Below are 212376 nucleotides of genomic sequence, written 5' to 3' on the forward strand. Positions count from 1 at the left end.
GCAGCGGCTGGTGGATGATGTCGTCGAGCTCGGCCACGGCGCTAGCTCCGTCGCATCCAGAGGCCGCCGAGGATCAGGCCGCCGCCATTGACGACTGCCATCCACGGCACGAATGCGTCGCCGGCCACGAAATAATAGCCGACCAGGGTCAACACCGTGATGCACACCGCAATTGCGACGAAGGCGTAGGCGAGCCATAGCCCCGCAAGCGCATAGAACAGCATGAAATAGATCGTCCAGAATGCGACCTGCTGCCGTGGCGAGAAATGTCCGAGGACCAGCGAGCAGAAATAGCCAAAGGCGATGCACAGCAGGAAGGCAACGAACATCCGCCGGTCGAAGCTGCCGCGGACGCCCGTGCTGGCCTGTTTGGACGCGCTGATGGCAAACGATCCGGTAAGGCCGAGGACATAAACGGCGAACCAGATGGGGTAGCCCTCACGCGGCCAGAGCCAGGTGGCGATATTCGCGGCGAACACCAGGGCGCCCCAAAGGATCATCATCTGGCTTGCGATGTCGTAGACCCGCGATCGCCGAACGCGATGAACCATGTCGTCGATTTCGGCCAGCGCTTCGGATGCCTGCTTGCTGTCGATCATGGCAGCCCCCATCAACCCGGCATCGCCGCAACATCGCGCGGGCGGTCGCTGGCAAGACGTCGTCTGCGGCCAATGGTGCGCATGAGCGCGTAACCGATCAGGAACATCAGGGCTTTGCTGACGATGCCGTAGATCGACATGGCCGCCGACCAGGTCGCGACGTCGAAATTGAGAGCCACGATCACGTTCAGCGCGGCAGAAAAGAACATCAGGCCCGACCAGGCGTACCCGACGATGATTGCGATGTCGGGCACCAGCTCGATCGCGATCGGCGGCAGATAGCGGTTCATCCAGCCGCGCTTCAGCATCACGATGCCGACGACGACGTAGATCACGCTCGGCTTGATCATGACGAAACGCGGATCGTCAGTGATCAGCGTGACGGTGCCGGCGCCGAGCACCAGGAACAGGCTCATCCATTGCATCGTGTCGATCGGCTTGCGGCGCGCGACCTGCCAGCCGATCTGGGCGATGCCCAGTGCCATGCCGAGCACGACCGACAGGGTCACATTGTGGGTCAGCAGATAGAGCACGAGAAAGAACAGCGTCGCCGCCATGTCGAGCAGCAACAATTTTCCGGCTTCGAACAGGTTTTTCATGACCGGCCAGCTCCCCGCGTCGCCACGTCCTCGGCGATCGCGTTGACAGCCTTCGGGCTCGTCACCATGCCCATGTGGTTGATGCCGTCGATGACCTTGACGTCGACCGACGGCTTCACCGCCTGCACCACTTCAGCATATTTGTCCGAGATCATCATCTCGTCCTCGGCGCCACTGATGATCGTGATCGGACGCGTGGTTGCCGGAAGATCGACGCGATAGCCGCGCGTCGCGAAATTGCGCGTCAGGCGATCCGAATAAATGGAGACGAGGTACTTCGCCGAGGTCGGCGGCACCGCCAGGGCCAGCACCGGAAGCTGCGAGCAGCAGTCGATGCCGAGCTTGCGCAGCGCCGTCAGACCGAAGAACCGCGGGACATTGAAATTGGCCCAGCCGCCGGCGTTCGGCCGGTTGGTCGGCGCGTCATAGCCGAGATAGGGCGCGAGCAGCACGGTGCGCACGAACATGTCCTGCATGATCGGCGTCGCGGCGACGCGCAGCGAGAAACCGGCACCGGCGGAATGGCCGATCAAGGTGAGCGGCAGGTCCGGCGCGGTCTTGCGAATCTCGGCGACGAAATCGACGAGGTCGTCCTCGAGCTGGCCGACATAGCCGATATCGCCGCGGGTGCCGGAGCCGCCATGGCCGCGGATGTCGAGCGCCCAGGTCTCCACCCCGCGCGAGGCGATCGCGTGGGTCAGCGCATGGTTGACGGTGCCGCTGGAGCCGGACGAGCCATGGATGAAGATCGCCCCCCGGCCTGCCGCCGGGCCGTTCGCTGCGTAATGGCGGAAGCCGATCCAGGTGCCGTCGCGGGCCTGGAAGCGCTCCAGCGCCGGCAACGTGGACCAGTCGATCCCCTTGGCGGAGTCGGAGACCGACCGCATCTCAGGCGGGCGCTCGAGCGGCGTTGCGATCATCGCTGTCAGGATCAGCGCCACGCCGCCGACCGCACACAGGACCCATTTCAGGCCATTCAAAATGCCGCGCAGCAACCGGACCGCCATTGTTCCATCTCCTCAAACGCATCAATCAATAGAGAACTCTATATAACAGAGTACTCTTTTAATCAACCTCTGGATTGGCGCCGCGCGGCGAAAATCCTTAACGTCGGGTCTGACCCCAAAATGCCGAATCGTGTGCCGATGCCGCCTGCGGAACAACTGAACAACGCGTTTGAATTCACCGTCTCCGAGCTCTCCCAGTCCCTGAAGCGGACGGTGGAGGATACCTACGGCCATGTCCGGGTCCGCGGCGAGATCTCGGGGTTCCGCGGCGCCCACTCCTCCGGCCATTGCTATTTCGCGCTCAAGGACGAGAGCGCCAAGATCGAGGCGGTGATCTGGAAGGGCGTGCACGGCCGGATGCGCTTCAAGCCCCAGGAGGGGCTCGAGGTCATCGCCACCGGCAAGCTCACGACCTATCCGGGCTCCTCGAAATACCAGATCGTGATCGAGGCGCTGGAGCCGGCCGGCATCGGCGCGCTGATGGCGCTGATGGAGGAGCGCAAGAAGAAGCTCGCCGCGGAAGGATTGTTCGACGAAGCGCGCAAGCAGCTGCTGCCGTGGCTGCCGGAGGTGATCGGCGTCGTGACCTCGCCGACCGGCGCCGTGATCCGCGACATCCTGCACCGGCTGGAGGACCGCTTTCCCCGCCATGTGCTGGTGTGGCCGGTGAAGGTGCAGGGCGACGGCTCGGCCGAGCAGGTCGCGGCCGCCATCCGCGGCTTCAACGCGCTGCCTGAAGGCGGCAAGATTCCGCGCCCCGACGTGCTGATCGTCGCGCGCGGCGGCGGCTCGCTGGAGGACCTCTGGTCGTTCAACGAGGAGATCGTGGTGCGGGCGGCCGCCGAGAGCATGATCCCGCTGATCTCGGCGGTGGGGCACGAGACCGACATCACGCTGATCGATTTCGTCGCCGACAAGCGCGCGCCGACGCCGACGGCGGCGGCCGAGATGGCGGTGCCGGTGCGCAGCGAATTGTTCGTCGAGGTCGCCGATCTCGGACGCCGCACCCGCGCCTATTGGCAACGCAGCCAGGAGAGCCGCCGCAGCGAGCTGCGCGCCGCCGCACGCGCGCTGCCCGCAGCCGGCGATCTGCTCGCCATTCCGAGGCAACGGCTGGATTCGGCGGGCGCATCCCTGCCCCGCTGTCTCAAGGCCAACACCCACGCGCATTTCCGAAGGTTCACCGCCGCGAGTTCAAAGCTGACGCTGCGGGTGCTGCACGGCCAGATCTCGCAGGCCGACCACCGGCTCACCGTGTGCGGCGAACGGCTCGGGCTGTCCGCGCGCTCGCTGCTGCGCCGTCGCCGCGACCGCTTTGCCGGACTCGAGGTTCGCCTGCGCGCCTCAAAGCTCTCCAATGCGCAGGCGCAGCGCAACGCGATTGCCCGCCAGCGCGAGCGCACGCAGCGTCTTGGCGAACGCGCCGGCCGCGCGCTGGTGACGTTGCTGCAGCGGTTAGAGGCCCGCGTCGAGAACAGCGGCAAGCTGCTGTCCGCACTGTCCTATCGCAGCGTGCTCGCGCGCGGCTTTGCTCTGGTGCGGGACGAGGCGGGACATCCGCTGCATGCGGCGGACAGCATCGGGCCGAATGCGCGGCTCGAGATCGAGTTCGCGGATGGACGTGTTGCGGCGACCGCGGACGCGGATCGGCCCGCCCCAACGACAAAGCGTGCGCCGTCGCAAGCAAAGCCGGCTGCGGCGGACGCAAAGGCCGCGCCGAAGCGTGTGGGCAAACCGGTGGATCAGGGCAGCTTGTTCTGAGGTGTGAGAACGGCGCTCCACCCTCGGTGTCATTCCCCGCGAAAGCGGGGAATCCAGTACGCCGCAGCTTCTCGATGACTCACAGCCGCCTCGGCGTACTGGATCGCCCGGTCAAGCCGGGCGATGACAGCGATTGTGTGGGTCGCGCGTGTATTCCCAAGCGTCATTGCGAGGAGCTCGCGACAAAATTGCGTAGCAATTTTGCGCTGAAGCGACGAAGCAATGACGGAGCATGTGGGGACAGCATGCCCCTACCGACACGACAATCCCGCGTCGATCGTGGTCCAGAAGCCGCAATGGTCCGGCGCGCGCTGGGGGGCGCCGGCATGGGCTTCATACAGGAAGATCGCGACGGTGAAGACGGCCAATGCGGAGAAGAGCGTGAGACGGTTGCGCATGAGGATTGCGTTTAATCGACATCGTGGTCGAACTAAGGCGCCGTCACGTGCTGAAACCCGCGCCGTGCGCGATCCGTAGATTCCCGGTCGGCCATCTCAGTCCGTGCAGGGCGGTGGTCGATGCGGGGCTGTCCGCCTGAATTTGTTCCTCGGGCGGCCCCGCTTTGGAAGACCTGTAGCCCGGATGGAGCGAAAGCGTAATCCGGGTTCATGCCACGCGCTGCACTGTCCCGGATTGCGCTGCGCTCCATCCGGGCTACGGCGCTCCCGCTACCGCGCCAGCCACTGCGCGACGTCCTTCTGCGACTCCGCGCGCGCCTGCGCATCCGTGCCGAGATGACCGCGCTCGGGTGCGGCGGCATCGTTGCTGCCGCTGGCCGCGTGCAGCGGCGTGTTGGCGCGGTCGAAATCGTGATAGGCGCCCGGGTAGACCACGATGCGTGCGAGCGCGCTGCGGCCATGCGCGCCCTCGACCATCTGGCGGCAGGCCGGCGGCGAGGAGACATCGTCATTGGCGCCGATCAGCACCAGGGTCGGCACCCGCGTGCTCCAGCCGAGACCCGCGGAGATCCGGCAGTCCGGATAGAACGCGATCGCGGCGCGGAAATCGGGTCCCACCTCGCGCGCCGCGCTCTGCGGCCGCACCGCCCAGAGCAGCGCGCTCGCGCCATTGGCCCAGCCCATCAGGCTGACGCGATCGCGCGCCACCCAGGACTGCTTCATCAGCCAGGCGCGCGAGGCCGCAATATCGGTGACGCGCTCACGCCGCGCCTTGACGTGCATCTCCTTGACGCGGCATTGCGGCCCGAGCTCGCGCGAGCCGTAGCTGTCCGGCAGCAGCACGGCATTGCCCGCCCTGAGCAGGCGCTCGGCCCACTCGCGATAGTGCGGCAGCACGGGATCGGAATGGCTACCGAGGCCTCCGCAGCCGTGCAGCGCGATCACGGCCGGAAACGGCCCCGCACCTTCAGGCTTGTAGAGCTGCGCATGCAGCACGCCGGACGCCAGCGGAATATCGACCGGCTGCGGCGCCGGCGCGGCACGCGCGGCCGACATCAGCAGCGTCAGGAACAGGGCGGTCAGTCGAAGGCGCATCGGACTCTGCCATAGGAGATGCCGGAACCAGCGGTCCTTCGCGCAAGCACTATCATGCGGAAACGGCGGCAAAACATCACAAACCGGTGGGTTTACCGGGCGGACAAGCCACCCTATCTATGCTACATCCCGTCCAACACACCGTGCCCTCCAGTTTCGACGGAGAGGCCTTCCACGGAGACTTTCGACCGTGCTGAACAAGTTCGGCCCCTCGGGCCATGGCGAAGCGCAAGTGCAATATCTCGACGGCGACTTCCGCGTGATCTCGCCGGGGACCTTCGTGCGCTGTGCCATCACCGACACGCGGATTCCGCTCGACGAGCTGAAGTACTGGAGCGTGGATTTGCAGGAAGCCTACGCCACACCCGCCGCGGTGCTGCAGCGGCATTTCCCCGGCGCGCCGAAGCCGCAGCAATGATCCTTCCGCTCCCGTAGGGTGGGCAAAGGCGCAACGCGCCGTGCCCACCATCTCTCCATGACCGCGATGGACAAGGTGGGCACGCGTTGCTTCGCCCCGCCGACGAGAGCGAGTTGGTGGCGTCGTTCTGCTATTGCTGCTCGGGACCATCCGCACCCACGCAAGTCTTGATCGCGCTCTTCCTGGCTTCGCCGACGACCTTCTGATCGATCGCCTGCTTCAGGCAATCGAGCCGCGCCTGCGCCATGCAGAGCTGCAGCTGGTCGCGCTTGTCCTGACCTTTCAGGCTTGCCGTCGTGGCCAGACACGTGACGCGCTTGGTCGCGGGAACCGGCACCGTGCTGGTTGGAGCAGCGGGAGCTGCCGCAGGCGGCGTTTGCGCGAAGACGGGCGCAACGATCAGACACACAAGGCTTGCGGCAACGGTCCCAGACGGCAGTTTCATCGAATTCTCCCGATCGTCGGAAACCGATAGGCGCATTGCGATGAATGTCGCCTGAATGGCAGGCTGCTGCAGGGTGGGCAAAGCGCAGCCGTGCGGCGTGGCACGAGCGGCGCAGCTTTTCGCGCGTCATGGCGATGAGACGACGTTCGCATGCACATGAACTGCGAGTCTCACGGAGGAAAGATCTCCGCCGTGTCGATTCGCGTTGCATCGACGAGTGCTTGCACTCCGAGGTAAGTCAATTCGCGCTGTGGTGGATTCTTTGTTGCGATCCGGCGCCCTTAAGTTGTTTGACGAAGTCTGAATGAAACAGAGCGCTGCTATAATGCATGTTAGGTAATTGGCCCTGTTCTTTTTATCGCACAGACAATCAAGTCAACCAAACGGCCCTCGAGCTTTGGAATTGGCGCAGTCTGTGAACGGGCTCATAACGAAGAGCCATCCGACGGGCTACGATCACCTCGAAAATTCGCGGTGGAATATCTGTAGATCGAAAGTCGAGCGATGGGGGTGATCATGCCCACCATATTGGACCTGCTCTATCGTGAATATTGCCGCGCCCGTCTCGCTGAAATGCGCAAACAGCTTCTGATCGCGGCTGAACGCGCCGAAGCTCACGAAGCGCATCATCATCCTGCGGATCAGGGTGACGATGAAGGGACGGACGCACATCGCAAGACCGGTCGCGGCTTGCCGCATTGAAGTGGCCGAGACCGGCGATCTCTCCCGCGTAGCAGTGACCAAGCAATTGGCAACAGTTTGGGAGTGAGCAATGAATACACCCGAGTGCTATACCATCGTCGTGGCCTGCGTCTCGTGCCTGACCATTATTGGATTAATGGCCGCTGGGGCGTGGTGAGCATGACTGACTGCCGAGCCGCGATACCGGTTCGCGTGAAGAAGGCGCATCCAAGAGGGGAATCCAGAGCTCCGGTTCTGCTTCAATCAGAACCGAAGCTCTAAAGCGCGATGCGATCAGGATGAATCGTCATCGCGCTTTGGGTTGGTTCAAGCAGGATTTTTTCGAAAAACCGCTGCGCACTTTTCCGGATCATGCTTGAGGTCCGGATGTCAGCTTCCGGGCGGGGTATACGAAGAACGCAGCTTCGCCGCGTTCTGACGGACCTGCTTGATCTCGTCCTGCGTGAACAACCTGGTCAGTTTCACATTCTGCAGGGTGCCCGCGGAGACGGTCAGGCCGGAAATGGCCGGAGCCGCACCCGGATCAGGCACATCGAAAATCACCAAAACCCCTGGGCCGTCGGCCGCAACGCTGTACATCGAAAGCAGCTTTCCGCCGGCTGCTTCGATGAGCTTTCTTGCCGCCTCCTGGCGATCGGTCGTGGGATTCTCCAAAATGGCATTGAGAGCGCGTGGTGTGTATTGTCCGGTGAGGCAAAAATGCATGGCATGTTCTCCTCTGGGTTTTTGGCAATGATTCTCCCTGCCGTTCCGAACTGATCGTTACGGCCGCTGCATCTGAAATGATGAAGGTACTGCCCGCCGTGGGCATGAACGCCGCCGATGATTTCCGGGAGTTCGGCACGTCCCGGTGACGGCTCTCATGGAAGGCTACATCAACTCCCCAACGTGCGGAAGAGAATTCATCAGCCGCGACATGTTGCCCGATCAATTGTCGAATACCGCATGGCGTTGGATGAATTGCTCTTTGGGCTACCCACCCAACGGGATCATCGCCTGCCGAACCGCCGCTCGCGCGCCTTGTAGAGGTGATCGCTGATCAATTGCCGGAGCGCTGCCGGATCATCGAATTCGAGCTGCACAGCAAACGGCACGATGCTGTCAGGCAGGCCATCGCGGCCGCGGAGACGCGCGAGATCCTTTTCCGTCGTCACCAATGTGTGCTGCTCGCGCTGCGCCTCCGCTGCGAGAGCTGCGATCTCGTCGTTTGAAAACATGTGATGATCGGCGAAGGCGCGCGTGCGCGCGACCTCGATGCCGCAGGCGCGCAAGCTGCGGAAGAATCGTTCGGGATCGCCAATGCCCGCGAACGCGAACACCGGCTTGCCCAACAGTCTTGCGACCGACTCCGCGTCCGGCCTCAGGCGCGCACGCAGCTCGGGCTTGCTGCGCTTGGCAAGCTCAGCCGCGACATCGTTGGCGGCGCGGCCGTCGCCGATCAACACCAGCGCATCGGTGCGCGCAAGCTGCGCCTTCAGCGGCGCGCGCAGCGGGCCGGCGGGAAACACCTTGCCGTTGCCGAGGCCACGTTCGCTATCGATCACGATCAGCGAGGTGTCCTTGACCAGGCGCGGGTTCTGGAAGCCATCGTCCATCAGGATGACGGTGGCGCCTTGCGATTTGGCGAGCGCGACACCCTCGAGGCGGTCACGCGCGACAGCGACCGGGACATCGCGCGCCATCATCAACGGCTCATCGCCGATGTCGGAAGCGGTGTGGCGAGCGCGGTCGACCATGACCGGGCCCTCCAGCCGTCCGCCATAGCCGCGGCTGAGCACCACCGGCGTCTCGCCGAGCTCGCGCAGCAGCTTCATCAGCGCCAGCACAGTCGGGGTCTTGCCGGCGCCGCCGACGTGATAATTGCCGACGCAGATCACGGGGATGCCGGCATCCACGCCTTGGCGCAGCATGCGCCGTTCGGTGATTGCGCCGTAGAGGGCTCCGAGCGGCCATAACGCGTACGACGGGAGGGAGCGTGGCCGGTACCAGAAGGCCGGCTCACGCATTGGCGGCTCCCATCTCGATCCGCAGCTGCAGCAGATACGGCTCGAGCGCGGCCATGGTGCGATTGAGCGCGCCGCCGAGGTCCTCGACCACGCCTGAGCCCGCGCGCTGCATCTTGTCGCGCAAGGTGGGATCGGCCAGCAACTGGCCGAGCTGCTTGACCAGCGCCTCCTGCGTGTCGGCCTGGCGCGCACCGCCGCTGCCGTCGAGCGCCTCATAGACATCGGCGAAGTTGAAGACGTGCGGGCCATGCACGATCGCGGCCCCGAGCTTGATCGCCTCGATCGGATTCTGGCCGCCATGGCGGATCAGCGATCCGCCCATGAACACGATCGGCGACAGCCGGTAGAACAGGCCGAGCTCGCCCATGGTGTCGGCGACATAGATGTCGGTGGTCGCGGTCGGCAGCTCCTCGCGCGAGCGCAATGCCGGCTTCAGGCCCGAGGCCGTGATCAAGCCAGCGATCGAGGAGCCGCGATCGGGATGCCGCGGCACGATCACGGTGAGGAGCTGCGGGAAGAAGCCGGACAGGCTGCGATGCGCCGCGACCAGCATCTCGTCCTCGCCCGGATGGGTCGAGGCCGCGACGATAATGGGACGCCCCCGCGTCATCGCCATCAGCCGTTCGAGCTTGGCGGGATCGGCCGGCGGCGCCGGCACGTCGAGCTTGAGATTGCCCGTGGTGACGACGTCGCGGCCGCCGAGCGTGGAGAAGCGTTCGGCATCGGTTTTCGACTGCGCGAGACAGATGTCGAAACGCGACAGCAGCGCCGAGATGGTGCCCTGCATGCGGCGCCAGCGCGGGAAGGAGCGCGGCGACATCCGCCCGTTGATCAGCACCATCGGCAGGCGGCGCGCCGCGCCCGCCAGGATCAGGTTCGGCCACAGATCGGATTCGATGAACAGCGCCAGCGACGGCTTCCAATGATCGAGGAAGCGCGCGACATAACGCGGCGAGTCGTACGGCACGTATTGATGGATGACATCGGGCGGAAAGCGCTTTGCGACCACAGCGGCCGAGGTGACGGTGCCCGAGGTAAGCAGGATGCGTAAGTTGAGATCGCGCAAACGCTCGATCAGCGCCGCCGCGGCCAGCACCTCGCCGACACTGGCGCCGTGAATCCAGACCAGCGGACCATGCGGCCGCACGTCCCGGGACAGGCCGCGCCGCTCGCCGACGCGCGCGGGATCCTCCTTGCCCTGCTTCAGCCGCCGCTTGATCAGCGCCGGTGCAAGCGGCACCAGCCCGGAGGCCAGGCGCCGATACATCCGCAGCGTGATCGGCAGCGCAATGGGCAGCGATTTAGGCATCTTGCGGTCCCGGGCGGCCGAGTTGCGCATAGGCGCGGCGGGTCGCCTCGTTCAACGTCTCTTCCAGCTCCTGCCGCAACGCTTCCATCATGGCGGCGTCGGCATCTGCGGGAACGTGAATTTCCTTGATGCCGACCAATGCGCCCCGCCCGAATGGCAGATTGATGGTGGTGCGGTCCCAGTTCTTGAGCCGGATGAAGCGGCTGGTCGCCATCGCGAAAGGCATGATCGGCCGCCCCGATTCCCGTGCCAGCATGATGATGCCGAGCCCGGCCACGCGCGCGCGCTTGGGGACATCGGCGGTCAGGGCGACATTACAACCGTCCTGGAGCGTGCGCACCATTTCCTTGAAGGCGCCGACCCCACCCTTGCGATGGAAGGCGCTGCCGTGATCGCCGGAACCGCGAATCAGGCCGATGCCGAGCCGCTCCACCGCGATGGCGTTGAACTCGCCGTCGCGGTGGCGGGAGATCAGGACCTTGGCGCGATAGGAGGCCTTGTTCTGGTTCTTGATGAAAGGCGTGAGGAAATGCTGGCCGTGCCAGAACGCGAAGATCGCAGGGAGCTGCGGCTCAACCTGCGCATAGACGTCGGGCGGATCCAACGTGAATTGGTTGGTCCGCCAGACCAGACGCAGATATTCAGCCGCCAGCACCCCGACGGCACGCTGAAACCAGCTGCTTCGCAGCGTATTGCGAAGCAGCTTTTTCAACGCGCCGGTTCTTGATTCGGGTCGAGCAGCCGGTGGAGATGGACGATGAAATAGCGCATCTGCGCATTGTCGACCGTGCTCTGCGCCTTGGCCCGCCAGGCGGCGTGCGCGGTCGCATAATTCGGATAGAGGCCGACGATCTCGACGTCGTCGAGGTTCTTGAAGATGTTGTGCTCGAGATCGACGAGCTCGCCGCCGACGACGAGGTGAAGCAGTTGTTGCGGGGCACTATCTGGCATGAGTTCTGTTCCTAACGGGCTGCCCGGCAAAGCAGTGTTCGACAAGCACGACGAATAGCGCTTCAGGCCAAGGGGCGGTTTCGAAAATGCGCGACAATGCTCGCATGACGATCGCGTCCCGCTGCCACCAGCACCCCGTGCGTAACTTCCCTGCGGTTATAGAGGATGGGGTCTCCGGAGAGGTCGCTCATCCTACCATCCGCTTCCTGCACGATCAAATCGGCCGCCGCAAGGTCCCAATCATGGCTGTTGCCCCCCGCAAAAGCCGCATCCAGCCCGCCATGGGCGACCCGGCACAGGCGTAGCGCGAGCGAGCCGATTCGCGGATGCAGCTTGATCTCGCGGCCGGAGCTGTTGAGGCGCTCGACCATCGGTTTCGGGCCGGCGACACGGGAGAAGTCGAGCGCCGATCCGGGCGAAGCCCGCACGGCTGCGCCGTTGAGCGTGGTGCCCTGGCCGCGTGCGGCGAAGAAGAACTCATCGGTCGTCGGCGCGAACACCGCGGCCAGCACCGGCGCGGCGTCCTCGACCAGCGCGACGCTGACGCACCAATCGTCATGGCCGTTGAGGTAGTTGCGCGTGCCGTCGATGGGATCGACGATCCAGGTCAGCCGCCGCGACAGCCGCGCCGCATCGTCGGCACTCTCCTCCGAGAGCCAGCCATAATCCGGCGTCGCACTGCGCAGGCGCGCTTCGAGCAGGTCATTGACGGCGATGTCAGCTTCCGACACCGGCGAGGACGCGCCCTTGATCCATTTCTTCAGCTCGGTGCGAAACATCGACTGCGCCAGCGCGCCCGCTTCCCGCACCGTGTCTTGCAGCAGCGCCGCATCGCGCGTCAGGATCGTGTCGTTCGCCTCAACGTCCGCCAAGCGTCAATCCCTCGATGCGCACCGTCGGCGCATTGATACCGTAGCGGAACTCGAGATTGTTCGCGGGCTGCATCGACTTGAAGATCTCGAACAGATGCCCTGCGATCGTCACCTCGCTGACGGGATAGGTGATCTCGCCGTTCTCGATCCAGAAGCCCGAGGCGCCGCGGCTGTAATCGCCGGTCACGCCGTTCACGCCGGAGCCGATCAGATCGGTGACGTAGAAGCCCTGCTTGATGTCGGAGATCAGCTCGGCTGGCGTCGGTGTGCCGGGCTCGAGATGCAGATTGTACGGCCCGGGCGAAGGCGAGGACGACACGCCGCGATGGGCATGGCCGGTGGTGGCAAGGCCGAGCTCGCGCGCGGTGGCACAGTCGAGCAGCCAGGTCGTGAGCACGCCCTCGTCGATCAGCGCGATCTTCTTCACGGCAACGCCTTCTGCGTCAAACGTCTGCGAGCGCAGGCCGCGCTTGCGCAGGGGATCGTCGATGATGCGGATGTTCTTCGCAAACAGCTGCTGGCCGAGCTTGTCCTTGAGGAAGCTGGTCTTGCGCGCGATCGAAGCGCCGTTGATGGCGCCGACGACATGACCGACCAGGGAGCCGGCGACGCGCGGGTCGAACACGACAGGCACCTTGCAGGTCTCGACCTTGCGCGGATTGGAGCGCGCCACGGTGCGCTCGCCGGCGGAACGGCCGACGATCTCGGGCGACAACAGGTCGGCGCCATGCGGCGCCGAGGTGAAGTCGTAATCGCGCTCCATGCCGGTGCCTTCGCCAGAGATGGCGGTGGCCGAGATACCCTGGCTGGAGCGCAAATAGGAGCCGTGGAAGCCGGTCGAGGTGACCAGCACCATGCCGCCCATGCCCGCGGACGCCGAGGCACCGCCGGATTTGGTGACGCCCTTCACGGCGAGGGCCGCAGCCTCGGCTTCGAGCGCGCGGCGCTCGAGCTCGCTGGTGGCGGGCACATCGGGATCGAGCAGATCGAGATCGGGAAAGTCGCGCGCGAGCAACGCGGGATCGGCGAGCCCGACATATTTGTCGTCGGGCGCGACGCGCGCCATCGCGACCGCGCGTTCGGCAAGCTTGGTCACGGCATCGCCGCTGACGTCGTTGGTGGAGACCACCGCCTGGCGCTGGCCGACCAGCACGCGCAGGCCGACGTCGTCACCCTCGGAGCGCTCGGATTCCTCGACGCGTCCGTCGCGCACCTCGACGCCTTGCGAGACGCCGCGCACCGCGACCGCGTCGGCCGCATCCGCGCCGGCGCGCTTCGCCGCCTCCACCAGCCGCTGCGCCAGATCCGACAAAGCGGACTGGTCGAACAGGTCGCGGCTGGCCTTTGACCCCTTGGCGGAATCCTTGGACGAATGCGTCGAGCTTGCGGATGGTGAAGAGTTCACGAACGAAATCCTGTTGGGGCGAGGGTTCGGGACCGGAACCCACAGATGTGCCCTGATCGCGCGGACTTCAAGCATTTTCAGCCCGCCAGAAGCTCAGATTCGCACCTTTGGCGCAACGTCTCGTCAATCATGCGCGCCAAGGTCTTGTCAATCATGAGCAGCAGTGACGGTAGGTTAACCAGCCTTTTTAAGCGGTTTCGGAAAGCCGCGCGCTAAGGTCCTCGCATCGACCGGGAACATAATCCCGGCGGGGAGAACTAAAGCCGTGAGGCGTCAAACAGCAACATGCGGGATCGCTCCCGCCGGGTCGAGCCGCTCTCTGCGGCTCGACCCCCTTTCCCTTCCGGTCCGCTTCGATGCGCACGATCCGCGCGCCGACGGACATGTCAGGCAGATCGAGCTTCATCGCGAACGCGTCGTGCTGCGCCGTGCCGTTCGCGGCATGCAGATGGCGATCAACGTCCGCGTCAGCGACTTCACAGGCGTCGCACTGCGCGGCAATGACGAGGCGCAGGCCATCGTCCTCGTGCATCGCGATCCCTCGCTCTCGGTGCCGCTGCTCGTCAGTGCCGATGGCGACGAGCTCAATGAGGCCTGGGCGATCTGGAGCGAGCTGTTCGCGCTTCCGCAGCTCGACGAAGGTGCACGCAAGCCCGCAGCCCGCCGCCGCCGCGCCAATGCGATCCGCGCCCGCCGTCCGAAATTCCTGATGCGCCGGCGCACCGGCATCGCGCGCGAGCTGCCGGTTCATCGCGAAGAACGCGAGATCATCGCGAGGAATTGAAGGTGCCGTAGGGTGGGCAAAGCGCAAGCGTGCCCACCTTTTCGATCAATCATGGAGAGTTCGTGGGCACGGCGCAAGGGCGCCTTTGCCCACCCTACGAGATCTACGCCGACCGCATCACCGCGTCGACCAGCAATCCCGCAAACAGCAACAAGCCCGCATATTTGTTTGACTTGAACAGGCGCAGGCACAGCTCGGGATCGTCGATCCGCAAGCGCACGATCTGCGATGCCAGGTGCACGGCGAAGGCGATCAGCCCGAGCCAGGCCGGCCAGCGCGCATCACCCGAGGCCAGCGCGACGCCGATCAACATCACAGCGAGCCCGTAGAACAGGATCAGCGCCTGGTGCGTGTGCGCGCCGAACAGGCGTGCGGTCGACTTGACGCCGATCAGCGCGTCGTCCTCGGCATCCTGATGCGCATAAATGGTGTCATAGCCGATCACCCAGGCAATCGAACCGGCATAGAGCACCAGCGCGGTGACGTCGATGCGTCCGAAAGTGACGGCAAAGCCCATCAGCGCGCCCCAGGAGAAGGCGAGCCCGAGGAAGACCTGCGGCCACCAGGTGACGCGCTTCATGAACGGATAGATGGCGACGACCACCAGCGAGGCGATGCCGGTCATGACGGCAAAGCGGTTGAACTGGAGCAGCACCACGAGACCGATCACGGCCAGCGCGACCAGGAAGGCCAGCGCCTGCTTCACGGTGATTTGCCCCGCCGGCAGCGGTCGCGAGCGGGTGCGCTCGACCTTGTCGTCGAGGTCGCGGTCGGTGATGTCGTTCCAGGCGCAGCCCGCCCCGCGCATCACAAAGGCGCCGATGAAGAACAGCGCGATGGTGAGCGGCAGTCCGCGGACGTCATGCGCCATGCCGCTCGCGAGCGCTGCCGACCACCAGCACGGCATCAACAGCAGCCAGGAGCCGATCGGACGATCGAAGCGGGACAATCGCAAATAAGGCCGCGCCCATGGCGGCGCGAGCGTATCGACCCAGTTGCCGGTGGAATCGGCAACGCGGGCGGATGTGTCGCTCATCGGGTCAGGACGTTGCCGTTGAGCGTGTCGAAGGTGCTGCCGCCCTTCTTGCCGGCATTGGCCTCAGGCGCCGAGCCCGAACCGAGCACCTCGCTGAGCGACGGGCCGGCCGGACCGCGCGGCTGCTGCTGCATCTGCTGCGCGACGTTGCAGACCTTCGTCGCCATGGCCTCGGTATTCTTGTGACCGTCCTTCATCTGCGTGCCGATCTGCGGCGGGATTCCGCATTTGGCGGCGTGGGACTCGATGTACTTGATCATCTTGGTCTCAGCCTGGCTGAAATTGCGGATCAGCTTGCAGGCTTCGTCCGGCGGCGCATGACGGTCGCTCGCGGCCTTGATCAGCTTGCCGCGCTTCTCGGCTTCTTCGCGCAGAGGAATGAAAGCCTTCATGCAGTCCTCGCCGGGGCCGCCCTGGGTCGGCGGGGCCGCGCTGAACGCGCCAGCGCCGCCGACGGGCGCGGCGCCATTCACGGGAAAGGACGATTGCGGTGCCGTGCCGACCGAAGCGGTCGGCGCCGAGCCGTTGACCGGGGGAAACGCCGAACTGGTCGCGGCCTGGTTCGGCAGCGGCGCCGGGAAGGCACTTTGCGCATAGGCGCCCGCGGCGCTCAGGGTGACCATGGCGGCAGTGATCGGAACCATCAAATGACGGATCATCAAGACAGTCTCTCCGGCAGGAGCTACGGGGTTCAGCGTCTTCCCAATTGAAGCGCAACCAGCGTGTTCGCGTTTTTACGATTCCCGCCGGCGCTTAACAACCCGTTGAATAGGGCAAGAGCGCGGCGCGGGGACGCACCATTTCGGCAATATTTACCCCCGGAATGGCTGCTTTCGGTTAAGAACGGCCCCAAATCGGACCCCTGAACGATGCCCTCCCACGATTTTCGCGCCCCCCGCCTGTTCGTCGACGCTCCTCTTGCCCAGGACGCCAGGGTCCTGCTCGACCGCGACCAGAGCAATTATCTCGGAAATGTGCTGCGGCTTGCCGCCGGGGCCGAGGTGTTGGCCTTCAACGGCCGGGACGGCGAGTGGCAGGCCGCCATCGAAGGTCGCAAGCGGCCGGACGGCCTCGTGATCCTCCAGCAGACCCGGCGCCAGGACGGGCTGCCTGACGTCGCCTACGTTTTCGCCCCGCTCAAGCATGCCCGGCTGGATTACATGGTCCAGAAGGCCATCGAGATGGGCGCCGCCGCGCTGCATCCGGTCCTGACCCGGTTCACCCAGGCCTCCCGGGTCAACACCGAGCGGATGCGCGCCAATGTCGTCGAGGCGGCCGAGCAATGCGGCATTTTGAGCATCGCCACGGTCGCCGAGCCGGTGCCGCTGGAGCGGTATCTCAGTCAGCGCCCTGCGGGCCGCCTGTTGATCTTTTGCGACGAGGCGGCGGAGGTGCAAAACCCCGTTCAAAACCTGCAAAACGCCCGCGAGGCCGGACAGGGTATTGATGTGCTGATCGGCCCCGAAGGCGGCTTTGCCGAAGAAGAGCGGGCCCTGCTGCTGCGGCAGCCCAAGATTCTCCGGCTGGCGCTCGGCCCACGGATCATGCGGGCCGATACCGCTGCCGTAGCCGCCCTGGCGCTGGTGCAGGCGGTGCTGGGCGATTGGGGCAACGCCAGCTGATCCCGGCGTTGCCCGCCTGTTAAGCGATTGATCCTTTGGAGGTCGAAACCGCTTTCGGGCCATGCTAAGGGCAGCGCAATTCCTGTCCTTCCCCTTGCCCTGCCCGGTTCCACCGGGACGATGGACCTCTGTTATGACCGCGACTGCCACCTCAAATGCTGCCGGCTCCGCCGCCTGGGCGGATACGCTGCTGTTGTCGTTCGCGCAGGCCGGTTACGTCAGGGCCGAGCCCGCCATCCTGCAGCCGGCCGAACCATTCCTGGACCTCTCCGGCGAGGACATCCGCAAGAGCCTGTACCTGACCACGGACCTCACGGGCGAGGAGCTCTGCCTGCGCCCGGACCTCACCATTCCGGTGGCGCGCGATTACCTGAGCTCCGGTCGTGCCGGCCAGCCGGCCGGGTTCAGCTATCTTGGCCCGGTGTTCCGCTACCGCAGCGGCCAAGCCAGCGAATTCCTGCAGGCCGGCATCGAATCGTTCGGCCGCCAGGACCGCGCCGCGGCCGACGCCGAGACGTTGGCGCTGGGGCTCGAAGCGACCGCGGCCTTCGGTGTCCGCGACGTCGAGATCCGCACCGGCGACGTGGCGCTGTTCAACGCGCTGCTCGATGCGCTCGACCTCTATCCGGTCTGGCGCCGCCGCCTGGTCAAGGACTTCAACCGCAAGATCAGCCTGGAAAAGGATCTGGAACGGCTGGCGGCCGCGACCACCGCGACCCGCAGCGAATATGAGGGCGTGCTCGCAGCCCTCGCCGGCTCCGACCGCAAGGCGGCGCTCGCCTTCGTCACCGATCTGATGTCGATCGCCGGCACCACCAATGTCGGGGGACGCACCACGGCCGAGATCGCCGACCGCTTCCTCGAGCAATCGACGCTGAAGGGCGGCGCGCTGCCGCGCGAGGCCATTGCCGTGCTCAAGCGCTTCCTGACGATTGCAGGCAATCCCGACGATGCCATCGCCGAGCTGCGCGCGCTCACTGCCGACGCCAGGCTCGACCTCACGGCCGCGATCGATCAGTTCGAAAGCCGGGTCGGTTTCATGGCGGCGCGCGGCATCGACGTGAAGCAGACGCGCTTCTCGACCGCGTTCGGGCGCGGCCTCGACTATTACACCGGCTTCGAATTCGAGCTGCATCACCGGGGCAACGGCGCCGAGCCGCTGGTCGCCGGCGGCCGCTATGACGGGCTGATGACCCAGCTTGGATCGAGAGAACCGATCCCCGCGGTCGGCTTCTCGGTCTGGGTGGATGCACTGACGAAGGTCGGCCGCAAGGTGGGAGCTTAAATCATGAGCGCGCCATTCGTTCTGGCCGTTCCCTCCAAGGGCCGCCTGCAGGAAAACACCGAGGCCTTCTTCGCCCGTGCCGGGCTCAAGCTGTCGAAGGCCGGCGGCGCCCGCGACTATCGCGGCACGCTTGCAGGCCTCGACAATGTCGAGGTCGCCTATCTCTCGGCAAGCGAGATCGCCTCGCAGCTGTCGCGCGGTTTCGCGCATCTCGGCGTCACCGGGGAAGACCTGGTGCGCGAGAACATCGCCGATGCCGACAAGCGCGTATCGCTGATCGAAGGCCTCGGCTTCGGCTATGCCGACGTCGTCGTCGCGGTGCCGCAGGCCTGGATCGACGTCCGCACCATGGCCGATCTCGACGACGTCACCACCGGCTTCCGCGAGCAGCATCACATGCGGATGCGGGTCGCGACCAAGTTCATCAACCTCACCCGCGCCTTCTTCCAGAGCCACGGCATCACCGATTACCGCATCGTTGAAAGTACCGGTGCGACCGAAGGCGCGCCGGCGGCCGGCAGCGCCGAGCTGATCGTCGACATCACCACGACTGGCGCGACGCTCGCCGCCAACGGCTTGCGGGTGCTCGACGACGGCGTGATCCTGCGCAGCCAGGCCAATCTGGTCGCCTCGAAAGAGGCCGACTGGTCGCCGCAGGCACGCGAGACGGCGCGCGTGATCCTCGATCACATCGCAGCACGGGCGCGGGCCAGCAAGTACCGCGAGGTCCGCACCCGCTTCCGGCAATGCGACGCCGCCCTGCTCGGCGAAGCCCATAGCCGGTTCGGCGTCGAGGCTCCGTTCGGCGGACCGACCTCGTCGGGCATGCTCACCCTGCACTGCCCGCCGGGACAGCTCTATGCGCTGGCAAGCTTCCTGCGCGAGCATGGCGCCGAAACCGTCTCGGTGGTTTCGCTCGACTACGTGTTCGACCGGGAGAACCCGCTGTTCGCCAAGCTGGAGGCGTTCCTGCGGCAGTGAGCCCCAGGTCCGCTCAGCTTTTCCGTTCAGCTTTGCGACAGCAAATGGCAGCTACCATATGCTGTTGAGATGACTTTGAACGCCTCTGGAACCTTGATCGATGACGCTGGGCTCTGACGTTTCCGGCATGACGACGACCGCAGGCACCGCCGCCGCGAAGGGACTGTCGATCGTCGTCCCCGTCTACAACGAGGCGGCGGGCCTTGCCGCCCTGCATCAGCGCATCTGCGATCTCGCAAAGACCTTGCGGGAGCGCTATCGGCTGGCTTGCGAGGTCGTCTATGTCGACGACGGCAGCAAGGATGCAACGCTGGCGATCGCCCGCTCGCTGCCGGCCGATGCGATCGACGTCCAGGTGGTGTCGCTGTCGCGCAATTTCGGCAAGGAAGCCGCCCTGATGGCTGGTCTCGACCATGCCCGGCTCGGCGCCGTCATGTTCATGGACGGCGACGGCCAGCATCCGCCGGCCCTGATCGAACAGCTGGTGCGGCACTGGATCGATGACGGCTATGACGTCGTCTACACCGCCAAGGCGCACCGCGACAACGAGACCTTCCTGCGCCGGGTCGCCGTGCACGGCTTCTACGCGCTGATCAATTGGGGAGCGCGGCAGAAGATTCCCGAGGACGCCGGCGACTTCCGCCTGCTGTCGCCGCGCGCGGTCACAGCGCTCAGGCAGCTGCCCGAGCGCAACCGGTTCTTCAAGGGTCTCGCCAGCTGGATCGGCTTCCGCCAGATCCGGGTCGACTACGAGCCTTCGGCGCGCGCCCATGGCGTCACCACCTTCAACGCCGCGAGCCTGCTCGGCCTGTCGATCGAGGGCCTGACCTCGTTTTCGGTGGCCCCCTTGCGCTTCGCCAGCCTGCTCGGCGTCATCCTCGCCGGGGGCGCCTTCCTGTTCGGCCTTTCGATCCTCTGGGAGGTGTTCACGACCGGCAAGCAGGTGCCCGGCTATCCCTCGCTCGTGATCGGCCTGATGACGATCGGCGGCGTGCAGCTCATCATGATCGGCATCGTCGGCGAATATATCGGCAAGATCCTCTCCGAGCTGAAGGCGCGCCCGATCTACTTCGTCGCCGAGCATAGTGAAAAGCACTTCGAAGCCGAGAAAGCCGACGACGCCGCGAAGAGGACGGCCGCCGAATGAGCGCGGCCGCGGGCCTGCGGCGGATCTGGCTCTGTGCCGACGATTACGGCATCAGCCCGGGCGTCAACCGCGCCATCCGCGACCTGATCGAACGCGGCCGCCTCAACGCCACCTCGGTGATGATGGTGGGCCCGGCGATCGCGCGCAGCGAGATCGAAGCGCTCCAGGCGTCCGCGACGGCGAGCCCGCGCTGCGCGATCGGATTGCACGTGACGCTGTCGGCGCCGTTCCGCCCCCTCACCATGCACTTCCGTCCGCTCGACGGCGACATGTTCATGCCGTTTCCGAAGCTGCTGCGCGCGGGCGTTCTGCGGCGGCTCGACCGCGAGTTCTTCCGCAACGAGGTGAAGGCGCAGCTCGCCGCCTTTGCCGAAGCGTTCGGGCGCGCGCCCGACTTCGTCGACGGCCATCAGCACGTGCAGCTCTTTCCGCAGGTGCGCGACGGCTTTGTCGATGCGGTCAGCGAAGGCGCGCCAAACGCCTGGGTGCGGCAGGGCGGCCGCGACCTGCCGCTCAGGCAGCGCCTCGCTTCACCCAAGGCCATGGTCCTCGACGTCCTCAGCGCGCAATTCCGCCGCCGTGCCGGCAGCGCGGGGCTCGGCTTCAATCCGGGCTTTGCCGGCGCCTATGATTTCACGCGGGCGGCCGATTTTGGCGCGCTGATGCGGCAATTCCTGGAGGGCTTGCCGGATGGCGGCCTCGTGATGTGCCACCCCGGCTTCGTCGACGAAGTCCTCGCCGGCCTCGACCCGATGACGGATGTCCGCGAACGCGAGCACGCCTATCTGGCCGGTGACGCCTTCCCCCGTCTGCTGGCGGACAGCGGCGCCACGCTGGGATGAAGCCGGCGGACGGCAAGCCGCGGGGCAGCTTGTCGCATACCGAAATTTAATCCGGCCGGCACTGTTGGGGCCACAATGGAACCCTACATCTGCCTCGCGCTTGTTTTGCGCGAGGGAGACTGATCATGACGCCGCAGGAACGCCAGCTCGTCGACGAGCTTTTCGACCGGCTTTCGAAACTGGAAAATGCACCGCGCGATCCCGACGCGATCGCCGCGATCTCCGACGGGCTGCGCAAGGCGCCCGGCGCCGTGTATGCGCTGGTCCAGACCACGCTGCTGCAGGACGAAGCGCTGAAGCGCGCCCATCACCGCATCCAGGAGCTGGAAGCGGCTCATGCGCCCGAGCAGGCGCAGTCCGGCGGCTTCCTCGACACCATGCGCGACACGCTGTTCGGCGGAGGCCCCTCGCGCGGCTCGGTTCCGAACGTGCCGCCGCGTGACGCGCGGCCGGTCTGGAACAGCGGCGGAGCGATGCAGCAGACGCAGCCCGGCTACGGTCAGCCCCCTTACGGCCAAGGTCCAGGTCAGGGTTCAGGTCAGGGCCCCGGCCAGGGTTATGGTGCACCGCCGATGGGCGGAGGCGGCGGCTCGTTCCTCGGCACGGCGGCGGCAGCTGCCGCCGGCGTCGTCGGCGGCTCGCTGCTGCTCTCCAGCATCCGGGGCATGATGGGCGGATCGCATCAGCAGGCCTTCGGCGACACCAATGCCCTCGGCGACCGCAGCGCTGGTGGAAGTCCTTGGGGCGGCAGCGATCAGTCCGGCGGCTCGCTCGCGCGCGATGCCGGCCTCAACGACATCGGCTCGAACCGGGAGTCCCGCCAAAACTTCTCCGACCAGGCGAACAACGATCGTAACGACAACGACCAGAACTACGGCGACAACAACGACGACGGCAACATGGACGTAGCCGACGACAGCGATTTCGGCGGCGACGACGATGGCGGCAGCGATTACGCGTGAGCAATTCGCCCGAAAGATGCGGACGGCCGCCTCTCGGCGGCCGTTTTTTTTAGAGCATGGCTCGAACGCCTTTTCTGCCACGGCAGGCAGATAGGACGTGCGAAATAGCGAAATAGTATGACTAATGTGCAGCGCCATTGGACTGAGCTGAATGTTACCCGACGCGCCTGAATTCACCATGACAAATCAAATCGGCGTCTGACGCGCGCGACCGTAGACTCCCGGATTTCCAAATTCGGACATGGGTGTTCAACTGGAAGAACACGTTGCTCATGCCACACACCAATGTGGTTGCCTCTCTTGGTCATAGTCGGGGTTTTAAAAATGAGTCCACTTCAGCAGCGCATCGCAACCCTGACCAACGTGACAACTCATCTCATCACCGAGTTGTCGGAGTTGGAGGGACTGCACGAGCGCCTCAAGAAGGCAGAGCTGTCGGCGCGGCGGTTGAAACGCTCCGCTCGCGCATCGCTTTCCCATTCATCAACTCGTCGTCGCTGCTCTGTTGCCGCTCGTTTCGGTTCGACGCCGCATCGTCGGCCAGCCTAAAGCATGATCCGGAAAAGTGCGCAGCGGTTTTCCGAAAAGATCACGCTTGAACAACAACCTGAAGCGCGATGACGATTCATCCTGATCGCATCGCGCTTTAGACCTCGGCCGGAGGACGTACATCGGCGGCACGCAACGCCTGCGATGCGGCGCGTCGCGAGCCCGCGCGACACGCGGAGTTGACGGCTCGCAGAGCGCGCTCGGCTACATCACCACGACCTTGGTGCCGACATTGACGCGGCCGTAGAGGTCGATGACGTCTTCGTTGCGCATGCGGATGCAGCCGGAGGAGACGTTGGTGCCGATGGTCCAGGGCTCGTTGGAGCCGTGGATGCGGTACAGCGTCGAGCCCAGATACATCGCGCGGGCGCCGAGTGGGTTCTCCGGACCGCCTTCCATGTGCCGGGGCAAATCGGGGCGGCGTGCGATCATTTCGGCCGGCGGCGTCCAGTCCGGCCATTCGCGCTTGGCCGTGATCGCCTTTACGCCGGACCAGGTGAAGCCGGGACGCCCGACGCCAATGCCGTAGCGCATCGCCCTGCCGTTGCCCTCGACGAGATAGAGGAACTTGTTCGGGGTATCGACCACGATGGTGCCGGGACTTTCCTTGCCGCTATAGTCAACAGACTGTTTCTCGAACCTCGGATCGAACGGACGCTGCCGCGGGTCGGCCGTCTCCTGCTGAACCGCGCCTCGCTGATATCCACCCTGCATCTGCGGCTCGCCCATCGGCGGCAGACGGCGCTGGTCGTAATAGCCGGGCTGCTGTTGATAGACCGGCTGCTGCGGCGCGTAGGCCGGACCGCGGCCGGGACCGTCGCCGAACAGGAACTCGATGAATCCGCCGCCCATGTTCGCATTGGAGGCGACGCGCACCGGCGCCGGCGGCACCTGCGGCTGGTAGAGCACCGCGGGCGGATCGTTCGGCACCGAATTGTCGAAGGCGCTGGCGCTGGTTGCGCCGGCAATGAAGGTGCAAGCGCTGCCGAGCAGCGCGACAGACATTTTCTTGAACATCGACGTACTCTGTACTGTTTCGTCTAGATCACATGCGCCGTGGAGAGCTGATGGCTGGTCCGCGCCCCCGACGTGGTCAATAAAAGGCAAAAGCCGCTTTGTTTGGTAAACAGAAGCGGCGTTTGGATTCACCACGTCGTCAGCAGCGGGGCAATTTGGCGATCAGCGTTTATTTTCGATGAACGCCGCACGCGCATGGTTAATCGCTTCTTTGCGCGCCGTCGCGCGCAGCCGCACAACAGTTCCTGCCGTGAACTTCGTGTTAAATCGCTTCTGCCTACAAAGACGCGTGAGTGAGGTGGGGGGAGTATCCTGATGGCTGTTCACCGCAAACGTTTTCGCGTCGAGGATATCGCTGGTGGCGAGATGCCGATTTTGGACGTAACTGAAGAGGCAATCCCGATGCATAGCGAGATCATGGCCGAGTTGCGTGCGATCCGTGCACAGATGGCGAAAGGCGCTGCGCCCTTGCCCTTGTCCGGCAGCGCAGCCATGGCGGCGATCGACGCATCCACCGCCCACGAGCTCTCCGAGGCTCGTACCATGCTCGAAACCTATCGGGCCCAGATCGAGCAGTGCGAGAAGCTGAAGGTCGAGCTCGACCTCATCCATGACGCCATCGACCGCACCAAGCGCGAAATCGCGACGCTGCACGGCAAGAGCTTTGACGGCGGCGAAATGGCCAAGGTCAATGGCGAGCTCGGCGCGGTGGTCGGCGGCACCGAGCAGGCGACCCAGCAGATCCTCGAAGCCGCGGAATCGATCGACCAGGCCGCCAGCGCAATGTCCAAGGTGGACTCGATCGACCAGCAGAAGCGGCTCGCCGACGACATCCAGGAACGCGTCATCTCGATCTTCGAAGCCTGCAACTTCCAGGACCTGACCGGCCAGCGCATCAGCAAGGTCATGACCACGATGAAGTTCATCGAGCAGCACATCAATGCGATGATGGACATCTGGGGCGGCGTCGACGCGATCAAGTCCCACGTCGTGCCGCCGGTCGACAATCGCAGCGAGGACGACAAGCTTCTCAACGGCCCCAAGCTCGCCGGCGACGTCGGCCACGCCTCGCAGGACGACATCGACGCGCTGTTCGACTGAGCGGACGCGACATAGCGAAAAACAAAACGCCGGCGCAAGCCGGCGTTTTTTTTCGTCATTGCGAGCGAAGCGAAGCAATCCAGAGTGCCTCCGCGGAAACAGTCTGGATTGCTTCGTCGCTTCGCTCCTCGCAATGACGAGTGGTTAGAGCCGAACCCTTGTCACGCCCGCGGCGCGCAGCGGACGTAGACCATGTTGCCGTAGCGGGTGGCGGCGTCCTTGTCGATGAAGCGCGTGATCAGGACGCGGCCGTCGAAGGAGATGATTTCGCGGTCCTGCTCGCCGGGGGTCGGACCCGCCGGTCCGATGTAGTTCTTGCCGCTCGGCGAGCCCTTCAGCCGCAGCTCCTGGGGCGTTGCCTGGTCGGCCAGATGCATGATCACGCCGCCGGAGGAGCCGGCGGTGATCACGTAGGGATTTTTGCACTGGGCCCGGGCGGCCGCCTCGGTACGGGCGCGGTCGGCCGGGTTCTGGAACGAGGCGAGACCCCAGCGGCCGACGATCTCGTCGGCGCGAATGGTCGCAGGCATTTCCGGACCAGTACCAGGCTCGGCTTCGGGCGGCGGCGAGGACGACGAGAAGGACGGCAGGCTCATGCCGCCGCCGCAGGCGCCCAGCAGCAGCGCCAGACAAGTGGCGGCGGCCAGATTGGCAACCGTGCGCGCGTGAGCTGAACTGATCATGGCATTCCCCCGAACAAGACCATGGCCGCACCCCTCCTGCAGCCAAGCGCAAAACCGCTGCCGGAGCAATGACGTCCTTTAATACGTCGGCGCCCCGAACAAGTTTCCAGTGCCACCATCCTATATCCGCCTCACCAATCGCTTAACCACCTTTGCTTGACAGGATCGCGGCCAAGCCATATTTCCGGGCCCACTATTAGCACTCGGAAAGCCCGATTGCTAAGCGCGCCGTTCGATCCTCGGGATAGGGGGTGGACGGAAGCGCCGCCCCACCCACTTCCACTCCTTCCGAAGCGAGCCTCCAAAGGGAAACGTCATGGCTAAATCCAAATTTCGTCCGCTGCATGACCGTGTCGTGGTCAAACGTATCGACGCCGAGGAAAAGACCAAGGGCGGCATCATCATTCCGGACACCGCCAAGGAAAAGCCGTCCCAGGGCGAGATCGTCGCCGTCGGCCCCGGCGGCCGTGACGAGGCCGGCAAGCTGATCCCGATCGACCTCAAGGTCGGCGACCGCGTGCTGTTCGGCAAGTGGTCGGGCACCGAGGTCAAGATCGACAACGAAGATCTCCTGATCATGAAGGAGTCGGACATCATGGGCGTTTTGGCCTAAGGCCATCCGCCTGAACGGCCGCTGAATGTCATGCCCGGATCGAAGCGATCCGGGCATCCATCATTCCGACGGGTTCGATCTTCGGATCCCGGAATTGATGCGACGGGCGAGCGGCAGACACATCACCAAACACGAGGGATTGCAGAAATGGCTGCCAAAGACGTCAAGTTTTCCGGAGACGCGCGCGATCGCATGCTGCGCGGCGTCGATATTCTCGCCAACGCCGTCAAGGTGACGCTCGGCCCGAAGGGCCGCAACGTCGTCATCGAGAAGTCGTTCGGCGCACCCCGCATCACCAAGGACGGCGTCACCGTCGCCAAGGAGATCGAGCTCGAGGACAAGTTCGAGAACATGGGCGCCCAGATGGTACGTGAGGTCGCCTCCAAGACCAACGACCTCGCCGGCGACGGCACCACCACCGCGACCGTGCTGGCCCAGGCCATCGTGCGCGAAGGCGCCAAGGCGGTTGCCGCCGGCATGAACCCGATGGACCTCAAGCGCGGCATCGACATCGCGGTCGCTTCCGTCATCAAGGACATCGAGAAGCGGGCCAAGCCCGTCGCCGCCTCCTCCGAGGTCGCCCAGGTCGGCACCATCTCGGCCAACGGCGATGCCGCCATCGGCAAGATGATCGCCCAGGCGATGCAGAAGGTCGGCAACGAAGGCGTCATCACCGTCGAGGAGAACAAGTCGCTCGACACCGAAGTCGACATCGTCGAGGGCATGAAGTTCGACCGCGGCTATCTCAGCCCCTACTTCGTCACCAACCCCGAGAAGATGACCGCCGAGCTCGAGGATGCCTACATCCTCCTGCACGAGAAGAAGCTTTCGGGCCTGCAGGCCATGCTGCCGGTGCTGGAAGCCGTGGTGCAGTCGGGCAAGCCGCTCGTCATCATCGCCGAGGACGTCGAGGGCGAGGCGCTGGCCACCCTGGTCGTCAACCGCCTCCGCGGCGGCCTCAAGGTCGCCGCCGTCAAGGCGCCGGGCTTCGGCGATCGCCGCAAGGCCATGCTCGAAGATCTCGCGATCCTCACCGGCGGCCAGCTCATCTCCGAGGACCTCGGCATGAAGCTCGAGAACGTCACGGTGAAGATGCTCGGCCGCGCCGGCAAGGTCGTGATCGACAAGGAGAACACCACGATCGTCAAGGGCGCCGGCAAGAAGCCGGAGATCGAGGCCCGCGTCGGCCAGATCAAGGCCCAGATCGAGGAAACCACCTCGGACTACGACCGTGAGAAGCTCCAGGAGCGCCTCGCCAAGCTGGCCGGCGGCGTCGCGGTGATCCGCGTCGGCGGTGCCACCGAGATCGAGGTCAAGGAGAAGAAGGACCGCGTCGAGGACGCCCTCAACGCCACCCGCGCCGCGGTGCAGGAAGGCATCGTCCCCGGCGGCGGCGTCACGCTGCTGCGCGCCAAGAAGGCGGTCGGCCGTCTCACCAACGCCAATGCCGACGTCCAGGCCGGCATCAACATCGTGCTGAAGGCGCTCGAGGCTCCGATCCGCCAGATCTCGGAAAACGCCGGCGTGGAAGGCTCGATCGTGGTCGGCAAGATCCTGGAGAACAAGTCCGAGACCTTCGGCTTCGACGCCCAGACCGAGGACTATGTCGACATGATCGAGAAGGGCATCATCGATCCCGCCAAGGTGGTGCGCACCGCGCTCCAGGACGCCTCCTCCGTGGCCGGCCTGCTGGTCACCACCGAGGCCATGGTCGCCGAGACGCCGAAGAAGGAAGCCCCGCCCGCGATGCCCGGCGGCGGCGGCATGGGCGGCTTCTAAGCCTCCGTTCCGTTACAATGTTGCGAAGGCCGCCTCCGGGCGGCCTTCTTTTTTGCCGACCCTGCCCCTCCGCTTTCCGATTCAACCGACGGCCAAAACCCACTACGGTGACGCGCCGATTCGAATTGTTTGGGCATGATCCTCTCGGAAAACCGCTTCACACTTCCGGATCATGCCCGTTGCGCGAGGATTTCATCGATGCGTGCGCTTCTGGTTTGCTCGACAGCCCTTTTGGCAGCTCTGCTTGCAGCTTCTCCGCATCCCGCATCCGCCCAGATGAAGCTGTCGCCGAAGGCCACGACGCCCGGTGGTCCGGAGACACGCTATTTCACCTCGATCGACGGGCTGATGGACGGCAATGCCGACGTGATCCTGAAGGAGACGCGCCAGGGCAAGACGGTGACGGCAGCGGTGCTCGACGTCTGCTATCCCGTCGCAAAGAATTCCGACCGCAAGGACCGCTTCGTCGTCAACCTCCAGGTCGCGGGGCAGACCCTGACGGGCACCACGCAGAGCATCAGCGAGAAGGCGCCCGTCAGCGTCAAGCTGCTGCGCAAGCAGGCCGGGGACACCTTCGAATTCCGCGGCCAGATCAGCATCGGCCAGGTCGTGACCGAAGTGACCTCGCCCGACAATTCCGATCTCAGCGAGAAGGAATTTCAGGACAACCAGACCTCCGACGACGGCATCACGCCGCAGCCGAAGGATTTCACCGACGTCTCGCCGGAGGCGATCGCGGTCAAGGTCAAGCTCGACGCTGCAACCGACTTCCTGAAGAGCCTGAAGGGCCAGGCGGTCGAGGTGACGCTGGCGAGCCTCACGGTCGGCTGCGATGCGCTACGCGCCGGCGAGCAGACCATCAACATGTCGGTCGATCCTGAGCGCGCCGGCGCGCTGCTGGCGAAATTCAAGGCGACGCCGGGCGTCACCGCCGCGGGCTGGACCGCGGGCATGACCGAGATGGACCGCACCATCCGCTTCGCCGCGGCCGACTGGCGCGAGGGCGACAAGATCAGCAAGGACAAGCTCGCGGCCGCCGTCTCGAACGTTTTGAGCCGGACGCTCGCGGCAAAGCCGGTCTCGCAAAGCTTCAACCCCGCCACCGGCAAGCTCAAGCTGGTCTTCAAGCGGCCGAACCCGGATTTCCCCGCGCTCGATCTCACCGACACGATCGAGGTCGCAGGGCTCGTCTCGCCCGACAAGCCGGGCACGACCGACAAGCTCATGCTGTGGATCGGCAGTCCCGCGACGACGACCGCCGACGAGAGCAGCGGCGCCAAGCTCAATCTCTCCGACGACACGTCGGTCGACGAGGAAGGCGAGCAGCCCGACGACAACGGTTCGGTCGAGGCGCTCGCCAGGGAGCTCAAGGGCCAGCGCTGGGATGCCGACAAATCGGTGTGGAAGTAGACGCGCTGAACTATCGTGCCCCGGACGACACAAGCGCGTTTACGCGCGTCTTCGACGCGCTATGGCGCGAAGCGCTAGAGCCGGCGCCCAGAGGCCACACACGAATTTGCCGATAGAAAATCTGGGTCCCGGCTCTGCGGCGCATCGCTTGCGCGACGCGCCTTGTCCGGGACACGAGAGCGGAGCTAATTCCCCGTCGTCCTGAAACGCAGCGGCTTGGGGCCGATCAGCGTCAGCACATCGCCCTGACGCTTCCAGGTCTCGACACTGCTCAGAGCTGCGACGAGATCGTCGTCGGCCTGCGCCCTTGCCGGCGGGCAGGAGCGGTCCTGGATCTGACCGGGGACGAAGATCACGGTGTTGCCGGCGACCGAGAACTGGCCCTTGCCGCCCTTGCACCAGAGCTCGAGCACGACCTCGCCATGGTCGCCGATCTCGATGTTCGGAATTCGCTTCGAGCCTGCTTGCGGCAGCGCTTCCAGCGTCATCTCGGTGCCGAACGGGAAACCGTCCTCGGCACGCGCGACAATGGACATCGCGAGCATTGCAACCGCAGCACACACCAATCGCTTGAGCGAAACCATGAGACCTCTCGTCCGACCTGATTTGCCGCACCTTCTATAAGACGGCGGCGCCATTGAGAAGGTTCGCCCCACCTGGAGCGCGATGAGATTTGATGGACGCAAAAATCCCCGCGGGGCGGACCTCGCGGGGATTTGCGTTCGAGCCGGGCTTGGCCTGCTACTTCAGGACCATTGCCGTGAACGGCCAGACATAGGCCTGCAACGTCACGAGCACGCCGACGAGACAGGCCAGCACGATCGAGTGCCAGAACACGAAGCGCAGGATCGTGCCCTCATGGCCGTACCAGTTGGTGGCAGTGGAGGCGACGACGATCGACTGCGCGTCGATCATCTTGCCCATCACGCCGCCGGACGAGTTCGCCGCGGCCATCAGGACCGGCGACAGCCCGAGCTGCTCGGAGGTGATCTTCTGCAGATTGCCGAACAGCACGTTGGACGCCGTGTCCGATCCCGTCAGCGCCACGCCGAGCCAGCCGAGCAGCGTGCCGAAGAAGGGATAGAGCACGCCGGTTGCGGCGAAGGCGAGACCGAGCGTCGCGTCGACGCCGGACAGCCGCGTCAGGGTGCCGATCGCCAGCATCGCCGAGATCGTGATCAGCGAGATCGCGCAGAGCCGGATGGTGCGGCCGTACTCGGTCAAGAGCTTGCCGGGGCCGACGCCCATCAGGACACCGGAGATGATCGCCGCGATCAGCATGCCCGTGCCGGTGAAGGACAGGTAGGTGAAGCCGAACACCGCGCTCTCTTTCGTCGGCCCTGGCGCGACCGGCGGCATCTTGTTGATCATCTGGTGCAGCTCGGGCACGGGATAGTTCCAGACGAAGATCGAATTCGCCCACGCCTTGAACGCCCCGTTGCCCCAGATCAGCATCACGATGCAGACGATGATCCACGGCAGCAGCGCGCCGAACAATTCGCTCTGCGTCAGCGGCGTCTTGTCGAGCGGTTTTGCCGCCGCCATGGTGGCTGCCGATTCATCGCGGCCGCGCAGCGCCGGCGACAGCCAGAGCTGCCTGGGCTGCCAGACCTTCAGGAACAGGATCAGCGCGCCCATCGAGATCAGCGACGCGCCGATGTCGACGATCCAGGGGTTGATAAAGTTCGAGATCACGAATTGCGGAACCGCGAACGATACGCCGGTGACCAGGATCGCCGGCCAGACATCCTTCATGCCCTTCCAGCCCGCGAATGCCCACACCACCCAGAACGGCACGATCAGCGAGAAGAACGGCAATTGCCGCCCGACCATCGCGCCGAGGATGTAGGGATCGAGCCCAGTGACCGAGGCAAGGCCCTGGATCGGCGTGCCCAGCGCGCCATAGGCGACCGGCGCGGTGTTGGCGATCAGCGACAGGCCGGACGCCGCGAGTGGCGAGAAGCCGAGGCCGATCAGCACGGCACCGGTGATGGCGACCGGCGTGCCGAAACCCGAGGCCCCCTCGAAGAACGCGCCGAAGGAGAACGCGATCAGCAGCAATTGCAGCCGCCGGTCCTCGGTGACCCCGCCGATGGCGCGCTTGAGCAATTCGAAGCGCCCCGTGCTCACCGTCACCTGGTAGAGGAAGATGACGTTGAGGACGATCCAGCCGATCGGGAAGAAGCCGGTGACGATGCCCAGCACCGAGGCGCGGATCGACATGTTCGCCGGCATGGTGAAGACGAAGATCGTGATCAGATTGGCCACGATCACGGCGATGACCGCCGCGATATGCGCCTGGACGCGGCCGCTCGCGATCAGCACCAGCAGCGTGACGACGGGCACCGCCGCCGCAATCGTCGACAGCACAGGGCTGTGCAGCGGATCATAGACTTGATTCCACATGGTCTTCCTCCCCCACGCATGTTTGCGGCAGACGGCCCGCGTGGAGAGCCGATCCTGCTTGACGCTGGAAGCGATAACCCCCGAGCTGGACGCGAATTCCTCGCGAATGCGGCGGTTCCCGTCCCGCTCACAAGCTCGCGAAATCCCAGAGCACCCCACCCCGCGCCGTCGAACCCCATGCTAGGGTTGCAAGCTGCGACAAGCCAACGCAAATTGCAGCACTTGCGACTTTAGTCTAAGCGCGCCCATTTCCGCCATTGCCTCAAGCCTCTGGCTCCGGGTCGTTGTGCACATCCCCCTAGGAGATTCTGCTCTGTGAAGAACCTCAGCGCCACGCTCGCGATCGTCTGGCGAATCGCCGTCCCCTATTTCCGGTCGGAGGACAAGTGGGCCGGCCGCGGCCTGCTCGCCGTCGTCGTCGCGATGGAGCTGGTGCTGGTCGCGATCAACGTGCTCCTCAATCAGTGGCAGAACCGGTTCTACAGCGCGCTGCAGGCCTACGATCTGCCCGAATTCGTCAAGGAGGTCTGGATCTTCCTTGGGCTTGCCTTCACCTTCGTCGCTTTGGCCGTCTACAAGCTCTATTTGAACCAGTGGCTCCAGATCCGCTGGCGGCAATGGCTGACGCGACACTATCTCGGCGAATGGCTCGAGGGCGCCACCCATTACCGCATGCAGCTCAAGGGCGATGCCGCCGACAATCCGGACCAGCGTATCACCGAGGACGTCAAGAATTTCGTCGAGCAAACGCTGACCATCGGCCTTGGCCTTTTGTCGTCGATCGTGACGCTGGCCTCGTTCGTCGTCATCCTCTGGGGTCTGTCCTACAAGGCCCCCTTGTACATTTACGGCACCGATATCCTCGTGCCCGGTTTTCTGGTCTGGTGCGCACTGGCCTACGCTATTCTGGGTACCGCGCTGACCCACTGGATCGGCGCCCCGCTCATCAATCTCAATTTCGAGCAACAGCGCTTTGAGGCCGACTTCCGCTTCAACCTGATCCGCGTGCGCGAAAATTCCGAGCAGATCGCCCTGCTGAAGGGTGAGCCCGCGGAGCGAGGGCATCTGCTGCGGCGCTTCGGCTTCGTCATCGGCAATTGGTACGAGATCATGAGCCGGACCAAGCGCCTGACCGCCTTCACGGCAAGCTACGGTCAGGCTGCGACGATCTTTCCCTATGTCGTGGTGGCGCCGGCCTACTTCGCCAAGCGCATCCAGCTCGGCGACATGATGCAGACCGGCTCGGCGTTCGGCAGCGTGCAGGATGCGCTGTCCTTCTTCGTCACCGCCTACCGCTCGCTCGCAGAGTGGCGCGCGGTGATCGCCCGCCTCGATGGCTTCGAGATGTCGGTCAGCTCCGCCGCCCACGGCGCGGCGCTCGAACCGACCATCGACATCGCGCCATCGAACGGCAAGGCCATCGCGCTCGAGCAATTGCTCGTCAAGCTGCCGAACGGCGCGCCTCTGGTCGCAGCCGATGCCTTCACGATCCAGCCCTCGGAGCGGGTGCTGGTGACCGGCCCGTCGGGCTCCGGCAAGTCGACACTGTTCCGGGCGATTGCCGGCGTCTGGCCGTTCGGCAGCGGCACCGTCGCCATTCCCGAGACGTCGAAGCTGATGATGCTGCCGCAACGACCGTACTTCCCGATCGGTGCGCTTGGCGACGCCGTCATCTACCCGGCCGGGCACGGCTCCGTCCCGCCCGAGAAGATCCGCGACGCGCTGATCGCAGTCGGCCTGCCGCGGCTGGCGGAGCGGCTCGACGAGCACGGCCACTGGAACCGGACATTGTCGCTCGGCGAACAGCAACGCCTTGGGCTTGCTCGTGCGCTGCTGCACGTGCCGGACTATCTATTCCTCGACGAAGCGACGGCGTCGCTGGACGAGCCGTCCGAGGACCGGCTCTATCGGCTGCTGACGGAGAAGCTGCCGCAGGCCACCATCGTCTCGATCGGCCACCGCTCGACGCTGGACGCCTTCCACACCCGGAAGGTGGCCTTGGTGGAGCACGGCGAGATCCACGTCCTCGGCAAAGCCGGCGAGCCGGCCCGGCCGGAGCCGACCGCGGCACGCTGAGAGGCCGGCGGGCGTCTCGGACGACCAAGGCCAGGCACCCCGCACCCCAAAAAGCAGAAGGGCGGCAGATTGCTCTGCCGCCCCCAACAAGTCGTTCCGGGAAGAAACTTACTTCAGGTTGGTCATCGCCGTCAGGTCGAACGAGAGCTTGGCGATGCCAGCCGCGCCGCACCAGTTGGAGCCGACGCCGGTCGGATTGATGTTGCTGAAGCTGCCGTTGGCGGTCGCCGTATAGTCGCTGGTGAACGCGTTGCAGTTCGCCTTCGACAGGTCGGTGTCGGAGTAACGCAGGTCGAGCGTGAAGACCTTGTAGGTGAAGCCGATGCCGATATTCCAGGTGTTGTAGTCGGCGTACTTGATGCCGTTCGGGAACGGACCGGCGAAGCCCGGCGCGGCGAAGCCCGTGCCGTAGAACGAGTCGGACGTGCCCAGGAACTGGCGGCCGAACTCACCCGAGACGTACATGCCGACGCCACTGGAGCCGAAAATGGTGCTCGGAGCAGTGTACTTGGCGGTGATCGACACGTAGTCGCCCCACGCACCGGAGTTCAGGAAGCTCGGCGTGTAGTACTCGTTCAGGCCGACGCTCCAATTGTCGTTGATGGTGTAGTTCACCTTGCCGTAGACTTCGAAGAAGCTGACGTCCTTCTTCATCACGTTGCCGTTGAGCAGGGCGTTCGCGGCGCACTGCGCGCTGAGCGGGTTGCCGGCGGTGTCGATCGGCGCACCGTAATAGCAGGTCCCACCCGGATACAGGTAACCCCAGACGCCGATGTCGAAGGCGAATGCACCGAAGGTCGGGCGGATACCGCCGTAGATATCGATCTCGGCTGCGGCGCGGTTCGGGAAGGAGATGCTCTCACCGGCCACACCAACATAGAGCTGGAGGTCCTTGGTGACGTTGTAGCGCGGCTCGAAATAGGCCGAGACCGACGGCTTGTGGTTCGACTGGGTGATACCGCGGAAGATGTAGTCGCTCATGACCGCACCGCCGAAGGCGATATCCCAGGGATCGAAGGCGGGCGGCGGCGAGGCCTTCAATGCCTTCACGCGCAAGTCTGCCGCGAAAGCCGAACCCGTCGTCACCATTGCCAGCGCCGTTGCCAACAAAGCCAATTTTTTCATTTCGATCCCCATCGCCAGTTCTTACCCAGTCGGATCCCGGAAGCCCCCGGGGCAAACGACTTGTCTGCAAAATTGCGTTACTGCGACAATCTGGATTGAGGGATGTGGGCCGTGAAGCAAAAATCACGGGCATCTGCCGACTTTTTGGGCGTTTTGACGATTCCACGAAAGGTTGTCGGCCTGTGTGTCTTCTCGATCACATTATTCGCATTCCAAAACGCACGGCAGGACCGTGCAAGTACGGGGAAGGCGGCCAGCGTGGCATCCGGGCTACGAATCAAACAGGCGCCGTAAACGGAGAGCTTCCGGAGCTACTTGCGGCGATGCAAAAAGGCCGCAGCGTCACCGCAGCGGCCTTCCCGTTGGCGATCGCGGTCGCTGGATGGGACCTAGCCTTGCCCCTCGGCCGGCGCCGCTTCCGCAGAAGACGAAGGCATCGCCCAGCTCGTCTCGGCGGCCGGCTCGGGAGCCGGAGCTGCCGCCGGCGCTGACGGCTTGGGCGCAGGAGCTGCCTTCGCCTTCCTCGGTGCCGCTTTCTTCGCGGCCTTCTTCGGTGCAGCCGGGCTGGCGGCCTTCTTGGCTGTTTTCTTCACAGCCTTCTTGGCGGCCTTCTTCGGCGCGGCCTTCTTCGAAGCTTTCTTTGCAGCTTTCTTGGTAGATTTCTTCGTGGATTTTTTGGCGGACTTCTTGGCTGCCTTCTTCGCGGATTTCTTCGCCGCTACTGCCTTCTTCGCCTTTTTGGCCTTCTTGCTTTTTTTCTTCTTCGCTTTCGCCATCGTGGTCCTCCTGTTGCCGACGAACAATGGTCGATCGGGCGCCGTTCTACCGTCGCCTCCGGACGAAAGTTCAGGCTTGAAAGCTCAAACTTGCGCGTTCAATGCCGGCCGCGACCCGCCCGTAGCCCAATCGAGAAGCTCAATCGTGTGTACGACCGGAACTGACGTGCCACTGGCAATCTGCACCATGCAGCCGATATTGCCCGCGGCAATCATGTCCGGCTTGACGCTTGCGATGTTGGCGACCTTGCGATCGCGCAACCGGCCCGCAAGCTCGGGCTGGAGAATGTTGTAGGTCCCCGCCGAACCGCAACACAAATGGCTCTCCGGCACATCTTTCACCACGAATCCATTCTTGGAAAGCAATTCTTTCGGAAGGCCCGTGATTTTCTGCCCATGCTGCAACGAACACGCCGAGTGATAGGCGACGACGATGTTGTCCTGTCGCGCAGTCGGCTCGAGTGCGAGGCCGGCGATGTATTCGGTGATGTCCTTGGCGAGCGCGGACACCTTCGCCGCATCGGCGGCGAACGCAGCATCCTCGCGCAGCAGATAGCCGTAGTCCTTGATCACTGTGCCGCAGCCGGACGCCGTCACCAGGATGGCGTCGAGCCCCTCGCCGGCCGCTTCCTTCCGCCAGGCAGCGACGTTGCCTCGCGCCCGTGCCAATGCATCCTGATCGTTGCCGAGGTGATGGGTCAGCGCGCCGCAGCACTGCTCGTCCCGGACCAGGACAACCTCGATGCCGTGGCGGGTGAGAAGACTGATGGCCGCCTGGTTGATGCGCGGCGCCAGCACCTGCTGGGCGCAGCCCTGCAGCAGCGCGACCCGGCCGCGCTTCTTGCCGAGCGCCGCGAACACGCTGCCGGCGGCGGGACCCGGCGGCGGCAGCCGGTGCGGAGCCAGCGCCAGCATCGCCTTGATGCGCTGGATCAGGCCGGGCGTCGCCGAAGGCCGCGGCGTCGGCAGGAAAACGGCGAGCGGACGGGCCAGCCGCGCCAGCACCATGCTGATGCGAAAGCGCTGCGGGTCCGGCAGGACGAAGGCCAGCACCTGGCGCAGCAGCCGCTCGGCCAGGGGCCGCTCATAACGCTGCTCGATCCTGACCCGGGCCTGGTCGACGAGATGCATGTAGTTCACCCCCGAGGGGCAGGTCGTCATGCAGGCCAGGCACGACAGGCAGCGGTCGACATGCTTGACCACTTCCGCCGTCGGCGTCTGGTCCTTCTCCAGCATCTCCTTGATCAGATAGATGCGGCCGCGCGGGCTATCGAGCTCGTCGCCGAGCAGCACATAGGTCGGACAGGTTGCGGTGCAGAAGCCGCAATGGACGCAGGCGCGCAGGATCTTGTCGGCCTCCGCAATGTCGGGGTCGGCGAGCTGGGCGAGTGAGAATTCGGTCTTCATGCCACAGCGCCTCGGCTCAAGCGGCCCCGGTTGAGAACGGCCTTTGGATCGAAACTGGCGCGCACCCGCTCGCTCAAGGCGGCAATGCCTGGCGCTTGCGGATGAAACACGTCGACGTCGCGCCTGACGTCTTCGGCCGCTCGGATCAGCGTTGCGTGGCCGCCGACGGCATTGGCACGCATCCGCACCGCCGGAGCATGCGCGTCGCCCTTCGGCGGCAGTGCCGCCCAGATCAGCCCGCCGCCCCAATCGTACATCACATCGCCCCCCGTCTCCCGCGCCAATTGCGTGCCGAGCGCAGCACCCGAGGCCGGCGGGCAGACGATCCGCCAGACCGGCCAGGCGCCGAGCGCGCCGCCGGCGGCGAACGGCAGCACGTCGCGGATCGTCGCCCATAGCGCAGCAGACGCTGCGTCCTCGATCAGCGTCGCGGTTCCGAACGGCGCCAGCAATTCGCGCAACGACCCGGCGCGATGGGCGGCTGAGGCCGTGATGCCCTCGAGCCGCAGCACGGTCAGCGCCTCCCCCTCCCCCGCGAGATCGCCAAGCCCCTCGGTCTTGGCCCGGAACGCCGATTTCGGCAGATGCGCGGCACCGGAGACGTCGAAGGGCGAGCCGAGCGCCGCGGTCATCGCCTTGTTGGCGGCGGCATCATCTAACCCGTGCAGCAGCAGCGTCCGCTCGGCCTCGGGCTTCGGCATCACCTTCAGCGTGACCTCGGTCATGACGGACAGCGTGCCCCAGGATCCCGCCAGCAGCTTGCAGAGGTCATAGCCGGTGACGTTCTTCACCACCTTGCCGCCGGTCTTGAAGCTGTCGCCGAAGCCCGAGACGGCGTGTGCCCCGAGCAGGTGGTCGCGCGCCCCGCCCGCCCTGATGCGCCGCGGGCCGGCGAGCCCGGCCGCGATCATGCCGCCGATGGTCCCGAGCGCGGGCGTGCCGAGCAGCGGCGCGGTATTCATCGGCTCGAAGGCGAATTGCTGGTTCTTGGCGTCGATCAGCGAGAGCACGTCGGCCAGCGGCGCACCGGCCTGGAGCGTGATGATCAGCTCGTTCGGCTCGTAGGAGGTGACGGCGTTGAGCGCGGAGAGGTCGAGCACGGCGTTGGTCGCCATGGCATGGCCGATGCCGCGCTTACTGCCATGACCGATGATCTCGAGCGGCTGCTCATTGGCAATCGCCGCGCGCACCACCTCTTCGACGTCTTTGGCGTCTCTGACCTTAAGCGTATTCACGACTGAGCCGGTATCCAAGTTTAGAACGGAAAGCAAATCTGGCGCGTTGCAGCGAGGCGCAGCGATCGACGCTAGAACCGCGGAATGTCCGGGAACGCCAGCTTGCCCGCGTGGACATGCATGCGGCCGAGCTCGGCGCAGCGGTGCAGGGTCGGAAACACTTTTCCGGGATTGAGCAGGCCCTGCGAGTCGAAGGCGCATTTCAGCCGCTGCTGCTGGTTGAGGTCGATCTCGCTGAACATCTCCGGCATCAGGTCGCGCTTCTCGATGCCGACGCCATGCTCGCCGGTGAGCACGCCACCGAACTCGACACAGGCGCGCAGGATGTCGGCGCCGAAGGCTTCGGCGCGCTCGATCTCGCCGGGCTTGTTGGCATCGTAGAGGATCAAGGGGTGCAGATTGCCGTCGCCGGCGTGAAACACGTTGGCGCAGCCGAGCTGGTATTTTTCGCCGAGCTCGCGGATGCGCGCCAGCGCCTTCGGCAGCGCGCCGCGGGGAATTGTGCCGTCCATGCAGAGATAGTCGGGCGAGATGCGCCCCACCGCCGGGAACGCGGCCTTGCGCCCGGCCCAGAACAGGTTGCGCTCGGCTTCCGAGGTCGAGATCTGCAGCGTCACCGAGCCGCAGCCTCTTGCGATGGTCTCGACGCGCGTGATCAGCTCGTCGACCTCGATCTTGGGACCGTCGAGCTCGATGATGAGCAGCGCCTCGACATCGAGCGGATAGCCGGCGTGGACGAAGGCCTCGGCCGCGTGGATCGCGGGCTTGTCCATCATCTCCATGCCGCCGGGGATGATGCCGGCGCCGATGATGCGCGCGACGCATTCGCCGGCGGCCTCGACCTCGGCGAAGCCGACCATCAGCGCGCGCGCCGTCTCCGGCTTCTGCAGGATGCGCACCGTGACCTCGGTGATGACGCCAAGCAGGCCTTCGGAGCCGGTGATGACGCCCATCAAATCGTAGCCCGGGTTCTCGCACCCCTTGCCGCCGATGCGCAGGATCTCGCCGCTCATCAGCACGATCTCGCAGCCGAGCACGTTGTTGGTGGTCATGCCGTATTTGAGGCAGTGCACGCCGCCGGAATTTTCCGCGACATTGCCGCCGATCGAGCAGGCGATCTGGGAGGACGGATCGGGCGCGTAATAGAAGCCGGCATGGGCGACCGCCTGGCTGATGGCGAGATTGGTGACGCCGGGCTCGGTGACGACGACGCGGTTGTCGAAATCGATCTCGCGGATGCGCTTGAACTTGCCGAGGCCGAGCAGCACGCCGTCCTCGAGCGGCAGCGCCCCGCCTGATAGCGATGTGCCGGAACCGCGCGGCACCACCTTGATGCCTTGCCCCGCACAATATTTCAGGATCAGCGAGACCTGCTCGGTCGTATCGGGCAGCACCACGACCATCGGCGGCTGCCGATAGGCCGTCAGCCCGTCGGATTCATAGGCCCGCATCTCGGCAGGCGTATCGATCACGCCCTCGCCGGGAACGATCGCACGCAATGCAGCAACGATCTCAGCGCGGCGCGCCAGCACCGCCTGGTCGCTCGCAGGCATCATGATGGCCATATCGGATCCTTCATGGCATATCCTTCCGGCTCGTGCCGCACGATCAATTTGTCTCGGCAAATCAATCACGTCCGCGGGTGTTTGGGTAGGCCATCCGAAAGTCGGATCGCCCATCTTCCGCCAGTTCGCTCTGGGACAAGTCGGAAATCATGAAACCTGTCATGGTTTGGTGGCTTGTCCAAGCCGCGCAGGCCTGCCAAAACCGGCAGGTCGGGCGATTGCCGATCCGGCAATGGACTGACCAGCCCAGACCCACCAGGGAAGAGACGAAGAGCACCCGATGACAAAACTGATTTTTGGCGCACTGACGATCCTCACCGCGATTGCCACCGCACCCGCCGCGATGGCGCAGGATGCCGCGGCCGGCAAGACGTCGTTCAACAAATGCCTGGCCTGCCACGCGATCGGCGAAGGCGCCAAGAACAAGGTGGGTCCCGAGCTCAACGGCCTCAACGGCCGCAAGTCGGGCACGGTTGAGGGCTACAGCTACTCGGACGCGAACAAGAATTCCGGCATCACCTGGGACGAGGCCGTGTTCAAGGAATACATCAAGGACCCCAAGGCCAAGATCCCCGGCACCAAGATGGCGTTCGCCGGCATCAAGAACGAGACCGAGATCAACAATCTCTGGACCTATGTCTCCCAGTTCGACAAGGACGGGAAGATCAAGCAGTAAGCACGTAGCAGACAGCGCTGCAGCTTCGGTTCTGATCAATCGGGACCGAAGCTGCAGCTTTTTGTTTTGACGCGTCTTCTTCGTATGAGGCGGCACCTGCGTTCTCCAACCTCCACTGTCATTCCCAGCCTTGTGCGCAATTGCGCACTGGGGCGGGGAATCCAGTACGCCGCGGCCTCTCGATTCAATCACAAGCGCCTCTGGAATACTGGATCGCCCGGTCCTGGTGCGCAATTGCGCACTGGCCGGGCGATGACAGCGAGTGTGTGGCTGCGGACATGCCTTCGCAGCCTCGCGGCTGAATACGCCCGAGCTTTGCTTCATCTTTCGCCCTCTAAAGCCAAGAGGGCGCAGGGAAGGCCGGGTGCCGGCTCGCACCCGCGGTCCGCTGCGCGAAATGCACACGCAGAAAGAACCGCACAGCAGCATACAGGTGGTGCCGATCACTCGGCCTTCCCTGCGCGATGGTCGGACGGCTTATGCCGTGCTCTCCCGGGAGCCGAGTTCCCTCTGGCCTCCCTCGCCCCGCGAATTGGATGATGCAGTCTGCCCGGTTGGGCTCGCTCGCATCTTCGCAAGACTTGACCGTAGCAACGACGGCCAGGACCACACGGTTTTGCCGTACGCGTTCAGCGTCGCTCGTCCGCACGCGGTTTCGGGCTCACAGGGACTACCCGCCCTGCCCGCTACCATCTCGTGCCGACGCTGCCGCGTCCACCGCAAGCCCGGCTCGCGAAACGTGACGACGCGCGATCGCCCCTCAAGGTCAAGCCGGGATGGACGACACATACGCCGAAACCGAATTTCGGTAAAGTGGAATATTTTTGTGCTGGTGGATTGACAGCGGGCGACACAGGCGCGGTCCCGTAGCCCGGATGGAGCGCTAGCGTAATCCGGGACGGTGCAAAATGCCGGGCGAGCGGCCCCGGATTACGCTTCCGCCTTCGCTCTGCGAGCTGCGACGGCAGCTCCATCCGGGCTACGGGAGCGTCAGCTCTAATCGGCGGCCGCCTGCGCCGGGGCGATTTTCCCGATCATCGCTTCGATTTCCGTCTTCACGAGCTCCGGCACGGCGTTCTGCACCATGTGGCCGAGATCGGGCAGCACGATCAGCTTCGCATGCGGCACCATGGCTGCGAACGGGCGGGCGTGGATGTTGGTCTTCACCGTCTTGTCGGGCTCGCCGGCGATGATCGTGACCGGCGCCGAGATCTCGCCATAGCGCGCGGCTTGCGCCGTCACAGCCTGCTTCAGCGTCACCAGATCATAGGCATTGGCGATGAACTCGCGCGGGCGCAGCAGCAGCGGCGTCGCGGAGTCCTGCACGAATCCATCGGGCATCGTCTGCGGCAGGAACACGTTGCGCGCGCCGGGCTCGGCCAGAAAGTAGCCGAGCGGCAGGGTGATCGTGTAGGCGAGCAGCGGACCGATCACCGGCGTTGCGATGAACTCATTGTAACGGCCGACCCCGCCGCGCCAGGGATGGGTGACGGGAGCGAGCATGACCAGGCCGGCGACGCGGCCGGGATGATCGAGCGCGATCCGCGCGCCGAGCGCACCACTCCAGGAATGAACGACGAAGACCGCACGCGCGATCCCGAGCTTGCCGAGCGCCTCATCGATCATCCGCGCCTGGATCTGCGGCGTGGAATCCTGGCGCCGCGCCCGCGTGCTCCAGCCATGGCCGGGACGGTCGACCAGGATGACGCGATGATCCCTGGCGAGGAGGTCGCCGAGCGGGCGCCGCATCGCCTCGAGATTGGAGCTCGCGCCGTGCAGCATCACGATCGGCGGGCCTGCGTCGCGCGGACCGATATCGACGACGTGAAGCGTCGCGCCGTCGACCTCGACCATCCCGCCCTGCGGCGGAAAGGCGCGCTGCACGGCGACGATTCCAGCCTGCGTGACCAGCGCCAGCAGAACCAGCGCCGTCACGACTGACATCACGATCATGGAGAGAATCCGGGTGATCCTGGGCACAGGGCAGTTACGGGTGTCATGGGCGGCAGTTTCGCTCCGCCGGCTTCCGCGAATCCGCCGAAACTGCCGGGGCTGTGGATATGTGCATAATTGGAGAACGTGAAAGCTCAATGGAATCAACAACATTCCAGGAGGGCGCGCAAGCCTCGGAACAGCTTCATGCAGCCGTCATCGCGGCTTCCTTATAATCGCCATGGTCGGTTCCGCCATTTAGGCGCGGGTGGGCGCCGATCCTCCTCGCAGGCCCCAGGGCAACCTCAGGGGATGCGGGAAAGACCGGCAGGATTTGTCCTGATTTGAACCGGAGGATTTTCGATGAGCTTCAGATCGAACGACAGTGCGATCGACGAGATCGTGGCGAGCTGCAACGGCGATCTGCGCGGTGCCGTACGGGCGCTGCTGCTGATCAACGAGCACCTGGAATCGGAGCTTGCAAAGGCTTACGCGGCAGCCGCCGACCGCGGCCTGGTCGAGCGCGGCGGCAGTGCCCTGCATTAGTGCAGGCTAGTTCGCGCCGTCCTCGTCCTTTTCCTCGTCCGGCGTGAGCGCGGGACAGAGGCGGATCGTCGAACGGGCAAGCTTGGCATCGGCCCTCGACTTGTAGGGACCGTCGCCGAACCAGATATCGCCGATGATGACCGGATTGCTGGTCACGATGTTGCATTTTCCGGTGGCTCGGTTGCCGACCACCCAGAACAGTCCGTCGGCGAAGCTCGCCGTCCCCGACGCGAGCAGCAAGCACCCTGCAAGAATCAAACGCTTCATGGCTTTCGCTCCTGCCATGCAGGTAGGCCCCTGGCGGCGCCGGCAATAGTCCTCACGATGCCGCGCTTCCGATCGTGGTTAATCCACGCAAGCCGCCATCGCTCGGAAGATGATCAAACTATCCGCTATTGCGCGAGCACGATCCTCCCGAACTTTTCCGGATCGTGCTCTAGATATCGCGGCCTTCGACCTTCTCGGTCAGCGATTTGACCTGGTCGGGAATCTTTTCGAGGTGCGGATTGACGGCGAGCGCCTTGCGATAGGCCTCGAGCGCGCGCTTCTCGTCGCCGACCTCCTGCATGATCATGCCGAGGCCCGCGAGCGCGCCGAAATGGCGCGGCTCCCGGATCAGCACCTGCTGGATATCCGCGAGCGAACGGCCGTAGTCGTTCTGCATGTAGTACAGCGTGGCGCGCCGGTTCCAGGCCTCGATGTAGTCGGGCCGGAGCTTGATGACCGAATCCAAGAGCTTGATCGCGACCTCGATCTTCTTGGCGTCGACCGCAGTCTTGGCGCGCGCCATCAACAGCGCCGCGGTGTCGCTCGGGGTCTGGAGCCAGATTGCCCAGATCCGCGCCTCGACATGCTTGGCGCTGGCCTCGTCGGGCGCCGCCTTCAACGCGCCGAACAGGAATTCGAGATTCTTGTTGCGATCGACCTTGGGCAGCTTGGCCGGCGCCTCCGGGAGCTTCTTCTGCTTGCCGGGTGGATCAACCTGCTGTGCCAGGGCCGGAGCAACGCCGGCGGTTCCCAGCACAAAGGCCAGACACAGGGTGCGCGCTAACGGGAATCTCGCTGCCATGATGAAAGTCTAAACGCGTAAAGCCGCCCTTGCAAAGCAAAGGCGGCGTCAAACTCGTGTGAGACCGTGGTCTTTCGGGGGCGCGCTCAGGAGCCCTCGACAGGGATCAGCCTTTGACTGATCAGCCCTGACGAGCCTTGAAGCGGCGCTGCACCTTGTTGATCACATAGACCCGGCCCTTGCGGCGGACCAGGCGGTTGGCGCGATGGCGACCGCGCAGCGATTTCAGCGAGTTACGGACCTTCATGGCGGAATCCTGAACGTTCGAAAGGCCGTGTTCGGCACTACCGTTTCGGCACGCGCGAATGTGGCAAAATGAGATTTTTCCCGCCGGCGGACGACCGCCCGGGACGGGGCGGTTCTTAAGGCATGGCAGGAGGGGATGTCAATGTTAACTGCCCGGTTCCGAACCGGCAAATTCGCGAAAACAACCCCATGCACAGTAGAAGCGGCCGGATCGGCCCGATTTATCGCAAGGGAGTCAGACCTTTCGACGACGCCTTGCCAAATTCGTTATATCATATAATCAATTCGGCAACCCGTCGGGAGGAAACCCATGCCGAAGCTGAAGCTGCCCAATATCGACGATGTCGTCGCCATCGACATCCACACCCATGCCGAGGAGCCCTGCGGCTGCCACCCCGACGACGGTTATGACGATTTCCAGGCGCAGATGGCGGAATACTTCAAGTCGCCGAACAAGCATCCGCCGACCGTGCCGGAGACCGCGGCCTACTACCGCTCCAAGAACATCGCCGCGGTGATCTTCCCGGTCGACGCCGAGCGCGAGACCGGCTTCCGCCGCTACAACAACTACGAGATGATCGAGGCCGCCTCCGACCATCTCGACGTTCTCATCCCCTTCGTCTCGATCGACCCGCACAAGGGCAAGCTCGGCGCACGCGAGGCGCGCAAGCTGATCGAGGAATACGGGGTGCGCGGCTTCAAATTCCACCCGACCATGCAGGGCTTCTACGCCAACGACCGCATGGCCTATCCGCTCTACGAAGAGATCAACAATGGCGGCGCGGTCGCGCTGTTTCACACCGGCCAGACCGGCGTCGGCTCCGGCATGCCCGGCGGCATGGGGATGCGGCTGAAATATTCCAACCCGATGTACATGGACGACGTCGCGGCCGATTTCCCCGACCTCAAGATCATCCTCGCCCACCCCTCCTTCCCCTGGCAGGAAGAAGCGCTGTCGGTCGCGACCCACAAGCCGAACGTCTATATCGACCTCTCGGGCTGGTCGCCGAAGTACTTTCCGCCGATCCTGGTGCGCTACATCAACTCGATTCTGCAGGACAAGATGCTGTTCGGCTCGGACTGGCCGGTGATCACCCCGGACCGCTGGCTGTCCGACTTCGCCAAGATCGAGATCCGCGACGAGATCCGGCCGAAGGTGCTGAAGGCGAACGCGAGGAAGCTGCTGGGGATCTAGCAGCAGCATCTTCGTCGGCATGGAGGGCTTCGATCATGATGACCGAAGCCCTCACGCCCGAGGCTCAGAGCGTCAGATCTGAGCGAGGCCCCCGTCGACGAACACCTCGCTTCCGGTCATGAAGCTGCTGTCCGACGACGCCAGGAACGCGGCGACCGCGCCTGTCTCCGACGGGGCTGCCACGCGACCGAGCGGCGTCGTGCTTCCAAGCGCGTCGAAGGCTTCCTCGCCGACGATCTCCAGCGCCAGCTCCGTCTTGGTCGGCCCCGGCGACAGCACATTGACGCGGATGCCGGTGCCGCGCAGATCCTGCGCCCAGCTGCGCGCCAGATTGCGAACCGCGGCCTTGGTCGCGCTGTAGATGCTGAACTGCGGCGTTCCCATCACGCCCGTGCTCGAACCGGTCAGGATGATCGACGCGCCCTTCGTCATCAGCGGCAGCGCCTTCTGCACGGTGAAGACCAATCCCTTCACGTTGACGTCGAAGATATGATCGTAATGCTCGGGCGTGATCTCGCCGAGCGGCGCGAACAACCCGGTCCCGGCGTTGGCGAACAGGATGTCGAGCCCGCCTCGTTCTTTCTTGACCGTCTCGTAGAGACGGTCAAGGTCGGACAGATCGGTCACCGAGCCCCTGACGGCGCGCGCCGAGGATCCGAGCTTCGCCACCGCGGCGTCGAGCTGCTCCTGCCGCCGCCCGAAGATGTAGACGAACGCGCCTTCGTCGATGAAGCGTTTCGCCGCTCCAAATCCGATGCCGGTGCCGCCGCCGGTCACCACTGCCGTCTTGCCTTGTAGTCTGCTCATGATGTGCTCCTTCACTAAGGTTGCACTGAGCTGGCGGCATACCTACCTATCGACAAGTATGCACCTTTTGGTAAGTACCTAAAAAATGTCAGACACGACTTTCCCGCCTGCACAGGCTCCAACACCGGTCCAGAGCTGCACGCCGACTTTGCCCGGCTTCACCTGCGGCCTCGATGCAACCTTGCGGGTGGTCGCCGGCAAGTGGAAGCCGCTGATCCTGTACTTCGTCGCCCAGGACGGCCCGACCCGCTACGGCGAGCTCCGGCGCGCCATCCGCGACGTCAGCGACAAGGTGCTGATCCAGCAGTTGAAGGAGCTGGAGGCCGATGGGCTCGTGAAGCGGACCGACTACAAGGAGGTGCCTCCGCGGGTGGACTACAGCCTCACCCCGTTGGGCCACAGCCTCGCCCAGGCTCTCGTGCCGCTCTGCGCGTGGGGCACCGAGCACATGGCTGAGGTCAGCCAGGTCTTCGCCGAGCGCGCGACCTGGACGCGGCGGGGACGTCCGCCGACTGGCTAGCTTGAATGGCTGCATCGAACGCCATGCAAACTCTACCTCTGCGTCTGCTTCCTGTTAAAACGGTTGTTTAGACAGTTGGCTGGCGAACAATATTTGCGGTGTTTTGCAAAAGCCGAACCGTCCATGGCGCAACTGCCGGTGGGACATTGTCCGTTGTCAGAGCTCATCTTGGCCGCTGGACTGTGCACCTGAGCCCTCGCTTCGACCGCAAACACCAGCGGAAACATCACAACAAAAAGAACTGCAAGAATCCTCGACATCAACCGCCCCCCTTGTTTCAGGATCTAGTCAGACTTTACCCAAGAATTTGACTGAGAAAGAAAGCAACTCGATCATTACGAGCGTACGCCTTGCGCTTCGACAGTGGAACGTCTCTATCCATTTGAGCCGATGCGAATTCAAAACGCGACTGCGCCGACGATAGCCTGACGACGAGCAACTTTCATTCTTCTCCGCCTTCGTGATTCAGCACGTCGGCTGCCGACTGCACCAGATCTTGGCTCTTTGCGGATCCATCTGCTGGATAGCCCTTGCATAACATCCCGTGATGGGGCCCATGCATTTCTGGTAGGTACCGTTAGATAGAGCCGCATCAGCGCGCGTGACGGCGGAGGACGAAGAGGGTCTTACTTCGCGTTGCTGCAGCTCTGGCTTTTTCTTTGCTTCAGGCGATGCTCCCTTCTTCTCGCACTCATTCTCGTCGTTCAGGACGTAGCCCTTGCGGCAGGTGATCTTCGTGCAGCGGTCCCCCTCTGCGCGGTAGCCGTTCTCGCAAGTCAGCGGACAGATTCGTCCGCCCTTGTTTCTGACGGCGTCGAGCGCGTCGGTCGTGGCGACGCTCACATTCAGTTTCATGCCAGCGTGCTTGTTGAAGAGGTCGAGGGCTTTCTGCGAGGGCTCACCCCAAACGCCGTCGACAACGCCCACATTGCATCCCACACGACGTAGCTCGGCTTGCAGCGCGCGAGCCGTATCGGCGCTGATCTGCTCCGTCTCGGCGGGAGGTGGCAGAGCAGCGACCTGCTGGTTCTTTTCTCGCGAGGCCTTCTCTCGAATTGCTTGTTCCCGGGCCGCGTTCTCCTGGGCCAGACGAGCTCTTTCAGCAGCAGCAGCCTTGTCCTGCTCGATCTGCTTGACCTTCTCGGCAGCGATGCGGGCCTCTTCAGCAGCCTTGGCAGCCGCGGCTGCTTTTTCAATCTCGAACTGTCTTGCACCTTCTGCGGCAAGGCGAACCCTCTCCTGCTCCGCCAGCCTCGCCTTTTCGGCGGCAGCCGCCCGCGTCTCTTCTGCAGCGATTTTCTTCGCGTGCGCTCTTGCAAGGTTGGCATAGAAGCCATCTGGATATTGAGACAGAAAAGCTTCCCAGCCATCGTGGGTGCCGAGTTGCAGCGCCAGCTCGTAGTCCCTTCGGATCGCCGTCTGAGGATCAGCCTGCGGTCCTGTTGGGGACGGCGCCGCCGCTGCCGGGACAAGCGATAAATCATCGCCTCCAAGTGAGCCGTAGAGATATGGCTCTTGCCTGTTGGCGGTAGACTTCAAAACTTCGTCGCGGACGTAACCAAAAGCCTTTCGCAGATCCAGGCCAGGCTTGGTAACGTGGTGAACCATCGCCGCCGTGAACGGACTATTCTTGCCATCACCGTCCAGCGCCGTTGAACCTGCCTTTGATGCGAAGGCAATCAGAGTGTTGGGGCTTGAGGGTTCCACCTTTGCGAGGCCGCGCCCAATCGCCCTGGAAGCGAGAGTCCGCTTCATCACCTTCGAGAACGGGCTGTCACGGCATGCGTCAAGAACCACCAGCCGCAACTTCTTCGCAGGCTCGATAGCGACCAACACCCGATCCAGCGACAATGCCTCGTCATAAATGTCAGTGTCACGTTCGAGGACTGCATCGGTCGGGACGAGATAATTGACCCCATCAACCTCGATGCCATGACCGGCATAGTAAACGACCGCAACCTCGGCATCGCGGGACTGTTCGACAAAGTCCCGCAGCGCCCGCCTCATATCAGCTACTTTCAGGTCACGACGCAGGTCGACAAGATCGAAGCCGGCGGCCTTCAGAGTTTCGGCCACGAGTGCTGCATCGCTGGAGGGATTGCCGAGCCGCGCGACCTTTTCATAAGCCGAGTTACCGATCACCAGCGCCACGCGGCGCTCGGCCTGCGCCGAACCGCAGGTCAGCCAGATGAAAAAGAATAATGAAAACCAACGAAGAGCGCCCATCGCAGGCCCCGATCAACGTGTGCGCAGCCTACGTCGAGCCTGATGAAAGGCAAGCATTGGCTCTGTGATATCAATCACACTTCGATGCCGTGCCCCCCTTGGTGCGCTCGCTGATGCGGCGTTACCAGGGCTTTGCCGCGGTCACCCGCGACTCCCTCGCCTAACGCTGCGCGTGCTCGGGCTGGCCTATGAGAGCGAGGCGCTCGCGTGGGTGATCGAGAAATATCTGCACCTCGATCTCTATCCGGATGCGACAAGCGCGTAGGATGGGCTTCGCAAGAGCTCAACCCATCCTGCGAACTAGCTCTTTCGAACAGCGGCTGCCGCCTTGCGGATGACGTCGATCACAAGGTCGGGCTGAGAAAGCATCGGCACGTGGCTACTTGCCACCTCCGTGACCGTCGCTCCCATGCGCTTCGAGACCCAGCGTTGCAGGTCGGGATGCACCGTATGGTCTCCAGTAGCCAGGATGTACCAACTTGGCTTCGATCTCCACGCGACCTCGTCCGCGCTAAGCTTCTGCTGCTGGAACAGATCGGCGACGGGCGCATAATGAGTGGCCCACACCAGCTTCTGCTCTGCCTCGGAAAGGTCGCCGGCAAAAAACTCGGTGCCGCTCGGCAGCATCCAGGCTCGTCCGTCTGCGATCTCGACGCGCGAGAAGATGTCCGATGGATATTTATCGAGCTGGTCTTGCACGGTTTCACCTGCATCGGGGGCCACGGCTGCGATGTAGACGAGGCCACAAACGCGATCATCAGTACCGGCGCCGGTGATGGTCGCTCCGCCATAGGAATGACCGACGAGGAGCACTGGGCTGCCAACGCGGTTGAGCGTGCGCTTCACCGTCGCAAGGTCTTCTTCATAGGAGTCCAATCCATATTGGACGGCAATGACCTCGTGGCCGTCGGTCTGCAATGCAGGAATGACTTTGCTGAAGCACGAGCCATCAGCCCAGATACCGTGACAAAAGACGATTGTTGGCTTCGAGACGGTGGACATGGGCACTCCTCAATTGTCGTGACTGGATCCCGAATTCTGGCGAAAGACCCAGCTACGTCTTCCGAAATCCCCCGAATCGGCGAAAAGGAGACGCCTTAAACGGCGTCCCCTTCGCGAGCGAAATGCCACCTACTTCGACCGACTCGCCTGAACCGCGGCAGCGGCCTTGCGAATGACCTCGATGACGAGGTCAGGCTGGGAGAGCATGGTGACATGGCTGCTGTTGGTCTCGACCGTGGTGGCATTCATGCGCTTGGCCAGGAAACGCTGAAGGTCGGGATGCACGGTCTGGTCCTTCTGCGCGAGGATGTACCAGCTCGGCTTGGACCTCCAGGCGACTTCATCGAGATTTTGCTGATCGAGCAGATCGGCAGCGGGCGGATAATGGGTCGCCCACACCAGCTTCTGCTCTTGCTCGGAAAGGTCTCCCGCGAAGTACTTGACGCCATCCGGCTTGATCCAGATACGCCCGCCTGCGTTCTCGATCTGGGAGAATATTTCGGTCGGGTACTTGTTGAGCTGGCTCTGCACGGTCTCCCGAACATCCGGGACGACCGCGGCGATGTAAACGAGGCCGGCGACGCGCTCGTCGGTACCGGCGCCCGTGATGGTGGCTCCGCCATAGGAGTGACCCACGAGTACGGCTGGGCTGTTGACCCGACCCAGCGTGCGCTTCACGGTGGCGACGTCGTCCGCGTAGTTGTTGAGCCCGTATTGGACAGCGATCACTTCGTGACCATCGGCCTGCAAGGTGGGAATCACCTTGCCGAAGCAGGAGCCATCGGCCCAGAGGCCGTGACAGAACACGATGCTAGGCTTGGAGGTTGTCGACATTCTTCCTGGTCCCTTGGTGGGTTGAAACTGCGCGAAGCTAAATCCCCCTTCTGTTGATGACTAAGACCTTGTACGCTCGGAGCTATGCCTCAAAGATATACGAGGGCGAATGGAACTTCGGCATTTGCGCTATTTCGTTGCCGTGGCGGAAGAGGGCAGCTTTTTGACCGCTGCCCAGCGGCGGCTGAACACATCGCAGCCGTCTTTGAGTCGACAGATTCGCGATCTGGAAAACGAAGTTGGCGTACAGCTATTGGAGCGCCAGGCCCGCGGCGTGACGCTGACAGCCGCAGGAAGAGTGTTTCTCGATCACGCTCGGCTGGCGCTCTTGCAAGTAGAGGCGGCGACTGACGGTGCCCGGCGGACGGCCGAGCCGCAAAGACCCGCGCTTTCCATGGGGTTCCTGGTTGGATTGGAGGTTATGTGGCTACCCCATCTGTTGCGGATCCTCCGCGAGGAAGCACCCGAGGTCGAAGTCACGCTCTGCACTCAATCCTCTCCAGAACTCACGCTCGCGTTGATGCGAGGAAAGTTGGATGTCGCCTTCCTTCGGCCTGAGAAAGACAGCGCGGGTCTAATCTTCAAGATGCTGGCGAAGGAGCCCTTGATTGCTGTGCTTCCGGCTGACCATCGTTTGGCCTCTCGCAAAAAGATTCGGCCGCAAGATCTGGCCCGGGAAATTTACGTCAGTTCGGCAAGAACCTCCCCGGTGCTGCAAGCCGTCATTGATGATTATGCATCCAGGGTTGGGATCACGCTCAAGGCAAGGTACGAAGGCGAGAATATATCGTCGGCGATGTCGCTCGTAGCGTCCACAGGCGGAATTAGTCTTGTTCCCCTCTATGCGCAGAATATGCTGGCGCCCAACGTTGTTGCCAGAGCGATCGAGGGAGGAGCGCCAACGGTCGATTTAGCCTTGGGGTTCAATCAGGAAAATTCCTCCCCGTTGCTCCAACGGCTTTTGTCTCGCGCAGATGAATTGATCGCAAGCGTTCAGAATCAGAGCATCATCCGCTATGCCGAAGTTCAATAATTGGCGGTCGCGAAGGGACAGCCGATGACCATCAAAGCAGTCGTCTTCGACGCCTACGGAACGCTCTACGACATCCAGTCGGTGGCTGAGGTCACCGAGGATGCGTTTCCGGGCTATGGCGAGATCATCACGCAGGTCTGGCGGATCAAGCAGCTCGAATACACCTGGTTGCGCTCGCTGATGCAGGCTTACCAGGATTTTGCCGCGGTCACCCGCGACTCCCTCGCCTATACGCTGCGCGTGCTCGGGCTGGCCTATGAGAGCGAGGCGTTCGAGCGGGTGATCGAGAAATATCTGCACCTCGATCTCTATCCGGATGCGACAAGCGCGCTTGCAGCGCTCAAGCCGCGAAAGCTCGCTATCCTCTCCAACGGCAGCCCGGAGATGCTGAACGCGCTGGTACGCAATTCCGGGCTCGACCGCCTGCTCGATGCGACCATCAGCGTCGACGCGAAGAAGATCTTCAAACCGAGCCCACAGGCCTATGAGCTGATCGGCGAGGAGCTCGGCACCACGCCTGAAGAGGTTCTGTTCGTGTCCTCCAACCCCTGGGACGTGGCGGGCGCGAAAGCATTCGGGCTGAACGTCGCCTGGATCGAGCGGGTGACGCCGGAGGCGATGGCGCTGGCTTGCGTCGAGAACGAACTCGTGGCACCGCTGACCCTGTTCAAGGCGATCCGCACGCAGATGGACGAGCTTGGATTTGCGCCGGACCACCGCGTCCGTTCGCTGTCCGAGCTGCCAATGATTGCTTAGGCATCGCCGCCCGCAAAGTCTGAAATGAGCTGCCCGGAATGAGCCTGGAATCCGTTCGCGCCTTCTTCGCCGAGAAAGCCCCCGACATCACCGTGATGGAATCACAGATCAGCTCGGCCACGGTGCCGCTGGCCGCCGAAGCCTATGGCGTCGAGCCCGGAATGATCGCCAAGACGCTGAGCCTGCGCGTCGGCGAACGCGTGATCCTGATCGTCGCCGCCGGCACCTCGCGGATGGACAACAAGAAGGTCAAGGCGCAGTTCGGCGGCAAGCCGAAGATGCTGGGGCTGGAGGAGGTCGCCGACATCACCGGCCACGAGGTCGGCGGGGTCTGTCCGTTCGGGCTGAAGGCGCCGCTGCCGATCTACTGCGACGTGTCGCTGAAGGCATTCGACGTGGTGGTGCCGGCCGCCGGCTCGACCCACAGCGCGGTGCGCATCACCCCCGATCGCATGGCCGAACTGACCGCCGCCGAATGGGTCGATGTCTGCGAGGTCAGGCCGTAAGGTGGCACCGGATACGATGCCTGATGCATTTGCCGGCCAGGGAGGCTAGCATAGCGACGATGACCGACGACAAGGTGAAACGCCGACTGACCACCGTGCTGTGCGCCGACGTGTACGGCTATTCTCGTCTCATGGAAGCGGACGAGGCCGGGACGCTGGAGACGCTCCGCCGCTACCGCACGGCCATTGCGCGATTGGTCGAGCGCCATGACGGCCGCATCGTGAATACCTGGGGCGATGCCGTGATCGCCGAGTTCGCCAGCGTGGTCGAGGCCGTGCAATGTGCGGTCGAGATCCAGCAGGAAATCTCCAATCAGGCTGCTGACACGCCCCAGGCGAGCCCGATGCAGTTTCGCATCGGCATCAACCTCGGCGACGTGATGGTGGACGGCTCCGACATCTATGGCGACGGGGTCAATATCGCATCGCGGCTGCAAGAGCTCGCTGAGCCCGGCGGCGTCGTGATCTCGAGCTCCGTCTACGACCAGGTGCACAACAAGCTGTCCGTTGGCTTCGACTGTCTCGGCCAGCGTCCCCTGAAGAACATTGCTCCCCTGACCAGTTATCGGCTGACCCTGGGCGGCCGGGCCGCCGCACAAGGGAGCTTCCCGATCGCGGCAAGCGCAACGCCCTCGGAGCGAGCGCGTGCTCCTCGGGTGGAAGACAGGCGCGAGCTTTCTTCGGCGACGAATGTCGTCTCGGACTGGCTCGCAAAGCTGCCCCGCCCGCTGGCAGCGGCCCTCACGGTGTCGGCCTTCCTGATTCTGATCAATCTTTTCACTGGCAACAAGATCTGGTTCCATTGGCCAGTCGCAGCCATTCTCTTCGGTGTCGTCCTGCGGATGGTGCTGGGACAGCGACCTGAATCGGACAGCAAGACCGAGCGCTGACCGGGCGGCACGACCGCATCGTCGCGCCGTCCGCTGCGCAATTTTCCGGATCATGCGCTCTTCGAAGCCTAATCGTCGTAATCGTCATAGGGACGCTGCGGAGGGGGCGGCGGCGCATTGTTATAGCGCGGCGGCGGTGCGGCGCGATTGCGCGGGACCTGCTGCTGCGGCGACATCTGGTTATTGGACTGGAACACGGCACGGCAGCCGCTCGAGAGCTGCGGCGTGTTCTGCTGCAGGCAAGCCGTGATCCGGCTCACGTCCGGAATCTGATCGCTGCACAGACGCCAGACATCCGGCGTGCAGGCCATCTGCTGTTCCATGGTCCCGCGATATTCCTCGGCGAATGCTGCGCCCGGCGCGACGATGCCGCCGATCGCGAGCACGACACCCAGCGCAATCCGCTCTGTTCGCATATCCCGTTCCTTCTCGATTGCTGCGAATTCTCATCAATCAATGAGGCGGGAGCCGGTTCTGGACCAACAAAAAAATGTGAAAACGCGGCTGGAACCTCGGCGGTCTCGCTGGCGCTCCAGTCCGTGGCAGCGCCGCAACAGCGCCGGCGCAAACCGGCGTCTTGCGCCTTTGGCCATAAGGCATTTCGCATAACGCCAAGAAGCATGAGGGCTTCCCCGCTAGCAATCGTGTTGCAATGAGGGGAATGTCGATGCCGACTGCAATACCGGCCTGTGCGCAAAGTGCCACAACGGCCGCCATCCTGCGTCACAGGCTGCTCGTCACCGCGGCGTTGACGCCCCTCGCGCTCGCCGCGTTCCCGGTCCTGATGCCGAGCCCGGCGCTCGCGGCGTGCACTGTGGCCGGCACCGGTACGATTGGCGCGCTCAATTCGGGCGATGTCGCGACCTGCACCGGCCTCGGCAACACCGACCACATCAACGCCACCGGCGGCAGCAACGTCACGGTCAACGTCGGCGACGGTACATTGACGTCGCTCCTGCCGGGCGCCGGGATTCCCGCGATCGTGTTTGACGGCACCATTGCTTCGCATGTCACCGTCAACAATCAGGCGACAGCTTCGACCTACAGCGGAGCCGTACTGCTCTCCAACGGATCAAGCCACAACAATGTGACGATCGCGGCCGGCGGGATCGCGGAGGGTACGGGCAACGCCGAAGCGGCCATCGTCATCGACAATTCGAACAGCAATCTCGTCAACATTCGCGGGACGGTCGTCGGCACCGGAGGAAACACGACGGGACTGCGGATCAGCGGCACGTCCAGCGACAATGTCGTCCTTGTCTATCAGGGTGGATCGATCGGCGGCGGCCATACCGGCGTGCAGCTCATTGCCGGCGGCAACACGCTCATCAATGGCGGCACGATTTCGGGTGGCTTCTTCATCGCCATCCAGGGCTCTTCCGGCACCGACACTGTCCTCAATGCCGGAACCATCTCGGGCGGCGGCAGCGGAGCGATCGGCCTGTTCGGGGGCGACGACCTGCTGGGCCTCGCCCCCGGCTCGACCATCACCGGAAATGTTCGCGGCGGGACTGGCACCGACACGCTGAATTTCGGCAGCAGCGGCAGCGCCTCGTTCGATCTCGGCAATCTCGGAGCCGGACTGCAATTCGACGAGTTCGAGCAACTGACAAAGACCGGCACCTCGGTCTGGACGCTGACCGGCACCACCGCCTTCAACGGTGCCACCACGGTGGATGCCGGCGGCCTGATCGTGAACGGCTCGTTGCCCTCCGTGGTCACCGTCAACGGCGGCTATCTCGGCGGCACCGGCACGGTCGGCGGCATCGTCGTCAACAATGGCGGCAGGATCGCGCCCGGCAATTCGATCGGGACCCTCAACGTCAGCGGCAACGTCACCTTCAACGCCGGCTCGACCTTTCAGGTCGAGATCAATCCCGGCGGTCAGTCCGACAAGATCGCGGCCACCGGAACGGCGACGCTCAATGGCGGCACGGTGCAGATCGTGCCGCTCGGCGCCGGCTTCCTCGCCAACACCCAATATACGATCCTCACCGCGACCGGCGGCGTCAGCGGCACGTTCGCGACGCTCACGACCTCGGGCAGCCCGCTGGTCTCGGGGCAGCTCAGCTACGATGCCAACAATGTCTACTTCATCCTGCAACAGGTCGGCGGCTTCGGCATGCTGTCGGGCCTGACGCCGAACCAGACGGCGGTCGCCGGCGCGCTGGATCAGGCGCAGTCCGGCGGCGCATCGGGACCGCTCGGCACCGCGATCAACACGCTCGCCGCGCTCAACACATCGGGCATCAAGGCCGGCCTCGACGATCTCGCCGGGCAGATTCACGCCGACGCTCGCCGCTTCACCGCGGACCAGGCCGACATGTTCCAGAGCTTCATGTGGAACGCCGGCACGCAGTCGCGCGGCGAGAGCGTGCGGATGGCGGCCACCGCTTACGCCGAGGCGCCGGCGGACCCGATCGGCAAGGCGCTGCGGGGTCGCCGCGCTGCGCCGGTGCAGAGCGTCTGGTTCGGCGGGTACGGCAATTGGGACAAGGTGGCGACGAGCAACATTGCTTTCGGGACCAGCACGGCCGTTGGCGGCGCGGCCCTCGGCGCCGATCTCTGGAACCTGCTGGGCTTCACGGCCGGCCTTGCGATCGGCGCATCGACCGGTCAGTTGCGCTTGGCGGGCCGGGCCGACCGCATCGACGCCAATGCCGGTCATGCCGGCTTCTACGCACGCGGTGAAGCCGGGGGATTCAACCTCGCATCCGCCATCAGCTATTCCTTCGCGGCGCTGGAATCCTCCCGCACGATCTCGTTCCTGGGACAGACTGCAACCGCGTCCTCGCGGGCGAATACCTTTGCCGCTTCGTTCGGCATCGCACGTCCCTTCGAGACCGGATGGGGCTTTACGGCCGAGCCATTCGCCAAGGCCGACTGGTATTCAACGCGCCAGGGCAGCTTCTCCGAGACCGGCGCGCCCGGCGTCAATCAGCTGGTGCGCGCCGGCAGCTTCGACGTCGGCTACGGCACGGCCGGCTTGCGCACCCATCACCGCATGATGATGCAGAACGGTCACGCGGCGCAGTTCGGCGCGACCCTTGCCGTACGCCATGAGTTTTCCGGCAACGCAGCAACCATTACGGCTGCGCTCGAAGGCGCGCCCGGCATTCCGTTCGCGATCACCGGCGTCGAGCGCGCACGCACGGTGGCGCTCACCGGTGCCGAGATCCGATGGGACCTCACGGCCGCGACATCGTTCAAGGCGTCTTACGAGGGTGCGTTCGCGCCGGGATATGACCGGCACACCCTGCGGGGCGTCGTCCGCAGCGAATTCTAGAGCATGATCCGGAAAAGTGCACAGCGGTTTTCCGAAAAGATCATGCTTAAACAGACAACTTAAAGCGCGATGACGATTCATCCTAATCGCATCGCGCTTTAGAGCGAAGCCCCTACTCCACCTTGCCGATCTTCTTCACCGCCGCGATCAGCCGCGTGCTGTCGGTCGCGACGAATTGGGCGAAGGCCGGCGCATCCTGATAGGCGACGAGGCTGCCCGAGGTTTCGAAGGCCTTGAGCACCTCGGGGCTCGCCATCACCTGCGCCATCGCCTCGCGCAGGCGGGTCGCGATCGGTGTCGGCAGCGCACTTTGCGCAAACAGCCCCGCCCAAATGTACATCTCGACGTCCTTGTAGCCGAGCTCCTGGAAGGTCGGCACGTCGGGGAAGCTCGCGATGCGCTGCGCGCCGCAATTTCCGAGCACGCGCAGCTTGCCGTCGTCGACCTGCGGCTTCAGCGTGCCGGGTGCGGCGGCGATCGCCTGCACGGTGCCGCCGAGGATCGCGGTGAGTGCGGGACCGGCGCCACGGAACGGCACGTGCAGCAGCTTGATGCCGGCGCTGTTCGCGAACATCTCCATCGCCACATGCAGCGTGCCGTAAGGGCCCGACGAGCCATAGGTGATCTGACCCGGGCGTTTCCGGGCATCCTCGACGAAATCCTGCGCCGTTTTCCACGGTGCGGAGGCGGGCACGGCGAGCAGCGTGGGATCGGCGAGCACGCGCGCGATCGGCATGAACTGCGAGACCTCGTAGGCGGCGGGACGGTCGAACAGACGGTCGGCCTCGGGAAGCACCGCGAGCGAGGACAGCGTCATCAGCAGCGTGTAGCCGTCGGGCTCGGCGCGTGCCGCCGCGGCATTGCCGACCGAGCCGCCGCCGCCACCGGCACGGTTGTCGACGATGACAGCCTTGCCGAGGATCCGCTCCAGCGCCATCGCCACCGGCCGCGCCGCGAGATCGGCCTGTCCGCCGGCCGGAAACGGCACGATCATGGTGATGTTGCGGGCTGGGTAGGTTTGCGCGAAGGCCGGTCCGGGTAACGCAGCGCGCAGCAACGGCAGTGCAGCAGCGGCGCGCAGGACATCGCGTCGATCCATGGCAGATCCCTCCCCGAATTTTCTTCTTCGCTCCCAGCCTAGCGCGGCGATCGGCAAGAACAAGATTTTTACGAAGCGTTAGCCATGTTCGGCCCAGCCCGGAACGCATGCCTGGAGCCGCTGTTGCCCTCCCAGGGAGTGAGCAGATGCCGAAACTTGGAACCATCGATGTCGCCCTGGACGAGATGCTGGTGAATCTCGCCGCGATCGTTCTGCGGCTTGCAAGGCCCGACGTGACACGTACGCCGGAAGCGCGCCGCGCATTGGCGCAATCGGTCCATCAATACGCGGTTTGTGCGAGGCGTTCGAGGGACCCTCGCGTTCACGAATTGAAGTCGCAGCTGGAAGAAACGCTGAAGCCAGCCTTGCGCATCGTCGCGATCGACGGCGTGAAGGTGGCGTAGGCGAAGCCGTCATTGATGCCGCTCGCCTTCCTACGGCGCCTTGACCTTCCCGCGCGTCCGCCGCTTGCATGTGCCCGGCAGCTTGGCCGCAAGGAAATCGCCGAGCGCCTCGACGCGGGCGGGACGCGGGCCGCCGGGGGGCGTCACCAGGTGTACGGCGCCTTCGGCCTGTTTCCAGTCCTTCAGGATCACTTCGACGGCGCCCGACGAGATCGCTTCACCGACGATGAACTCGGGCAGCTCGGCGATGCCTAGACCCGCGATCAGCGCCGGCATCACGGCTTCGCCGTTGTTGACGCGAAGCTGGCCGCCCGGGCGCACGCTGGCCTGCTCACCGGCTGAATTGGTGTAGTGCCAGACATTGGGTGTCGACATGTAGGCGTAGCTGAAGCATTTGTGCTCGGCCAGATGCATCGGATGCGTCGGCCGGCCATGCTTCTTCAGATAGGACGGCGCAGCCACGGTGAAGCGCGGCATGGTGAAGAGCCGCCGCGCGATCAGCGAGGAGTCCGGCAGCCGCGCGATCCGCACCGCCATGTCAAAACCCTCGCCGATCAGGTCGACGGTCGCATCGCTCAAATGCAGATCGACCGAGACTTCCGGATAGGCCTCGAAAAACTCAGGCAGCAGCGGCGCCACCGCCTTGATGCCGAACGTCATGGGCACGGCGAGCCGCACCAGGCCCCGCGGCGCCACCGATTGCGCCAGTGCCTCGTTCTCCGCGGCTTCGCCGTCGGCCAAAAGGCGCGTCGCGCGCTCGGCGAGCTTGTGCCCGGCGTCGGTCAGCGCAAGGCGGCGCGAGGTGCGGTTGAACAGCCGGGCGCCGAGCCTCTCCTCCAGCCGCGTCACCGCCTTGGACACCGTCGCCTTGGACATGACGAGCTCGCTCGCGGCCCCCGCAAACGACCGTAACTCCACGACTTTTGCGAAAATCGCGAGCGCCTCGAAATCAGGGAGTTTTGCCATCAGGGCCGTCCAATTGGGGCATCCACGGAAACAATGCGTTTCAACAGTTTCTATTTCTATACCACAGACGGAGGCTTATCCAAGGGTCATCAGACATTCAGGACGCCCACACAGGGATAAACCAAATGATCGAACTCAGACCTTTCAACAAGCTCGGCGGCGCCGATCACGGTTGGCTAAAAGCAAAACATCATTTCTCCTTCGCCAGCCATTATGACCCCGACAACATGGGCCATGGCTCTTTAAGGGTGTGGAACGACGACGAGATCGCGCCCAACACCGGCTTTCCCGCCCATCCCCACGCCAACATGGAGATCATCACCTATGTGCGCGAAGGCGCGATCACCCATCAGGACAGCCTCGGCAATCAGGGCCGTACTGAAGCGGGCGACGTGCAGGTGATGAGCGCCGGCAGCGGCATCCGCCACTCCGAGTACAATCTGGAACCGACCAGGACGCGGATCTTCCAGATCTGGATCGAGCCGACGCAGCACGGCGGACAGCCGACCTGGGGCTCGAAGCCGTTTCCGAAAGCGGATCGCTCCGGCAAGCTCGTGACCATCGCGAGTGGGATCGAAGGCGACACCGACGCGCTACCGATCCGCGCCGATGCGCGGGTGCTCGCCACCACGCTCAAGGCCGGCGAGAGCGCGGAGTACGCACCAGAGAAGGCGCGGCATCTTTACCTCGTGCCCGCGGCAGGTTCAGTCGAGATCAACGGCGTGCGCGTCAACGCCCGCGACGGCGCCGCGATCCGCGACGAGGACCGGCTGAAGATCACCGCGCTCGAGGACACCGAGCTCGTGCTCGTCGACGCGGCGTAAACGCTCCAATCAACCAATCATCTCATCCCCCCAACGGAGACCACCATGACCAAAGTTCTCGTCCTCTATTATTCCGCCTATGGCCACATCGAAGCGATGGCCAACGCCGTCGCCGAAGGCGCGCGCGAGGCGGGCGCCACCGTCGACGTCAAGCGCGTGCCGGAGTTGGTGCCGGCCGAGGTCGCCAAGGCTTCGTATTACAAGCTCGATCAGGCCGCTCCCGTGGCTGAGATCGGCGATCTCGCCAATTACGACGCGATCATCGTCGGCACCGGCACCCGCTTCGGCCGCATGGCCTCGCAGATGGCGAACTTCCTCGATCAGGCCGGCGGGCTCTGGGCCAAGGGCGCGCTGCACGGCAAGGTCGGCGGTGCCTTCACGTCGACTGCGACCCAGCATGGCGGCCAGGAGACGACGCTATTCTCGATCATCACCAACCTCCTGCATTTCGGCATGGTCGTGGTCGGCATGAACTACGGCTTCGCCGGCCAGATGAAGCTCGACGAGGTCACCGGCGGCGCACCCTACGGCGCCACCACGATCACCGGCGGCGACGGCAGCCGCCAGCCCAGCGCCAACGAGCTCGCCGGCGCGCGCTATCAGGGACGCCAGATCGCGGAGACCGCCAGGAAGCTCCATGGCTGAGCTCCATGGCTGATCGGTAGCGCCGATGCGTCGCGGCATTCCCGTTCGGGAGTGCCGCTTCAGCGTGTCCCCTTGCCCATGGCGCGCGCCGCAAGGGCGGCCGCCGCGGGATGGCGGCGCAGGCCCTGCGCGGCATGGTCGCGCCACGCAAAGGGAGCGCCGCGCCAGGACAGCGCGATGCTGACGTCGGTCAGCGGCACCCTCTCGGCGCCAAAGCGCCGCTTGTAGTCTTGATTGCCGATGCTGAGGTCGAAGCGGCGCACGCCCTCCGCATGCAACGCCGCCATCGTGCGCTCGGCGACGAGCAGCCCCGGCGAGCAGCTCGACCATGGATTGCCGGCGTGGCTGATGCGCAGAAGGTAATAGGTCGCGCCGGATCTGACGCCGAACGCGGTGGCAACGGTACCCTTATCGCAGACGAGCGCCGTGACGACGGCATAGCCGTCCGCGACGCCCTGGCGGGCGACCTCGCGGTAAAACCGGGCATGGGCGTCGTCGTTGAGGACGAACCGCGAGCCGAGCTGGCGCATGCGCGCCTGCTGCTGGACATCCATCACGTCAAGAAGCTCATGCGCGCGCGCAACGTCCGCGGCGATCTCGAACCGCGCGCCTTCGTGCCGGCTGAAGACGCGCCAGCAACGCGGCATCTGCATGCGCTTGATCGACGCTTGATAGTTCTCATAGTCGTCGCCCATCAGCACGACATTGCCGTTGAGCGACGAGGAGCCGATCCGCCCGAGCAACACCAGCGGATTCGGCTTGCCGCCGACCTGGGCCGGCATCTTCCTCAGGCGGAGCAGGTCGAAGCGGTCCGGCAAGGCGCGCAATGCCTCAACCAGGGCTCCGCCGATCGCATCCATCGCCGCCGCGTCCAACGCGGCATCGAGCGCCAGGATCGGCGCGTTGTTGTCGGAGACGCCGAGATCGGCGAATTCGACGATGCGGATGCCGCGCCTGATGTGGCTGACCATCGGCACTAGCGCGATGTCCCTGCCGGTGGTGGCATCCGAGATCATCGCGATCAGCGGCGCAAAATCGTGAAACGCCTGATACCATGCATCGAGCCAGTAGCCATGCTGGAATGCGGTGCGATGCCCGGCGTTCAGACGCGACGCGGCCTGCCGCCAGTCACGCACGAAATCGACGGCGATTTTCGACGTGCTGGACACAAGACCATCTGGTTGCTCGACGCTGAGGAACGTCATCTGCGAGGCATACGATTACTGAATGTTTCGAGATAGATTATGTTTTGTCGCACACCACAAGAGACCTAGCCGCTTATCGTTAAGCCGATGCCACCATCGCCTCGACTGCGACAAGCTGTCAGAGCTCCGGTTCCAGCTGCTCGACGCATTGGAACCTGGCGAGGAAATGCAGGCCGGCCACGGCGAGCGCGAACATGAACCAGATCGGATTCTGCCGTTCGAGCAGGAAGGTCTCGGTCGCGCCGTAGTACAGGCCGAACAGCCACACGGTCAGCAACAGCTTTGCCAGCGCCCCACTGCGATTGTGGGTCTGGGCTGACTGGAAATTGCCGAGAGGTGCGAGCACGAAGACGAGTATCACGAGCAGCAGCCCCGGCAGACCGATGGTGACCGCGAGGTCGAGATAGCTGTTGTGGCTATGCGCCGCCGACGTCGCCCATTCGGCGCCCTGGGCGGTCTGCCGCGCCGTGACATCATCCCAGAAGGCCGCATAGCCATGACCGATGATCGGCTTCTCGGTAACGGCCGCGAGCGCGAACTCCCAGATCGCGGAGCGGCCGGTGAAGGTCGGATCGAGCGGCAGCAAGCGCGTCATCGCCCCCAACGCCGGGCTCATGACACTGCCGACCGTCAGCAGGTTCATCACGATCAGCGGCACGAAGCAGATGATCCGCTTCAGCCACAGGCCGGGGGTGACATAGACCAGCGACGCGAGCGCGTAGATCGCAAGGCACAGCACCGACGACGTCTTGCCGCCGGTGAAGATCAGGAAGATGCCGGCCAGCGCGGCGATCGCCGGTCCCATCACGAACGAGCCGACGGCGGACAGGTAGATGCCGACATAGACCAGGATGGTCATCACGGGTGAGGCGATGTTCTTGTGACCAAAGCTGCCGCGCCAGTCGCCGGCAAGCTGCGGCTCGCTGATATCAAGCGCGGTGTGGATCGAATAGTGCGGCGCGAGGAAGACGCCGAGATAGCAGAGCGCGAGCAGCACCAGCGCAGCGACACCCAGGCACAGGTTGAAGCTGCGCTGCGTCGGCGGCAGCAATGGCAGCAGGACGGCGAGCGACGTCACGCTGGCGGCGAGCACAAAACGCTGGATCGAAACACCTGGGCTTTCGGAGAGGACGATGTTGATCAGCAGCCAGCCTACGAGGCAGAGATGAAGCGGCGTCACCAGGGTCTTCAGCGCGGGCGCATCCGTGATGGCGACGAACAGCACCGCAACCGCAGCGAGGAGACCCCAGGAAACATAGGCCAGCGCCATTCGTCCGCCGACGACGGTGGTGACATCGGGATTGCGCAGGTCCGGAAAGGGATCGAGCGTCACCAGCACCAGCAGCAGCGAGGCGACGGCGACGAGGCAGCGCGCCGCCTGCACGGCATTCAGCTCCGCAAGGCCGTCGCGGAAGGCGCGGCCCAACGATCGGGCCTCGATGTCGGTGATGTCGGCGGCGCTGCGGTCCATGGTTCAAGACATTTGGTGACGCCGGGGAAGCTCAAGGTCGTGGCTTAACCCCATCGAGCGTCCATCGACCGGGCCACCGGAGGCCTGCGACGCCGCCGGCTGCCGCACGATGCTCCGCGCGATCTCGTAATATTGCAGCGCCCGTTGCTCCAGCGTGAGGCTGTCCAGGACATAGCCGCGCGGATCAAACACGCCCGCAGCGCACCCTTCCCAGAAGTTTTCCCAGCCCGCGTCGAATCCCGCGACGTCGACGAATTTGGCCCCGCAGCGCTCATCCCAATACGGCACCGACGACACCGGCGCGAACTGCACACGGTGCGGATAGTAATCGGGGTCTCGCCACGGGCCGCCCGGATCCCAGGCGAACACCGGCACGCCGCAAGACAAGGCCTGCTGATAGGCGATGCCCTGGCTCTCGTTCTGGCACAGGAAGATCATCGCGCGCGAACGCGCCAGCGCGGCCTGATACTCTTCCTCCTTATAGCTGCCATAACGCAGCTCCGTGAACGAGCGGCCGTCCTTCAGGAGCCGGGCGCGGACGGGATCGATCAGCTCCGGCGCATAGCGCTCGCGGTCCCAGTAGACCTTGTCGTAGATCAGCACGTCGACCGCCTTTTGCGCGACGTGCGACGGCGCCCAGAGATCGGTGTCGATGCCGACCGGCCAGGCCTCCGTCTCGGGCCAGTACGGCCGGTACATGTCAACGTACCAGGGGCCGGGTACCACGACCTTCTTCACCGGCAGACGCTTGAACAAATCAGGGTCGTCGAGCGGATGATTGTGGGCGGCGACGCCGAGCAGGATCGGGTTCTTCCACGCGAACTTGTCGAGCAGGAAGGTGCGGCCGATGATGCAGGCGAGCTCGTCGGGATGCCGCGCGATGTAGCCGTAATCGTTGACGCGATAGCGGATCCCGAGCCGGTCGAGTCCCGCGCAGAGATTGAGGAACACGCGAAGCTGACCGCTCATGCGCGGCTCGCCGAGCAGCAAGCGGCGCGCCATGCGCCGCAGATGCCGATCGCCGGGAAACCAGCGGTCGTCCTTGTCCTCATAGAAGAGGTTGAGGATCATCGCATCTGGGTCGTGTTCGAAGGTCTTTGCGGGCACTGGATCCATCCGCGGCAGCCGGATGCGCATTCTCGCATGGGAGCGGCTGTCGCTCTCTTCCAAATTTGCCACAGGCTTAATGCCAGCGGCTTAACGCTAACTGACGAAACCAGCGCCGCGCACGGCTTCCCGGCAACGATCTGGCTGTAATGCGAGTATCATTCGCGGGGCCTGCACATGCTGCGATCGATCGCATCATCCATTCAGCAGATGCGCCCTGGTTAACAGACTCTTAAAGGCGAGCCGTGGCTCAGATCACCGCCGAAGACGTTCTCGACTTGCAGGCCACCACGCGCCTCGTTCCGGCGGTTCGCCAGCCGCTGCCGTCGAGCACGACGGTGTCCGTGGTCATTCCCGCCAAGAACGTTGCGGCCTATGTCGGCGAAACCCTCGCCAGCGCACTGGCGCAGGGCGAGGTGGGCGAAGTGATCGTCGTGGACGACGGCTCGACCGACAACACCGCCGCCATCGTCCGCGGCATCCGCGATCCGCGGCTGCGTCTGATCACGAATGATTCCGCCGGCGTGTCGGCAGCGCGCAATCTCGGTGCGCGATATGCCCGCGGCGACTGGCTGCTGTTCCTCGATGCCGACGACCGCCTCCGCCCCGGCGCAGTGGCGGCGCTGCTGGCGGCGGCACGCGGGGCGCCGCGGGCGGTGCTCGTCTACGGCGATTACAACACGATCGACAGCGAGGGACACCAGATCGGCCGGCGCGGCCTGCTGAAGGGGCGCCGGAAGCCGTCCGGCGACGTGCTGACGCGGCTCGCCGCCGGCAATTTCATCGTCAATGGCGGCATCGCGCTCGCGCGCGCCGAGGCTTTCCGTGCCATCGGCGGCTTCGACGCCTCGCTCAGATATTGCGAGGATTGGCATTGCTGGTGCCGCCTGGCCGCGATCGGCGAGTTCGAATTCGCGCCGAAACTGCTGCTCGATTATCGCCTGCACACCGCCAACACCATGAATGCCGCGGTGCGGACGCCGAAGGATTTCTTCCCGGCCATCGCGCGGGTATTCGACGACGGGCTGATCCTGGCACGGCTGCCCGAGGGCACGGCGGCCGGACTGCGCCTCGCCGCCGAACTTCATCTCATCACCTACTCGGCGATGCAGGCGGTGCGCTTCGGCCGATATCGCCAGGCCTTCTTCTATCTCGGAATGGTCGGCCGGCGCTCGCTCAAGGCGTTGCCGCGCGCCGCGGCCAGGACCGCCCTCGCACGCTTCGGCATCTGATCGTCACGACACGATCTTCGAGGCCTCATAGGGTTTTGGCTCGATCCCGAACGCCGCGAGCATCGAGCCGAGCGCGACCATCACCGGATGCATCGCCACGACGGCCTTCGACGACGTCAACAGACCTGCGGACCGAACCAGCGAGAGCGGCAGCCGCCCGAGCATCTGTACGAACACCCGCGCTCGGGCCGCCGCGCTCTGCGCGGCCTTGTGCTGCACGCGATAATTGATTGCGCCGATGCGCAGGCCACGCTTGGCGATCCAGCCGAGGCTGGTGCGGCTTTGCGGCACGGTCTCGGTGATGACCGCCTCCGCCGTCCAGTGGAAGATCATGCCGGCATCGCGGCACCGCACGAAGAAGTCGCAATCGCCGCCGCCGAGGAAGTTGAAGCGCAGGTCGAATGCGGGACGATCGAACCGCTCGAAGGCGGACCGTGTGATCAGACAATTGCCGCAGCCGTAGATCAGCGGCACCGCGCCGGAATAGTCGTAGGCGGGACGGAAGGCGGGATGACGCGAAAGCCACGGCTTGCTGTCGTCGTCGAACATCGGCAGCACCGGCCCGCCGACCACGTCGGCGCCGGTCGCCTCCGCGGTGCGGACCATCAGCTCGAGCCAGTCCGGCGAGGCGATCTCGTCGTCGTCGATCATCAGGAAGCGGGTCGCGGCGGAAAACAGCGCCTGCGCCGTCTCGAACGCAGCGTTGATGGCCTGGCAATTGCCCTGGCGCTTCTCGACGAGGCAGACGCCCTGCAGCCTGCCGGCCGCCAGGAATTCCGCAGCAACCGGCGCGCTTTCGCGCTGCGCGGCATCGTTCTCGACCATGACGACGGCAAAGGAACGTGGGGTCCGCTGGTTCGCAAGCGACTCCAGCGTCAATCGCAGATGCTGCGGACGGCGGAAGCAGGGAATGCAGACGACGATACCGACCGACAGGTCGATGACCCCGGAGCTCGCCACGATCTCCCGGTTGGGATCGCGCACGGCATCCGAGATGCGCGTGGCGGACAGGTCTGTCGGGATCAATGTCATGACGTTCTAGATGTCCGAGATATGTTGAAAAAGCCCTGCTTCATTCGTACGTCCCGCAACGGCGCATCGTCGCGGGACAGATGCGTCCCAAAACGAACGGCCAGTTGAAGGGGCGCGCCTGTGCCTAGCCCCGGTCTCCCGGCCGTCCTGAAACAACATCATGCGTTTAACCGCATTCGCCGGTTTCTCCCGCGACATCATGCGCGCGTGATACTGCAAGTCGCGGTCCATGCGCCGACGACGACCCAACATGAACAATGCCGTAGTTAATGCGCATGCGCATTAACCCGCCCCTAAGCACTGCGACCGGTGAGACGGCGCGGCATCGGATTTGCTCTTCGGGCTCGCGATATTTTTCCTGTAAATTTGAATAGAACAAGCGCGGTCCAAAAACATGAACAAGCCAGCCACAATCGATTTTGCGACAGCCACGGCGATCCAGATCCCCGCGGCGGCTGCACCCGTCCAGGCGCTTCACGATCTCGTCCCGGGCGAAGCCCGCGACAGCCTGCTCGCCGTTCACGACGTGCTACGCCGCGAACTGCCGCAGGGCCAACTCGCCATATATGAAGCCGGCGGCGGCTCGTGCAGCGTCCTGCCGCCGGAATTGCCGAACCGCAGCAAGGTCACCGTCGTCGACATCGACGAGGACCAGGTCCGCAACAACACTTACGCGGACGAGGCGATCCTCGGCGACGTGCAGACCTACCGTTTCGGACACGAGACCTTCGATCTCGTGATCTGCTACAACGTGATCGAGCATCTGCCCCATGTCGACGCCGCGCTCCTGAACTTCCGCGATGCGCTCAAGCGCGGCGGCTTGATCCTGATCGGCGCGCCCAATCCCCGCTCGCTGTCTGGCGTCGTCACCAAATATTCGCCGCACTGGTTCCACGTCTGGTTCTACCGGCACATCCGCGGCATCAAGGATGCCGGACTGCCCGGGGAGCCGCCATTCCCGACCTTCTTCCATCCGCTGGTGACGCTGCCCCGGCTCGAAGCCTTCGCGGCTGCCAACGGCCTTGAGATGATCTACCGCCGCGAGGTCGAAAGTCCGCGCTATCCCGAGATGCGCCGGCGCAAGCCGCTGTTCGCGGCGCTCGTGGACGCCGGCGCGGCCGTGCTGAATACCATGCTTTCGCGTGGGACCGACGTCCGTCGCGGCGACTATCACGTCATCCTGCGGAAGAGCTGACGATCATGGCGCGCGCGCGGCCCATTGCAGAGCAAGCCGAGCCTCGCAGCCATGCCGTGCGCGGTAACGAACCGTTAATCTCCAGGGAGCCCCGGCATCGCCGGCGTCACGAGGACGCACCGCGGAGTGGCAAGCGCTTAAACGCTTTGTTTGCCATTTCGGTGAATAGTCCCTCAGTGAGTATGGTTAATTTTCCCTGTTGCGTTGATTGGGCACCTATATCCCGGGTGCATGGCAAGAAGCGAAGAGTAACCCCTCAGCCTGCGGCATTTGGAATGAAAGCTGGGGATCATGCTTGACTATAACCAGCCAATAGATCGGGCGAAATCCGAGCCCCCGCAACAGAGGTCTCAGGCCGGCTTCAACGTGCTGGAGCTCGCCAATCTGCTCTGGCGGCGGAAGATCGCGATTGCCGCGGCTGCCCTGCTCGGCGCGACGCTTGCCGTCACCGTGGGCAAGAGCCTGACGCCCCGCTACACCGCCACCGCCCAGCTCTATGTCGATCCGCGCGAGCTTCAGCTCGTCGACCGCGAGCTCACGCCGCGCGCGCAGGACGTCTCCGGCATGTCCATGGTGGTGGAGAGCCAGGCGCGCTTGATCACCTCCAACAGCGTCCTGCTCAAGGTGATCCAGCAGGCCGGTCTCGACAAGGATCCGGAATTCGGCGGCGGCGACGGCAAGAGCCTGATGTCGTCGCTGCTCGGCCTGATCGGCCTGCAGCCCCGCGCGCCCTCCGCTGCGGAGACGAAGGAAGTGCAGCTTGGGGCGCTCGACGCGCTGAACCGGCACATCACGGTCCGCAAGACCGAGAAGAGCTTCATCGTCGACATCGAGGTCTGGTCGACCGATCCGGCGAAAGCGGCGATGCTCGCCAACACGCTGACCAATGCCTACCTCACCGAATCCCGCAACTCGCAGGCCTCGGCCGCACGGCGTGCCACCAACGATCTCTCCGGCCGCCTCAAGGAGCTGCGCGAGCGGCTGCGCAGCGCCGAGACCACGCTCGCCACCTACAAGGCCCAGAACAATTTCGTCGGCACCCAGGACGCGCTGATCAGCGATCAGCAGCTCTCAGCCAGCAACCAGCGGCTTTCCGCGGCTCGCGCGGCGACGATGGACGCGCAGGCGCGGCTCGACCAGATCGAGGCGAGCCGCCGTACCGCTGCCGATGCCGGCGCAAATTCGGAGGCGCTGCAATCGCCGACCATCGCGAATTTGCGCGCGCAATATGCCGACGCGCGAAAGAGATATGCTGAGCAGGCCGGCGAGCTCGGGCCGCGCCATCCGGCGCTGCGCCAGACCGAGAAGCAGGTCGAGGACCTCAAGCGCACCATCAACGAAGAGATCGACCGCTTCGCGCAGTCCGCCAAGAACGATCTGACGCGCGCCCGCGACTTCGAGGCCTCGCTCAACCGGGCGCTGGAAGCGCAGAAGCGGCAGAGCGTCCAGCTCAGCCAGGCCGCCGTGCGCCTGCGCGAGCTCGAGCGCGAGGCCGATGCCAGCCGCGACGTCTACCAATCCTTCCTCAAGCGCTCGCGCGAGACCGAGGAGCAGGAGACGCTGAACACCTCGGCGGCCCGCGTCATCGGCGAAGCGACGGTACCGCAGCGGCGCTCGTTCCCGCCCGCCATGAGCCTGTTCGCCATGATCGGCTTCATCTTCGGCGCGTTCGCGGCGTCGAGCTGGTTCGCCGCGGCCGAACTCCTGCTCGTCGGCGCACCGGCGCCCGCATCGGCCCGCCGTGAGCGCAAGCCGGTACCGGAGAGAACGCGCACGCCCGAGGTCTTGCCGGCTCCGGAAGCTCCGCAGCCCCCGCAGGTTTCGCGACCTCAGGAAGTGGCGCAGGTCCTGCCCGAACTTGCCGCGCCATCGCTGCAGCCTGAGATGGTCGAAAAGCCCCTGATCGAAAAGCCGCTGATTGCGCGCCTCCAGGAGGCCGACGTCATCCACACGCTCGGAGCCATTCTCGCCACCGGCGGCGGCGTCGACCTCACCCGGCTGGGCTGGCCGACGTTGCGGCCCGGCTTTCCCCTGACGCGGCTGCTCAACGCCTGGCGCGATATGCGAACGGCCGTGGCCCGGCGCACCGGCGACAAGGCGATGCCGGTCATCGCGCTCGTCGGCGCCGACGAGACCAGCGGACGCAGCGTGATCGCGCTGAATTTCGCGCTCGCGGCCGCGCGCGACGGTGCCCGCGTGCTGATGATCGATGCCGACCATCAGGCCCACGCGCTCTCGAACAGGGTCAGCCGCCCCGGCAAGAGCGAGCCGAGCAGGCTCGGCTGGCTCTCGATCGGCAGCAAGGCCGCACGCGAGATCAAGACGGTCAACGGCATTTCGGTGCTGCCGGTCGGCGAGAGTGACGCCGGAAAGGCTGCCGACGCGATCCGCAAGGCGATTGCGCAGGCGCGTTCCGCAGGCGGCTATGACCTCGTGATCCTGGACGGCCCGGCGATGCCGCTCTCGGCCAGCGGCCGCAAGCTGCTCGACGACACCGACGCGCTGGTGGCGGTGCTGCCGACCAGCCTCGACATCAACGACAGCCTGGAAGAGATCCTGACCGCGCTGGGCCGCGCCGAGCGCAAGCTCGTCGGCGTCGTGCTGGACGAGCTCACCCCGGCACTCCAAACGCGCCAGCGAGGCAGACAATATGCTTGAGCGTCGCGTCAACCTCGACGGACGGGCGGCAACGGCCGACGTGCCGCGAATCACCGTCGGCGGCCTCCGCATGGCCGCGATCGATCTGGAAGCGACCGCCGATTTCATGATCGAAGCGACCGATCCGGACAATCGCATCGGCCGCCCGTTATTCCTGACCTCGGCCAATGGCGAGGTGCTGGCGCGCTGCTCGACGGAACCGCAGACCGAGCGCCTGTTCCGCGCCGCCGACCTGATCAACGCCGACGGCCAGCCGCTGGTGGCGGCCTCGAGGCTGCAATCATGGTTTCCCCTGCCCGAGCGCGTCGCGACCACGGACCTGTTCCACGTCGTCGCGCGCAAGGCGGAAGCGGTCGGCCGCACCTTCTACATGTTCGGCGCCAGCGAGGCCGAAAACATCGTGGCCGTCGAGAACGTCCAGAAGCTGTATCCGGACCTCAAGATCATCGGGCGCAGCCATGGCTATCTGCGAGGCGAGGCGCTGCGCGCCAAGGTCGAGGAAATCAACGCGCTTGCGCCGGACTATCTGTGGGTCGCGCTCGGCGTGCCCAACGAGCAGGCATTCGTGGAAGAGTTCACGCCGCACCTGACCAATGTGGGCGTTATCAAGACATCAGGCGGGCTGTTCAATTTTTTATCGGGCAGCCGTTCCCGCGCGCCACAATGGATGCAGAAGGTCGGACTCGAATGGGCCTGGCGCACCTTGCTCGAGCCGCGCCGCCTGTTCTGGCGCTATTTGACCACCAACCCCCGCGCGCTCTATCTTCTCTTCAGCCGCAACAAACCCCTCCGCTAAGAGAAGAGCAGAAGACGACATGACCGACCGACCGACTGTCCTCGTCACTGGGGGCGCGGGCTATATTGGCTCGCATGCCTGCCGCGCATTGACCGCCGCCGGCTATCAGCCCGTCGTTTATGACAATCTCTCGACAGGTCATCGCAGCTTCGTTGCCGGTCCCCTGGTGACGGGCGATCTGCTCGACGGCACGGCGCTGGCACGCGCCTTCGCCGATCACAAAATCACGGCAGTGATGCATTTCGCGGCGGCGAGCCTGGTCGGCGAGTCCATGACCGATCCGCAGAAATACTACATCAACAACGTACAGGGCACGCTGTCGCTGTTGCAGGCGATGCGCAACGCCGGCTGCCATCGCATCGTGTTCTCCTCGACCGGCGCCGTCTACGGCAATGCCGATTCCAAGGAGCTGCCGGAAGACTTTCCCTGCGCACCGATCAACCCCTATGGCGCGTCGAAATGGATGATCGAGCGGATGCTCGCCGATTACCGCGCGGCCTACGGCTTCGGCGCGTTCTGCCTGCGTTACTTCAACGCCAGCGGCGCCGATCCGGCCGGCGGCATCGGCGAGCTGCGCGACAATGAAACCCACCTCATTCCCCGCGCCATGATGGCGCTGCAGGGCCATGTCGACTTCGCAGTGTTCGGCGACGATTACGACACGCCCGACGGAACCGCGATCCGCGATTATATCCACGTCACCGACCTCGCCGCGGCGCATGTCGCGGCCCTGAAGCTCCTGGAAGAGGGGCATGCCGGCGGCAGCTTCAATCTCGGCACCGGCTCCGGCTTTTCCGTGCGCGAGATCCTGAACGCGATCAGGCAGGAGACCGGCCGCGAGGTGCCGCATACCATCAAGCCGCGCCGCGCCGGCGATCCCACTTATCTGGTCGCGGATCCTTCCGCTGCGAGAAAGGTGCTGAACTTCGTGCCGCGTCATTCCGACCTGGCGACGGTCATCCGCACCGCCTGGGCCTGGCACCAGAAGGCGCATCCGCTCAGACAGCGTTAGGCAATCGGGGCGCCCGCGCCTTGCTCGACGGAGGCATGAACGGCTAGACTGGGCCTTCGCTGCCGGCGACGATGCCGGCATGCATGGCTCGGCGATTGCGCGAGCCGATTTTTCCGAGCGTCAGGCCACGATCACGTCGACGCGTCGGCCTTTCATCGGTCGCGGCCCCCTGGGAGCATGGAACGAATGCATCAGGCCGCACGCCTGGAGTTCGAACGCGTGATGGCAGAGTTTGCCCGCTGGCACATTGTGCCCGCGGACGAGCGCTCGCCTGCGCCCGCCTGGTGGTGGGGACCCGCGATGGCAGTGTTCGATGACCGGGAGCCGATGAGCTGCGCATGCTGCGCCGAACTCGGTTTGAACGAGGGCGCGAGCTTCGCCGAGGGCGCGCACACGATTCTCGCGCTGTTCGTCGAACAGACATCGCTGACGGGACCGCAGGATTTTCCGAGCAAGGCCGAGGGCGGGGAACACGACGCCCGCGAGCTGCACCCGCAGCCGTCAGACGACAGCGCGTTTCAGCCGTGACGCTGCAGCTTCCATGGCCGCAACGTCCGGCTCCGGCTGGAGCGGCGGGGCGATAGGCAGGACCATCGGCCGCAACAGCGCGGCCATCTGCTTGGCTGGCAGCGGCTTCGAGATCAGGAAGCCCTGCATCTCGTCGCAGCCATGGGTGCGCAGGAATGCCTCCTGCTCGGCGTTCTCGACGCCTTCGGCGACGACAGTCATGCCGAGCGCCTTGCCCATGCTGATGATGGCCTGTGCGATCGCCTGGTCTTCCGAATCCTGCGGCAGGTCCCGTACGAAGGAGCGGTCGATCTTGATCGTGTCGATCGGGAAGTGCTTCATCAGCGACATCGACGAATAGCCGGTGCCGAAATCGTCGATGGCGAGGCGGATGCCGCGGCTCTGGATGGCATCGAGCACCTTGAGCGCGCGGCCGACATTGCGCATCATCATGCTCTCGGTGACCTCGAGCTGGAGCAGCACCGGCGACATGCCGCTGGCCGCCAGCGCCTCGTCGACGTCCTGCAACAGATGCTCGTCGGCGAACTGCCGCGGCGACAGGTTGACCGCCATCGACAACGGCAACAGGCCGCGGCGCTGCCACGCCATGGCCTGCGCGCAGGCTTCCCTCAGCACCCAGCGGCCGATCGGCACGATCAGGCCGGTCTCCTCCGCGAGCGGGATGAACTGAGCCGGCGAGATGTTGCCGAGATCAGGATGCGCCCAGCGCAGCAGGGCTTCCACGCCGGTGATCTGGCCGGTCGCCATGTCGACCTTGGGCTGGTAATTCAGCGAGAACTGCTCGCGCTCCAGCGCGCGGCGCAGCGCACTCTCCAGCGACAGCCGCTCGATCGACTGCGTCGTCACTTCCTTGGAGAAGAAGCGGTAGCCGTTCTTGCCGTCCTCCTTGGCGAGATACATCGCCATGTCGGCGTTCTTGGTCAGGGTCTGCGCATCGGAGCCGTTGGCCGGATACATCGCGATACCGATCGAGGCCGTGGTATGACACTCGTGTCCGGCCAGCTCCATGGGCTCGGCGAGAGCCGCGAGCAGTCCGGTCGCGATGCGCTGGACGTCGTCGATCTCGCCGCACTGGTCGAGGATCACCACGAACTCGTCGCCGCCGAGGCGGGCCACCACGTCGCTCTCCCGCAGCGCCCCGCGTAAGCGGTTGGCGACTTCGAGCAGGAGCAGGTCGCCGGCCTCATGGCCCAGCGAATCGTTGATGACCTTGAAGCGGTCGAGATCGATGAACAGCACCGCGAAACGGTGATCGTGACGCTCCGCCGTGTCGATCGCCTCGCGCAAAAGCCCGTTGAAGGTCTCGCGGTTCGGAAGGTCCGTCAGGCTGTCATGCGAGGCCAGGTACTCGATCCGCTCGTCCGCCTCGTTCTTGGCGTCGGCGCGATCGAAATTCTCCATCGCAAAGGACACGTTGTCGGCCAGACGCTGCAACAGCTCGACGAACTCGGCCGTGAAGGTCGCCGGCTCGGTCGACATGTAGATCATGACGCCGACGGCCTGGTCGTGCACGATGAGCGGAAATGCCGCGCCGGACCGCGCGCCGTCGCCGCGGACGACGGCATGGAAGGCGCTTACGCGCTGGTCGTTGAGATAGTCGTTGCTGATGCAGGGCTGGCGCGTGCGGAACGCCGTGCCGCTCATTCCGCGTCCTTCGGGCCGCTCGGGATCGACGGAGAGGCGGACGTTCCGCGTGGTGTCGGCGGACGGGCCTGCGCTCGCCGCGATCTCCAGCTGGTCGCTGTCGGCCCTGGCCAGCGCGATGGTCGTCGACGTGAACTTGGCACCGTTCGAGGCGGCAAGGCAGACGAGGTCGAACAGCTCGGCGCGCGACTTCGCCCGCATGATCGCCTCGTTGGTCGCGCTCAGAGCCGCGAACATCCGCGTCAGGCGCTCCTTCTGCGCCTCGGTGCGGGCCTTTTCCTCGGCTCGGTCGAAATTGTCGAGCGCGAAGGAGACGTTTTCGGCAAGGCGTCCGAGCAGCTCGACCAGATCGGGCGTGAATGTGTTCTCCTCGGGTGCAAGGAAAAGCAGGATGCCGATCGGTTCCTGACCGGCCTTTAGAAGCGGGAAGCTGGCGGCGGCCCGCGTTCCATCCTCGATCGCCTTCGTCCGCCAATATGCCGACCGCGGCTCGTTCAGATAGTCGTTCATGACGCTGGGCTGGCGGGTCCGGAGCGAAGTACCGATGATTCCCTCGCCTTCGGGATGGTCGACGGAAATGCGACAGGTCCGTCCAACCATTTGCTGCTGCAGGCGACCCTTCACCGCGACGACGCGAACGAGTTCGTTTTCCTCGTCGATGATACCGATCGTTGCCGACGCGAACACGTCGCCGAGGATAGCTGCCTGGCACGCGGCCTCGAACAGGTCCTCGCGCGTCTTGGCGCGCATGATCGCTTCGTTGGTTGCGCTGAGCGCTTCGAACATTCCGGTCAGGCGATTGCGCTGCTTGTCCACTTGCGCCTTCTCCCCGGCGCGATCGAAGCTTTCCAGCGCGAAGGCGACATTGGCCTGGAGCTTGCGCAGCAATTCGACGAATTCGTCCGTGAAGGTGCCGCACTCCGGAGAGTTGAACAGGAACACGCCTTCGACCCGGTCGCCGTTGAAGAGCGGCAACGCCGCGGAGGACGCGATCCCGTTGCGGCGGGCGCTGGCGTGCCACGGCGCGATGCGCTCGTCGGCGAGCACGTCGTTGCTGACCGCGGGCTGGCGCGTGCGGAACGCCGTGCCCGTCAGTCCGCGCCCCTCCGGCACTTCTTCGGAGATCGAGAATTTGAAGTTACGAACCTGGTCGGCGTTGGGCCCGTAACAGGCGACGACACGCAGCAGCTCGGCGTCGCGGTCGACCAGCGCGATGGTGGCCGAGGTGAACTTGGCGCCCTTCGCGGTCGCCTCGCAGACGAGGTCGAACAGCTCGGCGCGCGTCCGCGCGCGCAGGATCGCCTCGTTGGTGGCACTGAGCGCCGCATACATGCGCGCCAGACGTTCTTCCTCCGCGGCGATTCTGGCCTTCTCGGACTCCCGGTGAAAATTCTCGATCGCGAACGAGACGTTCTCCGCCATGCGCAGCAAGAGCGCAACGACCTCCTCGTCCTTCGCCCATGACTTGCTGATGAAGAACAGGACGACGCCGACGCTCTTGCCGAACTTGACCAGCGGAGCCGCAACGCAGGCTGCGACCCCCGCGTTGACATTGGCCTGCTCCCACAGCGTTCCCTTGGTGCGGCTCGCGAGGTCGTCCTCGACAAAGGGCTTTTGGCTGCGGAAGACGTTGCCGGAGATGCCGCGGCCATAGGGATTGGCGGCATCGACGGAATAATTGGTCTGGGCAACGAGCTCCAGATTCTGGCCAGTGCCGGCAACTGGCTTCAGCCAGTGGGACTCCTGCTCCTTCAGCAGGACGATCGTCGCCAGCGACTTGCCGCCGTGGACGGAGGCGTCGCACACGAGCTGGTACAGCTCCTGCTCGGTCTTGGCGCGCAGAATGGCCTCGTTGGTGGCGCTGATGGCGCCGAACATGCGGTTGAGCCGCCGCGCCGCCCGCTCGCTGGTCTGCTGTGCGGTCTCGCGCGCGAAATTGTCCAGCGCATAGGATATGTTGGCCGACATGCGCTCGAACAGCGAGACCATCTGGTCGTTCAGCGAATTCGGCTCGCTGCGGGTCACATACAGCACTCCGACGCTGCGGCCGTTGCAGAGCAGCGGTAGCGCCGCAGCCGCGCCGATATGGGCCGTGGCCGCCCCCGCACGCCACGCCAGCGAGCGCGGATCATTGAGATAATCGTTGCTGATGCACAGTTTCTGATCGCGAAACGCCTCGCCCCCGACGCCCGATCCTTCGGGCGTGCCGGCTTCGGTGGTGATCAGGATCGAGCGCAGTCGCGGGATGTCGTCGCCGCAGCCGGCCGCAAATCGCAACCGCCGGCCGTCCGGTTCGACCAGGAACACGGCGACGGCCAAGAAATCCCCGCTCGAAAACCCGGCGTCGCAGACCTTCTGGTACAGCTCGTCCGGCGATTTCGCATAGAGAATCGCTTCGTTGATGGCGCTCAACGCCGCAAAGGTGCGCGCGAGTGTCGTCGGCACGATCTCAGCTCCCGGGCATTTCTGCCTATTTCTCCCGGGTGCCTTTATGAGGGGCCATCGCCTAAGTGGTCGTTATTGCGCGCTGCAAACAATCGATCAAAGTGAACGAGCTGCGAACGACCCGAGGCAAACTATCGAAAATACCGCCGCACGGGACGAATCCTGAGCGAGAGGCGCGACCTCTTTACGAATTTGCAGCCCTGTATTGGTTTACGGGAGATTGATATCGCAGCTGCGCTTTGAGACGATGGCCTCCAACAATCAGTGCCCACCAAGGGCAAGGACCCCGGGGAACGCCATGCCGATCGTCAAGGCCGATCGCCTCACGCGCGTCAGCGCCGCCCTGCTCCGGGCCGCCGGAGCTTCCGAGGAAGAAGCCGACGCCGTCGCGGTCGGCTGCGTCAACGCCAATCTCGCCGGCCACGATTCCCACGGCGTGATCGCCGTTCCCACCTATATCGACCGCATCAAGGCCGGCCACATCGTTCCCGGCGCCAAATGGACCGTCGTCCAGGAATCGCCGACCACGACCGTGATCGACGGCCATTGGGGCTTTGGCTTCCACGTCAACGCCAGGGCGATGGCGCTGACGATCGAGAAAGCCAGGACGGCGAATGTCGCTGCCTGCACCGTGTTCCGGCAAAGCCATGTCGGCCGCCTCGCCGCCTACCCCTTGATGGCGATGCGCGCAGGCATGATCGGGATTGCCACGGCGGACTCCGGCCGCTCGCCGAAACATGTGGCGCCGTTCGGAGGCAGGGAGGCGCGGCTCGGCACCAACCCGATCTCGATCGCGGTGCCGTCCGATCTCGACGCGCCGTTCTATCTGGACATGGCGACTTCGGCGGTGGCAGCCGGCAAGATCCAGCTCGCGGTCGCGCGCGGCGAGGAGATTCCGACGGGCTGGATCATCGATGCCGAGGGACGGCACACCACCGATCCCACCCAATACCGCAAGGGCGGCGCGCTGCTGCCGCTCGGCGGCACCGAGGGCTACAAGGGCAGCGGTCTTGCTGCCATGGTCGAGGTGCTGTGCGGCCTGCTCACCGGTCTCGGCTTCGGCGTCGAGCCTACGGGACGACACAACGACGGATGCTTCATGGCGGTGTTCAATGTCGCCGCGTTCCGCCCGCTGCAGGAGTTCAAACGCGAGGTCGCCGAGTTCGCGCGCTATCTGAAATCGACGCCGCCGTCCGAGGGCAGCAAAGGCGTCTACTATCCCGGCGAGATCGAGGGCCTGCGCGAGCAGCAGCGTCTGCGCGACGGCATCGAGATCGAGGATGCCACCTGGGAAAAGCTGCGCGCGCTGGCGCGCGAATACAGGCTCGACACCGTCCTCGATCTGACCTGACGGCAGCAGGAGAACAGCAGCATGAATCGGCAGATGGTCCTGGTCGGCTTCCTCCAGGCGCAGAACTGCACCAACTTGCCGAGTTCCTGGCGACATCCGGACTCGCGCGACGATTCGATGTCGGCGGACTACTATCAGGAGATCGGCAGGATTCTCGAAGCCGGCAAGTTCCACATGGCCTTCTTCGACGATCGCCTGGCAATGCCGGACCGCTACGGCAACGACCACGCCCACACGGTCGAATACGGCATCCGCTGCGTGAAGATGGACCCGCTGATCGTGCTGACCACGATGGGCATGGTCACCGAGAAGCTCGGCCTTGGGGCAACCTGCTCGACCACTTATTACGAACCGTTCGACGTCGCCCGCCGTTTTGCGACGCTTGACCTCATGTCGGGCGGACGCGCCGGCTGGAACGTCGTGACCTCGCTCAATGACGGTGAAGCCCTCAACATGGGCCGGGATTCGCATCCCGAACACGATTCCCGCTACGACAAGGCCGACGAGTTCATGGAGGTCGTGCTCGGTCATTGGGACACCTGGGAGGACGGCGCGCTCATCATGGACAAGAAGACCGGCCGCTTTGCTGATCCGTCCAAGGTGAAGCGGCTCGATCACAAAGGCGCGTCGTTCAGGTCACGCGGGCCATTCACCGTGCCGCGCTCGCAGCAGGGCCATCCCGTGATCATTCAGGCCGGCGCCTCCGGCCGTGGCCAGCGCTTTGCCGGGCGATGGGGCGAGGTGATCTTCACCGCCGCGCGCAATCTTCAGGGCGCCAAGGACGGCTATGCCTCCGTGCGCAACGAGGCCGTCAAGGCCGGCCGGGATCCCGACCAGATGTTCCTCTGCAATCTGACGACGCCGGTCTGCGCGGCGACCAAGGCCGAGGCCGAGGACAAGATGGCGCTGATCAACAAGCTGCCGCTCCAGATCGACGCGCTGTCGCTGCTCGCCGAAGCGCTCAACTACGATTTCGCCTCCAAGGACCTCGACGAACCGCTGACGACGGAAGAATTGAAGAGCATGCAGGGCATTCTGGGCATCCGCGATGGCGTGCTGAAGAATTCGGGCAAGAGCAATCCGAGCGCGCGCGATTTCGTCACCTTCTCCGGCCGCGGCCAGGTGCAGGACGCCATGGTCGGCGGCCCCAAGGAGATCGCGGACAAGTTAGAGGAAATGTTCGTGGAGCGCGGTTGCGACGGTTTTGTCATCGCCGCAACCTACGTCCCCGGCTCCTACGCCGATTTCGTCCAGCATGTCGTGCCGGAGCTGCAGCGCCGCGGCCTGTTCCAGAAGGATTATCGCGGCAGGACGCTACGGGAAAATCTCGGGCTCAAGCGGCTGGCGGCCGGCGCCTGGAAGGTGCAGCCGCGCGATGCCGCGGAATGATGGCGGGTACACAACATGCGCTGGCTGAAGTTCACTGAGACAGGCAAGACATCGTGGGGAATCATCGAGGGCGACAAGGTCATCGCAGTCGACGGCGATCCCTTCGGTGAATGGCAGCGCACCTCGCGCACGCATCCTTTGGCGCAGGTCAAGATCGAGCTGCCGCTGATCCCGCGCACCTTTTATTGCGTCGGCCTCAATTATCTGAAGCACCTGAAGGAAGCCGCCGACAAGGCCGGCACAGTGCCGGCCGTGCCCGACCGGCCCGAGATCGGCTATCGTGCACAGAACGCACTGATCGCGCATGACGAGGACGTCGTGATCCCGTCCTTTGCGACGGAGAAGATCCACTACGAGGGAGAGCTCGTCGTCATCATCGGCAAGAAGGTGAAGCACCTCACCGAAGCGAACGCGATGGATTGCGTGTTCGGCTACACCATCGGCAACGACGTCAGCGAGCGCAGCTGGCAGAAGGCCGACCGCAGCCTGTGGCGCTCGAAGAACGCCGACACGTTCAAGCCGATGGGGCCGTGGATCGAGACCGAAGCCGATCTTGGCAAGATGGAAACGATCGTCCGGGTCAACGGCAAGGAGACCAACCGCTTCGCGACCGGCGACATGATTTTCGGCGTGGTGCCGTTCCTGGTCGAGCTGACGAAGTATTTCACGCTGTGGCCAGGCGATGTGATCTGGATGGGCACAGACGGCGCCTCGCCCGACATCAAGCATGGCGACGTCGTCGAGATCGACATTGCGGGCGTCGGGACGTTGCGGAACAGGTTTGTGCGGGAGGGGCGGTAAGCACCGGTGCCGTAGGGTGGGCAAAGCGGAGCGTGCCCACCCTACGGCACCTCCTGCGTCTACGGCACTTCCCGTGTCTCAAAACGGCAGCGCCACGCTCGACTTGATCTCCTTCAGCACCACGTTGCTGCGGACATAGCGGATACCGGGGATGCGGAACATGAACTCGTCGAGGAATCTGTTGTAGGCCGCCATGTCCTGCACGACGACGCGCAGATGATAATCGGCGTCGCCCGTGGTCGCAAAGCACTCCAGCACCTCGCGGCGTTTGGTTACCCGCGCGACGAACTCGTCGACAAACTTCGCGTCGTGCCGCTCCAGCGAGACATGGAGGATGGCCGACATCGCAAAGCCCGCCTGCTCGCGCGCGACCAACGCCGCATAGCCCTGGATGACGCCGGCTTCCTCCAGCGCGCGCACCCGGCGCCAGCAGGCCGAAGTGGACATGCCGACCTCGTCCGCCAGTTGCTGGTTGGTGGCACGGCCATCCTTCTGGAGATGAGCGAGAATTCGCGCGTCCTGGTCTTCGATCATGAGGCACCGCCGATCTGGAATAATCTACCCGACCATCCATCGCATCGGGAAAATCTACCACAATATAGCGGCGTTGAGGAAAAGATAGGTAAGACCTACCAACCATCAGGGCCTACCCTCCTCTCATCCGGCAGGGATGCCGCGGGAGGTCCGCATGGACGCTTTTCCGTCACTCGACCCCTATGAACTGTCCGATCGCTACGATCGCGAACACGGCCGCGTCTTCCTCACGGGAACGCAGGCCATCGTCCGCATCGCGCTCGACCAGGTCAGGCGAGACCGTGCCGCTGGGCTCAACACCGCCGGCTTCATCTCGGGCTATCGCGGCTCGCCGCTCGGCGGCATCGACCTCGAGCTCTGGCGCATCCAGGAGCGGCTGAAGCGGGACCGTGTCGAATTCCTCCCCGCCGTCAACGAGGACCTCGCCGCGACGGCGGTGCTCGGCTCGCAGCAGGTCGAGACGCAAGGAGATCGCGAGGTCGATGGCGTGTTCGGACTCTGGTACGGCAAGGGCCCGGGCGTCGACCGCTCCGGCGATGCGCTCAAGCATGGCAACGCCTACGGCTCCTCGCCGCATGGCGGCGTGCTGGTGGTCGCCGGCGACGACCATGGCTGCGTCTCCTCCTCGATGCCGCACCAGTCCGACGTTGCCTTCATGAGCTGGTTCATGCCGACGCTGCATCCCGCGAGCGTCAGCGAATATCTCGCGTTCGGCGAATATGGTTACGCGCTGAGCCGCTTCTCCGGCATGTGGGTCGGCTTCAAGGCGATCTCGGAGATCGTGGAGGCGGGCGCCTCCGTCGCGCTGCAACCGCCCCGCCTCTTCCGCACGCCCGATTTCACGCCGCCGCCGGGAGGCCTGCACTACCGCTGGCCTGATTTGCCGGGCCCGCAGATCGAAGAGCGGCTGGAGGCGAAGAAGCACGCGGTCTACGCCTTCGCGAAGGCCAATCCGATCGACCGTCACATCTACGACATTCCGGATGCCACCTACGGCATCGTCACCACCGGCAAGGCCCATCTCGACCTGATGGAGGCGCTGCGGCTGATGGGTCTTGACGAAGCCGCCTGCCGCAGCATCGGCATCGACGTTTACAAGGTCGGCATGGTCTGGCCGCTGGCGCTGCATGACGCCATGGATTTTGTGAAGGGCAAGCGCGAGATCCTCGTGGTCGAGGAGAAGCGCGGCATCATCGAAAGCCAGTTCAAGGAATATTTCTACGACTATCCCGGTGCCAAGCCCGAGCGCATGGTCGGCAAGCACGACGAGCGAGGGGCGCGGCTGATCTCCTGGATCGGCGAGCTGTCGCCACGGGCGCTCGCTGCCGTGCTTGCCCGCCGGCTTGATCCGATGTTTCCGGGCCTCAATCTCGCCGCACGCGCAGCCGCCTTGATGCCGGAAGCAGCGCGCACGATCAACGTCAGCGGCGCGACACGAACGCCGTATTTCTGCTCGGGATGTCCGCACAACATTTCGACGAAAGTACCGGAGGGATCGAAGGCGCTGGCCGGCATCGGCTGTCACTTCATGGCAAGCTGGATGGACCGCGAGACCTCGTCACTGATCCAGATGGGCGGCGAAGGCGTGAACTGGGCGGCGTCGTCGAAATTCACGGGCGGCAAGCACGTGTTCCAGAATCTCGGCGAAGGCACCTACTACCACTCCGGCTCAATGGCGATCCGGCAGGCGGTCGCTGCCAAGGCCAACATCACCTACAAGATCCTGTTCAACGATGCCGTCGCGATGACCGGCGGCCAGCCCGTCGACGGTCCCATCAGCGTGCATGCCATCGCCCACAGCGTCCGCGCCGAAGGCGTGACCCGCATCGCGCTGGTGTCGGATAATCCCGAACAATTTTCGCCTGCCGACCTTCCTGCCGGCGTCACCCTTCATCCGCGCGAAGAGATGGATGCCGTGCAGCGCGAGCTGCGCAATATCCCCGGCGTCTCGGTGCTGATCTATCAGCAGACCTGCGCCACGGAGAAGCGGCGCCGGCGCAAGCGTGGGCAGATGGTCGACCCCAAGCGTTTCGCCTATATCAACGATCTCGTCTGCGAGGGCTGCGGCGACTGCTCGGTGGAATCCAACTGCCTCAGCGTCGAGCCGAAGGAGACGCCGTTCGGCCGCAAGCGCCAGATCAATCTGTCGGCCTGTAACAAGGATTTTTCCTGCCTCAACGGTTTCTGCCCGAGTTTTGTGACCGTCGAAGGCGCGACGCGCCGGAAGAAGGGCGCGAGCCGGATCGACGCCGTTGGTCGGGCCGCCACACTTCCGTTGCCCGCGACGGCAACGCTCGACCGTCCCTACGATCTGCTCATCACCGGCGTCGGCGGCACCGGCGTGATTACTGTCGGCGCGCTGATCGGGATGGCCGCGCATCTCGAACGCCGCGGCGTCTCGGTGCTGGACTTCACCGGCTTTGCGCAGAAGTTCGGGCCCGTGCTGAGCTACATCCGCCTTGCCGCGAGTCCCGAGGCCCTGCATCAGGTCCGTATCGACCAGGGCGCAGCCGATGCGCTGATCGGCTGCGACCTCGTGGTGAGCTCCTCGCCAAAAGCCTCAGGCACCTACCACCGCGGCACGCGCGCCGCGGTCAACACCGCAGAGATGCCGACCGGTGACGTCGTCCGTTTCCGGGACGCCGATCTCGCCTCCCCCGCCCGCCTGCGCGCCATTGGCCAGGTCATCGGCGAGAGCAATCTCGGCACCATCAACGCCAACGCGCTGGCCGAACGGCTGCTCGGCGATGCCGTCTATGCTAACATCATCATGCTCGGCTTTGCCTGGCAGCGCGGGCTGGTCCCGATCTCGCTGCAGGCGCTGCTGCGCGCAATCGAGCTCAACGGCGTCGCCGTCGAGCGCAACAAGCAGGCCTTTGCCTGGGGCCGGATTGCGGCCACCGATCCCGACCTCTTGAAGGCGGACGATGCGCCCAAGGCCGAGACGCTCGACCAGATGATCGACCGTCGCGCCGATTTCCTCACTGCCTATCAGGACGACGCCTATGCGGCGCGCTACCGGGCGACCGTCGCGAGGGTCCGCCGTGCCGAAGCGGTCCTGAACAGCGAGGCCCTGACCGAGGCCGTTGCCCGGGCCCTGTTCAAGCTGATGGCCTACAAGGACGAGTATGAGGTGGCGCGGCTGCACATGCAGGGCGGATTCCTCGATGAGCTGAAACGCGAATTCGAGGATGGCTTCAGAGTCCAGTATCACCTCGCCCCGCCCTTCCTGCCGTCGCGGCACGACGCACGGGGGCGGCCGCGCAAGCGCGCCTTCGGCCAATGGATCCAGATGCCGCTCGCCATGCTCGCGCGCTTGAAGGGACTACGCGGCACGCCGTTCGATCCATTCGGTTACACCTCGGAAAGGCGCACCGAGCGCGGGCTGATCGCCTGGTATGAAGGCGTGATCGAACGGATGCTGTGCCAGCTCGACGCAGGACATCTGCCCGAACTCGTCGCCATCGCCAAAGCCCCAATGGAAATTCGCGGCTATGGCCCGGTGAAGGACGCCGCGATCGTGAAGGTGAAGGCCGACGTCGAGCGACTGCTCACCGAACTCGACACACCGTCGCCGGCGAGGATGCACGCCACCGGTTGACGCCGGCTGCTCCCAATCGGCACGGTTCTGGACAACGCGTTCAGACGATTGCCGCCGCCACGCTGATGGAATCGTAGGGTGCGCAAAGCGAAGCGTGCCCACCTCTTTTCGAATTCACCCTACGGCACTGCCGACGTCGCTCACGAATACGGATTGATCAGCTTCTGCTGCTCGGCGCTGTGGTGCGCGAGCAGGTCGATGAAGGTCCTGACCTTCGCCGACAGATGATGGCGATGCGGGTAGACCGCGTTCATGGACAGCTCGATCGTCCGATATTCCGGCAAGAGGCGCACGAGGCGGCCGGCTTCGAGGTCGTCCTGAATGAGAAAGCCCGCCATCAGACAGACGGCGGCCCCCTCCAGTGCGACCTTCCGCAGCGCTTCCCCACTATTGGTGACGAAGCTGCCCGAGATGCGTACGGAGGCCGGCGCACCTTTGCGATCGAGGAAGCGCCATTCGTCGCCAAACGGATAGTTCAGGTGCCGGCCACAATTATGCGCGGCGAGCTCGTCGAGCTTCTGCACCCGACCGTGCCTCTCGAGATAATCGTGCGAGCAGCACAGCACGTGACGCCAGGTGGCGAGGCTGCGGACGATCAGGCTTGAATCCGGCGGCGAGGTCATGCGCAAGGCGACGTCGTAGCCTTCCTCGATGAGATCGACGTCAGCCTCGCCCATGCGCAGATCGATCTTGAGCTCCGAATAGGTCGACAGAAGCTTTGCCACCACAGGCGCGACGAACTGCACCATATGCGTGGCGACGTGGATGCGCAGCGTGCCGCGGGGCACCGACTGCAATTCGCTTGCGATATCGTCGGCCTGTTCGATGTCGGCGAGGATCTGGACGCAGCGGTCGTAATAGGCCTTGCCGATCTCGGTGAGGTTGACCTTGCGCGTGGTTCGCTGAAGCAGCCTCACTCCGAGCCGGTCTTCCAGCGCCTGAACGTGATTGCTCACCATGGTTGTGGACATGTTGAGCTTGCGGGCGGCTGCAGAGAAGCCGCCGGTCTCTACCACCCGGCTGAAGACTTCGAGGCTGGTCAATCGGTCCATGGCTGCGTGATTGTCCGCTCTTGATCGATAATCGCAGGGGATTCTCCCCGATTATCTATCAGATCCTCCATACGGGTCCCACCCCGCCTAAAGCTTCGCGTACGGCAGGACGCAGGCGCGTTAGCAGCAATCGTACGACAGAGACGGCAATCGCTCTGGCGCAGTCCCCGGGCTGGTTCGGTACACCACCCGGGTCAGACGAAGCCTCGGACTATCCGCCGCTGGTGGATAATCCTTCCAGCATTTCGCCAATTATCGCTTGAACTGGAAAGACCGATACTCCCGGCGAGCCGAAAAGGAAGACCGCCATGTCCGAGATGCCCCGCACCGATACCTTTCAGCAAGCAACTGAAATCGCTGACGATTATTCCAAGACGCCGCCGAGTGCCCCGCCCCGGAATATGGTTCGGCGCGCGGCGTTGGTGCTTGCGCTGCTCGCGGGCACGGCGGCCGCGGCCTATTACGGACACGACTACTGGACCAACGGCCGCTACCTCGAGACAACCGACGACGCCTATGTGAAGGCCGACTCCACGATCATCGCGCCAAAAATCTCTGGCTACATCGCCAAGGTGCTGGTCAGTGACAACGAAAAGGTGAAGGCCGGCCAGGCGCTGGCCAAGATCGACGATCGCGACTTCAAGGCGGCGCTGGAGCAGGCCCGCGCCGATATCGCCGCCGGCGAAGCCTCGGTGCGCAACATCGATGCGCAGCTTGAACTGCAACAGCCGATCATCGAGCAGAGCACGGCTGATGTCACTGCAGCGGATGCCAACCTGAAATTCGCGCAGGAAGAGCGCTCCCGCTACGACGACCTCATGAAGACCGGCTCCGGCACGATCCAGCGCGCGCAGCAGACCGACGCGGCGCTACGCGCGAGCAGCGCGCAATTGCAGCACGCGAAATCCGGCCTTCTGGCCGCTCAGCGCAAGATCGATGTGCTCACCACCCAGCGCGCCCAGGCGGCGGCCCAGCTCGAACGGGCCCGCGCGGTCGCGCAGCAGGCGGCGCTGAACCTGTCCTATACCGAGATTACCGCGCCGGTCGACGGCACCGTCGGCGCCCGCTCGCTGCGCGTCGGCCAGTACGTGCAAGCCGGCACGCAATTGATGGCGGTGGTGCCGCTCGATGCGGTCTATGTGGTCGCCAACTTCAAGGAGACCCAGCTCACGCATGTGCGGCCGGGTCAGCCGGTCGAGTTGCACGTCGACAGTTTTCGCAATCGAACCCTGCACGGCCATGTCGACAGCCTGTCGCCGGCAAGCGGACTCGAATTCGCGCTGCTGCCGCCCGACAACGCCACCGGCAATTTCACCAAGATCGTGCAGCGGGTCCCGGTGAAGATCGTGCTCGACGACCACAGCCTCACCGGCCTGCTGCGCCCCGGCATGTCGGCGGTGCCGACGGTCGATACCAAGCAGGCGGTGCTGGCCGAGCGCGAGACGGCGAAGCGCCTCGCCGACAACACGTCCCGCCCCAACGGCGGCTGAAGCCGGAAGGCCTCGGCGGATTATCAGATCCTGCCGAATGATCCTTCCACAGCTTCATCGATGATCGAAACCATTCGCCGAATGCATCCTGTCTCCGTACCCGAGACGAGGCTTCCATGAGCACGCTGCAACCGACCGTCGACGCCGCCACCAATCTGGCCGCCCCCGCAGCTCCCGCCACGCCGGCGGTATCCGCAAAGACCTGGGTCGCCGTGATCGGCGCCACGCTCGGCGCCTTCATGGCAGTGCTGAACATCCAGATCGTCAACGCCTCGCTCGCCGACATCCAGGGCGCGATCGGCGCCGGCATCGACGACGGCGGCTGGATCTCGACCTCCTATCTGATCGCGGAAATCGTGGTGATCCCGCTCTCCGGCTGGCTGGCGCAGGTGTTCTCGATCCGGATCTATCTTCTGACCAACGCGGTCCTGTTCCTGGTGCTCTCGGCGGCCTGCGCACTTGCGCAGGATCTGCCGCAGATGATCGTGCTGCGCGCCGTGCAGGGATTTACCGGCGGCGTGCTGATTCCGATGGCGTTCACGCTGATCATCACGCTCCTGCCGCGCGCAAAACAGCCGGTCGGCCTTGCGCTGTTCGCGCTGTCGGCGACGTTCGCACCCGCGATCGGCCCGACCATCGGCGGCTATCTCACCGAGAATTTCGGTTGGGAATACATCTTCTACGTCAACCTCATCCCCGGCGCGGTGATGGTCGGCATGCTCTGGTACGCGCTCGACGCCAAGCCGATGAAGCTGGCGCTGCTGCGCGAGGGCGACTGGGCCGGCATCATCACCATGGCGATCGGGCTATCGGCGCTCCAGACCGTGCTGGAGGAAGGCAACAAGGACGACTGGTTCGGCTCACCTTTCATCGTCAGGCTATCAGTGATCGCGGCCGTCGCGCTGACTGCCTTCCTGATCATCGAGCTCACGGTGAAGAAGCCGCTGCTCAACCTGCGCCTGCTCGTCCGCCGCAATTTCGGCTTCGGCATGCTCGCAAATTTCCTGCTCGGCATCGCGCTGTACGGCTCGGTCTTCATCCTGCCGCAATATCTGTCGCGGATTCAGGGCTACAATTCCGAGCAGATCGGCATGGTGCTGGCATGGACCGGATTGCCGCAACTCCTGCTGATTCCGCTGGTGCCGCGCCTGATGCAAAAGTTCGATGCGCGGATCATCATCGGCATCGGCTTCGTGCTGTTCGCGGCTTCCAACTTCATGAACATCTATATGACCAACGATTACGCCGCCGACCAACTGCTGTGGCCCAACGTCGTCCGCGCCATCGGCCAGGCGCTGGTCATGGCGCCGCTGTCGGCGGTCGCCACATCAGGCATCGAGCCGGAGAACGCGGGCTCGGCCTCGGGCCTGTTCAACATGATGCGCAATCTCGGCGGCGCTGTCGGAATCGCACTGCTCCAGACCGTGCTGACCAAGCGCGAGCAGTATCACTCCAACGTGCTGATGCAGTCCGTCTCGGTGCTCGAGCAGGCCACCCGCACACGGCTGGAACAGCTCACGCAATATTTCGTCAATCACGGCGTCCTCGACCGTGCGGATGCGGCGCATCGCGCCTATGTCGCGATTGGCCATACCGTGCAGAAGCAGGCCTATATCTTCGCCTTCAGCGACACGTTTTATCTGCTCGGCATGGCGCTGATCGTCGCGCTCGCCGCGGTCCTCTTCCTGAAGAAGCCCGGCCAGACCTCGGCCGGTGGTGCCCACTGACTCAACCAGCAAGCAAGGAGAACGACCATGAAACCCCGGATGAATTTCTACCAGGCCGCGCCCGACACGATGAAGGCGCTGATGGCGCTGGAGACGCAGATCCAGTCCACTGGGCTCGAGAAATCGCTGATCGAGCTCGTCAAGATCCGGGCGTCACAGATCAACGGCTGCGCCTTTTGCATCAACATGCACACCGAGGACGCGCGCAAGCGCGGCGAGACCGAGCAGCGCATCTACCTGCTCGATGCCTGGCGCGAATCCCCGCTCTACACCGATCGCGAACGCGCCGCGCTGGCCTGGACGGAATCGGTCACGCTGATCGCGCAGACGCACGCGCCCGATGACGTCTACGAGCAGATCCGCGCGCAGTTCTCCGAGGAAGAGACGGTTAACCTGACCATGCTGATCGGCGCCATCAACGCCTGGAACAGGATCGCGATCGCATTCCGCGCGGTTCATCCAGTGAAGGTGAAGGCGTCGGCGGCGTGACGGGGCGGCGCGCGCCTAGGCGCAGATCCCGTAGGGTGGGCAAAGCGAAGCGTGCCCACCGTTCTTTCGACACGCGAGAAAGACGTGGGCACGGCGCAAGTGCGCCTTTGCCCACCCTACGACAGTTGAGCGTATGCCGCTCAGACCGCCGTCGCCTTGGCGAACTCCACATAGATCTCGCGCAGGCGCGTGGCCATCGGCCCGGGCTTGCCGTCGCCGATCTTCTTGCCGTCGATCGCAACCACCGGCTGGACGAACAATGAGGCCGACGTCGCGAAAGCTTCCTTCGCGGCGAGCGCCTCGGCGACCGTGAACGAGCGCTCCTCGACGCGGAGCTGACGTTCTTCGGCGAGCGCCACCACGGCCTTGCGGGTGCAGCCCGGCAGGATCGCGTTGGAGTTCTTGCGGGTCACGATGACGTCGTCCTTGGTCAGGATGAACGCCGAGGAGGAGCCGCCCTCGGTGACGTATCCGTCTTCCAGCATCCAGGCTTCGCCGGCGCCGGCTTCGGCCGCCGCCTGCTTTGCCAAGACCTGCGCCAGCAGGGCCACGCTCTTGATGTCGCGCCGCTCCCAGCGGATATCCGGCACCGTGATGACATTGATGCCGGTCTTTGCGGAGGCGGCGTTGATGATGTCCTTTTCCGAGGTGAACATCACCAGGCTCGACTTGACGTCACCCTTGGGGAAGGCGAAGTCACGGCCCTTGTCGGCGCCGCGCGTCACCTGGAGATAGACGAGGCCGTTCGCAACTTTGTTGCGCGCGATCAGCTCCTTCTGCAGCTCGGTGATGCGCTCGACCGTCTCCGGCAGCTTCAGCTTGATCTCGCCGACCGAGCGCTCCAGCCGCGCCAGATGCGAGGCGTTGTCGACCAGCTTGCCGTCGAGCACGGCCGAGACCTCATAGATGCCGTCGGCGAACAGAAAACCGCGATCGAGGACCGAGATTTTGGCATCCGAGAGCGGGACGAATGAGCCGTTGACGTAGGCGATCGGGTCCAAGGCAGGTCTCCTGGCAGGAATGAGGATTTGGCGCGCTTATACGCCAGTTGGGGGGAGCAAGCACCCCCACGTTTCGTCATTCCGGGGCATTCGCGCAGCGAATGAGCCCGGAATCCATTCCACCCCGGGCGTTGCCGCTCGATGGATTCCGGGCCTGCGCCTTCGGCGCATCCCGGAATGACAGCGGTGGTTAGTGCGACAAAATCTTCGACAAGAACTTCTGCGCGCGGTCGCTGCGCGGCTTGCCGAAGAAGTCTTCCTTCGCCGCGTCCTCGACGATCTCGCCGCGGTCCATGAAGATGACGCGGTTGGCGACCTTGCGCGCAAAGCCCATCTCGTGGGTCACGACCATCATGGTCATGCCCTCATGAGCGAGGTCGACCATGACGTCAAGCACCTCGCTGACCATTTCCGGGTCGAGCGCCGAGGTCGGCTCGTCGAACAGCATGACGATCGGATCCATGGCGAGCGCACGGGCGATCGCAACGCGCTGCTGCTGGCCGCCGGACAGGTTCGCGGGAAACTTTTGCGCCTGTTCCTTGAGGCCGACGCGCTCCAGCAGCTGCATGCCTTTCGCCATCGCCTTGTCGCGCGACCGGTTCAGCACCTTCTCCTGCGCGAGGCAGAGATTGTCGATGATCTTCAGGTGAGGAAACAGCTCGAAGTGCTGGAACACCATGCCGACGCGCGAGCGCAGCTTGGGCAGATTGGTCTTGGGGTCGTTGACCTTGGTGCCGTCGACGCTGATGTCGCCGCTCTGGAACGGCTCCAGCGCATTGACGCATTTGATCAGGGTCGACTTGCCCGAGCCGGAGGGGCCGCAGACCACCACGACCTCGCCCTTGGTGACGCTGGTGGTGCAATCGGTCAGCACCTGGAAGCTCGGCGTGTACCATTTGTTGACGTGGCTGATTTCGATCATGAGCGAGGAGCCCTAGCGAATGATGGCGATGCGCGCCTGGAGGCGGCGAACGCCGAAGGACGCGATACAGGAGATGGTGAAGTAGACGACGGCTGCGAACAGGTACATTTCGACGAGGCGCCCGTCGCGCTGCGCGACCTTGCTCGCCGCTCCCAGGAAGTCCGTGATCGACAGGACGTAGACCAGCGAGGTGTCCTGGAACAGCACGATGGTCTGCGTGATCAGGACCGGCAGCATGTTGCGGAAGGCTTGCGGCAACACGACGTAGCGCATGGTCTGGGCGTAGGTCAGCCCCAGCGCGCTCGCCGCGGCCGGCTGGCCGCGCGAGATGGACTGGATGCCGGCGCGCATGATCTCGGAGAAGTACGCCGCCTCGAACATGATGAAGGTGATGAGCGAGGATGCGAACGCGCCGACGCTGATGGGGCGCGAGGCGCCGGTCAGCCATTGCCCGATATAGGGCACCAGGAAGTAGAACCAGAAGATGACAAGCACCAGCGGCAGCGAGCGCATGAAGTCGACATAGAGACCGGCGATACGTCCGAGGGTCTTGTAGCCGGACAGGCGCATCAGGGCGAGCGCCGTGCCGAAGACGAGGCCACCGAGGGCTGCAAGGCCCGTCAGCGTCAGTGTGAACGACATGCCCTCGTAGAACAGATAAGGCAGCGCGCGGCGGATGACGTCGAAATCGAGATTGCCGAACATCGCTTATTTCCCCGTGATGTAGCCGGGGATCGCGACCCAGCGTTCGAGGAAGCGCATCGCGGTCACGACGACGGCGTTGACGAGAAGATAGAGGATGGTCGCGGCGGTGAAGGCCTCGAACACCTGGAACGAGAATTCCTGCATCGAGCGCGCCTGTCCGGTCAGCTCGAGCAGGCCGATGGTGATCGCCACCGCCGTGTTCTTGATGGTGTTGAGGAATTCGGACGTCAGCGGCGGCAGGATGATGCGGAACGCCATCGGCAGCAGCACGTAGCGATAGCCCTGCGCAGTGGTCAGGCCGAGCGCGGTTGCGGCCATCTTCTGCCCGCGCGGCAGTGAGCCGATGCCGGCCTGCAGCTGCACGGCCACGCGCGCCGACATGAAGAAGCCGACGCCGATCGCCGCCGTCCAGAACGGTGCGTTCGGCAGCTGTTTCAGCCAGGTGCCGGCGGCTTTTGGCAGCAATTCCGGCAGCACGAAGAACCACAGGAACAGCTGCACCAGCAGCGGCATGTTGCGGAAGAATTCGACGTAAGCGAAGCCGAACCAGTAGGCGCCTTTCGACGGCAGCGTGCGCATGACGCCGACGAGCGAGCCGGTGATCAGCGCGATGACCCAGGCCAACGCCGCGGTCTTCAGGGTCAGCACCAGGCCCGACAGCAGCATGTCGAGATAGGTGCCCGTCCCCATCGGGTTCGGCTGGAAGAAGATTCCCCAGTTCCAGTTATAGTTCACGTGTCCCCCGCGCGAACGCGCCAGTCAGAGATATCCTGGCCGCCTATGCAAATGTCCGGCCACCCCTGTGTCAAGAGTGGCCGGACATGATCCCGATCGAAAGATCGAGGTTATCTTACTTATAGTCGTCCGGGTTCGGCGAGTCCGAAGGCTTCGCGAACTCGTTCTTCAGCTCGGCCGAGATCGGCGTGTTGAGGTTGAGGCCCTTCGGCGGGATCTTGGCCGTGAACCACTTGTCGTAGATCTTCTGGGCCTCGCCGGACGTATAGAGCGCAGCGGTCGCCGCATCGACCACCTTCTTGAAGGCAGCGTCGTCCTTGCGCAGCATGATGCCGTAGGGCTCGGGCTTGGAGAACGCGTCCTTGGAGACGGCATAGTCATCCGGCGACTTCGAGCCGGCGACGAGGCTCGCGAGCAGGATGTCGTCCATGACGAAGGCGACCGCGCGGTCGGTCTCGACCATCAGGAAGGCTTCGGCGTGGTCCTTGGCGGGGATGATGTTGGCGCCGAGGCTTTTGGCGACGTTGGCCTCGGTGAGCTGCTTGATGTTGGTGGTTCCCGCGGTCGAGACCACGGTCTTGCCCTTGAGGTCGTCGATCGACTTCAGGCCGCTCGACTTCTTGAAGACGTAGCGGCTGGCGGTCAGGAAGTGGGTGTTGGTGAAGGCAACCTGCTTCTGGCGCTCGGCATTGTTGGTGGTCGAGCCGCATTCGAGATCGATGGTGCCGTTGGCCATCAGCGGGATGCGGGTCGCCGACGTCACCGGGTTGAGCTTGACCTCGAGCTTGTCGAGCTTGAGCTCCTTCTTCACGGCATCGACGATCTTGTAGCAGATGTCCATCGCGAACCCGACCGGCTTCTGATTGTCGTCGAGATAGGAGAACGGGATTGAGGAGTCGCGGAAGCCCAGCGTGATGGCGCCGGTGTCCTTGATGTTCTTCAGCGTGCCTGTCAGCTCCTGGGCCCCGGCCTGGCTGACGGCGAAGGTCGCGGCGAGCGCGAGCCCGATGCTACGGAAATGTTTCACTTTTTTGGTCCCCTTTCAGGATGATGCGGCCCGGATGCAAGCACAGATTGGGCCGGATTAGAATGTGACTTTCGGCTGGATTGCGGCTCAGGTTAATGGGCTCAGGTCAGCGGCTTGGGTAATTCCCCGAGATCCCAGAACAGCCCGGCCATCACCGTCAAGGCCTCTTCAGTCAATGGCAGCAGGATGTGCTCATTGGGCGCATGCTGGGAGCAGCCGGGATAAGAGTGTGGGACCCAGATCGTCGGCAGACCCAGGATCTCGGAGAATACGTCGTTGGGCAGCGAGCCGCCGAAGTTCGGCAGCACCGCCGGCGGCTTGCCGGTGGTCTCTTTCACCGAATCCGCCGCCCATTTGATCCAGGGGCTGTCGAAATCGGTTCGCGACGCGGCAAAGCTCTGCGCCGCCCGCACCTCGACCATCGGAAAGCCCTTCTGGACAAGATGCGCGCGGATCGCCTCGATCAGGCCGCCGACCTCGGTGCCGACCACGAAACGCAGTTGCAGCACGGCGTTGGCATGGCCCGGAATGGCGTTGGCAGGCTTCTCGATATTGCCCGATGACATCGCCAACACTTCCAGCGTGTTCCAGGCGTAAAGCCGCTCGGCGGCCGACAGCCCCTCCTCGCCCCAGTTCTCGGCAAGCGGCGGCTCGTCCTCGGTAGGGACCACCTGTACGTCGGCGAGATAGCTGCGGATCTGGTTGGTAAGGCGCGGCGGCTTCAGCGCATCGAGCTGGAGGCGGCCGCGGCCGTCGACCAGCGTCGAGATCGCATTCACCAGGATGGTCGCGGGGTTGGCGAGCACGCCGCCCCAATTGCCGGAATGGTGGCCGCCGTCGCGCAGGTTCACATCCAAATGAATGCGGATGCCGCCGCGGCATCCCAGGAACAGGGTCGGACGGTCGGCGGACAAACGGGGCCCGTCGGACGCCATGAACAGGTCGGCCTTGAGCGCGTCGCGATTGAGGTCGCAGACCTTGCCCAGATCGGGCGAGCCGATCTCCTCGCCCATCTCGACGATGAACTTGGCGTTGAAGCCGAGCTTGCCGCCACGGGCGTCGCGCACCGCGCGGAGTGCCGCCATGTTGATGCTGTGCTGGCCCTTGTTGTCGGCGGTGCCGCGGCCATAGAGCCGCGTGCCCGCAACCGTGGTGCGCCAGGGATCGCGGCCCTCGCGCCACTCGCCCTCCATGCCGTCGACGACGTCGCCATGGCCGTAGATCAGCACGGTCGGCGCTGAGGCGCTTTCGTGATGCTCGGCGAACAGGAACGGCGACTTGCCACTGGGGGACTCGACGATGCGGCTGGTAAAATCCAGCGCGGCAAACGCCGGCTGCATCTCCTGTTCCAGATAAGCGCGCAGCTCGGTGCCGCGCGACGGATTCTGGCTTTCGGTCTTGAAGGCGACGCGGCGGTCGAGTTCAGCAAGGAACGCACCGGATGTGAAATCCTCACGGGCGCGGGCGATGGCGTCGGCTCTGGTCATGACTTGCTTTTCGAAGCTTTGAGACGAAGGACTCTACCCGACACGGGTTGGCCTTCGAAAGTGGCGGGGACTTGGACAGGTCTTGGTCTTCTCTTGGGATTTCGTTCTTGCTCTCTTGAGATTGGCTTGCCAAGGGCGGCAGCCCACTGATTTTGGCCTTGCCAAGCGCAGGTTATATGCAAGAACTTCGCCAAGTTCGGGCGCACATCTACCATTCGAAGAGCGCTCGGTATAGAGCGCCGGGGAACGATCATGGCCAAGCAGATCAGGCTCAACGCCTTTGCGATGAATTGCGTCGCACATCAGTCACCGGGCCTGTGGACCCATCCGCGCGACCGCACCGCCGAGTATAACCGCCTGCCCTACTGGATCGATCTCGCCAAAACGCTGGAGCGCGGCCGTTTCGACGGACTGTTCCTCGCCGACGTGCTCGGGGTCTACGACGTCTACGGCAATAGCCCCGACGCGGCCTTGCGCAACGCGGCGCAGACGCCGTCAAACGAGCCGCTGCTGCTGCTCTCGGCGATGGCCGCGGTGACGAAAGACCTCGGCTTCGGCGTCACCAGCAATCTGTCCTTTGAACCGCCCTATCCGTTCGCGCGGCGGATGTCGACGCTCGATCACCTCACCGAAGGGCGGATCGGCTGGAACGTCGTCACCGGCTATCTCGACAGCGCCGCGCGCGGCGCCGGCAAGGACAAGCAGACCGGGCACGACGACCGCTACGACATCGCCGACGAATATATGGAGGTCGTCTACAAGCTCTGGGAAGGAAGCTGGGAGGACGACGCCGTGCTGCGCGACCGCAAGCGTGGCATCTTCACCGATCCCAGCAAGGTTCACCGCGTCAACCACGAGAGCGCGAACTACCGCATCAACAACACCATTCATCTCAGCGAGCCTTCGCCGCAGCGCACGCCCGTGCTGTACCAGGCCGGCACCTCGCCGCGCGGCCGGCAGTTCGCGGCCAAGCACGCCGAATGCGTGTTCATGTCGGGACCGTCGGCCAAGATCATTGCGCCGCGCGTGTCGGCGATCCGCCAGGAGGCCGCCGCACTCGGCCGCAACCCGGCGGAGATCCTGATGTTCAACATGATGACGATCATCCTCGGCAACACGGAAGCAGAAGCTGCGGCGAAATATGCCGACTACCGGTCGCATATCAATCCGGAAGGCGCGCTGGCGCTGATGTCGGGATGGACCGGCATCGACTTCTCCGGCTACCAGCTCGACCAGCAGGTCCGTCACGTCCAGAACGATGCCGGCCGCAGCGCGCTCGACAACGTCACCCGGGGCGATCCGGACCGCGTCTGGACCGTGCGCGACGTCATCGAGCATGTCGGCATCGGCGGCGCCGGCCCTGTCGTGGTCGGCACGCCGGAGATGGTCGCGGACAAGATCGAGGACTGGTTCGAGAAGACCGACGTCGACGGCCTCAACGTCGCCTTTGCGGTCTCGCCCGGCGACTTCGAGGATATCGCCGACATGCTGGTGCCGGAGCTGACGCGGCGGGGACGTTACAAGTCGGAATACGCAAAGGGCACGCTGCGCGAAAAACTGTTCGGCGACGGCCGCGCAAGGCTGGATGCGCCGCATCCGGCGGCGGGGTATCGGGTGGGGAAGAAGGGGTAGCACCACACACGCCGTGTCGTTCCGGCGAACGCCGGGACCCATAACCCCAGGGAGTAGTTTTGGCGAAGATTGGTCGTTCGGGATTGGGAGCAGCCGCGATCGATAGATCACGCGGTATGGGTCCCGGCGTTCGCCGGGACGACAGCGGGGCTACACCTTCCCGTCCACCATCACCTCGATCAACTTCGTCCCCGGCCGATTGAACGCCGACGCCAGCGTCGCCTTCAGCTCCCTGGGATCGCTGACCTTGATGGCTTCGCACCCCAACGCCTTGGCGACGCCGGCGAAATCCACGGGCGGATCGACAAAATCCATGCCCACGTAATTGTCATCGCCATGGAAGGCGAGCAGGCGCTGCTTGATGATGCGGTAGCCGCCATTGTTGGCGATGACGACGTTGAGCGGCAGCTTGTGATGCGCCGCGGTCCATAGCGACTGGATCGAATACATCGCACTGCCGTCGCCCGAGAAGCACACGACGGGGCGATCCGGATTGGCGATGCTGGCGCCGACCGAGGCCGGCAGGCCCCAGCCGATGCCGCCTGAGGCAAGGCCGTGATAGCCGTAGCGATCGCGATGCGGTCGCAGCGCCGTCACTTGACGGCTGGAGGTGAGGCCCTCGTCAACGAGAATGGCGTTATCCGGCATGGCCTCGACCATCTGCAGCACCAGAAAATCCGGATCGATCGGCGCACGTCCCGCGCTCTTGCCGATCTGCTCGACCAGCGCGGCACGCCGCGCGGTCCAGTTCTTCGGCACCAGCTCGGCGAGACGTTGCTTCGCCCGGCTCGCAAGTGCCGCACCACCCATCTCCCTCAGGACGGGAATCAGCGCACGCAGCGTTTCCTTCAGATCCGCCTTCAGCGCGATCTCGGCGCCGTAATTCTTGGCGATCTCCCAATCGACAAGGCCGATCTGCACGATGCCGAGTCCGTCAGGCAGCGCATCGACCTCGCTATAAACGGACATCCGCAAGGGATCGCCGCCGAGTGCGATCAAGAGATCGTACGGCGCGAGCGTATCGCGCGCGACCTTCTGCACGCGTGCCAGCGTGCCGACAAAGCTCGGGCTCTCCGAGAGGAAGTGCGAGCCATAGGGCGTCGAGGATTGAAAGGCCGCCGCACCGAGCAGCTCGGCAAGTTCGGCAGCCTCCTTCAGCGCATCGCTTTTGACCACCTCGTCCATGGTGACGATGACGGGGCGCTCGGCCTTCAGCAGCCGAGCTGCAAACGCCTTCAGCGCTTCGTCCGACGGCTTGACGCGCGCATCGATGCGGGTGGAGCGGCCGAGATCGATCCCCGCTTCGCTGTTCAGGATGTCGCCGGGCAGCGAGATGAACACCGGACCGGTCGGCGGCGTCGTCGCAATCTTGGCGGCGCGGCGCACGATGCGCGGCAAATCCTCCAGCCGCGTCACCTCCACTGCCCATTTCACCAGCGGTTCGGCCATCCGCACCAGCGGGCCATACAGCACCGGCTCCATCAGGCCGTGCCCCTGCTCCTGCTGGCCGGCGGTGAGGATCATCGGCGTGCCCGTGAACTGGGCGTTGTAGAGCGAGCCCATCGCGTTGCCGAGGCCGGGCGCAACATGAACGTTGCAGGCGACGAGTTTTCCGGAGGCGCGGCTATAGCCGTCGGCGATCGCCACCACCAGGCTCTCCTGCATCGCCATCACATAGGTGAGGTCGGGATGGTCCTTCAGCGCATGCATGATCGGCAGCTCGGTGGTGCCGGGATTGCCGAACAGATGCGTGATGCCCTCGTCCTTGAGCAGCGCGAGAAAGGCGGAGCGGCCGGTGATCTTGTTCTTCATGTTTCCTCCAGGAGCGGACGTTGCCGCAAGGACGGCGGCATGATGACCGAAGTCGCGGGAGGCGCGCAAGGAAGCGTGCTCATGGCTGCGTTGCGTGGAAGCCCCGCTCTCGTGTCCCGGACGCGACGCAGCGCGAAGCGTTGCGGCGCAGAGCCGGGACCCAGAATTGGCGCGGAATTCGCGGACGCATGGGCCCCGGCTCGGCGGCGCTGCACTCCGTGCCGCACCGCGTCCGGGGCACGAGCGGAGCTACATCTCCTCCCGCCCCAGCTCGAACGGGTCCTCGCCGCCTGCCCGCTTCTTCTTTTTCGACCGCTGCCAGACCACGCCGGGAAAACCCTTCAGCGGCACCAGCGGCTCGCCGGTATAGGCCCATTCCTGCAGCTCCTCGATCGCGAGGTGATAGAGCGGCTGGCGGCCGGTGGGCTCCTTGAAGAGCGCACGCGGGATGTTGACCATGTGCGGACCGCGCGGACGTTCATAGGCAATCGGCGTGCCGCAATGCGAGCAGAAGCTGCGCGAGGTCTTGGTGGCCTTGTCCTCGTAGCGGGTGAGCGCCGTCTTGCCTGAAATGATGCGAAACCGTTTCTTCCAGCTGCCGACATAGGTCGCGTAGGCTGCGCCATGGGCGCGGCGGCTGGCGGCGGAGTGATCGTGCCAGGCCCAGCGCGCGGGGACATCGATCTCGAAGGTGACCTTGCCGCAGAGGCATTGGCCGGTGGCGATACCTGCGGCGGCTGCGGCTTTGGCCATCTTCTCTCCCCATTGTCATTGCGAGCGCAGCGACAATGTAGCCCCGTAGCCCGGATGGAGCGAAGCGCAATCCGGGGAAGTCTATCGACGGGGTGAGAACCCGGATTTCGCTGCGCTCCATCCGGGCTACGGCAGCGTCACGCCGGCGTCAGCTCGTCATAGACAGGATAGTCCGTATACCCCTTCTCCTCGCCGCCGTAGAACGTCGCGCGGTTGTACGGCGTGATCGGGTAGTCATGCTCCAGCCGCCGCGGCAGATCGGGGTTCGAGATGAAGATGCGGCCGAAGGCGATGATGTCGGCATGGCCGTCGGCGATCGCCGCATTCGCGGTCTCGCCGGTAAAGCCGCCGGCGGTCATCAGCACGCCGCTGTAGAGCGGGCGGAACAGCAGCATCGCGGACGGCACGTTCTGCCAGTTGACCTCGGCGCGACCCGAGCCGCTCGATCGCGGCTCGATGAAGTGCAGATAGGCGAGGCCGAGCTTGTCGAGTGCCTTCACCACGTGGGTGTAGAGCGGCATCGGATCAGGCTCGCCGGAATCATTGGCGATGCCATGCGGCGACAGCCGCACGGCGACGCGGTTGGCCCCCCAGACGTCGATCGCGGCCTGCGTGACCTCGAGCAGCAGCCGGGCACGGTTCTCGATCGAACCGCCATATTGATCGGTGCGCTGATTGCTGCGCGACTGCAGGAATTGCTCGAGCAGATAGCCGTTGGCACCGTGGATCTCGACGCCGTCGAAACCGGCCGCGAGCGCGTTCTTCGCGCCCTGCCGGAACGCCTCGACGATGCCCTTGACCTCATCGGTCTCCAGCGCGCGCGGCGTCTCATAGTCCGAGATCTTGCCGTCGGCCGTCATCGCCTTCATGCCTTCCGCCTTGATCGGGATCGCCGAGGCCGAAACCGGCAGCTCGCCGCCGTGGAAGGAGGAATGCGAGACGCGGCCGACATGCCAGAGCTGGAGGAAGATGATGCCGCCCTTGGCGTGCACGGCATCGACCACCTTGCGCCAGCCGGCGATCTGCGCCTCCGAATAGATGCCGGGCGTCGCCGGATTGCCGCGGCCGTGCGAGAGCACCGGCGAGGCCTCGGCGATGAGCAGGCCGCCCGGCGTCGCACGCTGGCCGTAATATTCGGCGTTGAGCGGGCGCGGTGAAAAGCTCTCGCGCTCGGCCCGCATGCGTGTCAGCGGTGCCATCGCGACGCGATGCGCAAGCTTGTACGGACCGACCTGCAACGGTCTAAACAACGCCTCGAATTTCATGCTGACCCCGAGTTTCTTTGGAAGGATGCGGATCATATAGCGAGGGGCGGCACCCGGAAAAGGCGCCGCCCCCACAAAAGCAGATATTCCCTCCCGCGGAAGGCAGGAGAGAACAAGTGCTAGGCCGTCTTGATCCAGACGGACTTCACGTTGAGATATTCCTCGACATGCTGCTTGCCGGACTCGCGGCCATAGCCGCTCATCTTGTAGCCGCCGAAGGGCACAGCCGGATCCATGGCCTGGTAGCAGTTCACCCAGACCGAGCCGGCGCGCAGGCTCTTCGCAACCGCATGCGCCTTGCTGACGTCGCGCGTCCACAGGCCCGAGCCGAGGCCGAAGGTGGTGTTATTGGCACGCTTGACCAGCTCGTCCATGTCCTTGAACGCGATCGCGGAGATGACGGGGCCAAAGATCTCCTCCTGCGCGATGCGCATGTTGTCCTGGACGCCCGCGAACACGGTCGGCGAGACGAAGAAACCCTTCGACAGCGCGCCCTCGGTGACGCGGCCGCCGCCGGCGAGCGCGCGCGCGCCTTCCTTCTGGCCGATGTCGAGATAGCCGGTGACGCGTTCGAGCTGCTGCTCGGACACCAGCGGGCCGATCTGCACGTTGGGATCGAGGCCGTTGCCGACCTGCAGCTTCTTGCCGAACTCGGCGACGCGGCCGACGAACTCCTCGTAGATCGACTGCTCGACGAACAGGCGCGTGCCAGCGCTGCAGATCTGCCCCGAATTGGCGAACACCGCCATCGCCGCGCCGGGCACGGCGGCATCGAGATCGGCATCCGCAAACACGATGTCCGGCGACTTGCCGCCGAGCTCGAGCGAAACACGCTTCAAATTGCCGGCCGAAGCGCGAATGATCGACTGGCCCGTAACGTGCGAACCGGTGAAGGCGACCTTGTCGACGTCATGATGCGAAGCGAGCGCCGCGCCCGCGGTCTCGCCATAGCCGGGCACGACGTTGATGACGCCGGGCGGGATGCCCGCTTCCATCGCCAGCTCGGCAATGCGCAGCGAGGTCAGCGGCGCCTCTTCGGCGGGCTTGAGCACCACGGTGCAGCCGGTCGCGATCGCCGGGCCGATCTTCCAGATCGTCGCGGTGAGCGGGCCGTTCCAGGGAATGATGGCGCCGACGACGCCGATCGGCTCCTTCAACGTGTAGGAGAAGATCTCGCCGGGCAGCGAGTTCTCGATGGTCTCGCCGTGGATCGCCGTGGTCTGGCCGGCGTAATAACGCAGCATGCCGACGGCGCGCAGGCGATAGGCGCGGGTGCGGCTGAGAGGCGCACCCATGTCGAGGGTATCGAGCTGCGACAATTCGTCGAAATTCTTCTCGACGAGATCGGCGAGCTTGAGCAGCAGATTCTGCCGCTCGAACGGTTTCACTTTGCTCCAGGATCCTTCGAAGGCGCGGCGGGCCGCAGCAACCGCACGATCGATGTCTTCCTTGTCGCCCTCGGCGACGGTTGCGAGCAATTCGCCGGTGGCAGGGTTATGAGTCTCGAAGCGCTTGCCTGAGGCTGCATCGACCCACTTCCCGTCGATCAGCATCTGCTTGTAGGACCCATTCGCGAACGGATGGCGCGTGATCGGAATAGCCTGCGACACAGCCATGGCTGCACTCCCTGTCAGGTGATTGATTGGTTCGATCTGGGCGGGATCGTTAGAGCGAAGGATACAGCCGCGCCCGATAGGCGTAAAGGCAGCGTCGAACGAAGACCTCCCATGCCAACTTGTGCAGGGTCGGACTGCCGCCATGTTATAGCTCGATCGAGAGTCCTCCCCGGAGATGATCCATGCCGCATCCAGCCATCGTCAAAGACAATGTCGCCGTGATCACAGGTGGCGCGTCTGGAATCGGATTTGCCGCCGCCGCGGCCTTCGCGCGCGCCGGCATGAAAGTGTGCATCGCGGACGTGGACCGGGAACGGCTGGCGGACGCTGCAACAAAACTGTCATCCGTCACTTCGGCCGCTGACGTGATGACCTTCGCCGTCGATGTCAGCAGACCGGAGAGCGTGACGGAACTGGAACACGCCGTGGCCGCGCATTTCGGCGGAACGGACCTGCTCATGAACAATGCCGGCATCCAGCCGGGCAGCACATTGTTCGGCGAACCCGACAATTGGCAGCGCATCATCGCCGTCAACATGTGGGGCATCATCAACGGCTCGCGCATCTTCGCGCCCAACATGATCGCGCGCGGCAGATGCGGCCTCATCATCAACACCGGCTCGAAGCAGGGCATCACCACGCCGCCGGGCGATCCCGCCTACAATGTCTCCAAGGCCGGCGTGAAGGCGTTTACCGAAGCGCTCCAGCATGAGCTGCGCAACACGAGAGACTGTCGCGTCACGGCACATTTGCTGATCCCGGGCTTCGTCTTCACGGGCCTCACCGCGAAGGGACGCACCGAGAAGCCGGCCGGCGCCTGGACGCCGGAGCAGACGGTGGATTTCATGCTGATGCGGCTGGAGGTGGGCGATTTCTACATCCTGTGCCCCGACAACGACGTGCCGCGCGCACTCGACGAGAAGCGCATGCAGTGGGCCGCCGGCGACATCGTCGAGAACCGGCCGCCGCTGTCGCGCTGGCACCCGGATTACGCGGATGCGTTCACGAGGTTCGTGGAGGGAGAGTGACCTGTGCTCCCTTCTCCCTTGTGGGAGAAAGTGCGATCACGCCTTACAGCGTCTCTTGCTGGTGCCCGCAATTCTTGCAAGCGAACTTGACGCGGGTCTGGCCCTTCGGGGCCTGCACCCGATTCGGGGCACCGCACTTGCCACAGACCGCCTCGATTCGGGTATCGCCCTGCTTGACGACGAGGGATTTCTTTTCCATCGATTCGCGGATCAGGCGCTCGGCTTCCTCGCGCAGGGATTGTTTGGACAAAGCTCGTCTCCGCCATAATGCGGGCGAGGCTTATCGCACCTGCGTCGAAATCACAATCCGAAACGGCTGCCCAGACCTCGACAATCACATGAGCGGCGGATGTCTGGGCATCCGCCGCTCACGCGCTCTCCAGTCACGCGGCCTTTTCAAGCCGCCTTGGAAACCTCCATCAGCAGCCGTTCGGCCTTGGCATCCTCGATGCGGTTCACCAGCCGGCTGCTCTCGTGATTGTCGCGCACGGTCTTGGTCAGGGTGATGCAGGTCTGGATCAGCATGACGATGCCCATGGTGAGATAGCCCTTCATCCAGAGGTCGATCGGCAGGAAGAAGATGCCGATGGCGACGAGAAATGCGGAGGCGGCGAAGGACGCGTAAGTGAAGGTCACCCAGGCGCTGCTATGGGGTTGGCCGTTCTGGTTCATGATGGTCTCCTGTTGGTTCCAACGATGATGGGATGGGGATCAGGCGGTCGGCGCGCGCTTGGACTTCAACCGGACCAGCACGTCGTCCGCAGTCGTCTTCAGCCGTGGACCAAAACCCTGTTCGGCTAATCTCTCGGCGGTGGCGAGAGGCCCCGTGGCCGCATCGAGCTCGACCAGCGCATCATCCGCGGCCTGCGCTTCCATCTGCCGCTCGCGCAGGCGCCGCAGGGTGCTCTCCGCCTCCGGCAGCGTGGATTCGTAAGGGCGTGCCGCCTCGATGCCGCTGCGACGGAGCGAGCGCACCGCCTCCGAGGCTCGGGCGACGCGGCGGCCGCGATCGAGCTCGGTGATGCGGGCCTGCGCGGTTGCGACGTGCCGCTTCAGCCGGGAGATCTCGGTCGCGAACAAGGCGCGAGCCGTCATCGCCGCATCGCGGTCGGCCTCCAGGCCTGCGATGGCTTCGGCAGCATCCCTGGCGAGATCCTCGCGGCCGCCGTCGAGCGCCGCAACCGCGCGCGTCTCGAGATCGGCAATGCGGGCGACGGTCGCCTCGAGCTTGCGGCCTTCCTGCTGATCCTGCGCGATCGCCAGCGCCAGCGTCCGCTTGCTGCGCTCGACAGCCGCGGCCGCATCGCGCATCTGCTGGTCGAGGATGAGGAGGGCCGTCCGGTCCTCCAGCTCTTCGCCCGCGGCGGCCACGCTGCCGCGGAAAAGTGTCACGACGGTCTTGAACATCTGTTGCTCCCTGTTATGAGCGTTGCTCACAGACCTTTGTAGCAGCAACCGTGAACATTGTTCAAGAAAAATTTGAGCGATGCTCAAGAATTTGGCCAACGTATGTCTAAGGCCTTGGAACGCCGAGAGAAACTTCGGGTCGCCCTGATCCTGGCGGCGGAACGGATGATCGCGGACCGTGGATTGCCGGGGCTGAAAACCCGCAATCTCGCCCGTGAGATCGGCTGCGCCAATGGTGCGGTCTATAATCTCGTGGCCGATATGGACGAGCTGATCCTGCGTGTGGGCTCGCGCACGCTGCACCGGCTCGACGAGACGCTGAGCGCGGCGGAACGTGCGGCCCCCCCCTCGCCGCAGGAAACGCTGGTCCGGATCGCCATCGCTTATTGCGATTTCGCGGCGGAGAACCTCCAGCTCTGGCGCGCGCTGTTCGAGCACCGGATGGAGGCCGACAAGGTCGTTCCCGACTGGTACGTCGAGGACCAGATGCAGCTGTTCCGCCACATCTACCAGCCGCTGGCCGCGCTGTTTCCAAGGCGCGGCCCGGAGGAGCTCGGCATCACCGCACGCAGCCTGTTCTCGGCGGTGCATGGCATGGTGGCGCTGGGGTTGGAGCAGAAGCTGGTCGCCGTGCCGCTGCCGGCGCTGCGCAAGGAAATCGCAGGCCTCGTGCGTGCGATGATTGACGGACTGATCGCGCGTGCAAAGTAGAGGCGCGCAGCAGCGGGATCGCAGAGATCTCGCCGGCACCAACCAACGCGTAGACGCGCTCCATCACCAGCTCTGAATCTCGGCGAGAGCTAGGAACGAACATTCCGAGGGTCGGTTGACGCGCATAGTTTCCCTCAGAGCGCGAGCCTTCCCATGTATCACCACGTCAAAAAACTGATGTTCACCGTGCGTGTCGACGAACCCGATCCCCGCTTCGGCAATATGCTGCTCGAGCAGTTCGGCGGCGCCAACGGGGAACTCGCGGCCGCGATGCAATATTCGATTCAAGGTCTGAATTGCGAGGACCCCGACCGCAAGGATCTGTTGATGGATATCGGCACCGAAGAGCTCAGCCATCTCGAAGTCGTCGGTTGTCTCGCGCGGATGCATCTTGCGCCTTCGAAGAATGACCGCCAGGCGGCGGAGGCCGATCCGCTGATTGCGATCGCCGGCGGCGGCGGAGTCAACCTGTTCAATTCGCAAGGCAATCCCTGGACCGCCGACTATCTCAAGATCACCGGCGAGCTCGACGTCGATCTCCGCAGCAACATCGCCGCCGAGGCGCGCGCCAAGATCGTCTATGAACGGCTGATCAATTTCTGCGACGACTCCGGCAGCAAGGACGCGCTCCAGTTCCTGATGACGCGGGAGATCACTCATATGAAGGCGTTCGCGCGAGCGCTCGAAAGCCTGTCGAAGCCGGCCTTCAGTGTCGGCAGGATCGCGCCGACGCCGGGCCTCGTGAACCAGTACTTCAACGACTCCACCGGCAGCGGTGACCACGGCGAAATCGACACCCGCGGTCCCTGGAACGAGGGTGAGGACTGGGTGTTCACGGAATCGCCGGCGTTGCAGTCCACCGATCCCGGCGCCGGCACGCCGATCGTCACGGAGAGCTCACCGCTCGTCGACGAGTCCGGCCTGACCGATCTCCTGCTCCATGAACTGCGCGACATTCTCCACGCCGAGAAGCAGTTGACCAAGGCGCTTCCCAAGATGGCGCAGGCCGCCCGCTTCGACCAGCTGCGGGAATTGTTCGAGCAGCATCTGGCCGAGACCGAGAATCAGATCGAGCGCATCAACGAATGCTTCGAGCTGCTCGGCGAGAACGCGCGCGCCAAGCCTTGCAAGGGCATGATGGGCCTCATCGAGGAAGGCCAGGAGGTCATGAAGGAAGGCGAAGACAAGGAAGACGCAGCCGCCGATCTCGCACTGATTTCTGCGGCTCAACGCGTCGAACATTACGAGATGTCCGGCTACACCACCGCCCGCAACCTGGCGCAGCAGCTCCGGCATAGCGCGGTGGTCGCCCTGCTCTCCAAATCCCTCGCCGAAGAGGAAAACGCCGATCTCCTGCTCAATCAGGTCGCGCGATCGCTGATGTCGGTTGCGAAGATGCCTGCCGCACTGGAGCAGGCCGAATAACAAGCGCCTGGCGCGCGCAGACACACCAAATGAAACCGCCTCGCGCCGTCGCGCGGGGCGCGAACCGGACTACCGTCAGCATGTGAAGCTAGTCCTGACGGGCGAGGCTGACCGCGCCCGGGCCCGCGCGCGCCTGCTCGATCGGAAATCCTCTTTCCAGCCGCGTAGCGCTTGCGCGCAGCATCGCCGCATCGAGCCTGCCCTGCCGCAAGCCGTCCAGAGCGCAGACGAAGACGCGGTAGAACTGCGCGCCGTCATAGGCGACCAGCAGCAGGTCGACGCCGGCATTGATCGCCTCGACCACGGCCTTGCAGACATCGTTCTGGTAGATCGCACCCATCACGAGGTCGTCGGTCATCACCACGCCCTGATAGCCCCATTTGTCACGGATGATGCCGTCGACGACGCGCTTGGAGTGCGAGGCGGCGCGGTCGGGATCGACCGCGGTCAGCGTGACATGGCCGACCATCAGTGCGCTGCGCGAATGCGACAGTACCTCGCGGAACGGAAGCCAGTCGGTTGCTTCCAATTCCGCGACCGGCGCGTCGAGATTGGCGCTGAAATGATGCGTGTCGGTGCGGACGCGGCCGATGCCCGGAAAGTGTTTGAGCGTGGCACCGACGCCGGATTCTTCCAGCCCGCGCACATAGGCGCTCGCGATCGTGCCGACGACGGCCGGATCGGTTGCGATTGCGCGCTGGCCGATCAGCGTGTGGAAATCGAGGCGGTTGCGCCGCGCCGGCGGCTTGAGGTCGAGCACCGGCGCGAGATTGAGGTTGACACCGAGGCCCGCAAGCTCTCGCCCGTGGATACGACCGAACTCTTCAGCCTTGGCTTGCTGCTCGTCGGGAGCAAGACCGGCGAGCGTCGCCAGCGCCGGCACCTTGGTCAGCGGCGGCGCCAGATGCCCGACGATGCCGCCTTCCTGGTCGGCGGCAACGACCAGCGGCGGCAGGCCCGCCGCGCGCCGCTTGTCCTGAAGCGCCGCGATCTCGGTCCGCAGGGCCTCGACGCTCCGGCCCCGAATGTTGTGCCGGGTCACATAGACGCCGCCGATCAATCCCTGCTCGGCCAGCCGTGCGACCTCGGAAAACGAGGAATAGCCGACCATGAAATGAGGCCCAAGCTGCCGCGCCTCGGCGGCACTTGCGCCGAGAACGTCGTGCTTGCGCAGCTCGAACTTCAGATGCGCCGCGGACATCAGGACCGGCGTCAGGCACCAGAGTGTGACCAGCAGCTTGCCCGCGATCGTACGCCACCGCCCTCTGCGCAGCACCAGGAGGACGATCATGATGCTTGCGACGACAAGCGCGATGTTTCCGGCGCCGCGGAGCGCGACCAGATAGGGATCGTTCTTGTTCGCGGCCGCGAATGCGACGACAGGCGCGGCAAGCCAGAGCAGAATGAGACCGATACGGAGGAATTGCATGATGCATCACGCGCTGGGAGTGGCGAATGCTTCGCACCTATCAAAGCGATTTGCGCCGGGCGAGAGGCAAACGCGCGCCTGCACGAAAACTGCAAAAGACTCCTGAAACCGTGCAGACGATGATCCCGGCTTCTGCACAAGCACCGTTCAGACTTCGTGATGCCACCATCACGAAAGGTCTTTTCGGATATGACAAGCCTGGCTTCGACGATCGTAGAGGAAATCAAGCCGATCGGTCATTCCTCGATCCCGGCCAAGGTCGGTCTCGCACTGGTGCTGGCCGCACTCGCCGACTGGCTGTTCTACGGCCAGCGAATCGGGCTGTCGCTGACGCTCTTTGCGATCGCACTCGCCGGCGTGTCGGCGCTGTTCAATCATGCGGCCCTGGACTTGCGCCGCGCCCTGATCGGCTCGGCCATTCTCGTCGCCGGTCTGGTGCCAGCCGTCGAGGAACTCAACACGCTGTCGTTCCTGATCCTCATCGCATCGCTGGCGATTGCGTTGCTGCTCGTGACCAATGCGGAAGCGACCGGGCTCGCCGACCGCGTCCGCGCGCTCCGCAACTTCCTCCTGCTCGGCCCCTTCAGGTTCTTCCTCGATGCGCCCCAGGCGTTCAACGCCTCGGCGCTGACCCGCGGCGTCGCGCGCTGGCTGCTCCCTGCAGCACTCAGCACGGTCTTCGTCGCGCTGTTCGCCGCGGCCAATCCGGTGATCGAGCAATGGGTGTCCCTGCTCAATCCGAAGCTCATCCTCCAATATGTCAGCATCCCGCGCGTGCTGTTCTGGGCCTTGATGCTGGCGCTGGTCTGGCCGTTCATCCATGTGCGCTGGCGGCGCAAGACGATCGTCACCATCGCCGTCGCGGACGGACCTGTGCCGCCGCCGCTCCCGCCGCTGGCCTCGGCGGAATTTCTTGGTCCCTCCACCATCCTGCGCTCGCTGATCCTGTTCAACCTGCTGTTCGCGGCGCAGTCCATTCTCGACGGCATCTATCTCTGGGGCCATATGGCGCTGCCCGACAATCTGACCTATGCGGGCTACGCGCATCGCGGCGCCTATCCGCTGATCGCGACCGCGCTGCTCGCCGCCGCCTTCGTGCTGGCCGCGATGCGTCCGGGCGGACCGGCCGAAAAATCGAAGGTGATCCGGCCGCTGGTCTATCTCTGGGTCGGGCAGAACGTGCTTCTCGTCGCCTCCTCCATCCTCCGCCTCGACCTTTACGTCGACATCTACATGCTGACTTACTGGCGGATCGCGGCCTTCATCTGGATGGGACTGGTCGCGCTGGGGCTGATCTTGATCGTGGCCCGCATCGCGCTCAACCGGTCCAACCGCTGGCTGATTGGTGCCAATCTGATCGCGCTCGCGATCGTGCTCTATGGTTGCTCGCTCGTGAACTTCGACGCCTTCATTGCCGACTACAATGTCACCCACAGCCGGGAAGCATCGGGCATCGGCGTGCAGATCGACATCAACTATCTCCTGACGCTCGGACCGCAGGCACTCCCCGCCATCGACAGGGCGATTATGCTCAGGCCCGGTAATCCCGAGAGCTGTCTTGTGTCCCGACGCGACCGCCTTATAGAACAGCAACGCCAGGATCTGGCCTGGCGGAGCTGGGGCTTTCGCAGCTGGCGGCTTCAGCGCAGGCTGGACGCGCAGGCGAAGGATCAGTCCGGCAGCCGGCCGGCAGGATGAGCGGAGAGTTTCTTGGCGCATCGCATTCTCATCGTGGACGACGAGGGCCATATCCGCGAGGTCATCCGCGTTGCGCTGAAGAAGGCCGGCATGGACGTGATCGAGTCCCGCGACGGCAAGGAGGCGCTCAGCCGCTTCGCCGCCGACAAGCCCGACCTGATCGTGCTCGACATCGGCATGCCCGAGTTCGACGGCCTCGATGTCTGCCGCGAGATCCGCAAGAGCTCGGACGTGCCGATCCTGTTCCTGTCGGCGCGCGACGAGGAGATCGACCGCATCCTTGGCCTCGAGATCGGCGGCGACGACTACGTGACGAAGCCGTTCAGCCCGCGCGAGCTGGTGGCGCGGGTCAACGTCATCCTGCGCCGGCTCAGCCCGCGCAATGGCGAGGCCAAGGCGGGCCCGGCCGCGCTGTCGCAAGGCGGCCTGCTGATCGACCCCGAGCAGCATGTCGCGACCTTCGCCGGCACGCCGCTGAAGCTGACCGCGATCGAGTTCGGCATCCTGCGCGCGTTCCTGACCCGGCCGACTTCGGTGTTCAACCGGGAGCAGCTGATGCGGGCGGCCTATCAGCTCAACATCCAGGTCTCCGACCGCACCATCGACAGCCACATCCGCAACATCCGCGCCAAGCTCGCGGCGCTGGCCTGCGACAGCGTCATCGAGACCATCCACGGCGTCGGCTTCAAGCTCGGCCGCTGCGAGAAGGCGGCATGAGTGCGGCGCCTGACAAATGGCGGCCGTCGCTGGGGCTCGTGATCTTCACGGTGCTGACCACCGTTGGCGTTCTGCCGCTGGTCGGCCTGTTCTTCTTCCGCCTTTACGACAACCAGCTGATCCGCCAGACCCAGGCCGAGCTGATCGCGCAAAGCCGCGTGCTGGCGACGATCTATTCGCAGGAGGTCACGGCCAGGCTCGACAGCGGCCTGACGCTCGGCGCCGAGGTGCCGCCGAACGTGCTGCCTGACCCCGGCGACCAGGTCACCCCGATCCGTCCCGCGCTCGACCTCACCGCCAACGATCTGCTGCGGCGGCGACCGGATGCGCAGGCCGCGCCTCATCCGGCGCAGGCGGCCTATGTCGAGATCGGCGCAAGGCTGACGCCGATCATCCGCGAGACCCAGAAGGTGACGCTGGCGGGCTTTCGTATCCTCGATCCGCAAGGCGTCGTCATCGCCGGACGCCAGGAGGTCGGCCAATCGCTCGCCCATATCGAGGAGGTCGCCGACGCGCTGCACGGGCAGTATCGCGCCACCTTGCGCAACCGCGTGCCGGACAAGCCGCCGCCGCCGATCTATTCCTTCAGCCGCGGCCTCGGCGTACACGTGTTCTCGGCGATGCCGGTCATCGTCAACAACCGCGTCGCGGGCGTGATCTACACCACGCGGACGCCGAGCAACATCTTCGACCATCTCTACCAGGAGCGGGCAAAGTTCGTGCTGGCGGGGCTCGCCGTGATCCTCGGCACGATCGCGATCGGCCTCGTGTTCTCGCGCACCATCACCCTGCCGATGCGCGAGCTGATCGACCGCGCCGCACGGATCGGCCGCGGCGACCGCGAGGCGTTCCAGCCGCTGCGGCATTACGGCACGCGCGAGTTCGCACAGCTCTCGCACAGCTTCCTCGGCATGGCCGAGCAGCTGGCGCGGCGCTCCGACTATATCGCGACGTTCTCGGCCCATCTCACTCACGAGCTGAAATCGCCGCTGACCTCGATCAAGGGCGCGGCCGAGCTGCTGCAGGATTCATATCAAGGCAAGTCTGACGGACTGACGCCGGCCGAGCAGAAGACGTTCATCGCCAACATCTTGTCGGACACAAAGCGGCTGGAAGCGATGGCGCAGCGGCTGCGCGATCTGGCGCGTGCCGAGAGCCTGCCGCAGAACGAGCGCACGGAGCTGGCGCCCGTGATCGCCGACCTCAGGAACAGGTTTCCGGCCAGCTCCATCGAGGCCAGCGGCAGCCTCGACCGCCCCATCGGCATGTCCGGCGAAAAGGCGCTGATCGTGCTGTCGCATCTCGCCGACAACGCGATGCGGCACAAGGCTGGGACGATCAGGCTGGAGGCTGTGGACGAACGCACGACCTTGCGTCTGACGGTGAGCAATGACGGCGAGCCGATCTCGGCACCGAACCGCGACAGGATTTTTGATGCGTTCTTCACCACCCGCCGCGACCAGGGCGGCACCGGGATGGGGCTTGCGATCGCACGCGCGGTCATGGCGAGCCATGGCGGCTCGATCAGGCTCAAGCCGACCGAAGCGGGCGCCGCCTTCGAGCTGCAATTCCCTGCGGTCTAGATCGCGAACACCCAGGCGGCGACGATGGTGCCGATGGTGACGAGACCGGCGATGGTCCAGCCGGCGGCATATTCCAGCTCAGGATGACCGGTCGCCCGCATGATCTCTGCCGGATCGGCGGTATGCTTCTGTGCCATGACAGCCTCGCACGTTTCTTCCCGCGTCATATGTAAGTCGCATCAGCCGCCATTAGGTTCCATCACGGAAATGCGAGGAATGACGCAGCTTGGCTTGTTCGACGTCCCTGACGAAGGTCCGGCCGGCCTTCGCTACACGGACAATTTTATCGAACCAGCCGTCGAGCAATCCTTGATCGGCCGCATCGCAGCATTGCCGCTCGAACGTTTCCAGTTCGGGGCGTTCGAGGGCAACCGCCGGGTGGCGTCCTTCGGCTTTCGCTATGACTACGCGCTGCAGCGGCTGGCCGAGGCGGAGCCGATCCCGGACTGGCTGTTGCCCATCGCGCGTCAGGTCGAAGCCTGGGCGGCGCTGCCGGCGGCTAGCGTCCGGCAGGTGCTCTGTACCGAATATGAGGCCGGCGTCGGCATCGGCTGGCATCGCGACAAGCCGCACTTCGACAAGATCCTCGGCCTGTCGCTCGGCTCGGCCTGCAAATTCCGCTTCCGCCGCCGCAGTGGGGACAAGTGGCAGCGCCACACGCGCGAGGCCCAGCCGCGCTCGCTCTACATGATGGAGGGCGAGGCGCGCTCGCAATGGGAGCACAGTATCCCGCCGGTCGAGGCACGCCGTTACTCCATCACATTCCGGACGATGAAGCGGGCCTAACGCGGCCGGCCACAAAAAATGCGAAAACAACCCCATGCAAAGTAGAACGCCCGTTCCGCCCGAGGCGCGGCCGCGCCGCGCAAGGGTTTGACACAGCGGTGCAAAACCGCCGCCTTGCGCAATCACCGCACGGCTTGTGTCTTGCCTTCCGAATCCGGTTGCATGCTAGATTGGCAGCACGCATTCCACGGCAGGAGGGAAGCATGGCCGACGACAAGGCAAAACGCGGCGGGGCCGATCGGGCGCTGATTGCGCTCACCGAAAAATATGAAGTCGCCTACTGGTCGAAGAAGTTCAAGGTGACCCCGGCCAAGCTGAAATACGCCGTCAAGAAGGTCGGCCGTTCCGCCAAGAAGGTCGAGGCGTATATCAAGCTCCAGAAGCACCGCGCCTCCGACAAGAGCCGGATCGCGCTGAGCGAGGCCTATGAGGTTCGGTACTGGTCGAAGAAATTCAAGATCACCCCGGCCAAGCTGAAGGCTGCCGTCGCCGCGGCTGGCCATTCCTCCAGGAAGGTCGAAGCCTATCTCGCCGCCCGGAAGGCGGCAAAGAAGAAGGCGGCCAAGAAGACAACAAAGAAGACGACGAAGAAGGCAGCCAAGCGCAAAAGCGCCGCCTGAGACGCCGCCGGGGAGCCGATGGATGCAGGCCCGCAGCTATGTCCTCACATCCGCCCTGGTCCTCGCCGGCGCGTCCGGTGCCTTCGGCGCCACGCCGGCAAAAGTCTCGGGCGCGACGGCGCTGGCGCTCGCGGGCGTGATCGCGCCGCTGTCGCCGGATCTGTCGGGTGCCGAGAAGAAGGCGGTGGCGATGCTGTTCGCCGGCGGCAACGACGTTCCCTACAAGAAGGCGATCGTGGTCAGCGCGGACAGGATCGTCTGCCGCACCGGCAATGTCGACATCACCGTTCGCAATTGCGAAGTGACCTTCGGCAAGAAAATGAGGACCGTGAACGGCTCCACCGCCAACGAGATCTTCGCCACCGAGGCGTTGGCCGGCATCCCGCCGGACGGTGCCGCGGGATCGAACTTCGAGAGCCTGACCCGGCTGAGCTGCACGATCGATCCCAACGCGATCAGGCGGAAGGACGGCAGCGGGGCGGACTGCACGTTCCAGCCGGGAAATTGAGCCAAAAGGACGCGCCAGGGCCGCATCGAAGGTGCCGTGAAATCGCCTCAAGACCAGCTGACTAATAGCCGCCAACTAAGCCGTCAACTAATAAGGCGAATTGAAAAGACAGGCCAAACGCGCGGGCCAAAATGAGGGGCGCAAGGCTGTGAGGGACGCAAGGCTGGCACAACATCCAAGATGAAAAATCTTCTCGCTTTTTTCCTGTTTCTGACCGTCACGACAGCCTCCGCGCATGGCCCGTTGCCGGCGCGGCTGACGGCGCCCTCCGACCTCATCCGGACAGGCCTGACCGATTCCGACACCACGGCCGGCGGCACCGCGCGGCTGTGCGAGCAGGTCACCTTCTCGCGGGGCCTGCGCTACGGCGAGAGCGAAGCAAACGTGCTCGATGTCGCCGCCAGCACGACCAAGGCGGATACGCCGCGGCCCGTGCTGCTGTTCGTGGCCGGCGACACTTTCACCGGCGATCACGCCGCGCCCGAGCTGTCGCGCCAGATCCAGGACCAGGTCATGTGCTTTGCCGCCCGCAACGACATGATCGGGGTGCGGGTCAACTATCGCCTGGCCCCCGGCGCGACCTGGCCGATGGGAGCGACCGACGTGGCGGCGGCGCTGTCCTGGGTTCACGGCAATATCGACCTGTTCAACGGCGATGCCCGCGAGATCGTCGCGATCGGCTACGGCGCCGGCGCCTTCCATGTCGCGACCCTGCTGGCGCATCCCGAGCTCCAGGCCGACCGCGCCGATGTCGCGGCCGTCGTGCTGGTGTCCGGCATCTATCGCGCCGGCAAGGATGCGAGCGACAGCGAGAAGGCCTATCTCGGCGGCGACGCCAGCCAGTACAACGCGCGCTCGGTGTTCCCCGGCATCCTCAATGTCGATGTGCCGATCGTGCTGGCCTGGGCCGCGGACGATTCCCCTGGCCTCGTGACGCAGGGCGAAACCCTGAAGAAGACGCTCTGTGGCGCCGGCCACTGTCCACGCAGCGCGCTGCTCCGCAGCCGCGACGGCATCGCCTCCGCGTTCGGATTGGATGGCTCCGGCGACAGCCTCGCCGAGCCGACGCTGCTGCTGGTGCATCAGCTCGAGGCGCGGGGGCTGCCGTAGGGTTGCGGCGGCTCGACGACGAACTCACACCATTTGCTGGGCTACCCCTCTCCCCCGCCCTCCCCCGCAAGGGGGGAGGGAGTCGAGCGGAGCGCGCAGCTGCACCGCCGCTCATCGCAAGCGCCCTGATGAATCGGTTCATTCGCCACAGCGACGGTGCGTCCCCTCCCCCCTTGCGGGGGAGGGTTAGGGAGAGGGGTGCCACACGGCACACTCTCTCAACCGGAAGATAGCGAGTGGACCGCCTGCGCCGCGCCGCCGACGGCGCGTCAAACACCCGCATCACCTCTCGCGCTAAACCTTGTGCACGGCGTTGTCGGCGGTGGTGACCGTGATATCGGCGTAGCGACAGGCGCCGTGGCGGCGCTGGAACGGCGCCACGGCCAGCAGCCAGATTTTCGAGATGGCCTTTGCCGATCCGCCAATATGAGCGGCGTAGTCTGCTGCGATGTCGCGCTCCTGCGCCTGCCAGGTGCCGAGGTCCGCCTTCCCGGAACGGACGATCATATGCGTCTCGATCGCGTTCCAGGCGGGTAACGGGCATCGGAAAACCTTGCCTTCAGGCAAATATTCGCTCCAGACATAAGTCAGATCCTGCCCGTCCTCGAACTTCACGCCGATCGAGAGATAATCGTGGGTCGCAGCCTGATCCTCCGCGACGACGGATGGCAATTGATCGATTTTCCAGCGCCATGCGAGGCGCGGACGCGAGACCAGTGGAAGCGACAGCGGCCGCTCGATGATACTGACATGGCCCGTGATGTCGCAGGCAATCTCGCCGTTGGCGCCCTGGCTGAAGACCTCCTGTCCACCGCCAAAGCCGAGCAGGTTCGACCAGCCCGGCGGCAGCTTGCCGCCACGCTCGAGACGCGCAAGCTCGGACTTGAGCTGACCATCGACGTCGCCATGCGCCAGGAGGCTCTTGATGCCCACCGCGGCATCACCACGCCACAGCAGCGCGACACCTGCCATCTTCACATCTGCCTTCTTGTAGATGTCTTCCGGCGTGCCCAAGGCCCCATCCTCATTGGCCCATTCCGCCGCCGAACGCGCGACCTCGATGCGTCCGTCATGAGCGACCGTCATGGTTCCCGTATCCAGCATCGGATTGTACATCGGCCGTTGCCCGCGCGTGCGCGCGTGGAAGATCAGGCCGGGACCGAACCAGAGATCGTGCTCGCGCGACAGCCACATGCGACCGCCCAGGAGGAACGTCACCTGCTGGCCCCGCGTCACGTCGAGACCGAGATCGGTCCAGGGCAAATCTGCACCGTTGATCTCGAATGCCTTGTAGGCAACCAGCTCCGGTGAATTCGCCTTCGCGATGATGTCCTTGACGCCGCTCACCGGATCCGCCGGCGCCGGAGCGCTCTGCTGCGCCGCGCGCGCCGTCTGCAATGCGGGCCCGGCAAAGGGCAGCACCAGGCCGAGCGCCGATGCACGCAACATGACATCACGCCGGGAAATTTTCCCGGCTGGAGACGAGAAGCCAAGACAAGCAAAGCACATGCATTCCTCCCTGCCCGTACGCGACACGGGCATCTGGCCGTATTCCGCGGAGATTCGGATGCTATGCTTTCGGGCCGAATTCAGCCTGCCATGACGTGCCGACCTGGCCGCCGGTTTGGCGCGTGAGGGCAGATGCACCAGACCGGTTACACACGCGCAAGCACGCTCGGTCCGATCGCGGAAGTCGTGACCATGGCCGGGGGATCGATCGAGCGGGTGTTTCGCCGCGCCGATCTTCCCCTCGCCTTGCTGGAATCGCCTGACACGCTGCTGCCACTGCGCGATCATTTCCGGCTGCTGATGGTGACCTCGCGGGAACTGCACGACGAAGTCTTCGCGGCCCGGCTTGGTCGCCAGACGTCGATGGCGGGCCTCGGAGTCTTCGGCCGATGGGTGAGCCAGGCACCGACCCTGCTCGAGGCGATCCAGCGCGCCGGAACGAGCCTGCCGCACATGCTTCAGAACGCCACGCAGCTGGTCGTCCGTCGCCACGGCCGCGACATTCACTGGTCCTACGAATTGGCCGACCCTGCGCGCGACGGACGCCAACAGAACGAGATGCTCGCGATCTGGTACATGATCGCCGTCGTCAGGCATTTTGCCGGCGCCTGCTGGCTACCGGACCGGATCGTCCTTGCGAATCTGGCAAGCCGGCTGCGATGCTCGGTCGGCGAATTGATGCGCACCGACACGGCCATCGGCAACGCCGCCAGCGCGATCGTTTTCGACCGCCGGCTGCTGACATCAGTCAACCCGGACCTCGAACAAGACGACGGGCTGAGAGCAAGCGAGCTCGGGCGCATTTTTGACCTGCCGGATCCGGAAGACCTGCCGGGCCGTCTGTCCGTCCTGATCGAACTGGAGCTGCTCGATCGGCGTCCCACCCTTTCACGCATCGGAAGCCGGTCGGGCCTCGCAAGACGAACATTGCAACGCAGGCTCAGCGATTTGGGCCTGAGCTACAGCGACCTGTTGCGAAACGCGCTACAGCGCCGGGCGGTACGGCTGTTGTGCCAGACGGACCGATCGATCGGCGACATCGCATCCATGCTCGGCTATGACGACCCCGCTCATTTCAGCCGGGCCTTCGAGCGCTGGAGCGGCGTCCCTCCCACCCGCTGGCGGCGGCTGCTCGAATCACGCCAGCGGCCGTAGGCGGCGGGTCAGCACGCCTGCCGTTTCATGCCCGGCCGCCGCAGCCGGCCACAGGATTGCCAAACGCCTGATCTAGATCAACTCGCCTTGGTGCGGACTGAGCCGACCTCGTTGGGGGCCAACGACAAGGTGTCGAGCATGCGCGTCACCGGCAGACTGCTGTTCATCTTGATTGCCGCACTCGCGTCGCTTGGCGCGATGTCCGAGCAACGCCCAGACCAACCCACAAGCGACAAGGAAATCCGCATCGGCAATGTCATGCCGTATTCGGGAGCGCTCTCTGAATTCGGCGCGATCGGTCAGGCGGAGGCCGCCTATTTCGACATGATCAACGCGCGCGGCGGCATCAATGGCCGCAAGATCCGCTTCATCACGCGCGACGACAATTCCGATCCGTCGACCGCGCTGGAGCTGACGCGCAATCTGGTCGAGAAGGACGACGTGCACCTGATGTTCGGATCGTTCGGCACGCCCGGCAATCTCGCCACGCGCTGGTATCTGAACGAGAAAAAGGTGCCGCAGCTTTTCGTCGCCTCCGGCGACGAGGAGCTGAGCCAGGCCAGGGCTTTCCCCTGGACCATGGGCTGGCAGCCGTCGATCCGGTCGGAGGGGCGCATCTACGCCAACTACATTCAGGCCTATTATCCCAGGAAGAAGATCGTCGTGCTCTGGCAGAACGACCAGTTCGGACGCATGCTCTACAAAGGAATCCAGGACGGACTTGGCGATCTGAACCGCCATGTCCTCGTCGACATCGCCTTCGACATCGGCGACGAGCACCTCGACGGGCACGTCTCGATCCTCAAGCGCGCGGGTGCCGATATCTTCGTCTTTCTCGGCGTGCCGTCGACGGCATCCAAGGTGATCAGGCTCGCGGCTTCGCTCAACTGGCGCCCGGTCTTCATCGTCAACGATACTTCCGCCTCGATCGCCAATGCGATGGCGCCCGCGGGCCTGGAGAATTCGGCCGGCGTGATCTCGGCCGCCTTCCTGAAGGATCCGAGCGACCCCGCCTGGAAAGACGATCCTGCCATGAAGGACTGGTTCGCCTTCATGGACAAGTACCATCAGGTCGAAAGCACCAACAACAGCGCCGCGGTCTATGGCTACGCCGCGGCCGAGGCGTTGACGCAGGTGCTGAAGCAATGCGGCGACGACCTGTCACGCGAGAACATCATGCGCCAGGCGGCTTCGCTGAGGGGTCATCAGCCATCCGTCGCGCTGCCCAATATCAGGATGAATACCTCGCCCAACAACTATCTGCCGATCAGGCAGATGCGGCTGGTGCAGTTCGACGGGCGGTCGTGGCAGCCCTTTGGCGAGGTGATCGAGACGGCGTTCACGGAAGGCGCGGCGCGGTGAGGTTTACCCAAACGCGGCCTTGAGACAGCGCGGCGTTCAAGCACGCACCGTTTGCTGGGCTACCCCTCTCCCCCGCCCTCCCCCGCAAGGGCGGAGGGAGCGCAGCGGAGTGCGCGGCGGCGCTGTGCCTCACTGTCGCGACTGATAGGAGCGAGCGCGTGCCACCCGAAAGGTACGTTCCCTCCCCCCTTGTGGGGGAGGGTTAGGGAGAGGGGTGCCACACGGGGACTCTCTCGATCAGAAAGCGCTACGCACGTTCGCGCCCCCTCACGCCGGCTTCAGCGAGGCCAGCGCGCTTTCCAGCAGCGCGCGCACGCGGGCCGCATCGCCGGATTTCACCACGGCGGGATCGAGATAAAGCTCGAGGCCGGGCGCGCGTTCGGTGATCACCCCGCTCCGCTCGGCCGCCGCGTCGTTCAGCGCGTCGACAGAATACGGAATGACCTCGCGGCTGATGCCCTTCATCGTGATCGCTGGCAGCGCATGGGCGCGGACGATGTCGCTGACCAGTGCAAAAGTCTCGTAGCTCAGCACGATGCCGCCGGGCTCGGCGATCGATTGCAGGCGGGCGGCGAGGTTCGCCTCGGCACCGATGATGGTGTAGTCCATGCGGTCGCTGCTGCCGAAATTTCCGACATTGCAATAGCCGGAATTGATGCCCATGCGCGAGCGGAACGGCTGCTCAATGCCGGATGCCCGCCATTTCGCATTGAGCTCGGCAAGACGCTGCTGCATGCGCCAGGCCATCTGCAGACAGGCCTGCGCGTCGGTGCGGTCGCCCTTGGTCTCGGGGTCGCCGAAGAAGATCAGCATGGCATCGCCGATGAACTTGTCGATGGTGCCGCCATATTCATGGGCGATCGCCGACATCTCCGTGAAATATTCGTTGAGGAGCTGGGTCAATTGCTCCGGCTGCAGCCGCTCGGCGGTGGCCGTAAAGTTCTGGATGTCGGAGAAGAAAATGGTGAGCTTCTTGCGCTCGGTGTGGATGGTGACGTCCTTCTGGCCCGAGAAGATGCTCTTGTAGACTTGGGGCGGGATGTAGCGCGAGATCTTCATCGACAGCGAGGCGAGGAAGTCGTTGGCGGATTCGAGCTCTCTGTTCATGCCCTTGATGCGGCTCGCCTGGCGGCGCTGGAGCGACAGGAACGACAGGCCGCAGCCCGCCGCGATCAGGAAATAGGCCAGCAGGAACTTGAACGAGAAGATGTTGGCGGCGATCGGCTGGGCAATGATCACCTCCTGGATGCCCCTGATGTCGCCGACCTTCCAGTCCTTCTTGGGGCTTTCGGGGTGGCTGTTATGACAGCTCACGCAGGCCGGGCCCATCGTGACGGGGGCAACCAGGCGGACCTTGTCGGAGAACAGCGAGGTCTCGGTCTCCACGATCTTCTGCTCGGGATCCTTCCTGAGCGCATCGAGCGCGTCCTTCTCGAACTTGTCGAGCTGGTGCGGCGCGCGGTTCTGGAACGGGAAGTCGGAGACGAAGCGATAGGTGATGTTCTCCTGCTGCGCGCCGATCACCCGCCCGAGCTCCAGCGACAGCGTCGCCGGGATCGGGATCGCGCCGGGGACGGATTCGTAATTGTGCACGACCTTGGTGGTGCCGTCGGGGTTGGCGAGCACGCGCCCGACCACGTTGGACGCGTAATAGCTGCGCACGCTCGTGATCACCGAATTGAGATCGACCGCCTGCCGGCGCAGCGCCGTCTTGCTCAGCTCGGTCAGGTCCAGCCACACCGCGAGCGGCAAAGCGAGCAGGAGGAATGCGATCATGGCGCCGGTGAGCAGGCCGCTCTTGCGCTGTTCTTCGGAGATCTCTTGTTTCACTCTGTGGCTCCGTTGTGAGCGATTTTGTCGCGGTGATCCGGCGCCCGCGATGGGACATGCGGCGGCACAGAGCCCAGAAAACGCAAGGCAGCGCAACCCCATTTCATGGTGGTCGCAGAACGCGCCTTTTCGTTTCATCACAGATGCTTAAGATCGGCATCAACCTGCATCCGCCCGCCTGGAGAGATTCATGACCGAGACCATTCGCATCAAACGCTTCCATGCGCGGCCCGTGATCGTGCCGATGAGCCTGCCGCTGCAGACCTCGACCGGCGCGGTCGCCAGGGCGCCGCTGGTGCTGATCGACTGTGAGACCGACCAGGGCGCGGTCGGGCACGCCTATCTGTTCTCCATCACGCCATCGGCCTTGAAGCCGCTGACGGCGATGGTCACGGAAATGTCAGACTTGCTTGCCGGCGACGAGCTGCTGCCGTTCGAGATCGAGCGCAAGCTGAGCCAGCGCTTCACCCTGCTTGGCCTTGCCGGCCTGCAGCGGCTGGCGCAATCCGGCATCGACATGGCGGCCTGGGACGCGCTTGCCCGAGCCAAGGGCCTGCCGCTGGCACGGCTGCTCGGCGGCGCGCCAAAGCCGGTCAGGGCGTACAATTCGAAGGGGCTCGGCATCATGCCGGCGGGCGCCGCGGTCGACGAGGCGCACAAGCTGCTGGCCGAGGGGTTTCAGGCCGCCAAGATCCGCGTCGGCCGACCCGACGCGCGGGAGGATCTCGCCGTCGTCCGCGCAGTGAGAAAGGCCGTCGGCGACGAGGTGACGCTGATGTGCGACTACAACCAGGCACTGACGGTGACCGAGGCCATCCAACGCGGCGAGATGCTCGACGACGAGGGCCTGACCTGGATCGAGGAGCCGATCCGCCACGACGACTATGCCGGCTGCGCCCGCATCGCCGACGCGCTGCATACACCCGTCCAGATCGGCGAGAATTTTGACAGCGCCTTTTCGATGCAATCCGCGCTGTCGGCGGAAGCCTGCGATTACGTGATGCCGGACGTGCAGCGCATCGGCGGCGTCACCGGCTGGCTGCGCGCCGCCTCGCTCGCCCATGCCGCCGGCATCGAGATGTCCACGCATCTGTTCTCGGAAGTCAGCGCGCATTTGCTCTGCGTGACGCCGACCGCGCATTGGCTGGAATATGTCGACTGGGCCGATGCGGTGCTTTCGACGCGGCTGAGGATCAAGGACGGCTTCGCGCTGCCGAGCGAGGAGCCCGGCAACGGGATTGCGTGGGACGAGGCGGCGGTTGCCAAATATCTCGTTGGATAGGCTGACCGCTACGACCGAACAGCGGCAATCATGTTGAGTTCGACCGGCGCCCCTCGCGGCAACTCGGCGACGCCGACGGACGTCCGCGTATGACGACCGCGCTCGCCGAGGCGTTCGATCAGCCGGTCGGAGGCACCGTTCATGACTTGCGACTGCTGGGTAAATCCAGGCGCTGAAGCGACATATCCAACGAGCTGCAGGACCTGGACGATCCTGTCCTCTCCGCCTGTGGCGTGATTGATGGCGGAAATGCAGAGATCTGCGCAAAGGGCTGCAGCTTCTTGTGCGGCCGCGATATCGACGTCTGCTCCGACCTTGCCCACATACAGCAGGTCTTCGCCGCGACGCGGCAGCTGGCCACTGACATAGGCAAGTCCACCATGGATGATCACCGGCAAATAGTTGCCGCCGGGCTTGTTCACGCTGCTCATCTCAATAGCCTGCCTTTTGCTTCACATCCGGCGAAGCGACGCATTTCGCCGCACGCCATAACTCGATCGCCCCAGCTCGTTGCCGTGGTGGATAACCGGACAATGGCAGGCGGCGAGTCATGGATCAAGGCTGCGAAGCCTCATCCGGCCCGACGGAGCTCGCCTCGCGCATTGCACAGCGGCGGCGCACGCGATATCGATCCGCTATGACCAGTTGGCGCCCGTATCCCCACATCCGCGTCGTCGCGATCGGCCTGCACTGGCGGGACGGGCGCCTGCTGGCGGCCGAAATTCGCGACGATGCCGGGCGGATCAAGGGCGTGCGCCCGCTCGGCGGAGAGATCGAGTTCGGCGAGAGCTGGCGCACGGCCCTGATGCGCGAGTTCAACGAGGAACTCGGCATCGCCATCACGCTCAAGGGCGCGCCGTTGGTGCTGGAGAACATCTTCATGCACGAGGGCGCAACCGGGCACGAGGTGATGTTCATCTGCGAGGTGGAGTTTCCCGACGGCGCCTTCGCCGACCGGGACCGCATCGACTTCCTCGAGGACAATGGAGAACAGATCGTCGCGCGCTGGTTCGACCTTGCCGACCTCGACGTGGACGGCGGACCAAGCCTCTACCCGACCGGGTTGAAGGATATGCTGCTCCAACCGGCGAGCCAGCCCGCTTGACGGCGTTGGCTAGCTCCACGCCGGGGATTTACGCGATTGGCTGATTTTCCGCCGGGTAGACCAGACGCTCGTCGGGAACGACCCGCGCAGCCGGATTCATCTCGGCCTCTTTGACCTGCCCCGGCCCCAGAATGTGAAACACCGTCTCGCCCGCCGCGAGCAAGTAGTCGGTGATGATCCGACGGTGACATCGCCACCACAATGTCTCGGCGCACATGATGGCGCAGCGCTGCACCTGCCCGACGGCGCGCAAATGTGCGAGCCCTTCGTGAAAGGCCGCGCCCATCGCGTGGTCGGCGTAATTGTGAAAGCTGACGTTCTGCCAGAACGCATTGGCCTCGCGCGGCACCTCGCGTTTGCGGCCGCGCAGGCCGCCGAGCGAGGCAATGTGCTCGTAGCCGATCGAAGCAGCCGCGAGCGATTGCGGCAGGGTCTCGCGATTATACTGCGGGTTGGTACGGGAGCGGGGCACGGTCCGAACGTCAGCCACGAAGGTGACCGCGCTGTCCTGCAACAATTCGACGAATTCCTCGATCGAACGTGTGGCGTGGCCGATGGTGAAGAACGGATGAGCCATGGTGACACCTCGACCGCTCGGCTCGGAAGCCGTCAGCTCTTCAACGACCGCAATGCGCGGCCCTTGTGCAGGGCGATGTGATCGGTCTTGTCGCTCCGAATTTCATATTGCGGATCCTCCGGGCTGGCGTGGTGCGTGTAGCCCTTGTAGTCGACGTCCTTGGTGTGGACGCGAAGGATATGGCCGCGTACGCGGCCGGCCTCGGAATTCCAGCTGACGTGGTCGCCGCGCTTGAAGGATTTTGTGGAGGTCTTCGGCATGGCGGAACAATGCCGTGGGAGTGGCGGCGTTCCAAGGTACGGAGCAAGCTGCACCAGTCCGTCTTCGCTCTCCGAGCTACGCCAGACACGCTTCGCATGGAGATCGTGGCTTGCCGAGCCGTAGCTCGCGGATACAGGCCCGCCTGCGCCCTTTGGGCTTCGGCGCGGCATCCTTCTCTCGGCTATCGCGAGCGAAGGATGGTGGGCGCGACAGGGATCGAACCTGTGACCCCTACCATGTCAAGGTAGTGCTCTCCCGCTGAGCTACGCGCCCTAATAGTCCACTTGCGTCGGGTTGGGTCCCTATAACGGCTCAGGGGACCCTGTGCAAGGACCGAAGGAGGCCGATTTAGGCCGCCAGCATCTTGTTCACTTCGCTGACCAATTCGCGCAAATGTACGGGCTTGGACAGCACCTTGGCGTTCTTGGGGGCGTCCGAATCCGAGTTCAGGGCGACCGCGGCAAAGCCGGTGATGAACATGATCTTGATGTCAGGGTCGAGTTCCGAGGCCCGGCGGGCGAGCTCGATGCCGTCCATCTCCGGCATCACGATGTCGGTGAGCAGCATCTCGAACGGCTCTTCCCGCAGCCGTTGATAGGCGGCCATGCCGTTGTCATGGGACGAGACCTGAAAACCGGCGTTTTCCAGCGCCTTGACCAGGAACCGGCGCATGTCGTTGTCGTCTTCGGCGAGCAGGATCTTTGGCATGGCAGGAATCGTCGCATCCCCAGAGGATATCAGCAGAGGTCACTAAGCCCGACAGAGGGTAAATTTGGGGTGAAAATCTTTACCCTGAGCCGGCCGCGCTGCCGCACTCTTGTGAACCGGAAAACGGCTCGAATCAATCGAGCCGCGCCGGCTCATCCCCGCCTCCCTGCCCACACGGTTAAGACCTGTTCCAATGACCATCACATCTTTTCGCTTGGCAGAATGGTTGCGATTCCGGACAATGACGACACATGAGAGCCGCTCGATCGGCCGAATCAATGCGGTCTGGCCACTGCCAGATCCCGGCGCGAAGGGACGAAGCCTGAGAAGATGACCCGGTTTGACGGCGAGACGTCGCCAGCCTTCGAGATCGTGGAGCCCGCGCAATGGCGCGCGCCGGTCATCTTCAACTCGCCCCATTCCGGCTCGACCTATCCGGACGAATTTTTGGCGGCCTCGCGGATCGACCTTCCGACGCTGCGGCGGTCCGAAGATTCCTTCATGGACGAGTTGATCGGCCATCTCAGCGAGCGCGGCTTTCCGACCGTGCGGGTCAACTTTCCCCGCTCCTATGTCGACGTCAACCGCGAGCCCTATGAGCTCGATCCCCGCATGTTCAGCGGACGGCTGCCGAGCTTTGCCAATACCCGCTCGATGCGGGTCGCCGGCGGCCTCGGCACCATTCCGCGCGTGGTCGGCGACGGCCAGGAGATCTACCGCGACCGCATCCTGGTCGACGATGCGCTGGGACGGATCGAGACGCTGTACAAGCCCTACCACCGCGCGCTGCGCCGGCTGATCAACAAGGTGCACCAGATGTTCGGCACCGTGGTGCTGGTCGACTGCCATTCGATGCCCTCGGTCGGCGTCAGCCGGGACGAACCGCGCCGGCCCGACGTCGTGATCGGCGACCGCTACGGCACGAGCTGCACGCCGCTCCTGCCCGACCGGGTCGAGGAGACCATGACCGGGCTCGGCTATTCGATCGGACGCAACAAGCCCTATGCCGGCGGCTTCATCACCGAGCATTACGGCAATCCCGCGAGCGGCCTGCATGCGGTGCAGCTCGAGCTCAACCGCGCGATCTACATGGACGAGCGGCGGCGCGAGCGGAGTGCACGCTTTGCGCAAGTGGCGTCCGACTTCGGCGTTCTCGCCGACGTGCTCGCGACCACGATTCCCTTCGGCGATCTCGGCCCGTTCCAGGCCGCGGCGGAATAGGCGCCGGCTTTTCTTCGTCAGATCGTGTTGTCTGTGATTGCGCGAACGCGTCTTCGCTTCGCTTTCGCTGCGCACCTTGAAACGAAAACGACAGGCGCAAAGAAAAAAGGGCCGCTCGCGAATGACGCAAGCGGCCCAAGTCTAGGGAGGAAACGCCCAAGGAGGGCAGCGGTAACGCCAAGCGCTACCGCACCGCAACAATATGCGACCGCGCCGCACAAAGTGCAAGGGCTTTTGAGCCATTTCCCATGCAATACGCACATGGCTCAATTGCTTCTATGGAAACCCAGATTCAGTTTCTTTGATAAGGAATTTCAATGGGTTGATAGTCATTTGCATACGAACAAGGCATATTCGGAACTAAGTTTTCAACTCTGTGATCGATATTTGGCCGGCAGATGACTTGGATGAGGCAGCGCCCCTCGGCATCCAAAATACCAGGGTGCAAAATCAAGACAGCGCTGCACGCGGGAGGCGAATTGGGCTAGGCAGGAGGGGAGCTTCATCCAACTTTCGCTTTGAGGATACGCCGTGACGGTGATCGACTTCTCCGCCTTCATCGGACGGCTCGCCACCGCCTCCGGCGAAACCATCCTGCCGTTCTTCCGCACCTCGCTGTCGATCGACGACAAGAGCAAGACCAAGGATTTCGATCCGGTCACGGAGGCCGACCGCGCCGCGGAGGCGGTGATGCGGCGGCTGATCAAGGCCAACTTCCCCCAGCACGGCATCGTCGGCGAGGAATTCGGCAATGAGCGCGAGGATGCCGACTACGTCTGGGTGCTCGACCCCATCGACGGCACCAAATCCTTCATCGGCGGCTTTCCGATCTGGGGGACGCTGATCGCACTGCTGCACAAGGGCGCGCCGGTCTACGGCATGATGCACCAGCCCTTCATCGGCGAGCGCTTCTCCGGCGACAACGGTTCGGCCACCTACAAGGGCCCGTCCGGCGAGCGCCGGCTCCAGGTCCGCCGCTGCGCCTCGCTTTCGGAAGCCACGACCTACACCACCAGCCCGCTCCTGATGAACGAGCGTGACCGCGCCATTTTCAGCCGTATCGAGCAGGGCGTGCGGCTGTCGCGCTATGGCGGCGACTGCTACTCCTATTGCATGCTGGCGGCCGGGCACGTCGATCTCGTGGTCGAGACCGAGCTGAAGCCTTACGACATCGCAGCGCTGATCCCGATCGTGACCGGCGCGGGCGGCGTCGTCACCACCTGGGAAGGCAAGCCGGCGCAGGGCGGCGGCCGCATCGTCGCGGCCGGCGACGCCAGGGTCCACGAAGAAGCACTGAAGCTTTTGAACCAGTAACAACGCGAGCGGAGGGCTTGCATGACCGTCTCACGCAGGCTTCTCCTTGGTTTGTTCCTGCTGCTGCCGTCAGCGGTGGTGGCGCAGAATTTTCCGACGAAGCCGATCAAGCTGATCGTGCCGTTCCCGGCCGGCGGCCCCAACGACATCATCGCGCGTGTCATCGGCCAGCGCATGTCGGAGCTGTCAGGGCAGCCGGTGCTGATCGACAATCGCGGCGGTCAGGGCGGCGTGCTCGGCACCGATGCCGTCTCCAAGGCCGCCCCCGACGGCTACACCATCGCGATCTCCTCAGCCGGCGCGCTCGCGATCAGCCCGAGCATGGAGAAGGTCGCCTACGACACCTTGAGCGACCTCACACCGGTGACGCTGGTTGCGACGGTGCCGGAGATGCTCGTGGTCGCAACCAACGTGCCCGCCAAGGACATCGGCGAATTGATCGCGCTCGCCAAGGCGCAACCGGGAAAGCTCAACTTCGCCTCCTCCGGCCCCGGCAGCCTGCCGCATCTGGCTGGCGAATTGTTCAAGCTGACGGCGAAGATCGACATCGTCCACGTGCCCTATCGCGGCGCCGCACCGGCCGTGAACGATCTGCTGGGCCAGCAGGTGCAGATGACCTTCCTCGATCTCCCCGTGCTGCTGCCGCAGGTCAAGGCCGGCGCGTTGCGGCCGATCGCGATGGGCTCGGCCGAGCGCGCCCCGACCGCGCCCGACGTGCCGACTCTTTCGGAAGCGGGTTTTCCCGATCTGCGTGTCGAGAACTGGTACGGCATGGTGGCGCCCAAGGGCACGCCGAAGGAGATCGTCGCGGCACTGCACGCCCTGGCGACGAAGGCGATGGCCGATCCCGCGGTGAAGGAGAAGCTCGCCGCGCAGGGCGCGACGCTGATTGGCGACGAGCCGGAGCATTTTCGCAGCTTCATCGCGGATGAGACTAGGAAGTGGGCGAAGGTGATCAAGGATGCCGGAGTCGAGACGGCAAAGTAGGGCTTGAGGCTCGCCACAAGCACTGCTGAGTTCCCTCCCCCCTTGTGGGGGAGGGCTAGGGAGAGGGGTTCACACGGGGACTCCATCGATCGCGGACAAGAACTTCTTCTTCACGACAGAGGCGCCTGTTCCTGGGCTACCCCTCTCCCCCGCCCTCCCCCACAAGGGGGGGAGCGCAGTTAGGCTCGCTGTTGCAGCGTCGGCTCACACCAGCACTCTCACACCGCCGCCGCCCGCAAATGCTCCACCAGCATCTTCGCCGGCCTTGGCAGCGTCTTGAAACTGCGCGCGCAGATCACGAGCTTGCGGTTGGCCCAGGTGTCGCGCAGGCGGACCATGGCGAGCGGCATCAGTTTTGCGCAGCGGCGGGCGGCGGATATCGGCACCAGCGCGACGCCGACATCGGCGGCGACCATCTGGCAGATCGCATCGAAGTCGCGCAGGCGCGCGCGGTAATGCGGGCGCATGCCGAGCCGGGCGGCGTGCTTCGAAATGTGCATCTGGAGCGCGGTGGCGCTGGTGAGCCCGACGAAGTCGCAACTGCCTGCTTCCTGAAAATCGATCTGGCGGCGACCCGCGAACGGGCCGCGCCGCGACGTCACCAATGTCAGGTGGTCCTCGCTGAACACGAAGCGCTCGATATGGTCGGGCAGCGCGTGCTCGGCGGCGAAACCGAGATCGGCGGCGCCTGCGGTGATCGCCGCCGCGATGTCGGTGCTCTCGCGCTCCTCGATGTCGATGGCGACGTCGCGGTGCTCGCGCAGGAAGCCGGCCAGCGCCTTCGGCAGATGTTCCGACAGGCCCGAGGTGTTGACGAGGAAATGCACGCTGGCGCGCACGCCGCTGGCAAAACCGGCGAGATCGCCGCGCATGGCATCGATCTGGTGGATCACGAGCCTGGCATGATCGAGCAGGCTCTCGCCGGCCGCGGTCAGCTCGACGCCGCGCCGCCCGCGCTTGAGCAGCGCGACGCCGAGCGCGTCCTCGAGCCCCTTGATGCGCGCGCTGGCCGAGGCCAGGGCCAGGTGCGACCGCTCGGCGCCGCGGGTGATGCTGCGCTGGTCGGCGACCGCGATGAAGAGTTGGAGATCGACGAGGTCAAAGCGCATGGCAGGTCTCCCAGCCTTCGTTCAGAGCGAAGGCTTACTCCGTAACCTCCAGATTGTGCGCCCGCGCGGCTTCGGTCAATGTGCTGGCATGATCGACCCGCTTCTCATTGTCATCGCCGCCGTGTTCCTGATCGCCGGATTCGTCAAGGGTGTGGTCGGGCTCGGCCTGCCCACGGTGTCCATGGGCCTGCTCGCGGTGAGCATGGCGCCGAGCCGCGCGATCGCCATCGTCATCGTGCCTGCCATCGTCACCAACATCTGGCAGACCTTCGTCGGCCCTTATCTGCGCGACATCCTGAAGCGGCTGTGGCCGCTGATGATCGGCACCGTGATCGGCTGCTGGCTCAATGCCGGCGCGCTGACCGGCCCGCATGCGCGCTACGGCACAATCGTGCTCGGCGTGCTGCTCATCATCTATGCCGTGATCGGGCTGAACAAGTTCCAGTTCCGCGTCGCGCCGCAGAACGAGAAATGGGTCGGCGGCGTGGTCGGTGTCATCACCGGCGTGATCTCGGCCTCGACAGGCGTGCAGGTGATCCCCTCGATGCCGTTCATGCAGGCGATCGGCATGGAGAAGGACGAGCTGGTGCAGGCGCTCGGCGTGTTCTTCACGACGGCGACACTGGCGCTCGCCTTCAACCTCACCGCCGGCGGATTATTGACGCCGGCCAATGCCGTGCCCGGCGCCGTGGGCATGGCGATGGCCTTTGCCGGCATGTTCTTGGGACAGTCGGTGCGGGCGCGGATGCCGGCCGAAGCGTTCCGCCGCTGGTTCCTGATCGCGATGATTTTGCTCGGCCTTTATCTGGCCGGCAGTGCGCTGCTCAAGGAATTCGCCTAGGATTTCGGCCCGTGGCCCGGCACCCATTTTTCGTGCTGGGGCAGGTCGTCCTCAATCGTCCACCATGGAGCACGCGAGGAGGTGAAGACGTGCAGGCGGGGCCTGACTTGCGGATCGTCGTCGAGCAGGCCGGCGGGAATGCTGACGGTTGGAAGATAGCTCGCCTTGCCCGGCGTCAGGCAGCCGCAGGTCTTGCACCGATAGCGGAAGCTCCCCGGCGCGGATTCGTAAGCCACCGTCATGTCCTCGCCCGCGACGAAGCGAAACTTGTCGGCATCGACATGGGCATAGGTCGCAAACGCCGCGCCGGTCAGCTTGCGGCAATTGACGCAGTGGCAGTGCGTCAGCGCGCGCACCTGATCAATCTCGAAGCGCACGGCGCCGCACAGACAGCTTCCTCGAACCATTGAAACCTCCCCCGCGCGGCCTCTTTCGCGGCCGATTGCGTCCGCACCCTCATTCGTTCGAATGAGCCTACCGCGTCTCCAGCATGGCGACGCGGATGCCGAGATAGATGAAGAGGCCGCCGAGCGCGCGGTTGACCCAGGCGATCGCGCCTTCGGACTCGCGCAGGCGGTGGGCGGCTTTGGCCGCGAACGCGGCGAGCACCAGGCACCACAGTGTTCCTGTAGAGATGAAGATCAGGCCGAGCGTCAGGAAGGCGAGCGGCTTGTGCGGTGAATCGGCCGCGACGAATTGCGGCAGGAAGGCCAGGAAGAACAGCGCGACCTTGGGATTGAGCGCGTTGGTGAAGACCCCCTGGAGGAAGACCCGCCGCAGCGAGCTCCGCACCGGCTCGTCGATCGCCGCCGCCAGCACCGGGCGCGACCACAGCATCTGAAGCCCGGTGAACACGAGATAGGCCGCGCCGACCAGCTTCAGGATCGAGAAGGCGGTCGACGAGGCCATCAGCAGGGCCGAAAGCCCGATCGCGGCGGCCGCGACATGGACGAAACAGCCGCAACTGATGCCCAATGCGGCCGCGGCTCCGCCCCGCCAGCCCATCTGCATGCTGCGGCCGATGACGTAGACGGAATCAGGCCCCGGCGTGATGTTGAGCAGCACGCCCGACAGGATGAAGAGCCCGATTTCGTGAATGCCCAGCATGCAAAGGTGCCCCCTGCCGCCCGTTCCGGCGGTCGCAATTCCGCTTAGTCGGTTCGCTCCTCCTCGTCCACCGCCGGGATTGCGGAGGATTTACCTCGAATTTGCAATGCGGATCATGCTTCCGCTCGGCCACATCTGCTTTATAAAGGCGAGGTTCTTGAAATGTGGGATTCGAGCCGACTTGCCACGCCGTGGCCAGTCCCAGGTCCCTTCACGATCACTTATCGATCCCTTGGAGCTTCCGGGATATGGAAAGACGTCTGGCCGCCATCGTCTGCGCCGATGTCGCCGGCTATTCGCGCATGATGGGCAGCGACGAGGCCGGCACCCATGCCGCCTTCAAGGCCCATCGCAGCGCGATCCACCCGATCATCCTCAATCACGGCGGCCGCGTCGTGAAGAACACCGGCGACGGCTTCCTGCTGGAGTTCCCCTCGATCGTCGGCGCCACCGAGGCCGCGATCGCGATGCAGACGCTGATGGCGGAGCGTAACCACCATCTGCCGGCCGACCGTGCCATGCAGTTCCGCCTCGGCATCCACATGGGCGACGTCATCGCCGATGAGGACGAGGTATTCGGTGACGATGTCAACATCGCCGTCCGCCTGGAATCGGTCGCGAGCCCCGGCGGCTTCGCGATCTCGGCCAAGGCCTACAAGGAGGCGAGCAAGCATCTCAGCGCGCCGCTGGTCGATGCCGGCAATCATCGCTTCAAGAACATTAAGGATGCGGTCGGGGTCTGGACCTGGACACCGGAGGGTGCACCGGCGCTCGCCCCCGAGCTCCGGGAGGCGTCCACCCTCTCGCAACAGTACCGCACCGCGATCGTCGGCGTGCTGCCCTTCGCCAACCTCAGCGATGCCCAGGACGAATATTTCTCCGACGGCCTCACCGAGGATCTGATCCACGCGCTGTCGCTGCAATCCTTCTATCGCGTGCTGAGCCGCAACTCGACCTTCGCCTTCAAGGGCAGGAACACCAGCACCCGCCTGATCGCGCGCGAGATCGACGCCACCTATCTGATCCAGGGTTCGGTACGGCGCGCCGGAACCAAGATCCGCGTCACCGCCGAGCTGATCGCGCCGGAGACCGGCGAGCAGCTCTGGACCGGCCGTTACGACCGCGACATCGGCGACTTCTTCGCGATGCAGGACGAGATCACGACCAATCTGTCCGCCGCCATCGCCACCGAGATCGTCCGGGCGGAAGCTTCGGCGCCTGCGCGGCTCTCGACCGACGTCACCGCCTGGGATCGCTTCCTCAAGGGGCTGTCGCATTACTACCGGCAGACCAAGGAGGACCTGACTGCCGCCGTCGATCTGTTCCGGGAAGCCATCAGGGTCGATCCCAAGCTGTCGATCGCGCACGCCTATCTCGCCACGATCCAGATTCAGAGCATCCAGTTCGGCTGGGTCAAGGGCACGCGGGAGATGTGGGCCGAGGCGATGAACCTCGCCGAAACCAGCGTCCGGCTCGACCCGCGCTCGTCCTTCGCGTTCTCGAGCCTGTCCTGGGCGCACGCCATGGAAGGGCATTACGAGGCGGCGATGGACGCGGCCAAGCGCGCGGTCGCGCTCAATCCCTACGACATGGGCGCGCGCGGCGTGCTCGGCATCTGCCATTTCGTCATCGGCGAGCACCGGGAGGCGATCGAGATGTTCTCGATGGCCGCGCAGCGCGACAACAGCGACCCGCGCTACCAATGGGCGGCGCTCAACGCCTTCAGTCATTATCTGTTGCGCCAATATGACGCGACCCTGTCATGGGCGCGCGAGCAGCTTTACATCAACCCCAACCACATGCAGGCGCTGGCGATCCGCGCCGCGGCCCTGGCGCAATTGGGCCGGACCGCCGAGGCCAGCGAGGCGACCGGCGTGCTGATGGGCAACTACCCGACCCTCAATGTCGATCGTCACTTGCGCAACTTCCACTGGAAGCGGCCCGAGGATCTCGCCCACTATCGCGAGGGGCTGCTGAAGGCCGGCGTGCCGCTCGGCAAGCTGACCCTGGTTCAGAGCGACATCAAACGCGTCGCCGAATCCTGACCGGCAGGCCGCGATCCCCTGCGGTCGGTCCCGCACTTCTTTGCCGGAACACGCCCGCTTTTGTTGACAGAACAGTGAATTCGGCCACACTTCGCCACACGCTCAAGTAGTATAGCTTGCTGCCGGTTTGTTAGGACTTTCCGCGCTTGATCGGCGCCTCATTTCACGATTCGCTGTTTTCAGGATTTTGGGCCATGCATGACCCCGCTTCGAAACCGCCGTTCGACCCCTCGATTCAGGTCTCGCCGAACAATCCCTGCCCATTCCTGCGCGGCCTCGTCGGCGAGGGCTTTGTCGAGGGCGGCACTGTCCCGCTCGGCAAGCTGTCGGAGACGATCGCTAACGCGACCGGCGAAACCGGACTGAAGAAGGCGTCTGCCCGGCTCCAGGTCCGCGGCGTGGCGCTCATCGCCAACGGTCTCGGTCACATCCTCAGAAGCATCTTTTCGGGCGCGCAGCTCGATGCGCTGCGCGGCGGCCCGCTGGACAAGCGCGGTGCCGGCTCGCGCATCCTCGGAGTCGACGGCAAGGTCAACGAGGACGAGATCGCGCGGCTCGCGAGTTTCGGCCGGACTTACTCCGATCCGAACGGCGGCTCCGAGCTGGGCCTCAACGCCTCGGAAATCGACATCTTCATGCGCGACAACCTCAAGCGCGCCGGCAGCGCCGCGCGCTGGTACTACCCGCTGCTGATGAAGTTCGAATGGCCGATCCTCCTGAAGATCATCGGCAAGGGCACGGGCGAGGATCGCTATCTCGGCGTTGCCGACGTGCGCACGCTGTTCAACGAGCGCCAGTTCCCGGCGCGCATCAACGAGCGGCTGGTCCCGCCGGTGCTGTCGACCTGCCAGCGCGTGGTGCGGGGCGCCCTCAAGCTTGCGGCCCTGCTGATCGCCATCGGCCTCGTTGCCCTCGTCGCGGTGGCCGAATTCCCCAATCAGGTTCGCGCCATGCTGCCGCAGAAGGGCATCCTGGTGAATCTTCTGCCGCCGCCCTTGCCTTCGGTCCCCGCGGCAAAGGCAGCTTACTGGCTCGACCAAAACTGGTCGCTGAAGGACCGGCACTGGTTCCATCATGCCAGCCAGGGCACCGCGACCTTCCCGGTGCCCTATGAGTGGTTCATGGCGCTGGAGCAGCCGCGGCTGCATCTGTTCTCGAAGCCGGGCATGATGAAGGACAGCGCCTACCTCGAAGGCTTCGGCTTCATCCCGAGCCCGCAATCGATTCAGACCGACACGGCGACGCTGCGCCGCTTCGGTTACGCCAATGTCTATGAGACGACGCAGGCGCCGGACTGGTCAACCAGATGGACGCCGGTGGAGAACGTCGACGGCCTGCCGGTTGGCTTCGCGCGGATGACCGGCGTCCTCGATCCCGCGACCGGCCGTCGCGAAGAGGACAAGATCGGGCTGACCTGCGCGGCCTGCCACACCGGCCAGATCCATTACCAGGGCGTGGACGTGCGCTTCGACGGCGGCCCGGCCATGACCGACCTGAAGAAGCTGGAGCTCTCGACCGGCCTGTCGATCGCCTACACCCTGTATGTCCCGTTCCGCTTCCAGCGCTTCGCCGATCGCGTGCTCGGCCCCGATGCCAGCAAGACGGATCGCGCCGCGCTCAAGCAGAAGCTCAGCGCGATCGGCACGTTCCTGATCGACTGGGCGAAAACCCAGCAACAGACGGTTGAAAGCAAGAAGACCTGGAACGGCAGGCAGCAGCAGGACACGGAGGAAGGGTTCGGCCGCCTCGACGCTCTCAATCGCATCGGCAACCAGGTCTTCTCGCAGGATCTCGCGCTGAGCGGGGTCAAGGGCTTCGAGAAGAACCTGCACGCCCAGGACGCCCCGGTCAGCTACCCCGCGATCTGGACCGTGCCCTGGTTTAAATTCGCCCAGTACGACGCATCGATCGAGCAGCCGTTAATTCGCAATGCCGGCGAAGCGCTCGGCGTGACCGCGCTGCTCAACCTGTCCGACGCCTATCCGGAGGACCGGCTGTGGCGGTCCTCCGTGAACATCAGGACCCTCGGCTGGATCGAGGACATGCTGAGAGGCCCCGATCCGTTCAAGCCGGCCGATCCCTCCGCCGATCCGAAATTCGGCGGCCTGCTGGCGCCGCAATGGCCCTCGCAGATCCTCGGCGACGCATGGAGGATCGATCAGGCCAAGGTCGAGAACGGCCGCAAGATCTACACCGAGATGTGCTCCGGATGTCACCTGCCGGCCGTCAACACCAAGGCTTTCTGGTCCTCGACACATTGGGAGCCGAGCGGCGACAGCAAGGTCCTGAACGCGGTCACGATTCCCCTCAAGGAGATCAACACGGATCCCGAACAATCCCTTGTTCTCAGCAGCAGGATCGTCGACGTGCCCGGCTTCCTGAAGGTGAATACGGCCGACCTCCAGACATGGTGGCAATGCGACATCCCGACCGCGAGCAAATCGCCCAATGAGATGGTCTATGCGCTCGGCCTCATGACGGTGGTCGACATCGTCGCCCGCAAATGGATGGACGACGAGAAGGTCCCGGAGGCCGAACGGGCGAAAATGTGGAATCTCGCGCGCAAGAACTGTCTCAACCCGGCGCCGGACCCGCGCTATCGCGCGCGGCCCCTCAACGGCATCTGGGCTACTGCGCCTTACCTGCACAACGGTTCGGTGCCTTCGCTGTACTGGTTGCTGAAGCCGGCGAACGAGCGCCCGACCAAATTCTGCATGGGCCGCCGCGACTATGATCCCGTGACCGTCGGCTTTGCAGTGACCGCGGATGAGAAGTGCAAGACGGGCGAAACGCAGTTCTCGGCGGGGTCGGAGAAGGACCCGATCCAGGGCAACAGCGTGCTCGGCCATTCCTTCGAGCGCAAGCCGGGCGAAGACAAGCGTCCTGGCGTCATCGGCCGCGAGTTCAAGGACGATGCCGAGCGCTACGATCTGATCGAGTATCTGAAGACGCTGTAGTTGAATTCGATCGCAGATCGAATTCGGGTGAGGGGGACTCTCCGCGAGTCCAACTCCCACCGTCCTTGCGGAGACTCACCCTCACCCCAACCCTCTCCCCGCAAGCGGGGCGAGGGAGAAGCCCCCCCTCACTTGAACAGCGGCGTGCCCGGCACGAAGGCGTCGAAGGCGGCCCAGAATTGGGAGCGGTAGCGGTCCTGCTCCTGGAGGATCTCGTGCTTGGCGCCGGCGATCACGAGGTGGGAGCCGGCGCGCAGATGATAGGCGAACTCCTCGATCGCCGCGGTCGAGACCACGGTGTCGTTGGAGGCCGCCAGCATCAGGATCGGCTGGCGGATCTGCGAGGGGTAGTTCTTGCCCTTGAAGGTGTTCATGGCGCGGAAGGCGGTATCGGCCCAGGCCACGGTCGGTGATGCCAGCCCGAGCGTCGGGTCCTCCTCCAGGATCGCGGCATTGCGTGCATAGCGGACGGGATCACTGGTCACGGGGTTGTTGATGAAGGGATCGAGCCCGGTGAGACGGTCGCTGCCGCCGGGGACATAACGGCCCCCCTGCCCGAGCAGGCGCATGGTCTTGAGCAGCGCACGCACCGGAAGCGAGGTGGTGCGCCCGGGCAGGTCGATCATCGGCGCCGACAGCACCATGCGGTCGAACCAGCGCTTGCCCGCATGCGCCACCCGCAGCATCACCGTGCCGCCCATGGAGTGGGCCAGCGCGAAGAACGGCGGCGGGCAATCCGGCAGCACGACCTGCTGCACGAAGGCCTCCACGTCGACCTCGAAATCGGAGAAGTCGCGCACATAGCCCTTGCGCGGGTCGCGCAGGCGGCGCGAGGAATGGCCCTGCCCGCGCCAGTCGATCATCGCCACCGCAAAGCCGCGGTCGCGCAAATCACGCACGGTCTCGAAATATTTCTCGATCTGCTCGCTGCGTCCGGTGAAGACGCAGACGGTGCCCTTGCGGTTCGCCGGCGGCGCCCAGCGCGCAAAGCGCAGCTCGGCACCATCGGGCGTCTTGATGGTACCGCTGACGACGTCTTCGGGGACGGGATTGGACGGGATCGAGACCAGCGTCATTGGGCGCGAAGTGCTGCAAATCAAGGGGCTGAGCGCCGAAAAGGCGCAAGTTGCCGCCCTCTTGAACGCCGTTCCCTTGAACCCATATCACCATGGTGCAGGCCGCTACCAGTGTTTCGGAACCGGAACATCAGGCTGCACACAGACTAAAGCCCGGCCCGATTGGCGGGCGGGTTACCCAACAGTCGCTCAATGGAGGACTTGACCATGCGTAGCTACGATCTCACCCCCTTCTATCGTTCCACCGTCGGCTTCGACCGCCTCTTCAGCCTGCTCGACCAGGCCAGCTCTGACGGCAGCCCCGGTTATCCCCCCTACAATATCGAGCGTACCGGCGAGAACGCCTACCGCATCACGGTTGCGGTCTCGGGCTTCGCCAGGGATGAGCTCTCCATCGTCGCGAAGGAAAATACGCTGACGATCAAGGGCGGGAAGGCCGCAGGCGAGAACAGCAAGAACGAAGTGCTCTACCGCGGCATCGCCGCGCGTGCCTTCGAGCGCGCCTTCCAGCTCGCCGACTTCGTGCAGGTGAAGGACGCCTCGCTCGAGAACGGGCTGCTTCACGTCGACCTCGTCCGTGAGATTCCCGAGGCGAAGAAACCGCGCCAGATCGCGATCAACGCCAGCGCACCGAAGGCGCAGGTGATCGAGAGCTCGGTCGCCGCCTAAGCACGGCACGCCACTTCCAGGTTTGAGAAAACGCCCCGGTGCCCCGGGGCGTTTTTTTACTTGCCCAGTTGTGTCGCGAAACGCCGCGAGTAGCCCCGCAGCGACTCCTCCGTCGATATACTTCGTACCGGCCTGTTTGTCAGTGCTGCAGAATCCAGCGGCAGTTTTCGGTTGAAATGGAAATACAGGTTGGGCCTGTCGTTCTACGTTACCCCACACTGCAAGCTCGCCCACGCGTCCCGTACACGCCCGACCAAGACGCTGCTCACAGGTAGGTGACTGAGCGTAACGCCGCTGCCACACGCTCCGTCCTTTGGACATCGAACACAAAACAAGACGGAGCACGATCATGTCACTTTGGCGCAGCCTTTTCGTCGCCGCGAGCCTGTTGGCGGCCCCCCTCAGCCTCGCTCACGCGCAGACACCGCAGACGGTGAAAGCCAAGAACGTCGTGCTGGTGCACGGCGCCTGGGCCGACGGCTCGAGCTGGTCGGAGGTGATCCCGATCCTCCAGGCCGCGGGCCTGCACGTCACCGCCGTGCAGAATCCGCTGTCGTCGCTTGCGGATTCCGTCGAGGCGACCAGGCGCGCGCTGGCCGAGCAGGATGGACCGACCGTGCTGGTCGCGCATTCCTGGGGCGGCACCGTGATCAGCCAGGTCGGCACCGATCCGAAGGTCACCGGCCTCGTCTATGTCGCCGCACGTGCGCCCGATGCGAACGAGGATTTCGTTGCGCTGTCGAAGCAATTCCCGACCGGCCCGGTGCGCGCCGGCATCGTCGAGCGCGACGGCGACACAAAACTCTCGGAAGACGCCTTCCTGAAATATTTCGCCAATGGCGTGAAGCCGGAGCAGGCCAAGGAGCTTTATGCCGTGCAATGGCCGACCGCCGCGTCGATCTTCGCCGGCCGCACCACAGAAGCTGCGTGGCATTCGAAGCCGAGCTGGTACGCGGTGTCGAAGAACGACTACACCATCAATCCCGATCTCGAACGCTTCCTCGCCAAGCGCATGAACGCCACCACGATCGAGCTCGATGCCGGCCACCTCTCGCTGGTGTCGCATCCGAAGGAGGTCGCGAATTTGATCCTGGAAGCCGCGGGATATCCGCGGAGCTGAAGCGATCGCTGAAATGCGGAAGGCGCCTGAATTGCTCAGGCGCCTTTTGTTTTGCCCGGCTGCTGCCGCGCCAAACTCGCGACGCTAATCCAGCCCCTGGGCCGCCGGCATCTCCTGCGTCGGCAGGATCGTTGGGGCCGGCTTGGCCTGACCGACGGTCGGCGCGACGGTTTGCGGTGTGGCCTCGGCCGGCTTCGCCTGGGCGGCAGCGGTCTGCTGCGGTGCTTGTGCCTGCGGCGCTTGAGCCTGCTGCGTCACTGGCTCGGCCGGCTTGGCGGCGACCGGCGTCTCGCCGCGTCGCGGGGCAGCCCTGGGCAGCGGCACGGTGCGGCTCGCCACGTGCGGGATCAAGGCCGGCGGCCGCGGCGGGCCGCTGCGGATCACGGTCGGCGGCGGCAGCGCACTTTGCGGACCGTAAGGCGCAACTGCGCGCTCGTCATAGGCGGGCGCCATGCCGTAGGCGTCGGCGGCCGGCATGAAACGGATGATCCGCCCGTCGCGGGCATCGATCACGAGCCGGCCGTCATCGCCGCGACGGTCGATCACCGCGATGGTGTAGACGCTGCCGCGCAGGCGCGGGATGCCGAGCGGCGAGAAGCCGTTGTCGCGCAAGACCGCGTAGACCTCGGTCGACGGCAGCAACGCCGGACCGCGCTCCTCGTAGCCGTAACGCGGCGGCGATGGCGGGGCAGCTTCGGGGGGCGCATAGGGTCCGTCGAAATCCGACACCGCGACAGCCGCCCCTCCTGCGATACCGTTCGCGGGAACTTGCGCCAAAACCTGTCCATGCCAAGCGCCCATGGCGAGCGCCAGCGTGGCAGTAGCCACACATCCTGTGAAAAACTTCATCGTCGACATGCTCCTGTCAGGCCCCCCGAAGCCTCGCGCTCTTTCGCTTCTTGCGGCGTGGCGCGCCTTTCGAAGGGTTGATCCGAAGCTTCATTTGGGATTTCGGCGCCCGCAGGGCCGGATCAGGGCGCGTTTGCTTCAAAACAGGGGCTGCGCAACTTTCGGAAAGCGATTGATTGACATATCGGGAATCGGGACTTCCACGCGCTTGTGTGATAGACAAAAATTTGGCAAGGTGACGGTTAGGACAGGAAGACTGTCTCAATTTTGCTTGCGGTTCCGGCATAGGGATTGCAACGAAAGTCGGTGCTCTCGAGCACCGTAAGGCAACAGGCAAAGCCGTTCTCGGGGACGAAGAACGCCTAGGCCTGAATTTAAGAAAATGCGGCTCGCAGCGGACGAGCGGTGACCCAGAGGCGGGTGCCGCGGAACGCCCAAGGTGCGCCGAAGATGGCGGTGAGGCAGCTTGCCGCACGGAGAGGATTGGAACAATGAACGGGTCGCAATTCGAGAGCGCAAACATCGTGGCAGAAGAACTGTCGGCGACGGTCGCCTCGAAAACGACCGATCCGATTCAGGAACACAATTCGCGCCCGCCAGCCGTTGGCCTCTACGATCCGAGCCTGGAGAAGGACAGCTGCGGCGTCGGCTTCATCGCCAATATCAAGGGCAAGAAGTCGCACGAGATCGTCGCGGACGCGCTGAGCATCCTGTGCAATCTCGAGCACCGTGGTGCCGTCGGCGCCGACCCGCGCGCCGGTGACGGCGCCGGCATCCTGGTGCAGATCCCGCACGCCTTCTTCAGCCGCAAGGCCGGGGAGCTCGGCTTCGCGCTGCCGGCGCCCGGCGAATACGCCATCGGCGCGCTGTTCATGCCGCGCGACACCGCATGGCGCAACGTCATCAAGAGCATCATCGCCGACCAGATCAAGGAAGAGGGCCTGACCCTGCTCGGCTGGCGCGACGTGCCGACCGACAATTCCTCGCTCGGTGTCACCGTGAAGCCGACCGAGCCCGCCTGCATGCAGGTGTTCATCGGCCGCAACGGCACCGCCAAGACCGAGGACGAGTTCGAGCGCCGGCTCTACATCCTGCGCAAGTCGATCTCGCAGGCGATCTACCAGCGCCGCGACCGCGGACTTGCAGGCTATTACCCCTGCTCGATGTCCTGCCGCACCGTGATCTACAAGGGCATGTTCCTCGCCGACCAGCTCGGCAAGTACTATCCCGATCTGCACGAGAAGGATTTCGAGAGCGCGCTCGCCCTGGTGCATCAGCGCTTCTCGACCAACACCTTCCCGGCCTGGTCGCTGGCGCATCCCTATCGCATGATCGCGCATAACGGCGAGATCAACACGCTGCGCGGCAACACCAACTGGATGGCGGCGCGCCAGGCTTCGGTGAGCTCCGAGCTCTACGGCAAGGACATCAACCGGCTCTGGCCGATCTCTTACGAAGGCCAGTCCGACACCGCCTGCTTCGACAACGCGCTCGAATTCCTGGTGCAGGGCGGCTACTCGCTGCCGCACGCCGTCATGATGATGATTCCGGAGGCGTGGGCCGGCAATCCCCTGATGGATGAGAAGCGCCGCGCCTTCTACGAATATCACGCCGCGCTGATGGAGCCGTGGGACGGTCCCGCCGCGATCGCCTTCACCGACGGCCGCCAGATCGGCGCTACGCTCGACCGCAACGGCCTGCGGCCGGCGCGCTATCTCGTGACCAAGGACGACCGCATCGTGATGGCGTCCGAAATGGGCGTGCTGACGATCCCCGAGGACCAGATCATCACCAAGTGGCGGCTGCAGCCCGGCAAGATGCTGCTGGTCGACCTCGATCAGGGCCGTCTGATCCCCGACGACGAGATCAAGGCCGAGCTCGCCAGGAGCCACCCCTACAAGGAGTGGCTGGAGCGGACCCAGATCGTGCTGGAGGAGCTGCCGAAGGTTCCGACCACCGGCGTGCGCTCCAATCTGTCGCTGCTCGATCGCCAGCAGGCGTTCGGCTACAGCCAGGAAGACATCGCCATCCTGATGACGCCGATGGCGGCCACGGGCGAGGAAGCCGCGGGCTCGATGGGCAACGACACGCCGATCTCGGCGCTGTCGGACAAGGCCAAGCCGCTGTTCACCTACTTCAAGCAGAACTTTGCGCAGGTCACCAACCCGCCGATCGACCCGATCCGCGAGGAGCTGGTGATGAGCCTCGTCTCCATCATCGGACCTCGGCCGAACCTGTTCGACCTGCAGGGGCTTGCCACCACCAAGCGCCTCGAAGCGCGCCAGCCGATCCTGACCGACGCGGATCTCGAAAAGATCCGCTCGATCTCGGATGTCGCCGATTCCCACTTCAAGTCGCGCACCCTCGACACCACCTTCCACGCCGGCCTCGGCGCGGCGGGCATGGACCAGGTGCTCGACGAGCTCTGCGCGCGCGCCGAAAGCGCGGTGCGCGAGGGCGTCAACATCATCATCCTGTCCGACCGCATGGTCGGCACCGACCGGGTTCCGATCCCGTCGCTGCTGGCCTGCGCCGCCGTGCACCACCACCTGATCCGCACGGGCCTGCGCACTTCGGTCGGTCTCGTCGTCGAATCCGGCGAGCCGCGCGAAGTGCATCACTTCGCCTGCCTTGCCGGCTACGGCGCCGAAGCGATCAACCCCTATCTCGCGTTCGAAACCATCATCGCGATGAAGGACCGCCTGCCCGGCTCGCTCGACGACTACGAGATCGTCAAGCGCTACATCAAGTCGATCGGCAAGGGCCTTTTGAAGGTGATGTCCAAGATGGGCATCTCGACCTACCAGTCCTATTGCGGCGCGCAGATCTTCGACGCCGTCGGCCTCAAGGCCGACTTCGTCGCAAAGTTCTTCGCGGGCACGCATACCCGCGTCGAGGGCGTCGGCCTTGGCGAGATCGCCGAGGAGGCGGTGCGCCGTCATGCCGACGCGTTCGGCGAGGCGCTGGTCTACAAGGGCGCGCTCGATGTCGGCGGCGAATATGCCTATCGCAGCCGCGGCGAGGACCATGCCTGGACCGCCGAATCGGTGTCGCTGCTGCAGCACGCCGCCCGCGGCAATTCGCAGGAGCGCTATCGCGCCTTCGCAAAGATCCTCAACGAGCAGTCGGAGCGTCTGCTGACGCTGCGCGGCCTGTTCCGGATCAAGAACGCGGACGAAGAGAAGCGCAAGCCGGTGCCGCTCGACCAGGTCGAGCCCGCCAAGGACATCGTCAAGCGTTTCGCCACCGGCGCGATGAGCTTCGGCTCGATCTCGCGTGAGGCCCACACCACGCTCGCCATCGCCATGAACCGAATCGGCGGCAAGTCGAACACCGGCGAAGGCGGCGAGGAAGCCGACCGCTTCAAGCCGATGCCGAACGGCGATTCCATGCGCTCGGCGATCAAGCAGGTGGCCTCGGGCCGCTTCGGCGTCACCACGGAGTATCTCGTCAACTCCGACATGATGCAGATCAAGATGGCGCAGGGCGCCAAGCCCGGCGAAGGCGGCCAGCTGCCCGGCCACAAGGTCGACGCGACCATCGCCAAGGTCCGGCACTCGACGCCGGGCGTCGGCCTGATCTCGCCGCCGCCGCACCACGACATCTACTCGATCGAGGATCTGGCGCAGCTCATCTACGACCTCAAGAACGTCAACCCGACGGGTGACGTCTCGGTCAAGCTCGTCTCCGAGATCGGCGTCGGCACGGTGGCCGCGGGCGTCGCCAAGGCGCGCGCCGACCATGTCACCATCGCCGGCTTCGAAGGCGGCACCGGCGCTTCGCCGCTGACCTCGATCAAGCATGCCGGCTCGCCGTGGGAGATCGGCCTTGCCGAAACCCACCAGACCCTGGTGCGCGAGCGGCTGCGCAGCCGCATCGTGGTCCAGGTCGACGGCGGCTTCCGCACCGGCCGTGACGTCGTGATCGGCGCACTGCTGGGCGCCGACGAGTTCGGCTTCGCCACCGCGCCGTTGATTGCGGCCGGCTGCATCATGATGCGCAAGTGTCATCTCAACACCTGCCCGGTCGGCGTCGCGACCCAGGACCCCGTCCTGCGCAAGCGCTTCACCGGCCAGCCCGAGCACGTGATCAACTACTTCTTCTTCGTCGCGGAAGAAGTCCGCGAGATCATGGCTTCGCTCGGCTTCCGCACCTTCAACGAGATGGTCGGCCAGGTTCAGCTGCTCGACCAGACCAAGCTGGTCGCGCACTGGAAGGCCAAGGGCCTCGACTTCTCGAAGCTGTTCGTCAAGCAGAAGGAAGAGAAGGGCCAGAAGATCTATCACTCCGAGCGCCAGAACCATCATCTGGAAGCGGTGCTCGACCGCACGCTGATCGAGAAGGCAAAGCCTGCGCTCGACCGCGGCGCGCCGGTGAAGATCGAGGCCAATATCAACAGCACCAACCGTTCCGCCGGTGCGATGCTGTCGGGTGCGGTCGCCAAGATCTACGGTCATGCCGGCCTGCCGCACGACACCATCCATGTCGGCCTCAAGGGCACCGCGGGCCAGGCGTTCGGCGCGTGGCTGGCGCAGGGCGTCACCTTCGAGCTCGAGGGTGAAGCCAACGACTATGTCGGCAAGGGCCTCTCGGGCGGCAAGATCATCGTCAAGCCGCCGGCCAACAGCGGCATCGTGCCGGAAGAGAGCATCATCGTCGGCAACACCGTGATGTATGGCGCGATCCAGGGCGAGTGCTACTTCCGCGGCATCGCCGGCGAGCGCTTCGCCGTGCGCAATTCGGGCGCCGTTGCGGTGGTCGAGGGCGCGGGCGATCATTGCTGCGAATACATGACCGGCGGCATCGTGGTCGTGCTCGGCAAGACCGGGCGCAACTTCGCGGCCGGCATGTCGGGCGGCATCGCCTATGTGCTCGACGAGACCGGCGACTTCGACAAGCTCTGCAACCTGGCGATGGTCGAGCTCGAGCCGGTGCTGTCGGAAGAGCTGATCAACGCCGGCACCTACAATCACTCCGGTGACCTCGAGGCGCATGGCCGGGTCGACGTGTTCAAAAACCTGCTCGACTCCGACGTCGAGCGCCTGCACGTCCTGATCACGCGCCACGCGAAAGCGACCGGCTCCAAGCGCGCCGCCGACATCCTTGCCAATTGGAAGGAATGGCTGCCAAAATTCCGCAAGGTGATGCCGGTCGAGTACCGGCGCGCGCTGCGCGAAATGGCCGCCAACGCGGACGCCGAGCCGAAAATCGCGATCGGGGCGTAGGGCAATAAACCCTCATGGTGAGGAGCGCGATAGCTGCGTCTCGAACCATGAGGTCACCAGCGGGGCCTTTCATCCTTCGAGACGCGGCGCCAAGTGCGCCGCTCCTCAGGATGAGGTCTGGAAAAGAGACGAAATTCAAGCGGCAGGGACTTCGGGTTTAATGGGCAAGATCACGGGTTTTCTCGAAATCGAACGGCATGACCGCAAGTACACCCCGGTCGCCGAGCGCGTGAAGCATTACAACGAGTTCGTCCTTCCCTTGACCGAGAAGGAAACGCGCGACCAGGCCGCGCGCTGCATGAACTGCGGCATTCCCTATTGCCACGGCACCGGCTCGGTCGCGCCCGGCACGCCCGGCTGCCCGGTCAACAACCAGATCCCGGATTGGAACGACCTCGTCTACCAGGGCAATTGGGAAGAGGCATCGCGCAATCTGCACTCGACCAACAACTTCCCGGAGTTCACGGGGCGCATCTGTCCGGCGCCGTGTGAAGCCTCCTGCACGCTCAACATCGACGACAACCCCGTCACCATCAAGACCATCGAATGCGCGATCGTCGACCGCGCCTGGGACAATGGCTGGCTGAAGCCGGAAGTCGCGTCCGTCAAGACCGGCAAGAAGGTCGCGGTGATCGGCTCGGGCCCGGCCGGCATGGCCTGCGCGCAGCAGCTCGCGCGCGCCGGCCACGACGTGCATCTGTTCGAGAAGTACGCCAAGGCCGGCGGCCTGCTGCGTTACGGCATCCCCGACTTCAAGATGGAGAAGGGCGTCATCGACCGCCGCGTCAAGCAGATGGAAGGCGAAGGCGTCACCTTCCACTACAACAGCCATGTCGGCGCCGACGGCAATGTCGATCCGCGCGAGATGCTCAACGACTACGACGCCGTGGCACTAACCGGCGGCGCCGAAGCTCCGCGCGACCTGCCGATCCCCGGCCGCGACCTCCAAGGCATCCACTACGCCATGGACTTCCTGCCGCAGCAGAACCGCCGCGTCTCTGAGGAACCCCTGAACGGCGTCCAGGAGATCCTGGCCGGCGGCAAGCACGTCGTCGTCATCGGCGGCGGCGACACCGGATCCGACTGCATCGGCACCTCGCTGCGCCAGGGCGCGCTGTCGGTGACCCAGCTCGAGATCATGCCCGCCCCGCCCGAGCGCGAGAACAAGGGCCTGACCTGGCCGAACTGGCCGCTGAAGATGCGGACGTCCTCCAGCCAGGCCGAAGGCGCGGTGCGCGAATTCGCCGTGCTGACCCAGAAGTTCTCCGGCGAGAACGGCCAAGTCAAGAAGCTGCACTGCGTCCACGTCGACGACAAGTTCAAGCCGATCGCCGGCACCGAGTTCGAGCTCGACGCTGAGCTCGTCCTGCTTGCGATGGGCTTCGTCCACCCCGTGCACGAAGGCCTCTTGAAGCTGCTGTCGGTCGAGCTCGACCCCCGCGGCAACGTCAAGGCCAACACGCTGGACTACCAGACCTCGCGACCGAACGTGTTCACCGCCGGCGACATGCGCCGTGGCCAATCGCTGGTGGTGTGGGCGATCCGTGAGGGCCGGCTGTGCGCAAGGTCGATCGATACGTTCCTGATGGGGAAGACGGATCTGCCGCGGTAGGTGAGGCGCGAGCTAGCAGCCCAACAGAGACTGTCATCGCCCGCGAAAGCGGGCGATCCAGCATTCCAGAGAAGCTAAACGTCTACGGATAAGCCGCGGCGTACTGGATGCCCCGCCTTCGCGGAGCATGACAGCGGAATCAATTCTGCAGCCTCACCCCCACCATCACCACCGTGCCCTGCGAGCTCGAGCCCGCCTGGTTCGAATCCAGGATGTCGTGGCGCAGCGTGCCCTTGACCCAGATGTTGCGGTTGAGCTTGTAGATCAGGTTGCTTTCGAACGAGTAGGTCTTGTCGTTGCGGTTCTGGCCCTGGTAGTCGAGCGTGCCGTAGGTGAATTTGCCGACGGCCGTCAGCCAGCGGCGGAAGTCGTGATCGACTTCGGCCGAATAGGTGCGCACCAGGACGCCTGAGGAGCCGGGGATGGTGGTCTCGGCGATCTGCGTGTCGGTGAAGAATTTCACCGTGGTCAGGCCGCTCGCATTCCAGATCAGCGAGCCCGAGGTGAGGAAGCCCGCGAGCTGGCTGAGGCGCGGGTCGGTGTAGTTGCGGGCGGAATAGCCGACCGAGATTTCGCCGGTGAGGATGCGCGAGAATTCGAAGGACGAGCCGACCTTGGCGTAGCCGCCGTTTGAATCGCGGAAATAGCCGTTGCGATCAGCGGCCTGGTCGTGAACGCGGGTGTCACCCTGGATCTCGACGAACGGCTTCAGGCCCGGCTTGAGGTCGTAGGAGAAGCGCCCGATGCCGCCATACTGGTTGAAGTCGCGATCGCCGTTGCCAAAGGTCGAACCGTCGGTGAGCTTGGAGTCCGTGTAGGCGGTGCGATCGACGGTGGCGCCCGCGGCGACCTGGAAACGATTGAAAGTCTGGTCGAAGCCGACGGTGGTGCCGAAGGCGGCGTAAACCGGATATTTCTGCAGGCCGGCCTGCACGTTCGGGCTGCCGGGATTGTCGGTGGCGAGCCGCAGGCGCAGCTGCGAGGTCAGCTTGAGATCGCGATCGACGTCGAGGCGGCCGTCGACATGGCCGGTGAAATCAGGACGATTGATCTCGACCGGCGAAGGCGAGGCAAAGCCGTCGATCGTCGCCGGCATGTTGTTGGTGTAGCCGGAGAACGAGCCGCGCAGATCGGCGACCAGCGCGTGGCGCTCCCAGTCGGACATCACCACGAGATCGGGTGCGACGACGTAGACCGGCGAGCCGATCGGCTTGTTGAGACGCGCAGGATTGGTGTCGTAGCCGGTGGAGAGCTCGAGCCCGCCCTTGATCAGAAAGCTGCCGGCGTAGTCGCCGACGGCCCCAAACGCATCGTCATCCGCCTTGAGGCGGCGGCGCAGCGGCTGGCCGGGCACGGTGCCCGCCATCGCCGCCGGCACCGGCGCCTTGTTGGCGGAGGCGGATGGCGGCGGCGCGATTCTGGGCAGGCCGAGCGTAGATGGCGGCGGCACCGTGGTCGGCGCCGGCGAGCCGGGACCGGCCGCGCGCTTCGGCTTCGGCTGACCCGGATAGAGCTTGGGTTGCTGTCGCTTGCGGTTGAGCGAATCATAGCCGGAGCTGCTCGCGCCGGTGGCGGCAGATAGGCCATAAGTCGGGACCTGACCGATGCGCGAGGCCGCCGGCTTCTCGCGGGCCTTGCGCGGATCGGCGCTGGGATCGGGCAGCGCCGGCAATGCATCGGACGGCGCCTGCGGCACGCCCGCCGTGCGGCGGGTCGGCAGCGTGTCGGGCGATGCGAAGCCGCCGCGGTTGGGATTGAACAGATCGGGCGTGAGGCTCTGGGCGGCCGCGGGCGCGCTTCCGAGGGTCGTCAGCGCAAGACCCCGCACAAGGCACGGCAAAACAGCGCGCAGGAACTGCGCGCGTTTGCTCCGGCCGATGCCTGGAGACGACCCCAAGGTGGAATAACTCCAACGAAATCAAATACTTTCACGGCGGCCACCGCCGGTTGGCGGGAACCATCGTTAATGGAGTTAAAACAATTATGGTTAATGACCGGTTGAGGGCTCTGGCGCGCGCGTCGCCTCCACGGCCGCGGCGTGCTAATGAGGCGCCGACCGGGCGAACGCCCCCTCCTCCCTGGACCAGAACATGCCGAGTTCGAAACCGCTGATGACCGCATCATCCGGCCCCATCCCCGACAGCGTCGAATCCGCGCTCCGCACGCTGGAGACGGAGAGCGGCGGCATCAACGCGCTCGCCGCCGCCCTGCGCGGCCCGCTGGGCGCGACATTTTCGAAAGCAGTCGACCTGATCCGCAACGCCAAGGGCCGCGTCATCGTCACCGGGCTCGGCAAGTCAGGCCATATGGGACGCAAGATCGCCGCGACGCTGGCCTCGACCGGCACGCCCGCCTTCTTCGTGCATGCCGCCGAGGCCGGCCATGGCGACCTCGGCATGATCACCACCGACGACGTCATCATGGCGCTGTCCTGGTCCGGCGAGCAGCCGGAGATGAAGAACCTCGTGAACTATTCGGCGCGCTTTGCGATTCCCATGATCGCGGTGACGTCGAACGCGGCCTCCTCGCTGGGCCAGGCCGCCGACCTCGTGATCGAGCTGCCGAAGGCGCGCGAGGCCTGCCCGCACAATCTGGCGCCGACCACCTCGACCCTGATGCAGGCCGCGATCGGCGATGCCCTCGCGATCGCGCTGCTCGAAGGCCGCGGCTTCACCGCGCTGGAGTTCGCGCATTTCCACCCCGGCGGCAAGCTGGGCGCGATGCTGAAATTCGTCCGCGACTACATGCGCACGGGCACCGAGATCCCGGTCAAGCCCCTGGGCACCAAGATGTCGGAGGCCGTGGTCGAGATGTCGGCCAAGGGCCTCGGCTGCGTCTGCATCGTCAACCAAGCGAACGAGGTCGCGGGCATCATCACCGACGGCGATCTGCGCCGCCACATGCGTCCCGACCTGCTGACGGTGACCGTCGACGAGATCATGACGAAGCAGCCGAAAACGGTGCCGCCATCGATGCTCGCCACCGAGATGATCGAGGTGCTGAACACAAGCAAGATCACGACTCTGGTCGTGACCGAGGCGGGCAAGGTGGTGGGTATCGTGCATCTGCACGATCTGTTGCGGGCGGGCGTGGCCTAGGCCACGCGCGCTCTCCACTCGTCATTGCGAGCGCAATGACGACGGTTAAAGCTACGCCGGAAACCGCGCCGCCTTCTCCTCCAGCGGCAATCGCAGCCCGTTCGCCAGATACGACACCGTGCGGTAGAATCCGCACAGCAGCATGATTTCCAGAATCTGCGCCTCGTCGTAATGCGCCGACAGCGCAGCGAACTCGGCATCACTCAATGTCGCGCGGTGATGCAGTGCGTCGACGGCCGCGATCAGCGCCTGCTCGGCCAGCGACCAGCACGGTGAGGTCGCATCGCCCTGCACGGTGGCGCGAATCTCTTCCCCGTTGATTCCCGCTGGCCCGGCGAAAACCGCGACATGCACACCCCATTCATACTCGCATTTGTTCAGCGCACAGGTGCGGTCGATGACGATCTCGCGCTGGCGCAGCGAGAGCGGGCCGGGATCGAGCAGGCCGCCGGCGCGAAACTTGTCCCAGGCGCGGGCGTGGCCCGCCATCACCCGGAACAGCATCAGCGGTGGCGCGCCGCGCATGATGCGATCGAACTGCGCCTGGATCTCCAGGGGATAAGGCGGGGTGAGCGGCGCAACGCGCGGCGTGGACTGGGACATTGGCGGCCTCCATCGCTACATTTATTGTAGCGATACGCTACACTATCTGTAGCACAACACAAGAAGATGACGATGGTAAAGCAGGCAGCATCGGGAAGCATCCGAGGCTCGCGCAGCGGGCGACCGATCATGGCGCTGCTGGACCTGCTCGGCCGGCGCTGGAGCCTGCGAATATTGTGGGAGTTGCGCGGCGAGCCCCTCACCTCCCGCGCATTACGCACCGCCTGCGACGAGGCCTCGCCGACAGTGCTGCAAGCGCGCCTGACGGAGTTGCGCGAGGCGGGGTTCGTGGAGCTTGGCGAAGGCGGAGGTTATGGGCTGACGGCGCTGGGGCGGGAATTATGCGAGACGTTCATGCCGCTGAACCGGTTTGCGGAGCGGTGGAAGGACTCTTCCCCCTCTCCCCGCTTGCGGGGAGAGGGTCGGGGTGAGGGGGAGCCTCCGCGCAAACGGTGAGAGACGGACTCGCGGAGAGTCTCCCTCACCCGGACTGCATCTGCGATGCAATCCGGCCTCTCCCCGCAAGCGGGGAGAGGCGAAGAATCCTCACGCCGCCGCCACGGTCAGATTCGCACCGTCCACCTGCACCACCTTCACCCGCGTCCCCGCCGGCGTATCCGGACCTGCGACGCGCCACACCGTGTCGCCGATGCGCACGGTACCGTTGCCATCGACGATCGGCTTCTCCAGCGTGAACTCGCGGCCGAGCAGTGCCTCGGTGCGCTTGTTGAGGAACGGGCTGGCGCTTGCATCCGGCTTCGGCCGCGCAAGCCGGCGCCATATCGGCACGGCGGCGGCGGCGAACACCGCGAACATCACGAGCTGGATCTGCCACGATAGGACGACGGTGAACGAGATCAGGCCGACGAGCAGCGCGGCGAGCCCGAGCCAGAACAGGAATATGCCCGGCGCCAGCACCTCCAGCGCCATCAGGATGAAGCCGAAGATCAGCCAGTTCCAGGTGCCGAGCGATACGAACATGTCGGTCATGACACGACCTCTATCATGGTGCATGCCCCTGCCTGAAGGGACATGCGCCGGGGACTATCCCTGCCGCGGCGGCACCGCCGGCGGCGTGCTGCCGGTCGTCGGCACCGAGCCACCACGGCGGGCGGCGGCAGCGGCGGACGCCGCGCTTTCGCCGAACGTTGCTTTCGCGATCTCGCCGATGCCGGCGAGCGAGCCCAGCATGCTGGTGGCTTCTATCGGCAACATGATAATCTTCTGGTTCGGCGCGTCCGCGAACTGGCCGAACGCCTTGATATATTTGTCGGCGATGAAGTAGTTCAACGCGGCGACGTCCCCCTTGGAAATCGCATCGCTGACCATCTGCGTCGCCTTGGCCTCGGCCTCGGCGGACCGCTCGCGCGCTTCGGCGTCGCGGAACGCAGCTTCCTTGCGGCCTTCGGCCTGGAGGATCTGCCCCTGCTTGGCGCCTTCGGCGCGCAGGATTTCCGACTGGCGCTGGCCTTCGGCGGCGAGAATGTCGGCGCGCTTGACGCGCTCGGCCTTCATCTGCCGGCCCATGGCCTCGACCAGGTCGGCGGGCGGCACGATGTCCTTGATCTCGATGCGGTTGACCTTCAGGCCCCACGGCGAGACCGCGGCATCGACGACGCGGAGCAGGCGCTCGTTGATCTCGTCGCGATGCGACAGCACCTGGTCGAGATCCATCGCACCCATCACCGAGCGGATGTTGGTCATGGTCAGGACCGTGATCGCCTGGGTCAGGTTAGAGACCTCGTAGCTCGCCTTGGCGGCGTCGAACACCTGGTAGAAGGCAACGCCGTCCACCGTCACGGTGGCGTTGTCCTTGGTGATGACCTCCTGCTCGGGAATGTCGATCACCTGCTCCATCATGTTGATCTTGCGCCCGACGCGATCGAAATAGGGCACGATCAGATTGAGCCCGGGGCTCAGCGTCTGGGTGTATTTGCCGAACCGCTCGATGGTCCAGTCATAGCCCTGCGGCACCGTCTTCACGCCGGCGACCAGCGTGACGATGACGAGCAAAACCAGAACAATCGCGAAAATGTCGAAACCGCTCATATTTCCTCCAAGGCAGGGAAAAGCCCTTTCCCGCGCTGTCATTGGTCGGGAGCGCAACCCTACCGGTTCAGCGGTCGCAATTCACGTCGGTATCGGGCTAATTCTGCACAAGCCGTGGAGGCGGGCAAGGATCACGATATGTATTTGCGGCGGGTCCTTGAAAGCGTGCAGGCGCAAACCTAGCGGCGAAAATTGACGAATCCGAAGGCGCACGTTGGACGACTTCATTCGATCACGTCATTCGCGAGTGCGATGAGGCCCGGGGGAAGTGTGACGCCGAACTCCCTGGCCGTCTTGAGGTTGACCGCGAGCTCGAACTTGGTGGGGTTCTGCACCGGCAGGTCGGCTGGCCGCGCGCCCTTCAGGATGCGATCGATATAGTCCGCGGCGCGGCGGAGCTGCTCGGCGCTGTCGATGCTGTAGGACATCAGCCCGCCCTCACCGACGAAGGTGCGGCTCCAGAACACCGCGGGCACGCGCGCCTGCGCGATTGCCGCCAGAAGCTGGCCGCGGTTGGCCATGGTGAAGAAGTCCGGCAGGATCAGAAAGCCGCCAACCCTCCGCGAAGCCAGCGCCGCGATGGAGGCGGCGTCATTCACCGGCGCGGGCTCGACCGTCACATGGAGGGTCCGTGCCGCGTCTTCGATCGTGCGCAGCATCAGGGGCGCGAACGGCGCGGTGGCGGGATTGTAGACGACGACAACGCGGGACACTTTCGGCGTGACCTGCGTCAGCATCTCCAGCCATTTGCCGGCCAGCGGGCCGTCGTAATCGGTGAAGCCGGTAATGTTGCCGCCGGGATGCGCAAGGTTCTCGACAAAGCCCTGGCTGACGGGATCGGTGACCACGGCGAACACGATCGGGATCGTCGTGGTGCGCCGGCGCAGCTCCTCCACCGAGGGCGTGCCGACCGCGAGCAGGATGTCGGGCTTGAGCGCGATCAGCTCATCGGCGAGGCTAGCGATCCGCGTACGGTCGCCGGCGCCGCTGCGCCAGTCGATCCTGAGATTGTCGTGCTCCTTCCAGCCGTGGCGGCCGAGCGCTTCGACCAGGATCGCGCTACGCGTCTGCCCGATCACATCGTCGGCGGCCGTGACCGAGAGCACGCCGAGCCGGCGCGCGGGCTGCTGCGCCAGCACTGATGACGGCATTGCCGTGAGCATCCCAAGAAGCGCCAGACACTCACGGCGGTTCATGGGACGCCCATCAGATCCAGCCCTGAAGCTCGCGCAGCACCAGGGTGCGGATCACGTCCATGCCCGGCTCACTGTCGTTGAGGCAGGGGATCGCGGAAAACTGCTCGCCGCCATTGTGCTTGAAGATCTCGGCATTCTCCTGCGCGATCTCCTCCAGCGTCTCCAGGCAGTCCGCGGAAAACCCTGGCGTCACCACCGCGATCCTACGCACGCCTTCCTTCGCGAGCCGCTCCATGGTCTTGTCCGTGTAGGGCTGGAGCCACTCGGCATTGCCGAAGCGCGACTGGAAGGTCAGCAGCAGCTTCGTCTCGTCCATGCCGAGCCGGCGGCGCAGCGCCTCGGTGGTGGCGATGCAGTGCTGCTGATAGGGATCGCCATTGTCGACATAGGATTTCGGCATGCCGTGGAACGACGCCACGATCAGCTCCGGCCTGAAGGACAGGGTTGCCAGATGCGTCTCGATCGAGACGGCAAGCGCCTCGATATAGGCCGCGTCCTCGTAATAAGGCGGCGTCACCCGCAGCGTCGGCTGGTTACGCAAACGGGCGAGCACGCGGAACACTTCGTCGCAGACCGTCGCAGACGTCGAGGCGGAATATTGCGGATAAAGCGGGACCGCCAGGATGCGCTCGCAGCCCTTCGCGATCAATGCGTCGATGCCCGACTTGATCGAGGGATTGCCGTAGCGCATCGCCCAATCGACCACGACGTTGGCGCGGTCCGACAGGGCGGCGGCCAGCTTGTCGCTCTGCGACCGCGTGATGGTCTTCAGCGGCGACTCGTTCTGCTCGGTGTTCCAGATCTTCTGGTAGTCGAGCGCCTTGGTGCGGGGACGGCTGCGCAGGATGATGCCGTTCAGCACGAACTTCCAGACCAGGCCCTGATCCTCGATGACGCGGGCGTCCGAGAGGAACTCCTTGAGATAGACCCGCACGCCGGGCGCATCGGCCGTGTCGGGCGTTCCGAGATTGATCAGGAGCACGCCAGCGCGCGGCAGGGCGGATTGGGCGGCCGGTCTCGCGGCCTCGATGGGGACGACACTGGTCATGGCTCTGTGGGTCGCGCGTTGGTCCGAACTTGTCAAGATGAGGCCGGTTTCGCTAGGGTCGCACCCAGGCGGGGGAGGCAAAGATGACACTCGCGGAATGGTGCGTCTTTGGAGCGCTCCTGCTCTATCTGTCGACGATCGCCTCGATCAAATGGATCAGGTTTCGCCGCTTCGACAATTCCCGGCCACGCGACCCCGCCTTCTACGAGGACCCGCTCTCGCATCGCGCGCTCGGCGCGCACCAGAACGGCATCGAGACCTTCCCGTTTTTCGCCTTCGCGGTGCTGCTCGCCGAATACCGGGACTCGCCGCAGCGGCTGATCGACGAACTCGCGGCCCTGTTCCTGATCGTGCGGATCGCCTATGTGCTGACCTATCTCGGCAATCGCCCGACGCTGCGCTCGATCCTCTGGAGCATCGGCTTTGCGATCAATCTCGGGATCTTCTTCATGCCGGCGCTGAAGCGGTTTTTGCCGGTGTGAAGTTCACTCTGTGATGCCCCGGACGCGGTGCAGCGCCATAGCGCGTCGAAGACGCGCGTAAACGCGCTTATGCCGCTGCCCCGCAGAGCCGGGACCCAGAAGGCCACACGCGACCGTGCGGAGAGATGGGCCCCGGCTCTGCAGCGCACCGTCGAAGGGACGTTGCGCTGCGTCCGGGACACGAGTGTGCCTAGAAACACGTCGTCCGTTCGGCCGCGATGTAGCCGAACAACAGGCCCGCGCCAAACAGCAGCACGACGCCGGCGGCCGCGAATTCGATGCCGCGCATGAACAGCGCACCGCCGCCATCACGCCCGGCGCTGAGGCGGGCGGCGATGTCCTTGGCGGAGACGGCGACGACTGCGATGGCCGCAACCGTGATCGCGGTGCCCAATCCCATCAGGAAGGTGGCGGCGATGCCGGCCCAGAACAGGCCCTGGGCCAGCGCGAACACCAGCACCAGGATCGCGCCCGAGCAGGGGCGGATCCCGACAGTGAGGATCGCGGCAAACCCGCGCCGCCAGCCGCCGGGGCCGGCGAGCTCGCTCGGCGTCGGGCCATGGGAATGGCCGCAATGTTCGTCATGGACGTGGTCATGCCCGTGGTGGGCATGGGCGTGCGTATGACCATGATCGTGGTGATGATGATCATGACCGTGATCGTGATGATCGTGGGCATCGTGATGATGGTGATGGCCGTGATCATGATCGTGCGGCACGCCGGCGATCGCCGGCACCGGCTGGGCCGCCTGCAGCGCCCGGATGAACGTGCTGCCCTTGACCCAGACGAGGCGCAGCCCGAACAGCGCGATCAGGGCGTAACTCGCGATCTCGATCGCCCCTTCCGCCTTGCACATGGTCTTGGCCGTCGCATTCAGCACCCAGGCCGAAATGCCGACGATGAGGATCGCCACCAGCGACTGCATCAGCGCCGAGGCGAACGACAGTGCGATGCCGCGCCGCGCGGTCTCGCGGTTGGCGACGAGATAGGAGGCGATCACTGCCTTGCCATGGCCGGGGCCGGCGGCGTGGAAGATGCCGTAGGCAAACGAGATGAACAGCAGCGTCCACACCGCGGAGCCGTCGGACTTGGCGGCGCGGATGGTCGCCGACATCTGCCGATAGAATTCCGACTGTTTGGCCAACAGCCAGCCGATGAGGCCGCTGGCCTCGGGCTGGGCCGCCTGCGCCGGGCGCGGCGCGCCAAAGGGGTTTTGCGCGAAGACATCGTGAACCGCGGCATCAGCCACGCCCACGACGAGGACAACGGCGGCGCAGACAAGAAGCCCGCGGGCAATCGGAGACTGAAGACGACCGATCAAGGGCAATCCACCGTGATCTTGTTGGCGAACATCATGCCGAAATTGGAGTTCTCGCCGTTCATGAAGGTCTGCTCGTTCAGCTTCTGCGCGCTCGCGGTGCCGTCGCTCGGGCGCTCCAGCTTCATCTGGCAGCCGGCGGGCGCGCCCACCAGTTTCACCGGGCTCTCCTTGGCCATCTGGAAGTCGATGAAGAAGGAGCGGTCGAACACTTCGAGCACCAGTTGCTTCGGCTTGACCGGGTTCTTCAGCGGCAGCGTGAAGTGCAGGGTCAGGACCGTATCCTTGTAGTCGAGGAAATAGTCGACCGGTTCCTGGAATCGCTCCTTCTTGCCGTCGGCTCGCGCAAAGGTGAAGTAAGCGTATTCCTTGAGCGACTCCACGTTGGTCTGCGCCAGCGGCCCGAGCTCCTCGCGCGTATAGGCGCCCTTGGTCTTGCTCTCGAGCCCCTGCACCGCATAGGTCGAGAACATGTCATCAAACGTCCAGCTGTGGCGGACGCCGGTGATCGAGCCGTCCTCGGCGTAGAGCAATTCGCTGGTCGCGGTGATCCAGACATGCGGATGCGCACGCGCCGCGCCCGCCGCGAGTGACAGGCCGGCGGCGAGCAGCAATCCGAACAGGGCGCGCATGCCCATCAGGCGGCCTTCGCGTCGTCGAGCAGCCCGCGGCGGCGGAGAAGCGCGTCGGGCTCCGGAGGACGGCCGCGGAAGGCTTCATAGGCGGCTTCCGGATCGACCGATCCACCCGAGGCGTAGATATCATCATGCAGGCGCTTGGCGACGGCGGGATCGAAGATATCGCCGGCCTCCTCGAACGCGCCGAACGCGTCGGCGTCCATCACCTCGGACCACATGTAGCTGTAATAACCGGCGGCATAATGGTCGCCGGTGAAGATGTGACCGAACTGCGTGGGCCGGTGACGCAGCGCGATCTCTTCGGGCATGCCGATCTTCTCCAGCTCGCGTCTCTCGAAGGCGCGCACGTCGCTGGCTGCGGCGGCAGGCTGGGTATGGAATTCGAGATCGACCAGGGCCGAGGAGACGAACTCGACCGTGGCAAAGCCCTGGTTGAATTTTCGCGCGGCAAGGAACCGTTGCAACAGCTCGTCGGGCAGCGGCTCGCCGGTCTGGTAGTGACGGGCGAACTTCTGCAGCACCTCGGGCCGCTCCTGCCAGTGCTCGTAGAGCTGCGACGGCAGCTCGACGAAATCGGTGAACACGGAGGTGCCCGACAGCGACGGATAGGTCACGTTGGAGAGCATGCCGTGCAGGCCATGGCCGAACTCGTGGAACAGGGTGCGGGCGTCGTCGGGCGACAGCAGCGCGGGCTCGCCGCCGGCGCCCTTGGCAAAATTGCAGATATTGAGAACCAGCGGGGCAACGTCGCCGTCGAGCTTCTGCTGGTCGCGCAGCGAGGTCATCCAGGCGCCGGAGCGCTTCGACGGCCGGGCGAAGTAGTCGCCATAGAACAGCGCCTTGTGCTTGCCGTCGGTGCCCCTGACCTCCCAGACCCGGACGTCGGGGTGCCAGACCGGAACGTCCTTGCGCTCCTCGAAGGTGATGCCGAACAGGCGCGTGGCGCAGTCGAAGGCGGCGGCGATCATGTGGTCGAGCGAAAGATACGGCTTGATCGCGGCGTCGTCGAAATTGGCGCGCTGAAGGCGCAGCTTCTCGGCGTAGAAGCGCCAGTCCCAGGGGGCGAGCTTGAAATTGCCGCCCTCTTCCGTGATCAGCGCCTGCATGTCGTCGCGGTCGGCAAGCGCCCGCGCCCGCGCCGGCTTCCAGACCCGCTCCAAGAGGCTCCGCACCGCATCCGGCGTCTTGGCCATGGAGTCCTCCAGCCGGTAAGCGGCGAAGGTCGGGTAGCCCAGCAGCTTGGCGCTCTCTTCGCGCAGCTTGAGGACCTCGACGATGGTTCCATTGTTGTCGTTGGCATTGCCGTTGTCGCCCCGCGCGGTGAAAGCCTTGTAGACCTTCTCGCGCAGGTCGCGCCGGGCTGAGCTCTTCAGGAACTGTTCGACCGAGGAGCGCGACAGCGTGACGATGGCCTTGCCTTCCATGCCGCGCTCTTCTGCCGCAGCCTTGGCGCTGGCGACGAAGCTCTCCGGCAGGCCCTGGCGGTCGGCCTCCCCGAGCTCCATGACCCAGTCCTGCTCGTCGCCGAGCAGATGATGGCTGAAGCTGGTGCCGAGTTGGGCGAGCCGCTCGTTGATCTCGGCCATCCGCGTCTTGGCCTCCTCGGAGAGGCCGGCGCCGGCGCGGTGGAAGCGGGTATAGGTGCGCTCAAGCAGGCGAAGCTGCTCCGGAGCCAGATCCAGATTGGCGCGGTTCTCGTGCAGCTGGGCGATGCGGCCGAACAGCACAGCGTTCATCATGATCGGATTCCAGTGCCGGGCCATCCGCAGAGAGACCTCCTTGTCGATCTCCAGGATGGCCGGGTTGGAATGCGCCGAGACCAGGTCGTAGAACACGGCCGCCACCTTGCTCAGCAGCTTGCCCGAGCGCTCCAGCGCCGTGATGGTGTTGGCGAAGTCGGGCGCGGCCGGATCGTTGGTGATCGCCGCGATCTCGGCGGAGTGGTCGGCAAAGGCCTGCTCGAAGGCCGGCAGGAAGTGCTCCGGCTTGATCTCGTCGAAGGGCGGGGTCGCAAACGGCGTGACCCAGGCCTTCAGCAGCGGGTTGGTCTCGGAGTCCGTAATTTGGCGGGGTTCTGACATCACAAGTCCCGATTTCGTGGCTCAATTGTTGCGGCCAGCTATAGCACGCGATGGGGCTTTTTTGGGCCATTTGGCCTTGCTCCCGCCCGCCTTTTCGGAGAGATTGCGGCCCTCGAAGTCAGGACCCTTGAGCCCCATGAACGCGCCTTCCTCGTCCTCCCGCCGGATCGTCTGGCCCAGCGTCATCACCGTCATCAGCGCCGCCATTCTCATCGGCGCCGAGGTGTTCGGCGCGGCCTTCGCGGGCGGCTGGGCGCTGGCGATCCTGTTCGGGCTCGGCGATCAGGGCACGCACATCCTGCAGGCCGTGTTGTTCGCGCTCGGCGTGCTCGTGATGACCGCCTTCATCCGCGCAGCCCAGCGCGTCGAGCCCTTCACGAAGCGCGGCTGACGCTGCTCGCGCGCGAGTGACGCGCGCACGAGGCTCCAAAACTTAACGCCCGTTCATCTTCCGCGTCGCTCGCGCAACACTGCGCAAGCAGATGTTAGGCAATTCTGTTCTCAGCCTAAAAAAATTCTTGCGAAGCAGAGTCAAAACGCTTATGTGCGCTCTTGCCCAATTTCGCACGTGCCTGTGGTCGTGTGTCAGTCGGTAGGTATCCGGACAAGAGGCCGGACAGCCGCCAAGGGGTGAAGAAGCCGAGGGGCTCTTCGGAAGTGCGGAAGTCGGAAGACCGAAAGGTCGGACGAGGAAGCAAACCCGGAGCGTCCAGCATCTCTCTCAAAGAGATGCCTTGTCGAAGGTGACTTCACTTTTTGCAACCGTGACTGGCAGCCGGAGGCGAACCGGCGCACCCCGCTCTCAACGGGGGACGCGACTTAAAGCAACGACGGATCGGGCTTTTTTGGTCTCTACCGGCAGTCCAACGCCGGCGCGGGCTACTGAAAAGGCTTGTCCTTCATTGCCAGGTGTGCGGGCGGGAAATTCCCAACCAATCCACGGCAGCACAGTCTGATTTGAGTCTTTGGCTCGTCACGCCTCCATCGCGTGATCTGGCCGGGGCGCTTATCCGACGACATTTTTTGAACGGATCCCCGTCGCTGGGCCGTTTGGGAGAGTGCTATGACCGAACGTATTCAGGAATTCCTGCGCAACCGCCGCAAGGATGGCCTCGACATCGAGCCGTGCCTCGTCGTCGACCTCGAGGTCGTGCGCGACAATTACCAGACGTTTGCCAAGGCGCTGCCCGACAGCCGCGTGTTCTACGCCGTCAAGGCGAACCCGGCGCCGGAAGTGCTCGCGCTGCTGGCATCCATGGGCTCCTGCTTCGACACCGCCACGGTCGCCGAGATCGAGATGGCGTTGGCCGCGGGTGCAACCCCGGACCGCATCTCCTTCGGCAACACGATCAAGAAGGAGCGCGACATCGCGCGCGCCTTCGCGCTCGGCATCCGGCTGTTCGCCGTGGACTGCGCCGCCGAGGTCGAGAAGGTCGCCCGTGCCGCGCCCGGCGCGAAGGTGTTCTGCCGCATCCTCTATGATTGCGCCGGCGCCGAGTGGCCGCTGTCGCGCAAGTTCGGCTGCGACCCGGAAATGGCCGTCGAGGTGCTCGACGTTGCCAAGCGCCTGGGCCTGGAGCCGTGCGGCATCTCGTTCCATGTCGGCTCGCAGCAGCGCAAGGTGAAGGCGTGGGACCGTGCGCTGGCGATGGCCTCGCAGGTGTTCCGCGACTGCGCCGAGCGCGGCATCAACCTGACCATGGTCAACATGGGCGGCGGCTTTCCGACCAAATACCTGAAGGACGTGCCGCCGGTCGTGACCTACGGCCGCTCGATCTTCCGCGCGCTGCGCAAGCACTTCGGCAACCAGATCCCGGAGACCATCATCGAGCCGGGCCGCGGCATGGTGGGCAACGCCGGCGTCATCGAATCCGAGGTCGTGCTCATCTCGAAGAAGAGCGACGAGGACGAGGTGCGCTGGGTGTACCTGGACATCGGCAAGTTCGGCGGTCTCGCCGAGACGATGGACGAGTCGATCCGGTACGCCATCCGCACCGCCCATGACGGCGCGGACATGACGCCGTGCGTGCTCGCGGGTCCCACCTGCGACAGCGCCGACGTGCTGTACGAGAAGAACCCGTATCCGCTTCCCGTCACGCTCGAGATCGGCGACAAGGTGCTGATCGAAGGCACCGGGGCCTATACGTCGACCTACTCGTCGGTGGCGTTCAACGGCATCCCGCCGCTGAGGACGTACCACATCTGATCCGCCTCTTTCTCTGAGGCCTGACGAACCCGGGAGCCGGCTCGCCGGCTCCTCCCCTGACATTGCCATTCTGACGACGCTTGAGCCCGCGTGCCGTTGGCGCACGGATTCAAGCGGGGACTGACGCGCCATGACTGCTCCTCGGAAGCCACAGATCGCCCTCACCTCGAAAGCCGCTCCGTTTGCGATCCGCAGCGAGCGTGCTGCCGACGTCGCCGTGCGTGAAGCGCTGCTCGATGCCTGCTTTGGCGAGACCCGCCACGGCCGCACCTGCCAGCGCCTGCGCGATGGACGCGCGCCTGCCGCAGGGCTCGCCCTGTCGGCGATGCGCGAGGGACAGCTCGTGGGAACCGTGCGGCTGTGGCACGTCAGCGCCGGAGGCAGGCCCGCTTTGGTCCTCGGACCGCTGGCGGTGGACCCTGCCTGCCGCGAGCTCGGGATCGGCGCCGCGCTGATGCATCAAGCGCTGGCCGCCGCCCGGGCGCGCGGGCATGAAGCCGTCATCCTGCTCGGCGACGCCCCCTATTACGCCCGCTTCGGCTTCTCGGGCGAGAAGACCGGCGCGCTGGCGCTGCCCGGCCCGTTCGAACGCGACCGCCTGCTCGCGATCGAATTCCAGGCGGGTGCGCTCGATGGCGCCGAAGGGATGATCGTCCCGACCGGCGCGCCCCTGTCCAAACGGAGGGTAGTTCGCGCCCTCCATGCGCACGCGGCCTGAGGGATTGCCATGATGGCGACGACCCAAGCCGCGTAAAGCGGCAACGCCCGGCTGCGCCCATCCTGACGCCGGTTCTTTCGGGGTTGCGCAGGCGCCAGAAACGCCCTTTAACCCCGCGAAACACCCCTTTCAGACGAGGTCCAAAACATGTCCCGTCGCCTGATCTCCACGGGCTCTCCCCTCGAAAAGTCCGTCGGCTACAGCCGCGCCGTGATCGACGGCGATTTCGCCTTCGTCGCGGGAACCACCGGCTATGACTACACCACGATGACGATGCCGGCCGACGTCACGAGCCAGTCACGCAACTGCTTCAAGACCATCGAAGCCGCCCTGAAGGAGGGCGGATTCGAGATGGCCGATATCGTCCGTGCGACCTATTACGTCACCGACACCAGCACCATCGATGCCCACTTCGCCGTCTGCGGCGAGGTTCTCGGTGACATCAGGCCGGCGGCGACGTTGCTGGTCGTCAGCGCCCTCGCCAAGCCCGAGATGAAGGTCGAGATCGAAGTCACCGCCAAGCGCCGCAGCGTCTGACAAGCGCCGCAGCGCCTGATCCACTCACACCCAACCTAGACCGTTTACTTAGACGCTCTCCTGGAGATACTTGATGAGCCCCGCCTCGCAGATCTACGCCAAGATTACCGGCCCCATCGTCATGGTCGGCTTCGGCTCCATCGGCAAAGGCACGTTGCCCCTGATCGAGCGGCATCTCGACTACGACAAGTCGCGCGTCACCGTGATCGATCCCAAGGACGAGGGCCGCAAGGCACATTGCGAGAAGCAGAATGTGCGCTTCATCCAGAAGGCCGTGACCAAGGACAATTATCGCGAGTTGCTGACCCCGCTGCTGACAGAAGGCGGCGGCCAGGGCTTTTGCGTCAATCTCTCGGTCGATACCGGCTCCACCGACATCATGGAGCTCTGCAACGAGCTCGGCGCTCTCTACATCGACACCGTCAACGAGCCCTGGCTCGGCTTCTATTTCGATTCCTCCAAGGGACCGGAAGCGCGCTCCAACTACGCCCTGCGCGAAGCGACGCTGGCCGCCAAGCGCGCGCGTCCCGCGGGCTCGACGACGGCGGTCTCCTGCTGCGGCGCCAATCCCGGCATGGTCTCCTTCTTCGTCAAGCAGGCGCTGCTCAATGTCGCCGCCGATCTGAAGCTCAACGCGCCCAAACCGAAGACCAAGGCCGAATGGGCGGATTTGATGCGGCAGGCCGGCATCAAGGGCATCCACATCGCCGAGCGCGATACCCAGCGCGCGAAGAAGCCGAAAGAGCCCGACGTCTTCGTCAACACCTGGTCGGTGGAAGGTTTTCTGTCGGAAGGCGTGCAGCCCTCCGAGCTCGGCTGGGGCACCCATGAAAAATGGATGCCCGAGAACGCGCGGACCCACGAAGCCGGCTGCGGCGCAGCGATCTATCTGATGCAGCCCGGCGCCAACACGCGCGTTCGCACTTGGTGCCCGACCCGCGGCGCGCAATATGGCTTCCTCGTCACCCACAACGAGTCGATCTCGATCGCCGATTACTTCACGGTGCGCGACGCATCGGGCACGGCGGTCTACCGGCCGACCTGCCACTATGCCTATCACCCGGCCGACGATGCCGTGCTGTCGCTGCATGAAATGTTCGGCCGCGCCGCGAAGATGCAGGAGAAGCACCACATCCTCGACGAGAACGAGATCGTGGACGGCATCGACGAGCTCGGCGTGCTGCTGTTCGGCCACGACAACAATGCCTATTGGTACGGCTCGCAGCTCTCGATCGAGGAGACCCGCAAGCTCGCGCCCTACCAGAACGCGACCGGCCTGCAGGTGACCTCCGCCGTTCTCGGCGGCATGGTGTGGGCGCTGGAAAACCCGAACGAAGGCATCGTCGAAGCCGACGAGTTGGATTTCGATCGCCTGCTGGAAATCCAGCTGCCCTATCTCGGCCCGGTCAAGGGTTTCTACACCGACTGGACGCCGCTGACGGATCGCCCGGGACTGTTTCCGGAAGACATCGACACCAGCGATCCCTGGCAGTTCCGGAATATTCTGGTGCGGTGAAACGGCGCCTCTCTCCGCCCGTCATTCCGGGGCGGCGCGTAGCGTCGAGCCCGGAATCCATCGGGCGGCAGTACATGCGGATCAATGGATTCCGGGTTCGCGCTATGCGCGCCCCGGAATGACGAAGAGACCTACTTCTTCTCCATCGGCGGCGCGATCTTCTCGGCCGGTGCCGGCGGCAGGGCCGGCTTGGTCGCCGCGCCTTGCGTCTGCGGCTCGGGGCGTGCGGGCTCGGGGGCCGGCGTGGTCGGCCGGTCGCCGCCCGGCTTGGATTCCGCCGGCGTCTTGCCCTGATCGTCAGACGGGGTGCCCTGAAGCGGCGGTGTCGCCTGCGCCAGCTGCATCCGGCTCTCGGCGCGGATCTGCGCGATCGATATGCCTGATATCACGACGCCTGCTGCGAACAGCGAACAGGCGATCACCAGGTCGAGTTTCAGTCTGCGCTTGTCATTGACTGTCATGTCGATCACCGCCTTTGTCCGCGGAATCAACGAAATTGCCCGACCAGGGTTCCCCTCCCGGCAAGGCGGAACTGCACGCCTGCGCGCCAAAAACGCCGCGCTCACTCCGTCGTGCTGACTTCCCAGGTCGCGTGGCGCACGCCCGGCAGGTGCTGGAGATCGGTCGCAACGGTGTTCAACTCGTTCGGGTCGACCGCGCTCGCGACCAGCTTCGCCACAATCTCCAGCATGTCCTCGCCGATCTCGACGACCTCGATACCCGCAACCGGATATTTCGCGGCTTCGAGCTTGTCGACGAGCCGGTCGCGCATCTCGGGCAGGGCGTCGGCCGCAACCGCGAGCTTGAAATAGTAGGTCGCCTCGGAGGCCTTCTCGTTCAGCGGGATGCGGTTGATGGCATTGACCAGCGGGCGCAGCATGGTGTTGCCGGCGATGACGAACACAGTCAGCGCGGCCGCCTGCGCGATCATGTCGGCGCCGGCGCAGGAGCCGACCGCGGCCGAGGCCCACAGCGTCGCCGCGGTATTCAGCCCGCGGACGTCCATGCCCTGCTTCATGATGACGCCGGCGCCCAAGAAGCCGATGCCGGAGACGACGTAGGAGATCACGCGCACCGCGCCGTCGGCGCCGGTCAGATGCATGGCGAGATCGACGAACGCGGCGGCGCCGACCGCGACCAGCACGTTGGTGCGCAGGCCCGCGGTGCGCTGGCGATATTGCCGCTCGGCGCCGATCAGCGTGCCCAGCACGAAGGCCGTGAACAGGCTGATCAGCGTGTCGGCAAAATCAGCAATCTGGAAGGTCGTCAGAAATCGCATGGTCCCCTATACGGCCGGAACCATGACAGATTAAAGCTCCAGCATTCCGCCGTCCCCATTTTCATCGGCGAAGGCGAGCAGCGTGCCCTTGGCGTTCCAGGCGATCGCGGCCACGGGCGGGGTGCCGTTGCGGCGGACCAGGATCTCCGCGCCATCCTCCAGCCGCACCATCAGCACGGTGCCGTCGCTGTAGCCGGCGGCGAGGATATCGTTCTTCGGATGGCAGGCGACCACCGACACCCGCGCCTGCAGCGGCGCGAGCATTGCGGGCTCCTTGCCCATCGGGCCGTCCTTGCTGGCGAACGGCCACAGGATGATGGTGTCGGCGCCCGAAGTCGCCAGCGCCTTGCCGCCCGCGCTCCAGGACATCGAGCGGACGCGGCCGGGATAGCCGGTCATGCGCATATGCCTGTTGTCCGCAAGCCGCCAGCCATGCAGCGCCGCCTCGTGCATCGTGGTGACCAGGAATTTGTTGTCCGGGCTGAAGGTGACGCCGAGATGCGAGCCGGCCCAGGGCAGGAATTCGGCTGATCCCGCCATGTTCGGAAACCACAGCGTCGCGCCGTTGTAATGGGCAATCGCGAGCCGCAGGCCCTTCGGCGCGAACGCAAGCCCGCCGACGGTCGAGGGCACCTCGAGCGACTTCTCATCAAGCTTGCCGCTCTTGACGAACGCCGTCTTGCCGGCCGACCAGGCGTAGGAGCCGTCCGCATGCAGCGCCACCGCATCGATCCAGCGTCGCTTGGGATCGGTGGCGAGCAGCGTCACCTCGCCCTTGGCGTCGAGCGAGACGACCTTGCCGTCGTCGCCGCCCATGACAAGGCGCTTGCCGTCGGAGGCCGTCGAGAGAATGCCGCCGCTATGCACGGCGACCGTCGTGATTTCGCCTTGGGCGTCCACGAACGCGACGTTCTCTTCGCCGCCGACGAAGGCGGCGCGGGGGCCAAGGAAATACACCGAGGTCACGCCCATGCCGAGCGTGACAGGCTTGACGCGATCGGTGACGGAGACGATCGAGGCGGAATCGGGGGCCGGCGAAAACTCTTTCATCACGAGACGATGCAGCTCTCAAAACCCTTGCGGATCGCCTCTTCCGGCAATTCGCGGCCGATGAAGACGAGGCGGCTCTCGCGCTTCTCGCCCTCCTTCCACTTCCGCTGGTGGTCGCCCTCCAGCATCATGTGGACGCCCTGGAAGACGTAGCGGTCGTCGTCGTCGTGGAAGGCGAGGATGCCCTTGGAGCGCAGGATCTTGCCGCCCTCGACCTGCACCAAATTCTGGAGCCAGGGCATGAACACGTTCGGATCGAGCGGCTTGTCGGTCTTGAGCGACAGCGACTGCATGTCCTCGTCGTGATAGTGCTTCAGGCCGTGGCCGTGATCATGGTGGTGATGATCGTGGCCGTGATGGTGGTGATCATGATCATGGTCGTCGGCCTCCAGGAAATCCGGCTCGATCTCGAGGATGCGGTCGAGGTCGAAGGCGCCGCGGTCGAGCACGTCGGCCAGGGCCACCGAGCAGCGCTCGGTGCGGTGAAGCTTCGCATAGGGATTGATGCCGCGGATGCGGGCCTCGACCTCGGCAAGCTCGCCCTTGCTGACGAGATCGGTCTTGTTCAGCACGATGACATCGGCAAAGGCGATCTGGTTCTTGGCCTCGGGCGCGTCCTTGAGCCGGTCGGACAGCCATTTGGCGTCGGCGACCGTGACAACCGCATCGAGGCGGGCGTTCTTCTGCACGTCCTCGTCGACGAAGAAGGTCTGGGCGACCGGCGCCGGATCGGCAAGGCCGGTGGTCTCGACGATGATGGCGTCGAACTTGCCCTTGCGCTTCATCAGGCCGTCCATGATGCGCACGAGGTCGCCGCGCACGGTGCAGCAGATGCAGCCATTGTTCATCTCGAACACTTCCTCATCGGCGCCGATGATGAGGTCGTTGTCGATGCCGATCTCGCCGAATTCGTTGACGATGACGGCGTATTTCTTGCCGTGGTTCTCGGACAGGATGCGGTTCAAGAGCGTGGTCTTGCCGGCACCGAGATAGCCGGTCAGGACGGTCACGGGGATTTTCTGGGAGGTCGCTTCAGACATAACAACTCCGGGCATAGGGCTTTTTCGCGCGACGCGAGGCGGGGTGGCCCCTGCCCTAGTGGTCAAGCGCACTGGTCAGGGCCTTTATATTGTGCCTGACCATATCAATGTAAGTGGGTGCAGCCCCCTTTTCGCCGGTCAAACCGTCCGAAATCAGGGTCCCGCCGACTTTTGAGCCGGTCTCCGCCGCGATCCGCCGGATCAACCGGTCATCGCTGATATTTTCCAGGAACACGGCCGGTATTTTTTGGGCCTTGATCTGGCCGATGATGGCCGCGATGTCCCGGGCGCTCGGCTCGGTTTCGGTGGAGACCCCCAGGGGCGCGATGAACTGGATACCGTATTCGGCGGAAAAATAGCCGAAGGCGTCATGGGTGGAGATCACCTTGCGCCGCTCCGGCGGGATTTTCGCCACGGCCCCGCGGACCTCGCGGTCGAGCGTTTCGAGCTTTTCCAGATAGGCTTTTGCCTGGGCGCGGAAGAAATCCGCGTCGTCAGGATCGGCTGCGGCCAGCGCATTGGCGATGTCGGTCACATAGACCTTGGCATTCGGCACGGATTGCCAGGCGTGGGGATCGGCGGCCGAGCCGAGCTTCAGCGGCGTGATGCCGGCGCTCGCGGTGACGACCTGCGCCTTGCTGCCGGAAGACTGCACGAGGCGCGGCAGCCAGCCCTCGAGGCCGAGCCCATTGACGATGACAAGCCTTGCCTCCGCGACCCGCTTCGCATCGCTTGGGGCCGGCGTATAGACGTGGACGTCGCTGTCGGCCCCGACCAGCGTCGTCACGTTGACCCGGTCACCGCCGATGGTGCGGACGAAATCCCCGAGGATCGAGAAGCTGGCGACGACGTTGAGCCGGTCCGCCGCATGCAGCGGCGAGGCGATCAGCAGCAAGGCAAGGAGCAGAAGGAAGCGCATCGTCACGCTTCCAGATGCCGGCCGGGAAACAGCTGCCGGACGATGCCGCCGACGCGGCCGAACAGCACGGAGACGATGTAGAGCACCGTCGCCACCAGAATGACCGCAGGGCCCGACGGCACGCGGGTCTGGAACGACAGCACGAGGCCGGCATAGCCGGAAGCCGCGGCGGCGATCACGGCGATGCAGATCATGACGGTGAGATCGCGTGACCAGAACCGCGCGATACCCGCCGGCAGGATCATCAGGCCGACCGCCAGCAACGTGCCGAGCGCCTGAAAGCCGTTGACGAGGTTGATCACGACCAGCGCAAGGAAGGCGAGATGCGCTGGGCCGCCGGCGCGACTGACTGTCCGCAAGAACAAGGGATCGACGCTCTCGATCACCAGCGGCCGGTAGATCACCGCGAGCACGAGCAGCGTCACCGTGGCGTTGAAGGCGACCACCAGCAGGGTCTGGTCGTCCATCGCGAGGATGTTGCCGAATAAGACATGGAGCAGGTCGATATTGGTGCCCTTGATCGAGACGATGGTGACGCCGAGCGCCAGCGAGGCCAGATAGAAGGTCGCAAGCGAAGCATCCTCCTTCAGGCCGGTCGAGCGCGCCACCACGCCGGCGAGGATCGCCACCGCAAAGCCGGCGATCAGGCCGCCGGCCGTCATCGCGAACAGATTGAGCCCGGAGAGCAGGAAGCCGACCGCCGCGCCGGGCAGGATCGCATGCGCCATGGCATCGCCGACGAGGCTCATCCGCCGCAGCATCAGGAACACGCCGATCGGCGCGCCGGCCAGCGACAGCGCGATCACGGCGGCAAGCGCCCGCCGCATGAACTCGAATTCGGTGAACGGACCGATCAGCGCGTCATAGAGCATCTGCGATCACGCTGCCTGCGAGCGGGCATCGTCGGCGGCGCAGGCTGCGGCGCTATCGTCGAAGGCCTCGCACATCCGCATCGCCACCAGCAGATTTTCCGGCGTCAGCACCTCCGCCGTCGGTCCCCACGCCACGGGGCCGCGCGCCAGCACCAGCGTCTCGCTGAAATGGTTGCGCACCATCTCCATGTCGTGCAGCGCGGCGAGCACGGTGCGGCCCTCGCCGTGCCAGTGCTTCACCAGCGCGAGCAAGTCGGCCGTGGTCTTGCTGTCGATGGCATTGAAGGGCTCGTCCAGCACGATCAGACGCGCATCCTGCAGCAGCACGCGCGCGAACAGCACGCGCTGCATCTGCCCGCCCGAGAGCGTGCCGATCGGGCGGTTCTCGAAACCGTTGAGGCCGACGGAGGCGATCGCGCGCAAGATCTTCCGGCGCGCGGCCTTGCCGATGCCGCCGAACAGGCCGGCGTCGCGCCACAGTCCGGTGCCGACGAAATCGAACACCGAGATCGGGAAGCTGCGGTCGATCTCCGCGCTCTGCGGCAGATAGGCGATATCGCGCGAGTCGAGCCCGCCGAGATGGATGCTGCCATCGAGCGGCCGGAGGATGCCGACGATGCCGCGCAGCAGGGTCGACTTGCCCGCACCATTCGGGCCGATCACGGCGACCAGCGCGCCCCGCGCGACCTCGCCGTTGAGATGGTGCACGGCCGGATGCCGGTCATAGCCCAGCGTCACGTTGTGAAAGTGCAGCGCCGCCATCGTCACCTCATCGCCAGGAAGACCACGCCCCAGAGCACGGCACAGACCGCGAGCGCGGCCAGAAGGCGCGCGGCCATGGTCATGCGCAGGATCGACCAGGGCGCCGCCTGGGCCGGATGCGGCGAGGCGGCATCATGGACATGAGCATGGCTGTGGTCGTGCCCATGCGAATGCGCGTGGCCATGTGGATGGTCATGGGAATGGTCGTGATGATGGGCGTGGGACGCGGCGGGAACCATTTCGGGACGTTATATTATAACATTACCCCTGTCCACGCCGGGCTCAAGGCTTGCCTATTACCATCGCGATGGCCGCCGCCACGAACGGAAACGGCACTGACACCGCGCAGCGGAACCAGACGAAACGGGCCGGCATGAACGGGATTTCCCACAAAATCACCCGCTGGAAGGCAAACAGGGCCCAGGCGACGACATAGGCGACCACCTGCGGCACGCCGCCGCCGGACTTCAGCGCCACCGTGCCGATGGAGAAGCCGATCACGGGGCCGCCGGGCGTGGCCGCGCCGGCGACCACGGCGCTCGCAACCCCGAGCCAGCCGCTATCCGGGCCGAGCCAGCCGGTGATCACCTCCTGCGGGATGATGGCGGCGATGTAGCCGGAGCCGATCACCCCGAGCGCGATGCGCGGCACGATGTTGATGAAGTCCATCGAGCCTTCGCGCAGCGACGCCCTGAACACCGGAGCGCCGCGGCGGAAGGCGATCAGGCCGACGCCGAGCACCGAGCCCCACAGCAGGATGTCGATCAGGAGCGCGGCGCTCATGCCGCGTCCTCGTCGCTTTCGCGCTTCGGATAGAGCCGGACATAGACGAAGCGGCCGAGGGCCCCTGCGAGCACCGGCAGCGGCAGCGAGATCAGAATCCGCCACAGCGTGAAGTCGGTGCCCATGATCGGGATTTCCCAGGCGACCGCCCGGCCGTAGCCGATCAGCGTCCAGCTCACGACCATGGCGATGGTGGCGCCGAAATCGGCACCGACCGCGAGCAGCGCACTCGCCACGGGATAGGCGGTGAACGGACCGCCGGGCAGGATCGCGCCGAAGGCGGTGCCGATCAGAAGGCCGGTCAGGCCGGATTTCGGCCCGAGCGAGCGCGAGACCTTTTCGTGCGGCAGGATCTCCGAGATGAAGGCCCCGAGCAGGCAGCCGGCGAGCACGCGCGGCAGGATGCCTGAGAACAGCGAGAGGTCGTGGGTAAGAATCTCCAGGACACCGTCTGTGCCATCACGCCGCCAGACCAGGCCCGCGCTGACCGCCACCAGCGCCGCGATGATGATGGTCGACCAGCCGATCGGCTTGCGCACGCGCCCCGGCCGCGGTTCGGACTCCGCGTCCTCGGCAGGCGCCGGGTTCTTCGGGGAAGGTTCTGACAACGGCTCGGTCGGCTCGAGGGTGATGCCCGTCCTGATTAAGGGCGCCACTGAAGCGATGCAAACGGTGTGATGACAGACCCGTGCGCGCACCGCGCAGGGCAATTCCGCACAGCAAAAAGGCGGCCGCGCGAGCGACCGCCTTTTGTTTCTGTCATTCCGGGGCGGCGCGTAGCGCCGAGCCCGGAATCTCGAGATCCCGGGTTCGATGCTGCGCATCGCCCCGGGATGACGGAGTAAAACTCAGGCCTTCTCGAACAGGGACTCGACGTATTCCCAGTTCACGAGGTTCTCGACGAACGCCTTGAGATAATCAGGGCGACGGTTGCGGTAGTCGATGTAGTAGGAGTGCTCCCAGACGTCGCAGCCGAGGATCGGAGTGGCGCCATGCACCAGCGGATTCTCGCCGTTCGGTGTCTTGGAGATCTCGAGCTTGCCGTTCTTGACCTGGAGCCAGCACCAGCCGGAGCCGAACTGGCCGACGCCGGCCGCCTGGAAGTCGGTCTTGAACTTCTCGAAGCCGCCGAGGTCCTCGTTGATCTTCTTCTCGATCTTGCCCGGCAGCTTGGTGCCACCGCCATTGGGCTTCATCCAGCTCCAGAAGTGGATGTGGTTGTAGTGCTGGCCGGCATTGTTGAACACCGCGGGGTTCTTGCCGAACGAGCCCTTGACGATCTCTTCAAGGGACTTGCCTTCCCATTCGGTCCCCTTGAGCGCGTTGTTGCCGTTGGTGACGTAGGCCTGATGATGCTTGTCGTGGTGGAATTCCAGCGTCTCCTTCGACATGAACTGGCCGAGGGCGTCATAGGCGTAAGGGAGTGGGGGCAGCGTAAAGGTCATGGGATGTTGTCCGCGACTGATGGGGAACTGGCTTAACGGGGACTCTTATAGAAGGTTCCACCGCCGTTAAATACCGCCAATTTACGAAAAGGCGTGAGGCCACGGCTTGGCCGGATTGCACAACTTCGCCGCACCGAGGGGCGTCCAACCCCGGCCCGTCGGTCGCCGCAGAATATCATTGCCTTTGAACCGGTTATGACAGAACGAAGGAACCGCGCAGCGTGTTGCGAGAGACAAAGCCATGAGCATCGAGATCGACATTTTGAACGGCGACGCCTCGTGGCCGATCGCGGAGCCGCTGCATCAGGCGGTCTGGGGACCGCACATGGTCGCGGACAAGCCCTGGGCTCACGTCAAATGGGCCAATGCGGACCTGCGCGTGCTGATCGAGACGCCCGAGGACGGTCTCGTCTGCCATGTCGGCATCTACTTCCGCACCGTCACCTGGAACGGGCAGAAGGTTCATATCGGCGGCATCGGCGGGGTCTGCACCCGCGAGGACCGGCGCGGTCGCGGCTATGCGACCGTGGCGATCGACGCGGCGATCCACACCATTCGCGCCAACGAGGCCGCTCGGTTCGCACTGCTGTTCTGCGAACCACACAATTTTTCGTTCTACGAGACCAGAAGCTGGCTGCCCTTCAAGGGCGAGGTCTATTGCGAACAGCCGGAGGGGCGGATCCGCTTCACCGACATGGCGCCCTACGTCTTCAACATCGTCCGCGCGCCGACCTTGGGCACCATCGACCTATGCGGCCTGCCCTGGTGAGCCCTGCGTGGCCTGAGGGCTGCCGCAGGGGCTTGGCCATCCTATAATATGTCGATCATCATCTAAAATTCCGTCCGGTGAACATGACGATCGACGCCCCCTTAGACGCCGTCCCGCCGCTTGCGCCGGTCGCCTCTCCCATCGCCAGCTTGCTGACGGCCCCGATCCTGCCGACGCTGCTGCGGCTTGCGATCCCCAACATGATCGCAATGGTCGGCAGCACTTTGGTTGCGATTGCCGAGACCTCCTATATCGGCCGGCTCGGCACCATTCCGCTCGCCGCGATCGCGCTGGTGTTTCCGTTCGCGATGCTGACGCAGATGATGAGCGCGGGCGCGATGGGCGGCGGCGTTTCCTCCGCGATCAGCCGCGCGCTCGGCGCAGGGGATCGTGACCGCGCCGCGACGCTGGCGCTGCATGCCGCCATCATCGGCCTCTGCGGCGGGCTGTTCTTCACGGTGATGATGCTCGTCTTCGGCCGCTCGTTCTTCACGCTGCTCGGCGGACGCGATCGCGTGCTCGAGGAGGCCAGCGGCTATTCGCAGGTGCTGTTCTCCGGCGCGATCGCGATCTGGCTCGTCAACACGCTGGCCTCGGTGATCCGCGGCACCGGCGACATGCGCCTGCCCTCGATGATTCTGATCGGGACGAGCGTGCTGCAGATCGCGCTCGGCGGCACGTTGGGGCTCGGCCTGTTCGGCGTGAAGCCCTTCGGCATGCCGGGCGTCGCCAGCGGCCAGTTGATCGCGTTCACCTGCGCCGCGATCTTCTTCCTCTGGTATCTGGCCTCCGGCCGCAGCCGGCTGCCGCTGAAGCTTCGCGCGTTTCATTTCGAGCGCGCGATGTTCCTGGACATCCTCAAGGTTGGTGCGGTGGCTTGCCTGTCGCCGCTCCAGACCGTGCTCACCATCTTGATCTTCACGAAGATCCTGGCCACGTTCGGGACCGAGATGCTGGCCGGCTACGGCATCGGCTCGCGGCTGGAATTCTTGCTAATCCCGATCACCTTCGCCTTCGGTATCGCCTCGGTGCCGATGGTCGGCATGGCGATGGGCGCCAGGCAGGTGAAGCGCGCACGGCGCGTGGCCTGGACCGCCGCTGCAGCTTCCGGATTGACGGTCGGCCTGATCGGGCTCGCTGTCGCGCTCGCTCCATCGCTGTGGGTCGCGCTCTTCACGCGGGATCCCGGCGTCACCGCCGCCGCGCACAGCTATTTCCACTGGGCCGGTCCCACCTTCGTGTTCTTCGGCATCGGCGTCTCGCTCTACTTCTCCTCGCAAGGCGCGGCGCGCGTCGGCGGCCCGGTGCTGGCCTCCACCGCGCGGCTTCTGATCGTCGCGATCGGCGGCGTCGGCCTGATGACGGCACAGGCGCCGGCCTGGACCTTGTTCGCGCTGGTCGGCGGTGCCATGGCGGTGTTCGGCCTGTCGACCGCGGCCGCGGTCGCCTTCGCGCGCTGGGACAAATGATCGCAGGTCAATGAACACCGGCAAATGAACGCAGGAATGTGATTCCAGCCGGCGTTGCACTATCCCGCCGGGCTGCTATGGAGGCGCTCCATTTTCGAGGCCCCCTCCATGACGTCCAGATTCGCCGCTCTCATCGTCCTCCTCGCCGCGCTGCTCGGCGCGACGGCCGCACATGCGCAGAGCGCCGACGGGACATGGCTCACACAGGCGGGCGATGCGCGCGTCAAGATCAGCAAGTGCGGCGGCGGCATCTGCGGCGTCGTCGCCTGGCTGCGCGAGCCCTACGACACCGCGACCGGCCAGCCCGCCAGCGACAGCAAGAATCCCAATCCCGCGCTCGCCAGGCGCCCGATGATCGGCCTGCCATTGTTCAGCGGCATGCAGCCCTCCGGTCCGAACAAATGGTCGGGCCAGATCTACAATGCCGACGACGGCAGCACCTATGCCAGCAGCATCTCCGTGACGGGCGCGGATTCGCTGCGGGTCGAAGGCTGCGTCGGTGCGCTCTGCGGCGGCGAGACCTGGACGCGGTCGCGGTAACTCCGCTCTCGTGTCCCGGACGCGATGCAGCGTGCAACGCTGCTTCGCAGAGCCGGGACCCAGAAAGCAGCACGATACGATCGAGACATGGGCCCCGGCTCGGCAGCGCATCACTGCGCGCTGCGCTGCGTCCGGGGCACGAGACCGTCCTACGCCATCATCGCCTTCAGCGCCGTCGCCGCCGAGGCGTAGCCGCCCCGCGCACCATCGATGAAATGGACGTGATCGCTGCGCAGCGCCGACGGCGTGAAGCACGTCATCATGGCGGCATCCTGCTGGTAGAGGCCGTAGCGTACGATGCCGTCACGGGCGGCAATCGCCAGACGGTCGCTCAGCGCGCGTTCGAGCTGCGGCGTGCAGTCGAGGATCATGCGCAGGCCGTCGTCAAATTTCCTGAAGTCCGAGTTCTCGACCACCTGACGCCTGTAGACATTTGGCACGAAGCCGCCGACGTTGAGGTCGAAGCGCATGATCAGATAGACGAACAGCGTATAGGCCAGCACGCTGGCGCGGCGCGCGAGCAGCGAACCACCGCGCCTGGTGCGGGCTTCGTACTCCAGCCCCTGCGGCGGCCATTTCAGCGGCGGCCCCTGCGGCGGTACCGGACGGGCGCCGTCCGGGCTGCGCTCGACGAGGTGGATGATGTCCTCGATCACCTTGCGGAAGGCATGCGGGTCGGCGCCGCGCGCCGGCATCACCAGAACCGACAGGATCAGCCCGCGTGAGGCCGGTATCACCTCGAAGCGGCAGGACAGGCCCGAGAGATCGGGCTGCGTGCCCGCCGGCGCTGCCGGGACGGCAAACTCCCCGCGCTTCATCGCTGCGTCGGCGAAGGCGAGCCCGCCACCCGAGAACATCGCATAGGACAGGTTGGCTGACGGCCCGAAGCGCGCGACGCGTACGTCGAGGCCCTGCGCGCGGATGGCGCTGACCGGCACCAGCGCGACCCGCATGGTCAGATCGAGATCTTCCCGCACCCAGGTCGCGGTTGCCGCCAGCGCCGTTCGGGCAGGCTCGAGATCGCCTGGTGCAACCGCAAAGCTCGCGCCGTCGCCGCCGAACACGAAGGGGAATTCGCGTCCCTCCAATGCGTTGGTCACCGCCGCGATCACGGCGGCGCCGGCCATGTTCACCGCCTTGTAGCGCTGCGCCGCGATCGCCTTGGTGGAGTCGACGATGTCGGCGACGCCGATACTCCAATCGTCCGGCAGCGGCGCATAGAGCGCGGGGTCCATCAGGCTGGTGAAGCCGCGGAAGACGGGAATGCCGCCATAGAAGGATTCGCCTGAGGTCATCGGAGATGCCGGATGGTTGGAATGCGAAACAAATACGTGGCAGGATCGATCCGGGTTCGCCGGCCGGCGGCCCCTTTCAATCATTGGCCGAAACGGGCCAGAACAACAAGATACGGCGACAACAACACGAGGCCGCGTTGCAATGCCGCAGCGTGTCATTGATCGGCATCAAGCGGCCGGCCGGGAAGAGCGGCTATCGTCCTCAGCTCCAAGGCTTGCAAGGGATGATCGAGGTGTCCGACTTCGGCGACAAGGACTCCACCTCTCCGGTCCGCCGGCGCACGGGCATTGACCCGATCAGCGCGGTGAAGATGCCCGAAAGACTGACGGCAGCCGTCGATGCCTGGGCTGAAGCCCATCAGCTGACCCGCTCGGATGCAATCTGCAAGCTGATCGAGCTGGGCCTGAAGGTCGCGCCGCCGGTGCTCTCCCCGGTGCATCCGATCGCATCGGACGCCACCAGGATCGAAGAGGTCGCGGTCCACGAGATCGAGACGCTGCTCGATCCGGCATTGCCGGTGGACGAACGCGACCGCCGCATCCGCCGGCTCACCGAAGGCCCGCCGGAATTTTCGCACGAACGGATTGACTTGCCGAAGGACCCGCCCAAGCACCGGCCGTGATGGCTAAAGCATGATCCGGAAAAGCGCGCAGTGGTTTTCCGAAAAGATCATGCTCAAACAACATAAAGCGCGATGACGATTCATCCTGATCGCATCGCGCTTTAGTGCAGCTTCTCGTCCTGACGCTTGCTCGAGCTGTCGAGAGACGCACCGTGGCAGCCGACCAGGCGCACGAATTGCTGCGGGTATATTTCGTGGCCGTGACCGCCGGAATTCTGATGCGTCATTGGCGGGCAGTGGACATCGTCCGGCTTCGCGCGGGATTGCTCCGTCCGGCCCGGATTTGAAGCGGTCATGTTGGGCGTGGTCATGGACTGCTCCCTGTCGATTAGGGCAGATCGATTGACGTAACCCAATCGATTGCGGGGCATCTTACGACCAAATCCGGCTGGATGTCATTGTGCCGGATCAACGCAATCATGTCGGCGGAGTTCCGCTTAGGCCGTATTCCCCGCGTCCACGGTAAACACGGTCCCGGTGACGTTGCGGCCGCCCTCCCCCAAGAGATATTCCACCATGCGCGCGACGTCGTCCGTCTCCGGCAGGCGGCGCAGCGCGCTGCGGCTGGCGATGCGCTTGCGGGCCTCGTCGGACAGGTTGTGCGTGAGCTCGGTGTCGATGAAGCCCGGAGCGATCGCGTTCACGGTGATGCCGAGCTTGCCGACCTCGCGAGCCAGCGAGCGGGTGAAGCCGGTGGCGGCCGCCTTGGTCGCGCCATAGACGGACAAGCCGTTATAGCCGGTGGTCGCGATGATCGAGGAGATGTTGATGATGCGGCCGGCGCCGTCGGCCATCATCTGCCGCGCGACATATTTGGTGAGGATGATCGGCGACAGCACGTTGAGCTGCACCAGCGCCTCGATCTCCGAGTTATGCATGGTGGCGAGCAGGCCTTCGGTGCCGAGGCCGGCATTGTTGACGAGGCCGTAGGTCGGGCCGAACTCGTCGCGCACGAGCTTTGCAAAGGCCGGAATGGCGTCGATCACGGCAAGGTCGCAGGCGCGGAAATGCAGGCGCCCTTCGGACTCCGCAATCGCGGCCCTGAGCTCCTCGCTCTCACGCCGGGCGGCCGCGACCACGTTGTATCCGGCGCCGGCGAGGCGCTTGCCGATCGCAAGGCCGATGCCGCGGCTGCCGCCGGTGACGAGGACATTATGCATCGGTGCGCGCCAGTTTTCCGGCCGGGGTGACGTCGAGCGCCTCGACGAAGCGGATCACCGCCGGCACCTTGTGGGACGCGAGCTGCGCGCGGCACCGCTCCAGGATCTGGTCGCGGATCTCCTTCGCGCGCGCGGGATCGGTGCCCTGAGTGAGGATCACGTCGGCGACCACGATGCCACCGGTGATCGGGCTCTTGCGCGATTTGGCCCGCGACATCCGCACGTCGGGATGGCGGTTGATGACCGCCTCGACCTCTTCGGGGTGGACCTTCAGCCCGCCGATATTGATGATGCCGCCGCGGCGGCCGACGAAATAATAGCGCTCGCCGCGCAGCTCGACGATGTCGCCGCTGTCGACGAATCCGTCGCCGTCGGTGAGCGCGGCGGCATTGCGGCCGACATAGGCATGCGCGGTGCGCGTCGAACGGATACGCAGCGAGCCGTCGACCACTTTCATCTCGACGCCATTGCGATTGCCGAGATAGTCGGCCGGAAAGCCCTCCAGCCCGTCATTGACGGCAAAGCCGACGCCGGCTTCGGTCGAGGCATAGGCATGACCGACGGAGGAATTGGGGAATGCCGCCTTCAGCCCGTCGAGCACCGCCTGGTCGGCGATTTCACCGGAGAGGCGGACGTAAGCCGGGGCGAACTGCGCGGCCGAACCGCTCATCAGCAGCTTGCGCCAGTGCGAGGGCGTGCCGGAGATGTGCGAAACCCCGCGCGCCTTCAGCCGCGCGACGTGATCGCCGAGCGCCTCGTGCGGATCCGACAGCACCATCGAGCCGCCGGAAAGGACGGCGCGCAGGAAGATTTGCAGGCCGCCGTAGCGGCGAATGTCGTAGAAGGTCGCCCAGACCGGCGCCGCGCCGCGCGCGGGCCCTTCGGCAACGATCGCACCGGTCAGCGCTTCCAGCGTGTGGCCGGCGATCTTCGGCACACCCGAGGTGCCGGAGGTGAGCATCAGCCATTCCGTCGCGCGTTCGGTCTTGACCGGCGCGGTGGCTTCAAGCGGCAATTGCGCGGTGACGACGAGCGGGACACCAGTCCCGGCCCAGCGCTCGGATTCGTCGGTGACGACGGCATCGATCCCGGCATCGGCGATCAATGCATCGAGATGCGCCGGATTGAGATCGGGCGGGCACAGCAGCATGCGACGGGCGATGCCGTCGAGCTCGATCATGGCGAGGCCCGACCGCAGCTGGTCGGACAATTTGAGCAGCACGGAGCGGCCGGACAATTCCCGCAGGCGGCCGCCCAGAACCGTCTGCGTCAGGATATCGGTCAGCGACACGCAGCTGTGCGCGTCCGACAGCGTACGGCCGGTCAGCTCCGCGCCGAGATGGTCGCGAAGCGCAAAGATCTCACGCGGGGACATTTTCGTAGGCCCGCACGAAATCGCCCACCGTGGCGGGGAATGCTGCGTCCTCGGAAATGGTGAAGGGGTCGACGCCGGTCTCATCCTCGAGACGCGCAACCAGGATGGCGAAGGCAAGCGAGTCGAAACCCGTCTCGTGCAGCGACAGATCGTCCGAGAGTGCGGGAAGCGTGACGTGCTGCTCTTTGGCGATCTGCTGGATCGCGTCGATGACCTTAGACCTTACCGACATGGCTGGCTCGCTTTGTTATCGTTGGCGTTGCGGCGGCTCTTGCTGGCCGCCTCCCCATGGCCGCCTGTTTATCCGACAGAAGTAAATGGCTTCTTGGACAATTCAGATAAAATTGGACCTATCTGCGGTTTTTGATGGGATTTACAGCCTGATCGAGCCGTCCACGATCCGCGCATGGGCCTCCGTATCGAGCGCCACATAGGCCCCGGACTTCGGGTCTGCGATGAACAGCGGATCGGAGATCCCGGCGGGATCGAAGCCTTCCCGTGCGAGCTCGCCCTTCTTCTGCTTGAACGTCTCGGTCGCATCGATCTCGCCGGAGATGCGGATGAAGACGGGGCGCGCATAGGCCGGCAGGCGCTGCGCGAGATGTGCGGGCAATGCCGCAATGTCAAAGCCCTCGTTGACGACGATCGCGCTCATGCCGGCGCGGCCGTCGGCGCCGGGGACGCTGACGCCGTAGGTAGTGGCGTCGACCACGCCGGTGAAATCGCGCATTGCGTCATTGACCTCCGAGGTCGCGACGTTCTCACCCTTCCAGCGGAACGTGTCCCCGATCCGATCGACGAAATGGAAGAAGCCCCTGTCGTCGATCCGCATCAGGTCGCCGGTGCGGAACCAGGCATCGCCCCGGGCAAAGACATCGCGAAGGACTTTCTTCTCGGTCTCGCCGGTGTCGGTGTAGCCCTCGAAACGGCCGCCGCCTTCATCGGCGGTGCCGATGCGGCCGATGGCTTCGCCGGCCTCACCGCGGGCGCAGGCGAGGCAAAACCCCTCTGCGTTGCGCAGTGGCACGCCGCTGTCGGGGTCGAGCTTGACGAGATTGGCAGGGAAGCGATGCGCCAGCAGCGGCGGGATGCGCCCGATCGCGCCGGGCTGCCCCTCGACGTTGAACAGCGAGAAATTGCCTTCCGTGGCCGCATAGAATTCGAGGATACGGGGAATGGCGAAACGGGCCTGAAAGTCCTCCCAGATGTCGCCGCGCAGGCCGTTGCCGCAGACGAGGCGGAGACGATGCCGGTTCTCATATTCCGACGGCGCCGCCTTGAGCAGATAGCGGCAGAGCTCGCCGATATATTGAAACAGCGTGCAGTCATGGCGCGCGATGTCGGACCAGAAATGCGAGGCCGAGAATTTCTCCGCGATCACCACCGAGCCGCCGGCAGCGAGCATGCTGCAGGGCGCTACGATGCCGCCAACCGAGTGGAACAGCGGCAGGCAATCGTAGAGCCGGTCTTGCGGGCTCGCGCCGGTGAGGCCGGCGAACCAAAAGCCCCAATTGAGAATGCGGCGGTGGCTGATGCTGGCGGCCTTCGGCATGCCTGTCGTGCCCGAGGTGTAAATCAATAGCGCACGGTCGTCGATGGTGACCTCACCGCGCTCCTCCGGCGAAAGGGAAGCGTCGTCCAGCGCCGCGAGGGCGACGTCGATGGCGCGCTCGCTGCGGGCATCGCCATGCGTCCAGACCTTGGCCTGCGTCTTCAGATGCGGCATTGCGCTCTCCAGCAGCGCTGTCAGCTCATGCGCAACGATGATATGCGAGGGCTTTGCCACATCGAGACAATGCGCGAGCGACTGTCCCACCAGCTTGGTGTTGAGCAGCGCCGCCACGCCGCCGATCCGGCTGATGCCGAGCCAGGCCGCGACATAATCGATGCCGTTCGGCATGATCAACGCGACGGTGTCACCCTTGGCCACGCCGGCCGAGCGCGCCCAGCGCGCGTAGCGGTTGATGCGCTTCGACAGGTCTTCGTAGTCGAGACTTGCGTTGTCCGTGATCAGCGCGACGCGGTCGGGCTGGCGCTGCGCCCAATCGTCGATGACGTCGGCGAAGAGACGTCCCGGCAGCGTCTCGATCCGCGCGGTGAGCTCGATGGCCTTCAGCCAGATCTTCGAAGCCGACGGCGCGCGCGCGGCTTTCGGTCGTTCGATGACACCGATCGTCATGCCGTTCATTCTTTCGGAACGTGTCTGCTGGTTCCGGCACCTTAGCCCGCGCGCCCTGCCCAGGTGTTAAGAGACAAGGTAAAACCCGGTTAGTACGCGATTAACTCTAGCGATCCTTTACCAAGCCGGCGGGATCGGCGTGCGCGGCGGCGCAATTCTTGCGATAGCAACGCGAGGGTGGGGATACAGATCATGATCACCAAACGGCATTTCCTCCAGACCGCCGCCTGTGCCGCAGCCGCGCTCACCGCGCCGCGCGCTTTTGCCCTCGGCAACCCCTCCTATCCCTCGCACAGCGTGAAATGGGTGGTGCCTTATGCACCGGGCGGCGCCACCGACGTGCTGTCGCGGCTGCTCTGCCAGCGGCTGTCCGACCGGCTTGGACAAACCTTCGTCGTCGAGAACAAGCCGGGCGCCGGCAGCAATATCGGGACACAGGCCGTGATCACCTCGGCACCCGACGGTTACACGCTGCTGCTGACCTCGACCGCGAATGCGATCAACGCCTCGTTCGGTCCGGCGCTGCCGTATGATTTCGCCAAGAGCATCGCGCCGGTCGCCGGCGTCGCGCGGATTCCGCTGGTGCTGGTCGTCAACAACGACCTGCCGGTCAAGACCGTCGCGGACTTCATCGCCTATGCCAAGGCCAGCCCCGGCAGGATATCGATCGCCTCCTCCGGCATCGGCACCTCGCTGCACCTCTCGGGCGAATTGTTCAAGTCGATGGCCGGCGTGCAGTTCACCCACGTGCCCTACCGCGGCTCGGCACCGGGCTTGACCGATGTGATGAGCGGCCAGATCCAGGGCATGTTCGACAACGTCACCTCGTCCTTCGAGCTGGTGCGCGCCGGCAAGCTGCGCGCACTCGGCATCACCACGCGCGAGCGCTCGGAGAACCTTCCCGACGTGCCTTCCATCTCCGACACGCTGCCCGGCTTTGAGACGAGCTCGTTCTACGGCGTCGGCGCTCCGCGCGACACGCCGCGCGAGATCGTCGACCTGCTCAATCGCGAGATCGATGCTGCGCTGTCCGATTCCGGGATCAAGGCCCGTATCGCCGAACTCGGCGCCATCCCGCTGCATGGCAACGCCAGTGAGTTCGGCGGCATGCTGACGGACGAGACCAGCCGTTGGCGCAAGGTGGTGGAGCTATCGGGAGTCAGGAAGGAATAGCGGCAGCACTGCCCGCGAGGCGGAAGCGCCGGTCCGCCCGACGCTAGCCGCTACGCCTGTAGCGCAAGCGCTCCGGCGGCGCGTGGACCGGATAATACGGGTTGAGATCGCAGATTGCGGAGCGGCCCATCGCGGTGGCGCGGCACTGCGGCAATGAGGTGAAGGAGCAGTCGTACCACTCCCCACCTCCCCCGTTCGCACCTGAATAGACGTGCATGCAGACGGGGTAACGCGGATCAAAAGTCTGCGCATTCGCGGACGCGGGCGTGAGCAGTGCGCCGGCGGTCAGGATCAGGCCGAACGAGAAGCGCATAAACTGTGTTCCGGTGCGTTGCATCGCAGATCGCTATTGCTGTTTCTTGTGACGCCGGCGCGGCTGCGGCTGGTCGAAGGCGTAGTAGGGATTGACGTCGCAGCTGGCCGAGCGGCCCGACGCGGTCGCACGGCACTGCGGCAGCGAGGTGAAGGAGCAGTCGAAATAATCGCCGCCGCCACCGCCGAAGCCGCCGCCGGGCGTGTAAACGTGCATGCACACCGGGTAGCGCGGATCATAGGTCTGGGCGCTAGCATCCGCCGCGACGACCAGCGTGGCAATCGCGGTGAGGGTCAAAATCGACAGGCGCATGGACTTAGTCCTCGAATCGACGGCGTCGGCGGATCTGATGTCGACGGCCTCGTATGGCATAACACCAGGCCGGAGGCGACAGTTCCTAGGGACAGATGACGGCAAGGTGAGCGCCGCGGGCTGCGGCGCTAGGCGCCGAGCCCCTGCAGCACGAGCCGGTTCAGCCTCGCCGCAAACGCGGCGGGATCCTCCGGCAGTTCACCGTCCAGGATCTGCGCCTGCTCGAGCAGGAGCAGGCTGAGATCGTCGACCGCCTTCGAGCCGGCTTGCGCCTTGGCGATCGCGCCCACCATCGGATGACGCAGATTGATCTCCAGGATCGGCCTGGTCTTCATGCCGCGGTTCTGCTGCGACAGGATGCGCTCGAGCTCGCGGCTCGGGCCCTGGCTGTCGGCGACGAGGCAGGAGGCCGAGCTGGTGAGGCGCGTCGAGGCCTTGACGTCGCTGACACGTTCGCCGAGCGCGGCCTTGATCACGGCGATGGTGGCCGCTTCATCCGCCTCGGGCTCGTCCTTCTTTGCCTCGTCCTTGTCGTCGACGCGCGGAATCAGGTCGAGATTGAGATCGCCCTGGCTGAGCGACTTCAGCGGCTTGCCGTCGAACTCCGACGGCATCGAGGTCCAGAACGCATCGACGGGATCGGACAGCAGCAGCACCTCGATGCCGCGCGCGGTCGCAGCCTCAAGCCGCGGATTGGATTTCAGCCGCTCGATGCTGTCGCCGACGAGATAATAGATCTCGGTCTGGTTCGGCTTGAAGTCGGCGATGACCTGCTTCAGCGACCGCTTCTCGCCTGATGTCGTGGTGAAGCGCGACAGTGCCAGCAGCTTTTCGCGGCGCTCGAAGTCCTCGTAAATGCCTTCCTTGAGCACCGCACCGAAGGCGTCCCAGATCTTCGCAAAGTTCTCCGGATCCTTCTCGGCCAGGCTTTCGAGCTCCGACACGACCCGGGTCGCCACGGCTTTCCGGATCTGTGCCAGCTGCGGATTGTTCTGCAGCATCTCGCGGGAGATGTTGAGCGGGAGATCCTCGCTGTCGACGACACCGCGGATGAAGCGCAGATAGCCCGGCAACAGATCGGCATCGTCGGTGATGAAGACACGGCGGACGTAGAGCTTCACCCGGCCCTTGCGGTTCGGCTCGAACAAATCGAACGGCTTGGTCGAGGGCGCGAACAGCAGCACCGCGTAGGAGTAGCGGCCTTCGGCGCGGTAATGCAGCGTCATCGCGGGATCGTCGAAGGCGGAGGCGATCTGCTGATAGGCCTTCTTGTAGTCCTCCGCGGTCAGCTCGGATTTCGAGCGCTGCCACAGCGCGCTGGCTGAATTGATCTGGCGGGGCTCGCCTTCTTCCGGCACCAGCTCGATCGGGAACAGGATGTTGTCGGAATAGGCACCGATGATGCGCTCGATCTCAAAGGTCTCGAGATATTTCTTGGCGTCGTCCTTCAGATGCAGGACGATCTCCGTGCCGCGCGTCAGTCGCCCCGCCTCCTCGTCGCCGGCACGGGCGATCTCGAAGCCGGAGCCGCCGGAGGACGTCCAGGTCCAGACGTCGCTCTCGCCGGCGCGGCGGCTGATCACGGCGATCTTATCGGCGACCATGAAGGCGGAATAGAAGCCGACGCCGAACTGGCCGATCAGGCCAAGGCCGTCCTTGGCCTCCTTCAGCTTCGACACGAACGCCTTGGTGCCGGAGCGGGCGATGGTGCCGAGATGGTCGATCAGCTCCTGCCGCTCCATGCCGATGCCGTTGTCGGCGATCGTGAGCGTCCCGGCCGTCTTGTTCGGGATGATGCGGATCTTGAGCGCGTCGCCCTCGCCGAGCAGCGAAGGGGTTGCGATCGCCTCATAGCGCAGCTTGTCGCACGCGTCCGAGGCGTTGGAGACGAGCTCGCGCAGGAAGATGTCGGTCTCGGAATAGACGGAGTGCACCATGAGGTGCAGAAGCTCGGAAACCTCGGCCTGGAAGGGCTGCGTATGCACAGCCGTGTCTGACGTCGTCATGCGTTTACCCGGTCAATACGAAGGGGAAGAAACCCGGGATATAACGCGAGCGCAGGGGGGATCAAGTGGACGTGAAGAATCGCCCTCCCGGCGGGAGGACGATCTGTCCAGTGCCCAGGCGGATCAGGTCACGCAGCGGCCGGGCTGGAGCAGCTTTGCGACCTCGGTCAGGGAGCTGACCATCGGCTCGCAGGCGATCGTCGGCCGGTTGCGCACTTTCTTCTGGTTCAGCAGCACCGGCGGCTTGGCATTGCCGGTTTCGATCACGGCGGGGACCCGCAGCAGCACCGAGGTGTCGGCGAGGTCGTTCAGCCGCATCGAGACGGTGCGGGTCGGAACTCCTGCCTGCTTGATCTCGGCGAGCCGGTCGGCCTTGCCGGTACGATTGACGTTGTGGCCGGGCTTGTCGGCCTTGTCGGCGACCGCCTGCCAGCGGTCCGCCAGATCGTGGCCCGAGGCCAGTTGCACGGCACCGAGCGTCGCAGCAACGGCGACGGCACTCAAAAATACCTTATGAATCTGAGACATGGCTGTCGGTCCCTCGCCCCATGGCGATCACGGGAACAACGCCGGGGAAGGATCAGGGGTTCTCAGAGGTTACGATCACTTAACCGTGTGCGACAAATGCGACAACGTGCACAAAATATTCCGCGCGTGGTGGAACGACTCGCGCGGAAAGGAGTCGTCTCAACAGCCGGCTATTCCCCCCTGCCCCATAAGCCGGTGACGTAGGGCGCGACTGTGGTGATGCCAGTCGCGCCTTACTTTTTTTCTGGGGGTCACTTCCCCGCCAGCCACTGCCGCCCTTCGCCATAGAGCTTCTCGACCTCGGGGCCGATCAGACCCGGCATGTCGCGCTTGACCTTGTAGCCGATCAGCTCCTGCATGTAGGCGAGGTGGCGATAGCCTTCGGGCAGCGCGGCGAGCGCCTGTTGGTCGAGGCGGAGGGTAACGGCGGGATCGACCGGGTCGATCCGGTCCTTCTCGTAGATCGGCTGGCGGCGGACGATGCCCCACTTCCCAATTCCTGATTGGTCTTGCCGCTTCTCCAGGAAATCGTAGAAGCGTCCGGTGCAGACGACGTCGCACAGCACGTCATGCACCAGGGCGCGCTGCGAAATCGTCATCTTGGTCTGCGCGATGGCCCGCTCGCCCGCGAGGTCGATGCTGGTGCCGCCGAGGAAATGCAGGATGCGAACGCCCCTGGCAAATCCCTCCTGGCTGACGCGCATGAAATCCCGCGCCGGCCCCTGAAACCAGGTGGCGGACATCCAGCCCTCTTCGTGCCAGACCGTGGCAAAGCGCTCCCAGTCGCCGGCATCGCGCCACACCGCCCAGTTCTCGACGAGATCGCGGATGGCGAGGCGATCGAGGAGTTGCTGGTCCATGGGCACATCTCCGGCTGAGATCAATGCAGGAGGTATGAGCGGCGAAGCCGACGCACGTCAAGCGACACGAAAAATCCGGCGTGCCTTGCAGCACGCCGGATCGGATCGTTTCGCCAAATGGCCAGCCCTATTAAGCCGCCGGCGCCTTCGGTGTGCGGTTGCGCGAGTTGCGCTGGAAGAACAGCGCCTGGCTCGCCACCGCCGACACCATCGCGGGCTGGAACGGTTTTGAGATCAGGAAGGCCGGCTCCGGGCGCTCGCCGGTCAGGAAGCGCTCCGGGTACGCGGTGATGAACACCACCGGCACTTCGAACGTGCGCAGCAGCTCGTTGACGGCGTCGAGGCCCGACGAGCCGTCGGCAAGCTGGATGTCGGCGAGGATCAGGCCGGGCCGCTTGTTCTTGGCCAGCGCCACCGCATCGGCATGCGTGCGCGCGACGCCGACGACATTGTGGCCGAGATTCTTGACCAGGCTCTCGAGGTCCATGGCGATGAAGGTCTCGTCCTCGATGATCAACACGTCGGTGGCGATCTCGGCGGCCATCTCGCGGCCTGCCGCGTCTGCAAGCCGCCGCGTCTCGGCCACGTCGGTACCGAGGATGTAGCCGACTTCCTCTTCCGAAAATCCCTCCAGCGAGAGCAGCAGGAAGGCCTGACGCGGCAACGGCGTGATGTTCGACAGCCGCCGCTCCGGCGGCATCGGCAAGGTCGTCACCTCGGAATCATCGTTGACGGAGACCGAATTCCAGATCTGGGTGAACAGCCGGAACAGGCCCGCGCGCGGCCCATGGCTCTCGTCGAGCACCGACGGATCCCCCAGCATGGCTTCCAACATGGCTGCGACATAGGCGTCACCGGAGGCCTGGCTGCCGGTCAGGGCGCGTGCGTACCGGCGCAACAACGGCAAGTGTTCAGCAACAAGCTGTGAACGGGACATCCCCACTCCATTCATCTTCGGGCCAACCTTAAGGTCCAGGCAATCCGAGGGGGGCCCGGGTTCCCCTGCTGGGCTGATTACGCCTCAGGCCAAGAAAAGTTCCGTCCGAGCGGGAACTTTTTCTCGAACCTCGAATTGAGCCTATCCAGGGAACGGCTCCCGGTTGAGAAAACCTCTCGATTTTACAGTCACTTAACTCGGGGAAACGTGGAACAGGTCATGAAAGATCTCAAGTCTCAAGCCAGCAGAAGCACGACCCCCGGCAAGGGAGGCCTCACTCCGGAGATTCAATCCCGGATCGGGCACCAGTTGCGCGCCATGTATGATGATGTCGTGCGACAAGGGGTTCCAGATCGGTTCGCAGAGCTGATCAAGAAGCTTGATGCGCCGGGAGCGACACCCCACGTGGGAAATGAGGGCGGATCCAACGACAACAATGGGAGGGACTAATGCCTCTCACGGACTCCCTGCGTAACGACATCCTGGCGGCCGTGCCCAGTCTGCGCGCGTTCGCCATTTCGCTCAGCGGCAATGCGGACCGCGCCGACGATTTGGTCCAGGAGACGCTGCTCCGCGCGCTCGCCAACATCGACTCGTTCCAGCCCGGCTCCAATCTGCCGGCATGGCTGTTCACGATCCTGCGCAACCTTTTCCGCTCCGACTATCGCAAGCGGCGGCGCGAGGTCGAGGACGCCGAAGGCAACTACGCCAAGACGCTGAAGACACAGCCGTCGCAGAACGCGCATCTCGAATTCGAGGAATTCCGCACGGCGCTCGACAAGCTTCCACAGGACCAGCGTGAAGCGCTGATTCTGGTCGGCGCCTCCGGCTTCTCCTACGAAGACGCGGCCTCGATCTGCGGCTGTGCGGTCGGCACGATCAAGAGCCGCGTCAATCGCGCGCGCTCGAAGCTCGCCGCGCTGCTCTATGTCGACGGCGCCGAGGATTTTGGCCCGGACGAGACCGTGCGGGCCGTGATCGGCGGCAGCGGCGGCTGACGGCCGGCGTCCTCACGGACCGGACAGACGAAGGCGGCCGTTCTCACGGCCGTCTTCGCGCGCGTCCGACAGCGATGGCGCAGAGCCTGTGCCGCTTGATCACTCGTCCGCGAAGGTCACGGTCTCGGCCACGCTGGCACGCGAGGTGCGGTAGCTGTTGACCTTGTGGGCGTCATCGGCATAGCCGAACGAAATGCCGCAGACGACGCGGCGATCGTCGGGCAGATTGAAGTGGCGGCGGATCAGTCCGGAATGCCGCGCGAGCGCCGCCTGCGGAATCGTGCCGAGCCCGAGCGCCTGCGCGGCCAGCATGAAATTGCTGACATAGGCGCCGCAATCGATCGCACCGTAAATGCCGAGCGGCTCGTTGGTGTGAATGATGGCGACATGCGGCGCGCCGAAGAAATTGTAGTTCTCCAGCGCCTGCCTGGCGTAGGCGCTTCTGTCGCCCCTGGTGATGCCGAGCGTGTTGTAGAGCTGAAAGCCGCTTTCGCGGCGGCGTTCCAGATAAACACCGACATATTCGCGCGGCGGCGTGAAATCGTAATCGTCGCCGAGACCGCCTGAAGCTTCCGCGTAGATCGCCTTGCGGAAGCGCTCCTTGGCCTCGCCGCTGGCGATGATGATCTGCCAGGGCTGGCTGTTGCACCAGGACGCGGTGCGCTGCGCGGTGGTCAGCACATGCTCGATGGTCGCGCGGTCGACCTCTTTGGGAAGGAACGCGCGGACGGAGTAGCGCTCGTTGAGCAGTTCTTCGAGCACGCCGATGCGGTCTTGGGTGGAGTGTTTGGCGTTGGGCACTTTGGCGTCCATGACTTGCCTCGTTTTCGTGCCCCGGACGCAGCGCAGCGCTTCTTCAGCGGTGCGCTGCAGAGCCGGGGCCCATTGTGGCCTCTGGGTCCCGGCTCGCGCTTCGCGCGTCCGGGACACGGTAACCTCACCGCCCCTTGGTCGGGATCTTGTTGTACGGCACGTCCTTGTCGACGCGGATGTCGCCCGGCAGGCCGAGCACGCGCTCGGCGATGATGTTGCGCAGGATCTCGTCGGTGCCGCCGGCGATGCGCATCGAGGGCGAAGACAGCAGCATCTGCTGGAACTGGCCCTGCACGGTCTCCTCGTCGCTGCCCGTGAGAACACCGGCCGCGCCCTGGAGGTCCATGGCGTAGGTCGCGATGTCCTGCAGCATCATGCCCGACACCAGCTTGCCGATCGAATTCTCCGGGCCCGGCCGCTCGCCCTTCGACAGCGCCGAGATCGTGCGGTAGCTGGTGTATTTCAGCCCGCTCGACTTCGCCGCCCAGCTCGCGAGTTTGGAGCGCACAGCGGGATCGTCGATCGCGAGGCCATCTTCCAGCATCAGATTGGAGCAGAACTCGAACATCTCAGGCACGCCGGTCGCAAGGCGCGAGCCGATCGACAGGCGCTCGTTCATCAGCGTGGTCAGCGAGACGCTCCAGCCCTCGCCGACGGCGCCGAGCCGCTGGCTGTCGGGGATCACGACGTCGGTGAAATAAACCTCGTTGAACTCCTGCATGCCATTGGCCTGCTTGATCGGCCGCACCTCGACGCCGGGGCTCTTCATGTCCAGGAAGAACATGGTGAGACCCTTATGCTTGGGCACGTTCGGATCGGTGCGCGCAATCAGAAGGCCGTAGTCGGAGTAATGCGCGCCCGAGGTCCAGATCTTCTGGCCGTTGACCACCCAATTGTCGCCCTTCTTCTCCGCACGGGTGCGCAGGCCCGCGACGTCCGAGCCTGCGGACGGCTCGGAGAACAGCTGGCACCAGATCTCCTCGCCCGAAGCGAGCTTCGGCAAATAGCGGCGCTTGGCATCCTCGCTGCCGAAGGCCATCACGGTCGGGCCGCACATGCCCTCGCCGATCTGGAACGGCTGCGTCAGCTTGCCGTAGACACCCTCTTCCTGCTGCCAGATCACCTTCTCGATCGGCGTCGCGCCACGGCCGCCATATTCCTTGGGCCAGTGCAGGCAGGCCCAATTGCCTTCGAACTTCTTCTTCTGCCAGGCCTTGCCGACATCGACGATGTCGTGGCTGGCAAGGCGAATGCGGCCGAGCGATGATTTTGACAGCTCGGCATGCAATTCCTTCGGCGCATTGGCGTCGATCCATTGGCGCGCGGAGGCGCGGAACGCGGCTTCCTGCGGGGTGTCGTCGAAATTCATGGCGGACCTCTCCATCCTTGCGCGGTGCGTAGGGTGGGTTAGCCGAAGGCGTAACCCACCACTTCTGTCGAGCGTCGTTGCAGCCAACGGTGGGTTACGCTGCGCTAACCCACCCTACGAAACTCATCTTCCCTTCGTCGGGATCTTGTTGAACGGCACGTCCTTGTCGACACGGATATCGCCGGGCAGGCCCAGCACCCGCTCGGCGATGATGTTGCGCATGATCTCGTCGGTGCCGCCTTCGACGCGGGTGCCGGGCGCGCGCAGCAGCATCGCCTGGAAACGGCCGGCGAGCTCGCCATCCTCGCCGCTGACGACGCCGCCCGCGCCCTGCAAATCCAGCGCGTAGGTCGCGACGTCCTGGACCATCGAGCCCGCCACCAGCTTGCCGATGGAATTTTCCGGTCCCGGCCGCTCGCCTTTCGACAGCGCCGAGATCGCGCGCATGCTGGTGTATTTCAGCCCGCTCGCCTTCACCGCCCAGTTCGCCAGCTTCGAGCGCACCGCGCGATCCTCGATCGCGGGGCCGTCGTCGAGCATCAGGCTGGAGCAGTACTCGAACAGCTCGGGGAAACCGGTCGCGACGGCCGCGCCGATCGCGCTGCGCTCGTTCATCAGCGTGGTCAGCGAAACGTTCCAGCCGTCACCGACCTCGCCGAGGCGCTGGTGATCAGGGATACGCACATTTGTGAAATAGACCTCGTTGAAATCCGAGGCGCCGCTCGCCTGCTTGATCGGCCGCACTTCGACACCCGGGCTCTTCATGTCCAGGAAGAACATGGTGAGGCCCTTGTGCTTGGGCACGGTCGGATCGGTGCGCGTGAGCAAGATGCCGTAGTCGGAATAATGCGCGCCTGAGGTCCAGATCTTCTGGCCGTTGATGATCCAGTCGTCGCCATCCTTCTCGGCGCGGGTACGAAGCCCTGCGACGTCCGAGCCGCCGGCCGGTTCGGAGAACAGCTGGCACCAGATCTTTTCACCCGAGGCCAGCGGCGGCAAATAGGTGCGCTTATGCTCCTCGCGCGCGAACGCCATCATGGTCGGCCCGCACATGCCGTGGCCGATGATGAACATGCGGGACAGCAGTCCGAACGGCCCCTCTTCCTGCTGCCAGATCACGCGCTCGATCGGCGATGAGCCGCGGCCGCCATATTCCTTTGGCCAATGGAGGCAGGCCCAGCCGGCATCGGCCTTCTTTTTCTGCCAGGCTTTTGCGACGTCGAGAATGTTGGCGTTTTTCAACTGCGTGCGGCCAAGCGAGGATTTGCGCAGCTCGTCCTCGTATTGCTTGGGCGCATTCGCACCGATCCAGGCGCGCGCGGTGGCGCGGAACTCGGCTTCCTGCGGGGTGTCGTCGAAGTTCATGGTCTCATCTCTCGGTTCGTTCCCCGGACGCTGCGCAGCACGAAGTGATGCGCTACAGATCCGGGGTCCATTGCGGCTTCTGGGTCCCGGCTCTGCGACGCGGCATTACATGCCGCATCGCGTCCGGGACACGAGCGGCGGATTACGCCGCGTTCTTCTTGCGCATGCGGTCGATCAACTGGTCTTCCCAATAGCTGAGGCTGCCGAGCCCGAGCGCCATGGCGTTGGCGCGGCGGTAGTACATGTGGCAGTCGAACTCCCAGGTGAAGCCCATGCCGCCGTGGACCTGGATGTTGTTCTTGGCGCAGTGCTGGAACGCCTGCGTCGCGCTGATGCGCGCGGCAGCGGCGGCTTCCGGCAATTCAGCCGCGTTGGTCGAAAGTGCCCAGGCACCGTAATAGCTGTTGGAGCGCGCCAGCGTGGCGGAGACATACATGTCGGCAAGCATGTGCTTGACCGCCTGGAACGAGCCGATCTGGCGGCCGAAGGCGATACGGTCGAGCGCGTAATCGCGGCCCATCTCCAGCGCACGGTCGGAACCGCCGACCTGCTCGAAGGCGCAGAGCACCGCGGCGCGGTCGAGCACCTGGGTGAGGATGCTCCAGCCTTCGCCGGCAGCCCCGAGCGGCTCGGCCTTAGCGTCCTTGAAGGTGATCTCGGCCTGCCCGCGGGTCGGATCGAGATTGGTGAGGCTTTTCACCTCGACGCCACCGGCTTTGAGATCGACCAGGAACAGCGAAATGTCGGCCTCGCGCCCGCTCGAACCGTTGCGCGCCGCGACCACCGCGAAGTCGGCGATGGCGCCGTCGGCCACCGGCTTCTTCACGCCGTTCAGGACACCGTTCGCGGCCGTGAGCTTGACGTTCTTCGGCGACGGATTGCCCTTGCCCTCGAACAGCGCCAGCGTGCCGATCGCCTCGCCCGAGGCAATCGCCGGCAGCCATTTCTTCTTTTGCGCCTCGCTGCCCGCGATCAGCAGCGCTTCGGCGGCGAGGTAAACCGTGGAAGAGAACGGCACCGGCGCATTGGCCCGGCCCATCTCTTCCGCGATCACGCAAAGCTCGAGATGGCCGGCGCCCGCGCCGCCGAACTCCTCTGGGATTGCGACGCCGAGGAAACCCATCTCGGCGAGGCCCTTCCAGAGCTCCTTGTCGTAAGGCGCCTTGCCGTCGAGCACGACGCGCACCGCCTTCGGCGAGCACTTTTCAGCGAGGAATTTGCGCGCCTGATCGCGGAGCTGTTTCTGGTCGTCGGAGAAATCGAAGTTCATGGCGGGCTTACCTCTTATTGTCTGTCGCTTGTATTGATGCTGTCATTCCGGGGCGCCGCGTAGCGGCGAGCTATGATGCGCAATTGCGCATCTGAGAATCCATTTCACCAGGCGTATGAGGCCTGATGGATTCCGGGCTCGCGCTGCGCGCGCCCCGGAATGACGAGGTGAGAGGGTTGCGTTCTCATCGCAGCACGATCACATCTTCATCCGGCCTGTCCGCATAGAGCCGCTCGACCAGCGCGGCGCGGCGCTCGAGGCCGGCGCGCTGGTTGATGTAGCCCTTGTCGGTAAGCTCGTTGCCGTCGATCGAGGGCGGCTCGACCATCAGCATCGCGCGCGCGATGATGCGGCTGCTGGCGCCTTCGCACTCCCGGTTGTGCGCCTCCAGTCCCCGCCTGAAGCAGGCGACGACCTCGGGATGCTTCACCGCATCCGCAAAGCTGAGCTCGGGATTGCCGACAAGCTGTCGGCAGGCGTGCAGGCTTGGCCAGGCGAGCAGACCGATGAACGGGCGGTCCTGCCCCGCGACCAGCGCGTCATGCACCACCGGCGTTGCGGCTGCGATCGCATCGGTGCGGAGCGAGCCGACATGGACGAAGGTGCCGGTGGTGAGCTTGAAGTCCTCGACCACACGTCCGGCGAAGATGATGCCCTTCACCGGATCGGCATCGTCGACGAAGATGCCGGCATCGCCGATGCAGTAAAAGCCTTCCTCGTCGAACATCTTCTTCGTCAAATCCGGCTGGCCGAAATAGCCGGGCGTGACGTTGACGCCGCGCAGCCGCAGTTCGTATTTCGAGCCGCACGGCACCATCTTCAACTCGACGCCGGGGAATGGCAGGCCGATCAAGCCGACGCGCTCAGTGTCCCAATAGGTGCCGGTCGAGGTCGGCGCGGTCTCGGTCGAGCCCCAGCCGGTGTAGAACACGATGCGTTCGCCGGTGGTCTTCACGGCGAGAGCCTGCATGCGGTCGTAGAGATCGTCAGGCAGCCGCGCGCCGCCATAGGCCATGATCGACAGGTTCTTGAAGAAGGAGCGGCAGAGCGCATCGTCCTTCTCCATGGCGGCGGCGAGCGCCGCATAGCCGGCCGGCACGTTGGCGTAATAGGTCGGCGATATCTCGCGCAGGTTCCGCAGCGTCTCCTCGAACTGGCCCGGCATCGGCCGGCCATCGTCGATATAGAGCGTGCCGCCATCGACCAGGATCGGATGAAACGCCGCATTGCCGCCCATGGTGTGATTCCAGGGCATCCAGTCCAGCATGGTCGCAACAGGACCATCAGGCGAGCGCGGCCGCACCTGCATCATCATCGCCGCATTGGCGCACATCATCTCCTGCGTATTGATGACGGCCTTGGGCATGCCGGTCGAGCCGGAGGTGAAGAGCAGTTTTCCGACCGTCTGCGGCGTGATCTTCGCGATCGACGCCTCGACATCGGCCGTCACTGGCGTCGCCGCAAGCTCCGCGAAACTGACGCTCTTGACGCCGTCACAGGGACGGGCGACGTGAACCACGGTGACGCCGCTGAGATCGATCGCCTTCAGCGCCTTCTCGAAAGTCGGGCCGTCCTGCACCATCACCACGGCCGGCTTGATCAGGTCGAACAAGTACTTCAGCTTGACGTGATCGTGGCTCATCAACGAGTAGGCCGGCGACACCGGCGCCGCGGGGACGCGCGCCTGCATCGCGGCCTGCGTCATCAGCGCATGCTCGATCGAATTGCCGGAGAGGATCGCAACGGGGCGACCATCGAGCCCGAGATTGAGCAGGCCTTGCGTCAGCGCATCCACGGCGCGCTTGGCTTCGCCATAGGACACTTTGCGCCATTCGCGGTTGGCGCCGCCGCGCTGGGCGAGCCAGATGCGCTCGGGCGCGTCCTTCGCCCATTTCGCCAGCGAAGCCGGGATGTGCTTCTCGTAAGGCTGCAGCGGAATGCGCGACTTCAGCACAACAATGCCGTCGTCGCGGCGCTCGACATCGATGTCGCGCGGCAGCCACTCGATCTTGCGAAAGGCGGGCTTCGTCATCACAGCCGCCGCGCTTCCACTCATTTTGCGTCTCCCGGAATTATCGTCCTTTGCGGATCGTTCTCGTTCAGCGCTTGATATAGACAGGCTTTCGCTTCTCAAGGAAGGCCCTGATGCCTTCCGAAAATTCCTCGGAACGGCTGCACAGGACCTGATTGCGATCTTCCATGGCGATGACAGCCTCCAGCGATCCCGCGTCGACACTCATGTTGAGACATTCCTTAGAGAGACGCAGGCCCACGGGCGAAGCCGTCATCATCGCCTCGACATAGGGCTCGGCCGCCGCATCGAGCCTGTCTTCGTCGACGAGCTCCGAGACCAGCCCGACCGCCAGCGCACGCTCGGCGCCGATGAAGCGGCCGGTGAGGATCAGCTCCGACGCCACGGACACGCCGACCAGCCGCGGCAGGAAATAGCTGGTGCCGATGTCGCAGCCGCCGAGGCCAAGCTTGATGAAGGCGCAGTTCATCCGCGCCGATTTCGTCGCGATGCGAATGTCGGAGGCAAGCGCCAGCGCAAAACCGCCGCCAGCCGCCGCGCCCTGCACGAGAGAGATGATTGGCTGCGGACAGCGCCGCATCAGCATCACGATGTCGGCGATGCGGCGCTGCGAATCCAGCGACTCGGTGACGCCAGCCGGCTCCTGTTGCCCGGCCCGGCGGGCCATGGCCGCCTTGAGATCGAGGCCGGCGCAAAAGTTCTTGCCGGCGCCCTTCAGCACGACGACGCGCGTGTCGCGGTTGCGCTGAAGGCCCTGGAAGTAAACGTTGAGCGCGTCGATCAGCGCAGGATCGAGCGCGTTGAGGCTATCAGGACGATTGAGCGTCACCCGGTCGACGCCGTCGTCATGCTCGATCAGCAACGGTTGGGACATGGGGCGCTCCTCCTCACGGTCGTCCCGGCCAAGCGAAGCGCGAGCCGGGACCCATAACCACAGGCGTTTGTTGTTTGCGCACCGCGTCTGCCAGCGTGCCCGCCACAGACGCCGCGGAGTATGGGTCCCGGCTTTCGCCGGGACGACAGCGGAGTTTGCAGCTACCTTGGCGCCATGCGGATGGCGCCGTCGAGGCGGATGGTCTCGCCGTTGAGCATCGGGTTCTCGACGATATGCACGGCGAGCGAGCCGTATTCCTTGGCGTCGCCGAGACGCGAGGGATGGGGCACCTGCGCGCCCAGGCTCTTGCGGGCCTCCTCGTTCAACCCCATCAGCAGCGGCGTGAAGAACAGGCCGGGCGCGATGGTGTTGACGCGGATCTTTTGGCTGGCGAGATCGCGCGCGGCCGGCAAAGTCAAACCGACGACGCCGCCCTTCGAGGCTGAATAGGCGATCTGGCCGATCTGGCCTTCGTAAGCGGCAACCGAAGCCGTGTTGATGATGACGCCGCGCTCTTCGCCGACCGGCTCGATCGTGACGAGGCGCTCGGCGAACAGCCGCAGACAGTTGAAGGTGCCGATCAGATTGACGTTGATGATGCGGGCGAACTTTTCCAAGGGATAAACGCCGTCGCGGCCGACGATGCGCTGCGAGCCGCCGATGCCGGCGCAGTTCATCAGCACCCGCGCAACGCCATGCGCGGCTTCCGCCTTGGCGATCGCCGCCTTGATCTGCTCTTCGCTGGTGACGTCGGCATGGAGCGCCACGCCCTTCACCTCGGCCGCGACCTTCTCGGCATTCTCCTTGTTCTGGTCGATCACGCCGATCTTGGCGCCCTTGGCCGCCATGGCGCGGGCGGTCGCTTCGCCGAGGCCCGAACCGCCGCCGGTGATGAGAACGGCTACGTCTTTCAATTCCATCGCTTGTACCTTTCCTTGGGCGTTTCTTCTCTAGACTTGCAAGTCTTCTGACTGACAAGTGATGGCCGGATTATCCGGCCGCGGCCGCTTCCTCGACTTGCGTGAGGATGCCGCCGCAGATCAGCGTTTCCATATGCTTGATATATTGCCGGCAAACGTCGTCGGTGACCGGGCCGACGCCGGTCGCGCGAGACATCGCGTGCCGGCCGAAGAACAGATGATCGCAGGCGCCGATCAGGCTGGTGTAGAACAGCACCGGATCGGTGGCGCGAAATTCTCCATGGCTGACGCCTTCGGCAAGCAGGCGACGGTGAAAGTCGAGCAGCGGCGCCACGAAGAATTTTGAAACTTCGTCCGCGGAACCGGCGACGCTCTCATGCAGGAGATAGTGGATCAGCCGGTTCATGTAGGGAAACCGGTGATAGGCGCGGATGATGCCACCGATATGCAGCTTGAGCTTCGCCGTCGCCGTGATCGGCTGCGCCAGCAGATATTCGAGATTGGACATCTCGGTCGCGGCGTCTCGCGCGAGCAGCGCCAGCAGCAGGCCGTCCTTATTGCCGAAGTGATATTTGACCAGCGCGGCATTGGCGCCCGACTTCTGGGCGATGTCGGAGAGCGAGATCTCGATCGAGGAGCGTTCGATCATTAACTCGCTCGCGGCCACGAGCAATTTCTCTGCCGTGGAATTTTTCCCGCCGGGGAGCCTGTTCGGTACGCTGGTAGCCACGGAGATCCCTGAATGCGCGTCGAGAGGCGCGCAGATAAGCGCAAGCAGCGCCTCATCACAAGAGTTAATTGATCGATTGACTAAACCACGTCACACCCGTTTAATCCGCCCCGACAACCAGCCTATTCAGAGCAATTCAGGGAGAGACCGACATGGCCGAGGCTTACATCGTCGCCGCTGCGCGTACCGCGGGCGGGCGCAAGGGGGGCCGTCTCGCCGGCTGGCATCCGGCCGATCTCGCGGCAAAAGTGCTGAACGAGCTGGTCGATCGCACCAAGGTCGACCCGGCCCTGATCGAGGACGTGATCATGGGCTGCGTCATGCAGGTCGGCGAGCAGTCCAACAATGTTGCGCGCAACGCGATCATGGCCTCGAAGCTGCCGGAGAGCGTGCCGGGTACCTCGATCGACCGCCAGTGCGGCTCCTCGCAGCAGGCGCTGCACTTCGCCGCGCAAGCCGTGATGTCCGGCACCATGGACGTCGTGATCGCCGCCGGCGTGGAATCCATGACGCGCGTGCCAATGGGCCTGTCCTCGCAGCTTCCCGCCAAGAATGGTTTTGGCAATTACAAGAGCCCGGGCATCGAGCAGCGCTATCCGAACATCGTGTTCAGCCAGTTCACCGGCGCCGAGATGATGGCCGAGAAGTACGGCCTGTCGAAGGATGATCTGGACGAATACTCCTATAACAGCCATCAGCGCGCGATCGCGGCGACGCAAGCCGGCCACTTCAAGAAGGAGATCGTGCCGCTCGAGATCACCCGCGCCGACGGCAGCAAGGACACCCACCACATCGACGAGGGCATCCGCTTCGATGCCACCCTCGACGGCATCAAGGGCGTCAAGCTGATCGCCGAGAACGGCAAGCTAACTGCGGCCAGCGCCAGCCAGATCTGCGACGGCGCCTCCGGCGTGATGGTCGTTAACGAGCGCGGCCTCAAGCAGCTCGGCGTCACACCGCTGGCGCGCATCCATCACATGACCATGACCGGCGGCGATCCCGTCATCATGCTCGATGCGCCCCTGCACGCCACCAAGAAGGCGCTGGAAAAGGCCGGCATGAAGATCGGCGACATCGACCTGTTCGAGGTCAACGAGGCCTTCGCCTCGGTGCCCACGGGCTGGCTGAAGACCACGGGCGCCGATCCGGCGCGCCTCAACGTCAATGGCGGCGCTATCGCGCTCGGCCATCCGCTCGGCGGCTCCGGCACCAAGCTGATGACGACGCTGGTCCACGCCCTGCACCAGCGCGGCAAGCGCTACGGCCTGCAGACCATGTGCGAAGGCGGCGGCATGGCCAACGTGACGATCGTGGAGCGGCTTTAAGCTGCGGCCACACAGATAATGGGTCCCGGACAAGCGCGCGCCGATCCGGGACCCATAACCACAGGAGGCTGCGGTTATGCCGCGCCGGAGCTCCATCTCGTTTCAACAGTCGAGGCCTGTGGTCATGGATCCCGGCCCCCCGTGCGCAATTGCGCACTAGGCCGGGATGACACCTTATTTTGCCGCGAGATCTCGACATGACCCACCCCTCCATCCACGCCCGCACCACGCCCGACAAGATCGCCTACCAGATGGCCGGGACCGGCAAGGCGATCACCTATCGCGAGCTCGACGAGCTTTCGAACCAGGGCGCAAACCTGTTCCGCTCGCTCGGTCTCAAGGCCGGCGACCACATCGCGCTGCTGATGGAGAACCGCCTCGCCTTCATGGAGCTGTGCTGGGCCGCGCAGCGGAGCGGGCTCTATTACACCGCGATCAGCCGTTATCTGAAGCAGGACGAGATCGACTACATCATCGCCGATTGCGGCGCCAAGGTCGTGATCACGACGCCGAAATGCGCCGACCAGATCAAGGGCCTGATCAAGGGCGCCGCCGGCGAGCCGATCTTCTACATGATGGACGAGCCACAGCCCGGCTTCCGCTCCTACGACAAGGAGGCCGCAGCGCAGCCGACCACGCCGATTGCGGATGAGGTCGCGGGCTACGACATGCTGTATTCGTCCGGCACCACCGGCCGCCCCAAAGGCATCAAGAAGTCGTTCGAAGGCAACAGGATCGACGTGCCGAACGCCTTCCTGCGCGTGCTCTGCGCCGACATGTGCGGCATGAACGCAGAGAGCACCTATCTCTCGCCTGCGCCGCTCTATCACGCGGCTCCCTTGCGCTTCAACATGATGGCGGTCGTGCTCGGCGGCACCTCCATCATCATGGAGCATTTCGACGCCGAGGAATTCCTCAAGCTCGTCGAGAAATACAAGGTCACCCAATCACAGCTGGTACCGACCATGTTCGTGCGCATGCTGAAGCTGCCGGACGAGGTTCGCAACCGATACAACGTCTCCACGCTCAAGGGCGCGATCCACGCCGCCGCGCCTTGCCCGATCGACGTCAAGGCCAAGATGATCGAATGGTGGGGGCCGATCCTGATCGAGTATTACGCGGGCTCGGAAGGCAATGGGGTCACGGTCTGCAATTCGCAACAATGGCTGGAGCATCGCGGCAGCGTCGGCCGGGCCGTGGTCGGCAAGATCAAGATTCTGGACGAGAACGACGAGGAGCAACCGCTCGGCGAGATCGGCACGGTCTATTTCGCCGACGCGCCAGCGTTCACCTATCACAACGACCCCGAGAAGACGAAGAAGGCCTACAACGCGAAAGGATGGTCGACGCTCGGCGACGTCGGCTATCTCGACAAGGAGGGCTTCCTCTATCTCACCGACCGCAAGTCCTACATGATCATCTCCGGCGGCGTGAACATCTACCCGCAGGAGACCGAGGACGTGCTGATCACCCACCCCGACGTCGCCGACGTCGCTGTGTTCGGCGTGCCGAACGAGGAGATGGGCGAAGAGGTGAAGGCGGTCGTGCAGCCGCACGACATGGCTCGCGCCGGCAAGGCGCTCGAGGCCGATTTGATCGCCTATTGCAAGGGCCGCCTCTCCGCCATCAAGTGCCCGCGTTCGATCGATTTCGAGCCCGAGCTGCCGCGCACGCCCACCGGCAAGCTGGTGAAGCGGCACTTACGCGATCGGTATTGGCCGAAGACGGCGGCGAAGATCTGACGCCTCAATCAAACAAACTCGGCGTGTGGTTCACCAGCGCGCCTTCGATCTCGAGCATCTTCAGCTTCGTCACCACGCCGCCATTGGCCGAGAAGCCGCCGGGCTTGTTGCCGGCCGCCAGCACGCGATGGCAGGGCACCACGATCGGACACGGATTGTGGCCGAGCGCCTGGCCGACGTCGCGCGAGAGCTGGACGCCGCCGAGCTGCTTGGCGATGTCGCCATAGGTGAGAGTCTTGCCGGGCGGGATGGCGCGGGCGATCTCATAGACGCCGCGGTTGAACTCCGGCACGCCGTCGAGATCGAGCTCGATATCGGTGAGATCATCCGGCTCGCCCGCGAGCAGTTTTGTCATGCGGTCGATCGCCTGCTGCACCTCGGCGGTCGGCTCGGCCTCGCTGGCATCACCGTGGCGCTGGCTGATGCGGGTGCGGATCTTCTGCTCGCCGCCCATCGGCAATTGCGTGCCGTTGATACCGCGCGGGCCCCAGGCGATGGCGCAAAGGCCGATCCTGGTGTCGAACAGGGCGAAATGCTGGTCGGTCATGGCTTGGTTCCTGAGCTTGCGTTCCCGTCGCATGCCCCCAATGTGATCTCAGACCAAATCTAGGCTTGGAAATAGTTGCGATCCACCCGGTTTCCGGGAATCTTGCACAGGAGTTCCAATCCCTTCGCGAGCCCGAAATGCAAAGCCTCCACGTCAACGGATACGACATGCCCTATCTCGACGTGGGCGAAGACAGGGGCCGACCGCCACTGGTCTGCGTGCACGGCTCGCTCAACGACTTCCGGGTCTGGGGCTGCGTGCTCGGCCCATTGTCGCAACGGCACCGCGTGATCGCTGTCAGCCTGCGGCACTTCTTCCCGGCGCGATGGGACGGCATCGGCGACACCTACTCGATCGCCCAGCATGTCGACGACGTCGTCGTCTTCATCGAGGAGCTCGATCTCGGTCCGGTCGACCTGATGGGCCATTCCCGCGGCGGGCACATCTGCTTCCGCGTGGCGCAGCGGCGGCCGGATCTGTTGCGGCGGCTGATCCTCGCCGAACCCGGCGGCGAGCTCGATGCGAGCCTCGACCCCGACTATGCCGGCGGGCCCTCGCCCCTCCTGGCGCGCTTCATGGCTTCCGCGGAGAAGATCGCCGCCGGCGACGTCGATGGCGGCCTCGCCGTCTTCGTCGACACGCTGGAGGGCTCCGGCACCTGGCCGCGGCTGCCGGCCCTGGTGAAGCAGAATTTGCGCGATAATGCCTATACGCTGATCGGGCAGGTCCGCGACAATCGCCCGCCGTTCTCGAAGGCGGATGCGGAAGCGATCAAGATGCCGACGCTGTTCATCCTGGGCGCGCGGACCAAGGGCCTGCTGCCGAAGGTGCTGCATGCGCTCGCGGCGCATGTGCCCTATTCCACAACGGCGATCATCCCGAACGCGACGCATCCGATGTTCGAGCAGGCGCCGCAAAAATACTCCGAAGTGGTCCTGGATTTTCTGGCGAGCTGACCATGCAGACATTCCACGTCAACGGTTACGACATGGCCTATCTCGACGTCGGAGAGGGCCATCCGCTGGTCTGCGTGCACGGCACGCTCGGCGACTTCCGCACCTGGTATTCGGTGCTCGGCCCGCTATCGAAAGCGCATCGCGTGATCTCGGTCAGCCTGCGGCATTTCTTCCCCGCGCATTGGGATGCCGTCGGCGACGACTACAAGATGGCGCAGCACGTTGCCGATGTGATCGCCTTCATCGAGCAGATCAGGCCCGCCCCCGTCGACCTGATGGGTCATTCGCGCGGCGGACACATCGCGTTTCGCGTGGCACAGGCGCGGCCTGATCTGGTGCGAAAGCTGGTGCTGGCCGAGCCCGGCGGCGATCTCGACGCGAGCCTGCCGGTGCCGGAAGGCACGCCGGCGCATCCGCCGCTGGCCGCGCGCACCGCGCGATCGGTCGAGATGATCCGCGCCGGCGATATCGAGGGCGCGCTGCAGAATTTCTACGAAGGCATCGAGGGCGACGGCTCGTGGCGGCGCGTGCCCGCGGCGGCCAAGCAGCAGCTGCGCGACAACGCGCTGACCTTCCTCGGCCAGATCAACGAGCAGCGCAGGCCCTACACGCTCAGCGATGCGCAGGCGATCCGCACGCCGACGCTGCTGATCGGCGGCGGCGCCACCACGGGCAGCCTGTCGGTGATGTGGCGCGTGCTGGCCGAGCATATCGCACGTGCCCGGACGGCGGTGATTCCGAACGCCGGCCACTGGATGTTCGAACAGGCCCCGCTTGAGTTCGGCGAGGCGGTGAGCAGGTTCTTGGCGGAGTAGGTGCTCTCTTCGCCTCTCCCCGCAAGCGGGGAGAGGGGAAGACACTCACACCTTCCAAACACCCACCGGCATCTTGATCGCCGCGTTGAGCCGGTTCCAGACATTGATGGCGGCAATCGAGAGGATCAGCGTTGCGAGCTCGCGCTCGTCGAAATGCTTGGCGGCCTCGTTCCAGATCGCATCCGGTACCGGGTCCTCGCGATCAGCGAGGCGGGTGACGGCCTCGGTCAGCGCCAGCGCGGCGCGCTCGGCGTCGGTGAAATAGGGCGCATCGCGCCAGGCGGACACGGCAAACAGGCGCTCGTCGGTCTCACCCAGCCTGCGGGCGATCTTGGGATGCATGTCGACACAGACGCTGCAGCCATTGATCTGGCTGGCACGCAGGTGCACCAGTTCGAGGAGCTTTTCCGGCAGGCCCTGCTTGGTCAGATTGCCGAGGGACTGCAGGACATTCATGGCCTCCGGGAGGACCATGACAGGGTGATTCATGCGGGCGTGCATCTTTTTCGTCTCCATCGCTCGAATTTCGAAGGTTCCGGTCACATCGGCCGGATTGGCTTCGTCATGGGCATGACGGATCGCGACGAGGGAATGTGACCGATGACCGAAAAAAATTTCGAAGACGATTTTCTCAGCCACCAGTTCGAGGCCAGCAGGGATCATCTGCGCGCGGTCGCCTACCGGATGCTGGGCTCCGGCGCTGAGGTCGACGATGCCGTGCAGGAGGCCTGGCTGCGGGTCAGCCGCTACGACATGTCCGATGTCGCGAACTTGCGCGGCTGGCTGACGACGGTGGTCGCGCGCATCTGCCTCGACATGCTGCGCGCACGGAAGTCGCGCAAGGAGGAGCCGATGGGCCCGCATGTGCCGGAGCCGGTCGACGAGGCGCGGGAGCGCGAGGCGGAGATGGCCGATTCCGTCGGCGCGGCGCTGCTCGTCGTGCTCGAGACTTTGCAGCCGGCGGAGCGGCTCGCCTTCGTGCTGCACGATATGTTCGCAGTGCCCTTCGAGGAGATCGCGCCGATCGTCGGCCGCTCGGTCGACGCATCGCGGCAGCTCGCGAGCCGGGCGCGGCGGCGGGTGCAGGGGGCCCCGGTGCCCGAGACCGACCTGTCACGCCAGCGCGGAATCGTCGATGCCTTCCTCAAGGCGTCGCGCGAGGGCAATTTCGAGGGGCTGCTCGCCGTGCTCGATCCCGACGTCGTCTTCCGCGCCGATATGGCCGCGGTGCGGCTCGGCTCGCTGCCTGAGATCCGCGGCGCGGATGCGGTCGCGCAGCTCTACAAGGGGCGCGCCCAGGCCGCACGGACGGCACTCGTCGACGGCGAGATCGGCGTTGCCGTCATTCTCGGCGGACAGCTGCGCATCGCGCTGCGTGTGACGTTCAACGGCGAACGTATCGCCGGGATCGAGGCGCTGGCCGATGCGGAAGGAATCGCCGCGCTGGAGGTGGAGGTGCTGGAGGGCTGAGGCGGGCGCCTTTTTGCGAAAACAACCCCATGCACAGTAGACGGGCACAGTAATATCAATGACTTAGTGGAGCAGCACGGGGCGCCATGGCATGGGCGCGGAGCCCGTCTTGACGCCCCTCCCCTCCCGCGATACCTTCGAATACGGAATTCCGTATTCCCTCACAGGAGCTGCTGGCGTGATCCCTCTCGACCCGCTCCCGAACCTGATCGACCAGGTCTATGCCCGGATCCTGGAGGCGATCTCCGACCGCACGCTTCAGCCCGGCCAGCGCATCCGGCAGAACGAGCTCGCCGACAAGCTCGGCGTTTCGCGCCAGCCTGTCTCGCATGCGCTGCACCTGCTGCACCGCCAGGGTCTCGTCGCCGAGAGCGGACGGCGCGGCTTTGAGGTCACCCAGCTCGATCCCGCGCGCATCCGCCAACTCTACGAGGTGCGCGGCGCGATCGACGCGCTGGCCGCGCGGCTTGCGGCGAAGCGCGCCGCCAGCGACGCGGCAGGACGCGCACGGCTGGAGGCTGCGTTCGCCGCGGGGCGGGGCATCGACCGCAACACGACACTCACTGAATTGATCGTGCTCGACGTGGATTTTCACCGCGCGATCTATCAGCTCGCCGGCAATCCCGTGATCGAGGAGACCATTGCGCCGCAATGGCCGCACATGCGCCGCTCGATGGCGACGGTGCTGTCGGAGCTCGACTACCGCGGCAGCGCCTGGGCCGAACATGCCGATATCGCCGGACACATTCTCGCGGGCGACGTGAAGGCGGCCGAAGCCGCCGCGCTGGCGCATGCGCAGACGGCGGGACGGATGACTGAGGAGAGATTGAGGGCGAGCGAAGAGGCGGCGGCGTAGCGACAAACGCCGTCATTCCGGGCGCGCGACAGCGCGACCCGGAATCCATCGGGCCTCAGAAGCTGTGGAGAAATGGATTCCGGGCTCGCGACTTCGTCGCGCCCCGGAATGACAAAAACAAACAAAACAGGAGGAAACGGCCCATGAAACTGTCTCAGGAGCAATTGGAGTTCTTCCACCGCGAGGGCTGGCTGTTCTTGCCCGAGCTGTTCAGCCAGGAGGAGGTCGATCTGCTGGCGCGCGAGGCGGTCGGCATTTACGACGCCAACCGTCCCGAAGTCTGGCGCGAGAAGAGCGGCGCGCCGCGCACGGCTTTTGCCGCGCATCTCTACAACGAAGCGTTCCGTATCCTGGGCGCCCATCCGCGCATGATCGACCCGGTCGAGCAGCTGTTCGGCGAGCCCGTCTACATGCACCAGTTCAAGATCAACGCGAAATCGGCCTTCACCGGCGATGTCTGGCAATGGCACCAGGATTACGGCACCTGGAAGCGCGACGACGGCATGCCGGAGCCGCGCGCCATGAACATCGCGATTTTCCTCGACGAGGTGATGCCGATCAACGGTCCCCTGATGCTGGTGCCGCGCAGCCAGAATGCCGGCGATCTCCAGGCCTCGCATGACCTCGCCACCACCTCCTATCCGCTATGGACACTGGACGAGGCGACGGTGACGCGACTGGTGAAGGAGGGCGGCATCGTCGCGCCGACCGGCAAGCCGGGGGGCATGCTGATGTTCCACGGCAATCTCGTGCACGGCTCGGCCGGCAACATCACGCCCTTCCCACGCAAGATCGTGTACCTGACGCTGAACGCCGTCTCGAACTACATCCGCAATCCCACGCGGCCGGACTACATCGCCCATCGCGACTTCGCCCCGATCAAGACGGTGGACGACGACGCGCTGCTGCGGCTTGCCCGTGCACCGCGGCAGGCGGCGGAGTAAACAGGTCTCGTGCCCGGGACGCAGCGCAGCGCCTCTTCGACGATGCGCTGCAGAGCCGGGGCCCACGCCGCACGGATAACTCTCTCTGGGTCCCGGCTCTGCGGAGCAGCGTTTCACGCTGCACCGCGTCCGGGACACGATACTTGATCGGATAGCAACATGAACCTCTTCCGCCTCCTCCAGGCCCGCGCTTCCGCCGGCAAGCCCGTCCGTGTCGCGCTGATCGGCGCGGGCAAGTTCGGCTCGATGTTTCTGGCGCAGGTGCCTCACACGCCGGGGCTGGAGGTGCCCATCATCGTCGACATCGACCGCGACCGCGCACGCGAGGCCTGCCGCACGGTCGGCTGGAGCGCAGAGCGGATCGCCGCAACCGTCTTTACCGATGACGGCGCGCGCGCCATTGCCGGCGGCGCGATGGACGTGGTGGTGGAGGCGACCGGAAATCCTGCCGTGGGGATCAAGCATGCGCGCGCCGCGATCGCGGCGGGCAAGCATATCGTGATGGTGAATGTCGAGGCCGACGTGCTGGCCGGTCCGCTGCTCGCCGAGGAGGCGCGCAAGGCGGGCGTGGTCTATTCGCTCGCCTATGGCGACCAGCCGGCGCTGACTGCCGAGATGGTCGACTGGGCCCGCGCCACCGGCTTTCGCGTCGTCGCCGCCGGCAAAGGCACAAAATACCTGCCGGCCTATCACGACGTGACGCCTGACGGCGTCTGGCAGCATTACGGCCTGACCGCGGGCGAAGCGCAGTCGGCCGGCATGAACCCGCAGATGTTCAACTCCTTCCTCGACGGCACCAAATCGGCGATCGAGATGGCTGCGATCGCCAATGCCTGCGCCCTCGACGTACCCGCGGACGGACTGCTGTTTCCGCCCTGCGGCGTCGACGACCTCCCGCACATCATGCGGCCGCGCTCGCGCGGTGGCGTGCTGGATCGGGCGGGCCTGGTGGAGGTCGTCTCCTCGCTCGAGCGCGACGGACGGCCGGTGTTTCGCGACCTGCGCTGGGGCGTCTACGTCGTGCTGGAGGCGCCGAACGACTACGCCGCCGACTGCTTCAGGCAATACGGACTCAAGACCGACGCCAGCGGACGCTATGCTGCAATGTACAAGCCCTATCATCTGATCGGGCTCGAGCTGAATATCTCGGTGCTGTCGGCCGCGCTGCGCGGCGAGCCGACCGGCCAGGCCAGCGGCTTCCGGGGCGACGTCGCGGCGGTCGCCAAGCGCAATTTGCGCGCGGGCGAGATGCTGGACGGCGAAGGCGGCTACACCGTGTGGGGCAAGCTGGTACCGGCGGCAGCAAGCCTGAAGGCCGGCGCCTTGCCGATCGGACTTGCGCATCGCCTGAAGCTGAAACACGACGTCGCGCACGGCGCGGTGGTGCACTGGAGCGACGTGGAGTTCGACGCGGGCAACGAGACGGTGAAGGTTCGAAAGGCCATGGAAGCCGCGTTCGCAGCGCAGCATTGAACGGCAGCGACGATAGCGCAACCAAAGTGCGCTTGATTTGCGCTCCCCCTTTGGTCATCCTGAGCGCGATCCGGGACATCTAAATCTCGGACGCCAAGAAACGTCGGCCAGCGGCGAAGATAAAGCGACGCAAGATCGCGATCCCTCGTCGAGGACACGACATCACAGGAAGAGGGGAGACGCATGGAACGTCGTAAGTTTCTGACGGCAGGGGGGCTGGGCCTGGCCGCGAGTGCAGTTGCCGCGCCGGCTATCGCACAGTCGATGCCCGAGGTGAAATGGCGGCTGGCGGCGAGCTGGCCGAAATCACTCGATACGCTCTATGGCGGCTGCGAATATTTCTGCAAACGTGTCGCCGAGATCACCGACAACCGCTTCCAGATCCAGCCCTTTGCCGCCGGCGAGATCGTGCCCGGCCTGCAAGTGCTCGACGCCGTCTCGAACGGCACCGTCGAGATCGGCAACACTGCGCTCTATTACTATTGGGGCAAGAACCCCGCATTCACCTTCGGCACCTCGCTGCCGTTCGGTCTCAACACCCGCCAGCACATCTCCTGGCTGTTGTGGAATGGCGGTCAGGAGATGATCAACGATCTTTTGAAGGAGCATAATGCGATCGGCGTTCCGACAGGCTCGACCGGTGCCCAGATGGGCGGCTGGTTCCGCAAGGAGATCAAGACCGTCGACGATCTCAAGGGCCTGAAATTCCGCGTCGGCGGGTTCGCCGGCACCATCATCTCGAAGCTCGGCGGCGTGCCGCAGCAGATCGCGGCCGGCGACATCTATCCGGCGCTGGAAAAGGGCACGATCGACGCGGCCGAGTGGGTGGGCCCGTATGACGACGAGAAGCTCGGCTTCGTGAAAGTCGCGAAGTACTACTACTATCCGGGCTGGTGGGAAGGCACCGGCCAGGGCCACAACATCATGAATCTCGAGAAGTGGAATGCGCTGCCGAAACATTATCAGGCGGCGATTTCGGCGGCCTCGCTCGATACCTTCACCTGGGTGACCGGCAAGTACGACTCGGTCAATCCGCCCGCGCTCAAGCGGCTGCTCGCCGCCGGCGCGATCCTCAAGCCATTCCCCCAGGAAGTGCTCGAGGCCTGCTATGGCGCGGCGGGCGAGATCTACGCCGATCTCGCCAAGAGCAATCCGCATTTCGGCAAGATGTATGCGAGCCTGACCGCCTACCGGGCCGACTCGCTCGCCTGGATGCAGGTCGCCGAGCTCAGCTTCGACAGCTTCATGATGCGGATGCGGACGCGGACGTAACTGCGTCGCGCTGCGAGGGCCGAAACGACAAAAGCCCCGGAGATGTCTCCGGGGCTTTTTGTTGGGCGCGGCTGCAATTTTTTCGAGGTCGCCGCGAGGTCGAGCCACATCAACGGTGTCATCGCCCGGCTCGACCGGGCGATCCAGTATTCCAGAGGCCGGCATGAGAGAGCTCGCTCTCACCACATCCGCTGCGGCGTACTGGATGCCCCGCTTTCGCGGAGCATGACAGTGGAGATTGTGGCTGGCGACATTTCATCCTCGCCGCGCAAAGCGTTGCGGATTGCAAGGATCCAGTAGCTTCCTCAGTTCTCGTCATCCCCGAGCGCTGCGACCAGCTTGTCGTAGTACTTGGCGACAAGATCGATATTGGCCTTGTTCTCGACTGTCGGTGCCGGCGTCTTCAGCGCCTCGTTGAGCTCGTCGAGTGCTTCCTTCTTGTCCTTGGCCGGCATTTTCTTGTCGGCCTGGAGCTGCGCGATCTGCGCCTTGATCACGGCTTCGGGGCCGACATATTTCTTGGTCGCGGGATCGAAGCCGCCGATCACCAGGCTGATGTTGTCGACGACGTTGTTGTAGTCGTCATAGCCGGCGAAGCCGTGCTTCTTGGCGACGCCGTCGAGCTGAGCGATCACCTTCTGGTCGGGCGCGGTGTTCTCGGGGAGTTTCTCCGTGATCGCGTCCATGTCCTTTTGCGCGGCGAGCACGCCATCGAGCTGTTTGTCGGTCAGTGCGATCTGCTTGAGCGCCGGAGCCTGGGCGGGCGCGGCCTGCGGGGCCGGTGCTGTCTGTTGTGCCGGCGCAGCCTGCTGCTTGGCTTGCGCAAATGCAGAACCGGACGAGGCGAGCGATGCTGCGGACAAGAGGCACGCGACGCCGAACGCGGTGAGGGCGGGACGAAGCAATGCTGGCATGGAGGTCTCCTCGTGAAGGGGCAGGTTTGTCGTGGAGCGAAAACCCTTGGCGATCGAACGCTAGGGAACTCGAAATGAACTCGGTATGAACTCCGCGCGCTCCTGCTAGCGACCGATCATGGCTGAATGATCACAACCCTGTGGTGCCCCCGGAGATCACCAAACATTGTTCGGCATGCAATCCATCTGTTGTGCGGCCTGCCTGTCTCGGCGAGCTTCCAAACCAATCGAGGATCCGACCATGGCGGCGCGGCCACGTTCAGCCTCATGTCAGCGATGACGGAGCTGAAGACCTGTGACAGCTCGTTGTGCCGTAGAAGAACGCGCTCATGACCAAGGCGCACGATCGCGCCAACGGTGAAGAGCTGCGAGGACCTGTCGTCGGTCCACGATGGAATGCGCAGCGCGCGAAGCATTTCTTCTGC

The 212376-nt window shown here is 64.8% G+C and carries 201 protein-coding genes, 1 tRNA gene and 1 pseudogene (1 of these 203 running past the window's edge); 90 read left to right on the top strand and 113 right to left on the bottom strand.

All coding sequences use genetic code 11. The annotated features are described in order from the left end of the window. The 4 genes in view from AABA84_RS02520 to AABA84_RS02535 are tightly spaced (at most 11 nt apart) and all read right to left on the bottom strand, a layout consistent with a single transcriptional unit that may run on beyond the window. Positions 1-37, bottom strand: partial view of a winged helix-turn-helix domain-containing protein gene (locus AABA84_RS02520; RefSeq protein WP_200470141.1) — the 5' portion only. The gene continues 266 nt to the left of window position 1, outside the view; only the first 37 of its 303 coding nucleotides appear in the window; its start codon is at positions 35-37; the stop codon falls past the left edge of the window. Between the two features lie 4 nt (positions 38-41). After that, positions 42-599, bottom strand: a complete 558-nt coding sequence (locus AABA84_RS02525) for a hypothetical protein (protein WP_338311238.1) — start codon at positions 597-599, stop codon at positions 42-44. 11 nt (positions 600-610) lie between these two features. After that, entirely contained in the window at positions 611-1198 is a 588-nt protein-coding gene (locus AABA84_RS02530; RefSeq protein ID WP_212248445.1) for an inner membrane-spanning protein YciB, read from the bottom strand. Continuing rightward, on the bottom strand, positions 1195-2205 hold the full coding sequence (locus tag AABA84_RS02535; protein ID WP_338311239.1) for an alpha/beta hydrolase: 1011 nt from the start codon (positions 2203-2205) through the stop codon (positions 1195-1197). The genes AABA84_RS02530 and AABA84_RS02535 overlap by 4 nt, the downstream gene beginning before the upstream one ends. Positions 2206-2343: 138 nt before the next feature. Between AABA84_RS02535 and xseA the strand changes: the two genes are divergently transcribed. Then, on the top strand, positions 2344-3966 hold the full coding sequence (gene xseA, locus AABA84_RS02540; RefSeq protein ID WP_338311484.1) for an exodeoxyribonuclease VII large subunit: 1623 nt from the start codon (positions 2344-2346) through the stop codon (positions 3964-3966). 251 nt (positions 3967-4217) lie between these two features. Here xseA and AABA84_RS02545 read toward each other — a convergent pair whose 3' ends face one another. Beyond that, positions 4218-4364 carry a hypothetical protein gene (locus tag AABA84_RS02545; protein ID WP_338309606.1) on the bottom strand — a complete coding sequence of 49 codons (147 nt, stop codon included), beginning with the start codon at positions 4362-4364 and terminating at the stop codon, positions 4218-4220. Between the two features lie 270 nt (positions 4365-4634). Continuing rightward, positions 4635-5459: a dienelactone hydrolase family protein gene (locus AABA84_RS02550; RefSeq protein ID WP_338311240.1), complete on the bottom strand. Its 825-nt coding sequence runs from the start codon at positions 5457-5459 to the stop codon at positions 4635-4637. A 190-nt stretch (positions 5460-5649) separates the two neighbouring features. Between AABA84_RS02550 and AABA84_RS02555 the strand changes: the two genes are divergently transcribed. Continuing rightward, entirely contained in the window at positions 5650-5877 is a 228-nt protein-coding gene (locus tag AABA84_RS02555; RefSeq protein WP_018321926.1) for a DUF2093 domain-containing protein, read from the top strand. A gap of 130 nt (positions 5878-6007) precedes the next feature. On the opposite strand, the gene AABA84_RS02560 is transcribed toward AABA84_RS02555, so the two are convergent. Further along, positions 6008-6322, bottom strand: coding sequence for a hypothetical protein (locus tag AABA84_RS02560; RefSeq protein WP_212253315.1), 315 nt, complete (start codon positions 6320-6322; stop codon positions 6008-6010). Positions 6323-6838: 516 nt separating this feature from the next. Between AABA84_RS02560 and AABA84_RS02565 the strand changes: the two genes are divergently transcribed. Next, positions 6839-7024, top strand: a complete 186-nt coding sequence (locus AABA84_RS02565; protein ID WP_212253334.1) for a hypothetical protein — start codon at positions 6839-6841, stop codon at positions 7022-7024. A gap of 369 nt (positions 7025-7393) precedes the next feature. Here the strand turns inward: AABA84_RS02565 and AABA84_RS02570 are convergent, their stop codons facing one another. From AABA84_RS02570 to AABA84_RS02600, 7 genes are all read right to left on the bottom strand, one after another. Further along, on the bottom strand, positions 7394-7729 hold the full coding sequence (locus AABA84_RS02570; protein ID WP_212253313.1) for a GYD domain-containing protein: 336 nt from the start codon (positions 7727-7729) through the stop codon (positions 7394-7396). Between the two features lie 284 nt (positions 7730-8013). After that, complete coding sequence (gene lpxK, locus AABA84_RS02575) at positions 8014-9030, bottom strand: tetraacyldisaccharide 4'-kinase (protein WP_338309603.1); 1017 nt, start codon at positions 9028-9030, stop codon at positions 8014-8016. Beyond that, on the bottom strand, positions 9023-10369 hold the full coding sequence (locus AABA84_RS02580) for a 3-deoxy-D-manno-octulosonic acid transferase (protein ID WP_338311241.1): 1347 nt from the start codon (positions 10367-10369) through the stop codon (positions 9023-9025). Before AABA84_RS02580 ends, lpxK begins: the two co-directional genes overlap by 8 nt. Continuing rightward, a complete protein-coding gene (locus AABA84_RS02585; RefSeq protein ID WP_338311242.1) occupies positions 10332-11051 on the bottom strand; it encodes a lysophospholipid acyltransferase family protein in 720 nt (239 codons plus the stop codon). Before AABA84_RS02585 ends, AABA84_RS02580 begins: the two co-directional genes overlap by 38 nt. Then, positions 11048-11290: a DUF4170 domain-containing protein gene (locus AABA84_RS02590; RefSeq protein ID WP_212253305.1), complete on the bottom strand. Its 243-nt coding sequence runs from the start codon at positions 11288-11290 to the stop codon at positions 11048-11050. The genes AABA84_RS02585 and AABA84_RS02590 overlap by 4 nt, the downstream gene beginning before the upstream one ends. Positions 11291-11352: 62 nt before the next feature. Then, entirely contained in the window at positions 11353-12162 is an 810-nt protein-coding gene (locus AABA84_RS02595) for a 3'(2'),5'-bisphosphate nucleotidase CysQ (protein WP_338311243.1), read from the bottom strand. Continuing rightward, on the bottom strand, positions 12149-13567 hold the full coding sequence (locus tag AABA84_RS02600) for a TldD/PmbA family protein (protein WP_338311244.1): 1419 nt from the start codon (positions 13565-13567) through the stop codon (positions 12149-12151). The genes AABA84_RS02595 and AABA84_RS02600 overlap by 14 nt, the downstream gene beginning before the upstream one ends. Positions 13568-13832: 265 nt before the next feature. On the opposite strand from AABA84_RS02600, the gene AABA84_RS02605 reads away from it, so the two are divergent. Further along, positions 13833-14351 carry a DUF6101 family protein gene (locus AABA84_RS02605; RefSeq protein ID WP_212253299.1) on the top strand — a complete coding sequence of 173 codons (519 nt, stop codon included), beginning with the start codon at positions 13833-13835 and terminating at the stop codon, positions 14349-14351. Positions 14352-14454: 103 nt separating this feature from the next. Here the strand turns inward: AABA84_RS02605 and ubiA are convergent, their stop codons facing one another. Together ubiA and AABA84_RS02615 are read right to left on the bottom strand one after the other, a co-directional pair. After that, positions 14455-15387, bottom strand: coding sequence for a 4-hydroxybenzoate octaprenyltransferase (gene ubiA / locus AABA84_RS02610; protein ID WP_212253297.1), 933 nt, complete (start codon positions 15385-15387; stop codon positions 14455-14457). Continuing rightward, positions 15384-16046: a hypothetical protein gene (locus AABA84_RS02615; protein ID WP_212253294.1), complete on the bottom strand. Its 663-nt coding sequence runs from the start codon at positions 16044-16046 to the stop codon at positions 15384-15386. Before AABA84_RS02615 ends, ubiA begins: the two co-directional genes overlap by 4 nt. A gap of 210 nt (positions 16047-16256) precedes the next feature. Here AABA84_RS02615 and AABA84_RS02620 point away from each other — a divergent pair, with 210 nt between their 5' ends. The 6 genes from AABA84_RS02620 (at position 16257) to AABA84_RS02645 (ending at position 22226) form a co-directional block, all read left to right on the top strand. After that, positions 16257-17009: a 16S rRNA (uracil(1498)-N(3))-methyltransferase gene (locus AABA84_RS02620; RefSeq protein ID WP_338311245.1), complete on the top strand. Its 753-nt coding sequence runs from the start codon at positions 16257-16259 to the stop codon at positions 17007-17009. Positions 17010-17142: 133 nt separating this feature from the next. Beyond that, a complete protein-coding gene (locus AABA84_RS02625) occupies positions 17143-18294 on the top strand; it encodes an ATP phosphoribosyltransferase regulatory subunit (protein WP_338311247.1) in 1152 nt (383 codons plus the stop codon). 3 nt (positions 18295-18297) lie between these two features. Next, entirely contained in the window at positions 18298-19275 is a 978-nt protein-coding gene (gene hisG, locus AABA84_RS02630) for an ATP phosphoribosyltransferase (RefSeq protein ID WP_338311249.1), read from the top strand. 100 nt (positions 19276-19375) lie between these two features. Next, positions 19376-20422, top strand: coding sequence for a glycosyltransferase family 2 protein (locus tag AABA84_RS02635; protein WP_338309595.1), 1047 nt, complete (start codon positions 19376-19378; stop codon positions 20420-20422). Next, positions 20419-21264, top strand: a complete 846-nt coding sequence (locus AABA84_RS02640; protein WP_338311251.1) for a ChbG/HpnK family deacetylase — start codon at positions 20419-20421, stop codon at positions 21262-21264. The genes AABA84_RS02635 and AABA84_RS02640 overlap by 4 nt, the downstream gene beginning before the upstream one ends. Before the next feature lie 125 nt (positions 21265-21389). Further along, the gene (locus tag AABA84_RS02645; protein ID WP_338311252.1) at positions 21390-22226 is read left to right on the top strand and encodes a DUF2076 domain-containing protein; all 837 of its coding nucleotides are present in this window, start codon (positions 21390-21392) and stop codon (positions 22224-22226) included. Between the two features lie 753 nt (positions 22227-22979). Here AABA84_RS02645 and AABA84_RS02650 read toward each other — a convergent pair. Then, positions 22980-23792, bottom strand: coding sequence for a L,D-transpeptidase (locus AABA84_RS02650; protein WP_338311253.1), 813 nt, complete (start codon positions 23790-23792; stop codon positions 22980-22982). A 315-nt stretch (positions 23793-24107) separates the two neighbouring features. Between AABA84_RS02650 and AABA84_RS02655 the strand changes: the two genes are divergently transcribed. After that, positions 24108-24893, top strand: coding sequence for a protein phosphatase CheZ (locus AABA84_RS02655; RefSeq protein ID WP_212253263.1), 786 nt, complete (start codon positions 24108-24110; stop codon positions 24891-24893). Between the two features lie 161 nt (positions 24894-25054). Here the strand turns inward: AABA84_RS02655 and AABA84_RS02660 are convergent, their stop codons facing one another. Then, a complete protein-coding gene (locus tag AABA84_RS02660) occupies positions 25055-25576 on the bottom strand; it encodes a hypothetical protein (protein WP_212253261.1) in 522 nt (173 codons plus the stop codon). 316 nt (positions 25577-25892) lie between these two features. On the opposite strand from AABA84_RS02660, the gene AABA84_RS02665 reads away from it, so the two are divergent. From AABA84_RS02665 to AABA84_RS02675, 3 genes are all read left to right on the top strand, one after another. After that, positions 25893-26189: a co-chaperone GroES gene (locus AABA84_RS02665; RefSeq protein ID WP_027525027.1), complete on the top strand. Its 297-nt coding sequence runs from the start codon at positions 25893-25895 to the stop codon at positions 26187-26189. Between the two features lie 147 nt (positions 26190-26336). Beyond that, the gene (gene groL / locus AABA84_RS02670; RefSeq protein WP_212253259.1) at positions 26337-27968 is read left to right on the top strand and encodes a chaperonin GroEL; all 1632 of its coding nucleotides are present in this window, start codon (positions 26337-26339) and stop codon (positions 27966-27968) included. 198 nt (positions 27969-28166) lie between these two features. After that, positions 28167-29378: a hypothetical protein gene (locus tag AABA84_RS02675; protein WP_338311255.1), complete on the top strand. Its 1212-nt coding sequence runs from the start codon at positions 28167-28169 to the stop codon at positions 29376-29378. 185 nt (positions 29379-29563) lie between these two features. On the opposite strand, the gene AABA84_RS02680 is transcribed toward AABA84_RS02675, so the two are convergent. Next, entirely contained in the window at positions 29564-29962 is a 399-nt protein-coding gene (locus AABA84_RS02680) for an META domain-containing protein (protein WP_038971171.1), read from the bottom strand. 157 nt (positions 29963-30119) lie between these two features. Then, positions 30120-31784: an L-lactate permease gene (locus AABA84_RS02685; RefSeq protein WP_338309589.1), complete on the bottom strand. Its 1665-nt coding sequence runs from the start codon at positions 31782-31784 to the stop codon at positions 30120-30122. Positions 31785-32099: 315 nt separating this feature from the next. Here AABA84_RS02685 and AABA84_RS02690 point away from each other — a divergent pair, with 315 nt between their 5' ends. Beyond that, entirely contained in the window at positions 32100-33860 is a 1761-nt protein-coding gene (locus tag AABA84_RS02690) for an ABC transporter ATP-binding protein/permease (protein WP_212253251.1), read from the top strand. Between the two features lie 108 nt (positions 33861-33968). Here the strand turns inward: AABA84_RS02690 and AABA84_RS02695 are convergent, their stop codons facing one another. The 5 genes from AABA84_RS02695 to AABA84_RS02715 form a co-directional block, all read right to left on the bottom strand. Further along, positions 33969-34985: a TorF family putative porin gene (locus tag AABA84_RS02695; protein WP_338311258.1), complete on the bottom strand. Its 1017-nt coding sequence runs from the start codon at positions 34983-34985 to the stop codon at positions 33969-33971. A 389-nt stretch (positions 34986-35374) separates the two neighbouring features. Beyond that, complete coding sequence (locus AABA84_RS02700) at positions 35375-35761, bottom strand: histone (RefSeq protein WP_338311259.1); 387 nt, start codon at positions 35759-35761, stop codon at positions 35375-35377. A gap of 84 nt (positions 35762-35845) precedes the next feature. Continuing rightward, a complete protein-coding gene (glcF, locus tag AABA84_RS02705) occupies positions 35846-37168 on the bottom strand; it encodes a glycolate oxidase subunit GlcF (protein WP_212253245.1) in 1323 nt (440 codons plus the stop codon). After that, complete coding sequence (locus AABA84_RS02710; RefSeq protein WP_338311260.1) at positions 37165-38403, bottom strand: FAD-binding protein; 1239 nt, start codon at positions 38401-38403, stop codon at positions 37165-37167. Before AABA84_RS02710 ends, glcF begins: the two co-directional genes overlap by 4 nt. A gap of 71 nt (positions 38404-38474) precedes the next feature. After that, entirely contained in the window at positions 38475-39968 is a 1494-nt protein-coding gene (locus AABA84_RS02715) for an FAD-linked oxidase C-terminal domain-containing protein (protein WP_212253241.1), read from the bottom strand. A 280-nt stretch (positions 39969-40248) separates the two neighbouring features. On the opposite strand from AABA84_RS02715, the gene cycA reads away from it, so the two are divergent. Beyond that, positions 40249-40644, top strand: a complete 396-nt coding sequence (gene cycA / locus AABA84_RS02720) for a cytochrome c-550 CycA (RefSeq protein WP_212253239.1) — start codon at positions 40249-40251, stop codon at positions 40642-40644. 996 nt (positions 40645-41640) lie between these two features. On the opposite strand, the gene AABA84_RS02725 is transcribed toward cycA, so the two are convergent. Further along, positions 41641-42597, bottom strand: coding sequence for an alpha/beta fold hydrolase (locus AABA84_RS02725; protein ID WP_338311261.1), 957 nt, complete (start codon positions 42595-42597; stop codon positions 41641-41643). Between the two features lie 342 nt (positions 42598-42939). Here AABA84_RS02725 and AABA84_RS02730 point away from each other — a divergent pair, with 342 nt between their 5' ends. Next, a complete protein-coding gene (locus AABA84_RS02730) occupies positions 42940-43122 on the top strand; it encodes a hypothetical protein (RefSeq protein WP_212253229.1) in 183 nt (60 codons plus the stop codon). Positions 43123-43128: 6 nt separating this feature from the next. Here the strand turns inward: AABA84_RS02730 and AABA84_RS02735 are convergent, their stop codons facing one another. From AABA84_RS02735 to ykgO, 3 genes are all read right to left on the bottom strand, one after another. Then, entirely contained in the window at positions 43129-43389 is a 261-nt protein-coding gene (locus tag AABA84_RS02735; RefSeq protein WP_338309584.1) for a hypothetical protein, read from the bottom strand. A gap of 169 nt (positions 43390-43558) precedes the next feature. Then, positions 43559-44191, bottom strand: coding sequence for a tetratricopeptide repeat protein (locus tag AABA84_RS02740; RefSeq protein WP_338309583.1), 633 nt, complete (start codon positions 44189-44191; stop codon positions 43559-43561). 121 nt (positions 44192-44312) lie between these two features. After that, entirely contained in the window at positions 44313-44438 is a 126-nt protein-coding gene (gene ykgO, locus AABA84_RS02745; RefSeq protein ID WP_006611362.1) for a type B 50S ribosomal protein L36, read from the bottom strand. A gap of 309 nt (positions 44439-44747) precedes the next feature. Between ykgO and AABA84_RS02750 the strand changes: the two genes are divergently transcribed. Further along, entirely contained in the window at positions 44748-45632 is an 885-nt protein-coding gene (locus AABA84_RS02750; protein WP_018321552.1) for a 4-hydroxyphenyl-beta-ketoacyl-CoA hydrolase, read from the top strand. A 72-nt stretch (positions 45633-45704) separates the two neighbouring features. Here AABA84_RS02750 and AABA84_RS02755 read toward each other — a convergent pair whose 3' ends face one another. Beyond that, entirely contained in the window at positions 45705-46439 is a 735-nt protein-coding gene (locus AABA84_RS02755; protein WP_338311262.1) for an SDR family NAD(P)-dependent oxidoreductase, read from the bottom strand. 148 nt (positions 46440-46587) lie between these two features. Here AABA84_RS02755 and AABA84_RS02760 point away from each other — a divergent pair, with 148 nt between their 5' ends. Beyond that, positions 46588-46959, top strand: a complete 372-nt coding sequence (locus AABA84_RS02760) for a winged helix-turn-helix transcriptional regulator (protein WP_445083398.1) — start codon at positions 46588-46590, stop codon at positions 46957-46959. 465 nt (positions 46960-47424) lie between these two features. Here AABA84_RS02760 and AABA84_RS02765 read toward each other — a convergent pair whose 3' ends face one another. Beyond that, the gene (locus AABA84_RS02765; RefSeq protein ID WP_338311264.1) at positions 47425-49185 is read right to left on the bottom strand and encodes a caspase family protein; all 1761 of its coding nucleotides are present in this window, start codon (positions 49183-49185) and stop codon (positions 47425-47427) included. Between the two features lie 101 nt (positions 49186-49286). Here AABA84_RS02765 and AABA84_RS02770 point away from each other — a divergent pair. Continuing rightward, a pseudogene (locus AABA84_RS02770) lies at positions 49287-49447 on the top strand (haloacid dehalogenase type II); the annotation flags it as partial. 38 nt (positions 49448-49485) lie between these two features. Here the strand turns inward: AABA84_RS02770 and AABA84_RS02775 are convergent. Beyond that, positions 49486-50187: an alpha/beta fold hydrolase gene (locus AABA84_RS02775; protein ID WP_338309580.1), complete on the bottom strand. Its 702-nt coding sequence runs from the start codon at positions 50185-50187 to the stop codon at positions 49486-49488. Positions 50188-50316: 129 nt separating this feature from the next. Next, the gene (locus tag AABA84_RS02780) at positions 50317-51021 is read right to left on the bottom strand and encodes an alpha/beta fold hydrolase (protein WP_212253210.1); all 705 of its coding nucleotides are present in this window, start codon (positions 51019-51021) and stop codon (positions 50317-50319) included. A 109-nt stretch (positions 51022-51130) separates the two neighbouring features. Here AABA84_RS02780 and AABA84_RS02785 point away from each other — a divergent pair, with 109 nt between their 5' ends. From AABA84_RS02785 to AABA84_RS02800, 4 genes are read left to right on the top strand one after another with little or no spacing between them, the layout of a single operon-like run. Next, positions 51131-52054: a LysR family transcriptional regulator gene (locus AABA84_RS02785; protein WP_338311266.1), complete on the top strand. Its 924-nt coding sequence runs from the start codon at positions 51131-51133 to the stop codon at positions 52052-52054. A 24-nt stretch (positions 52055-52078) separates the two neighbouring features. Then, the gene (locus tag AABA84_RS02790; RefSeq protein WP_338311268.1) at positions 52079-52810 is read left to right on the top strand and encodes a haloacid dehalogenase type II; all 732 of its coding nucleotides are present in this window, start codon (positions 52079-52081) and stop codon (positions 52808-52810) included. A 38-nt stretch (positions 52811-52848) separates the two neighbouring features. Then, the gene (locus AABA84_RS02795) at positions 52849-53316 is read left to right on the top strand and encodes a YbaK/EbsC family protein (protein WP_212253204.1); all 468 of its coding nucleotides are present in this window, start codon (positions 52849-52851) and stop codon (positions 53314-53316) included. Between the two features lie 59 nt (positions 53317-53375). Next, complete coding sequence (locus AABA84_RS02800) at positions 53376-54206, top strand: adenylate/guanylate cyclase domain-containing protein (RefSeq protein ID WP_338311270.1); 831 nt, start codon at positions 53376-53378, stop codon at positions 54204-54206. Positions 54207-54274: 68 nt separating this feature from the next. Here AABA84_RS02800 and AABA84_RS02805 read toward each other — a convergent pair whose 3' ends face one another. Next, positions 54275-54622, bottom strand: coding sequence for a hypothetical protein (locus AABA84_RS02805; protein ID WP_212253200.1), 348 nt, complete (start codon positions 54620-54622; stop codon positions 54275-54277). Between the two features lie 251 nt (positions 54623-54873). On the opposite strand from AABA84_RS02805, the gene AABA84_RS02810 reads away from it, so the two are divergent. Continuing rightward, positions 54874-57492, top strand: a complete 2619-nt coding sequence (locus AABA84_RS02810; RefSeq protein ID WP_338311271.1) for an autotransporter outer membrane beta-barrel domain-containing protein — start codon at positions 54874-54876, stop codon at positions 57490-57492. Between the two features lie 112 nt (positions 57493-57604). On the opposite strand, the gene AABA84_RS02815 is transcribed toward AABA84_RS02810, so the two are convergent. Then, on the bottom strand, positions 57605-58591 hold the full coding sequence (locus AABA84_RS02815) for a tripartite tricarboxylate transporter substrate binding protein (RefSeq protein ID WP_212253196.1): 987 nt from the start codon (positions 58589-58591) through the stop codon (positions 57605-57607). A 146-nt stretch (positions 58592-58737) separates the two neighbouring features. Here AABA84_RS02815 and AABA84_RS02820 point away from each other — a divergent pair, with 146 nt between their 5' ends. Then, a complete protein-coding gene (locus tag AABA84_RS02820; protein ID WP_212253194.1) occupies positions 58738-58995 on the top strand; it encodes a hypothetical protein in 258 nt (85 codons plus the stop codon). A gap of 30 nt (positions 58996-59025) precedes the next feature. Here AABA84_RS02820 and AABA84_RS02825 read toward each other — a convergent pair whose 3' ends face one another. Further along, positions 59026-59961: a LysR family transcriptional regulator gene (locus AABA84_RS02825; protein WP_338311272.1), complete on the bottom strand. Its 936-nt coding sequence runs from the start codon at positions 59959-59961 to the stop codon at positions 59026-59028. Positions 59962-60086: 125 nt separating this feature from the next. Between AABA84_RS02825 and AABA84_RS02830 the strand changes: the two genes are divergently transcribed. Together AABA84_RS02830 and wrbA are read left to right on the top strand one after the other, a co-directional pair. After that, positions 60087-60785: a pirin family protein gene (locus tag AABA84_RS02830; RefSeq protein ID WP_338311273.1), complete on the top strand. Its 699-nt coding sequence runs from the start codon at positions 60087-60089 to the stop codon at positions 60783-60785. Between the two features lie 45 nt (positions 60786-60830). Beyond that, the gene (gene wrbA, locus AABA84_RS02835; RefSeq protein ID WP_212253188.1) at positions 60831-61430 is read left to right on the top strand and encodes an NAD(P)H:quinone oxidoreductase; all 600 of its coding nucleotides are present in this window, start codon (positions 60831-60833) and stop codon (positions 61428-61430) included. Between the two features lie 59 nt (positions 61431-61489). Here wrbA and AABA84_RS02840 read toward each other — a convergent pair whose 3' ends face one another. The 3 genes from AABA84_RS02840 to AABA84_RS02850 form a co-directional block, all read right to left on the bottom strand. Continuing rightward, positions 61490-62635: a GNAT family N-acetyltransferase gene (locus tag AABA84_RS02840; protein WP_212253186.1), complete on the bottom strand. Its 1146-nt coding sequence runs from the start codon at positions 62633-62635 to the stop codon at positions 61490-61492. A 118-nt stretch (positions 62636-62753) separates the two neighbouring features. Further along, a complete protein-coding gene (locus tag AABA84_RS02845) occupies positions 62754-64106 on the bottom strand; it encodes an O-antigen ligase family protein (protein ID WP_212253184.1) in 1353 nt (450 codons plus the stop codon). Between the two features lie 3 nt (positions 64107-64109). Next, a complete protein-coding gene (locus AABA84_RS02850; protein WP_212253182.1) occupies positions 64110-65213 on the bottom strand; it encodes a glycosyltransferase in 1104 nt (367 codons plus the stop codon). Between the two features lie 245 nt (positions 65214-65458). On the opposite strand from AABA84_RS02850, the gene AABA84_RS02855 reads away from it, so the two are divergent. Then, positions 65459-66445, top strand: coding sequence for a glycosyltransferase (locus tag AABA84_RS02855; RefSeq protein ID WP_338311274.1), 987 nt, complete (start codon positions 65459-65461; stop codon positions 66443-66445). 3 nt (positions 66446-66448) lie between these two features. Here the strand turns inward: AABA84_RS02855 and AABA84_RS02860 are convergent, their stop codons facing one another. Beyond that, positions 66449-67477, bottom strand: coding sequence for a glycosyltransferase family 2 protein (locus AABA84_RS02860; RefSeq protein WP_212253178.1), 1029 nt, complete (start codon positions 67475-67477; stop codon positions 66449-66451). 394 nt (positions 67478-67871) lie between these two features. Here AABA84_RS02860 and AABA84_RS02865 point away from each other — a divergent pair, with 394 nt between their 5' ends. The 5 genes from AABA84_RS02865 (at position 67872) to AABA84_RS02885 (ending at position 73666) form a co-directional block, all read left to right on the top strand. Next, positions 67872-68672 (top strand): class I SAM-dependent methyltransferase, encoded by an 801-nt coding sequence (locus AABA84_RS02865; RefSeq protein ID WP_338311277.1) that lies wholly within the window; start codon positions 67872-67874, stop codon positions 68670-68672. A gap of 291 nt (positions 68673-68963) precedes the next feature. Next, positions 68964-71330, top strand: a complete 2367-nt coding sequence (locus AABA84_RS02870) for an exopolysaccharide transport family protein (protein ID WP_338311278.1) — start codon at positions 68964-68966, stop codon at positions 71328-71330. Then, positions 71323-72126, top strand: a complete 804-nt coding sequence (locus tag AABA84_RS02875) for a WecB/TagA/CpsF family glycosyltransferase (protein ID WP_338311280.1) — start codon at positions 71323-71325, stop codon at positions 72124-72126. Before AABA84_RS02870 ends, AABA84_RS02875 begins: the two co-directional genes overlap by 8 nt. Positions 72127-72145: 19 nt before the next feature. Continuing rightward, positions 72146-73138: a UDP-glucose 4-epimerase GalE gene (gene galE / locus AABA84_RS02880; RefSeq protein WP_212253164.1), complete on the top strand. Its 993-nt coding sequence runs from the start codon at positions 72146-72148 to the stop codon at positions 73136-73138. Between the two features lie 186 nt (positions 73139-73324). Next, on the top strand, positions 73325-73666 hold the full coding sequence (locus AABA84_RS02885) for a hypothetical protein (protein WP_338311281.1): 342 nt from the start codon (positions 73325-73327) through the stop codon (positions 73664-73666). Here the strand turns inward: AABA84_RS02885 and AABA84_RS02890 are convergent. Next, positions 73640-77755, bottom strand: coding sequence for a bifunctional diguanylate cyclase/phosphodiesterase (locus AABA84_RS02890; RefSeq protein WP_338311282.1), 4116 nt, complete (start codon positions 77753-77755; stop codon positions 73640-73642). The genes AABA84_RS02885 and AABA84_RS02890 overlap by 27 nt on opposite strands. Positions 77756-78053: 298 nt before the next feature. Between AABA84_RS02890 and AABA84_RS02895 the strand changes: the two genes are divergently transcribed. From AABA84_RS02895 to AABA84_RS02905, 3 genes are read left to right on the top strand one after another with little or no spacing between them, the layout of a single operon-like run. Then, positions 78054-79106 carry an Ldh family oxidoreductase gene (locus AABA84_RS02895; protein ID WP_338311284.1) on the top strand — a complete coding sequence of 351 codons (1053 nt, stop codon included), beginning with the start codon at positions 78054-78056 and terminating at the stop codon, positions 79104-79106. Positions 79107-79127: 21 nt separating this feature from the next. Further along, positions 79128-80495, top strand: coding sequence for an LLM class flavin-dependent oxidoreductase (locus tag AABA84_RS02900; RefSeq protein WP_338311286.1), 1368 nt, complete (start codon positions 79128-79130; stop codon positions 80493-80495). A 15-nt stretch (positions 80496-80510) separates the two neighbouring features. Further along, positions 80511-81296: a fumarylacetoacetate hydrolase family protein gene (locus tag AABA84_RS02905; RefSeq protein WP_212253154.1), complete on the top strand. Its 786-nt coding sequence runs from the start codon at positions 80511-80513 to the stop codon at positions 81294-81296. A 78-nt stretch (positions 81297-81374) separates the two neighbouring features. Here AABA84_RS02905 and AABA84_RS02910 read toward each other — a convergent pair whose 3' ends face one another. Then, entirely contained in the window at positions 81375-81830 is a 456-nt protein-coding gene (locus AABA84_RS02910) for an Lrp/AsnC family transcriptional regulator (RefSeq protein WP_212253152.1), read from the bottom strand. Between the two features lie 154 nt (positions 81831-81984). Between AABA84_RS02910 and AABA84_RS02915 the strand changes: the two genes are divergently transcribed. Then, entirely contained in the window at positions 81985-85431 is a 3447-nt protein-coding gene (locus tag AABA84_RS02915; RefSeq protein ID WP_212253150.1) for an indolepyruvate ferredoxin oxidoreductase family protein, read from the top strand. Between the two features lie 140 nt (positions 85432-85571). Here the strand turns inward: AABA84_RS02915 and AABA84_RS02920 are convergent, their stop codons facing one another. Further along, complete coding sequence (locus AABA84_RS02920; RefSeq protein ID WP_212252800.1) at positions 85572-86483, bottom strand: LysR family transcriptional regulator; 912 nt, start codon at positions 86481-86483, stop codon at positions 85572-85574. 308 nt (positions 86484-86791) lie between these two features. Between AABA84_RS02920 and AABA84_RS02925 the strand changes: the two genes are divergently transcribed. From AABA84_RS02925 to AABA84_RS02935, 3 genes are all read left to right on the top strand, one after another. Beyond that, on the top strand, positions 86792-87973 hold the full coding sequence (locus AABA84_RS02925) for an HlyD family secretion protein (protein ID WP_338311290.1): 1182 nt from the start codon (positions 86792-86794) through the stop codon (positions 87971-87973). A 116-nt stretch (positions 87974-88089) separates the two neighbouring features. Beyond that, a complete protein-coding gene (locus tag AABA84_RS02930; protein ID WP_338311292.1) occupies positions 88090-89700 on the top strand; it encodes an MDR family MFS transporter in 1611 nt (536 codons plus the stop codon). Between the two features lie 27 nt (positions 89701-89727). Continuing rightward, a complete protein-coding gene (locus tag AABA84_RS02935) occupies positions 89728-90189 on the top strand; it encodes a carboxymuconolactone decarboxylase family protein (RefSeq protein ID WP_338311293.1) in 462 nt (153 codons plus the stop codon). A 140-nt stretch (positions 90190-90329) separates the two neighbouring features. On the opposite strand, the gene AABA84_RS02940 is transcribed toward AABA84_RS02935, so the two are convergent. The 6 genes from AABA84_RS02940 to AABA84_RS02965 all read right to left on the bottom strand — a co-directional run bounded on the left by AABA84_RS02940 (position 90330) and on the right by AABA84_RS02965 (position 96066). Further along, complete coding sequence (locus AABA84_RS02940) at positions 90330-91190, bottom strand: D-amino-acid transaminase (protein WP_338311295.1); 861 nt, start codon at positions 91188-91190, stop codon at positions 90330-90332. 190 nt (positions 91191-91380) lie between these two features. Continuing rightward, the gene (locus AABA84_RS02945; protein WP_135166113.1) at positions 91381-92112 is read right to left on the bottom strand and encodes an amino acid ABC transporter ATP-binding protein; all 732 of its coding nucleotides are present in this window, start codon (positions 92110-92112) and stop codon (positions 91381-91383) included. A gap of 12 nt (positions 92113-92124) precedes the next feature. After that, positions 92125-92817 (bottom strand): amino acid ABC transporter permease, encoded by a 693-nt coding sequence (locus AABA84_RS02950; RefSeq protein ID WP_212252791.1) that lies wholly within the window; start codon positions 92815-92817, stop codon positions 92125-92127. A gap of 3 nt (positions 92818-92820) precedes the next feature. Next, a complete protein-coding gene (locus AABA84_RS02955; protein WP_212252789.1) occupies positions 92821-93552 on the bottom strand; it encodes an amino acid ABC transporter permease in 732 nt (243 codons plus the stop codon). A 115-nt stretch (positions 93553-93667) separates the two neighbouring features. After that, on the bottom strand, positions 93668-94579 hold the full coding sequence (locus tag AABA84_RS02960) for an amino acid ABC transporter substrate-binding protein (RefSeq protein WP_028140042.1): 912 nt from the start codon (positions 94577-94579) through the stop codon (positions 93668-93670). Positions 94580-94680: 101 nt separating this feature from the next. Beyond that, positions 94681-96066 (bottom strand): M20 family metallopeptidase, encoded by a 1386-nt coding sequence (locus AABA84_RS02965; RefSeq protein ID WP_212252787.1) that lies wholly within the window; start codon positions 96064-96066, stop codon positions 94681-94683. A gap of 252 nt (positions 96067-96318) precedes the next feature. Here AABA84_RS02965 and AABA84_RS02970 point away from each other — a divergent pair, with 252 nt between their 5' ends. Beyond that, the gene (locus AABA84_RS02970) at positions 96319-97698 is read left to right on the top strand and encodes an LLM class flavin-dependent oxidoreductase (protein WP_338311297.1); all 1380 of its coding nucleotides are present in this window, start codon (positions 96319-96321) and stop codon (positions 97696-97698) included. A 150-nt stretch (positions 97699-97848) separates the two neighbouring features. Here the strand turns inward: AABA84_RS02970 and AABA84_RS02975 are convergent, their stop codons facing one another. The 4 genes from AABA84_RS02975 to AABA84_RS02990 form a co-directional block, all read right to left on the bottom strand. Beyond that, entirely contained in the window at positions 97849-99510 is a 1662-nt protein-coding gene (locus AABA84_RS02975; protein WP_338311299.1) for a thiamine pyrophosphate-binding protein, read from the bottom strand. 249 nt (positions 99511-99759) lie between these two features. Continuing rightward, positions 99760-100263 (bottom strand): GFA family protein, encoded by a 504-nt coding sequence (locus AABA84_RS02980; RefSeq protein WP_338311301.1) that lies wholly within the window; start codon positions 100261-100263, stop codon positions 99760-99762. 137 nt (positions 100264-100400) lie between these two features. Then, positions 100401-101528, bottom strand: a complete 1128-nt coding sequence (locus tag AABA84_RS02985) for an alkene reductase (protein ID WP_338311303.1) — start codon at positions 101526-101528, stop codon at positions 100401-100403. A gap of 119 nt (positions 101529-101647) precedes the next feature. Then, positions 101648-103144 carry an aldehyde dehydrogenase family protein gene (locus AABA84_RS02990; RefSeq protein ID WP_338308780.1) on the bottom strand — a complete coding sequence of 499 codons (1497 nt, stop codon included), beginning with the start codon at positions 103142-103144 and terminating at the stop codon, positions 101648-101650. A 182-nt stretch (positions 103145-103326) separates the two neighbouring features. Here AABA84_RS02990 and AABA84_RS02995 point away from each other — a divergent pair, with 182 nt between their 5' ends. Then, positions 103327-104172, top strand: a complete 846-nt coding sequence (locus AABA84_RS02995; RefSeq protein ID WP_338311304.1) for an SDR family NAD(P)-dependent oxidoreductase — start codon at positions 103327-103329, stop codon at positions 104170-104172. Between the two features lie 43 nt (positions 104173-104215). Here the strand turns inward: AABA84_RS02995 and AABA84_RS03000 are convergent, their stop codons facing one another. The 3 genes from AABA84_RS03000 to AABA84_RS03010 form a co-directional block, all read right to left on the bottom strand. Then, positions 104216-104422 carry a hypothetical protein gene (locus AABA84_RS03000; RefSeq protein ID WP_212252775.1) on the bottom strand — a complete coding sequence of 69 codons (207 nt, stop codon included), beginning with the start codon at positions 104420-104422 and terminating at the stop codon, positions 104216-104218. Between the two features lie 146 nt (positions 104423-104568). Beyond that, the gene (locus AABA84_RS03005) at positions 104569-104844 is read right to left on the bottom strand and encodes a YiaA/YiaB family inner membrane protein (protein ID WP_014491840.1); all 276 of its coding nucleotides are present in this window, start codon (positions 104842-104844) and stop codon (positions 104569-104571) included. A 39-nt stretch (positions 104845-104883) separates the two neighbouring features. Continuing rightward, complete coding sequence (locus tag AABA84_RS03010; protein WP_212252773.1) at positions 104884-105579, bottom strand: PspA/IM30 family protein; 696 nt, start codon at positions 105577-105579, stop codon at positions 104884-104886. Between the two features lie 102 nt (positions 105580-105681). On the opposite strand from AABA84_RS03010, the gene AABA84_RS03015 reads away from it, so the two are divergent. Both AABA84_RS03015 and AABA84_RS03020 read left to right on the top strand, forming a co-directional pair. Further along, on the top strand, positions 105682-106290 hold the full coding sequence (locus AABA84_RS03015) for a TetR/AcrR family transcriptional regulator (protein WP_338311305.1): 609 nt from the start codon (positions 105682-105684) through the stop codon (positions 106288-106290). Between the two features lie 153 nt (positions 106291-106443). After that, positions 106444-107715, top strand: a complete 1272-nt coding sequence (locus AABA84_RS03020; protein WP_338311307.1) for a DUF892 family protein — start codon at positions 106444-106446, stop codon at positions 107713-107715. An 88-nt stretch (positions 107716-107803) separates the two neighbouring features. Here the strand turns inward: AABA84_RS03020 and AABA84_RS03025 are convergent, their stop codons facing one another. Next, the gene (locus AABA84_RS03025) at positions 107804-109144 is read right to left on the bottom strand and encodes a glycoside hydrolase family 3 N-terminal domain-containing protein (protein WP_338311309.1); all 1341 of its coding nucleotides are present in this window, start codon (positions 109142-109144) and stop codon (positions 107804-107806) included. Between the two features lie 189 nt (positions 109145-109333). On the opposite strand from AABA84_RS03025, the gene AABA84_RS03030 reads away from it, so the two are divergent. Genes AABA84_RS03030 through AABA84_RS03040 form a run of 3 tightly spaced genes read left to right on the top strand, consistent with a single transcriptional unit; the run spans position 109334 to position 113142 of the window. Beyond that, positions 109334-110842, top strand: coding sequence for a DUF4153 domain-containing protein (locus tag AABA84_RS03030; RefSeq protein ID WP_338311310.1), 1509 nt, complete (start codon positions 109334-109336; stop codon positions 110840-110842). 12 nt (positions 110843-110854) lie between these two features. After that, complete coding sequence (locus tag AABA84_RS03035; protein ID WP_338311312.1) at positions 110855-111559, top strand: response regulator transcription factor; 705 nt, start codon at positions 110855-110857, stop codon at positions 111557-111559. Continuing rightward, entirely contained in the window at positions 111556-113142 is a 1587-nt protein-coding gene (locus AABA84_RS03040) for an ATP-binding protein (protein ID WP_338311313.1), read from the top strand. The genes AABA84_RS03035 and AABA84_RS03040 overlap by 4 nt, the downstream gene beginning before the upstream one ends. Here the strand turns inward: AABA84_RS03040 and AABA84_RS03045 are convergent. Further along, positions 113139-113279: a hypothetical protein gene (locus AABA84_RS03045; protein ID WP_164718835.1), complete on the bottom strand. Its 141-nt coding sequence runs from the start codon at positions 113277-113279 to the stop codon at positions 113139-113141. The genes AABA84_RS03040 and AABA84_RS03045 overlap by 4 nt on opposite strands. Positions 113280-113358: 79 nt before the next feature. Between AABA84_RS03045 and AABA84_RS03050 the strand changes: the two genes are divergently transcribed. The 4 genes from AABA84_RS03050 (at position 113359) to AABA84_RS03065 (ending at position 116166) form a co-directional block, all read left to right on the top strand. Then, a complete protein-coding gene (locus AABA84_RS03050) occupies positions 113359-113928 on the top strand; it encodes an alpha-ketoglutarate-dependent dioxygenase AlkB (protein ID WP_338311315.1) in 570 nt (189 codons plus the stop codon). Between the two features lie 203 nt (positions 113929-114131). Beyond that, positions 114132-114548 (top strand): DUF3606 domain-containing protein, encoded by a 417-nt coding sequence (locus AABA84_RS03055; RefSeq protein WP_212252758.1) that lies wholly within the window; start codon positions 114132-114134, stop codon positions 114546-114548. A gap of 22 nt (positions 114549-114570) precedes the next feature. Continuing rightward, the gene (locus AABA84_RS03060; protein ID WP_338311317.1) at positions 114571-115056 is read left to right on the top strand and encodes a hypothetical protein; all 486 of its coding nucleotides are present in this window, start codon (positions 114571-114573) and stop codon (positions 115054-115056) included. 180 nt (positions 115057-115236) lie between these two features. Further along, the gene (locus tag AABA84_RS03065) at positions 115237-116166 is read left to right on the top strand and encodes an alpha/beta hydrolase (RefSeq protein WP_338308792.1); all 930 of its coding nucleotides are present in this window, start codon (positions 115237-115239) and stop codon (positions 116164-116166) included. Between the two features lie 294 nt (positions 116167-116460). Here the strand turns inward: AABA84_RS03065 and AABA84_RS03070 are convergent, their stop codons facing one another. Next, positions 116461-117615, bottom strand: a complete 1155-nt coding sequence (locus AABA84_RS03070; RefSeq protein ID WP_338311318.1) for a DUF3047 domain-containing protein — start codon at positions 117613-117615, stop codon at positions 116461-116463. Between the two features lie 192 nt (positions 117616-117807). Between AABA84_RS03070 and AABA84_RS03075 the strand changes: the two genes are divergently transcribed. Further along, positions 117808-118830, top strand: a complete 1023-nt coding sequence (locus tag AABA84_RS03075; RefSeq protein ID WP_338311319.1) for an AraC family transcriptional regulator — start codon at positions 117808-117810, stop codon at positions 118828-118830. Between the two features lie 138 nt (positions 118831-118968). Then, positions 118969-120192 (top strand): ABC transporter substrate-binding protein, encoded by a 1224-nt coding sequence (locus tag AABA84_RS03080; RefSeq protein ID WP_212252806.1) that lies wholly within the window; start codon positions 118969-118971, stop codon positions 120190-120192. Positions 120193-120459: 267 nt separating this feature from the next. Here the strand turns inward: AABA84_RS03080 and AABA84_RS03085 are convergent, their stop codons facing one another. Beyond that, complete coding sequence (locus AABA84_RS03085; RefSeq protein WP_338311320.1) at positions 120460-122022, bottom strand: adenylate/guanylate cyclase domain-containing protein; 1563 nt, start codon at positions 122020-122022, stop codon at positions 120460-120462. Positions 122023-122212: 190 nt separating this feature from the next. On the opposite strand from AABA84_RS03085, the gene AABA84_RS03090 reads away from it, so the two are divergent. Beyond that, positions 122213-123304: an enolase C-terminal domain-like protein gene (locus tag AABA84_RS03090; RefSeq protein ID WP_338308796.1), complete on the top strand. Its 1092-nt coding sequence runs from the start codon at positions 122213-122215 to the stop codon at positions 123302-123304. 8 nt (positions 123305-123312) lie between these two features. On the opposite strand, the gene AABA84_RS03095 is transcribed toward AABA84_RS03090, so the two are convergent. After that, positions 123313-123735, bottom strand: coding sequence for a RidA family protein (locus AABA84_RS03095; protein WP_212252804.1), 423 nt, complete (start codon positions 123733-123735; stop codon positions 123313-123315). Between the two features lie 206 nt (positions 123736-123941). Between AABA84_RS03095 and AABA84_RS03100 the strand changes: the two genes are divergently transcribed. Next, complete coding sequence (locus AABA84_RS03100; RefSeq protein WP_338311321.1) at positions 123942-124409, top strand: NUDIX hydrolase; 468 nt, start codon at positions 123942-123944, stop codon at positions 124407-124409. A 28-nt stretch (positions 124410-124437) separates the two neighbouring features. Here AABA84_RS03100 and AABA84_RS03105 read toward each other — a convergent pair whose 3' ends face one another. The 4 genes from AABA84_RS03105 to cpdR all read right to left on the bottom strand — a co-directional run bounded on the left by AABA84_RS03105 (position 124438) and on the right by cpdR (position 125955). Then, positions 124438-124986 carry a DUF488 domain-containing protein gene (locus tag AABA84_RS03105; RefSeq protein WP_338311323.1) on the bottom strand — a complete coding sequence of 183 codons (549 nt, stop codon included), beginning with the start codon at positions 124984-124986 and terminating at the stop codon, positions 124438-124440. Positions 124987-125018: 32 nt separating this feature from the next. Further along, positions 125019-125246 (bottom strand): hypervirulence associated TUDOR domain-containing protein, encoded by a 228-nt coding sequence (locus tag AABA84_RS03110; RefSeq protein ID WP_212252740.1) that lies wholly within the window; start codon positions 125244-125246, stop codon positions 125019-125021. Positions 125247-125445: 199 nt separating this feature from the next. Next, a tRNA-Val gene (locus AABA84_RS03115) sits at positions 125446-125520 on the bottom strand. Between the two features lie 75 nt (positions 125521-125595). Further along, positions 125596-125955, bottom strand: a complete 360-nt coding sequence (gene cpdR / locus AABA84_RS03120) for a cell cycle two-component system response regulator CpdR (RefSeq protein ID WP_007597092.1) — start codon at positions 125953-125955, stop codon at positions 125596-125598. A 330-nt stretch (positions 125956-126285) separates the two neighbouring features. On the opposite strand from cpdR, the gene AABA84_RS03125 reads away from it, so the two are divergent. From AABA84_RS03125 to AABA84_RS03135, 3 genes are all read left to right on the top strand, one after another. Next, on the top strand, positions 126286-127176 hold the full coding sequence (locus tag AABA84_RS03125; protein WP_338311324.1) for an N-formylglutamate amidohydrolase: 891 nt from the start codon (positions 126286-126288) through the stop codon (positions 127174-127176). A gap of 531 nt (positions 127177-127707) precedes the next feature. Continuing rightward, positions 127708-128490 carry a histidinol-phosphatase gene (gene hisN / locus AABA84_RS03130; protein ID WP_212252736.1) on the top strand — a complete coding sequence of 261 codons (783 nt, stop codon included), beginning with the start codon at positions 127708-127710 and terminating at the stop codon, positions 128488-128490. Positions 128491-128511: 21 nt separating this feature from the next. Then, positions 128512-129477, top strand: coding sequence for a Bug family tripartite tricarboxylate transporter substrate binding protein (locus AABA84_RS03135; RefSeq protein ID WP_338311326.1), 966 nt, complete (start codon positions 128512-128514; stop codon positions 129475-129477). Between the two features lie 218 nt (positions 129478-129695). Here AABA84_RS03135 and AABA84_RS03140 read toward each other — a convergent pair whose 3' ends face one another. After that, entirely contained in the window at positions 129696-130586 is an 891-nt protein-coding gene (locus AABA84_RS03140; protein WP_338311327.1) for a LysR substrate-binding domain-containing protein, read from the bottom strand. 88 nt (positions 130587-130674) lie between these two features. Between AABA84_RS03140 and AABA84_RS03145 the strand changes: the two genes are divergently transcribed. Then, positions 130675-131427, top strand: coding sequence for a sulfite exporter TauE/SafE family protein (locus tag AABA84_RS03145; RefSeq protein ID WP_212252730.1), 753 nt, complete (start codon positions 130675-130677; stop codon positions 131425-131427). Here the strand turns inward: AABA84_RS03145 and AABA84_RS03150 are convergent. Beyond that, positions 131424-131834 (bottom strand): GFA family protein, encoded by a 411-nt coding sequence (locus tag AABA84_RS03150; RefSeq protein ID WP_212252728.1) that lies wholly within the window; start codon positions 131832-131834, stop codon positions 131424-131426. The two genes, AABA84_RS03145 and AABA84_RS03150, sit on opposite strands and share 4 nt — an antisense overlap. Positions 131835-131901: 67 nt before the next feature. After that, complete coding sequence (locus AABA84_RS03155) at positions 131902-132534, bottom strand: LysE family translocator (RefSeq protein ID WP_338308801.1); 633 nt, start codon at positions 132532-132534, stop codon at positions 131902-131904. 248 nt (positions 132535-132782) lie between these two features. On the opposite strand from AABA84_RS03155, the gene AABA84_RS03160 reads away from it, so the two are divergent. Both AABA84_RS03160 and AABA84_RS03165 read left to right on the top strand, forming a co-directional pair. Continuing rightward, complete coding sequence (locus AABA84_RS03160; protein WP_212252724.1) at positions 132783-134579, top strand: adenylate/guanylate cyclase domain-containing protein; 1797 nt, start codon at positions 132783-132785, stop codon at positions 134577-134579. A gap of 194 nt (positions 134580-134773) precedes the next feature. Next, positions 134774-137536 carry a di-heme-cytochrome C peroxidase gene (locus AABA84_RS03165; RefSeq protein WP_338311329.1) on the top strand — a complete coding sequence of 921 codons (2763 nt, stop codon included), beginning with the start codon at positions 134774-134776 and terminating at the stop codon, positions 137534-137536. Between the two features lie 128 nt (positions 137537-137664). Here AABA84_RS03165 and AABA84_RS03170 read toward each other — a convergent pair whose 3' ends face one another. Then, positions 137665-138612, bottom strand: a complete 948-nt coding sequence (locus tag AABA84_RS03170) for an alpha/beta fold hydrolase (RefSeq protein ID WP_212252720.1) — start codon at positions 138610-138612, stop codon at positions 137665-137667. Between the two features lie 207 nt (positions 138613-138819). On the opposite strand from AABA84_RS03170, the gene AABA84_RS03175 reads away from it, so the two are divergent. Together AABA84_RS03175 and AABA84_RS03180 are read left to right on the top strand one after the other, a co-directional pair. Beyond that, positions 138820-139281, top strand: coding sequence for an Hsp20 family protein (locus tag AABA84_RS03175; RefSeq protein WP_212252717.1), 462 nt, complete (start codon positions 138820-138822; stop codon positions 139279-139281). A gap of 349 nt (positions 139282-139630) precedes the next feature. Continuing rightward, complete coding sequence (locus AABA84_RS03180) at positions 139631-140401, top strand: alpha/beta fold hydrolase (protein ID WP_338311331.1); 771 nt, start codon at positions 139631-139633, stop codon at positions 140399-140401. A gap of 84 nt (positions 140402-140485) precedes the next feature. Here the strand turns inward: AABA84_RS03180 and AABA84_RS03185 are convergent, their stop codons facing one another. Continuing rightward, positions 140486-141250: a hypothetical protein gene (locus AABA84_RS03185; RefSeq protein ID WP_338311333.1), complete on the bottom strand. Its 765-nt coding sequence runs from the start codon at positions 141248-141250 to the stop codon at positions 140486-140488. A 491-nt stretch (positions 141251-141741) separates the two neighbouring features. Between AABA84_RS03185 and gltB the strand changes: the two genes are divergently transcribed. Both gltB and AABA84_RS03195 read left to right on the top strand, forming a co-directional pair. Further along, positions 141742-146475, top strand: coding sequence for a glutamate synthase large subunit (gene gltB, locus AABA84_RS03190; protein ID WP_338311335.1), 4734 nt, complete (start codon positions 141742-141744; stop codon positions 146473-146475). Between the two features lie 160 nt (positions 146476-146635). Further along, positions 146636-148087 (top strand): glutamate synthase subunit beta, encoded by a 1452-nt coding sequence (locus tag AABA84_RS03195; protein WP_338311336.1) that lies wholly within the window; start codon positions 146636-146638, stop codon positions 148085-148087. 139 nt (positions 148088-148226) lie between these two features. On the opposite strand, the gene AABA84_RS03200 is transcribed toward AABA84_RS03195, so the two are convergent. Then, positions 148227-149984, bottom strand: coding sequence for an outer membrane beta-barrel protein (locus AABA84_RS03200; RefSeq protein WP_338311338.1), 1758 nt, complete (start codon positions 149982-149984; stop codon positions 148227-148229). 193 nt (positions 149985-150177) lie between these two features. Here AABA84_RS03200 and AABA84_RS03205 point away from each other — a divergent pair, with 193 nt between their 5' ends. Then, complete coding sequence (locus AABA84_RS03205) at positions 150178-151185, top strand: KpsF/GutQ family sugar-phosphate isomerase (protein WP_212252705.1); 1008 nt, start codon at positions 150178-150180, stop codon at positions 151183-151185. A 51-nt stretch (positions 151186-151236) separates the two neighbouring features. On the opposite strand, the gene AABA84_RS03210 is transcribed toward AABA84_RS03205, so the two are convergent. Continuing rightward, a complete protein-coding gene (locus AABA84_RS03210) occupies positions 151237-151788 on the bottom strand; it encodes a carboxymuconolactone decarboxylase family protein (protein ID WP_212252703.1) in 552 nt (183 codons plus the stop codon). Positions 151789-151860: 72 nt separating this feature from the next. Here AABA84_RS03210 and AABA84_RS03215 point away from each other — a divergent pair, with 72 nt between their 5' ends. Further along, positions 151861-152244 (top strand): winged helix-turn-helix transcriptional regulator, encoded by a 384-nt coding sequence (locus AABA84_RS03215; protein ID WP_212252701.1) that lies wholly within the window; start codon positions 151861-151863, stop codon positions 152242-152244. Between the two features lie 90 nt (positions 152245-152334). Here AABA84_RS03215 and AABA84_RS03220 read toward each other — a convergent pair whose 3' ends face one another. From AABA84_RS03220 to hemH, 4 genes are all read right to left on the bottom strand, one after another. Beyond that, the gene (locus tag AABA84_RS03220; protein ID WP_038973463.1) at positions 152335-152778 is read right to left on the bottom strand and encodes an NfeD family protein; all 444 of its coding nucleotides are present in this window, start codon (positions 152776-152778) and stop codon (positions 152335-152337) included. Between the two features lie 54 nt (positions 152779-152832). Then, a complete protein-coding gene (locus AABA84_RS03225) occupies positions 152833-153837 on the bottom strand; it encodes an SPFH domain-containing protein (protein WP_212252700.1) in 1005 nt (334 codons plus the stop codon). A 224-nt stretch (positions 153838-154061) separates the two neighbouring features. Continuing rightward, positions 154062-155033, bottom strand: a complete 972-nt coding sequence (locus AABA84_RS03230; protein WP_338311339.1) for an ABC transporter substrate-binding protein — start codon at positions 155031-155033, stop codon at positions 154062-154064. Positions 155034-155043: 10 nt separating this feature from the next. Further along, positions 155044-156081 carry a ferrochelatase gene (hemH, locus tag AABA84_RS03235; protein WP_212252696.1) on the bottom strand — a complete coding sequence of 346 codons (1038 nt, stop codon included), beginning with the start codon at positions 156079-156081 and terminating at the stop codon, positions 155044-155046. Positions 156082-156164: 83 nt separating this feature from the next. Between hemH and AABA84_RS03240 the strand changes: the two genes are divergently transcribed. Beyond that, on the top strand, positions 156165-156563 hold the full coding sequence (locus AABA84_RS03240) for an MAPEG family protein (RefSeq protein WP_212252694.1): 399 nt from the start codon (positions 156165-156167) through the stop codon (positions 156561-156563). A gap of 190 nt (positions 156564-156753) precedes the next feature. Here the strand turns inward: AABA84_RS03240 and AABA84_RS03245 are convergent, their stop codons facing one another. The 3 genes from AABA84_RS03245 to AABA84_RS03255 are packed head-to-tail and all read right to left on the bottom strand — an operon-like array spanning position 156754 to position 160600. Beyond that, entirely contained in the window at positions 156754-157890 is a 1137-nt protein-coding gene (locus tag AABA84_RS03245) for a nickel/cobalt transporter (protein WP_338311341.1), read from the bottom strand. Next, positions 157881-158519: a DUF1007 family protein gene (locus tag AABA84_RS03250; protein WP_338308817.1), complete on the bottom strand. Its 639-nt coding sequence runs from the start codon at positions 158517-158519 to the stop codon at positions 157881-157883. Before AABA84_RS03250 ends, AABA84_RS03245 begins: the two co-directional genes overlap by 10 nt. Then, positions 158519-160600, bottom strand: a complete 2082-nt coding sequence (locus AABA84_RS03255) for a M3 family metallopeptidase (protein ID WP_338311343.1) — start codon at positions 160598-160600, stop codon at positions 158519-158521. Before AABA84_RS03255 ends, AABA84_RS03250 begins: the two co-directional genes overlap by 1 nt. A 136-nt stretch (positions 160601-160736) precedes the next feature. Between AABA84_RS03255 and AABA84_RS03260 the strand changes: the two genes are divergently transcribed. From AABA84_RS03260 to AABA84_RS03280, 5 genes are all read left to right on the top strand, one after another. Further along, entirely contained in the window at positions 160737-160991 is a 255-nt protein-coding gene (locus AABA84_RS03260) for a hypothetical protein (protein ID WP_212252686.1), read from the top strand. A gap of 672 nt (positions 160992-161663) precedes the next feature. Continuing rightward, positions 161664-162806, top strand: coding sequence for a type III PLP-dependent enzyme (locus AABA84_RS03265; protein ID WP_212252684.1), 1143 nt, complete (start codon positions 161664-161666; stop codon positions 162804-162806). Between the two features lie 130 nt (positions 162807-162936). Continuing rightward, positions 162937-163524, top strand: a complete 588-nt coding sequence (locus AABA84_RS03270) for a GNAT family N-acetyltransferase (protein ID WP_338311345.1) — start codon at positions 162937-162939, stop codon at positions 163522-163524. Positions 163525-163671: 147 nt separating this feature from the next. Continuing rightward, a complete protein-coding gene (locus AABA84_RS03275; RefSeq protein WP_338308819.1) occupies positions 163672-164061 on the top strand; it encodes a RidA family protein in 390 nt (129 codons plus the stop codon). Positions 164062-164134: 73 nt separating this feature from the next. Beyond that, complete coding sequence (locus AABA84_RS03280) at positions 164135-165577, top strand: homospermidine synthase (protein ID WP_338311347.1); 1443 nt, start codon at positions 164135-164137, stop codon at positions 165575-165577. Positions 165578-165708: 131 nt separating this feature from the next. On the opposite strand, the gene AABA84_RS03285 is transcribed toward AABA84_RS03280, so the two are convergent. From AABA84_RS03285 to AABA84_RS03335, 11 genes are all read right to left on the bottom strand, one after another. Next, positions 165709-166038 (bottom strand): hypothetical protein, encoded by a 330-nt coding sequence (locus tag AABA84_RS03285; RefSeq protein ID WP_338311348.1) that lies wholly within the window; start codon positions 166036-166038, stop codon positions 165709-165711. A gap of 101 nt (positions 166039-166139) precedes the next feature. Then, positions 166140-166856 carry an MgtC/SapB family protein gene (locus AABA84_RS03290; protein ID WP_338311349.1) on the bottom strand — a complete coding sequence of 239 codons (717 nt, stop codon included), beginning with the start codon at positions 166854-166856 and terminating at the stop codon, positions 166140-166142. A gap of 30 nt (positions 166857-166886) precedes the next feature. Further along, positions 166887-167906 (bottom strand): WD40 repeat domain-containing protein, encoded by a 1020-nt coding sequence (locus AABA84_RS03295; RefSeq protein ID WP_338308823.1) that lies wholly within the window; start codon positions 167904-167906, stop codon positions 166887-166889. Then, positions 167906-168946 (bottom strand): CobW family GTP-binding protein, encoded by a 1041-nt coding sequence (locus AABA84_RS03300; protein WP_212252672.1) that lies wholly within the window; start codon positions 168944-168946, stop codon positions 167906-167908. Before AABA84_RS03300 ends, AABA84_RS03295 begins: the two co-directional genes overlap by 1 nt. Positions 168947-169001: 55 nt before the next feature. Then, positions 169002-169865 (bottom strand): metal ABC transporter solute-binding protein, Zn/Mn family, encoded by an 864-nt coding sequence (locus AABA84_RS03305; RefSeq protein ID WP_338311350.1) that lies wholly within the window; start codon positions 169863-169865, stop codon positions 169002-169004. 2 nt (positions 169866-169867) lie between these two features. Beyond that, positions 169868-170737 (bottom strand): metal ABC transporter permease, encoded by an 870-nt coding sequence (locus tag AABA84_RS03310; protein ID WP_038950611.1) that lies wholly within the window; start codon positions 170735-170737, stop codon positions 169868-169870. 6 nt (positions 170738-170743) lie between these two features. Then, complete coding sequence (locus AABA84_RS03315; RefSeq protein ID WP_212252668.1) at positions 170744-171499, bottom strand: metal ABC transporter ATP-binding protein; 756 nt, start codon at positions 171497-171499, stop codon at positions 170744-170746. A gap of 2 nt (positions 171500-171501) precedes the next feature. Continuing rightward, a complete protein-coding gene (locus tag AABA84_RS03320) occupies positions 171502-171738 on the bottom strand; it encodes a hypothetical protein (protein WP_212252666.1) in 237 nt (78 codons plus the stop codon). A gap of 43 nt (positions 171739-171781) precedes the next feature. Continuing rightward, entirely contained in the window at positions 171782-172282 is a 501-nt protein-coding gene (locus tag AABA84_RS03325) for a hypothetical protein (RefSeq protein ID WP_212252664.1), read from the bottom strand. Next, positions 172279-172890: a permease gene (locus AABA84_RS03330; RefSeq protein ID WP_212252662.1), complete on the bottom strand. Its 612-nt coding sequence runs from the start codon at positions 172888-172890 to the stop codon at positions 172279-172281. Before AABA84_RS03330 ends, AABA84_RS03325 begins: the two co-directional genes overlap by 4 nt. A gap of 240 nt (positions 172891-173130) precedes the next feature. Further along, a complete protein-coding gene (locus tag AABA84_RS03335; protein WP_028139981.1) occupies positions 173131-173727 on the bottom strand; it encodes a superoxide dismutase in 597 nt (198 codons plus the stop codon). Between the two features lie 241 nt (positions 173728-173968). Here AABA84_RS03335 and AABA84_RS03340 point away from each other — a divergent pair, with 241 nt between their 5' ends. The 3 genes from AABA84_RS03340 to AABA84_RS03350 all read left to right on the top strand — a co-directional run bounded on the left by AABA84_RS03340 (position 173969) and on the right by AABA84_RS03350 (position 176505). Then, on the top strand, positions 173969-174496 hold the full coding sequence (locus AABA84_RS03340; RefSeq protein ID WP_212252660.1) for a GNAT family N-acetyltransferase: 528 nt from the start codon (positions 173969-173971) through the stop codon (positions 174494-174496). Between the two features lie 83 nt (positions 174497-174579). After that, positions 174580-175965 carry an MATE family efflux transporter gene (locus AABA84_RS03345; protein WP_338311352.1) on the top strand — a complete coding sequence of 462 codons (1386 nt, stop codon included), beginning with the start codon at positions 174580-174582 and terminating at the stop codon, positions 175963-175965. 108 nt (positions 175966-176073) lie between these two features. Then, positions 176074-176505, top strand: a complete 432-nt coding sequence (locus AABA84_RS03350; protein ID WP_338308828.1) for a DUF2147 domain-containing protein — start codon at positions 176074-176076, stop codon at positions 176503-176505. Between the two features lie 149 nt (positions 176506-176654). Here AABA84_RS03350 and AABA84_RS03355 read toward each other — a convergent pair whose 3' ends face one another. Then, a complete protein-coding gene (locus AABA84_RS03355; protein ID WP_338311354.1) occupies positions 176655-177800 on the bottom strand; it encodes a DUF3095 domain-containing protein in 1146 nt (381 codons plus the stop codon). A 224-nt stretch (positions 177801-178024) separates the two neighbouring features. Between AABA84_RS03355 and AABA84_RS03360 the strand changes: the two genes are divergently transcribed. Beyond that, a complete protein-coding gene (locus AABA84_RS03360) occupies positions 178025-178423 on the top strand; it encodes a hypothetical protein (RefSeq protein WP_212252802.1) in 399 nt (132 codons plus the stop codon). 101 nt (positions 178424-178524) lie between these two features. On the opposite strand, the gene AABA84_RS03365 is transcribed toward AABA84_RS03360, so the two are convergent. The 5 genes from AABA84_RS03365 to AABA84_RS03385 form a co-directional block, all read right to left on the bottom strand. Beyond that, positions 178525-178734: a hypothetical protein gene (locus AABA84_RS03365; RefSeq protein WP_212252653.1), complete on the bottom strand. Its 210-nt coding sequence runs from the start codon at positions 178732-178734 to the stop codon at positions 178525-178527. A 126-nt stretch (positions 178735-178860) separates the two neighbouring features. Then, a complete protein-coding gene (locus AABA84_RS03370; RefSeq protein WP_212252651.1) occupies positions 178861-179583 on the bottom strand; it encodes an SDR family NAD(P)-dependent oxidoreductase in 723 nt (240 codons plus the stop codon). Further along, entirely contained in the window at positions 179576-180958 is a 1383-nt protein-coding gene (locus AABA84_RS03375; protein ID WP_212252648.1) for a class I adenylate-forming enzyme family protein, read from the bottom strand. Before AABA84_RS03375 ends, AABA84_RS03370 begins: the two co-directional genes overlap by 8 nt. Further along, positions 180945-181190, bottom strand: coding sequence for an acyl carrier protein (locus AABA84_RS03380; RefSeq protein WP_008543699.1), 246 nt, complete (start codon positions 181188-181190; stop codon positions 180945-180947). The genes AABA84_RS03375 and AABA84_RS03380 overlap by 14 nt, the downstream gene beginning before the upstream one ends. Before the next feature lie 141 nt (positions 181191-181331). After that, positions 181332-183146 (bottom strand): long-chain-acyl-CoA synthetase, encoded by a 1815-nt coding sequence (locus AABA84_RS03385; RefSeq protein WP_338311355.1) that lies wholly within the window; start codon positions 183144-183146, stop codon positions 181332-181334. 183 nt (positions 183147-183329) lie between these two features. Here AABA84_RS03385 and AABA84_RS03390 point away from each other — a divergent pair, with 183 nt between their 5' ends. Beyond that, positions 183330-184310, top strand: coding sequence for a Bug family tripartite tricarboxylate transporter substrate binding protein (locus AABA84_RS03390; RefSeq protein ID WP_338311356.1), 981 nt, complete (start codon positions 183330-183332; stop codon positions 184308-184310). Positions 184311-184353: 43 nt separating this feature from the next. Here the strand turns inward: AABA84_RS03390 and AABA84_RS03395 are convergent, their stop codons facing one another. The 6 genes from AABA84_RS03395 to AABA84_RS03420 form a co-directional block, all read right to left on the bottom strand. Then, positions 184354-184623 (bottom strand): DUF3551 domain-containing protein, encoded by a 270-nt coding sequence (locus AABA84_RS03395; RefSeq protein WP_212252642.1) that lies wholly within the window; start codon positions 184621-184623, stop codon positions 184354-184356. 33 nt (positions 184624-184656) lie between these two features. Continuing rightward, positions 184657-184935, bottom strand: a complete 279-nt coding sequence (locus AABA84_RS03400) for a DUF3551 domain-containing protein (protein WP_212252640.1) — start codon at positions 184933-184935, stop codon at positions 184657-184659. A 128-nt stretch (positions 184936-185063) separates the two neighbouring features. After that, a complete protein-coding gene (gene htpG / locus AABA84_RS03405; protein WP_338311358.1) occupies positions 185064-186941 on the bottom strand; it encodes a molecular chaperone HtpG in 1878 nt (625 codons plus the stop codon). A 123-nt stretch (positions 186942-187064) separates the two neighbouring features. Further along, positions 187065-187469, bottom strand: a complete 405-nt coding sequence (locus AABA84_RS03410) for a hypothetical protein (protein ID WP_338311361.1) — start codon at positions 187467-187469, stop codon at positions 187065-187067. Between the two features lie 251 nt (positions 187470-187720). After that, the gene (locus tag AABA84_RS03415; RefSeq protein ID WP_338308834.1) at positions 187721-188329 is read right to left on the bottom strand and encodes a nuclear transport factor 2 family protein; all 609 of its coding nucleotides are present in this window, start codon (positions 188327-188329) and stop codon (positions 187721-187723) included. A gap of 130 nt (positions 188330-188459) precedes the next feature. Next, on the bottom strand, positions 188460-189266 hold the full coding sequence (locus tag AABA84_RS03420; protein WP_026201627.1) for a response regulator: 807 nt from the start codon (positions 189264-189266) through the stop codon (positions 188460-188462). Positions 189267-189485: 219 nt separating this feature from the next. On the opposite strand from AABA84_RS03420, the gene AABA84_RS03425 reads away from it, so the two are divergent. Both AABA84_RS03425 and AABA84_RS03430 read left to right on the top strand, forming a co-directional pair. Next, entirely contained in the window at positions 189486-189716 is a 231-nt protein-coding gene (locus AABA84_RS03425) for a NepR family anti-sigma factor (protein ID WP_028139965.1), read from the top strand. Next, positions 189716-190264, top strand: a complete 549-nt coding sequence (locus tag AABA84_RS03430) for a sigma-70 family RNA polymerase sigma factor (protein ID WP_018316216.1) — start codon at positions 189716-189718, stop codon at positions 190262-190264. The genes AABA84_RS03425 and AABA84_RS03430 overlap by 1 nt, the downstream gene beginning before the upstream one ends. A 99-nt stretch (positions 190265-190363) precedes the next feature. Here AABA84_RS03430 and AABA84_RS03435 read toward each other — a convergent pair whose 3' ends face one another. From AABA84_RS03435 to AABA84_RS03470, 8 genes are all read right to left on the bottom strand, one after another. Next, positions 190364-191077 carry a nitroreductase gene (locus AABA84_RS03435; RefSeq protein ID WP_338311363.1) on the bottom strand — a complete coding sequence of 238 codons (714 nt, stop codon included), beginning with the start codon at positions 191075-191077 and terminating at the stop codon, positions 190364-190366. 124 nt (positions 191078-191201) lie between these two features. Continuing rightward, entirely contained in the window at positions 191202-192446 is a 1245-nt protein-coding gene (locus AABA84_RS03440) for an acyl-CoA dehydrogenase (RefSeq protein WP_338311365.1), read from the bottom strand. A 123-nt stretch (positions 192447-192569) separates the two neighbouring features. Next, positions 192570-193811, bottom strand: coding sequence for an acyl-CoA dehydrogenase (locus AABA84_RS03445; protein ID WP_338311367.1), 1242 nt, complete (start codon positions 193809-193811; stop codon positions 192570-192572). A 142-nt stretch (positions 193812-193953) separates the two neighbouring features. Further along, positions 193954-195081, bottom strand: a complete 1128-nt coding sequence (locus AABA84_RS03450; RefSeq protein WP_338311368.1) for an acyl-CoA dehydrogenase family protein — start codon at positions 195079-195081, stop codon at positions 193954-193956. A gap of 184 nt (positions 195082-195265) precedes the next feature. Beyond that, a complete protein-coding gene (locus AABA84_RS03455; RefSeq protein WP_338311369.1) occupies positions 195266-197137 on the bottom strand; it encodes an AMP-binding protein in 1872 nt (623 codons plus the stop codon). A gap of 43 nt (positions 197138-197180) precedes the next feature. Continuing rightward, positions 197181-197987, bottom strand: coding sequence for an enoyl-CoA hydratase/isomerase family protein (locus tag AABA84_RS03460; RefSeq protein ID WP_338311370.1), 807 nt, complete (start codon positions 197985-197987; stop codon positions 197181-197183). A 161-nt stretch (positions 197988-198148) separates the two neighbouring features. Beyond that, positions 198149-198907: an SDR family NAD(P)-dependent oxidoreductase gene (locus AABA84_RS03465; RefSeq protein WP_212252621.1), complete on the bottom strand. Its 759-nt coding sequence runs from the start codon at positions 198905-198907 to the stop codon at positions 198149-198151. Between the two features lie 70 nt (positions 198908-198977). Continuing rightward, positions 198978-199637: a TetR family transcriptional regulator gene (locus tag AABA84_RS03470; RefSeq protein WP_212252619.1), complete on the bottom strand. Its 660-nt coding sequence runs from the start codon at positions 199635-199637 to the stop codon at positions 198978-198980. A gap of 152 nt (positions 199638-199789) precedes the next feature. On the opposite strand from AABA84_RS03470, the gene AABA84_RS03475 reads away from it, so the two are divergent. Both AABA84_RS03475 and AABA84_RS03480 read left to right on the top strand, forming a co-directional pair. Then, entirely contained in the window at positions 199790-200962 is a 1173-nt protein-coding gene (locus tag AABA84_RS03475; protein WP_212252617.1) for an acetyl-CoA C-acetyltransferase, read from the top strand. 197 nt (positions 200963-201159) lie between these two features. Next, complete coding sequence (locus AABA84_RS03480; protein ID WP_212252615.1) at positions 201160-202704, top strand: acyl-CoA synthetase; 1545 nt, start codon at positions 201160-201162, stop codon at positions 202702-202704. A 4-nt stretch (positions 202705-202708) separates the two neighbouring features. On the opposite strand, the gene AABA84_RS03485 is transcribed toward AABA84_RS03480, so the two are convergent. Then, positions 202709-203251 (bottom strand): methylated-DNA--[protein]-cysteine S-methyltransferase, encoded by a 543-nt coding sequence (locus tag AABA84_RS03485; RefSeq protein WP_338311372.1) that lies wholly within the window; start codon positions 203249-203251, stop codon positions 202709-202711. A 137-nt stretch (positions 203252-203388) separates the two neighbouring features. Here AABA84_RS03485 and AABA84_RS03490 point away from each other — a divergent pair, with 137 nt between their 5' ends. Both AABA84_RS03490 and AABA84_RS03495 read left to right on the top strand, forming a co-directional pair. Next, a complete protein-coding gene (locus AABA84_RS03490) occupies positions 203389-204207 on the top strand; it encodes an alpha/beta fold hydrolase (protein ID WP_338311374.1) in 819 nt (272 codons plus the stop codon). A 2-nt stretch (positions 204208-204209) separates the two neighbouring features. Then, positions 204210-205022 (top strand): alpha/beta fold hydrolase, encoded by an 813-nt coding sequence (locus tag AABA84_RS03495; protein ID WP_338311376.1) that lies wholly within the window; start codon positions 204210-204212, stop codon positions 205020-205022. A gap of 45 nt (positions 205023-205067) precedes the next feature. Here AABA84_RS03495 and AABA84_RS03500 read toward each other — a convergent pair whose 3' ends face one another. Then, the gene (locus tag AABA84_RS03500) at positions 205068-205523 is read right to left on the bottom strand and encodes a carboxymuconolactone decarboxylase family protein (RefSeq protein ID WP_338308846.1); all 456 of its coding nucleotides are present in this window, start codon (positions 205521-205523) and stop codon (positions 205068-205070) included. Between the two features lie 99 nt (positions 205524-205622). Between AABA84_RS03500 and AABA84_RS03505 the strand changes: the two genes are divergently transcribed. The 5 genes from AABA84_RS03505 to AABA84_RS03525 all read left to right on the top strand — a co-directional run bounded on the left by AABA84_RS03505 (position 205623) and on the right by AABA84_RS03525 (position 211037). Further along, the gene (locus tag AABA84_RS03505; protein WP_338311378.1) at positions 205623-206492 is read left to right on the top strand and encodes a sigma-70 family RNA polymerase sigma factor; all 870 of its coding nucleotides are present in this window, start codon (positions 205623-205625) and stop codon (positions 206490-206492) included. A gap of 178 nt (positions 206493-206670) precedes the next feature. Then, positions 206671-207348: a GntR family transcriptional regulator gene (locus tag AABA84_RS03510; RefSeq protein WP_338311380.1), complete on the top strand. Its 678-nt coding sequence runs from the start codon at positions 206671-206673 to the stop codon at positions 207346-207348. Between the two features lie 143 nt (positions 207349-207491). Further along, positions 207492-208292 (top strand): phytanoyl-CoA dioxygenase family protein, encoded by an 801-nt coding sequence (locus AABA84_RS03515; RefSeq protein WP_212252605.1) that lies wholly within the window; start codon positions 207492-207494, stop codon positions 208290-208292. A gap of 159 nt (positions 208293-208451) precedes the next feature. Then, complete coding sequence (locus tag AABA84_RS03520; protein ID WP_338311381.1) at positions 208452-209765, top strand: NAD(P)H-dependent oxidoreductase; 1314 nt, start codon at positions 208452-208454, stop codon at positions 209763-209765. A gap of 183 nt (positions 209766-209948) precedes the next feature. Next, the gene (locus tag AABA84_RS03525) at positions 209949-211037 is read left to right on the top strand and encodes a TRAP transporter substrate-binding protein (protein ID WP_212252601.1); all 1089 of its coding nucleotides are present in this window, start codon (positions 209949-209951) and stop codon (positions 211035-211037) included. A gap of 305 nt (positions 211038-211342) precedes the next feature. Here the strand turns inward: AABA84_RS03525 and AABA84_RS03530 are convergent, their stop codons facing one another. Next, positions 211343-211951 carry a hypothetical protein gene (locus AABA84_RS03530; RefSeq protein WP_338311384.1) on the bottom strand — a complete coding sequence of 203 codons (609 nt, stop codon included), beginning with the start codon at positions 211949-211951 and terminating at the stop codon, positions 211343-211345. Positions 211952-212376 lie beyond the last annotated feature (425 nt).

The organism is Bradyrhizobium sp. TM239 (assembly GCF_036247985.1).
Lineage (GTDB): Bacteria > Pseudomonadota > Alphaproteobacteria > Rhizobiales > Xanthobacteraceae > Bradyrhizobium > Bradyrhizobium ottawaense.

Coding starts and splice junctions, on each gene's coding strand:
- AABA84_RS02525 (WP_338311238.1), bottom strand. CDS start 599: ATGATCGACAGCAAGCAGGCATCCGAAGCGCTGGCCGAAATCGACGAC.
- AABA84_RS02530 (WP_212248445.1), bottom strand. CDS start 1,198: ATGAAAAACCTGTTCGAAGCCGGAAAATTGTTGCTGCTCGACATGGCG.
- AABA84_RS02535 (WP_338311239.1), bottom strand. CDS start 2,205: ATGGCGGTCCGGTTGCTGCGCGGCATTTTGAATGGCCTGAAATGGGTC.
- xseA (WP_338311484.1), top strand. CDS start 2,344: ATGCCGCCTGCGGAACAACTGAACAACGCGTTTGAATTCACCGTCTCC.
- AABA84_RS02545 (WP_338309606.1), bottom strand. CDS start 4,364: ATGCGCAACCGTCTCACGCTCTTCTCCGCATTGGCCGTCTTCACCGTC.
- AABA84_RS02550 (WP_338311240.1), bottom strand. CDS start 5,459: ATGCGCCTTCGACTGACCGCCCTGTTCCTGACGCTGCTGATGTCGGCC.
- AABA84_RS02560 (WP_212253315.1), bottom strand. CDS start 6,322: ATGAAACTGCCGTCTGGGACCGTTGCCGCAAGCCTTGTGTGTCTGATC.
- AABA84_RS02565 (WP_212253334.1), top strand. CDS start 6,839: ATGCCCACCATATTGGACCTGCTCTATCGTGAATATTGCCGCGCCCGT.
- AABA84_RS02570 (WP_212253313.1), bottom strand. CDS start 7,729: ATGCATTTTTGCCTCACCGGACAATACACACCACGCGCTCTCAATGCC.
- lpxK (WP_338309603.1), bottom strand. CDS start 9,030: ATGCGTGAGCCGGCCTTCTGGTACCGGCCACGCTCCCTCCCGTCGTAC.
- AABA84_RS02580 (WP_338311241.1), bottom strand. CDS start 10,369: ATGCGCAACTCGGCCGCCCGGGACCGCAAGATGCCTAAATCGCTGCCC.
- AABA84_RS02590 (WP_212253305.1), bottom strand. CDS start 11,290: ATGCCAGATAGTGCCCCGCAACAACTGCTTCACCTCGTCGTCGGCGGC.
- ubiA (WP_212253297.1), bottom strand. CDS start 15,387: ATGAGCGACACATCCGCCCGCGTTGCCGATTCCACCGGCAACTGGGTC.
- AABA84_RS02615 (WP_212253294.1), bottom strand. CDS start 16,046: ATGATCCGTCATTTGATGGTTCCGATCACTGCCGCCATGGTCACCCTG.
- AABA84_RS02620 (WP_338311245.1), top strand. CDS start 16,257: ATGCCCTCCCACGATTTTCGCGCCCCCCGCCTGTTCGTCGACGCTCCT.
- AABA84_RS02625 (WP_338311247.1), top strand. CDS start 17,143: ATGACCGCGACTGCCACCTCAAATGCTGCCGGCTCCGCCGCCTGGGCG.
- hisG (WP_338311249.1), top strand. CDS start 18,298: ATGAGCGCGCCATTCGTTCTGGCCGTTCCCTCCAAGGGCCGCCTGCAG.
- AABA84_RS02635 (WP_338309595.1), top strand. CDS start 19,376: ATGACGCTGGGCTCTGACGTTTCCGGCATGACGACGACCGCAGGCACC.
- AABA84_RS02640 (WP_338311251.1), top strand. CDS start 20,419: ATGAGCGCGGCCGCGGGCCTGCGGCGGATCTGGCTCTGTGCCGACGAT.
- AABA84_RS02645 (WP_338311252.1), top strand. CDS start 21,390: ATGACGCCGCAGGAACGCCAGCTCGTCGACGAGCTTTTCGACCGGCTT.
- AABA84_RS02650 (WP_338311253.1), bottom strand. CDS start 23,792: ATGTTCAAGAAAATGTCTGTCGCGCTGCTCGGCAGCGCTTGCACCTTC.
- AABA84_RS02655 (WP_212253263.1), top strand. CDS start 24,108: ATGGCTGTTCACCGCAAACGTTTTCGCGTCGAGGATATCGCTGGTGGC.
- AABA84_RS02660 (WP_212253261.1), bottom strand. CDS start 25,576: ATGATCAGTTCAGCTCACGCGCGCACGGTTGCCAATCTGGCCGCCGCC.
- AABA84_RS02665 (WP_027525027.1), top strand. CDS start 25,893: ATGGCTAAATCCAAATTTCGTCCGCTGCATGACCGTGTCGTGGTCAAA.
- groL (WP_212253259.1), top strand. CDS start 26,337: ATGGCTGCCAAAGACGTCAAGTTTTCCGGAGACGCGCGCGATCGCATG.
- AABA84_RS02675 (WP_338311255.1), top strand. CDS start 28,167: ATGCGTGCGCTTCTGGTTTGCTCGACAGCCCTTTTGGCAGCTCTGCTT.
- AABA84_RS02680 (WP_038971171.1), bottom strand. CDS start 29,962: ATGGTTTCGCTCAAGCGATTGGTGTGTGCTGCGGTTGCAATGCTCGCG.
- AABA84_RS02685 (WP_338309589.1), bottom strand. CDS start 31,784: ATGTGGAATCAAGTCTATGATCCGCTGCACAGCCCTGTGCTGTCGACG.
- AABA84_RS02695 (WP_338311258.1), bottom strand. CDS start 34,985: ATGAAAAAATTGGCTTTGTTGGCAACGGCGCTGGCAATGGTGACGACG.
- AABA84_RS02700 (WP_338311259.1), bottom strand. CDS start 35,761: ATGGCGAAAGCGAAGAAGAAAAAAAGCAAGAAGGCCAAAAAGGCGAAG.
- glcF (WP_212253245.1), bottom strand. CDS start 37,168: ATGAAGACCGAATTCTCACTCGCCCAGCTCGCCGACCCCGACATTGCG.
- AABA84_RS02715 (WP_212253241.1), bottom strand. CDS start 39,968: ATGGCCATCATGATGCCTGCGAGCGACCAGGCGGTGCTGGCGCGCCGC.
- cycA (WP_212253239.1), top strand. CDS start 40,249: ATGACAAAACTGATTTTTGGCGCACTGACGATCCTCACCGCGATTGCC.
- AABA84_RS02725 (WP_338311261.1), bottom strand. CDS start 42,597: ATGATCGTGATGTCAGTCGTGACGGCGCTGGTTCTGCTGGCGCTGGTC.
- AABA84_RS02730 (WP_212253229.1), top strand. CDS start 42,940: ATGAGCTTCAGATCGAACGACAGTGCGATCGACGAGATCGTGGCGAGC.
- AABA84_RS02735 (WP_338309584.1), bottom strand. CDS start 43,389: ATGAAGCGTTTGATTCTTGCAGGGTGCTTGCTGCTCGCGTCGGGGACG.
- AABA84_RS02740 (WP_338309583.1), bottom strand. CDS start 44,191: ATGGCAGCGAGATTCCCGTTAGCGCGCACCCTGTGTCTGGCCTTTGTG.
- ykgO (WP_006611362.1), bottom strand. CDS start 44,438: ATGAAGGTCCGTAACTCGCTGAAATCGCTGCGCGGTCGCCATCGCGCC.
- AABA84_RS02750 (WP_018321552.1), top strand. CDS start 44,748: ATGCCGAAGCTGAAGCTGCCCAATATCGACGATGTCGTCGCCATCGAC.
- AABA84_RS02755 (WP_338311262.1), bottom strand. CDS start 46,439: ATGAGCAGACTACAAGGCAAGACGGCAGTGGTGACCGGCGGCGGCACC.
- AABA84_RS02765 (WP_338311264.1), bottom strand. CDS start 49,185: ATGGGCGCTCTTCGTTGGTTTTCATTATTCTTTTTCATCTGGCTGACC.
- AABA84_RS02775 (WP_338309580.1), bottom strand. CDS start 50,187: ATGTCCACCGTCTCGAAGCCAACAATCGTCTTTTGTCACGGTATCTGG.
- AABA84_RS02780 (WP_212253210.1), bottom strand. CDS start 51,021: ATGTCGACAACCTCCAAGCCTAGCATCGTGTTCTGTCACGGCCTCTGG.
- AABA84_RS02785 (WP_338311266.1), top strand. CDS start 51,131: ATGGAACTTCGGCATTTGCGCTATTTCGTTGCCGTGGCGGAAGAGGGC.
- AABA84_RS02790 (WP_338311268.1), top strand. CDS start 52,079: ATGACCATCAAAGCAGTCGTCTTCGACGCCTACGGAACGCTCTACGAC.
- AABA84_RS02795 (WP_212253204.1), top strand. CDS start 52,849: ATGAGCCTGGAATCCGTTCGCGCCTTCTTCGCCGAGAAAGCCCCCGAC.
- AABA84_RS02800 (WP_338311270.1), top strand. CDS start 53,376: ATGACCGACGACAAGGTGAAACGCCGACTGACCACCGTGCTGTGCGCC.
- AABA84_RS02805 (WP_212253200.1), bottom strand. CDS start 54,622: ATGCGAACAGAGCGGATTGCGCTGGGTGTCGTGCTCGCGATCGGCGGC.
- AABA84_RS02810 (WP_338311271.1), top strand. CDS start 54,874: ATGCCGACTGCAATACCGGCCTGTGCGCAAAGTGCCACAACGGCCGCC.
- AABA84_RS02815 (WP_212253196.1), bottom strand. CDS start 58,591: ATGGATCGACGCGATGTCCTGCGCGCCGCTGCTGCACTGCCGTTGCTG.
- AABA84_RS02820 (WP_212253194.1), top strand. CDS start 58,738: ATGCCGAAACTTGGAACCATCGATGTCGCCCTGGACGAGATGCTGGTG.
- AABA84_RS02825 (WP_338311272.1), bottom strand. CDS start 59,961: ATGGCAAAACTCCCTGATTTCGAGGCGCTCGCGATTTTCGCAAAAGTC.
- AABA84_RS02830 (WP_338311273.1), top strand. CDS start 60,087: ATGATCGAACTCAGACCTTTCAACAAGCTCGGCGGCGCCGATCACGGT.
- wrbA (WP_212253188.1), top strand. CDS start 60,831: ATGACCAAAGTTCTCGTCCTCTATTATTCCGCCTATGGCCACATCGAA.
- AABA84_RS02840 (WP_212253186.1), bottom strand. CDS start 62,635: ATGACGTTCCTCAGCGTCGAGCAACCAGATGGTCTTGTGTCCAGCACG.
- AABA84_RS02845 (WP_212253184.1), bottom strand. CDS start 64,106: ATGGACCGCAGCGCCGCCGACATCACCGACATCGAGGCCCGATCGTTG.
- AABA84_RS02860 (WP_212253178.1), bottom strand. CDS start 67,477: ATGACATTGATCCCGACAGACCTGTCCGCCACGCGCATCTCGGATGCC.
- AABA84_RS02865 (WP_338311277.1), top strand. CDS start 67,872: ATGAACAAGCCAGCCACAATCGATTTTGCGACAGCCACGGCGATCCAG.
- AABA84_RS02870 (WP_338311278.1), top strand. CDS start 68,964: ATGCTTGACTATAACCAGCCAATAGATCGGGCGAAATCCGAGCCCCCG.
- AABA84_RS02875 (WP_338311280.1), top strand. CDS start 71,323: ATGCTTGAGCGTCGCGTCAACCTCGACGGACGGGCGGCAACGGCCGAC.
- galE (WP_212253164.1), top strand. CDS start 72,146: ATGACCGACCGACCGACTGTCCTCGTCACTGGGGGCGCGGGCTATATT.
- AABA84_RS02885 (WP_338311281.1), top strand. CDS start 73,325: ATGCATCAGGCCGCACGCCTGGAGTTCGAACGCGTGATGGCAGAGTTT.
- AABA84_RS02895 (WP_338311284.1), top strand. CDS start 78,054: ATGCCGATCGTCAAGGCCGATCGCCTCACGCGCGTCAGCGCCGCCCTG.
- AABA84_RS02900 (WP_338311286.1), top strand. CDS start 79,128: ATGAATCGGCAGATGGTCCTGGTCGGCTTCCTCCAGGCGCAGAACTGC.
- AABA84_RS02905 (WP_212253154.1), top strand. CDS start 80,511: ATGCGCTGGCTGAAGTTCACTGAGACAGGCAAGACATCGTGGGGAATC.
- AABA84_RS02910 (WP_212253152.1), bottom strand. CDS start 81,830: ATGATCGAAGACCAGGACGCGCGAATTCTCGCTCATCTCCAGAAGGAT.
- AABA84_RS02915 (WP_212253150.1), top strand. CDS start 81,985: ATGGACGCTTTTCCGTCACTCGACCCCTATGAACTGTCCGATCGCTAC.
- AABA84_RS02920 (WP_212252800.1), bottom strand. CDS start 86,483: ATGGACCGATTGACCAGCCTCGAAGTCTTCAGCCGGGTGGTAGAGACC.
- AABA84_RS02925 (WP_338311290.1), top strand. CDS start 86,792: ATGTCCGAGATGCCCCGCACCGATACCTTTCAGCAAGCAACTGAAATC.
- AABA84_RS02930 (WP_338311292.1), top strand. CDS start 88,090: ATGAGCACGCTGCAACCGACCGTCGACGCCGCCACCAATCTGGCCGCC.
- AABA84_RS02935 (WP_338311293.1), top strand. CDS start 89,728: ATGAAACCCCGGATGAATTTCTACCAGGCCGCGCCCGACACGATGAAG.
- AABA84_RS02945 (WP_135166113.1), bottom strand. CDS start 92,112: ATGATCGAAATCAGCCACGTCAACAAATGGTACACGCCGAGCTTCCAG.
- AABA84_RS02950 (WP_212252791.1), bottom strand. CDS start 92,817: ATGTTCGGCAATCTCGATTTCGACGTCATCCGCCGCGCGCTGCCTTAT.
- AABA84_RS02965 (WP_212252787.1), bottom strand. CDS start 96,066: ATGACCAGAGCCGACGCCATCGCCCGCGCCCGTGAGGATTTCACATCC.
- AABA84_RS02970 (WP_338311297.1), top strand. CDS start 96,319: ATGGCCAAGCAGATCAGGCTCAACGCCTTTGCGATGAATTGCGTCGCA.
- AABA84_RS02975 (WP_338311299.1), bottom strand. CDS start 99,510: ATGAAGAACAAGATCACCGGCCGCTCCGCCTTTCTCGCGCTGCTCAAG.
- AABA84_RS02980 (WP_338311301.1), bottom strand. CDS start 100,263: ATGGCCAAAGCCGCAGCCGCCGCAGGTATCGCCACCGGCCAATGCCTC.
- AABA84_RS02985 (WP_338311303.1), bottom strand. CDS start 101,528: ATGAAATTCGAGGCGTTGTTTAGACCGTTGCAGGTCGGTCCGTACAAG.
- AABA84_RS02990 (WP_338308780.1), bottom strand. CDS start 103,144: ATGGCTGTGTCGCAGGCTATTCCGATCACGCGCCATCCGTTCGCGAAT.
- AABA84_RS02995 (WP_338311304.1), top strand. CDS start 103,327: ATGCCGCATCCAGCCATCGTCAAAGACAATGTCGCCGTGATCACAGGT.
- AABA84_RS03005 (WP_014491840.1), bottom strand. CDS start 104,844: ATGAACCAGAACGGCCAACCCCATAGCAGCGCCTGGGTGACCTTCACT.
- AABA84_RS03010 (WP_212252773.1), bottom strand. CDS start 105,579: ATGTTCAAGACCGTCGTGACACTTTTCCGCGGCAGCGTGGCCGCCGCG.
- AABA84_RS03015 (WP_338311305.1), top strand. CDS start 105,682: ATGTCTAAGGCCTTGGAACGCCGAGAGAAACTTCGGGTCGCCCTGATC.
- AABA84_RS03020 (WP_338311307.1), top strand. CDS start 106,444: ATGTATCACCACGTCAAAAAACTGATGTTCACCGTGCGTGTCGACGAA.
- AABA84_RS03025 (WP_338311309.1), bottom strand. CDS start 109,144: ATGCAATTCCTCCGTATCGGTCTCATTCTGCTCTGGCTTGCCGCGCCT.
- AABA84_RS03030 (WP_338311310.1), top strand. CDS start 109,334: ATGACAAGCCTGGCTTCGACGATCGTAGAGGAAATCAAGCCGATCGGT.
- AABA84_RS03040 (WP_338311313.1), top strand. CDS start 111,556: ATGAGTGCGGCGCCTGACAAATGGCGGCCGTCGCTGGGGCTCGTGATC.
- AABA84_RS03045 (WP_164718835.1), bottom strand. CDS start 113,279: ATGGCACAGAAGCATACCGCCGATCCGGCAGAGATCATGCGGGCGACC.
- AABA84_RS03050 (WP_338311315.1), top strand. CDS start 113,359: ATGACGCAGCTTGGCTTGTTCGACGTCCCTGACGAAGGTCCGGCCGGC.
- AABA84_RS03055 (WP_212252758.1), top strand. CDS start 114,132: ATGGCCGACGACAAGGCAAAACGCGGCGGGGCCGATCGGGCGCTGATT.
- AABA84_RS03060 (WP_338311317.1), top strand. CDS start 114,571: ATGCAGGCCCGCAGCTATGTCCTCACATCCGCCCTGGTCCTCGCCGGC.
- AABA84_RS03065 (WP_338308792.1), top strand. CDS start 115,237: ATGAAAAATCTTCTCGCTTTTTTCCTGTTTCTGACCGTCACGACAGCC.
- AABA84_RS03070 (WP_338311318.1), bottom strand. CDS start 117,615: ATGTTGCGTGCATCGGCGCTCGGCCTGGTGCTGCCCTTTGCCGGGCCC.
- AABA84_RS03075 (WP_338311319.1), top strand. CDS start 117,808: ATGCACCAGACCGGTTACACACGCGCAAGCACGCTCGGTCCGATCGCG.
- AABA84_RS03080 (WP_212252806.1), top strand. CDS start 118,969: ATGCGCGTCACCGGCAGACTGCTGTTCATCTTGATTGCCGCACTCGCG.
- AABA84_RS03090 (WP_338308796.1), top strand. CDS start 122,213: ATGACCGAGACCATTCGCATCAAACGCTTCCATGCGCGGCCCGTGATC.
- AABA84_RS03095 (WP_212252804.1), bottom strand. CDS start 123,735: ATGAGCAGCGTGAACAAGCCCGGCGGCAACTATTTGCCGGTGATCATC.
- AABA84_RS03100 (WP_338311321.1), top strand. CDS start 123,942: ATGACCAGTTGGCGCCCGTATCCCCACATCCGCGTCGTCGCGATCGGC.
- AABA84_RS03105 (WP_338311323.1), bottom strand. CDS start 124,986: ATGGCTCATCCGTTCTTCACCATCGGCCACGCCACACGTTCGATCGAG.
- AABA84_RS03110 (WP_212252740.1), bottom strand. CDS start 125,246: ATGCCGAAGACCTCCACAAAATCCTTCAAGCGCGGCGACCACGTCAGC.
- cpdR (WP_007597092.1), bottom strand. CDS start 125,955: ATGCCAAAGATCCTGCTCGCCGAAGACGACAACGACATGCGCCGGTTC.
- AABA84_RS03125 (WP_338311324.1), top strand. CDS start 126,286: ATGACCCGGTTTGACGGCGAGACGTCGCCAGCCTTCGAGATCGTGGAG.
- AABA84_RS03135 (WP_338311326.1), top strand. CDS start 128,512: ATGACCGTCTCACGCAGGCTTCTCCTTGGTTTGTTCCTGCTGCTGCCG.
- AABA84_RS03140 (WP_338311327.1), bottom strand. CDS start 130,586: ATGCGCTTTGACCTCGTCGATCTCCAACTCTTCATCGCGGTCGCCGAC.
- AABA84_RS03145 (WP_212252730.1), top strand. CDS start 130,675: ATGATCGACCCGCTTCTCATTGTCATCGCCGCCGTGTTCCTGATCGCC.
- AABA84_RS03150 (WP_212252728.1), bottom strand. CDS start 131,834: ATGGTTCGAGGAAGCTGTCTGTGCGGCGCCGTGCGCTTCGAGATTGAT.
- AABA84_RS03155 (WP_338308801.1), bottom strand. CDS start 132,534: ATGCTGGGCATTCACGAAATCGGGCTCTTCATCCTGTCGGGCGTGCTG.
- AABA84_RS03160 (WP_212252724.1), top strand. CDS start 132,783: ATGGAAAGACGTCTGGCCGCCATCGTCTGCGCCGATGTCGCCGGCTAT.
- AABA84_RS03165 (WP_338311329.1), top strand. CDS start 134,774: ATGCATGACCCCGCTTCGAAACCGCCGTTCGACCCCTCGATTCAGGTC.
- AABA84_RS03170 (WP_212252720.1), bottom strand. CDS start 138,612: ATGACGCTGGTCTCGATCCCGTCCAATCCCGTCCCCGAAGACGTCGTC.
- AABA84_RS03175 (WP_212252717.1), top strand. CDS start 138,820: ATGCGTAGCTACGATCTCACCCCCTTCTATCGTTCCACCGTCGGCTTC.
- AABA84_RS03180 (WP_338311331.1), top strand. CDS start 139,631: ATGTCACTTTGGCGCAGCCTTTTCGTCGCCGCGAGCCTGTTGGCGGCC.
- AABA84_RS03185 (WP_338311333.1), bottom strand. CDS start 141,250: ATGAAGTTTTTCACAGGATGTGTGGCTACTGCCACGCTGGCGCTCGCC.
- gltB (WP_338311335.1), top strand. CDS start 141,742: ATGAACGGGTCGCAATTCGAGAGCGCAAACATCGTGGCAGAAGAACTG.
- AABA84_RS03195 (WP_338311336.1), top strand. CDS start 146,636: ATGGGCAAGATCACGGGTTTTCTCGAAATCGAACGGCATGACCGCAAG.
- AABA84_RS03205 (WP_212252705.1), top strand. CDS start 150,178: ATGCCGAGTTCGAAACCGCTGATGACCGCATCATCCGGCCCCATCCCC.
- AABA84_RS03210 (WP_212252703.1), bottom strand. CDS start 151,788: ATGTCCCAGTCCACGCCGCGCGTTGCGCCGCTCACCCCGCCTTATCCC.
- AABA84_RS03215 (WP_212252701.1), top strand. CDS start 151,861: ATGGTAAAGCAGGCAGCATCGGGAAGCATCCGAGGCTCGCGCAGCGGG.
- AABA84_RS03220 (WP_038973463.1), bottom strand. CDS start 152,778: ATGACCGACATGTTCGTATCGCTCGGCACCTGGAACTGGCTGATCTTC.
- AABA84_RS03225 (WP_212252700.1), bottom strand. CDS start 153,837: ATGAGCGGTTTCGACATTTTCGCGATTGTTCTGGTTTTGCTCGTCATC.
- AABA84_RS03230 (WP_338311339.1), bottom strand. CDS start 155,033: ATGAACCGCCGTGAGTGTCTGGCGCTTCTTGGGATGCTCACGGCAATG.
- hemH (WP_212252696.1), bottom strand. CDS start 156,081: ATGACCAGTGTCGTCCCCATCGAGGCCGCGAGACCGGCCGCCCAATCC.
- AABA84_RS03240 (WP_212252694.1), top strand. CDS start 156,165: ATGACACTCGCGGAATGGTGCGTCTTTGGAGCGCTCCTGCTCTATCTG.
- AABA84_RS03250 (WP_338308817.1), bottom strand. CDS start 158,519: ATGGGCATGCGCGCCCTGTTCGGATTGCTGCTCGCCGCCGGCCTGTCA.
- AABA84_RS03255 (WP_338311343.1), bottom strand. CDS start 160,600: ATGTCAGAACCCCGCCAAATTACGGACTCCGAGACCAACCCGCTGCTG.
- AABA84_RS03260 (WP_212252686.1), top strand. CDS start 160,737: ATGAACGCGCCTTCCTCGTCCTCCCGCCGGATCGTCTGGCCCAGCGTC.
- AABA84_RS03265 (WP_212252684.1), top strand. CDS start 161,664: ATGACCGAACGTATTCAGGAATTCCTGCGCAACCGCCGCAAGGATGGC.
- AABA84_RS03270 (WP_338311345.1), top strand. CDS start 162,937: ATGACTGCTCCTCGGAAGCCACAGATCGCCCTCACCTCGAAAGCCGCT.
- AABA84_RS03275 (WP_338308819.1), top strand. CDS start 163,672: ATGTCCCGTCGCCTGATCTCCACGGGCTCTCCCCTCGAAAAGTCCGTC.
- AABA84_RS03280 (WP_338311347.1), top strand. CDS start 164,135: ATGAGCCCCGCCTCGCAGATCTACGCCAAGATTACCGGCCCCATCGTC.
- AABA84_RS03285 (WP_338311348.1), bottom strand. CDS start 166,038: ATGACAGTCAATGACAAGCGCAGACTGAAACTCGACCTGGTGATCGCC.
- AABA84_RS03290 (WP_338311349.1), bottom strand. CDS start 166,856: ATGCGATTTCTGACGACCTTCCAGATTGCTGATTTTGCCGACACGCTG.
- AABA84_RS03295 (WP_338308823.1), bottom strand. CDS start 167,906: ATGAAAGAGTTTTCGCCGGCCCCCGATTCCGCCTCGATCGTCTCCGTC.
- AABA84_RS03300 (WP_212252672.1), bottom strand. CDS start 168,946: ATGTCTGAAGCGACCTCCCAGAAAATCCCCGTGACCGTCCTGACCGGC.
- AABA84_RS03305 (WP_338311350.1), bottom strand. CDS start 169,865: ATGCGCTTCCTTCTGCTCCTTGCCTTGCTGCTGATCGCCTCGCCGCTG.
- AABA84_RS03310 (WP_038950611.1), bottom strand. CDS start 170,737: ATGCTCTATGACGCGCTGATCGGTCCGTTCACCGAATTCGAGTTCATG.
- AABA84_RS03315 (WP_212252668.1), bottom strand. CDS start 171,499: ATGGCGGCGCTGCACTTTCACAACGTGACGCTGGGCTATGACCGGCAT.
- AABA84_RS03320 (WP_212252666.1), bottom strand. CDS start 171,738: ATGGTTCCCGCCGCGTCCCACGCCCATCATCACGACCATTCCCATGAC.
- AABA84_RS03325 (WP_212252664.1), bottom strand. CDS start 172,282: ATGAGCGCCGCGCTCCTGATCGACATCCTGCTGTGGGGCTCGGTGCTC.
- AABA84_RS03335 (WP_028139981.1), bottom strand. CDS start 173,727: ATGACCTTTACGCTGCCCCCACTCCCTTACGCCTATGACGCCCTCGGC.
- AABA84_RS03340 (WP_212252660.1), top strand. CDS start 173,969: ATGAGCATCGAGATCGACATTTTGAACGGCGACGCCTCGTGGCCGATC.
- AABA84_RS03345 (WP_338311352.1), top strand. CDS start 174,580: ATGACGATCGACGCCCCCTTAGACGCCGTCCCGCCGCTTGCGCCGGTC.
- AABA84_RS03350 (WP_338308828.1), top strand. CDS start 176,074: ATGACGTCCAGATTCGCCGCTCTCATCGTCCTCCTCGCCGCGCTGCTC.
- AABA84_RS03355 (WP_338311354.1), bottom strand. CDS start 177,800: ATGACCTCAGGCGAATCCTTCTATGGCGGCATTCCCGTCTTCCGCGGC.
- AABA84_RS03360 (WP_212252802.1), top strand. CDS start 178,025: ATGATCGAGGTGTCCGACTTCGGCGACAAGGACTCCACCTCTCCGGTC.
- AABA84_RS03365 (WP_212252653.1), bottom strand. CDS start 178,734: ATGACCACGCCCAACATGACCGCTTCAAATCCGGGCCGGACGGAGCAA.
- AABA84_RS03370 (WP_212252651.1), bottom strand. CDS start 179,583: ATGCATAATGTCCTCGTCACCGGCGGCAGCCGCGGCATCGGCCTTGCG.
- AABA84_RS03375 (WP_212252648.1), bottom strand. CDS start 180,958: ATGTCCCCGCGTGAGATCTTTGCGCTTCGCGACCATCTCGGCGCGGAG.
- AABA84_RS03380 (WP_008543699.1), bottom strand. CDS start 181,190: ATGTCGGTAAGGTCTAAGGTCATCGACGCGATCCAGCAGATCGCCAAA.
- AABA84_RS03385 (WP_338311355.1), bottom strand. CDS start 183,146: ATGAACGGCATGACGATCGGTGTCATCGAACGACCGAAAGCCGCGCGC.
- AABA84_RS03390 (WP_338311356.1), top strand. CDS start 183,330: ATGATCACCAAACGGCATTTCCTCCAGACCGCCGCCTGTGCCGCAGCC.
- AABA84_RS03395 (WP_212252642.1), bottom strand. CDS start 184,623: ATGCGCTTCTCGTTCGGCCTGATCCTGACCGCCGGCGCACTGCTCACG.
- AABA84_RS03400 (WP_212252640.1), bottom strand. CDS start 184,935: ATGCGCCTGTCGATTTTGACCCTCACCGCGATTGCCACGCTGGTCGTC.
- htpG (WP_338311358.1), bottom strand. CDS start 186,941: ATGACGACGTCAGACACGGCTGTGCATACGCAGCCCTTCCAGGCCGAG.
- AABA84_RS03410 (WP_338311361.1), bottom strand. CDS start 187,469: ATGTCTCAGATTCATAAGGTATTTTTGAGTGCCGTCGCCGTTGCTGCG.
- AABA84_RS03415 (WP_338308834.1), bottom strand. CDS start 188,329: ATGGACCAGCAACTCCTCGATCGCCTCGCCATCCGCGATCTCGTCGAG.
- AABA84_RS03420 (WP_026201627.1), bottom strand. CDS start 189,266: ATGTCCCGTTCACAGCTTGTTGCTGAACACTTGCCGTTGTTGCGCCGG.
- AABA84_RS03425 (WP_028139965.1), top strand. CDS start 189,486: ATGAAAGATCTCAAGTCTCAAGCCAGCAGAAGCACGACCCCCGGCAAG.
- AABA84_RS03430 (WP_018316216.1), top strand. CDS start 189,716: ATGCCTCTCACGGACTCCCTGCGTAACGACATCCTGGCGGCCGTGCCC.
- AABA84_RS03435 (WP_338311363.1), bottom strand. CDS start 191,077: ATGGACGCCAAAGTGCCCAACGCCAAACACTCCACCCAAGACCGCATC.
- AABA84_RS03440 (WP_338311365.1), bottom strand. CDS start 192,446: ATGAATTTCGACGACACCCCGCAGGAAGCCGCGTTCCGCGCCTCCGCG.
- AABA84_RS03445 (WP_338311367.1), bottom strand. CDS start 193,811: ATGAACTTCGACGACACCCCGCAGGAAGCCGAGTTCCGCGCCACCGCG.
- AABA84_RS03450 (WP_338311368.1), bottom strand. CDS start 195,081: ATGAACTTCGATTTCTCCGACGACCAGAAACAGCTCCGCGATCAGGCG.
- AABA84_RS03455 (WP_338311369.1), bottom strand. CDS start 197,137: ATGAGTGGAAGCGCGGCGGCTGTGATGACGAAGCCCGCCTTTCGCAAG.
- AABA84_RS03460 (WP_338311370.1), bottom strand. CDS start 197,987: ATGTCCCAACCGTTGCTGATCGAGCATGACGACGGCGTCGACCGGGTG.
- AABA84_RS03465 (WP_212252621.1), bottom strand. CDS start 198,907: ATGGAATTGAAAGACGTAGCCGTTCTCATCACCGGCGGCGGTTCGGGC.
- AABA84_RS03475 (WP_212252617.1), top strand. CDS start 199,790: ATGGCCGAGGCTTACATCGTCGCCGCTGCGCGTACCGCGGGCGGGCGC.
- AABA84_RS03480 (WP_212252615.1), top strand. CDS start 201,160: ATGACCCACCCCTCCATCCACGCCCGCACCACGCCCGACAAGATCGCC.
- AABA84_RS03485 (WP_338311372.1), bottom strand. CDS start 203,251: ATGACCGACCAGCATTTCGCCCTGTTCGACACCAGGATCGGCCTTTGC.
- AABA84_RS03490 (WP_338311374.1), top strand. CDS start 203,389: ATGCAAAGCCTCCACGTCAACGGATACGACATGCCCTATCTCGACGTG.
- AABA84_RS03495 (WP_338311376.1), top strand. CDS start 204,210: ATGCAGACATTCCACGTCAACGGTTACGACATGGCCTATCTCGACGTC.
- AABA84_RS03500 (WP_338308846.1), bottom strand. CDS start 205,523: ATGCACGCCCGCATGAATCACCCTGTCATGGTCCTCCCGGAGGCCATG.
- AABA84_RS03505 (WP_338311378.1), top strand. CDS start 205,623: ATGACCGAAAAAAATTTCGAAGACGATTTTCTCAGCCACCAGTTCGAG.
- AABA84_RS03515 (WP_212252605.1), top strand. CDS start 207,492: ATGAAACTGTCTCAGGAGCAATTGGAGTTCTTCCACCGCGAGGGCTGG.
- AABA84_RS03520 (WP_338311381.1), top strand. CDS start 208,452: ATGAACCTCTTCCGCCTCCTCCAGGCCCGCGCTTCCGCCGGCAAGCCC.
- AABA84_RS03525 (WP_212252601.1), top strand. CDS start 209,949: ATGGAACGTCGTAAGTTTCTGACGGCAGGGGGGCTGGGCCTGGCCGCG.
- AABA84_RS03530 (WP_338311384.1), bottom strand. CDS start 211,951: ATGCCAGCATTGCTTCGTCCCGCCCTCACCGCGTTCGGCGTCGCGTGC.